This is a genomic window from Mesorhizobium sp. BR-1-1-10 (assembly GCF_020165595.1).
Lineage (GTDB): Bacteria > Pseudomonadota > Alphaproteobacteria > Rhizobiales > Rhizobiaceae > Mesorhizobium > Mesorhizobium australicum.
In genome coordinates, this window is record NZ_JAIUIL010000004.1 from 222270 (window position 1) to 448868 (window position 226599).

Sequence of the window (226599 nt, forward strand, 5' to 3'; positions counted from 1 at the left end):
GACTTATCAAACGAAATCAGAGCTTTTAGGAGAAAAGAAATGGCACTGAAGATCAGACTGGCCCGTGCGGGCTCGAAGAAGCGTCCTTACTACCACGTCGTCGTTGCCGACGCCCGTTCGCCTCGCGACGGCCGGTTCATCGAGTCGCTCGGCTCGTGGAACCCGCTGCTGCCGAAGGACGGCGAGCGCATCAAGGTCGACGCCGACCGCGTCAAGCATTGGCTGTCGCACGGCGCCCAGCCGACCGACCGCGTGCTGCGCTTCCTCGATGAGGCCGGCCTTGCCAAGCGCGAAGCCCGCTCCAACCCGAAGAAGGCCGAGCCCGGCAAGAAGGCGCAGGAACGCGCCGCCCTGCTGAAGAAGGCCCAGGAAGACGCCGCTGCCGCCGTCGCCTCGGCCGCTGCCGCACCGGCCGAAGCGGAAGCCGCTACCGCCGAGTAATCGCTTCCTATTCATTGCGGGAACAGAACGGCGGGCCTGTGCCCGCCGTTTTGCTCTTCATGTTTGGACTACGGCCGATCAATAACCGCTTGGGCAGCGATCGACATAGACCCGACCATGGCGATCGCGGTACCGGCATTGGCCGCTTTCGCTGGCATGGCCGATCAGCGCGCCGGCCACGGCGCCGACCGCACCGCCGACAACAGCGCCCTGCACCGGATCTCCGGCCACGGCCGCGCCAACCGCAGCACCGCCCAGGCCGCCCACGGCAGCCCCTTTTTCCGTTTGCGAACATGCACCCAGTGCCGTCGTCAGCACCAGAATGGTCAGTATTTTCTTCATTTGTCGTTCCTCTCACACGCGGATCGCCGTCTCGCCGCCAAGTGCTTAACTCTCAGACGGCTAATTTGATCCCGAGGAGAACGAAGATCGCGACGCTGCTCGCCCAAACAGACCGCATCGGCGGTATCGCCACCCGATGGCGTGCAGGCGAAGTGGACGCTGTTCTTGGCTCGGAACAGCTATCGGCTGAACGGGATCAGCGCACGAACCCTGGGGTCGCGCAGATAGAGGCCGCCCCATAGGATGATGCCGAGATAGACGCCGAACAGCATGTGCGAGAACAGCGGATTGCCGATGCGCGCATTGGTGGCGATGGCGCCGCCCATATAGGCGGTGAGCAGGAGGGCGCCGAGCACGGAGGTGCGCGGCAGCGCGTAGAGCGCGGTCGAGACCAGGCCGATGACGCCCAGCATGCGCGCGACGTTGGGATCGGCTGGCCACCCAAGCGGCACCATCGTCTGGGTGACCACGTCGAGCGGCGGCAGCTTGATGGCGCCGTCGAAGATCATGAACAGGACGATGAGGCCGCTGAGCGCCCGGCCGGTCCACAGGGCGCCAGCCGAGACGGGCGCGGTTTGAGAAATGCTCATTGGGTGTCCTCCTGATGGTCAGCCCCTTTTTCGGTGGGGTCGACCCAAGGACGTTCCATGAGGCGTCGATCCGACAAATGTTCGGATTTTTGACGGTGCGGCGTTACGAAAGATAGAACTTTTCGGCCGACAGCATCTTTGGTGGCGTCTCGCCCAAGGCCTCGAACACCGAGATTTCGCAGACCCGGCACAGGCCGTCGAGCGCGAGGTCGTTGGCTTCGGTGCCAAACGGATCCTCAAGCTCTTCCGAAAGCGCGTCGAGGCCGAAGAAGGTGTAGGCGATCAGCGCCGTGAACAATGGCGTTGCCCAACCGGTGGTCGAGATCAGGCCAATCGGCAGCAGCAGGCACACGATGTAGGCCGTGCGGTGCACCAGCAGCGTGTAGGCGAAGGGCAAGGGCGTGCCGGCGATCCGCTCGCAGCCGGCCTGGATGGCGGTGATTGACGCCAGCCTCTCATCCAGAATGCGGAAACCGATCGTGTCGAGGTCGCCAGCCCGGCGCTGCGCATTGGCACGGCGGCCCATGCGCCTGACCATCTCGTCCGCCGGATTGGCGAAACTAGCGGCCGTCCCGGCTTCAGCCTCGATGAAGGCATGGACCTCCTTGACGCTGTCGATCTTGCGCAACTGGCCGCGCAGAAAATGACAGAAGGCCAGCGCTTCCATCAGCAGGGCGCGCTGCTCGGCCCGATCGGGAATGAGGCTTGTCGTGGCGCGGGCCAGATTGCGGATTTCGAAGACCAGCGCGCCCCACAGTTTGCGCGCCTCCCACCAGCGATCATAGGCGGCGTTGTTGCGAAACGACAGATAGATCGACAAGGTCACGCCCACCAGTCCGAAAGGCGTGATGTTGAAGACGCCGAGATCGAGCTGGAACCGGCGCGCCACGACGAGGATGACCACCGAATAGATCGCGAAGCCGAAAATCTGCGGCAGGATGCGTGGCACCACCGAACCACGCATGATGAAGAACAGCTGCAGGAAGGTGGGGCGCGGACGAACGATCATTCGGGAGCCTTTCACGGGCGAGCGTCGGCCCTCAGCTCCTGTATTGTGCGATGCGGCGGCCATGCAAGCCCGGCCGCCAGCGACATTGCCATGTCGTCCGTGTGTCGACTACCGGTGTGTGCTGTTTGCGGATATTGAGAAGCTGCTGCCGTCCCGATGCAGGCGAGGAAAAAAATGACGGGCGAGACCGATCTGAGCACTCTGTTGGCGTCGATGATGCCGGAACTGCGCGATGGCATCTATGTCTTCGCCACGCTGGCGCCTGGCGTTCCACAGCCCGAAGGCCTCGAACCGGTCATGGCGTTTCGGGAGCGCGAAGGCACGACGCTGATCGTGACGGAGGAAGCCGCCCGGAGCACTGAGCTGACCGCCTCGTTCCGCTGCCGGATGATCACGCTGAACGTCCACTCATCGCTGGAAGCCGTCGGCTTCCTTGCCGCCATCACCGCGCGCCTAGCCGCCGCCGGCATGGGCGTCAATCCGGTCTCGGGTTTTTACCACGACCATCTGTTCGTGCCGGCTGGGCGGGCGGAGGAGGCGATGGCGATGCTGCGCGAACTGAGTGTGGATAGTGCGAGTTGAAATCGGCGCAAAGCGGCTAATCTCATGAGTCGCAGCGCCAAAATGGACAGGCCAGCGCCGCCCCTCATCCCCCTGCCGGGACCTTCTCCCCGTATAGTGACGGGGAGAAGAGGGCTAACGGCCGGAGGCCGGGCCCGCGACAGCGGGCCGCCGGTCGTCCGGCGCCCTCGCGGAGGGCCAGCCGCGGCAGCGGCGGTGCGGCCCGTGAGCGGGATTATGCCGCCTTCTTCTTCGGCTGGATAAGGCCGCGCTCGACCAGGAGCTCGGCGATCTGCACGGCGTTCAGCGCCGCGCCCTTGCGCAGATTGTCGGAGACGATCCACATCGACAGGCCGTTGTCGATGGTCGAATCCTCGCGGATGCGCGAGATGAAGGTGGCGTCCTCGCCGGCCGATTCCAGCGGCGTGATGTAGCCGCCATCCTCGCGCTTGTCCAAGACCTGGCAGCCCGGGGCGTCCCGGAGAATCTCCCGCGCCTCATCGGCGGTGATCGGCTTCTCGAACTCGATGTTGACCGCTTCCGAATGGCCGATGAACACCGGCACGCGCACGCAGGTCGCCGTCAGCTTGATCTTGGGATCGAGCATCTTCTTGGTCTCGGCGACCATCTTCCATTCTTCCTTGGTAAAACCGTCATCGAGGAAGACGTCGATATGCGGGATGACGTTGAAGGCGATGCGCTTGGTGAACTTCTTGACGTCGACGCTGTCGGCGACGAACACCGCGCGCGTCTGCGTGAACAGCTCGTCCATGCCTTCCTTGCCGGCGCCGGATACCGACTGGTAGGTGGCGACGACGACGCGCTTGATGGTGGCGAAATCATGCAGCGGCTTCAGCGCCACGACGAGCTGCGCCGTCGAGCAATTCGGGTTGGCGATGATGTTCTTGCGTGTGAACAGCGAGATCGCGTCCGGGTTAACCTCGGGCACGATCAGCGGCACGTCCTGGTCGTAACGGAAGGCCGACGAATTATCGATGACGACGCAGCCCTGCTTGCCGATCTTCGGCGACCATTCCTTGGAGACATTGCCGCCGGCCGACATGATGCAGATGTCAGTGTCGGAAAAATCATACTGGTCGAGCGGCCTGACCTTCAGCGTGCGGTCGCCGAACGACACTTCCGTGCCCATGCTGCGCCGCGAGGCGAGCGCCACGACTTCGCTCACTGGAAAGCCGCGCTCTTCCAGGATGTTGAGCATTTCCCGGCCCACATTGCCCGTGGCGCCGACTATCGCAACCTTGAAACTCATAAAAATCTCCTGTCCCTCTCCGCTTGGTTTTTGGAGAAAACCCGCCGGCCAAGTGCGGGTTCCGTCCCCCGGGCCGGACCCGGGAGAGGGTGGTTAGGCCAAGGGAATCACACCGTTTTGTTGGTGGTTTTGGTGGTTTTCTTGGCCAAGAATGGGGTTTTGCCGGGACGAGGCGACGCAGCGACGCGCCCGGCCCAATGGTTCGCATTGAGGCTGGGGGCATCGAATGCAAGAAGAGCCATCAAAAGGCCGCGCATCGAAAAACGATCCCGTTCGAAGCGGGCTTTTACGCGGTTTGCGGCAGGAGTCAATTGGCGGTACGCCGCATAGCCTTCACGGCACCCTGTACAAGAAGGGCGGCAGGAAGTACGAACGGCCAAGATTGTTTGGCTGGCGTCGCCAGCCCCCCGGCATGTGCTCCATGATGAGCGCAGAACCCTGAATTCCGAAAGAACGAGATGTCCAACTTCGATGGTATTGTTCCCGCGCTGGCACAAGCGCTGGAAAAACGCGGTTATTCCGACCTGACACCGGTGCAGAAGGCGGTGCTGGAGCTCGGCCAGGCCGACGCGCTGGTGTCGGCGCAGACCGGCTCGGGCAAGACCGTCGCCTTCGGCCTTGCCATGGCGCCGACGCTGCTCGACGGCGCGGAACGTTTCGGCCCGGCAGCGGCGCCGCTGGCATTGGCGGTGGCGCCGACACGCGAACTGGCGCTGCAGGTGACGCGCGAGCTCGAATGGCTCTATGAGCCAACCGGCGCCACGGTGGCGTCCTGCGTCGGCGGCATGGATATGCGCACCGAACGGCGCGCGCTGGAGCGCGGCGCCCATATCGTCGTCGGCACGCCCGGCCGGCTGCGCGACCACATCACGCGGCATTCGCTCGACATGTCGACGCTCAAGGCCGTGGTTCTCGACGAGGCCGACGAGATGCTCGATCTGGGCTTTCGCGAGGACCTCGAATTCATCCTCGATGCCGCACCGGCCGAGCGCCGGACGCTGATGTTCTCGGCCACCGTGCCGCGCTCCATCGCCACGCTCGCCCAGGGGTATCAGCGCGATGCCGTGCGCATCTCGGCCGCCGGCGAGGAAAAGCAGCATCTCGACATCGAGTATCGGGCGCTGAATGTCGCCCAGGCCGACCGCGAGAACGCCATCATCAACGTGCTGCGCTTCTATGAGGCCAAGAACGCGCTGGTGTTCTGCAACACGCGCGCCGCCGTCAATCATCTGACGGCACGCTTCAACAACCGCAATTTTTCCGTCGTCGCGCTTTCGGGTGAGCTCAGCCAGAACGAACGCAGCCACGCGCTGCAGGCGATGCGCGACGGCCGTGCGAAAGTCTGCATCGCCACCGACGTCGCGGCGCGCGGCATCGACCTGCCCAATCTCGAGCTGGTGATCCATGCCGACCTGCCGACCAATCCCGAAACGCTGCTGCACCGCAGCGGCCGCACGGGACGTGCCGGGCGCAAGGGCGTCAGCGCGCTGATCGTGCCCAACAGCGCCCGCAGGCGCACCGAGCGGCTGCTGCAAAGCGCCAAGCTGACGGCGACCTGGGCGAGCCCGCCCTCGGCCGACGACGTGATGCGGCGCGACGACGAGCGCATTCTTGCCGACCCGGCTTTCGACGAACCGGTCAAGGATGACGAGCGTGCATTCATCGACGCGCTTCTTAGCCGGCACGGCGCCGAACAGGTGGCGGCCGCTTTCGTGCGCCAGTGCCGCGCCAGCCGCTCGGCGCCCGAGGATCTCATGGACGTCGCGCCTTTCACGCCATCGCGTGAAAGAGCGGCGGGCGAAAAATTCAGCCCTCGCGACGAGGCGCCGAGCCGCCGCGACGATTTCGGCGCCAGCGTCTGGTTCTCGCTGTCGGTGGGGCGCCGCCAGAATGCCGAGCCGCGCTGGCTGATCCCGATGCTGTGCCGTGCCGGCAGCATTTCCAAGCGCGAGATCGGCGCCATCAAGATGCAGCCGGAAGAGACGTTCGTGCAGATCGCGGCCGACTGGGCGGAGCGTTTTCTCGCCGCGATCGGACCCGACCGCAAATTGCAGGGGAACATCGTGGTCAAACGGCTGGACGGCACGCCGGACCTGTCGCGGGCCGGCTATCAGCCGCCGAGCCCGGACAAGAAGCCGCATCGCGGCAAGGCGCCGTTCGACCCGAACGCGCCGAAGCGCAAGTTCGAGAAGCGCGCACCGGCTTCAGTCGACCAGCGTCCGGCCACCACGCATGAGGCAAAGCCGTGGGCGAAGAAGCCGGGCAAGCCGAAATTCGACAACGCCGGTCCGCCAAAAAACAAGAAGACGAAGAAGCGGCCTTCGTAGGAATCCAGACTGGCCGCGCTCTGCTTCAGGCCGGCCCTGATGGCCGCCCAGCTTGCCGACGCCAGTGTCGGCCGGAGCTGTCCGGCGATGTGCCCGGCCAGGGACGCGCGGCAGGCATCGGAACGCTTGGCTGTCATAGCTATGGGCGGCTTGCCCATGGGCTTGGGCCTGTGCCACATCTTTGGCAGGGAGCAGGCTATAAGGGGGCGGGCGGATGCGCGGCGAAGTGCTTCACTATGACCAGGACCAGGGCTTCGGCTTCATCACCGGAGCCGACGGCAGCAGCTACACTTTCACCCGCGAGAACCTGCGTCGGCAAACCGCCATGCCCAACGGGACGGCGGTCGAGTTCCAGCCGGGCGGCGGCCAGGCGCGCGACGTCTTTTCGATCGCTGGCCAAACCACCGCAGGCCCGGCCGTGAACTCGACGGTTGGCGCAGGCATAGATGCGGCACCGGCCCAAGCCGGCACCGCATCCACAGCCCGCGCACCGCAGGCGCAGCATTTCGGCCGATCCAGCGAGAGCGCAACCGCCGAACCCAGTGATCTCTGGGGCTATTTCTGGCGTGGACTGACGCAGAACTACTTCAACTTCGCCGGCCGCGCCCGCCGCAAGGAATATTGGGGCTATTGCCTGTTTTGGGTGGTCTGCCTGCTGATCGTCGGCGGCATCGGCATCTTCACCGATATCGAAATGGGCAATTTCGACACAGATGTCTCGGCGGCGGTGACGGTCGGCCTCTGCGGCACCTTCCTCTTGGCGACGCTCCTGCCCGGCCTCGGCATGACCGTGCGCCGGCTGCACGATATCGGCCTGTCGGGCTGGCTCTATCTGGTGATCCTGATCCCCAGCATCGGCAGCCTGATCATCCTGGTCTTCGCGCTGATCCCGACCCAGGCGCGTGAAAACCAGTGGGGACCAGTGCCTGCTGGAGTCAGGGTTTAGCGGTCAGTTCCCGAGAAAGGTCACTCCAAAAACGACGGTTCAGCCGATCTTCGTCACAGACGAAGATTCCGCTTGCTATTTAATCCGCGCACAGATAGTCTGTGTGCAGATTAAATAGGTGAATGGAGCAAGACGATGTGGACCAATGAATACACCGCGACTTCCCCCCTTCCTGCGCAAGCCATCTGGAACGCGCTCAAGGCCTTGCATGAAGGCCGCCTGACTTATGAAGGCTCCGATACCTTCGTGCTGCATGGGCCATTCGCCAAGGGCACCCGCGTCTCGGTGACGCCGGTCGGTCAGGACACGTTCGAATCGACCATCGTCGATCTCGTCGAAAACGTGACCTATGCCGATGAAACTTCGTTCGGCGACACCAAGCTGCTGTTCCGGCACACTCTGGTGCCTGTCGAAGGCGGCACGCAGGTGACGCACCGGCTCGATATCTCAGGTCCTTCGGCCGCCGAGGTCGGCCCGGAACTCGGGCCCCAGATCAGTGGCGATTTCGACGTGTCGATGGCCAAGTTGTTCGAGCAGGCGGAGGCGTTGGCGAACCATGGCTGAACTCGACACGCGCTTCAAGGGCGGGCCGTCGGAGAGCCCCGGCTTACTGCTCTGGCGAACCACCATGCGCTGGCAGCGCGTCATGACAGCGGCGCTGGCGCCGCTCGACCTGACGCATGTCCAGTTCGTGCTGCTCGCCTCGGCGATGTGGCTTGGCCGCAATGGCGAACCGCCCAACCAGGTGCAGCTCGCCGCCCAGGCCGGCACGGAGGTGAAGATGACCTCTGACGTCGTCGCCCGGCTGGAGGCCAAGGGTTTGATCGCACGCGAAGCCGATTCCCGGGACTCCCGGGCCAAGGTGATCCGCGTCACCGCCGCCGGGGCGGCGGCCGCCCAGCAAGCGATCGTCGCCGTCGAGGCCGCCGACTCAGCGTTTTTCGAGCCGGTGGACGAGGCGCGGCTCGTCGGTCTGCTGCGGCAGCTTGCCGGCGAGATCCGCTGATTATCCCAGGAACTTGGCGATGATCGCGTCGCCCATTTCGACCGTGCCGACCTCGGTCATGCCGGGTGAGAAAATATCCTTGGTGCGCAGGCCCTGGTCGAGCACGGCGGCGATAGCGCCTTCAAGCTTGTCGGCTTCGTCGACCATGCCGAAGGAATAGCGCAGGCACATGGCGAAGGAGGCGATCATGGCGATCGGGTTGGCGATGCCCTTGCCGGCAATGTCGGGTGCCGAACCGTGCACCGGCTCGTACAGCGCCTTGCGCTTCTTGGTCTTGGCGTCAGGCGCGCCGAGCGAGGCCGACGGCAGCATGCCGATCGAGCCGGTCAGCATGGCGGCGATGTCGGACAGCATGTCGCCGAACAGATTGTCGGTGACGATGACGTCGAACTGCTTTGGCCAGCGCACCAGCTGCATGCCGCCGGCATCGGCCAGCATGTGGTCGAGCTTGACGTCGGAATAGCGTGCCTTGTGGGTCTGGGTGACGACCTCGTTCCACAGCACGCCCGACTTCATGACGTTGCGCTTTTCCATCGAGGTGACATGGTTCTTGCGGGTCCGCGCGAGCTCGAAAGCGACGCCCGAAATGCGCTCGATCTCGAACGTGTCGTAGACCTGGGTGTCGATGCCGCGCTTCTGGCCGTTGCCGAGATCGATGATCTGCTTGGGCTCGCCGAAATAGACGCCGCCGGTCAGCTCACGCACGATGAGGATGTCGAGGCCTTCGACGACTTCCTGCTTCAGCGAGGACGATGCGGCCAGCGCCGGATAGCAGATGGCGGGCCTGAGATTGGCGAACAGCTCCATGTCCTTGCGCAGGCGCAGCAGGCCGGCTTCGGGGCGCACCTCGTAAGGCACGGCATCCCATTTCGGTCCGCCGACGGCGCCGAACAGCACCGCGTCCGCAGCCATCGCCTTTTCCATGTCGGCATCGGAAATCGCCGCACCGTGCGCATCGAAGGCGCAGCCGCCAACCAGGCCCTCGTCGGTGACGAAGCCACTGCCGAGCTTTGCGTTCATGGCCGAGATCAGCTTCTTGACCTCGGCCATCGCCTCGGGGCCGATGCCGTCGCCGGGGAGCAGGAAAAGATGCTTCGTTGCCATGGTGAGCCGTCCTAGAAGAATGCGTTTCGGTTTGCACGGCGTCCTTCGCGCGCCAAAGAGGCGCGCGGCGCTGTGCGACGCGGCCTTGCTAAACGCCAAGCGGTTGCAGCGCAAGGGGAGGACGAAGGACCTGTCGCCGCTGTCCCGCCGGCATGTCGAAGTTAGTGGCCACGGAAGATGCGCTCACCGGTGCGAGAGAATGTTGACCAGCCGGCCCAGCGGATCGCGCACATAGAAGCGCCGCACGCCCCAGGGTTCATCGGCGGGTCCGTATTCGACGGCGAAGCCGGCGCCCTTCATGGCTTCGAATGCCGCATCGACATCGTCCACCTCGATCGACAGATCCGGCACCGGCGTACCGGACCCGCCTTGCGTCATGAAGCTGACCTGCAGCTGCATCATGTCCTCGGAACCGTAGGTTACGATCCAGCCCTGATCCATCAGGATGTCGAGGCCAAGCACGTCGTGGTAGAAACGGTTCGCCGCGGCCACGTCCGGCGTTTCGATATTGGCCACGATACGCCGGACCTTCATGGCGGAAGTCTCCTCACACGGTACGCCGCAGCGCCGTCACCTCGATCTCGATCTTCATTTCCGGCTTGTTGAGCTGGCAGACGATCATCGTCGCCGCAGGCCTGATGTCGCCGAATGTCTCGCCAAGGATCGGGAAGACAACATCCACGAAGGCCTGGTCGGTGATGTAGTAGTGCGCGCGCACCACGTCGGATATCTCGAAGCCGCCGTCCTGCAACGCCTTGCCGATCGTCGCCAGGCAATTGCGCGTCTGCGCCTCGACACTGTCCGGCATCGTCATGGTGGCGTAGTCGTAGCCGGTCGTCCCGGACACGAAGCACCAGTCGCCCTGCACCACGGCGCGTGAATAGCCGGCGGTCTTTTCGAACGGCGAGCCGGTTGAGATGAGCTTGCGCATGGGGGAGCCTCGCATTGTTGCAGCTAGTCTGCGGGGAAAAACCGATCCTGCCATGGGCCAATGCGGATGGATCGGCGGTGCAGAATCTATGGTCCCGACGGGCCAGCCCTCTTCCCGCGATGCCTCAGCCGGGTTGGCCCTCGGCCGATTCAGCCGTTTCTCCAGTGAAGACAACCTTTGTGCCTTTGTGCACCTCAAGGGCGAGGTCTTCGGCATCCCAATTGGTCAGTCTGATGCAGCCATGCGAAAAGGTCTTCCCGATCTTGCCTGGTTCGGGCGTGCCGTGAATGCCGTAACTTTCAATGGACAGATCGATCCAGATCGATCCGACAGGATTGTTTGGTCCGGCAGCGATGGTGAAGGGTCGTTTGGTCTTCACGCCCTTGAACGCGAAGCGGGGATCGTAGTGATAGGTGGGATTGTGGACCACGCGTACGACTTGTGCCTCGCCGCTCGGCGCCGGCTTCTCTTCGCTTCCAATCGAGGCGGGGTAGACCGAAACCACTTTGCCGGAATTGTCGAGAACGCGAACCTGGCGCGCGGCCTTGTCGACCTCGACGCTGACAATGGCTGAGGGCGGATCGCCTCGGTCGATAGCCGGCACCAGCACCTTTGCGCCCGCCTTCCTGAAGCTGATGCCCGGGTTGAGCCTGCGCAGCAATTGTTCGCTGATGTGGAAGTGCTCCGCGATCCGTTCCAGCGAACTGCGGTAGCCGAGCCTGCGCAGGCGAGCCATTCTTTCCATACTGGCCGGAATGCGCTTGGTAAACGGTCCACGCACGTCCTTGCGCGTCAGCTCGTAGTTCACAAGAACCGCGCCTGTTGAGGTTGCGACCAGCTTGTCCCAGGTCTCCCGGTTGAGCTTGCCATCGGCGGGCAGGGCGTTGGCCGCCTGAAATGCCCGGACCGCCTTGGTGAAGTTCTCCGCCTGGCGGCCGTCAATCAGGCCAGGCGAGAAGCGCGCGCGATCCAGAAGGACCTGTGCCTTCAACACGCTCGTGTCGACGCCCTTCGTTGCGGCGTCGGTGAATTGGGCGTTGTTGACGGCGGCTGCGTCCAGCTTTGCCGCCTCTGTGGCGCCAGCCGCGAGGGCGAACAGAACAAGCGCCAGAAGAACGAGCCTGACCATTGATGTTACTCCAGGCACTGCCGCGCGAAACTGCTTCTATGACGCCGCGCGGCCGATCTGGTTCCATTTGTCCCAGCGAATATCGCGGTTGACGCGGTCCTGCGCGAAACAAAGGGGCAAAGCCCTGGAGGCGCCGCCCTTTCGCCGGAAATGCCCTGGCTAGTTCGCCGACCCCAGCGCCTTGTCCAGCGCTTCCTTCACATCGGCCGGCCATGTCGCCAGCGCCGGCCAGGCGTTCGGTTGGCCATTGTCGCCGCGGCGGGCGAAATAGAGCTGGTGCTTGGCCGGGTCGACGGCCATGAAGCCGTCATTGCCGCCGCAATCATGCGGCACGCAGCCGCTGGCGAAGAAGGCGCCGGACGCGGTCTTTTCCGTGCCGCCGCCGACCAGCAGGCTGGTCGCCATATCGGGCATGTCCTTGCCGAGCAGCTTTTCGGCTTCCTTGTAGACAGCCTCATTGTGGAAGGCGTCGATGATGTTCTGGTACTTTTCCGGATCGATGTCTTTCCAGTCGGTGCCGGGTTCGGGCATGTAGGTGAGATTGCCCGAAATCGTCAGCCCATCCGTCGGCGACCACTGCAGCGCCGGCTTCTGGTCCCCCGGCAGGAGATAGGGCACGAAATAGATGGCGTTGTCGGACACTCCCGCGGGCGGCGCTCCGCACTCGTCCTGCTCGACCTTGGTGCTCTGGATGGCGCCGCCTTCCGGCTTCCAGACGATCACCGTCGCCGGGCCGCATTGATTGCCGCCATCGCCAACATCGAACAAGGCCACCTTGATGCCGCCAACCTCCACAATCTTGTCGAAGAAGAGATCGTAATTGCTGGCCAGCTGCTTACCGTCATAAGCAAGCACCTTCTCGCCGTCCTGCTCCGGCTGCGTGATGGTGAGGTGGCCGCCTTCGAACGGCACCGGCGCCTGTTTGTCGTCGTCGTCGTCGTCGGCGGCGTTGGCTCCCGCATCCTGATCGGGGTCCGGCTTTTCCACCGCCGGCGCCCTCTGCGCGGCGAGCGTCTGGGTCTGCGCGAGCCCGCTCGCGGCGGGCGTCAGCAACAAGGCCAGCCCGCAAAAGCCGGCAAGAAGCTGATGTCTCATGACTGTCCCTCCCTCGACCCGGCCCGGAAAGGACCCGGTCTTGGCGGCCGCTCAGGCCCAGGGGCGCAGTTCGGCGTTCTTCTTCTCGAACGAGGCGATGGCGCCTGCCTTTTCCATGGTCAGGCCGATATCGTCGAGCCCATTGAGCAGGCAGTGCCGCTTGAAGTCGTCGAGGTCGAAGGTGACCACGCCGCCGTCCGGGCCACGGATTTCCTTGGCTTCGAGATCGACCGACAGGGTGGCGTTGGAGCCGCGCGATGCGTCGTCCATCAGCTTCTCCAGGTCCTCTGGGCTGACGGTGATCGGCAGCACGCCGTTCTTGAAGCAGTTGTTGTAGAAAATGTCGGCGAACGAGGTCGAGATGACGCAGCGTATGCCGAAATCGAGCAGCGCCCATGGCGCGTGTTCCCTGCTCGAGCCGCAGCCGAAATTGTCACCGGCAACCAGGATCTGCGCCTTGCGGTAAGCCGGCTTGTTGAGCACGAAATCCGGATTTTCGGAGCCGTCGTCCTTGTAGCGCATCTCGGCGAACAGGCCGGTGCCAAGCCCTGTGCGCTTGATCGTCTTGAGATAATCCTTCGGGATGATCATGTCGGTGTCGACATTGACGATCGGCAGGGGAGCGGCGACGCCGGTGAGCTTGGTGAATTTTTCCATGGCTTTGGCCCGTGTTTTCGTTGCGGGGGGACTTGCTGAGGCTCGGTTTACACAAAGCCGCGGGCAAATAAAAGGCAACTGTTCGTGCGCGCCGGCACAAGGGCGCTGCGCAAAACAGCTTCGAATTCACCGCCCGATGGTGCAGTCTGGTCCAATGGTGGAAAACTCCCACGTTCTCTATGCGCGCGAACTGGCGCTCGGCATTCCCGAATTCCGCCGCGTGCTGGTGGAATCCGGTCTCGGCGAAGTCCGGCCCGTCGATGACGAGGCAAGGCTGAAGGCGATGCTGGAGGGCGCCAACCTGATCGTGACCGCCCGTCTAGACATGGCCCGTCTCGACAGGGCCGGTCTCGACATGGCCGGTTTCGACATGAGAGGCAGGCCGTTGATTGGCGTTGCCCGCTGCCTGACCGACTTTTCCTGGGTCTGCTACATCAGCGATCTTGCCGTCTCGGCCAAGGCGCAAGGCCTGGGCATCGGCAAGGGACTGATGGACGAGGTGGCCCGGCAGCTCGGACCGTCGGTCGCCATCAGCCTGATTTCCATGCCGGACGCTGTCAGATTCTATGAACGCATCGGCATGAAGCGCGTGCCCGACGCCTTCTGGATCTCCCGCAAGCGCTGACTTTTCTTCTGTGATCCATCCATCGTCAACGGTGAGCGACCTTGTCGCTTGACATGCAACCAAATGGTTGCATATTAAAGCCATGAGCATGGATGCCGTCTTTCGCGCCCTGGCCGACCCGACACGCCGGCAATTGCTGGACAGCCTCCATGCCAGGAACGGACAGACGCTCAATGCGCTGTGCGCGGAGATGGCCATGACCCGCCAGGCGGTGACCAAGCACCTGGCGATCCTGGAAGAGGCGAACCTCGTCACCACCATCCGCCGGGGCCGAGAGAAGGAGCACTACCTCAACCCGGTTCCGATCAATGAGATCGCCGAACGCTGGATCGGCAAATTCGAGCGCCACCGGCTTGATGCATTGAGTGATCTGAAGAAACGCCTCGAAAGGGAAGACTGATGAGCAACAGCTTCGTTTACGTGACCTATATCCGCACCACGCCGGAGAAACTCTGGGAGGCGTTGACCGACCCGGAGTTCAACCGGCAGTTTTTCCTCTGCTCCTATCAGGAGAGCGATTGGAAAGTGGGCTCCAGCTGGAAGCTGATCTTCCCGGACGGCCGTGTCGCCGACAGTGGCGAGATTCTCGAGATCGACCCGCCACGACGCCTGGTCATCAAATGGCGCAATGAATGGATGCCCGAGATCAGGCAAGACGGCTACACGCGCTGCACCTTCACCATCGAGCCCGACGGCGAGCTGATGAAACTTGCCGTCACCCATGAGGCGGACGGCCCGCACAGGCTGATCGGCAATGTCGCCAAGGGCTGGCCGCTGGTGCTGGCCAGCCTGAAGAGTCTGCTCGAGACCGGCAAGGGATTCGAGCGTCCGCCATCGAAAGCTTGAACTCGTTTCGCTAGCGGAACAAATTTCACGTGGAGGCATCGATGATGCACGCTCTCAGGGTGCGGAGCATGACCAATGGCGAGACGATCATGGCATCGGCCGAGATCGGCGCGCCTCCCGAACGCGTCTTCGGGGCGCTGGTCGGCAAGGAAGCCGAGCAATGGTGGGGGTCAGCCGATACCTACCGGATGGCCGACTGGTCGGCCGACCTTCGCGTCGGCGGCCGCTGGACTGTTGTCGTGCGCACGGCCGGCGGTAGGGACCTGCCGGCCGGCGGCGAATTCCTCGAAATCGAAACACCGCGCCGGATCGTGCAGACGTGGGCCCATGGCTGGGACCATCCCACGCTTGGCCGGCGACAAACCAGGGTCGCCTGGCTGCTGGAGCCTATCGCCGACGGCACGCGCGTCACCATCTGCCATGGCGGCTTTGGCGGGCGGCAAGAGGCGGCGGCTGAACATGCCGAGGACTGGGCCCGGGTGCTGGCCTGGCTGCAGGCGCATGTCGAGGCTGGTAGGCTGGCCGCGGCCTGATCGGCGAGCGTCGTCACGCACCCTCCGCACGCCTTGACCCATGCCTCTTCTGGTCCACATCCCTTGCATGGGAAAACAGGCATGTTTCATAGGCACGGCTGGCTGGGGCATTCCGACACGATACAAGAATAATTTCCCGCAACCCGGATCGCATCTCGAACGCTACGCCCGGCACTTTCCGATCGTCGAGATCGACACGTCCTTCTACAAGCCGCACCGTCGCGAGACTTACGAACGCTGGGCACACGCCGTGCCGCAGCACTTCCGCTTCGCCGTCAAGATGCCGAAGGCGATCACCCATGAGCGCCGTCTCGTGGACTGCAACGACCCTTTGCAAAGCTTTCTCCAGGAGGTCGAAAGTCTCGGCGCAAAGCTCAGCGTGCTTCTGGTGCAGCTGCCGCCGAGCCTGCCCTTCGAGCCCGATGTCGCGAGCGCTTTCTTCGACATGGTGGGCACCCGAACCGAAACCAGGGTGGTCTGCGAGCCGCGCCATCCCAGCTGGTTCGAAGCAGAGGCTGAGGCGCTTCTGGCCGATCGCCGGATCGCGCGCGTTGCCGCCGATCCCGCTCCGGTGCCACCTGCGGCGATGCCGGGCGGCTGGCCCGGCATCGCCTATTTCCGCTGGCACGGCGCGCCGCGCGTCTACTACTCCGACTACGATGCCGACAGCCTCGACCGGTTCAGCCGGCAAGTCGAGGCCGCCGCCGCTTCGGGTGCCGAGGTCTGGGGAATCTTCGACAATACGGCCGGAGGCAATGCGCTGGGCAACGCGCTCAAGGTTGACGCCCAGACTTCGTCATTCTAGGGCGAAGCAAGGAGCGCAGCGACGCGGCGCAGACCCTAGAATCCATGCCGCGACGTCGACTTGTCGCGACAATACGCGCCAATCGGCACCCCCTTCGTTCTGCGCCGTTAGAACACTACGACAACGGCATGGATTCCAGGGTCTCCGCGACGTCGCTTCGCTCCTGCTCCGCCCTGGAATGACGAAGAAACTGAGCGCCTGGCAAACCCGCGAGGCAGCCCCTGACCTCAAATCACATTCAATTCCCGGAAGGCCCGCCCTTCGGCGACGCGCGCGTAGCCAAATGCCGAGCAGTCGATCGTCCGGTAGCCGCCATGCACGATCAGTTCGGCCAGCGCCTTGCCGACCGCCGGCGCCTGTTGCAGGCCATGGCCGGAGAAACCGTTGGCGAACAGGAAATTCGTCACTTGCGGGTGCGGGCCGATTACGGCGTTCTGGTCCAGCGTGTTGTAGTCGTAGTGCCCGGCCCAGGCGCGCGTCGCCTTGATCGCCTCGAAGGCCGGGATGCGGGTTGCCAGCACCGGCCAGATCACCTCTTCGAACAGCGGCCAGTCGACGTCGAAGTCCCCGGGGTTGGCCGGGCCGTCGCCCTCTTCCGGCTCGGCGCCGCCGGTGAGGTAGACCGAGCCTTCCGGCCTGACATAGATGCCGGAGGGATCGACCAGTAATGGCATGTCAGTGAATTTGTCCCGCGCGTCGAACACGAAGACGTTGCGCTTGCGCGGCTCGACCGGCAGCGAAAGCTGGGCAAGGGCGGCGACCTTGCCAGCATTCGGCCCGGCGGCATTGATGACGGTGCCGGCCTCGAGCCGATCGCCATTGTCGAGGCTGACGCCGGTGACGCGGTCACCCTGCCGCTCGACGCCGGTGACCGACGCGCTGATGAAGTCGATCTTCTTCTGCCGCAGCGCCTTGCGAAACAGCATCAGCATCGCATGCGCGTCGAACCAGCCCTCGCCGGTCCGGCCATAGGCGCCGGCGGTGATGCCTTCGGCCGACAGCCAGGGGAAGCGGCGCGTCAGCTGGTCGGCGTCCTCGAGCAGGATGTCGGCGCCCTCGGCGACCTGCGCTTCGTGGTTGGCTTTCAGGATCGGCAGCCCGGCCTCGCCGGCAAGGATGAGGTAGCCGCCCTCGCGAAAACCGATATCGGCGTCGGTGCCGAATTCTTCCTTCAGCCGCCGAAACAGTTTCAGCGTGAACTGCGACAGGCGGATGTTTTGCGGAATGGAGAATTGCTGGCGGATCGAGGCCATGGACAGCGTCGTCGCCGCATGGGCGAATTGCGGGTCGCGCTCGATCAGCGCGATCGAGCCGGAAAACCCTTCCTCGCGCAGATAGTAGGCGATCGAGGACCCGACGATGGCCCCGCCGATGATGACGATGTCGTAGCGCACTTTTTTCTCCGATCCGCCGTTCGCAATCTACGCGACCGGCAAAGTGATCTCGAAGCGCGTGCCGCGCTCGGAGTCAACCAGCCGGATCGTACCATCATGCGCTTTCAGGAGGGCCAGCACGATGCCAAGCCCCATGCCGGTGCCGCCCGTATCGCGTCGCGTGGTGAAGAACGGCTCGAAGATGCGCGCTTGGTTGCTTGGCGAGATACCGGCGCCGTCGTCGCCGACCAGCACGGTCGCCTTGCCGCCGGCACTTGCGGCGGTGATCGAAACCAGCGTCGCGCCGTGTCTGGCGGAATTGTCGATGAGATTGGCAAGCACGATCGCCGTGTTCTCGGCCGAGATGCGCAAGGCCAGGTCGCCACCGGCCTTGACTTCAACCGCCAGCCTGGTGTCGACGGGAAGCAGGGCCAGCGCCGCGCCGACCGAGGTGCTCTCGCCGCTGGGTGCGAGGTTTTCGGCCCGCGCCAGGTCGAGCAGCCGCCGGACCAAAAGGTTGAGCCGCCCTGCATCGGTGACGATATTGTCGGAGAAGCGCCGCCGCTCGTCATCGTCCATCGCCGAGCCTGAATCGCGCAGCAGTTCGGCCGCGCCCTGGATCGCCGTCAGCGGCGATTTGAGTTCATGCGAGACATGGGTGGCGAAGGTCTGGATGGCGTCCGAGCGCGCCTGCAGTTTTTCGGCCATGTCGAGAAAGGCGGCGGAAAGCTCCGCCATTTCGCGCGTGCCATGGTGGTCGAGAGGCCGGATCGCGTCGCGTTCGCCGGCGGCGATGCGCTGGGTGCGGTCGATCAGCGCGTAGATCGGCCGGCTGACGGTGCGCAGGAAGACGAGGCCGATGAGCAGCGTGCCGCCGAGAATGGCGATCGCCGCCGCCGTCACCTTGCCGCGTTCGCCATAGAGATGTTTTATGATGTTGTTGGGCGTCCGCGACACATAGACCACGCCGGCGACCTTGCCGTCGACGGCCACCGGCAAAGCGACGAAGACGCGCACCTTGGTGCCGCGGCTGACCGAATAGAGCGGCGGCGCCGGCTGGTTGGGGATGCGCAGCCGGAGCGCGCTGGCATAGCGCCCGGCGAGCGCCTCACGCACCTCCTCGACCCCGGCAAGCGACTGCCCGATCTCGTCGCGCCCGGCAATCACGACACCCCGGGGATCGAGCAGCCGGAAGCCGGCCAGCGTGGTCTTCTGCGTCGCGTCGAGAATGCCCGCCAGCCGCGCGCCGATCGCGGCGAATGCGGGATCGATCGTTGCGGGAATCCCCGCCGGCCGGGTCGCAAGCACGTAGTCCGAGGCGAGATCGAGCTGCGGCTCGATCGACCGATAGGGCGAATCGGGATTGGCCTCTCGGCTCGCATAGCCATTGGCCGGCGGCATCGCCACGCCAAGCTTTTCCGGTGAAATGCCGGCGTCGCGGACCTGCTGCACATAGATGGCGGCGATGGCCGCGCCCTGTGCGATCAGTTCCGCCTCGGTCTGGCGGATCAGCTGGTTCTCATAGAGGCGGAAGAAGAACAGGCCGACCAGCGGCAGGGACATCACCAGGATCAGGATGGCGACGACGACGGTGGCGAGGCGAGGCCGCCATTTGCGGCCGATCCACTTGCTGCCAATCGACTTGCTTGATGTCGTCAGCCGCATCGGCCGAGCCGGAAGCCGACGCCGTGCACGGTCTCGATGACCTCCGGGCACCCCACGGCCGCCAGCTTGGCCCGGATGTTGCGGATATGGCTGTCGACGGTGCGGTCGGCGACATGGATCTTGCCGGCATAGGCGTTGGCCATCACCGCGTCGCGGTCGAGCACATGGGTGGGTCGCGCCAGAAACCCTTTCAGGATCGAGAACTCGATCGCCGTCAGGGCGAGCGGCTTGCCGTCGAAGGCGGCCGCGTGGCTGGCCGGCGCCAAGGTGAGCTTTCCCTGCGCGAACTGCCTGTCGTCGGCCAGTTCCTGCGCCGCCGGACGGGCGCGGCGCAGGATGACGTTGACACGGGCGACGAGTTCGCGCGGGCTGAATGGTTTGGTGACATAGTCGTCGCCACCCATTTCGAGCCCGAGGATGCGGTCGATCTCCTCGTCGCGCGCGGACAGGAACAACACCGGCACGTCTGATGTGTGACGCAGCCGCCGGCAGACCTCCAGCCCGTCCATCTCCGGCATGCCGATGTCGAGCACGACAAGGTCGGGTGTGCTTCGTTCGATTGCCTGCAGGGCGGCGGCGCCATCGGAGACGGCAGCCGTTTTCATGCCGGCCTTTTCCAGCGCGAAGCAGATCACTTCGCGGATATGCGGGTCGTCGTCGGCGACGAGGATGTGATGCGGCATGGATTAGCGATCCGGCACGGGTTCTGCGACGCTGGGAACAATAGGCCGCCTGTTGTCGAGATAGCGAAGCAGGCGCCAGTCGCGGAAGCTCCAGCTTCGCCAGTTTTCCTGCAGGCTGCGATACCAGCCTTCATCGACACCGCGCAACCTTGCCAGTTCGCCGACGGCACCGGCATTGGCCGTCCCGCGCTGACGATCGAAGATGCGATCGAGCGCTGGAAACGCGTCCGGCCCGAGCGAGCGGAGATACCAGACGTCGAGCGGGATGCCTTGGCCGCTCATTTCGAGGGAATTGTCGACATTGTAGGTGGCGATCATGGCTGCGAAGTTGATGAAACAGCAGGCATAAAGCGTTAGGGATAACGTCAGAAGATTGGCGGAGAGCAGCCATTCACTGGATTTTCCGAGCGCGATACGGGCGACGATCAGCGCAAGGCCGGCCGCCACCAGTCCCATCCAGACGAAAGCGGCGACGCGCCAGTAGGTCAGCGCATAGATGCCGACATAGAGGTCGAGCCGCAGGATCGACGAGACGACCAGCATGATGTTCTGTGCCACCCAGGCATAGACCAGCCGGCGGATGAGCGGGTCGGCCGATGTTTCGCTGCCGGGCCTCAGCGCCGCAAGGACAAAGCCGGCGGCCAGCAGCGCGGTGACGATCAAGGGATAGGCGCCGCGATGCGCGTAGGCGGCGTAGCTCAAACCATCGGGAAGCGCGACCCCGCCCCACAGATAGGTGGCGTCGAGTCCGCTCTGCAGCGCAAACAGAATGTTGAAGACGATCAACGCGCGCAGGATGGCGGCCTTGCCGAAGACGATATCCTCGACGGCGTGCCTGTCGGCCGCTGGCTGGGCATCGGCAGGAGGGTGATTTGGCCTGGCGATGCGGCGCTGAAAGCGCGGCAGGCGTGGCCGCAGAAAGGCCCAGACGCCGGCAAGCACGAATAGCCAGAAGGCAATCCGCGTCAGCTGGATCAGGTCGAGCAGCTTGAAGACGTCGATCAACGACAGCCAGTCTTCGATGACCGGATTGGCAGTGCCGAACAAAGCGACGAAGACCGCGCCCAGCGTCAGCGGCATTACCCAGACCGCGATTGCCGCCAGCCTTATGCGATGTCCGCCGAACCGCCGCGCCGCTCTTCGCCATTGGAGAAAATCGCCGAGGAACCGGACCGGTGCCGCCAGTCCGAACAGCACGATCTGGCCGGCAATTCGCGCCATGCCGTGCCACGGGCGGCCGCGCAGCGAAAGCGCGAACGCCACCAGCGCGCCAAGGGCGACCGAGACGGACAAGGGACTGACAGTCTCGGCGAGCGGCAACAGCGCGACAAGCAAGGTGGCCGACTTGAGCCACACCTTGCCGTCGCTGAAGGCGGCGGGATGCACGGCAACCATCGCGGCGGCAATCAGGATGGCGAACAGCAGAACCGTGATGCCGGCGGGCTGGCCGTAGAACAGGAAATCGGCGAGCGCGACCAGCAGCACGGCGACGCCGAAGCGGCTGCAATAGCTTGGCGCGGCGCGGAAGAAAGAGGTCACGGCCTGATCTTCCTGATGGCGTTCCTTCGCGATGGCGGCGGGCTCTTGCGGACAAATGGGATGGGAATTGCAGCGGGGTTGGCGCGTTGCGGGTCGACCAGCCACCAGCCTTCGCTGCGCAGTCGGTAAGGCAGACGGGGTTTTGCTCGCTTGTGCATGCCGCCTGTGTCGCAGGCCTGCAGGAAAGCGATGCGGCGGATCGGAGGAGGTTTTCGGCAGGCGCGTGCAGTTTTCGTGCAGGGCTGGCGGCTTGCCTCGACCAATCACACACGGCATAGATCTGGCATGACCGAAATCTACCGCCCGCGCCGCTCCGTGCTCTATGTCCCGGCCTCCAACGACAAGGCGCTGGCCAAGATCGAGCAGCTTGCCTGCGACGCCGTCATCATCGACCTCGAGGACGCCGTCGCCCCCGCCGACAAGATCGCCGCGCGCGAAAAACTGGCCGGCATTTTCGCCAACCGCCCTGATGCCAATGGCCGGCGACGCGAGATGGTGGTACGCGTCAATGCGCTGTCCAGCGAATGGGGCACTGACGACCTTGCGGCCGTGGCCAAGGCGGAGCCGGACGGCATCCTGCTGCCGAAGGTCGACACGCCGCGTGACGTGCTTGAAGTCGGCGATGTGCTGGACGATAATTTTGCCCCGGACAGCGTGAAACTATGGGCGATGATCGAGACGCCCAAGGCCATGCTCAACATCGGCGCCATCGCCGAACTCGGCCGCGACTCCGCCTCGCGCCTGGATTGTTTCATCGCCGGAACGAATGACCTGATCAAGGATACCGGCGTGCTGGCGACGCCGGATCGCGCCTATCTGCTGCCATGGCTGATGCAGATGCTGCTGGCGGCACGCGCCGGCGGGATCGACATGCTCGATGGGGTGTTCAACGATTTCCGCGACCCGGATGCGTTCGCGCGTGAGTGCACGCAGGCCGCCGCCATGGGCTTCGACGGCAAGACGCTGATCCATCCATCGCAGGTCGAGGCGGCCAACCGTGCCTTCGCCCCGTCGGCGCAGGCGCTGGCCGAGGCGCGCGCGGTGAAGGATGCCTTCGCGCTTGCGCAAAACAGTGGCAAGGGCGTCATCGCGCTGAATGGCAGGATGGTCGAGCGGTTGCACTTGGCGCAGGCTGAAAAACTTCTGGCGAAAGCGGCCGCCATCGGCGCATGATATTCGCCGATTTGGGATACACGACAGGAATTGGACGATGAAACTCTACCGCTTTCTCACCGCCCCGGACGACGCCAGCTTCTGCCATAAGGTGACGGCGGCGCTGAACAAGGGCTGGCACCTGTTCGGCTCGCCGACCTACGCCTACGACAAGAAGACCAAGACCATGCGCTGCGGCCAGGCCGTGGTGAAGGATGTCGATGGCCAGGAATACGGGCCGGATACGAAGCTCAGCGACTGGTAGCCGCTGGCAAGGAGAGCATCAGGCGGCCTCGACAATATCAAGACGCACGGTAAGTCCGGCCAGCGCGGCAAGATTGATCAACGTGTCCAGACTGAAATTCGTGATCCTGCCCCGCAGGAGGTCGCTAAGGCGTGGCTGGGTAATCCCGAGCCGGTTGGCTGCTTCGGCCTGGGTAACGTCCCAACTCCGCACCCGCTGTTCGATAGCGATCAGCAAGTTGGAGCGCATGGTCATGTTGGCGGACTCGGCCGGAGTCTCCTCCAGCGCATCCCACACGTTTTCAAAACTCTGACGGTCCATCGTTCTTACCTCCACTAGATTTGTCTGAACCGGGATGCGGCAAGATCCAAGTTTCGTTTCACTGTCTGTTGCGTCTTCTTCTGGAAGGCGTGCAGCACATAGACAGCGTCGCCTATGCTCGCGACGTAAAGCACCCGGAACGCGCCGGTGGCGTCGCGGACGCGGATTTCCCGCACACCTGGGCCGACCGTCGTCATCGGCTTCCAATCGCTTGAGAAGGGAAGCGCGGTAACCTCTCTCTTCGTCACCTAGGGCGAAGGAAGAAGCGAAGCGGCATAGAGCAGGAAGACGAAGGTACGGGCTATTCAGCCGCCTCTTCGATCTTCTCCATATCATCGTCCGACAGGCCGAAATGGTGGCCGATCTCGTGGACCAGTACGTGGGTGACGATGTCGCCCAGCGTTTCCTCGTTTTCGGCCCAGTAGTCGAGCATGGCGCGGCGGTAGAGCGTGATGCGGTTCGGGCCTTCGCCTGTCTGCGGGTTCCAGCGTTCGGCGATGCCGCGCCCCTCGAACAGGCCGAGCAGGTCGAACGGCGTTTCCAGCGACAGGTCGTCCATGATCTCGTCGGTCGGGAATTCGGCGATCTGGATGACGATCTCGCCGGTCAGCTTGCGAAAATCCTCCGGCAGGTGGGCGTAGGCCTCCAGGGCCAGGAACTCCAATTCCTCCATCGAGGGCGCAAGTTCACCATGCCAGGTGCGGGTCTTGTAGATGCGGGCCATGCTTTGTCCTTTGATCCCGGCATATAGGCTTTCGCGCTGGTCTAGGCAAATGACGCCTGTACGCCGGTGTCGCGCAAGAAGAGGAATAAATTCCTTGATGACTCTGCTTGACTCTTCCGATCCCCTCTGGAATCTATAGGAACATAACAGGAACAATCGTGAGTGAAAGCTGACCGTCATGGCGATGACCGCCGTGGCGCGGGAGACTGTTTTTGCCCTGCGCCGCCAGATCGCGAAGATCGAGGGAACACTGCCCGAGCGCCTGCAGGCGCCGGCTGGCGCGCCCCTTGCTGACGCCGGCAGCGATCTGACGATCGTCCGGCGCGGGCTTGCCGCGGCCTTGCCGGATGCTTTCCTGCCCATCGGCATCGAGCGGCTCGATGCCGCGCTCAGCGGCGGCCTGCCGAAAGCCGCCCTGACCGAAATCCATGGCCTGGAAACCCGCGATGCGGGCGTCGTCGCCGGTTTCGCTCTGTCGATCGTCAGCCTGATCCTCAACCAGGCGCAGGGGCTGCCCATCCTGTGGATCGGGACATCGGAAATTTTCCATGAGGCCGGCTTTCCCTATGCCAGGGGGCTGCATGCCTCGTTCGGCATCGAGCCCCAGCAATTGCTGTTTTCCGAGGCGCCCAGGCTTGTCGATGCGCTGTGGATCGCCGAGGAGGCGGCCCGCATGACCGCGCTTGCAGCCGTCATCCTGGAGATCCGCGGCAATCCGCAGCGGCTGGACCTGACCGCGACACGCCGCCTGCATGCGCGGGCGCAAGGTGCCGGCCGGCCGGTGTTCCTGCTGCGACAAGCGGCCGAGCCCGAACCGACGGCGGCGCCTGTTCGTCTGATTGTCGCTTCGGCGCCGGCCGTGCCGCGCGAAACAGTCGCCGGGCCGCTCGCCGGCTCGATCGGCCACCCGGCCTTCACCATCAGCATCGGCAAGAGCCGCACGGCCCTGCCTGGACAATTCACACTGGAGTGGAACCCCGATGAATGCAGATTCGATGAAAGAAGGGGCGAGGAAAGAAGCAGGGCAAGCAACGAATGGGCAGAGAATCCTGTCCCTGTGGTTTCCCTATCTCGCGACCGAAAGGATCCTGCGGCAGCGTCTGGGGAAATCCTGGCGTTCCCGGCCGCCGGATCATCCGCAGCCATCTCATCCACCGCTCGTGATCAGCCATCGCCAGGGCAACGCGCAGCGCATCTCGGCCCTCGACGCGCGAGCTGAGGCGCTGCACCTGAAGCGCGACATGGGGATTGCCGATGCGCGCGCCATGCATCCGTCGATCGACATCGTCGAAGCCGATCCGGAGGCCGACCGGCGCCTGCTCGAGGGCCTTGCCGACTGGTGCGACCGCTACACGCCGCTGGTGGCGCTGGACGGCATCGACGGCCTGTTCCTCGACGTCACCGGCTGCACCCATCTGTTCGGCGGCGAACGCGCCATGCTGGACGAAATCCTGTCGCGCTTCTTCCAGCAGGGTTTCGACGTCCGCGCCGGGCTTGCCGGCACGCCCGGGGCGGCCTGGGCGGCGGCCCGCTTTTGCGGCGACCGCATCGTTCCATCAGGCGAGGAGGAAGCCCTGCTCGCGCCCTTGCCGCTGGCCGCCCTTCGCATAGCGCCGGAAACCCGTACCAGCCTGGAAAGCGTGGGGCTGCGCACGGCGGGTGCCGTCATGACGGCACCGCGCGCGCCGCTCGCCCGCCGCTTCGGCGCTTTGCTGCTCCAGCGCCTCGACCAGGCGCTTGGCCGTCTCGACGAGGCGATCTCACCGCGTCTTCCCGTCGCGCCGCTTTCGGTCGAGCGTCATCTCGCCGAGCCCGTCACGCTGACGGAGGAGATAGAGCGGCTGGTGGGCATGCTGGCGACGACCTTGAAGACCGACCTGGAACGCCGCGGCGAAGGCGCAAGGAGCCTGGCGCTGCTGCTTTTTCGCGTCGACGGCGCCGTCAGCCGCATCGCGCTCGGCACCTCGCGGCCGATGCGCGAACCCTTGCTGATCCGGAAATTGTTCCATGAAAGGCTGGCGGCACTCGAGCAGCATATCGATGCCGGCTTTGGCTTCGACCTGGTGCGCCTCTCGGTGCTGGCCGTCGCCGCTTTCGACATGCAGCAGGCCGATCTGACCGGCGAAGCGGCCGATGACGGCGCCGACATCGCCCTGTTCGCCGACCGTATCCGCGCCCGCCTCGGCGAGGGCGCGGTTCTGCAGCCGGTTCCCGTGGAAAGCCACCTGCCGGAACGCGCCGTCGCCGTCATTCCCTTCACCGAAGCCCCGCGCCGGACCACACCACCCAAGAAGCCGGACAGGATGCAGGCGCCGATGACCATCTTCCCGCCGGAACGACCGATCCGGCTGTTCCGTTCGCCCGAGCCCATCGAGGTGCCGGCCACCGAAATGCCGGAGGGACCGCCGCTGCATTTTCGTTGGCGCCGCGCGCTTTACCGTGTGACGCGCGCCGAAGGGCCGGAGCGCATCGCCGCCGAATGGTGGCGCGAGGCGCCGGGCGACGCGGCGGCGTCGACACGCGATTATTTCCGCATCGAGGATGCCGGTGGCCGCCGCTACTGGCTCTACCGGCAAGGCCTTTACGGCGGCGTCTCGCAAACCCCGCCGCGCTGGTTCATGCATGGGGTCTTCGCATGAACGCGCTGACCGTCATTCCTTATGCCGAGTTCGGCATCCAGTCGAATTTCTCCTTCCTGCGCGGCGCCTCCAAGCCCGAGGAGCTGGTGGTCGCGGCCAAGCTCATGGGCTTCTCCGCGATCGGGCTCGCCGACCGCAACAGCGTCGCCGGCGTGGTGCGCGCCTGGCAGCAGGCCAAGGTCGAAAAGCTTGCCTACCATCCCGGCTGCCGGCTGGTTTTTGGCGACGGCACGCCGGACATTCTCGCCTATCCCAGGGACCGTGCGGGCTGGGGCCATCTGTGCCGCATGCTCACCCAGGCTAATCTGCGTGACGAGACCGAAAAGGGCGCCACCCTGCTCCGGCGCGACGACCTGCTCGAATGGGGGGACCGGATGTCGCTGGCGGTCCTGCCCGATCTGGCGGCCGGCGCGCAAGACAGTCTGGCTTTGCTCCGTGAACTCAGGGATCGCTTCGGCAGGATCCTGCGGCTCGGCGTCTCACCCTGTTATGCCGGCCATGATCGCTTCCGGATCGAGCAGGCGGCGGCGTTCGCCGAGAGCACCGGCATCCCGCTGATGGCGACCAACGACGTGCTCTACCACATGGCCGAACGGCGCCCGCTGCAGGACGTGCTGACCGCGATCCGCCTCAATGTTCCGGTCGCCGAGGTGGGGCTGGAACTGACCGCCAATGCCGAACGCCATCTGAAGCCGCCGCTGGAAATGGCGCGCCTGTTCCGCCGGTATCCGCAAGCGCTGGCGGAGACGCTGCGGTTTGCGCGAGAGCTGACCTTCTCGCTCGGCGATCTTCAGTACAATTATCCCGACGAGCCGACGGAATCGGGTCTCGGACCGCAGGCGGAGCTGGAGCGACTGGCTCGGGAAGGTGCGGCCCGGCGCTTTCCCGGCGGTATCCCCGCCAGCGTGATAAAACGAATCCAGGAAGAGCTCGCCCTGATCGAGCGGCTGAATTACGCCCGTTATTTCCTGACCGTCCATGACATCATCAAATTCGCCCGAGGCGAAGGCATTCTCTGCCAGGGCCGCGGCTCCGCGGCCAATTCGATTATCTGCTTCTGCATTGGCATTACCGAGGTCGGGCCGGACAAGATCGACACGCTCTTCGAGCGTTTCATTTCCGAGGAACGCAACGAGCCGCCGGATATCGACGTCGACTTCGAGCATGAACGGCGCGAAGAGGTGATGCAGTACATCTATACGAAATACAGCTCCAAACGCACGGCGCTCGCCGCCGCCGTCATAAGCTATCGCGGCCGCTCGGCGCTGCGCGAAGTGTCGAAAGCGATGGGCCTTTCGGAGGATGTCAGGGCGTCTCTCTCCGGCTCGATCTGGGGTTGGTCGACCTCGGAACTCGGCGAGAAGGAAGCCAGGGCCGGCGGCCTCGACCGCAGGGATCCGGTGTCACGGCATGTGATGGAACGCGCCAACGAGATCATGGGCTTTCCCCGCCACCTCTCCCAGCATGTCGGCGGCTTCGTCATCACCAGGGACCGGCTCGACGAGATCGTCCCCATCGTCAAGACGGCGATGGACGAGCGCAAGATGGTCGAATGGGACAAGGATGATCTCGATTCGGTGAAAATCCTCAAGGTGGATATCCTGGCGCTCGGCATGCTGACCTGCCTGCAGCGCGCTTTCACTTTGCTCGAGACCCATTACGGCGTGAGAGACGATTATGGCAGGCCATTGACCCTGGATACGATCGCCAAGGAGGATTCCCGTGTCTACGACATGATCTGCCGTGCCGATACGCTCGGCGTCTTCCAGATCGAATCGCGTGCTCAGATGTCGATGCTACCGCGTCTCAAGCCGCGCGAATTCTACGACCTCGTCATCGAGGTGGCGATCGTACGGCCGGGCCCGATCCAGGGCGACATGGTGCACCCCTATCTGCGCCGGCGGCAAGGCAAGGAAAAACCCGAATATCCCAAGGCGGAGCTGAAAGAGATTCTCGGCAAGACGCTGGGCGTGCCGCTGTTCCAGGAGCAGGCGATGAAGATCGCCATCGTCGCCGGCGGCTTCAAACCGGGCAAGGCCGATGAACTGCGCCGTGCCATGGCCACCTTCAAGCGCACCGGCACGATCGGCAATTATCGCCAGCAGATGATCGACGGCATGACAGGACGAGGCTACGAAAAGGACTTCGCCGAGCGCTGTTTCAAGCAGATCGAGGGCTTTGGCGAGTATGGCTTTCCCGAAAGCCACGCCGCCTCCTTCGCCCTGCTCGTCTATGCCTCCTGCTGGTTCAAGACCTTCTACCCGGACGTGTTCTGCGCCGCGATCCTGAATTCGCAGCCGATGGGCTTCTATCAGCCGGCGCAGCTGGTGCGTGACGCCCGCGACCATGGCGTCGACATCCGCGAGGTCGACGTCAATTTCTCCGTCTGGGACTGCACTTTGGAAAAGGCGCTTTTCGACCCGGCCCGCATCCTGCCGCGCCATGCCGAAATGCGCGGTGTCATCGAGACTCAGCATGCGGTGCGGCTCGGCTTCCGGCAGATCAAGGGACTTTCCAAGGAACGCATGGAGGTTTTCGTCGAGCGGCGCGGCGCCGGCTACTCGACGGTCCGGGATGTCTGGCTGCGCTCCGGCCTCAATGTCGACGAGATCGAGAAATTGGCGCAAGCCGACGCCTTTCGTTCCATCGGCCTCGACCGCCGCGCGGCACTATGGGAGGTCCGCGCGCTCGACGGCAAGAGTGCCGCCGAGAAGCTGCCGCTGTTCGACCAGCCGGCGCTCAGCCTGCGCGAGCTGGAGCCCGAGACGAAGCTGCCGAAAATGCCGCTCGGCGAGCATGTCATCCATGACTACCGCTCGCTCGGCCTGTCGCTGAAGGCGCATCCGGTCGCCTTCCTGCGCGAGCGGCTCGACCGCGCCGGCATCACTCCCAATGCCAGCCTGCCTTCCGTGCGCGACGGCAGGCGGGTCTCCGTTGCCGGGCTGGTGCTGGTGCGCCAGCGCCCCGGCAAGGGCAACGCGATCTTTCTCACGCTGGAAGACGACAAGGCCGTCGCCAACGTCATCTTCTGGGAAAGGACCTTCACCCGTTTCCGGCCCATCGTCATGGGTGCCCGGTTTGTGAAGGTCACCGGGAAACTGCAGTCGGAATCAGGTGTCGTCCATATCGTCGCCGAGAAGATCGAGGACCTGACGCCCTGGCTGACCGTGCTGCTGGAGAAGGTCGGTGCGGCCGCACTGCCGGCCGCCGATCCTTCGGACCGCTCCGGCCAACCCGCAATTCGGCCCGCGATGCTGAAAGACGGACGGGATCTCGCAACGCTGTCGGAAGAGGCGGAGAGGGTCATGCCCAAAGGGCGTAATTTTCAGTAGGCCCGACCACCTTCGTCATCCACGGGCGAGCAGGAGCGAAGCTCCGTCGCGGCGACCCGAGGACGACAAACGTGATGGGTTGCTCAGCCGTAGATCTGCTTGTGGATCTGGTAGAGCATTTCCGAACGGTCGGCGCGCATGTCGGCCAGATCGCGGCTGGAGAAGCTGTCGATTTCGGCGATGAGGCGATTGTAGTGCTTGCGCTTGGCGATGCTGGTGCGAGCGCGGGTCACGAGGTCGTTGAAGATCATAGCAAGGTTCCTTCTGTGCCGCATTCGGCGCGGCCGTTTCTTCCTCCCTTGATCGGTACGGATCATGACATAGGAATGGTGCGTTGCAAAAAGAAGATGTTGCAATGCACCATTGCAGCCAGCGCATAGCCGGTTAATGGCTTCCTAAGCTCCCGCACGACGCGCGGCCCGGGCCGGCAGGCGAGCCGCCTCCCATTTTGTCTTACAAATTAGCGTTACCCCGTCTTGCCAGATCGATTGCGGGCTGGCTTGATCCAATGTCACCTGATGCCTGGAGGAAACATGGCGGCCGCAGATTATTATGAAGTTCTCGATCCGCGTTTCGGGCGCCTGTTCAACGGCAATGCGCAGGTGGAGAAGCTGTTCACCGGCTGCCGGTGGGCGGAAGGGCCGGCCTGGTTCGCCGCCGGCCGCTATGTCGTCTGGTCGGACATTCCGAACAACCGCATGATGCGCTACGACGAGACGGACGGCAGCGTCAGTGTCTTCCGTCAGCCGTCCGGCAATTCCAACGGCAACACCGTCGACCGGCAAGGCCGGCTGGTCACCTGCGAGCATTCGGGCCGGCGCGTCAGCCGCACCGAGCATGACGGCTCGATCACCACCATCGCCGCCAAATGGAAGGGCAAGCCGCTGAACTCGCCCAACGACGCGGTGGTGAAGTCCGACGGCTCGATCTGGTTCACCGATCCGACCTACGGCATCGACACCGACTATGAGGGCGACAAAGCCGAGAGTGAAATCGGCGCCTGCCATGTCTACCGGGTCGATCCCGACACGGGCGATATCGAGGCTGTCATCACCGACATGGTCAGGCCGAACGGCCTTGCCTTCTCGCTCGACGAAAGCCTGCTCTATGTCGTCGACACCGGCCGCACGCATGGCGCCGAGAACCCGGCGCATATGCGGGTGTTCAACGTCGGCAAGCACGGCAAGAAGGTTTCCGGAGGCAAGGTGTTCGCCGACTGCACGGCCGGACTGTTCGACGGCTTCCGGCTCGACGCCGATGGGCGCATCTGGACGAGTGCCGCCGACGGCATCCATTGCTACGATCCCGACGGCACGCTGATCGGCAAGGTCAAGGTGCCGGAGGTGACCGCCAATTGCGTTTTCGGCGGCGCCAAGCTGAACTGTCTCTACATCGCAGGCACCACCTCGCTTTATTCGGTGCGGCTGATGGTGAATGGGGCCAAGACCTATTGAGTCTGCTGGAAACGCTTCTCTGGCGTCCCTTATTGGCCGTTTTGCGGGTAGCCACAGCGCCCGCTTCGCCGCGGCTTCCGGAGCCATCCTGCGGTTCGCCGGGGCGGAGTTCGAAGCCGCATGTCGGCGGTATCAGACACAATTCAAGGGGAGGGCGTCATGCCATTCGTCAACATCCGCATCGTCAAGGAAGTGATCGCCGCCGATCCGGCCGGCAAGAAGGCTGACATCGCCAGGAAAGTCACGGCGGCCATCATGGACGCCACCGGGCTTGGCAATGACGATGTCTGGGTGGTCTTCGAGGAGGTCAACGCCCGCGACTGGTATGTCGGCAAGACCGACGTGGAGACGTTGAGAGGCAAGAAATAATCCCAAGGCGCGATGAGCGCCGCAAATCCGGGCTCTGCTCAGGAAGGTGAAGGTGCGGCGGCCGTATCCGCGCCTGCCGTGCGTCCGCCGGCCGTACCTTCACCCGGCCGGCGCTTCGCCCAGCTCTCCAGCCAGTCGCGGCTTTGCATCTCGATCAGCCGCGATGCGGTTCGCTCGAATTCGAACACCTCGACGCCGCGCTTGGCCACATAAAGCGCGTGCGGTGGCGCCTCGGCGCTCACCACCAGCCGCGTATGATGGTCGTAAAGCGTGTCGATCAACAGGATGAAGCGTTTGGCCTCGTTGCGCTTGCCTTCGCCCAGTACCGGCACACGGTCGATGAAAACAGTCGAAAACCGCCCGGCGATCGCCAGGTAATCGCGCGCGCCGAGCGGCTTTTCGCAGAGGTCGGCGAACGTGAAACGCGCAGCGTCACCAGCGGCGGCCGGCACCACCACCTTGCGTCCCTTCAGCGTCAGCGAGGTCTCGGCCGTCGGCGCACCGCGCGTCATCGACTGCCAGGCCTCGTCGAGCGCCTGGTCGGCCGCCGCATCGGCCGGCGTGACATAGACCGGCGTGCGTGCGAGCTTTTCCAGCCGGTAATCCTTGTCGCTGTCCAGCGACAGCACCTGCGCGTGGCGTTCCAATATGGCGATGAACGGTAGGAAAAGCTGGCGGTTCAACCCGTCACGGTAAAGATCTTGCGGCGCCACGTTCGAGGTGGCGACCAGCACGACCCCGTTGGCAAACAGTGCCGAAAACAGCCTGGACAGGATCATGGCGTCGGCGATGTCGGTGACCGAGAACTCGTCGAAACACAGCACCCAGGCCTGCTCGGCGAGCGCCTTGGCCACCGGCGGGATCGGATCGTCTTCCCTGACCGTGCCTTCCTTGCGCGCCTGCCGGTGTTTCTGGATACGGTCCTGCACATCGGCCATGAAGTCGTTGAAATGCACACGGCGCTTGCGCCTGACCGGCAGGAGCTCGAAGAACATGTCCATCAGCATGGTCTTGCCGCGGCCGACGCCGCCATGGATGTAGAGGCCCTTGACAGCTTCATGCGTCTCGCGCTTGCGCGCAAACAGCCAGCCCAGTGCACTGGACTTGTGCGCCAGCCGCTTGGCCGAGATCTCGACGGTCAGCCGGTCGAGCGCGGCGGCGATCGCTTCCTGCGCAGCATCGCGCTCGATCGCGCCTGATACCACCAGATGGTCGTAGCGCTGCCGGACGGTCGGATGGGTCTGAAGGCCGTCACGCAGATGCATCGATCACGTCATTGTTCAGAGCAGGATGCCCAGAGAAAGGGTGCGCCGAGATTGAGGTCACGCCGCCGGCATCACCTGAATGTCGGCATCTCCTACCTCGTAAGCGAGATCGGTTGCCCGTTGGAAGTCTGGCCGTCGAATTTCGAGCCGCCCGACGAATAGAGCCGCGCCAGCGAACCGCCATTCTCGTCATAAAGCGTCAGCTGCTTGCCGGCGACGTTCCACGACTTGATGCCGTCGATCGGCGCCGGGCAATGCAGCGGCCCGGCGCGGAAACCGGCGCCGAACTTGGTCTGCGGCGTCGCCACCTTGCAGCTCTGGCCGGAGACGCTGACGTTCCAGACACCGGCGACGGCCGCCGCGCTGAGATCGGCGGCACCCGCGGGCGCCGCGCCGTCCGGCGGCAGCGAAGCAACTTGCGTGTTAGCCGGCGCGGTCGGGAACCGCGACGGGTCGGTGGTGCCGGGTGAGGCCGGCGGCGGCAGCTGGTTGGAACTCACCTGGCCAGCGGGGGCTGGCTGCAGCGGCGCCGGTTGCTGGTCGTCCATCGACGAGAAGCGTGAGGTTGAGCAGCCGCTCGCAACGAGTGCCGCCAGGGATACGGCCACCAGGCCGCCTTTCGAAAAATTCATTACAACCTCCGTCGGATCCGGCTGGGGGGAAACCGTCCGCGCAATCTCACCTCCACCAAGATGGAGAAGGTGGCGAAATTTCAACCCGATATGGTTAAAATAGGGTTTGTGGTATGAATTGTTGCAAATTTATCGCACTCACCCGGCGAGCGGCGCGCTCGGCACGAACACATATCCGTCCGGTCCGACGATATAGCACTCGCGCAGACCATGCGGCTTGTCGATCGCGCCGGCCAGCACGATGTGGCCATGCTCCAGCGCCGCCGCCTCGATCGCGTCGGGCTCCGCGCCATAGAGACGCAGTTCGATGCCGGCACCGCGCGTCTCCGTACCCGCGATGGAGCCCGTCATGGGATTGTCGAGATAAGAATGGTCCGCATGCAGCATGAACACCGATCCCAGAAGCTCGAGCGCGGCGAAATCCTCGTCGGCATAGACGATGCGGGCGCCAAGCACGTCACCGCAGAAGGCTTCCATCGCCGCCATGTCCGATACCAGCAGATTGACGCCGATGCCGCGCGGCAGCGAGCGGCCGAAATCCTCGGCCTTCATCCAGGGTGTCTTCGTCCGCTTCATCGCCATGGCGTCTTCCTCCTGATGCCGCGATCCTAGCCGAGACCGCCTTGCCGCCCTTGGCCTTCGGCCGGCAAACGCTTGCGCCAGCCGCGTCAGGGCTTATGTCTATGGCCAATTCCAGGAGAGGTGTGTGGCGTTTTCCCGGGAAAAACGCGCAGCCCTTTCCCCTTGGGAATTGCGTGAAAACAAAGAGTTCACCGAAACCCGCCGGAGCGCAGACCTTGGCCGCCAGAAAGAAAGCCGCCAACCGCTACTACAGCGGCCCGCCCAGCGACCATTTCGACGGCAGCCTGTTCTTCAATCCCGGCGGCCGGATGCCCGGCCCCTTCAAGGATATGCTGAAATGGCAGTTCAGCGGCCAACGCTCGAAATGGCCGGCTGCCAGCCCGAGTCCCTTTGCGCAGGCAAAGCCGGCCGCGACGGTCGAGGGCGCCGATCTGGTCGTGACCATGGTCGGCCATTCGACCTTGCTGATCCAGACAGCCGGGCTGAACATCCTTACCGATCCGGTCTGGTCGGAGCGCACGTCGCCGTTCTCCTTTGCCGGACCCAGGCGCGTCAATCCGCCGGGTATCGCCCTTGGCGATCTGCCGGCGATCGACCTCGTGCTGGTCAGCCACAACCACTATGACCATCTCGACCTTGCCACGCTGAGGCAGTTGCAGGAGAAGCACGATCCGCTGGTGGTGACGCCGCTCGGCAATGATGCCATCATCGCCGCCGCGGTGCCCGGGATGCGGCTTTCCGCGCATGACTGGGGCGACAGGGTCGATGTCTCCGACGGCACCGCTATCCACGTCGAGCCCGCGCATCACTGGTCGGCGCGCGGGGCGCGCGACCGGCGCATGGCGCTGTGGGCCGGCTTCGTCATCGAGACGCCTGGCGGAAAAATCTATTTCGCCGGTGATACCGGCTTCCACGGCGGCATCAACTACCGGCTGATGGCGGAGAGGCATGGCGGCTTCCGCTTCGCCATCCTGCCGATCGGCGCCTACGAGCCGCGCTGGTTCATGGCGCCGCAGCACCAGAACCCCGAGGAAGCGGTCCAGGGCATGTCGTTGTGCAACGCGGCCTTCGCCGCCGGCTGCCATTGGGGCACGTTCCAGCTCACCGACGAGCCGTTCGACGAACCGGTGCGGAAGCTGGCCGAGGCGCTGGACGGCCGAGGCATCCCACAGGAGCGCTTTCGCGCCTTGCGGCCCGGCGAGATCTGGGAAGTGCCCCGGATATGATCGCCTCGATGGCTGGAATGACCGTTTACGCTGCCATGGTTTTCGCTGATGGTCATCCGCGGACAGGATAGGGGAATCAGATGAATTCAATCATGGCAGGTCTTTTGGCGCTGGCGGTCTCTGTGCCGGCGGCTTTCGCGGGCGAGATCAGCGATCGGGCGGTCGAGGCCGAGAAGCTGCTCCAGTCGGGTGATGGCGCCGGTGCGCTGGAGAAATTCAGCAGCGCCCAGGAAGCGCTCTGGCAAGCGATGCCGCTTGGCGTCCTGAACGTCAAGCAAGTCGACACGGCCTCCGGCTTCGGTATCTACAGCGAGCGCGCCAACCACATCTACAAGCCCGGCGAGAAAATCGTGCTGTACATGGAGCCGGTCGGCTATGGCTACGGCAAGGACGGCCTCGGCAACAGCATGATCGCGCTCTCTGTCGACATCACCATCGTGTCCGCAGCCGGCGAAACGCTCGGCACAATGGAGAAGGTCGGCCGTGTTCAGATCGCCTCTCGCTCGCACAATCGCGAACTGTTCTTCAAACTCGACCTTTCCCTCGACGGCCTGCCGGCCGGCAAATACCGGTGCGACTTCGTCATGCATGACGAGAATTCGAGCAAGACGGCCCCCTTCAGCACCGATATCGAGATCGCCGGCTGAGGCGATGCCGGGAAAACCACCGATGTCCGATGGGAGACGGCATCGGCGGGGACGAAATCCGCGTCGGGCGTAATGTCTTCATCAATCAGAACTGCACTTCTACGACCTCGGCTGCCTCGACATCGCCGACGCTATCTCGCGGCCTCGGGAACCCAAGCACGACAGCCGCGTTTTTCAACCGGTTTCAATGTGTCCGGCTTGCGAGGCTTTCCCATGCTCAAATGGATCATCATCCTCCTGATCATCGCCGCCGCGGCGAGCCTGCTCGGTATGCCGGCGCTGGCGGGCGCGGCCGCCACTGGCGCGCGCATTCTCATCGGCATCGTGCTCATCATCTTCCTGTTGATCTTGCTTGGGGTCTTTGCGGTGACGTAAGTCCCGCGCCTTCGCCGTGAAAGCGGCTGCGCACTGGTAATTCCTGCCCGTTTCCGCCATATAGCGCCGAACGGACATGGAAATTTCGGAGCAATGGCAGGCACGGCCCCTTTCGCCAAGATGAACGGCATCGGCAACGAGATCATCGTTGCCGACATGCGTGGCCGTGCGGATCGGGTGACGGCCGCGGCTGCCATCGCGCTCAACGCCGATGCCTCGACGCGGTTCGACCAGATCATGGCGATCCACGACGCCAGGACGCCGGGCACCGCTTATTTCGTCGACATCCTGAATTCCGACGGGTCGGGCGCGCAGGCCTGCGGCAACGGCATGCGCTGTGTCGTCCAGGCGCTGGCCGCCGAGACCGGCGAGAAGACCTTCACCTTCGAAACCGTGGCCGGGATCTTGAACGCCCGCGAACACGCGGACGGCTCGATCTCGGTCGACATGGGCACGCCGCGCTTCGGCTGGCGCGACATCCCGCTGGCCGAGGAGTTCCGCGACACCCGCATGATCGAATTGCAGGTCGGCCCGATCGACGCGCCGGTGCTGCATTCGCCTTCGGCGGTCTCGATGGGCAACCCGCACGCCATCTTCTGGGTCGACGCCGATGTCTGGACTTATGAACTCGATCGTTTCGGCCCGCTGCTCGAAAACCATCCGATCTTTCCCGAGCGCGCCAACATAACCATCGCGCAGGTGACCTCGCCCGACTCGATGATCATCCGCACCTGGGAGCGTGGCGCCGGGCTGACCAAGGCCTGCGGCTCCGCCTCGTGCGCGGCTGTGGTTGCCGCCGCGCGCACCAGGCGCACGGGCCGCAGCGTCAATCTTTTGACCCCCGGCGGCGGTACGCTGCATGTCGAGTGGCGCGAGGACGACCACGTCATCCTGACCGGCGCGGCCGAGTGGGAATTTTCCGGCAGCTTCGATCCGTCGACCGGACAATGGGCCCGCGACACCGAAAGCGCGGCGTGATGTCCGCTCTTGCCAAGGACGTCGACGTGGCGAAGGAGCCCGGCTGCATCGACGTGGTGACTTTCGGCTGCCGTCTCAACACCTATGAGTCCGAAGTGATGCGGCGCGAGGCCGAAAATGCCGGCCTCGGCGCGCTGGATGGCGGCACCGTCATCTTCAACACCTGCGCCGTCACCGGCGAAGCGGTGCGCCAGGCCAGGCAGGCGATCCGCAAGGCGCGCCGCGACAACCCGGCCGCGCGCATCATCGTCACCGGCTGCGCCGCGCAGACCGAGCCCGAAAAATTCGCCGCCATGGACGAGGTCGATCTCGTGCTTGGCAACGAAGAGAAGCTGAAGGCCAATTCCTATCGCGCGCTGCCGGATTTCGGCGTCAACGACACCGAGAAGGCGCGCGTCAACGACATCTTTTCGGTGCGCGAGACCGCCGGCCACATGGTCGACGCCATCGAGGGCCGGGCCCGTGCGTTCGTGCAGGTGCAGAATGGCTGCGACCATCGCTGCACCTTCTGCATCATCCCCTATGGCCGCGGCAATTCGCGCTCGGTGCCGATGGGCGCCGTGGTCGAACAGGTCAAGCGGCTAGCGGGCAACGGCTATGCCGAGATCGTGCTGACGGGTGTCGACATGACGTCTTTCGGCGCCGACCTGCCAGGCGCGCCGAAGCTCGGCAAGCTGGTGAAGACCATCCTGCGTCAGGTGCCCGACGTAAAGCGGCTCAGGCTTTCCTCCATCGATTCGATCGAGGCCGACGGCGATTTGCTCGATGCGCTCGCCACAGAAGCCAGGCTGATGCCGCATCTGCATCTGTCGCTGCAGTCGGGCGACGACATGATCCTGAAGCGCATGAAGCGCCGCCATCTGCGCGATCAGTCGATCCGCTTTTGCGAGGATGTGCGCAAGCTGCGGCCCGGCATTGTCTTCGGCGCCGACATTATCGCGGGTTTCCCGACCGAGACCGAAGCCATGTTCGAGAATTCGCTGGAGATCGTCGAGGAGTGCGGCCTGACCCATCTCCACGTCTTCCCATTTTCGCCGCGCGAGGGCACACCCGCCGCGCGCATGCCGCAGCTGCGTCGAGAGCTGGTCAAGCAGCGTGCCGCCCGGCTGCGCGCCGCCGGCGAAGCGGTCTACCAGCGCCATCTGTCCTCGCTCGCCGGCAGCCGTCAGTCGGTCCTGATCGAGCGCGACGGCCTTGGCCGCACCGAAGGGTTCACGCTTGCCGCACTCGGCACCGGCGCGCCGGGAGAGATCGTCGAGGCTGATATAACCGGCCACGACGGGATCAGGCTGATAGCCACTCCCCTTGCCGCCCGCGCCGCTTGAGAACACAAAAGCATGGCTGGTTTTTTCAAGAAGATATTTTCGTTCGGCAAGAAGGAGGTGGTCGAGGAGCGCATCGACGAGACCGCCCCGCTGCCGCCGATCAAATGGGACCAGCTCGACGCGCTGAAGCCGGCGGCCGAGCAGGCCGTGCCGGAGTTTTTGAAGCGCGAGGAGCCTGTGACGGAAGCCGTGCCGGCGACCGTGTCTGCTCCGGTCGAGGCCGCGCCCGGACCGCAGCCCGAGGAACCCACACCCGAGCCTGCGCCGACCATTCCGCCCGCGCCGGAGCCGACGGTTCCGTCAGAACCGGAGCGGCAGCCGGAGCCTGCGCCGGAAGGGAAACCGGCACCCGCGCCCGAAACGCCTGAACCGCCCGCGCCCGAAGAGGTCCCGCCGCCGCCCGTTGCTCCCGAGCCCACGCCCGAACCCCAGCCGCAGGAGATCCCGCCGGCGCCATCGGAGCCGGAGATCGTTCCCTCGCGTCCGGAGAGGCGACCGGAACCCGCGCCCGTCGAAGTGCCGACGCCGCCAGTCGAAGTGCCGGCCGAGATACCCGCACCGGTCGAGGTGCCGTCGGCGTCGCCGGCTGAAGTGCCTCCGTCGGCGGCCGCCGTCGAGCAGCCTTCAAGGGCCGGCGCTGCCCCTCATCCGCCTGCCGGCACCTCCCGGTATAGGGACGGGGCGAAGGAAGGGGCGTCAGCACCGTCCTTGCCCGGTTTGCGGGGAGAGCATGAAGGAAAGCGCGGACCTGCCGTCGAAGCGGGGCTCGAAGCGCCACCAGCTGAAATCGCCCCTCCCATTCGCCAGCCTGCACCGGTCGAGACGCAGCCGGTCGTTGCCGAGGTCGCACCCGAGCCTCAATCGGTCCCGCGGCCCACCCCGGAGCCAAGACCCGTTCCCGGCAAGGTGACGGTCGCCAGGAAGGTCGAGCAGAAGGCCGAGCCACAGAAGGCGCCGGAGCCGGCGCCGAGGCAATCCTGGTTCCAGCGCATGCGGGACGGGCTAGCCCGGTCCTCGCGCGAACTGACCGGCAACATTGCCGGCGTCTTCACCAAGCGCAAGCTGGACGAGGAGACGCTGCAGGACCTGGAGGACGTGCTGATCCGCGCCGATCTCGGCGTCGAAACGGCGCTGCGCGTCACCGATTCACTGGCCTCCAGCCGCTACGGCAAGGATGTTTCCGATACCGAAGTGCGCGCCGTCATGGCGGCCGAGGTGGAGAAGGTGCTCGCGCCGGTCGCGAAACCACTCGAGCTTGACCTCTCGCACAAGCCGCATGTCATCCTGGTGGTCGGCGTCAACGGCACCGGCAAGACCACGACCATCGGCAAGCTAGCCGCCAAGCTGACCGATGGCGGCCTGTCGGTGATGCTGGCCGCCGGCGACACGTTCCGCGCCGCCGCGATCGAACAGCTGAAGATCTGGGGCGAACGAACGAAATCGCCCGTCATTGCCTCGAAGCTCGGCGCCGACGCCGCCGGTCTCGCCTACGATGCCTTCGAGCGGGCAAAGGAAGCCGGCTCCGACGTGCTGATCATCGACACCGCCGGCCGGCTGCAGAACAAGACCGAACTGATGGCAGAGTTGGAAAAGATCGTCCGCGTGCTGGGCAAGCTCGATCCCGAAGCGCCGCACACCGTGCTGCAGACGGTCGACGCCACGACCGGCCAGAACGCGCTCAACCAGGTCGAGATCTTCCGCAATATCGCCGGCGTCAACGGCCTGGTGATGACCAAGCTGGACGGCACGGCGCGGGGCGGTATTCTGGTGGCGATCGCGGCAAAGCATAAATTGCCGGTCTATTTCATCGGCGTCGGCGAACAGGTCGACGACCTCGAACCGTTTTCCGCAAGCGAATTCGCCAGGGCGATCGCTGGAGTGGCTTGAACAGGCACGATGCCGGAAGTGAGGCTTCCGGATTGGATCGTGCGTTAGAAGGAAACCATGAACCCACCCATTCTCGAACGCGATCCGTCCGACCCGCAGAAAGACAAGAAGGAAGGCATCAATCCCGTGCTCAAGCTGGCGCTGGAGCTCGGGCCGCTGCTCGTCTTCTTCTTCGCCAATGCGCGCGGCGAGTGGCTGACGCAGAAATTGCCCGTGCTGGCTGAATTCGGCGGCCCGATCTTCGTCGCCACAGGTCTGTTCATGGCCGCGACCGCCATCGCGCTGATCGCCTCATGGCTGCTCACCCGCACCTTGCCGATCATGCCGATGGTGTCGGGGGTCGTCGTTTTCATCTTCGGCGCGCTGACGCTTTATCTGCAGGACGATATCTTCATCAAGATGAAGCCGACCATCGTCAACACGCTGTTCGGCGGCGTGCTGCTTGGCGGCCTGTATTTCGGCCGCTCGCTGCTCGGCTATGTCTTCGAGTCCGCATTCAAACTCGATGCCGAAGGCTGGCGCAAGCTCACCTTCCGGTGGGGCCTGTTCTTCCTGTTCCTGGCCCTCGTCAACGAAGTCGTCTGGCGGAATTTTTCCACCGACGCCTGGGTTACCTTCAAGGTCTGGGGCATCATGCCGATCACGCTTCTTTTCACCTTCAGCCAGATGCCGCTGATCCTGCGCCACTCGCTGGACGACAAGGCCGGCGGCGAAGAGAAAGTCGGCAAATAGGGCTGTAAAGGGGAGAGCCATGGAATTCGTCACCACCCAGGAGGAGCTGCGGACGATCTACAAGACGCCGCGCCCGACCGATGGCTCGATCCGCAAGGAATTGAAGGCGCTGGACGCCCATTGCCGCTCCTTCATCGGCAAGAGCCCATTCGTGCTGATCGGCTCGTCCGATGGCGAAGGCAATGCCGACGTCACCCCGAAAGGCGACAAGCCCGGCTTCGCCGCCATTCTCGACGAGAACACCATCGCCATTCCCGACCGGCCCGGCAACAACCGGCTGGATACGCTGGAAAACATCATCCGCAATCCCTCGGTCGGGCTGCTCTTCCTCATACCAGGCATGAACGAGACGCTGCGCGTCAATGGCGATGCCCGCATCACCGTCGATGCCACCTTGCGCGAGCGCCTTGCGGTCGACGGCAAGGAGCCGCAAAGCGTTATCGTGATCGTGGTCAAGGCCGCTTACATGCATTGCGCCAAGGCTTTCATGCGCTCCGATTTGTGGAAGCCCGACAGCTGGCATGATCGCGCCACGCTGCCGACGCTCGGCCAGATCCTGCGCGACCAGTTGGCACTGGCCGATTCGGCCGAGACGACCGACCGCTGGCTCGACGGCGAGTACAAACAGACGATGTGGTAGGGTTGTCGGCCCCCGATTCGTCTGGACTGGTCCGCCTTGCTCAACCTCATTGCGATATCCGGCAGCCTGCGGGCGGCCTCCACCAATTCGGCCCTGGTCGCGGCACTGGCGCTGAACACGCCAGCGGGCTGTCGCGTCACCGTCTATGACGGGCTTGGCCGGCTGCCGATCTTCAATCCCGACGACGAGGGCGAGCGGACGCCGCGCGAGGCCTCCGATCTGATCGAGGCCGTCACCGGCGCGGACGGTGTCGTCGTCTCCTGTCCCGAATATGCCCATGGCGTGCCTGGCGGCCTTAAGAACGCGCTCGACTGGCTGGTCTCGCGTGACGCCGCCGTCGGCAAGCCGGCGATGCTGGCGCACGCCTCGCCACGCTCGCTCTACGCCCGCACGGCGCTGGCGGAGATCATGCGCACCATGTCGTTCGCGCTTTGCGAAGAAGCCATGCTCGAGGTTTCGCTCCTCGACAAGAAGCCGGCGGAGGTTGAAAGTATCCTGCGAGAGCCGGCAAACTTGCGGACAATTCGCGATGGCCTGTCAGCCTTCGCGGCCTTCATCCGCTCGCGCCAAATTTGAGCGGACTCGCGCCAATTGAGCGGTCGCCATCGTGTCGTCGTCCTGGAAGGACCGGAGGCGTCGGCCAATCGCTACAGCCGATAGACGTACATCACAAAGGTCTCCGCCTCGCCATGCGCCTCCTTGCGCCCCTCATAAAGTGCGCGGGCGGGCAGATTGTCCGGCTCGGTGCCGACCCAGGCCTCTTCGCAGCCATGCTCGCGGCCGAGCGCGAACATGGCGTCGAGCATTCTGCGCGCGATGCCCTGCTGCTGGAAGGCTGGCGAGACGCCGACCTCGTCGACATAGAGTTCCGGCGCCTTGTCCGGATGGCGGTGCATGACCGCCGCGCATTGGCCGACGACAACGTCCTCAGCCAAGGCCACGATCATGAAATGGCCCGATTGCGCGAGATAGCTTGCCAGCCGATCGGGCCGCACCGGCTCGTCGAACACGTCGTCGGCAATCCGCATCACAAGGGCGTCATCTCCGGGATAAAGCCTTCTGATCTCAATCGCCATTGTGTAAATTCTCCCAAGTCGGCTTACAAACTTTGACGTTTACGTAAATCCCGAATACACTAACCGATTGAAAATGCAGGGGTCGAAATAATCGTTTGAATTTATTCCGCACCAGAGTTATTGGGTGCGGGAAATTCGCGGTTCCCCGCAGCAGTCCGGCCTCTTCCTCGACGCCGTGTTGGCGCGTCACAGACAAAGGGAAATCATCCTCACATGGCACGCAACAAGATAGCGCTTATCGGCTCTGGCATGATCGGCGGCACGCTCGCCCACATGATCGGCCTCAAGGATCTCGGCGACGTGGTCCTGTTCGATATCGCCGAGGGTATCCCGCAAGGCAAGGGGCTCGATATCGCGCAGTCGTCGCCGGTCGATGGTTTCGATTCCCGGCTGACCGGCGTCAACGACTATGCCGGCATCGAGGGCGCCGATGTCTGCATCGTCACCGCCGGCGTGCCGCGCAAACCGGGCATGAGCCGCGACGACCTGCTGGGCATCAACCTGAAGGTCATGGAGCAGGTCGGCGCAGGGCTGAAGAAGTACGCGCCGAAGGCCTTCGTCATCTGCATTACCAATCCGCTCGACGCCATGGTGTGGGCGCTGCAGAAGTTTTCGGGCTTGCCCAAGACCCATGTCGTCGGCATGGCCGGCGTGCTCGACAGCGCGCGCTTCCGCTACTTCCTGGCCGAGGAATTCAAGGTTTCGGTCGAGGACGTCACCGCCTTCGTGCTCGGCGGCCACGGCGATTCCATGGTGCCGATGATCCGCTATTCCACGGTGTCGGGCATTCCGCTTCCCGACCTGATCAAGATGGGCTGGACCTCGAAGGAAAAGCTCGACCAGATCGTGCAGCGCACCCGTGACGGCGGCGCCGAGATCGTCGGCCTCCTGAAGACCGGCTCGGCCTATTACGCGCCGGCGGCCTCGGCGATCCAGATGGCTGAATCCTACCTCAAGGACAAGAAGCGCGTGCTGCCTTGCGCGGCACACCTCTCCGGTCAGTATGGCGTCAAGGGTACCTATGTCGGCGTGCCGGTGGTGATCGGCGCAGGCGGTGTCGAGCGCGTCATCGAGATCGACCTTAACAAGGCCGAGCAGAAGATGTTCGAGGCATCGGTGGCGACCGTGCAGGGCCTGACCGAGGCCTGCGTCAAGATCGCGCCGCAGCTCGCCTCGAAATAACCCGCCCAAACGTCACCCCGGCAAACGACCTGGAGATAGTTCCCGATGAACATCCATGAATATCAAGGCAAGGCGCTGCTGAAGAGCTTTGGCGCGCCGGTGGCCGAAGGCGTGCCGGTTTTCAAGGCAAGCGAGGCGGAAGCCGCTGCACAGGCGCTGCCCGGCCCACTCTATGTGGTGAAGAGCCAGATCCATGCCGGCGGCCGCGGCAAAGGCAAGTTCAAGGAACTCGGCGCCGACGCCAAGGGCGGCGTGCGGCTGGCGAAGTCCGTCGCCGAGGTGGTCGCCAACGCCAACGAGATGCTCGGCCATACGCTGGTGACCAAGCAGACCGGCCCGGCCGGCAAGCAGGTCAACCGCCTCTATATCGAGGACGGCGCCGACATCGAGCGCGAGCTCTATCTCTCCATCCTGGTCGACCGCTCGGTCGGCCGCATCGCCTTTGTCGTCTCGACCGAGGGCGGCATGGACATCGAGGGCGTCGCGCACGACACGCCGGAAAAGATCATCACCGTCGCCATCGATCCGGAAAAGGGCGTTACGGCTGAGGACGTCAAGGCGCTCAACGACGCGCTTAAGCTCGACGGCGACGCGGCCAGGGATGGCGGCACGCTGTTCCCGATCCTCTACGAGGCCTTCGTCGAGAAGGACATGAGTCTGCTCGAGGTCAACCCGCTGATCGTCATGAAGGACGGGCATCTGCGCGTGCTCGACGCGAAGGTGTCGTTCGACAACAACGCGCTGTTTCGCCACCCAGATGTGCTCGAACTGCGCGACACGTCAGAAGAGGACGAGAAGGAGATCGAGGCGTCGAAATACGACCTCGCGTATGTCGCGCTCGATGGCAATATCGGCTGCATGGTCAACGGCGCCGGCCTTGCCATGGCGACGATGGACATCATCAAGCTCTATGGCGCCGAACCCGCCAACTTCCTCGATGTCGGCGGCGGCGCTTCCAAGGAGAAGGTGACGGCGGCGTTCAAGATCATCACCAGGGATCCGGCCGTCAAGGGCATCCTGATCAATATCTTCGGCGGCATCATGAAGTGCGACATCATCGCCGAGGGTGTGATTGCCGCGGTCAAGGAAGTCGGGCTCAAGGTGCCGCTGGTCGTGCGCCTGGAAGGCACCAATGCCGAGCTTGGCAAGAAGATCATCAACGACAGCGGCCTGAACGTCGTCTCGGCGGACGATCTCGACGACGCGGCCAAGAAGATCGTGGCGGCGGTGAAGGGCTGAGCCGGTGCCTCCACGCAAGATAAACCTGGTCGAGGCGGCGGATCGGACCATCACTGAGGTCTTCGATCCGCATATCGCCGGCGACCTCAATGACAGCCAGGCCAAGGTCGCCAAGTTCGGCGAGGTCTTTGACTGGCATGCGCATGACAATGAAGACGAAGCCTTCCTCGTGCTGCGCGGCAGGATCGCCATCGATTTCCGCGATGGGCCGATCGAGCTCGGCGAGGGCGACTTCATCGTCGTACCGCGCGGCGTCGAGCATCGGCCGCGTTCACTGACATCAGAGCCGGTGGTGCTGATGTTCGAACCGGCGACGACACTCAACACCGGCAATGCCAAGAGCGATCTGACGGTCGCCGATCTGAAGCGGCTCTGACCGATGAACGCCTCATCCTTCTCTTCGCTCTCGGCCGATCACCAGCTCCTGCAGGCTTTGGTCGGTGCTTGGCGCGGCGAGGAGGAGGTCGCGGATACGCAGTGGGCCGATGGCGGCATGGCGACGAGCGAAGTGACAGCGGAAGCGCAGTTCGGCGGTCTGTTCGTGGTGCAGCGCTATAAGCAGCGCCGCGATGGCACGGTCTCCTTCGGCGCGCACAATGTATTCGGCTTCGACCAGCAGAACAGCGTCGTCACCATGCACCAGTTCGATTCGATGGGCTTTGTGCCGTCCTCGCCCGCCACGGGCACATGGAACGGCAGCGAATTGGTACTGGAGCGATCGTCGCCGCGCGGCTTTGCGAAGGTGACGTATGTTTTCGACGATGCCGACACCTACCGCATGCGATTGCATTTCAAACTTGCCGGCAGCGATGACTGGCAAGACATGGTGAGCGGCGTCTACCGGCGCGTCTCGCCTTCCTCGATCAACGGTTTTTAAAAAGGGCGGCCATGTCCATTCTCGTCGACAAGAATACCAAGGTGCTGGTGCAGGGCCTGACCGGCAAGACCGGTACGTTCCATACCGAGCAGGCGCTGGCCTATCACGGGACAAAGATGGTCGGCGGCATCCATCCCAAGAAGGGCGGCGAGACCTGGACGGGCTCGAAAGGCGAGAGCCTGCCGATCTTCGCCACTGTCGCCGAAGGCAAGGAAAAGACAGGCGCCAACGCCTCCGTCATCTACGTGCCGCCGGCGGGCGCCGCGGAAGCCATCATCGAGGCGATCGAGGCGGAGATCCCGCTGATCGTCTGCATCACGGAAGGCATTCCGGTGATGGACATGATCAAGGTCAAGGCGCGGCTCGATCGCTCGGCCTCGCGGCTGATCGGACCGAACTGCCCGGGCGTGCTTACCCCCGACGAATGCAAGATCGGCATCATGCCCGGGAACATCTTCCGCAAGGGCTCGGTCGGCGTTGTTTCGCGCTCGGGAACACTTACCTATGAGGCTGTGTTCCAGACCACCAATGTCGGCCTCGGCCAGACCACTGCCGTCGGCATCGGCGGCGACCCCGTCAAGGGCACCGAGTTCATCGACATGCTCGAGATGTTCCTGGCCGATGATGAGACCAAGTCGATCATCATGATCGGCGAGATCGGCGGTTCGGCCGAGGAAGACGCCGCGCAGTTTCTCAAGGACGAAGCCAAGCGTGGTCGCAAGAAGCCGATGGCCGGCTTCATCGCCGGGCGCACGGCGCCGGCCGGACGCACCATGGGCCATGCGGGCGCGGTCATCTCCGGCGGCAAGGGCGGCGCGGAAGACAAGATCGCGGCGATGGAATCGGCCGGGATAAAAGTTTCGCCGTCGCCAGCGCGGCTGGGCACGACGCTGGTCGAGGCGATCAAGGGTTAAGCCAGTAGTGAGTAGCAGGTAGTCAGTAGTGAAGAAGGGAAGAACGGGTGAGTAGCAGCTGAGCGGAAAATTCCATTTTCCACTCACTACCGGCTACTCACTATTCCCTCGAAAGGAGACGGAGCCAGGCTCCGCTGAAACGACATGGCAAGACACGATCAGGCCAACGACCAATTTTCGCTCACCTCTTTCCTCTATGGCGGCAATGCCGATTACATCGACGCGCTCTACGCGGCGTATGAGGACGATCCCGCCTCGGTCAATCCCGAGTGGCAGGAGTTCTTCGCCGGGCTGAAGGACGATGCCGGCGATGTGCGCAGGAACGCCAAGGGCGCTTCATGGGCGAAACCTTCCTGGCCGCTGCAGGCCAATGGCGAGCTGGTGTCGGCGCTGGACGGCAATTGGGGCATCGTCGAAAAGCACCTGGAAAAGAAGGTCAAGGACAAGGCCGTTACCAACGGTGTCGTGCTGTCCGACGCCGATGTGCACCAGGCGACACGTGATTCCGTGCGCGCCATCATGATGATCCGCGCCTTCCGCATGCGTGGCCATCTGCACGCCAATCTCGATCCGCTCGGCATCAACACGCTCGAGGATTACAACGAACTGTCGCCGGAAAATTACGGCTTCACCGAAGCCGACTACGACCGGCCGATCTTCCTCGACAATGTGCTGGGGCTCGAATTCGGCAGCATCCGGCAAATGCTGGAGATCCTCACCCGCACCTATTGTTCGACGCTCGGCGTCGAGTTCATGCATATTTCCGATCCCGAGGAAAAGGCCTGGATCCAGGCGCGCATCGAGGGCGCCGACAAGGAGATCTCGTTCACCGCCACCGGCAAGAAGGCGATCCTGCAGAAGCTGGTCGAGGCGGAAGGCTTCGAGCAGTTCATCGACGTCAAGTACAAGGGCACCAAGCGCTTCGGTCTCGACGGCGGTGAATCGCTGATCCCGGCGCTGGAGCAGATCGTCAAGCGCGGCGGCCAGCTCGGCATGAAGGAGATCGTGCTCGGCATGGCCCATCGCGGCCGCCTCAATGTGCTTTCCCAGGTGATGGCCAAGCCGCACCGCGCCATCTTCCACGAATTCAAGGGCGGCTCGGCGGCCCCCGACGAGGTCGAGGGCTCGGGCGACGTGAAGTACCATCTCGGTGCCTCGTCGGACCGCGAGTTCGACGGCAACAAGGTTCACCTTTCGCTGACGGCGAACCCTTCGCATCTGGAGATCGTCGACCCCGTGGTAATGGGCAAGGCGCGCGCCAAGCAGGATTCCCTGTTCGGCCGCGGCCGCGAGGAGATCGTGCCGCTGGAAGAGCGGGCCAAGGTGCTGCCGCTCTTGCTGCATGGCGACGCCGCCTTCGCCGGCCAGGGCGTGATCGCCGAGATCCTCGGCCTATCGGGCCTGCGTGGCCACCGCGTCGCCGGCACGCTGCACTTCATCATCAACAACCAGATCGGCTTCACCACCAATCCGCGCTTCTCGCGCTCATCGCCCTATCCGTCCGATGTCGCCAAGATGATCGAGGCACCGATCTTTCACGTCAATGGCGACGATCCGGAGGCTGTGGTGCACGCCACCAAGGTGGCGATCGAATTCCGCATGAAGTTCCATAAGCCGGTGGTCGTGGACATGTTCTGCTACCGCCGCTTCGGCCACAATGAGGGCGACGAACCGGCCTTCACGCAGCCGCTCATGTACAGCAACATCCGCGCCCACAAGACGACGGTGCAGATCTATGGCGATCGCCTGATCGCCGAAGGGCACATCACCCAGGCCGAGCTCGATCAGATGAAGGCCGATTGGCGCGCGCATCTGGAAGCCGAATGGGAAGTCGGCCAGCACTACAAGCCCAACAAGGCCGACTGGCTCGACGGCGCCTGGTCAGGCCTGCGCACGGCCGACAACCAGGACGAGACAAGGCGCGGCAAGACCGCGGTACCGGTCAAGACGCTGAAGGAAATCGGCAAGAAGCTGACCGAGGTGCCGAAGGGCTTCGAAGCGCACAAGACGATCATCCGCTTCCTCGAAAACCGGCGTCAGGCGATCGAGTCCGGCGAAGGCATCGACTGGTCGACGGCCGAGGCGCTGGCCTTCGGCGCGATCCTGCTCGACGGCAATCCGATCCGGCTTTCCGGACAGGATTCCGAGCGCGGCACCTTCTCGCAGCGCCATTCCGTGCTCTACGACCAGCGCGACGAGACCCGCTACATCCCGCTCAACAATCTGTCGGCGGCGCAGGCCGGCTACGAAGTCATCAACTCGATGCTGTCGGAAGAAGCGGTGCTGGGCTTCGAATATGGCTACAGCCTGGCCGAGCCGAAGGCGCTGACGCTGTGGGAGGCGCAGTTCGGCGACTTCGCCAACGGCGCCCAGGTGGTGTTCGACCAGTTCATCTCGTCGGGCGAACGCAAGTGGCTCAGAATGTCGGGCCTCGTCTGCCTGCTGCCACATGGCTATGAAGGCCAGGGCCCGGAACATTCTTCCGCCCGGCTGGAGCGCTTCCTGCAGCTTTGCGCCGAAGACAATATGCAAGTCGCCAACTGCACGACGCCGGCCAACTACTTCCACATCTTGCGCCGGCAGCTGAAGCGCGACTTCCGCAAGCCGCTGATCCTGATGACGCCGAAGTCGCTGCTGCGCCACAAGCGGGCGGTGTCGACGCTGCCGGAAATCTCGGGCGAAAGCTCGTTTCACCGGCTGCTGTGGGACGACGCCCAGCTGTTGCCCAACCAGGCGATCAAGCTGACCAAGGATTCCAAGATCCGCCGCGTCGTGCTGTGCTCGGGCAAGGTCTATTACGACCTCTATGAGGAGCGCGAGAAGCGCGGCATCAACGACATCTACTTGCTGCGCGTCGAACAGCTCTATCCGTTCCCGGCCAAGGCGCTGATCACCGAGCTGTCACGCTTCCGCAACGCCGAGATGGTGTGGTGCCAGGAGGAGCCCAAGAACATGGGTGCCTGGTCGTTCATCGATCCGTATCTGGAATGGGTGCTGGCGCATATCGACGCCAAGCATCAGCGGGTGCGCTACACCGGCCGTCCGGCGGCCGCGTCGCCGGCGACCGGGCTGATGTCGAAGCATCTCGCCCAGCTCGCCGCCTTGCTCGAAGACGCGCTCGGCGAATAAGCAGAACAGAACCGAAAGAACGGACAGGCACAATGGCTACCGAAATCCGCGTTCCCACACTCGGCGAATCCGTCACCGAAGCGACCGTCGGCAAATGGTTCAAGAAGGTCGGCGATGCCATTGCCGCCGACGAACCGCTGGTCGAGCTCGAAACCGACAAGGTGACGATAGAGGTGCCCGCCGCCGCCGCCGGGACGCTCGGTGAAATCACGGTTGGGGAAGGCGAGACGGTCGGCGTCGGCGCCCTGCTCGGGTCGATTTCGGCCGGTGGCGCGGCTGCTCCCGCGACCAAGCCGCAAGCGGTCGCGCAGGCGTCCAGCCCCGACGCGGCATCCACCACCAAGCAGGCCGCGGCCGAGACCGCCAAGGTTGCCGGCGATGCCGGACCGGTCGAGCCGCGCACCATGCCGCCGGCGCCGGCGGCGGCAAAATTGATCGCCGAGAACAATCTGTCGGTCGACCAGCTCTCCGGCTCGGGCAAGCGCGGCCAAGTGCTGAAGGGCGACGTGCTGGATGCCATCTCCAAGGGTGCGCCGTCGCAGCCGGCCGAGACGCCAAAGGCAGCGCCGGCACCGATCGCGGTTCGGGCGCCGTCGTCGGGTGATGATGCATCGCGCGAGGAGCGCGTGCGCATGACCAAGCTGCGCCAGACCATCGCGCGCCGCCTGAAGGAGGCGCAGTCGACCGCCGCCATGCTGACCACCTTCAACGAAGTCGACATGTCGGCGGTGATGGCGCTCAGGACGAAGTACAAGGACGTTTTCGAGAAGAAGCACGGCGTGAAGCTCGGCTTCATGGGCTTCTTCACCAAGGCGGTCACCCACGCGCTGAAGGAAATCCCCTCGGTCAATGCCGAGATCGACGGCACCGACATCATCTTCAAGAACTATGCCCATATTGGTGTCGCGGTCGGCACCGAAAAGGGCCTCGTGGTTCCGGTCGTGCGCGATGCCGACCAGATGTCGATCGCCGAGATCGAGAAGGATATCGGCCGGCTGGGCATCGCAGCGCGCGACGGCAAGCTGTCGGTCGCCGACATGCAAGGCGGCACCTTCACCATCTCCAATGGTGGCGTCTACGGGTCGCTGATGTCGACGCCGATCCTCAATGCGCCGCAGTCGGGCATTCTCGGCATGCACAAGATCCAGGACCGGCCGGTCGTGGTCGGCGGCCAGATCGTGATCCGGCCGATGATGTATCTGGCGCTCAGCTACGATCACCGCATCGTCGACGGCAAGGAAGCCGTTACCTTCCTGGTGCGGGTCAAGGAAAGCCTGGAGGATCCGGAGCGGCTGGTGCTCGATCTGTGAGGCGGTCGGATGGCGGCTTGCGGCAAAGAGCGGCCAATGATGGCCCGTTTGCTTGGAGCCACCAAACCGGTTGCGCTGATGGCCGGGATCGTGATGACTACCGCAGCCGCCCAGGCCGCCTGCCCGATCGAACTTGCGGTCTATGGGGATAGCCAGAGCGGCAGCGAGATCGATTTTACCCCGACCGGCACATCGGCTGTTGTCACCAATACGTTCCGGCTGATCCTCGACAACAATGTGGTGCTGAACGGCATCGTCATGTGGACCACGGATGTTGCGCGGCCGAACGGCGCGCTGATGTACAAGTGCCCGGAAGGCGACGTGACCGGCGAGGAGCTTGCCGCCTGCACGCTGTGGAACGGCGTCATCTACACGTCGGACGACAAGGGCACTGTCGGGCTTTTGCCGGCCGAGGGTGTCGAGGCGCCGAAGACGCTGATCCTGCCCGATCTCGGGCCGGTGCTTAGGCAATCCCGGGCGTATGGCGGCGGAGGATTTTCGAAAGTGCCGTCGGATGTGTTCGCGATGAAAGGATGCCAGGAATGAGCGCGACGCAAAAAGTGCTGCTGGTCACCGGCGGCAGCCGCGGCATCGGCGCCGCCATCTGCCGGCTGGGGTCGGAGGCGGGCTATCGCGTCGCGGTCAATTACGCCTCCAACAAGGCCGCCGCCGATGCGCTGGTCGCCGAAATCAAGGACGGCGGCGGCGGAGCCGTTGCCGTCAGGGGCGATGTCGGCAAGGAAACCGATATCGTGGCCATGTTCGGCGCCGTCGACCGCGCCTTTGGCCGGCTCGACGCCTTCGTCAACAATGCCGGCATCGTCGACGTCAAGGCGCGCGTCGACGAGATGGATGTCGCGCGGCTGGAACGCATGATGCGCATCAATGTCATCGGCTCGTTCCTGTGCGCCCGCGAGGCGATCAAGCGCATGTCGACGCGGCATGGCGGGTCGGGTGGTGCGATCGTCAACATCTCGTCGGCGGCGGCGACGCTGGGCTCGCCGGGCGAATATGTCGACTATGCCGCCTCCAAGGGGGCCATCGACACCTTCACCATCGGCCTCGCCCGCGAGGTGGCTCTGGAAGGCATTCGCGTCAACGCGGTGCGGCCGGGCATCATCGACACCGACATCCACGCCTCCGGCGGCCAGCCGGACCGGATAGAACGGTTCCGCGATCTTCTGCCGATGAAAAGGGCGGGCACCGCGGATGAAGTCGCCGGTGCGGTCCTCTATCTTTTATCCGATGCCGCGTCTTATACGACGGGCGCGATCCTGAATGTCAGCGGCGGCCGCTGAGCCCCAAGCAAAAGGGAAACAAACATGGCTTATGACGTCGTTATCATCGGCTCGGGACCGGGCGGCTATGTCTGCGCCATCAAGGCGGCACAGCTTGGGCTGAAGGTCGCGGTGGTCGAGAAGAACGCGACCTTCGGCGGCACCTGCCTCAACATCGGCTGCATCCCGTCCAAGGCGCTGCTTTATGCCTCGGAAATGTTCGCCGAGGCCGGCCATTCCTTCGACACGCTCGGCGTCGAAATCCCGGCACCCAAGCTGAACCTGAAGAAAATGATGGCGCACAAGGATGCGACGGTGTCGTCCAACGTCAATGGCGTCGCCTTCCTGTTCAAGAAGAACAAGATCGATGCCTTCCGCGGCACCGGCAAGGTGGTCGCCGCAGGCAAGGTCTCGCTGATCGGCGAGGACGGCAAGGTCGAGGAGATCGAGACCAAGAACATCGTCATCGCCACCGGGTCCGATGTCGCCGGCATTCCCGGCGTCAAGGTCGACTTCGACGAAAAAATCATCGTGTCCTCGACGGGCGCGCTGTCGCTGGAGAAGGTGCCTGGCCATCTGGTGGTGGTCGGCGGCGGTGTCATCGGCCTCGAACTCGGCTCGGTCTGGGCACGGCTCGGCGCCAAAGTCACGGTGGTCGAGTTCCTCGACACCATTTTGGGCGGCATGGACGGCGAGGTGTCGAAACAGTTCCAGCGGATGCTCTCCAAGCAGGGCTTTGAGTTCAAGCTCGGCGCCAAGGTGACCGGCGTCGCCAAGGCCAAGAAGGGCGCGACCGTTACCTTCGAGCCGGTCAAGGGGGGTACTGCCGAAACCATCGAGGCCGATGCCGTGCTGATCTCGACGGGACGCCGCGCCTTTTCGGACAGCCTCGGGCTGAAGGAGGCCGGCGTCGAAGTCGACGAGCGCGGCCGGGTCAAGACCGACGGGCATCTCAGGACCAATGTTCCCGGGATCTACGCCATCGGCGATGTCATCGCCGGGCCGATGCTGGCCCACAAGGCCGAGGACGAGGGCGTGGCGGTGGCCGAGACCATCGCCGGCCAGGCCGGCCATGTGAACTATGACGTCATTCCGAGCGTCGTCTACACCAATCCGGAGATCGCGTCGGTCGGCAAGACCGAGGAAGAGCTGAAGAAGGCCGGCATCGACTACAAGGTCGGCAAATTCCCCTTCACCGCCAACGGCCGCGCGCGCGCCATGCTGCATACCGACGGTTTCGTGAAGATCCTGGCCGACAAGCAGAGCGACCGTGTGCTCGGCGTCCATATCGTCGGCTTCGGCGCCGGCGAGATGATCCATGAGGCGGCGGTGCTGATGGAGTTCGGCGGCTCGTCGGAAGATCTCGCCCGCACCTGCCACGCCCATCCGACGATGTCTGAAGCGGTGAAGGAAGCGGCGCTGGCCACCTTCTTCAAGCCGATCCACATCTAAGGGTGCCCAACGCTTCGTCGTCCTATGGCGGAGCAAGGAGCGAAGCGACGCGGCGTAGACCCCTGGAGCTGCTCCGCAGCCCAAGGGATCCATGCCGTGACTTCAGAGCGCTCCTGCGGTGCGGAATTCTGCTCCGCTGCATTCCTCGGCCGAGGTCGCGGCATGGATCCTCGGGTCAAGCCCGAGGATGGCGAACGGGCGGAGTGGCTTGGCGCCAAGACCCCCCAACGGTCATCACCCAAAACAAAACGGCCCGCCTTTCAGCAGGCCGTTCGTCTTGATATCGAGCCCCTTACTGGGCCGGCGCTGGTGCCGGGGCGGGCGCTGGTGCGGGAGCCGGCGCTGGTGCTGGTGCTGGTGCAGGAGCCGGGGCGGGCGCAGGAGCTGGTTCGGCTGGCTTGGCCGGTTCGGCGGGCTTCATCGGTTCAGCCGGTGCGGGCGCCGGAGCCGGTGTGCTGGCCGCTGGCGGCTCGGCGGGTGCCGGGTGCTCGCCACCACTTCTTCCGAAAACATAATACGCGACAATCGCCAGGATAACGACGACCAGTGCAATCAGCCAGGGGCTGCCGCCACCGCCGCTCGGCCGAGGGGCATTGGTGGTCGAATTGTACGGATCGTTTGGATTTGGTGTGTTCGCCATGAATGTGTCCTCCGGGAAAATGAAAAAGGTCAATCAACATCCATCAACGCGCAACCGTTGAATGGGTTTCACGCTAGCGGAGGAAAACGCCGGAAACGCGGCGTTTGCGTGCCTCCGCTGCCGTCCGACTCAATTGACGGCGGTGACAGTATAGCCGGCTTTGCGGAAATCCTCGACCAGTCCCTCTGGACCGGGAAGGTGCAGCGCGCCGACCGCCATGAAGGCGTTGCCCTTGGCCAGGATGGGCCCGGCATGATCGACCATCACCTTGTTGCGGCTGGTGATCATGGTCTCCTCGAAGGCGGCGTAGCCCGCAGGGTCGTCCTGCTCCTCGGGCATGGCGGCGCGGAACAGCGGCCAGAACATGCCGGTGTCGCCACGCTGGTAGAGCACGATCATGGTTTCGTTAATGTCGTTGACCTTGTCGCCCAGCTTCAGCGTGTCGACCAGGCCCTTCATATGAAAGGCGAGCGGCAGCGAGGCCATGGCGCGCAGCTGGCTCTCGGCCGTTTCCAATCCTTCCACCGGCTTGCCGGCCGCCTTGGCGCTCTCGGCCAGCTTGACGTCGAGCACCGGCGCGCCGCCGGACTGGCGGGCGAGTTCGCAAGCCGGAAGCGCCATCATGGCCGACAGCATCCACGGCTTCATCTTGGCGACCGTCGCCGGCGGGATGCCGCGCGCATCGAGCGCGGCGTTCATGGCCGCCGCTTCGTCCGGCGACAGCAGTGACGAAAGCGTCGTGGAGTCGGTGAACATCATCAGGTCCGGCTCTTTCAGCATCGCCGTCATCATCTTCTGCTTGTCGAGCACGTCGGTGGTCTCGATAATGAGGGTGGCGGCTGCATCGAAGGCCTTCTGTGCATAGGCCGGCAGCGTGGTGACGCGCGGATCGGTCATGTGCATGGTGCCGAACAGGTAGGATGGCTGTTCGCCTGATTTTTCCAGCTTCCACAGCAGCCCCTTGCCGTTCAGCGTGGCAGCCGCATCGGCCTCGATTTTGCCGTAGGTGGCGGGGTTGTTCTTCTGCAAGGCCGACAGCATGTCGGCGCCGGTACAGGTCGGGATTTCCGCGTGCGCCCTGCCGGCGGCGAACAGCAGGACGGCAAGGAAGGACAGGAAAAACAGCACGTTGAGCGCGACAAGCAGTTTCAGCGAGACGGAAGCCGCACGGTCGGCGATGGCGATGACACGTTTCATGGTCCCATTCCTAGGCCTGAAAAGCGGCAAAACCGTTAATCGCGAGGGCAAAATTGAAGGGTTCATGCCCTGGGATGGGCCGATTCGTAGATTTCCAGCAGCCTTGCGGTGTCGACACCGGTGTAGATCTGCGTCGTCGACAGGCTGGCGTGGCCCAGGAGTTCCTGGATGGTGCGCAGATCGCCGCCTCGGCCGAGCAGATGGGTGGCGAAGGAATGGCGCAAGGCATGTGGCGTCGCCGTGTCCGGCAGGTTGAGCGCCGAACGCAGCTTCGCCATGTCACGCTGGATGATGGCCGGGTTGAGCGGGCCGCCGCGCGCGCCGCGAAACAGCAGACCCTTCGGATCGAGGTGATAGGGGCAGAGCCGGCGGTATTCGGCGATCGCCCTGAGTGCCACCGGCAACACCGGCACCAGCCGTGTCTTGCCGCCCTTGCCGGTGACGCGCAGCACGGTGTCGGCTTCCGACGCCAGATCGGCGGCGGCGAGGCCAAGCGCCTCGGAAATGCGCAGGCCCGAGCCGTAGAGCAGTGTCAGCACGGCGGCGTTGCGGGCGGCGATCCAGGGTTCTTCCGCCAGTTGACCCTCGACGGAGACCACGTGCCTGGCATCGCTCGCCGTCAGCGGCTTGGGCAGCGATTTGGGCTGGCGTGGCGCGCGCAAGGCCGCGGCACCAGCTGCATTGGCCAAGCCCCGCCGCTCGAGGAACCGCAGCAGCGAGCGGATGCCGGCCAGGCCACGGCCAAGCGTGCGGGCGCCGGCGCCGGCATTGCGGCGGGCGGCGAGGAAACCGCGCAGGTCGGCCGGGCGCAGGTCGGCGATATCGGAAATGCCGGGCGGTCCGCCGATATGGCCGGTGAGGAAGTGCAGGAACTGGCGTGAATCGCGCTCATAGGCTTCCACTGTCTCGGGTGACAGGCGACGTTCACGCGCGAGCATCTTCAGCCAGCTTTCGCGCGCGGCCTGGAGATCGGCTTTTGCCGGTATGAGGAATTCCTGCATCGGGTCTGTTCCGGTTCGCCGTCATTTTCCGGCAGCCGGGTTAGGAAGCGGTGAAGAGCCCGTTATTGAAATGACGGCGAGGCGGCGCTAGAGCAGGGACAAAGGATTTTCGCCCATGAGCAAGCCGCAGAACCCCGTCCAGATGGCCGTAATCGGCGCCGCGCACGGCATCAAGGGCGAACTCAGGGTGAAAACCTTCACCGGCGAGCCAATGGCGCTGGCGGATTATGGGCCGCTCTACGCCAGGGATGGACGAGCCTTTCAGATAACCGACATAAGGCCCGCCAACACCGTTGTCGTGGTGCGCTTCAAGGGTGTCAGCGACCGCAATGCGGCCGAGGCGCTCGCCGGCACGGAGCTGTTCGTCGACCGTTCGATGCTGCCCGACGATGGCGAGGAGGACGAATTCTACCATGCCGACCTGATCGGGCTGGAGATCCGGGATGATACCGGTGCCGCCATCGGCAAGGTGGTCGCGGTGCACAATTTCGGCGGCGGCGACATCCTCGATGTGACGCTCGCCGGGCGCAAGGGCGTGCTGATCCCGTTCACGCAGGCCGCCGTGCCTGCCGTGTCGATCGCCGAGGGCTTTGTCCGCGTCGATCCGGTGGCGGCTGGACTGGTCGAGGACGAGGACGGCGAGGCGCCGCGCGAGGAGGATTTCGACCCGAAGGGCCGGCCGCGCGGACCGCGCGACGCCGGGGGCAACCGGTGAGTTTTGCCGCGTCGGTGCTGACGCTCTATCCCGAGATGTTCCCGGGCCCGCTAGGCTTGTCGCTGGCCGGGCGGGCGCTGGAGGCGGGCACATGGTCTCTGGAGGCGATCCAGATCCGCGACTTCGCCGCCGACAAGCACCGCACCGTCGATGACACGCCGGCCGGCGGCGGGGCCGGCATGGTGATGCGGGCCGATGTCCTGGCCAGGGCGATCGACCATGCCTCGCCGGCGGGCGATGTGCGTCCGCGCCTGCTGATGAGCCCGCGCGGCAAACCACTGACGCAGGCTCGCGTGCGCGAACTCGCCGCCGGGCCGGGTGCCGTCATCCTGTGCGGCCGCTTCGAAGGTGTCGACCAGCGGGTGATCGATGCGCGAAACCTGGAAGAAGTCTCGATCGGCGATTTCATCCTGTCCGGGGGCGAGCCGGCGGCGCTGGTGCTGCTCGACGCCGTGGTGCGGCTGTTGCCCGGGGTGATGGGCAATGCGGTCTCCGGGGAAGAAGAGAGTTTCGAAAACGGCCTGCTCGAACATCCGCACTATACACGACCGCAGGAATTCGAGGGCCGGGAGATTCCCGAAGTGCTGATCTCCGGCAATCACAAGAAGATCGCCGCCTGGCGCCGCGCGCAGTCGGAGACGCTGACGAAAGAGCGGCGACCCGATCTGTTCGGCGATCAGCCTTTGCTGAAGTAGTAAAAAGCCAGAAACAGGCCGACGGCGATGACGAAGCCGCGCACCACGTTCTGCGGTACGCGCTTGGCGATCCAGACGCCGGCATAGCCGCCCAGCGCCCCGCCCGGGATCATGACGATCGCCTCCGGCCAGGCGACGACGCCGCCCGAGACGAAGACGACGATGGCGACAGCCGCGATGACCACGGCCAGCATGTTCTTCAGTGCGTTCAGGCGGTGGTAGTCGCCGGCCTGGGTCAGGCCGAGGGTGGCCAGCATCATCACGCCCATGCCGGCGCCGAAGAAGCCGCCATAGATAGCGGTGACGAATTGCGCCAGCGAGCCGGCGAGTGAGCCCACGGCCGCTTCGTGTCCGGGTTTCGGCGCCGGCTTCAGCCATGGCCCGGCGGCAAACAGTGCCGTCGCGCCCAAAAGCAGCCACGGCACCAGGACGCGAAAGGACGGATTGTCGAGCGCCAGCAGGATCAGGGCGCCGGCTAGCGCGCCGACGGCCGAGATCAGGCAGAGCAGCAGCGCGCCGCGCCAGAAGTGCCTGATGTCGGCCCAGTAAGCGAGGGTCGAGGTGATGTAGCCGGGGAACTGCGTCACCGACGAGGTGGCGTTGGCCACGATCGGGGGGACGCCGACCAGTGTCATGGCGCCGAAGGTGATGAAGGTGCCGCCGCCGGCGACCGCGTTGGCGGCGCCTGACAGAAAGCCCGCCAGGAAGAGCAGGATGGCGTCGAAGACAGACATGGATAACCGCCGTGAAGGAGTGTGCTATTCTGGCTTAGGAAGCTTGGTGGACAGACGCAACCCGGCACGGCAGGATTAAGATGGTGCCATGCTGGGAGCCATGCCGGCAAAAAATGCACGGGCAAGGCGTGACAAAGCGCCGAAATAGCTGTATGTGCCCGCCCGTACCGGCAAGAACAAATCTGCCGGACCCGTCAACAATGACGGTGTAGTCGCCCCTGCCCGATGTCTGGGAGACAAATGTCTTGGAGACAAAGGACATAGCCGAGCGGTCAATGGAACTGCGAGGCGAGCGTAGGGCGCTCTGACTGTCGGAAGAACAAGAAGTGGATTTTTAGATGGATCTCATCCGTCAGCTCGAGGCCGAACAGGCCGCCAAGATCGAAGCCAAGCGCAAGCTTCCCGAATTCCAGCCCGGCGACACCGTGCGCGTCCAGGTCCGCGTGACCGAAGGCACCCGCACCCGCGTCCAGGCTTACGAGGGCGTCGTCATCGCCCGCGCCGGTTCCGGCTTCCAGGAAAATTTCACCGTCCGCAAGATCTCCTACGGCGAAGGCGTCGAGCGCGTGTTCCCCGTCTACTCGCCGATGGTCGAAGGCGTCGAGATCGTGCGCCGCGGCAAGGTGCGTCGCGCCAAGCTCTATTACCTGCGCGATCGTCGCGGCAAGTCGGCCCGTATTTCGGAAAACACCGGCGTGCGCGCCCGCAAGCTCAATGATGAGGAGCGCGACGCGCTGAACGCCGAGAAGGCGCGCATCGAGGCCGAGAAGGTCGCAGCCGCCCAGGCGCTGGCCGCCGAGACGGCCGCCAAGGAAGCCGCCGAGAAGAAGGCAGCCGCCGAAGCTGAAGCGGCAGCCAAGGCTGCCGCTGAAGCGACCCCGGCCGAATAAGAGTTCGACGAAGGATTTTGAAAAGGCGGCTTCGGCCGCCTTTTTTCGTTTCACCGAACTGTGAACGGGTTCAGCCTCGGTGATCGGGGTCGACAATTGACGTCCAATAATATTGCGTACTAAATAATAGTGCACAATCTAATTGGAGAATGGAAGATGGCACTCTACACCACACAGGCCCATGTGACGGGCGGTCGCGCAGGCCATGGCGAAACCAGCGACGGCCTGCTCAAGGTCGATCTGGCGATGCCCAAGGAGCTCGGCGGACCGGGGGGCGCGACCAATCCCGAACAGCTTTTCGCCGTCGGCTATGCCGCCTGCTTCGAAAGCGCGATCCGCTTCGTGGCGCGCAAGCAGAAGCTGCCGCTCGAGGACGCAGCGGTAGCGGCCACCGTCAGCCTGCTTCCCAATGGCGAAGGCTTCAGGCTCGGCGTCGCGTTGGCAGCGGAGACGAAAGGCCTTGATCAGGCGGCGGCGGAAGCGCTTGTATCGGCGGCGCATCAGATTTGCCCTTATTCGAATGCCATCAGGGGCAATGTCGAGGTGGCGCTTTCGGTAAAGGCGGCATGACGACAAAGGTCGAAACGAAAGCCAGAGAAGCCCCGGCGGAGGCCGCCGGGGCGCACCCGGTGCCACGGCTCGATCAACAGCTCTGTTTCGCGCTCTATTCGGCGAGCGGATTGATGACCAAGCTCTACCGGCCGTTGCTCGATCCGCTCGGCCTGACCTATCCGCAATATCTGGTGATGCTGGCGCTGTGGGAACGCGCGCCGAGCACGGTGGGCGACCTTGGCGCAGCGCTCGGCCTGGATTCAGCGACGCTGACCCCGCTGCTCAAGCGAATGGAAGCGGGCGGCCTCGTCACCCGCCGGCGCGATGCCGACGACGAGCGCCGGGTGCTGGTCGAGCCGACGGCCAAGGGCCAGGCGCTGCGCGCGAAGATGAAGGATGTGCAGGCGGCGCTCGATTGCGGCATGCCGCTGGAGCGGACTGAGCTCAAAACCCTTCACGGCACGCTCACCCGCCTTGTCGCGGGATTGCGCGAAGCCGTGACCGAGCAAGATTGATCGCGGCAAGGACTGTCCTCAAAACCGCCTTCCGGAAGCACTGGAATCCACGTGAACACGCAAAGTCGCGGTGGACCCGTCTTGCAAGGCGCTTGCGGGAAGCTAAAGTCGGCGCCGGATTTCTCTGCCGCGCAAGCATCGCGCGGCCAATCATTTCGGGGAGTGTGTCATGACCAAATCGAAATTGCTGCTGGCGGGCCTGTTGGCTCTGGTCCTGGCGCCCGTTGCCGCCTTCGCGCAGGCGTTGCCCGATCTCGGCGGCAAGAAGGTCGTGGTGGTGACCGAAAACGCCTATCCGCCGCTCCAGTTCATCGACGCCAAGACCGGCAAACAGATCGGCTGGGAATATGACGCGATGAACGAGATCGCCAAGCGGCTCAATTTCAAGGTCGAGTACCAGAACACCTCTTGGGATGCGATGATCCAGGCGGTCTCCGACAACCAGTACAACATCGGCATGACCGGCATCACCATCAAGGACGACCGCAAGCAGAAGGTCGACTTCTCCGATCCCTATATGCGCTCGGAACAGTTCATGCTGGTGCGCGGCGATGAAAGCCGCTTCACCGACGCCAAGACCTTCGGCGCCTTCAAGGACGGACTAATTGGCGCACAGGCCGGCACCACGCCCTTCTACACCGCCGTCTACAGTGTGCTCGACGGCAATGAGCAAAACCCGCGCATCAAACTGTTCGAGACGTTTGGCGCCACCGTGCAGGCACTGAAGTCCGGCGACGTCGATGTCGTGCTGACCGACGGCACCGCCGGCAAGGGTTATGTCGATGCTTCGGAGGGCAAGCTGAAGCTGATCGGCGGCCCGCTCGGCACCGAGGATTTCGGCTTCATCTTCCCCAAGGGCTCCGACCTCGTGAAGCCGGTCAACGCGGCGATCGCAGCGCTGAAGGCGGATGGCACCTTCGATGCGCTGAACAAGAAGTGGTTCCTTGATTACAAGATGGGGCAGTGAGCCAATCTTGTTGAGGGCGTGGTCTGATGGGCAGGGATTTGCGTTGGCGCGTCCCCCTCGCAGTTCCTGCGTCGCCGACCTCTGCTAATGGCAGCCCCCACCATTTCCAAACCCGACTTCCCCTGGTGGCTCGCCGTTGCCGGTGTCCTTGCGCTGGCGGCTGCCCTCGCCATCGCCGCCAGCGATCTCTATGCGCAGGTCTTCGCCACTGTCGCCAAGGGCATCGGCATCACCGTCTTCGTCACTGTCATCGCCTTCGTCCTGGCGTCGGTGATCGGCCTCGGCATCGCTTTGATGGGACTGTCGGGTTCGGCCTGGCTGCGGCAGATCGCGCGCTTCTATGTCGAGATCATTCGTGGCGTGCCGATCCTGGTGCTGCTGTTCTGGATAGCCTTTGCCGGCGCGCCGGCCTTCGTCGCGGCCTGGAACGGGCTGACCGCGCCATTGCAGAATGCCGGCGTCCTCGGCGAATTGCTGGTGCGTGACGTGTCGTTGCTGTGGCGTGCCATCATGGCGCTCACCATCGGCTATTCGGCCTTCATCTCCGAGGTTTTTCGCGCCGGCATCCAGTCGGTCGAGAAAGGTCAGATCGAGGCAGCGAAGGCTTTGGGGCTGAGCCGTGCGCAGCGCTTCCGGCTGGTCGTGTTTCCGCAGGCGATCCGCACCATCCTGCCGCCGCTCGGCAATGATTTCGTCGCCCTGGTCAAGGATTCCTCGCTGGTCTCGGTGCTCGGCGTCGCCGACATCACGCAGATGGGCAAAGTGTATGCCGCCGGCTCGTTCCGCTTCTTCGAGACCTATTCTATAACAGCCTATATCTATCTCATCCTCACCGTCGGCCTGTCGCTGGCGCTCAGGGCGCTGGAGCGGCGTTTGCGCCGCCAGCACGAGGAATAGTTTTTCGGCCGGGACAGCGTTACGCTCGGCTGCTTAAGGAGCTGCCAGTGAACATCGACAAGGCCAATGCGGCGCTGGATTCGGTCTACACGGCCGAAACCCCCGAAACGCTGGCGCGGGCCTATGCCGCATGGGCCGCGACCTATGATGGCGAAACCGCCTCGCTCGGGTATCTCCTGCCGTTCCTGATCACCGCCTGGGTTACCCGCCACGTGCCTGTGGGAGAAGGGCCGTTGCTCGACGCCGGCTGCGGCACGGGCCTGTCGGGACCGTCGCTGAAGGCGCTCGGCTACAGCGACATTGCCGGACTCGACCTGTCGGACGACATGCTCAAGATCGCCGGCAGCCGCAATGCCTACAGCGAGCTGAAGCAGGCAATGCTGGGCGGGCCGCTGCCATGGCCGGACGGCTATTTCCGCGCCTTCTTCTCCACCGGCGTGTTCACCATCAGCCACGCGCCGGCCGCCGGCCTGCATGAACTGGTGCGCATCACGAAAAAGGGCGGCCACGCCATCTTCACGGTGCGCGACCAGGTGTTTGAGAGTGGCGGTTTTCAGGCTGTGTTCGATGAGTTGGAACAGGCAGCGAAATGGCGGGCGGTCGAGGCAAGCCCGTGGTTTCGCTGTTACGCCATCGCCGAGCCCGACGCGATGGTGAAGACTTTCGTGTTCGAGGTGATGTAAGCCGAGGGAAGAAGTGCTGGCGACACGCCGCAATTGCCGAAAAGCCAAAACATTGCTATCTAGCCCGCCATGGAAAAGCTTTTCAGCGATCCGGCCTACAAGGGGTTCGTGCTGCAGGACAGAAAACGCCTGCCGTCGCGCTTTTCCGCGCGCGTGTCCGGCGCCCTGACCAGCCGACTTCGCTAATCCCTGACGGCCGGCCGCGGGCTTGCGGCATCAGCTCTTTCCCATTCTCATATCGACGGATTTACGCACATGAGCGCACCGCGCACCCTCTACGACAAGATTTTCGACGACCACGTCGTCGACCGCCAGGACGACGGCACCTGCCTGCTCTACATCGACCGCCACCTCGTCCATGAGGTGACCAGCCCGCAGGCCTTCGAAGGCCTGCGCATGAGCGGCCGGAAAGTCCGTCACCCGGAAAAAACGCTGGCCGTGGTCGACCACAACGTCTCGACCTCGCCCGAGCGCAAGTTCGGCATCAAGAACGAGGAAAGCCGCATCCAGGTCGAAGCGCTGGCCAGGAACGCCAGGGATTTCGGCGTCGAATATTATTCGGAGAACGATATCCGCCAGGGCATCGTCCACATCATCGGCCCCGAGCAGGGCTTTACGCTGCCCGGCATGACCATCGTCTGCGGCGACAGCCACACTTCGACGCACGGTGCCTTCGGCGCGCTGGCGCATGGCATCGGCACGTCCGAGGTCGAGCATGTGCTGGCGACGCAAACGCTGATCCAGCGCAAGGCCAAGAACATGCTGGTGCGCGTCGACGGCCAGCTGCCGGAAGGGGTCACCGCCAAGGACATCATCCTTGCAATCATCGGCGAGATCGGCACCGCCGGCGGCACCGGCTATGTCATCGAATATGCCGGCGAGGCGATCCGTGCGCTGTCGATGGAAGGCCGCATGACGATCTGCAACATGTCGATCGAGGGCGGCGCGCGCGCCGGCCTGATCGCGGCCGACGAGACCACCTTCGCCTATGTCAAGGACAAGCCGCGCGCGCCGAAGGGCGCTGCCTGGGACGCGGCGCTCGAATACTGGAAGACGCTGCAGACCGACGAAGGCGCGCATTTCGACAAGGTGATCGTGCTCGACGCGGCCAAGCTGCCGCCGATCGTCTCCTGGGGCTCCTCGCCCGAGGATGTCGTCTCCGTGCAGGGCATCGTGCCGAACCCGGAAGACATCACCGACGAGAACAAGCGCACCTCCAAGCTGCGCGCGCTCGACTATATGGGCCTGACGCCGGGGACGAAGATCACCGACATCACCCTCGACCGCGTCTTCATCGGCTCCTGCACCAACGGCCGCATCGAGGATCTGCGCGCCGTCGCCAAGGTGGTCGAGGGCAAGACAGTCAGCCCGCATGTCGATGCCATGATCGTGCCGGGCTCCGGCCTGGTCAAGGAGCAGGCCGAAGCCGAGGGGCTGGACAAGATCTTCCGCGCCGCCGGGTTCGACTGGCGCGAGCCGGGCTGTTCGATGTGCCTGGCCATGAACGACGACCGGCTGAAGCCGCATGAGCGCTGCGCCTCGACCTCGAACCGCAATTTCGAAGGCCGCCAGGGCTTCAAGGGCCGCACCCACCTTGTGTCGCCGGCCATGGCGGCCGCCGCGGCGATTGCCGGCCACTTCGTCGACATTCGGGACTGGAAATAAGCCAGGCTGGAGTTGACCCGAGCCTTTGCAGGGCTTGGGTCAAGCCTTCCTGTCGCGCCGGATGAGTTCATGGAATTCCTCGCGGCGCCCAGGTTCGTCCGCCGCGACCACGAGCGCCAGCTGCTCTTCGTCGAAGAGCTTGAACCACTCGTCCCATTCGACAAGCTCATAGCCGCCGGCGTTGACGGGCCGTTCCGGCTGGTCCTGGTCCTGATAGGCGTGCTGGCCGAAGACCAGCCTAAGCATGGGCTGCGTCCCAGCCTCTGGCGATATGTCGACGATGGCGGGAAAGCCGGCACGCCCGGCAGCCCATGAACGGATTGCATCGTGGTCGGTCAATGTGATCGTGTCGGCCATGGCCTGCTCCTGGATTGTGGATTCAGGAACGCTTCCGACAGCACCGGGTTCCCGCAAACATACGGCGCCGACAGCCCAGGCTTAACGGCTTGTTTGGGCTTGCCCTCTAAGGTCTTCCGCGACGTCAGCAGAGGGGAAGTCACAGTCCTTTGGACACCGGCCTGTTCATAGCGTTGCTCAATCCGACGATCGCGCTGGCGCTCGGCGCGGCCTTCCTCATGCTGTGGTTCCATCAGCGCCATCGCCCCTATCTGGCGGTGCTGGCGCTCAGCTACTGCGTCTCGGCGCCCGGCTTCCTGTTCCAATATTTCACCTTGCCCATCGGTGTGACGCTGACCAAGCTGGTGTCGAACATCTGCTTCACCATCGCTGCCTGCTGCCTGTCCGGCGCCATTATCGCCCGCTACGGCCGGAAGGTGCCCGGCGTGGGGATCGCCGTGCTGGCGGGCGGCGGCCTTGCGGCATTCGCGTGGTTCCTGTTCGTCACCCCGGATCTCACCTGGCGCATCCTGGCGATGAATTTCGGTTTCGGCGGCGTCAGCCTGCTCGTCGCCGCCGAACTGCGCCCGGTGCGCAACAACGGCCCGACAGAAAAGATCCTGTTCGTGCTGTCGCTGCTGTCCAGCGTCAATTTCTTCGTGCGCACCCTGGCGGTCGTCATCGCGCACGGGCCCTTCGCCGGTTATGACGGCTTCTACGGCTCGTCCTACTGGACGACGGCGCTGCTGTCGCACGCGCTGCTGTCGCTGCTGATCGCGCTTTGCCTCTTCACCGCCGCCGCGCTCGACGTGATGAAGGCGCTGAAGACGGAAACCCACACCGACCCGCTTTCGGGGCTGCTCAACCGCCGGGGTTTCGAGGAGCGGGCCGCCATGCTGCTGCAGCGTTGCGCCGTGGCCAAATTCCCGGTGGCGCTGGTGCTGGCGGACCTCGACCATTTCAAGGCGCTCAACGATATGCACGGGCATGCCGCCGGCGACCGCGTGATCGCGGATTTCGCCGGGAAGCTGCGCTCGGCCACGGGAGCGCGAGGTGCCGCGGGGCGCATCGGCGGCGAGGAATTCGCCGTGCTTTTGCCGCTGACCGATCTCGCCGCGGCGCGGCTCTTCGCCGAGGCGGTGCGCACACTCTATTCGGCCGGCGGCGTCGACGGGCTTCCCGCCGGCACCAAGGTTACCGCCAGCTTCGGCGTGGCGGCCCGCAGCGGCGACGAGACGCTGGAACCGTTGATGCGACGGGCCGACGAGGCGCTTTACAAGGCCAAGAAAAATGGTCGCGACAGCGTGCGCCTCTCCTACGAGCGACCGGAGACGGTGTTCGTGCCGGAGCCGCTCAGGGCCAGCTGACCGCCGCGTTCGCGCTTCGCGTTAACGTCTTTTTCGCCCGTCGATGTTTAGCTATCGGCGGGGGTTTGAGGATAGATGAGCGGCGCCAACTTCATCCTGTTGATCAATCTGGCGGTTGCCGCCCTGCTGGCGGCATCCTTCATGGCTGTCTCGTTCCATGATGCCGGCCGCGCGCCGGCACGCTGGATGGCGTCAGCTTATGTCCTGGGCGTGGTCTATTCAGCGATCGAATTCAGCATTCCGGCCTTCAACGATGCGCGGCTTCCTGTGGTTACGGCCTTTGCCGTTTTCCTCGGCGCCACCATTGCCTTCAACGGCGGACTTGCCCGCAAATATGGCGTGGCGCCGCCATGGACGCCGATGCTGTTCTTCCTGGCCGCAACCACCATCGCGGTCTATTTCGTGCAGGATCTGCCGCGCCAGTCGCTCACCCGCATCATGGCCTACCAGCTTCCCTACGCCGCCATGCAGTTCGTTGGCCTTGGCATCGTCTGGGCGTCTAGGCAAAGCCGCGGTCGCCTCGATCTGATCCTGATGGCGGTGCTGGCGGCCAGCGGCCTGCAGTTTGCCTCAAAGCCGTTCATCGCGCATGCGCTCGGCGGCTGGGGCGCCAATCCGCAGGCCTATCTGCAAAGCAGCTACGCGCTGGTGTCGCAGTCGCTGGGCACTGTCTTTGCCCTGGCACTGGCGCTGCTGACGCTGGGCATTCTCGTTCGCGATGTGCTTGCCGAAGTGACGTCGAAGTCGGAGGTGGACACGCTGTCGGGCCTGCTCAACCGTGGCGGCTTCACGCGTCATGCGGAGCTGGCCGTACACGACGCCACGCGCCTGGGCGTGCCGGTGGCGATGGTCATTGCCGATCTCGATCATTTCAAGTCCGTCAACGACAGCTTCGGCCATGCGTCCGGCGACCGGGTGATCGAGGCCTTTGCCGGTCTGCTGCGAGAAGCGGCCGAGGACCATCACGTGGTTGGCCGCATCGGCGGCGAGGAGTTCGCCGTTATCCTGACAGGCGCCAACCTTGCAGCCGCCCGGCTGTTCGCGGAAGGCACCCGCCACGCGTTCGGCGCATTGCCCATCAGCGGGTTGCCGGCCGACAACCGCTGCACGTCGAGCTTCGGCATTGCCGAGCTCCACGTGAGCGAGGGGTTTTCCGACCTGATGCGGCGCGCGGATGAAGCGCTCTACCTGGCAAAGAATGCCGGGCGCGACTGCGTGCGTGTCTCCACCGGGCCGGCCGATGGGCTGGCCGTGTTCAAAATCGGCTAGGCCCGCATCAACGGCAGGGGCTGAGCTCAGGCATTTCGCCGTCGGACAGGCCGTACATATAGGAGCGGCCCTTGACGAACACCGGCGGGCGATAGCAGTCGCCTTCACCCGATATGTCGTCGGATTCGTTCTGGTAGATCACCTTGGGCTGGCCGGCGCTGGTGTAGTCGGACAATTGCCTGGCCAGCTTGCCTTCGCCGACGATGATGCGCTTGTAGCCGGCTGCGCTGTCGATGACGAGATTGCCGAACGAATCGGCGTAGACGCGGTCATGATGGCGCAAGCCGGCCTCGGCCGGCGCGGCCTCCGTGACGGCAAGCGCTGCCAGCGTGAGGGCCGCGAGGCCTGTCCGCACTGATTTAGCCCGCACTGATTTAGAACGCATGTCGCTCTCCCTTTGTCGGCGCGAGAGAGATCGCGCCCCGATCTGGTCCGAATCGGAAATTAACCCTTTCTTAACCTTTGTTAAGGGGAGGAGCGGCCCGACGGCCGTTTCTTAATGAAGATGGTTAATTTCGCGGTCGCCGCCGATGTCCCAACGGGACGACATGGCCGCTCGAATCCGGGGTGAACTTGATCTTGGCGCGCCGCGTGGCTAGCGTGCCCAGCCATGAGGGGGCAGCACATGATGTTTGACCGAACGCTTCGGATGTCGTTCGCTATTCCGCTGCTTCTCGCGGCCGGCGCCTGTGTGCCGGAGGACGGCGCGCCCAAGGCCGCCAACACAGTGACACCCGTGGTGGCGCCTGCTGCTCCCGTCCAGCAACAGTCCGCGCGACTGGCGACCAAGATCACCACCGACCTCACCGCCCCACGCTTCACCACGGGCACGGCCACCTACAGATGCGGCAATGGCGGCATGATCACCATTCAGAATCTCGGCACGTCGCTGCGCGTGGTCGGCCAGGAAGGCGCCACCGAGGAGTTCGCGGCGTCACCGGCAAACCAGAGCAGCCGCTACCAGGCGGTCACGCATGACGCAATCGTGATCGACGGACGCGAGGCGCTGGTGATGAAGAAGGGATCGACGCCGCAGACCTGCACCCGGTGAGCCAAATCTCGACACGGCCGCGCCCCTGGCGAGACATGCTGCACTGCAGCGATATCAAGCCGGCTTCGGCCGTTCGCCCGCTAATCGATTGAAGCCGCATCCGGGCTTTTAGTCAGACTAAATTACGTTTTCGAAACGGTTTTCTGGCTTTGACGCGGTGCAAAAAGAGCATTAGAAACCGGCTGTCCGAAGTCGCAACCGGAAGCGGCAATGCCGCATTTCCACCTGAGGCGGCAGACGCCGAACTGGGGCAGCCATGAGCAAATCACCAGCCACCCAAGCCAGACGCGAAAGGCCGCTTTCGCCGCACCTGAGCGTGTACCGGCCGCCGATCACCATGACGATGTCGATCATCCATCGCATCACCGGGGGCGCGCTTTACTTCGGCACGCTGCTGGTTGCCGTCTGGCTGATGGCGGCGGCATCCTCGCAGCCGGCTTTCGATTGGGTGAACTGGGCCTTCGGCACCTGGCTCGGGCGGCTGATCCTGTTCGGCTATAGCTGGGCGCTGATGCATCACATGCTGGGCGGTGTCCGCCATCTGATCTGGGACACCGGCGCCGGGCTGGAAAAACACACGGCCTCGAAGATCGCCTGGGCGACGCTTGCCGGCTCGGTTCTGCTCACGCTGCTGATCTGGGTCGCCGGCACCATGGCGCGGGGAGCCTTGTGATGAGTGCGAAGAACACCGACATGCGTACCCCGCTGGCCAGGGTGCGCGGCCTGGGCTCTGCCCGCGAAGGCACCGGGCATTTCTGGCGCCAGCGATTGACGGCGATCGCCAACATCCCGCTGATCCTGTTTTTCACCGGGTTCCTGATCGCGCTCAACGGCGCCGGCTATGCACAGGTGCGGGCAGCGCTCGCCAACCCGTTCGTGGCACTGGTGATGGCCCTGGTGCTCATCTCGCCGCTCTATCATATGCGTATCGGCATGCAGGTGATCATCGAGGACTATGTGCATGGCGAAGGCATGAAGCTGGCGCTGATCGCCCTCAACACATTCTTCACCATAGCAGTCGGCGTCGCTTCGCTGTTCGCCCTGCTGAAACTGGCATTCGGAGGCTGAAGTCTTGGCCCAGGACACGAAATCAGCCAACGCGGCAGGCTACACCTTTGTCGATCACAAGTTCGACGTGGTCGTCGTCGGCGCCGGCGGCGCCGGGCTGCGCGCCACGCTTGGCATGGCTGAACAGGGCCTGCGCACCGCCTGCATCACCAAGGTGTTCCCCACCCGCTCGCACACGGTTGCCGCGCAAGGCGGCATCGCCGCGTCGCTGTCCAACATGGGCCCGGATTCCTGGCAGTGGCACATGTACGACACCGTCAAGGGCTCGGACTGGCTGGGCGACGTCGACGCCATGGAATATCTGGTGCGCGAAGCCCCGGCCGCCGTTTACGAACTCGAACATTACGGCGTGCCGTTCTCGCGCACCGAAGAGGGCAAGATCTACCAGCGGCCGTTCGGCGGCCACATGATGAACTATGGCGACGGGCCGCCGGTGCAGCGCACCTGTGCGGCCGCCGACCGCACCGGCCATGCCATCCTGCACACGCTCTACGGCCAGTCGCTGAAGAACAACGCGCAGTTCTTCATCGAGTATTTCGCGCTCGATCTGATCATGGAACCGGACGGCACCTGCACCGGCGTCGTGGCGTGGAATCTGGACGACGGCACCATCCACCGCTTCTTGGCCAAGATGGTGGTGCTGGCGACCGGCGGCTATGGGCGCGCCTATTTTTCGGCGACCTCGGCACACACCTGCACCGGCGACGGTGGCGGCATGGCGGCGCGGGCGGGGTTCCCGTTGCAGGACATGGAGTTCGTGCAGTTTCACCCGACCGGAATCTATGGCGCCGGCTGCCTGATTACCGAGGGCGCGCGCGGCGAGGGCGGCTATCTCGTCAACTCCGAGGGCGAACGCTTCATGGAGCGCTACGCACCGTCGGCCAAGGACCTCGCCTCGCGCGATGTCGTCTCGCGCTGCATGACGCTGGAAATTCGCGAAGGCCGCGGCGTCGGCAAGGCCAAGGACCACATCTTCCTGCACCTCGATCATCTCGATCCGGCGGTCTTGCACGAAAGGCTTCCAGGCATTTCGGAGTCGGCGAAAATCTTCGCCGGCGTCGACCTGACCAAGGAGCCGATCCCGGTGCTGCCGACGGTGCACTACAATATGGGCGGCGTGCCGACCAATTATTGGGGCGAGGTGCTCAATCCAACCGCGGACAACCCCGACCGGGTCTCGCCCGGCCTGATGGCGGTCGGCGAGGCCGGTTGCGCTTCCGTGCACGGTGCCAACCGGCTTGGCTCGAACTCGCTGATCGACCTGGTGGTGTTCGGCCGCGCCGCGGCGATCCGCGCCGGCCAGGTCATCGACCGCAAGGCGGCGATCCCGTCGCCCAACCAGGCTTCGGTCGACAAGATCATGGATCGCTTCGACCGGCTCCGCCACGCCAACGGCTCGACGCCGACGGCTGTCCTTCGTGAAAAGATGCAAAAGGCGATGCAGGAAGACGCCGCGGTGTTCCGCACGCAGGAATCGCTCGAAAACGGCTGCAAGCGTATTTCGGAAATCTGGACCGAGCTCAAGGATGTCAAAGTCTTCGACCGCTCGATGATCTGGAACTCGGACCTGGTCGAGACTCTGGAACTGGAAAACCTGATGGCCAACGCCATCACCACCGTCTACGGCGCCGAGGCGCGCAAGGAGAGCCGTGGCGCGCATGCCCGGGAAGATTTTTCCGCCCGCGACGACGCCAACTGGCGCAAGCATACGCTCGCCCATCTCAGCGAGGACGGCGCGGTGACGCTGACCTATCGGCCGGTGCATACCGAGCCGCTTTTGGCCGAAAAGGACGGCGGCATCAGTCTGGCCAAGATAGCGCCGAAGGCCAGGGTGTACTGAGGATGGCGACGGCGGCGGGATATTCCGGTACGCCCCTGCCGGCCAAGCTCGGCCTGAAGGATGGGATGATTGCCGCCTTCATCGCGCTGCCGCCGGAACTCGCGGACCTCGCCGAGGCCGTCGATTTCGCCGAGGTCGACCGGCTGGCCGAATGGTCCGACATTTCGGGCGTGGTGTTGAAATACGACGCCGTCCACGCCTTCACCAGACAGCGCGCCGAGATCGAGGATCGCCTCGGCGCACTCGAGGCGGCGATCAGGCGCGACGGCATGGTCTGGGTCTCCTGGCCAAAGAAGGCCTCGAAAGTGGCCACCGACGTCACCGAGGGCGTTGTCCGTGCTGAAGCGCTCAAGCTCGACCTTGTCGACGTCAAGGTTGCCGCCGTGAACGAAATCTGGTCCGGGCTGAAGCTCGTCATCCGAAAGGACCTGAGGTAATGGTCGAACTCACGCTCCCAAAGAACTCGAAGGTCCAGCAGGGCAAGACCTGGCCGAAGCCGGAGGGTGCCACCAATCTCAGGGAATACCGCATCTATCGCTGGTCGCCGGACGACGACGAGAACCCGCGCATGGACACCTACTTCGTCGATATGGACGATTGCGGGCCGATGGTGCTCGACGCGCTGCTGTGGATCAAGAACAAGATCGACCCGACGCTGACCTTGCGCCGCTCCTGCCGCGAAGGCATTTGCGGTTCCTGCGCCATGAACATCGACGGCTCGAACACGCTCGCCTGCACCAAGGGCTGCGACGGCATATCGGGCGCGATCAAGATCTATCCGCTGCCGCATATGCCCGTGATCAAGGATCTGGTGCCCGATCTTACCAATTTCTACGCCCAGCACGCCTCCATCGAGCCATGGCTGAAGACGGTATCGCCAACGCCGGCCAAGGAATGGCTGCAGAGCCACGAGGACCGCGAAAAGCTCGACGGGCTTTACGAGTGCATATTGTGCGCCTGTTGCTCGACCTCGTGCCCGAGCTACTGGTGGAACGGCGACCGCTATCTCGGCCCGGCGACGCTGCTGCAGGCCTATCGCTGGCTGATCGACAGCCGCGACGAGGCCAAGGGGGAACGGCTCGACAATCTCGAAGACCCGTTCCGGCTCTATCGCTGCCACACCATCATGAACTGCGCGCAGACCTGCCCGAAGGGGCTCAATCCCGCGAAGGCCATCGCCGAGATCAAGAAGATGATGGTGGAGCGGCGCGTTTAGGTTCGGCGGAGGATCGCCTCATCGGTTATGATCCTTCGCGCGCCCTCTGATGTTCAACGATGCGCATGCCGCCGCCAACCAGAAGCCGGCGCGTGAGCCGGTGATGGCGCTGTCGACTTTGCACAAGCCGGCCGGCTGATCGAGAATCGGTACTCGCCTGAAATACGCGGCGGCCATCCTCACCAACAATGCGCTGAGATCAAGGATCCCCTCAGCGTCGTCGAAGCGGCTACCAGGCGCCACGGCATGGCCTGGATATGTGACGCGCCCATCATTGCTATCATGCACGCTGCTCGCCCAAAGCCGAGGCGATTATTGGGGTGACTTACATTAGAGGCGCCTTATTAGCAAACTGTCATCTATACACTATGACGCGGCATTATCTTAGTATAGCGTTAAGCGGTTCTCGATAGATACTTCGGAAGTCGTCGCTCGAGTACAGAGTATGAGTGGATTTCCTGCGGTTCGTTACTGGCCAATAGGACCGTTGGTTAGCGCCGCGACGGTGGGATCGCTCACCTGGCTCACCTCGCTGGTCTATTTTCAGGAGAAGAGGCTGATCCTGGTCGTCGGCCTAGTGGCTTTGATCGCGCTTGTCTTGCTGGATCGCCTCCAGGGGGCAAGGACGGATCAGCCAGGAAGCGGGTGGTTCAGAGCCTATTTATCGCTCGTTCCGTGCTTTTTCTTCCTTGTCTATGTCTACCTCGAAAATGTTTTCGGTTATTTCGATTGGGCCGCGATGTTCATGCATGTCGACGCTGGAGTTCTCACCCCCAGTGTCGTTCTTGAGTATTTGATGAATACTGGAAGCACGATCCTGATCATTGCCGCCGGTCTTTTCGGTCTTGGCGCACTGAAGGCGCGCGGCACGCTGACAAGAGGATTGGACGTTGCCTTGATGGCATTCTTCCTGGCGGCAAACCCGATGCTGACACGTCCGATCGCGGCAGCGATCCATCCCAACCCGCTGCATGATTTCCTGTCCAAGCAGTTCGTCGATGTCACTTCTTTGACAAAGCCGGCTGAAACAGCGTCGGCGACCGCCGCGCCAAAGAACCTCATTCATATTTTCATTGAGAGCGCCGAGCGCACCTACATGAACGAGGCGGAGTTCGGCGACGTCATGGGTCCGCTGCTCGAATTCGACAGGCGTGGCGTTTCGGCGACCAACATGGTGCAACTTGCCTATACCAACAACTCCATCTCAGGGATGGTCGCTGCGAACTGTGGAACGCCGCTGCTGATATCGTTCTTCACGACGCGCCAGTACCTGGAGGAGAATTCGCAATTCCTGCCAGGACTGACCTGCCTGGGCGACGTTCTGAAGGCGCGGGGCTATCAGCAGAACTTTATTACCGGTTGGCCGCTCAACTTCACCGGTCAGGGCACATTCTATTCCACCCATGGCTACCCATCGCTTTTTGGGGGATCCGAAGTGGTGGCCGCCATCGCGGGGCGCGGCAACGCTTTTGGCGCCGACGACGCCGAAGTTCTGGATATGAGCTTCGGCGTCTTGCGCCGAGTGCAGCGGGACGGCAAACCGTTCTCGCTCACGATCGCCGTCAGCGGCGGGCATGCGATGGACGGCTACCTGACCGACAAATGCATCGGCAAGACGGGACTTCCTCCGCAGACCCCCAACATTCTCCATGCCGTGAAATGCACGAACATGCTCATCGCGGACTTCATTCACAAAGCCGAAGCCGCGGGTCTGATGAGGAACACTGTCCTGGCCTTGCAAAGCGACCACCTCAGCGCGCCGAGCACGGTAACGGATCGCTTGAACAATTATGAACGCCGCAACTTCTTCTCGCTGTCGGGCGATGGCATTCCTTCCAAAACCTATACCGGGCTTGCGGGCACGATTGACATATTTCCCACCATTCTTGACGCGCTGGGGGTGCCGCTCTCGAATGACCAGGCTGCCCTTGGCGTTTCGCTGCTTGGGGATCGACCGACGCTGAGCCGGGCACTTGGACAGGACCAGTTCGATGACGCTATCTATGCCGAGGATGTGCTCGTCAGGTCATTCTGGCAGTTGAAACCGACACGGACCGCCGTGGCGTCCGAGGCTGAGTCGCGTTAATGCGCGCCTGCGTTTGTTCGCCGCTAGATAGCGCCTACCTGGCCGAGGCCTCAACCCGATCAAGGCGATCGCCGAGACAAGAGTTCTGCTCTGTCGCGCTTCTCGGATGTCTGTCAAAATCATGCTGTCCAAGAATCGGTAGAAAATAACCAATCCAATGAGCGAAGACCTTCCCATCCTCTCTCCCGCCGAAGCCCGCGTGCTCGGCTGCTTGATCGAGAAGAAGGAGCTGACGCCGGACGTCTATCCGCTGACGCTCAACGCGGCACTTGCCGCGGCCAACCAGAAGACGGCGCGCGAGCCTGTCATGACGCTGGAACAGACGGAGGTGCACAGGGCGTTGAAGCTGCTGGAGCAGAAAGGACTGGTCCGGCAGATGTTCGGTTCGCGCGTCGAGCGCTACGAGCATCAGATGGCGCAGCGTTTCTCGCTGACCACGCCGCAGACCGCGTTGCTCGGTCTGCTCTTGCTGCGCGGACCGCAGACGGCACACGAACTCCTGGCGCGAGCTGAGCGCATGGCGCGGTTTTCATCGATCGAAGACCTGCGCGGCGAACTCGACATGCTGATCGGCCGCCGGCCGCCATTGGTCCAGGAAATCCCACGCGGGCCGGGCCAGCGCGAGGACCGCTACGTGCATCTGCTCGCCGGTCCAGTGGATGTTGCCGCTCTCTCGGCTCAGCGCAGTGCGCCGGCCGCGCCTGCCTCCCATCTGGAAGCGAGGTTGGAGGCGCTGGAGCAGGAAGTCGCGGCCCTTCGCGCCCGGCTTGATGCGCTGGGGGGTTGAGGCCACCAATCCGAGACGTCGGCGGGACGGCGCCCCCCTCTGTTCTGCCGGGCATCTCCCCACGAGGGGAACATTGGATGCTGCGACCGCTTTCGCCAATCTCCGATGCAGAAACGCCGGCCCTGGAGCCGGCGTTTGTCACTTCAGGCCAAGCCCTTCAGCCAAGCCTGGCGTCGAGCGAAACCTTGATCGCGCCGAGCGCTTGAGAGACCGGGCATTCGGCCTTGGCCTTCTCGGCCAATTCCTTGAACTTCGCCGCATCGATGCCGGGCACCTTGCCGACCAGGGTGATGGCGCTGCCGGTGATGCCGGTGCCGGGAACCAGCGTGACCACGGCCTTGGCGTCGAGTTCTTGCGCCGGCGTGCCGTTTTCGGCGAGGAAATGCGACAGCTGCATGGCGTAGCAGCCGGCATGGGCGGCCGCGATCAGTTCTTCCGGATTGGTGCCGGATTTGCCGCTTTCGTCCTCGAAGCGCGCCTTGAACGAATAGGGCGTACCCTTCAGGGTCCCGCTCTGCGTGTCGAGCGTGCCCTTGCCGTCTTTCAAATTGCCTTTCCAGACGGCGTTTGCGGTGCGGTCCATGAAGTCCTCCTGGGTTGTCGTGAACTTGTCCTGGGTGAGCCAGCGTCCGGCCAACTATAGCGCGGACGTCGGCGAAGACCACTGCGCTGTTTGGACCACGGCACGATGACGGCCCTTTCCGCCGAAAAAATACCCACGCAAAAATGTCGGCTTCCATCCGGGCCGGCCGTCCTGCGGGAGGCCACGGGATTTGTGGCCCGATGGAGGTTGACATGGACAATCTGTTTTTCGCGCTGTGGAAGAGGCCAGGCCGCGGGCCTGGGCGACAGGAGGACTTCTGGCTGGACCCGCCGGCGTCCGGCCTCGGCAGGCTGCTGGCGGCGCTTGCCATCATCACGGTCGCGGCATGCCTTCTCGACCATGCGGCAACGGCCGCGGGCAAGGCTGACATGGCTGTCGCCGCAGCCTATGGTTTTTCAAAAGAAGGGAGCTCGAAATGAAATATGTCTGCCTGGTCTATGGTGAGGAAAAAGAGCTCCATGCCATGACCGCCGAGGGTGCCGCCAAGCTCGATGCCGACTCGCTGGCCTATGACAGGTCATTGGATCAACAAGGCAAGCTGATCATCGCGCAGGCACTGCAATCGGTGAAGACGTCGAAGACCGTACGGCGGCGCAAGGGCAAGCAGCTGATCACCGACGGCCCGTTCGCGGAAACGAAGGAGCAGTTGCTCGGTTTCGTCATGATCGAAGCGAAGGATCTCGACGAGGCGCTGGACATCGCCGGCGAGATTCCGCTGGCCGAAATCGGTACGATCGAAGTGCGCGCGATCTACAACGTGCCGGGGTCATAATTCCCTGTCATGCGTTGCGCTCCCTTATAAACCTGGGCGTTCGGTTGAGCGAAGGTCCTGCCTTGCCGGGACTCAATTCTTGCGTGTTGAAGCAAGCCACGAGTTCTCCTATCGTCGCCCAAGACTTTGGGGGATTTGGACATGCCTTTCCTGATTGCTGTCCTTGGCGTGCTCGGAGCGGCGGCATTGTGGTGGTACCGGATGAAGGCGATGAACGACGCCGCGCGCGAGGTCGCCGAAGTCGTCGGGCGCGTTCAAGGCAACATCCGGCGCAAGAAGCTGCGCAAGCAGGCCGCGCTTTCGCCGCTGACTGCGATCGATGATCCGGTGGTGGCGGCAGCGACGCTGATCACCGCGATCGTTTCGGAAGATGGCCCTGTTCTGCCGCGGCGCGAGGCCGTCATTCGCGAGGTGATTTCGCAGATCGCAGCCGGGCCGAAGAAGACCGACGAGGCGGTTGTCTATGCCAAGTGGGCCGCGACCCAGATAGACGACACTACCATCGTCATCGACAAGCTGGCGCCCTTCCTGCGCGAACGCCTCGACCCGAACGAACGGGACGATCTGCTGCAAATGCTGAACCGGGTGGCTCAGGGCGGAGAGCAGAGCCTGAAGATACCCGACCAGCGCATGCTGCGGCTGCGCCAGAAGCTTGGTTTTGAAGTGAACTGAGATCGCCAGCCTCGGCGATTGGCGCGAAACTCCCGCTGCATTCTCATCCCCATGGCGGAGCAAGGAGCGAAGCGACGCGGCGCAGCCCACAGGCCGCGACGTCAAGTCAGCGAGACGATCAAATCGCCTCGCCCTTCAGCAGGCGCGGCGTGCCCGCGGATAGTCCCGATGCCTGGCGGATGAAGAACTCCTTCAGCCGCGGCATACGCTCGACGAGACCGAGGCCGATGTCGCGGACGGTGCGCAGCGGGGTGATGTCGTTGGAAAACAGCCGGTTCAGCACATCGGTCGTGATGCCCATCTGCACCGTGTCGAAACGGCGCCATTGCTGATAGCGTTCCAGCACGTCGAGCGCGCCGATGTCCTGGCCGAGCCGGTCGGCCTCGACGATCACCTCGGCAAGGGCGGCCACATCCTTGAAGCCGAGATTGAGCCCCTGGCCGGCGATCGGATGGATGCCGTGGGCGGCATCGCCGGCAAGCGCGATGCGCGGTGCCACGAAGGCGCGCGCGATGGTGAGACCAAGCGGCCAGGCGCGCGGCTTGTCGGCGACGCGGATTTCTCCAAGTTTCAGCCCAAAACGTTGTTCAAGTTCGTGTTCGAAGACGAGATCGTCGCTTTCGACGAGCGTTTTCGCATCTTCCGCCCGTTCGACCCAGACGATCGAAGAGCGGTTGGTGCCGTCCTCGTCGGGTATCAGCGGCAGCGTGGCGAACGGGCCGGCGGGCAGGAAATGCTCTTCGGCGCGGCCATTGTGCGGGCGTTCATGCGCCACGGTGCAGACGATGCCCGATTGGCCATAGTCCCACTTCACCGTCTTGATGCCAGCCATGTCACGCAGCTTCGAATTGACGCCGTCGGCGGCGACCAGCAGCCGCGCCGCCAACGTGGCGCCGTCCGCCAGATGCACTGACATGCCGGCTCCATTGGTCTCAAAACCTTGCACCGCCACGCCTTCGATGATGTCGATGCCGAGCTGTTCGGCTTTGGCCCGCAAGGCGCCGTTCAACGCCCTGTTGGCGACCATATGCGCGAAAGGTTCACCCGGCGCCACCTCGCCGCCGAAGGTCAGGAAGACCGGGCGCACCGGATCGGCGCTGCGTGAATCGGTGATGATCATCTCAGTGATCGCCTGCGCCTTCGGCGCGATCTCGGCCCAGACGCCGAGCTGGTCGAGCATGCGGCAGGCCGCCGCGGCGATGGCGGAAGCGCGGCCATCCCTTTGCCAGGAACCGGCGGGCGCCGCGTCGACCAGCGCCACGGCGAGGCCCGGGCGAGCCTGTTTCAGCGAGACCGCGGCGGCCAGGCCGACATAGCCGGCACCCGCGACGAGAACATCGATCCCGGATCTGGCCTTGGCGTCCGCCTTGCGTTCCATTGTCTTGGCTCCTTGCGCGGCTACGGGGCTTGCGCCCTTGACGGCTCGTTCTTCCTGTCGGAAACCGCCATAGCAATTTTGCGGCGAGGTCACAAAACATGACGGCGGCGATCGACGAGCTTCTGCGCATTCTCGACCTCGAGAAGCTGGAACACAATCTGTATCGTGGTCGCAGCCCCCAGGTGGAGTGGCAGCGCGTGTTCGGCGGCCAGACCATCGCGCAGGCGCTGGTGGCGGCGCAGCGAACGGTGGAGCCCGACCGTTTCGTGCATTCGCTGCATGGCTATTTCATGCGCCCGGGCGACATCAAGGTGCCGATCATCTACGAGGTCGATCGCATCCGCGACGGCGGTTCCTTCACCACGCGGAGGGTGCTGGCAATCCAGCACGGACAGGCGATCTTTTCGCTGGAAGCCTCGTTCCAGGTCGACGAGAAGGGGCTCGAGCACCAGTTCGCGCTACCTGACGACGTGCCGCCGCCGGAAGGGCTGAAGACGCAGCGCCAGCTGCTCGAAACGGCCGACCGGGTACCGGAGGCGGTTCGCCGTTTCTGGGCGCGCGAGCGGCCGCTGGAGTTGCGGCCGGTCAACCTCCAGCACTATGAAAGCCGCGACAAGCTGCCGCCCCGGCAGAACGTCTGGATCCGCCTTGCCGGGCCGGTTCCCGACGACCGCGCGCTGCAGTCGGTGCTGCTCGCCTACCTCTCCGATATGACGCTGCTCGACACCTCGACCTTCGCCCATGGGCGCGGCCTGTTCGATCCCGACATCCAGGCCGCCAGCCTCGACCATTCGATGTGGTTCCATCGGCCGCATTCGCTCGACGGCTGGCTGCTTTATGCGCAGGACAGCCCCTCGAGTTCGGGATCGCGCGGTTTCAGCCGCGGCACGCTCTATGCCCGTGACGGCACGCTGATCGCCTCGATGGCACAGGAAGGGTTGATCCGGCTCAAGCGTTGAGCATTCGCGAGTCTTGTTTGAGCAAGATTCTTTGCGAAAGCCGATTCCATTTTTCCTGATCATGCTCAAAGCCGGCAAATTAGGCAATTTCACAAAATTGCTTAAATTTTGAGCATGCGGCGTGCCGCACATGCATACAGCAATTGGCGGCGGGCGCTCCATTCCCTTTGTTTCCAATAGGTTAACGCCCTGCTTCGGCACTTGGCACGGAGCTTGAATCCTTGGGGGCACTCTCCGGCTCTTTGGGATCGGTGAAGTCGTGCAAACGCGGGGCACCGCAACAGCAAAGGGTGAACCTATGAAAATCGTGATGGCAATCATCAAGCCGTTCAAGCTGGACGAGGTACGCGAAGCGCTTACCGCCGTCGGCATCCAGGGCCTGACCGTCACCGAAGTCAAAGGCTACGGGCGTCAGAAGGGGCATACGGAAATCTATCGGGGGGCGGAATACGCGGTCTCTTTCCTGCCGAAGATCAAGATCGAGGTCGCGGTCGCGGCCGACATGGTCGACAAGGCCGTCGAAGCCATCACAGCCGCTGCCAAGACCGGCCAGATCGGCGACGGCAAGATCTTCGTTTTCGGCATCGACCAGGCGGTGCGCATCCGCACCGGCGAAACAGACAGCGACGCGCTCTGAGCGGCGAACACGTATTCCAATGGAGAGTTCAATGAATATTCCTTCCCCCTTGAAGACGACGGGACGGGCGGCCCTTCTGGGCACGCTCGCTCTCGCAGCGCTGGGCAGCGTCGCCGCCTTCGCGCAGGAAGCCGCACCCGCTGCCGCTGCCGCGGCACCTGCCGCCGCGCCCACCCCGGTGCTCGATACCGGCAACACCGCCTGGATGCTGACCTCCACGGCGCTGGTGCTGATGATGACCATCCCGGGCCTGGCGCTGTTCTACGGCGGCATGGTGCGCAAGAAGAACGTGCTCGCCACCGTCATGCAGAGCTTCGCCATCACCTGCCTGGTGACGGTGCTATGGTTCATGTTCGGCTATTCGCTGGCCTTTTCCGACGGCGGCGGCATGAATGCCTATCTCGGAGGCACCTCGAAATTCTTCCACCACGGCATCACCACCGCCAGCCTGTGGCTGCCGGGTGTGGCCAACATCCCTGAATTCGTCTTCTCGATGTTTCAGATGACCTTCGCCATCATCACGCCGGCGCTGATTGCCGGCGCCTTCGCCGAACGCTTCAAGTTCTCGGCACTGCTGATCTTCATGGCACTGTGGCTGCTGATCGTCTATGTGCCGATCGCGCATTGGGTCTGGGGTGGCGGCTTCCTCGGTACGGCTGGCGTGCTCGACTTCGCCGGCGGCACGGTCGTTCACATCAATGCCGGTGTCGCGGGCCTCGTCTGTGCACTGGTTCTCGGCAAGCGCGAAGGCTATGGCACCACCAACATGGCGCCGCACAACCTCGTCTATTCGGTCATCGGCGCATCGCTGCTGTGGGTCGGCTGGTTCGGCTTCAACGCCGGTTCGGAACTGGCGGCCGACGGCCTTGCCGGTGCCGCCATGCTCAACACCCAGGTTGCCACCGCCGCCGCGGCACTGGCCTGGATGTTCGCCGAATGGATCATCGCCAAGAAGCCTTCCGTGCTCGGCATCATCTCGGGCGCCGTCGCGGGCCTCGTCGCGGTGACGCCGGCTTCCGGTTTCGTCAACCCGACCGGCGCCTTCATCGTCGGGATCGTCGCCGGCGTCGTCTGCTACCTCTCGGCGGTCAAGGTGAAGCACATGTTCGGCTATGACGACTCGCTCGATGCCTTCGGCGTGCATGGCGTCGGCGGCGTGGTCGGCGCCCTGCTGACCGGCGTGCTTGCCGACCCGGCGATCAACAGCCTCTCGTCGGGCGCTTCTCTCGGCAAGCAGATCTACGGTGTCGCCGTCACCATTGTCTGGACGGCGGTTGCCACCTTCGTCATCCTCTACGTCGTCAAGGCGCTGGTCGGCCTGCGTCCGACGACCCAGGAAGAAGTCGAAGGCCTCGACATCTCCCAGCATGGCGAAGTGGTGCCGTAAGGCATCCTTGCCAACGGGCCGGCGGAACCCTCCTCCCGCCGGCCCCATGTTTGCCGCGCAATTCCGGAGGGAAAACCGCGAATCCCTTCTGCTGGAATTGCTTTGAAAGCATCCCGTCGTGATGCTCCCGCAAGGAGGTCACGCCTTGAGGCCCGGATCGCTCCGGGCCTCTTTTTTTGCAAATTCGTTCTCGCTTCGTCCGAGTCCACGCAATCACGTTCGCGTGAAGAAGCTTTTCGAGGAAACATCGACCGCTCTGTCGCCGAACTCAGGAGGCGATCGTCGTTCTGACGCTCGTGATTTTGAAACAGGGAAGGAATTTTCTCATGAACCTCAAGAATATCTGCCTCGGGGCACTCGCACTTTCCATGGTCAGCGGCTTTGCATTTGCCGGCGCACTGGACGAGCCGGACAACATGGCGCCGTTCTTCACCGATTCCAGCATGAAGACCATGAAGCCAATGGAGGAATTCAAGGCAGCTTTCATGGCCATGCCGAAGGAGAAGCAGGACGCCATGATGAAGGAATGCCAGGACGCGGCGATGAGCAAGCCGCACGCCGAGTTCTGCGCCAATGTGAAGATGCTCGGCGGCGCCAGCAAGTAGCACGCTGCCCGGCCCAACGAATGGATGGCGGGCCAGGGCGCCCGCCATTTTTCTTAGGGTGCGGTCACTGGTAGATGTCGGTGCCAAAAGGACGGCCTCCACGGTCTTATAGTTAATGCGCCCTTAACCTTCCCACGCCTAGTCTGGCATCCGAATCTGCCGGAGTGCGTCATGCGCTGCGGCCAGGCAATCACTGACGGGGAAGAGCATGCGTTCAGGGGCTTCAGCACCGCTCGCGCTGACCGATACGGGGCACGGCATCCAGGCATTCGCGCGGCGCCAGGTCGGCCGGCTGATCGGCACCGGCCTGTTCGCGTTCACGGCCTTCGCCGTCGCCAGCCTCGCGACCTGGAACGTCGCCGATCCAAGCTTCTCGCATGCCACCGCCAACATCGTCACCAACGCCATGGGCTATGCCGGCGCGGTGTTCTCCGACCTCGCCATGCAGTTCTTCGGCCTTGCCGCGGTCGCCGCGCTGGTTCCGGCAGTGATCTGGGGATACCTCCTGTTTTCGGCGCGCGGCGTCGACCGGCTGCCCAGGCGCGGGCTGTTCTGGTTCGGTTTCGCGCTGCTCGCCGCCGCCATCGCCGGCTGCATCGTTCCGCCCAAGACCTGGCCGCTGCCCACCGGCCTCGGCGGCGTCTTCGGCGACATGGTGCTAAAGATCCCCGGTGTCCTCATCGGCGGCTATCCAACCGGGCTGGTGGCCAGCGTGCTCGCCATAGTGCTGGCTGCGCCCGCGCTCTGGCTGTTCGCCCATGGCGCGGCGCTGCTCGGGCGCAAGAACGGCTTCGCCGTGATGGAAGAGCCGGCCGCCGCGGACCCGCGCGAGGACGAGCTTCTGTTCGACAATGACGAGGACGAGGGCGACGAGGGCATACTGGCGCTCGGCGCAATCACCCATTGGTGGCTTTCTTTCCGCGCGTGGATGCATCGCCGCGCGGTGCGCCGCAGGCAGGAGCGCGACGAGTTCGAACCGGAGATGGAGCCGCGCGCCAGCGCCTGGCGCCGCGCCGCCGAACGCGTCGAGTCGGCCGAGTACGCCGAGCAGCGCATGAGCCATGACGGCCGCGCCCGTGTCGAACCGGAATTCTTCGCCGCCATGGTCAACGACCGCAGCGTCTCCGTCGACCCGGACGACGACGATGTCTTCAGCCGCGACGACGCGGATATGGATTTCGATGACGAGTCCGTCGCGCAGCGGCGTGCTCCCACGGCCAAGGTCCAGCAGTTCCGTTCCGATGCCGCCACCCGGGTGGAGGCGCCGGCGGCGCGACCCGTGCCGGGCGCCCGCGTCCAGCGCGAGGCGCAAACCTCGCTGATCGGCTCCGACACGTTCGAAATGCCGTCGCTGCATTTCCTGTCCGAACCGAAGAATGTCGCGCGCGACCCAAGTCTTTCCAAGGACGCGCTGGAACAGAACGCGCGCCTGCTCGAAGGCGTGCTGGAGGATTTCGGCGTCAAGGGCGAGATCATTGCCGTTCGCCCGGGTCCGGTCGTCACCCTTTACGAACTCGAACCCGCACCGGGCATCAAGTCGTCGCGGGTCATCGGCCTTTCCGACGACATCGCCCGTTCGATGAGCGCGATCGCCTGCCGCGTCGCCGTGGTGCCGGGCCGCAACGCCATCGGCATCGAACTGCCCAACGCCAAGCGCGAAACGGTTTACCTCCGCGAGATCATGGCCAGCCGCGACTTCGAGACGACCAAGGCCAAGCTGGCGCTGGCGCTGGGCAAGACCATCAATGGCGAAGCCGTCATCGTCGACATTGCCAAGATGCCGCACGTGCTGGTCGCCGGCACCACCGGTTCGGGCAAGTCGGTCGCCATCAACACCATGATCCTGTCGCTGCTCTACCGGCTCACCCCGCAGGAGTGCCGGCTGATCATGATCGACCCGAAAATGCTCGAACTCTCCGTCTATGACGGCATTCCGCATCTGCTGACGCCCGTGGTCACCGACCCGAAGAAGGCGGTGGTGGCGCTGAAATGGACCGTGCGCGAGATGGAGGATCGCTACCGCAAGATGTCCAAGGTCGGCGTGCGCAACATCGACGGCTTCAACGCACGCGTGCAGCAGGCCGAGAAGAAGGGCGAAAAGATCTCGCGCACTGTGCAGACCGGCTTCGACCGCCAGACAGGCGAGGCGATCTACGAGACCGAGAATCTCGATCTCGAGCCGATGCCCTATATCGTCGTCATCATCGACGAAATGGCCGACCTGATGATGGTCGCCGGCAAGGACATCGAAGGCGCGGTGCAGCGCCTGGCGCAGATGGCGCGCGCGGCCGGCATCCACGTCATCATGGCCACGCAACGTCCGTCGGTCGACGTCATCACCGGCACCATCAAGGCCAACTTCCCGACCCGCATCTCCTTCCAGGTGACGTCCAAGATCGACAGCCGCACCATTCTGGGCGAGCAGGGCGCCGAGCAGCTGCTCGGCATGGGCGACATGCTCTACATGGCCGGCGGCGGCCGCATCCAGCGCGTGCACGGGCCGTTCGTCTCCGATGACGAGGTCGAGAAGATCGTCGGGCACCTGAAGCTGCAGGGCGTGCCGGAATATCTCGACGCCATCACCGAGGACGACGGCGAGGACGACGACGAGCCGTCCGGCAAGGCCGGTTCGGGCGGCGGTGGCGGTGGCAATTTCGAGGATTCCGACGATCCTTATGATCAGGCGGTTTCGGTGGTGCTGCGCGACGGCAAGGCCTCGACCAGCTACATCCAGCGGCGTCTGGGCATCGGCTATAACAGAGCTGCCTCGATTATCGAGAAGATGGAAAAGGAAGGCATTGTCGGCCCGGCCAACCATGCCGGAAAACGCGAAATCCTGGTGCCGACAGAAGACGACAAGTTCTGACAGTGCAGAGTCCGCGGCAACTTTGAACCTTCTGGCGCGTTCACCGACTGAGCAGCGATCGGCTCGCCAAACTTCAGCCCAACTGGGGGTTCACGACAGCGGCCAAATCAGGAACCGGACGAGAGTGACCGATATGAAAAACGATCTTTCAGCGCTCAGCGATTTTGCCCCGACACGCCGCCAGTTGGTTGGCCTCGGCCTGGTCTTAGCGGGTGCCGCCGCACTTAACGTGGTGCCCGGATTCGAGTTGCTGGCCTCGGCGCAGGCGGCTGTGCCCGCGGCGGCACAGAAGATCGCCGACCATTTCTCGGCGGTCAAATCGATGAGCGGCGAATTCGTCCAGTTCGGCCCCAAGGGCGAGCAGACCGGCGGAAAATTCTTCCTGGAACGGCCGGGCAAGATCCGCTTCAACTATGACGGGTCTTCGAATTTCCGGGTGATTTCCGACGGCAGATCGGTTGCCATACTCAACAAGAAACTGAACACGTCGGACCTTTATCCGCTGTCGAAGACGCCGCTGAAACTGCTGCTCGACGACCGCATCGACCTCTCCGGCAACCGCGTCAAGAGCGTCAAGGAAGAAGACGACCTCACCACCATCCAGCTTTCCGACAAGTCGGTTTTCGGCAATGCGCGGATCACCATGATGTTCGACCCGAAAACCTATGATCTGCGGCAGTGGACGATCACCGACGCGCAGGGCAAGGACACGACGGTGATGATCTTCAACACCAAGGAAGGCGTCAGCTTCGCGCCCGACACGTTCGCCATCGACTATACGGCCAATCGCGAGCTGAACACCAAGACGCGGTAGGCCCGCCGATATAGCCAGGCCCGTTAGCGGAGCGGGCTGGCTTGTTTTTGCGGCGCGCGGCTGGCAGTAGAATGGCGATCTCCTGCCGGACCCTCCGCATGCCCTTTTCGATCGCCACCTGGAACATCAACTCCGTGCGCCTGCGCATGCCGATCGTCGAACGCCTGCTCGATGAGTACGCGCCCGATGTGCTCTGCCTGCAGGAAACCAAGGTCCCGGACGAGCTCTTTCCCGAAAAAGCCTTTCGCAAGGTCGGCTATCCCTACATCGCGTTCCATGGCCAGAAGGGCTATCATGGCGTGGCGACGGTGGCGCGGCGGCCGATCGAGGTGGTCGAAAAGCGGCGCTTCTGCGACATCGAGGACAGCCGCCACCTGTCGGTGACGGTACAGGCCGGCGGCAAGACCATCCTGGTGCACAATTTCTACGTGCCCGCAGGTGGCGACGAGCCGGATCCCGAGATCAACAGGAAGTTCAGGCACAAGCTCGATTTCGTCGCCGAGATGAACGCCATCCGGGCCGAGCATGGCGAGGTATCGGCGTCGGTGCTGGTCGGGGACCTCAATATCGCGCCGCTGGAGCATGATGTCTGGTCGCACAAGCAATTGCTCAACGTGGTCAGCCACACGCCGGTCGAGACCGAAAACTTCGAGGCGATGCGGCGCGCCGGCGGCTGGGTCGACCTGATGCGGCACAACGTGCCACCGGAACAGAAGCTCTATACCTGGTGGAGTTATCGCGCGCAGGATTGGGAGGCGTCCAATCGCGGCCGGCGGCTCGACCATGTCTGGTCGTCGCCAAACCTGCTGCCCAGTTTTGCCGGCTATGAGATCCTTAGAGCCGCCCGTGGCTGGGACCGGCCGTCGGACCATGTGCCAGTGATTGCCCGGTTCGCCCTGGATTAAGTTTATGATATTCAGGTGAAGCCGGCCTGCAAACGGCGGCTTCCTGCGCTTCCCAGTTCTACTACGTCGCAGTAGAACTGTGCTCACGTACTTTAGTTACGCTTCTCGGAGTCCGCCGTTTTCGCCTCGGCCTGACCTGAATCTCGACACCTGCGGCGTCAAATGCCAGGTCAACCCGAAAATCGTGGCGCCAATTCCTCGATGCGGCGGATCATGTCGTGGAATTCCTCGGAGATGCGCTGATGCAGCTTCACCGCCAATTCCGGGTATTCCTCCAGGATGCGCCGGAACATCTTGCGGCTCAGCCTTATCACTTCCGAGTCGATTTCGGCCGAGGCGCTGGTCAGCCGGTTGGTATCGGCGATCAGCGCCAGCTCGCTAAGCATCGTGCCTGGGCCGACCTTGCCGATCGGGATGCGCTCGCCATCCTGCTCGCGATAGAGCACGATGCGCCCGCTGACCACGACATAGGCCGAGTCGGCCACGTCGTCCTCGCGATAAAGCTTGTGGTCGGCCTGCACCAAAGTGGTCTCGGCACCGAAGGCGAGCAGGCGCAACTGTTCCTGCGTGAAGCCCTCGAAAAGCCTCACGGCGGACAGGATGCGGATGTCGTCATCCAGCGCCATCTAGCTGTGTCCCCGAACGGTCAGTCCAATCCCTCCTCTGCGGTACGATCCCAGAATCCCCCTCCAACAGGATCGTACCCGAAAGCGGCCCCGCCCGAACCGCTCATTTGAATGGTGAAATGTTTAAGGAACCAGCTTGTAGCCGCCGCTTTCTGTCACAAGAATTTCAGCATTGGAAGGATCGCGCTCGATCTTCTGGCGCAGACGGTAGACATGGGTTTCCAGGGTATGCGTGGTGACGCCGGAATTGTATCCCCACACTTCCTCCAGCAGCACGTCGCGGGTCACCACCTTCTGGTCGGCGCGATAGAGATACTTGATGATCGAGGCTTCCTTTTCCGTCAGCCGCACCTTGCCGCCGCGCTGGTCGATGAGCAGTTTCTGGCTGGGCTTGAAGGTGTAGGGGCCGACCGAGAAGGTCGCGTCCTCGCTCTGCTCATGCTGGCGCAGTTGCGCCCGGATACGGGCAAGCAGCACCGCGAAGCGGAACGGCTTGGTCACATAGTCGTTGGCGCCGGCCTCGAGACCCAGAATTGTGTCCGAATCGGTATCGTGGCCGGTCAGCATGATGATGGGCGCCTTGTAGCCGCCCTTGCGCAGGATCTTCACCGCCTCCCGGCCGTCCATGTCGGGCAGACCGACATCCATGATGAGCAGGTCGATGAGCCCGCCGCGCGCAGCGGTGACGCCTTTTGCCGCAGTCGCTTCCTGCAGCACATCGAATTCCTCGTAGAGGGACAGTTGCTCGACCAGTGTGCCGCGCAGGTCGTCATCGTCATCGACGATCAGGATGGTACGTGAGGTCATGGATCAATCCGTTGTTTTGAAAAGTGAATTCAGTTGACCGCTGCGTATTTATGCGGAAGCTGGCCGGCACAATAGCCGATCACAGTGATTTGTTCCGTGGCACGATCATACAAGAAAAAACGCGATCGCAATGCAGCCGGCGCAATTTTGGCAAAAGGGCTGCGCGTGCTGACCGTGCGGGCTCGGCCCGGCCATCCAAGCCAGGGCCTGCTGCAGGCCGGCAAAACGGTGTTTGCGTGCGCGCTGGGGCGTGGCGGCATCTCGGCCGGCAAGCGCGAAGGCGACGGCGCCACGCCGCTCGCTTCGATGCGCATACTGACGGGCTATTTCCGGGGAGATCAGTTTGCCGCCGGGCGCAGAACGCGGCTGGCGATGGCGCCGATCGGGCCGGACCTCGGCTGGTGCGAAGTGCCTGACGACCGCAACTATAACAGGCCGGTCAAGATTCCCTACGGCGCCAGCCACGAACGCATGCGGCGCGACGACCGGCTCTATGACGCCTGCCTGGTGCTCGACTGGAACATCGCGCCGCGCCGGCGCGGGCGCGGCAGCGCCATCTTCTTCCATCTGGCGCGTCCCGGCTTCACGCCGACGGAAGGTTGCGTGGCGGTGACCGCGCGCACGATGGCGCGGCTCTTGCCGCTGCTGTCGGACCGGACGGTGGTAAGGGTGGTGAGATAGGGGGGATAGGGAACAGGGAATAGGGAATAGGGAATAGGGAATAGGGAAGTCTTCAGCGGCAGCAGACACGCTCAAGCTGCATCATCCTACTCCCATGCTCGCTTATCCCTTCCTATTTCGCTGCCAGCCGATGTCGAGAAGGCCCAACCGGCCTGTCTCGCGGTCCACGGCCCGGGCGATGTCCCTGCGGCCGGCCCCGATATCGCGCAACTGGCGATCGGAGAGATCCTCGACGTTCTGGTGAGGAAGGTTGGCCGCGACCCTGGCCTGCCGCAGCCAGGTACGGGCAGCCGACAGCCAGTCTGGCCGGGCGATGTATGCGGGGCGAAGAGCAATGTGAGACATGAGGTCATCCGTATTCCCCGGACATCAAATCCGGTTTGATGGTGCCATTGATGCTGCAATCATGCCGTATTGATAAACCAACGGGAAACGAGTAGTTCTTGTCTGATCATCAAGTTTAATTTGAGGATTAAGGCTCCATGAGCCGCTTCGATCAGGCCGCACGCTGATGGCAGCGCTCTTGCCGGGAACGCGGGCGCTCAGGACGCTGGAGGCGGCGGCCCGGCACCTCAATTTCACCCGCGCCGCCGACGAGCTCGGCCTGACGCCTGCCGCCGTCAGCCACCAGATCAAGGAAATCGAGGATCAGCTCGGCATCGTGCTGTTCACCCGCACCAGCCGCACCATCCGGCTGACGGAGGCGGGCACGGTGCTTTACGAGGCGGCGACCGACACGCTCGACCTGCTTGGCCGCGCCGTGATGCGGGCGCGCAAGATGGCGCGCGGCACCGAATTCCTGAAGGTGACGCTGGACGCGCAGTTCGCGGCGAAATGGCTGATGCGGCGCGTCGAGAATTTCCGCCAGCAGCGGCCGGGCATCGAACTCAGGTTTGACATCGCCTATGGCTTGCGCGATTTCGATCTCGACGACGTCGATGTCGGCATCCGCTTCGGCGCCGGCAAATATCCGGGGCTCAGCGCACACCGCCTGTTCGACAACATCATCATTCCGGTGTGCAGTCCGGGCCTCCTGACATCGGGGCCGCCCCTGCGCGAGCCCCGCGACCTGTTCAACCACACGCTTGCCCATATCGAATGGGCTCGCCAGGGCGTGACATGGCCAAACTGGCGCATGTGGATGGCGGCGGCCGGCATCAACGATTTCGACGACAGCCGCACCGTGGTCTTCGGCACATCGACGGATGCGGTCCAGGCAGCGCTCGACGGCAATGCCGTCGCGCTCGCCGATTTCGCCATGGTGGCAAACGACCTGTCCGAGGGCCGGCTGGTGCGGCCCTTCGAACTCAGCATCAGGGTTGCGCCGGAATATGCCTATTTCCTGGTTTATCCCCAGGCCATGGCCGACGATCCCCGCATTGTCGCCTTCCGCGAATGGATCCTCGAGGAAGTTTCCAGGACGCGGACAGCGGACAAGGTGTAGTCCCTCAGGACCGGGCGTTGTGGCCGAAGATCATGCGTCGGTATTTCTTCACTTTCCATTTCAGCTTCTTGTAGAGCAGCGGCTGCATCTTGCCGGCGACGGAAGTCTGGAACGCGCCGTTTTCGCTGCCTTGCTCGACGATTGGCCGCTCGAACCACAGCATCTCAACGCCCAGCTTTTCGTCCATCTGCTCGATCTGGTGGTCGATCACGGTGTAGATCTTGTGTTGATCGATCCAGGCACAGCGCGCTTCGGCGACCGGACGGGTGATGAGATAGGAATCCGCGCACCTGGCATGCAGTGCCGGGTAGAGCCTCTGACCCCTGCGCAATTTCCAGCTCGGCGTGTAGTAGTTGCTGCCGTTCCCGAAATAGATGACGGCCTTGCGCATCGGGCTGCCGAGTTCGGCCAGCCCTTGCCGGAATTTGGCGACGAAGTCGCGCGCGAGGAAGACGTCATCCTCGAAGACCAGGCAATAGGGCAGGTCGGTTTCGAGGAAGTCGCGCCAAATGCCGACATGCTTCAGCGCCAGCGAGACCTGCGCCGGATGGACAAAATCGGGAGCGACCAATTCAGCACGAATCTCCGGGGTGATATCCGCACGGTCCCAGTCGGTGTAGAAGGTAACCGGCACGCCGCGCCGGTCGAACTCGCGCACGATGTGCCGGCGCCGGTCGTCATAGCCCTGCTTGACGTGGCAGATCCTGGTGAACACCAGGTCGCGGGGAAATCCGGACTCGTCCGCCATCGTCAACGCACCGTCAGCTTGCAGCGGCGCCGAACCAGCCGATCACCGCGCCGATGATCAACAGCACGCCAAGCCAGTGACCGCCGTCAATGACAGTCAGGTCCCAGCCGAAATTCTCGTAGCGATGGTTGACCGACAGCGTCGTGGCGACAAAACCCAGCCAAAGCACGAAACCGAAGATCAGTCCGGCCAGCCAGGTCGGCTCACCACCCGTCATCGCGCCGACGACCAGGGCCATGATGTAGGCCATCAGCAGTTCGGCGATGAAGGAGATGACGAAGGGCAGCGGCGATTTCTTCATCGTCGCCGGATCGAGCCTGGCGGCCTTCAGCCAGGGCTTGCTCAACACCATGTACCAGGCGGCGCCGAACAGCCAGGCCAAGACGGCGGCGGCGATCACCGCCAGCCAATTCACTGCTGAAAAATCCATGAGTTCCCCCTCCTGTTCGGTTTTATGGAAACGCCTGTTCGGCGATTGCGTCAAGCAGTCGCCATACCGTGGTGCGTTTGACTTCGGCATCCTCGAGCGCCCTTGTCACCGGCACCTGATAGACGGCAAGCGGCTCCAGCCCCGATCGCGGCAGATAGGACCGGCCGGGATCGCCGACCAGAATGTCGGCGCCACGCCGTTTGAGTGTCGAAAACCACGGCGTCAGCCGGTCGGCGAAGGGTTTGTCGTAGAAGACGTCGCCGGCCAGGACCACGTCCCAACCCGCATCGGTGCCCACACAGTCCGTGCCGAGGAACCCGATGCCGACGCCGTTGGCCTCGCTGTTGAGGCGGATCGCGGTGGCGCAGAACGGGTCGATGTCGGCGGCGGTTACCTCGGCAGCGCCCGCCTTGACGGCGGCGATGGCGACGAGGCCGGAGCCCGAAGCGAGATCGAGCACGCGCTTGCCTCGGACCATATCGGGATTGTCGATGACATAGCGGGCGAGGCCCTGGCCGCCCGCCCAGGCAAACGCCCAAAAGGGCGGCGGCAGGCCGATCTCGACAAGTTCGTCCTCTGTTCGCTGCCAGAGATCATGCGCTTCGTCGGCGAGGTGAAGGCGAATCTCAGGTACATGCGGCGGCGCCATCAGCGCCGTGTTGTCGAGAATGAATTGCTTGGCGCTATCGGGTGTAAGTGCCGTCACGGCGCAGGCGTCAGGCCGCCCATGCGGCAGACTTCCTTCCATTCGGCCGGGGTCACCGGCTGCACGGAAAGCCGTCCGAGCCGCACCAGCGCCATCTCGGCCAGTTTCGGATTGGCTTTGACTTCTTCCAGCGTCGGCGGGTTCGGCATGTCCCTCACGGCGCGGATGTCGACACACTCCCAGCGCGGATCATCCGACGTGGTGTCGGGATGGGCCAGCGCGCAGACCTCGGCAATGCCGACCACGTTCAGCCCCTCGTTGGAATGGTAGAAGAAGCCGAGATCGCCGACCTGCATGGCCTTCATGTTGTTGCGGGCGGCGTAGTTGCGCACGCCGTCCCATTGGGTGCCGGCCTTGCCCTTGGCCTTCAACGCCTCGAAGGAGAAAACCGAGGGTTCGGATTTGAACAGCCAATAGTTCATTTTCTCTCCTCCTTGCGGCCCAGTCGCGGGCGCCGCGAATTAACTAGCCGCCGGCTTGTTGAACGTCCAGTTCCACTGGCCGATTTCGACGCTTTCGAACAGGCCGGCCTTGGCATAGGGGTCGGCGGCCGACAGAGCCTGCGCGCTGGCCAGATCAGGCGCCTCGACCACCACGAGGCTGCCATTGGGCTTGCCGTCGGCGTCGAGGAACGGACCGGCAAAGGCCAATTTCTTGTCGCCATTCAGCCCTTCGAGAAAGGCGACATGCTCGGGCCGCGTGTCGAGGCGCACCTGCAGGCTTCCGGGCTTGTCCTTGCAGATCAGAGCAAACAGCATGGTCTTTCTCCTGGGTGGTTGGATCAGAATGTGGGGATCAATCGTTGGTTTCGGTCTTCAGCGGCCGGGTCATCAGCGCCGTCACGGCCTGCCCGATGGTGATGGTGCCATCCAGTATGGCGGCGACCGCGGCGATGATCGGCGCATCGATTTCGCGCTCGGCGGCGATGCGGGCGGCGATCGCCGCGGTCGGCACGCCCTCGGCCAGCGGCAATCCGGAAAGTGCCTTGCCCTGTCCGAGCGCCAGCCCATAGGCGAAATTGCGCGACTGCGCCGACGAGCAGGTAAGCAGCAGGTCGCCAAGCCCGGAAAGCCCCATCAGGGTCTCGGGCCTGGCGCCGAAGGCGGCACCGATGCGGCGCAGTTCGACAAAGCCGCGCGTCACCATGGCCGCCTGTGCGCTGGCGCCGAGCCCGGCCCCGGTGACAGCGCCGGCGGCGATGGCGAAGACGTTCTTCAAGGCGCCGCCGATCTCGACGCCGATCAAGTCGTCGCTCGAATAGCAGCGCAGGTTTTCAGCCGAAAATCGGGCGGCAAGGTTGGCGGCAAGCGCCTCGTCGCCGGCGGCCACCACCACCGCCGTCGGCAGGCCGCGGGCGACATCGCTGGCAAAGCTCGGCCCTGACAGCGCTGCGACCGGGTTTGGCGGCAAGATTTCCGCAGCGATTGCCGACAGCAAGGCGCCGGTGTCGCGCTCGATGCCCTTGGCGCAGAGCACGAGCGGAATGCCGGCCGGCATATGATCCCTGGCGGCGGCCAGCGTGGCCCGCAACGCCTGAGCCGGCGTCACCGTCAGCACGCAATCGGCCCCAGTGAGGGCTGCCTCCATGTCGCTCGTCGCCTTGATGCCGGGCGCGATGGCGATGCCCGGGAGATAGCGTGGGTTCTCGCCCCGGCCGATCGCAGCCACGGTTTCAGGGTCACGCGCGAACAGCCGCACCGTATGGCCGGCGCGCAGCATGGCCAGCGCCAGCGCCGTGCCCCAGGCGCCGCCGCCGAGCACGGCGACATGCCAGCCGCTTTTGCCCGGACCCCCACCCTTCATGGCTCGATCGGTCATGCCTTGGCTCCGCGACGGCCGGAGCCGACCATTGGCGCCGAGACGCTGTCCAGCGGCCAGCGCGAGCGCGGCACGAAATCGAAGCCGTTCTCCTGCGCCATGCCTTCTCGCAGGCGTTCGATACCGGCCCAGGCAATCATCGCCGCGTTGTCGGTGCAAAGCTTCAGTGGTGGCGCGACGAAGCTGAAACCGGCGTCAGTGCAAAGCCGCTCCAGCGTTGTCTTGACCGTGCGGTTGGCGGCGACGCCGCCGGCGACGACCAGCGCCGGGTTTTTCGTGCCAGGGAATGTTTCGCGAAAGCGTTCCAGCGCGCGAGAAACACGGTCGGCGAGCGCATCGGCGACGGCCGCCTGGAACGAGGCGCAGATGTCGGCGACATCCTGGTCGCTCAAGGGCTCGATCGCTGTCGCCGCCTGACGCACCGCGGTCTTCAGGCCGGAGAAGGAGAAATCGGGCTGCGCCGAGCCTTTCATCGGCCGCGGGAAGGCAAAACGCGAGGCATTGCCCGACAGCGCTGCCTTCTCGACATTGGGACCGCCGGGATAGGGCAGACCGAGCATCTTGGCGGTCTTGTCGAAGGCTTCGCCGAGCGCGTCATCGATGGTGGTGGCCCAGCGCTGGTAGTCGCCAACGCCGCGCACGGCCAGAATCTGCGTATGGCCGCCGGATACCAGCAGCAAGAGATAGGGGAATTCGAGCCCGTCGGTCAGTCGCGCCGTCAAGGCGTGGCCTTCGAGGTGATTGACGGCGATCAGCGGCTTGCCGGCCGCCGCGGCGATCGCCTTGGCCGTCATCAACCCGACGATCAGTCCGCCGACGAGGCCTGGTCCGGCGGTCGCGGCGATCGCATCGAGCTCGGCCAGCGCCATGCCCGCATCGGCGAGTGCGGCCTCGATAATGCCGTCCAGTGCCTCGACGTGGGCGCGCGCGGCGATCTCCGGCACGACGCCGCCGAAGGCGGCATGTTCCTCGATCTGGGAGAGCACGATGTTGGACAGGATTTTCGGCGCGGCATCGCCCTCCAGCGCCACGACGCTGGCGGCGGTCTCATCGCAACTCGTCTCAATGCCCAGAACGCGGATCAATTCGTCGCTCTCTCCAGAGATTGTATGTCAGGGCGTTCCTCGTTAGGAGAGTGCCCGGAAACGCAAAGCCAGCCGGGGGTTATCACGGACCGCGCGCCATGCAAACAATCTTGAAAATCGGAACACGCGGCAGCCCGCTGGCATTGGCGCAGGCGCATGAAACACAGGCGCGGCTGATGGCCGCGCACCGCATGCCGGCGGAGGCGTTCGAGGTTGTCGTCATCTCGACCAGCGGCGACCGCATCCAGGACCGGCCGCTGTCGGAGGCTGGCGGCAAAGGCCTGTTCACCAAGGAAATCGAGGAAGCCCTGCTCGCCGGCGCGATCGACATCGCCGTGCATTCGTCGAAGGACATGCCGACGCAATTGCCGCCCGGCCTGGAACTCTCCGCCTTCCTGCCGCGCGAGGATGCGCGCGATGCCTTTGTGGGCAGGGCGGCGAAGACGATCGCGGAACTGCCGCAAGGGGCGAAAGTCGGCTCCTCGTCGCTGCGGCGGCAGGCGTTGATCCGCCGCATGCGGCCGGACCTCGACGTGGTGATGTTCCGCGGCAATGTGCAGACGCGGCTGCGCAAGCTGGACGAAGGGGTCGCGAGCGGCACCATCCTTGCCTATGCCGGCCTGAAGCGGCTGGGCCTGGAAGATGTTGCCACCGATTTGATGCCGCTGGACAGCTTCCCGCCGGCACCAGGCCAGGGTGCGATCGGCATCGAGACACGGATCGGCGACCGCGATGTCGAGAAGATGCTGGTGGCGATCCACGATGTGGCGACCGGGCAGGCACTCGCCTGCGAGCGCGCTTTCCTGGCGGCGCTCGATGGCTCCTGCCGCACGCCTATTGCCGGCTATGCCGCGATCGAGGCCGGAAAGCTCTCTTTCGCCGGGCTGATCATCTCGCCCGACGGCACGCAGTCGCACGCGGTCGAGCTACAAGGGCCGGCACAGGACGCCGCCCGCATCGGTGATGAAGCGGCGCGGACGGCGCGTGCCAAGGCCGGCGAAAAGTTCTTCCACGGCTGGCTCTGAAGATGCTCCGCGTGCTGGTCACCAGACCGGAGCCGGGTGCGTCGCGCACCGCGCGAAAGCTGGAGGAGATGGGTTTTGAGCCTCTTCTCCTGCCGTTGACGGAGACGAAGGCGTTGCCGGTCGATGCCAAGGCGGTTCCGGACGACGTGGCAGCCGTCGCCATCACCAGCGCTAATGCGGTGCGCCATGCCCCCAGAAATCTAATTGCGGTGCTGTCCAGGTTGCCTTGTCATGCTGTCGGCAGGAGGACCGCGGAGGCCGCGCGCAAAGCCGGCTTTCTCTCGGTCAATGAGGGGCCCGGCGATGCCGAGGCGCTGGCCGACGGCATGGCAATCGCGTTTTCCGGCAAAACAATCGTCTATCTCTGCGGGTGCGTGCGGTTTCCCGCCTTCGAGCAGAAGCTGGAAGCAGCTCACGCCCAGGTCCATGCCGTCGAGACTTATGACACGCTTGCGGTGAGCTATTCGGACGAAGCGATCCTTCCTCTGATATCAGGCCAATCCGTCGATGCGGTGCTGCTCTATTCGGCCATGGCCGCTGCCGAAATGCAGATACTGGCCAGGCGACCTGCCCTGCGGCAGGCCTTTGAAAAGACCCGTTTTTTCGCTCTTTCCGCGCGCATTGCCGCCGCTTTCCGCGACGGCACCGGCAAAGCAATGCACGTTGCCGCGCGGCCCGACGAGGAGGCGCTGCTGGCACATTTGCGGGCACGGCCCTGACCCGCGTCATCACACCGCCCCTTTTCACCGCTTGGTGATGTGCTAGACCCTTTCTGAACCATCACGCGCCGCCAGGCGTTGAGACGAAGCGAATTTGCGGAGCCCCTGCATGGTCAAGACGCCGAAGATGCGACACTCGAAAGGCCGCCGCGAGCCGGTGACCATCGATCTCGATCCGGGCGCCGTCTCACGCATCGTCGACGAGGATGCCGCCAAGAATACCGCCCAGACCGACGAGGCGAAGGCCGAGGAAGCGGCGAACGCCTCGCGGCCAGAGCCGCCGGACGAGCCGGTACATGCCGATCAGGCGGATCTCGAACCTTGGGAGCATGGCGATGCAGCCGCCGGGCAGCCTGGCACCGACGCGCCACCGCAAGCCGAGGCCAAATCCACTGAGCCGGAAATGCCTTATCCCGGTTCGGATATACCCCCCAACCGCGCCAACGCTTCCGACTACAATTTTGAGGATGCAACCGCCAAAACCGCGGAGACCAAGGCGGCTTCCGGTAAAACCGACGCAAGGAGCGAACCGATGGCCACGCAGCCGAAGCGGGGCGGCCTCAACGGCATCGCCGCCGGTATCATCGGTGGTGTCATCGCCCTGGTCGGCGCCGGTGGCCTGCAATTTGCCGGCCTGCTCGGTGCGCCGGGTGCCGCTCCCGGTGTCTCGCTCGACGGCGTCAATGGCGAGATCGCCTCGTTGAAAAGCGAAATCGCGGATATGAGGGAAGCCGGCGGCAGCGGCGGTGCATCGGCCAAGGTCGACGGCCTGTCGTCGGCGCTGGATCAGGTCAAGAGCGATGTCGCGGCGCTGAAATCAGCGGTCGAACAGGGTGGCGCGGGCGACAATGCCGGGCTTGCCGCGATGGGCGACAAAGTCAAGCAGATCGAAACCACGGTGGCCGCCCTCGGCAAGGCCGGCGGCGCGGCGCCTGTCGATCTCGGCCCGCTCAACGAAAAGCTGGCGGGTCTCGATGCGCTGGTGAAGTCGACGGGCGAGGCGGCGAAGGCACAGGAAGGCCGTCTCTCCGCGCTGGAGCAGTCGGTGTCGCAGCTTTCCGGCAAGGTCGATGCGCAGGCGTCGCAGCCAAAGATCGCACTCGCCATCGCTGCCTCGGCGCTGAAGGCGGCGCTCGATCGCGGCGCGCCGTTTTCGGCCGAACTCGATACGCTGGCCGCGATTTCGCCTGATGCGCCCGAACTCGCGACCTTGCGGCCCTATGCCGAAAAGGGCGTGCCGACCCGTACCGAGATCGCATCGCAGATGGATGCCGCCGCCAATGCCATGGTCGCCGCCGCGACGCCGGTCGATCAGAATGCCGGCTTCCTTCAGAACCTGATGTCGAGCGCTGAATCGCTGGTCAAGGTCCGGCCGATCGGTGCCGTCGAAGGCCCCGGCGCACCGGAAACCGTGGCGCGCATGGAGGTTGCGGTCACGCAGGGCGACTATGCCAAGGCACTCAGCGAATATGACACGCTGCCGGAAGCCGCGAAGGCCGCGGGCGCCGACTTTGCCGGCAAACTGAAGGCGCGCATCGAGGTCGAAACCCAGGTCGACGCGCTGATCTCCGGCGCGATGAAGGCATGAGGGCAACACGATGATCCGCCTGCTCGCCTTCCTCATCGTCGTCTTCGCGCTCGGGCTGGGCTTTGCCTGGCTGGCCGATCGGCCGGGCGACATGGTCGTCACCTTCAACGGCTATCAGTACCAGGTGAGCCTCATGGTGGCGGCGGTTGCCGTCGTCGCTGTCGTCGCCGCAGTGATGATTGTCTGGTGGCTCATCAAGTCGCTGTGGAACAGTCCCTACACCATCTCGCGCTATTTTCGCGTGCGCCGCCGCGACCGTGGCTATCAGGCGCTGTCGACCGGCATGATCGCCGCCGGCGCCGGCGACGGGGCGCTGGCCCGCAAGAAGACCAAGGAAGCGGCCAAGCTGATCCGCTCCGACCAGGAGCCGCTGATCCATCTGCTCGAGGCACAGGCATCGCTGCTCGAAGGCGACCATGAAGGCGCGCGCCAAAAATTCGAGAGCATGCTCGACGATCCCGAAATGCGGCTGCTTGGCCTGCGTGGGCTTTACCTGGAAGCCGAACGACTGGGCGACCGCAACGCCGCCCGGCACTATGCCGGCCGTGCCGCCGCAGTGGCGCCGCAACTGGCCTGGGCGGCCGAATCGACGCTGGAGGAACTGACCGCGCGCGGCGACTGGGATGGCGCGCTGAAACTGGTCGACGCGCAGAAGTCGACGCGGCAGATCGAGCGTGACGCCGCCAACCGCCGCCGCGCGGTGCTGTTGACCGCCAAGGCGCAGTCGCTTGCGGACAGCGATCCCGCGGCTGCCAGGACAGCGGCGATCGAGGCCAACAGATTGCAGCCGGATTTTGCCCCCGCCGCCGTTGCCGCCGCCGCGGCGCTGTTCAGGCAGAACGACGTGCGCAAGGGTTCGAAGATCCTCGAAGCGGCATGGAAGGCCGAGCCGCATCCCGAGATTGCCGAGCTCTACACCCATGCGAGGCCGGGTGACGCCGTGCTCGATCGGCTCAACCGGGCAAAGAAGCTGCAGGAGATGAAGAAGAACCACGCTGAATCGTCAATGACGGTGGCGCGTGCCGCGCTCGACGCGCAGGATTTTTCAACCGCCCGCCGCGAGGCAGAGGCCGCGATCCGGATGGACCGACGCGAGGGCGCCTATCTGCTGCTCGCCGACATCGAGGAGGCCGAGACCGGCGACCAGGGCAAGGTGCGGCAGCTGCTGTCCAAGGCGGTGCGAGCCCCGCGCGATCCGGCCTGGGTCGCCGACGGCGTCGTCTCCGAGCGCTGGGCGCCGGTCTCGCCGGTCACCGGCCGGCTCGACGCCTTCGAATGGCGCGCGCCGATGGAGCGGCTTGGCCAGCTGATCGACAGCCACGATGAGCCGGACGCCCCGGCAGTGGCCATCGAGGCGCCGGGCAGGCCGGAAAGGCCGGTCGAGGTGATCGATCACGCCGCACCGGGCGACGAGGCGACGGGCAAAGACGCCGAAAGCCGCGAGGATCATGTCACCCCGGTCACGGCCGCCGCCTTTGCCGCGGTGCCCGCCGACGCCGAGGCCGTCGAGCCGGCGGAAGAACTGGCGCGGCTGCCGGACGATCCAGGCGTCGATCCGGACGACGAGGCGGAAAAGTCGCCCCGCCGGTTCCGGCTGTTTTGATTTTGGGCAGGCCGTTGGGCGTTTGGGAATGAATTGATGTTCGAGCGCGTTCTGTCGTTTCTCAGGGATTTGCCGGCCGGCTCCGGGAGCCATGCCAGCACGGACGATCCGCGCGTCGCGGCCTCGGCGCTGCTCTATCACGTGATGAATGCCGACGGCGTGCGCCAGGATGTCGAATGGGAGCGGTTCAAGGCGGTGCTGGCGCAAAGCTATTCGATCAGCGGCGCCGAACTCGAAGCACTCGCCGCCGCCGGCGAGCGGGCCGACAACGAGGCAATCGACCTCTACGCCTTCACCAGCGTGCTCAAGCGCCACCTCGACGCGGAGGGGCGCAAGGCGTTCATCGGCCTGATGTGGGAGATCGTTTATGCCGATGGCGAGCTGCATGAGCTGGAGGACAACACGGTGTGGCGTGTCGCCGAGCTGATCGGCGTCGAACGCCACGACCGCGTCGAGGCGCGCCGCAAGGCGGCGGCGCACGCTCCGGGCGCCACTGGAACATCCTCGGACGAATAGGATTTTCGCCGTCCATGCCGCGCCAGACGAGGTCGAAACCAAAAGTCCTGATCGTGCTGCATCAGGAGAATTCGAGCCCCGGGCGCGTCGGCCACATGCTGCTCGAAGAGGGCTTCGATCTCGACATCCGCCGCCCGCCGCTCGGCGACGCCTTGCCGGAAACGCTGGATGGCCACGCCGGCACAGTCGTCTTCGGCGGTCCGATGAGCGCCAATGACGAGGACGAGTTCGTTCGTCGCGAGACCAACTGGCTGCAGATTCCACTCAGGGAGAACCGGCCACTGCTCGGCATCTGTCTTGGGGCGCAGATGCTGGCCAATCATCTCGGCGGCAAGGTCGAGGGCCATGGCGAAGGGCTGGTCGAGATCGGCTGGTATCCCCTGAAAGCGACCGAGGCCGGCAAGAAACTGATGCACTGGCCAGAGATGGTCTACCAGTTCCATCGTGAAGGCTTTTCGCTGCCGAGCGACGCGACGCTGCTGGCCACGAACGAGACCTATCCCAACCAGGCCTTCCGCTATGGCGATAATGCCTGGGGCATCCAGTTCCACGGCGAACTGACCCGAGTGATGATGCAGCGCTGGGTGGTGCGCGGCGCCCACCGCTTCGAGCTGCCCGGTGCGCAGCCCGGCCGCGACCATCTCGGCGGCCGGCTGATCTGGGACATGCATTTGAAGCGCTGGCTCGACGAGTTTTTGCGCACGATTTTTGGCGAGCCTGTGGCGCGGTAGTGCCGGGCCGGTGCTCTGAACCGCCGACGCCTAAAAACTAGTCCGAAAACGTTACGCTCACGCCGCGCTGCCGAAAATAAGCCTGCATCAACTTGCGGCCCGAGCGGTTGCTCTGCGCCAATTTGGCAGGATCGAACACCGCCTGTTTTATCCCCTCTCGCGCCAGCGCTGCCTTGAGCGTCGCGATATGGGCGTCGATGTCGGCATTGTCCGCCCTGAGCGACGCGTAGATATTTTCGGTCGCTTCGGCCACGGTCGGTTCGCTCACTTGTGTCGTCCTTTGGTTGGTTCGGCGGCGGCTTAGCATAGATTCGCTGCCCCGTCAGTTTCGTCCTTTGAGGTGCCTCACCTTGCGCAGCGCCGGGAACAGATAGGCCCACAGGCCGGCAACCGCGACGGCGCCGATGCCGCCGATGACCACCGCCGGAACCGTGCCGATCAGCGCCGCCATGGTGCCGGCGCGAAATTCGCCGACCTCGTTGGAGGTACCGACGAAGACCTGGTTGACGGCGTTGACGCGGCCGCGCACCTCGTCGGGCGTCCACAGCTGGATCAGCGTCTCCCTGATGTAGACACTGAACATGTCGGTGGCTCCGAGCAGGGCAAGTGCCACAATCGAGAGCCAGGTGAGCGTCGACAGGCCGAACAGCACGGTGCAGGCGCCGAACGCCGCCACGAAGCTCAGCATGATCTTGCCGGCACGGTCGCGGATCGGATGGCCCGCAAGCCAGACGGCGACGCAGATGGCGCCGATCCCAGGCGCCGAACGCAGCAGGCCGAGGCCCCAGGGGCCAAGTTGGAGGATGTCACGCGCATAGACCGGCAGCAGCGCCGAGGCGCCGGACAGAAGCACGGCGAAGAGGTCGAGCGAGATGGCGCCAAGCACGATCTTCTCGCTCCAGATGTAGCGGAAGCCGGCAAACAGCGTCTCCATTGTCGGCTTGTCGGTGGCGGTCTGTTGCGCGGGCTTGGGAATGGTGAAGATCAGCAACGCGGCGGCGAGCATCAGGACTGCGGCCGTCGCATAGGCCACTTCCGCCGACACGCCATAGAGCAAGCCGCCGGCGACCGGGCCGACAATCGTCGCGGTCTGCCAGGCGGAGGAGTTCCAGGCGATGGCATTGGCGAAATCGCGCTGCGGCACGAGATTGGCGAACAGGGAGGACGAAGCCGGCCCGTAGAAGGCGCGGGCAATGCCGAACATGACCAGCACGGCGAAGATCGGCAGCGGGGTTGTAAGGCCGCGCAGGGTCAGAAACAGCAGAGCCAGCGCGCAGGCGCCTTCGACCAAGGTCGCCAAGGTCATGATCAGCCGGCGGCCGAAACGGTCGGCGACGACACCTGTAACCAGCACCAGAAGCAGCGACGGCAGGAACTGGACGATGCCGACAATGCCAAGATCGAACGGATCGCGCGTCAGATCATAGACCTGCCAGCCGACGGCCACCGAAACGATCATGGTCGCGAAAGTGGTGAGAAAGCGCGCCGTCCAGTAGCTGAGGAAGGCTCTGTGCCGGAAGGCCGCGTAACGCCGCTCCGGCAAGGTTTGTTCTGGTATCATGGAGTGAGGCCCCGTTGCGGTGGGCATCGGCTCGCGGGGCACTTCCCGAATGGGCGCTGTTCGACCAATGGAACTTGGTAAAGTTCGGGGCGGATATGCTTTAAAATCAGGTCCGGATCAAGCGACTTTCGACCGCACCACCGATAGCACGCGGAAGTTACTGCCGCAGCGCAGCTGAAATCGCGTCCAGCCCGCCTTTCAACTCGGCCTCCCTCGGCCAGCCGAAGCCGACGCGGAAGAAGCGCTTTTCCATTTCGAACCAGTGGCCGGGCCCGACATAGGTGCCGTGATCTTCCAGCAGCCTGACATAGAAGCGATCGAGGTCGAAGCCGGGTTCGACATCGAGGCGCGGGAAACCGACGACACCGCCTTCGGGCCGCACCCAGTCGACCAGCGGCTCGCGGTCGATCCAGGCCTGGACGATGTCCCGGCGCCTGGCCATTTCGGGCAGCAGCTTTGCCAGGAAAGCGTCCCGGCCCTCCAGCACGCCGCGCGCTATGCCTTCGTCGATGACGCTGCCGCAGATGCCGATCTGCTCCTTGGCGGCCAGAAATGTCTCCTGAAGGGCCGCATCCCTGGTGATCAGCCAGCCGATGCGGATGCCGGGAATGCCGAAGGCTTTCGACAGCGACGAGACGCTGATGGCCTTTTTGCTCAGCGTGGCCGTGGAAGGCAGGCGCCTGCCATAGGAGAGATCGCGATAGGTTTCGTCGACCAGCAGATAGCAGCCGCTGGTCTCGGCGAGCGCGACCAGCGCGTCCAATTCGGCACGGCTCATCATGGTGCCGGTCGGATTGTGCGGGCAAGTAACGCTGATCAGCTTCGTGTTCGGCCGCATCGCGGCCCTGACGCGCTCGACGTCGATGGCGAAGCCTTCGTCGAAGGCGAGGTCGACAAAGCTGATGGCGCAGCCGATCGCCCGCGGCGTTTCGATGTTGGTGGCGTAGTTGGGCCTGATGACGACGAGGTGATCGCTGGCCGAGAGCAGCGAGGTGGAGATGATGAACAACGCGCCGGCCGCACCGGCCGTGACCAGCACGTCGTCGGGCGCGATGCCGGCATCCTGCGCGGCGATCAGCGCGCGCAATTCCCTGTCGCCGCGATGCTCGCCATAGAAGAGGGTCAGATCAGGCAGCGAGAGGCCAATGTCGGAGAGTTTCTGATCGGCGATCGAACTTTCGGAGAGGTTGTAACGGATGCGGTCGTAACCGTACTCCTCCGGCGCTTCTTTCTCGATCACCATCCTGGTGTAGTTCATGGCTTCCCCCAGATCGTCTTGTCCCAGGGTATCCAAGCCACAAAAGCACGAAGCCTGCCAAGGCGAATTCGCCGGCAGGCTTCTATTCCAGTCGTCCTAACAATTGGCTCAGCGTCCAAATCGCCTCAGGCCGAGACTTTGGCCTTCCGGCCCTTGCCTTTGACGGGGGCGACCACGGCGGCCTTGCGGCCGAGGCCGATCGACTTCGCCAGTTCGGAGCGCGAAGCCGCGTAGTTGGGGGCAACCATCGGATAGTCGGAAGGCAGGCCCCATTTGGCGCGATAGGCGTCCGGCGTCAGGCCGAAATGCACGCCGAGATGACGCTTCAGCGATTTGAATTTCTTGCCGTCCTCGAGGCAGATGATGAAATCCGGCGTCACCGACTTCTTCGGGTTGACGGCCGGGACCAGCGGTGCCGCCACCGGGGCGACCGGCTGGCCGAGCCCGCTGATCGAGGCGCTGACGCTGGCGATCAGCTCGGGAAGGCCGGACGCAGGCAGGCGATTCTTCTCGACATAGGCCGATACGATATGGGCCGTCAGCTCGAGAAGGTCGAGTGTCTTGCTGGCGTGGCTGTTTTCGTCGGTCAATCTATTTCCTCCATCCATGGCGCATAACCTCGAAAATGGGACCGTTTTCAAAAGGGATGATGCGCAAAATTAAAGTGGGTCGTCTTCGTGCGTCGCGCGCGACGCGATGTAGTGGGGCTGACTTCCTAGTCGGCAAATCTGCGCAATGCAATCTATCGCCGCGACATAACACGGCATTTTGAACAACTATACTAAGCTGTAACAATATCAGACGATCAGGGCCTTGTCGCGCCACAGACGAAATCCGCCTTCGAAGGCGCGTGTGTTGTCACCGCGCCTGGAGTCGGGGGGCAATTCGTCTAGCTTGTCGACATTGCCGCCGCCGATGACGACATAGTCTGGCTGCAGGGCGGCGCGCAGCCGGTTGACGACGTCGAAGACATGACCGCGCCACTTCTTCTTGCCGCGCTTTACGAGGCCACGTTCACCGACATAGTCCTCGAAACTCTGGCCTTTTCTGTAGGGAAGGTGGGCGAGTTCCATCGGCTGGCCGACATTGTCGAGGACCATCGCGGCACCGAGGCCGGTTCCGAGGCCGAGGAACAGCATGCGCCCGCCCTCATAGCTGCCGAGGGCCTGCATCAGCGCGTCATTGACCACCTTGACCGGCTTGCCGAACTCAGCGGTGAAATCGAAGCCGGCCCAGCCCTTGCCGAGATTCATGGGATCGAGCACCGGCTTGTTTTGACGCACGGGGCCCGGATAGCCCATCGAGATGACGTCGTAGGACAGGCCGTCGGCGAGCTTCTTCACCTTGTCGATCATCTGCCTTGGCGTCAGGTCAGGCCCGGAATCCGTCCGGCGCTCGGTGCCACCGTCGCTGGTCAGGATCTTGACGTGCGACCCGCCAATGTCGATCGAAAGGACTACCTGCCCGGTGTCCGACGCAGCCTTCTTAACCACCTTGGCCATCTCGTCCCCTCCACTCATGCGACCGGGTCGATCCAGCCATTGGGCGGCCCGAAGCCGGCCATGGCGTCCGCTGGCCCCCACGTCTTCGGCTCGTAAAGATGCGGCGGCGTGGTGTCGCCGAGCACCGGACCGACGATGCGCCAGGCGAGTTCGGCGGCGTCTTGGCGGGTGAAGAGCTGGCCGTTGCCGTTCATGGCGTCGCCGATCAGCCGTTCATAGGGCGGCATGTCGCCCTTCGAATCGTCGAGCGCGGTGAGTTCCACCTGCTCGCCAATCATGTCGTCGCCCGGCGCCTTGCGCTGGGCGCCGATGGCGATCATCACCTGCGGGTCGATGCGGAAGCGGACGTAATTCTGGTCGGCGGGCTTGATCGGGTCGAAGACGTCGAGCGGCGGCCGTTTCAGCCGCACCACCACCTCGGTGACATGCACCGGCATGTTCTTGCCGGCGCGGATGAAGAACGGCACGTCCTGCCAGCGCCAGGTGTCGACGAAGAAGCGCACCGCCGCGAAGGTCTCCACCGGCGAGTTCGGCGCCACGCCGGGCTCGGCGAGATAGCCGGTGAACTGGCCGCGCACGACATCGTCTTTCGTCAATGTCCGGATGGCGCGCAACACCTGCACCTTCTCGTCGATCAGGTCGTCGGCGGAGCGGCCGACCGGCGGCTCCATGGCCAGGAGCAGCAGGATGTTGAGCAGATGGTTCTCGATGACGTCGCGGATGGCGCCGACATCGTCATAGAACCGCCCGCGCCCCTCGACGCCGAAATCCTCGGCCATGGTGATCTGCACGCTCTCGACGTAATTGCGGTTCCAGATCGGCTCCAGCAGGGAGTTGGCGAAGCGGAAATAGAGCAGGTTCTGGATCGCCTCCTTGCCGAGATAATGGTCGATGCGGAAGATCGACTGCTCGTCGAACACCAGGTGCAGCACTCGGTTCAGCCAGCGCGCCGACTGGAGATCGTGGCCGAACGGCTTTTCGACCATCAGTCGCGCGCCATGCGCGGTGCCGGATTGCTCCAGCCCTTGCACGACGGTCTCGAACATGGACGGCGGCACCGCCATGTAATGCAGCGGCCGCTGGGCGTTGCCGAGTGCCGTCTTCAGCTTCTCGAAGGTCGTGGGATCGCGATAGTCGCCGCTGACATAGCGCAGCAGCGACGCGAACTTGGCGAAGACCTTCTCATCGACGGCGCCCAGGGCATGGACGATGCCGTCGCGGGCGCGGTCCTGCAACTGCTTCAAATCCCAGGCGTCGAAGGCGACGCCGATCACCGGTTCGGTGAGCGTGCCCTTGGCGACCATCTGGTAAAGCGCTGGAAATATCTTCTTGTGGGCGAGGTCGCCGGTCGCTCCGAAGAGCACCAGCGTATCGGACCGTTCCTGGCTCATGCGTGCGTCTCCCCTGTCGCCGTCACTTGCCGCCCTTCGGCTTTTCGATGTGCCCGCCAAAGGCATAGCGCATGGCGGACAACAGCTTGTCGGCGAATTCGGATTCGCCTTGCGAGGAGAAGCGGTCGAACAGGGCCGACGACAGCACCGGTGCCGGCACGCCGGTGTCGATCGCCGCCTTCAGCGTCCAGCGGCCCTCGCCGGAATCCGAGACCCGGCCGCCGAATTGCGCCAGACCCGGATCGCTCTTCAGCGCACCGGCGGTGAGATCGAGCAGCCAGGAGCCGATGACGCTGCCATGCCGCCACACCTCGGCCACCTGCGGAAGGTCGATGTCGAACTGGTAGTATTGCGGGTTTTCCAGCGGGCTTGTCTCGGCGTCCGCCGTCCGCTGCCGTTTGCCGGCATTGGCCGACTTCAGGATGTTCATGCCTTCGGCATAGGCGGCCATGACGCCGTATTCGATGCCGTTGTGCACCATCTTGACGAAATGGCCGGCGCCGCTCGGTCCGCAATGCAGGTAGCCATAGGGCGCGGTGCCGGCGGTCTTGTCCGGGGTGGGCGCTCCGGCATCAGCGCCAGGCGCCAGCGTGGCAAAGACCGAATCGAGGTGCTGCACGGCCACGTCGGGACCGCCGATCATCAGGCAGTAGCCGCGCTCCAGCCCCCAGACGCCGCCACTGGTGCCGACATCGACAAGATGCATGCCCTTGGTGGCCAGTTTCGCGGCCTGGTCGACGGCGTCGTGATAGTAGGAATTGCCGCCGTCGATGACGATGTCGCCGGGCTCCATCAGCGCCGCGACCTGATCGATGATCCTGCCGGTGATCGCCGCCGGCAGCATCAGCCAGACACAGCGCGGCTTGGCCAGCTTGCCGACGAATTCCTCCAGGGATGCCGCCCCCAAGGCGCCGTCGCTCACAAGCGCCGCGACGCTGGCCGGGTTGATGTCATAGACGACGCATTCGTGGCCGTCGCGCATCAGCCGCCGCACCATGTTGGCGCCCATCCGGCCCAGTCCCATCATTCCGATCTGCATGGTTTCGTCCCTGTTTCCTAGAGATTTTCTGGGGTTGTCGAGGAAGGATCTACTGGCTGTCCTGCGCGCCTGACATGATGGAGAAGTCGACATTCTCCCAATCGCCGGTTCCGGGCCAGAAAAAAGTGAAGATCAGCGTGCTTCCGTTGGGGAGGCTGGCCGTGGGCAGATCGACAAGATGAAGGCCGAAAGCGTTTTCCGCTGTCCGGCTGTCGTGGGCGGTTGCCCAATTGTCCGTGCTCCAGTGGATGGTGGCCGCCGTCAGCAGCTCGACGCGCAATGTCTTGCCCTCGGGCAGTGCGCGGATCTTGTTGTTGAAGCGCCATGCCCTGAACGACGATACGGTCTTGTCCTGGATATAGCGCTTCACGCCTTGCGGCGGCATGTCGAAGACGGCGCCGTCGCGTAGCGAGCGCAGCAGCTTGATGTGTTCGGAATGCGCCCAGACCAGTGGCATGGCGCTGCCCGATGGCTTGCCATGCAGCAGCTCGCGCTCGGGAATATCGGCGCCGTCCCACACCTGTTCGGGCAGCAGGCCGCCAGGCCCGGCCGACCGTTCCAGCGCATCGAGCAAGCTGGCCGCCTTGTCCTTGCGCCCGGCGGCCAGCTCGTAATGCGCCCTTTCGCCGGCCAGCAGGGGCCAGGGCCGGCCCTGGCCGGTGCCGTCGAAGGGCGTGCCATCCTCATGCTCGCCATAGCCGTCGCTGTTATAGCGGTACCAGAGCGGCCCTTGCGGCAGTTCGCAGCGCAGCTGCGCGTCGATAACCTTGACGGTATCGACGATGCGCGGATCGTCGGCGGCTCTCAGGCCAAAGCGCACCAGGGCCAGCGCGTCCGGGCTGACGATTTCCTCGGCCGGCCGGTCGGTGTCGCCGGGTGGCCGGTTCTTGATCGGCACATAGCCGTCCTTCGGCGAGCCGGCATCGGGGTCGTCTGGCGGCGCAATGCGGACGTAATAGCCGCCGACACCGACGGTCTTGCAGATGGCGGTGCCGGTGACATAGGTCCAGCGTTCGACCTGGTCGTTCCAGCAGTCGGCGGTTTCGCGCAGGTAGGCCGCCTCCGCCGCTTTGCCGCAGGCATCGAGCAGGTCGGCGCCGGCAAGCAGTGCCGCGATCTCGACGGCCAGCGTGAACGGGCTGTAGCCGGCGTCTTCTTCCCAGCGGTCCTCGCCGGTGACCGGACCATTGCGCACGACATAGGAGGCGGCGCGCTCGATCATCGGCAGGAAGGCCTTCAGCCTGGCACGCGGCAAGTGGCCAGCGCGATGCAGGGCATCCGCCAGCAGCAAGGGAAAGGCGCATTCGTCCATCTGGATGCCGGGCCAATAGGCCGTGCCGTCGAGCCAGGCGTTCTGCGGCCAATGGCCGTCCGGCTGCTGGACGGAGCGGAGATATTCCAGGATCCGCAGTGCCGAGGCGGCATCGCCGGCGGCGAGAAAGCCGCCCGCCGTTTCGACCAGGTCGCGCGGCCAGACCAGATGGTAGCCGCCGAGATCATCGTCGCCTTTGTTGAATCCCCATGGGATCGACAGGCTGGCCACCGCAGCGCCGGGCGTTGCCGACGACCGGTGGGTTGCCAGCACCGCGGTGGAGACGCGGTAGCTGTTCACTCCGGGGACCGCGTGGCGGTCCAGTGGCAGCAGCCCCGCCTGCCATTCGCGCCATTGTTCGACGTAGGATTTCGCCGCCGGTTCAAAACCCCGCTTCAGGCTGGCGAAGGCGTTTTCGGCGGCTTCGTCCGGTGTCGTCCCAAAACCCAGCGCCAGCATGGTTTTTGTGTTGGCGGCGGTGAAGCCGATCTCGCCGGTCAGCGCGACATTGCCGTCCTCGGCACGCCGGCAAGCCGTATCGAGCTTGCCGGCGCTGTTGAGTTGCTGCCAGCCGTCGGAGAAGCCGACATAGCCGGCCGAGCAATCCCGCCAGGGCAGGGACGAGGCCAGCGCCAGGCAGGTGCCGCGCCCCGAGGCAAACAGGACAGGCTTTCCCTGGTACTCGCCGACCCAGGCGGTGTTGCTCATGCCGGCATTGACCAGATGCGGCGCCAGAAGCGCGTAGACGCGGTAGTCGGCCGCGGAGCCCTTGAGCGGGCTGAAGGTGATTTCCTGCAGCAAGGTCGAGCGCGCCGGATCGGCCTGAATACGCTTCTCGATCCGGTAGGCGCCGTCGTCGGCTGTATTGACCAGCCTGTAGGCGGGCACGCCGTCCTCGAACGGCTCTATGCCGTGCGAGGCATCGCGCTTCTCCTCGGAGAAATAGCCATCCATGCCGGTGACGATCAGGCCGAGGTCGCGCGTGCAGGCGCTGTCGACGCGCGGATAGTACACCTCGTTCAGGATGCCGTGGCTGGTGGTGAACCAGACGCGGCTGGACGGCGAAAGCGCCGAGCCGACTCCGCTCTTGGCGCTAGAGGTCCAGCGCGCGGGAATTCCCGGTGCGCCCGGCGGCACAGTCGGCGTCACTGCCATGCTTGTTCGCTCTCCTGGCCCGCATGCCTAGCCATCAAACGAAGCCATTTCAATCAGCGCACCGCAAGTTGATCGCCGGCGCACATCGGATTGCAGTTGACAGCCCGCCGGCCTTCTGCACTTTTGTCTGACAATAGATAAAAAACAGGATCTCAATCGCGAAATTCGTCGACAATCAAACTGATCAGCAACTCTCGGGAGGAGTATCACATGAAGAAACTATTGGTTCTCAGCACGCTTGCGGCGGTGCTCGCGGCCGGTACGGCTTTTGCCGACACCAGCGGCAAGAAGATCGCGTTCTCCAACAATTATGCCGGCAATTCGTGGCGGCAGGCGATGCTCGACAGCTATGGCATCGTCACCAAGAAGGCCGTCGACGACAAGATCGTCGGCTCGGCTGATGTCTTCACCACTGCCGACAAGGAGGTGCCGACCCAGGCCGCCCAGGTGCAGAACCTGATCCTGCAGGGCTATGACGCCATCGTCATCAACGCCGCCTCGCCGGATGCGCTCAACGGCGCCATCAAGCAGGCCTGCGATGCCGGCATCACCGTCGTCTCCTTCGACGGCACCGTCACCGAGCCCTGCGCCTACCGCGTCGTCGTCGACTTCAAGGAGATGGGCAAGCAGGAAGTCGAGCAGATGGCCAAGTTCCAGCCCAAGGGCGGCAATCTGCTTGAAATCCGGGGGCTTGCCGGCACCTCGATCGACGATGCCATCCACGCAGGCATCCTCGAAGGCGTGGCCGCGCATCCCGAATTCAAGATCGTCGGTTCTGTCACCGGCGACTGGGACCAGACCACGGCTCAGAAAGCGGTGGCGACCATCCTGCCGTCGCTGCCCGACGTCGTCGGCATCGTCGACCAGGGCGGTGACGGCTATGGCGCCGCGCAAGCCTTCGCCGCCGCCGGCAAGCCGCGCCCGACCATCATCATGGGCAACCGGCAAGATGAATTGAAGTGGTGGAAGGAACAGAAGGACAAGGACGGCTACCAGACCTGGTCGGCTTCGATCGCGCCGGGCGTATCGACGCTCGCCTTCTGGGTGGCGCAGCAGGTGCTCGATGGCCGCAAGGACATTCCGCACGATCTGCTGGTGCCGTATCTGGCCTTCACCCAGGACGATTTCGAGGCGGCCCTGCCCAAGATCAAGGAGGGCGGCGTCGCCACCCACGAATACACGCAGGAAGATGCCATCGCGGCAATCAAAGCCAATATCAAGTGAAAGTCGCAGACGCGTTGCCGCGGGCATCACCGAGCGGATATCGTTGAGCATGGCTGCAGGCGACACGGACATCATCAGACTGGGCGGCGCCGAAAACCAATTCGGCGCCGCCAGTGTTGATATCGTAAGACTTGACGGTGCCGAAAAGCATTTCGGCGCCGTCAGGGCGCTGGGCGGGGTGGATTTCCATGTCGGGCCCGGCGAATGCGTCGGCCTCGTCGGCCATAACGGCGCCGGCAAGTCGACGCTGATGCACATGGTGGCCGGGACCTCGACGCCCGACAGCGGCACGATCACCGTGCATGGCGGCATCGAGGACAACTACTCGGTGTCGCGGGCGCAGCAGCGCGGCATACGCTGCGTGTTCCAGGAACTGTCGCTGTGCCCCAATCTCAGCGTCGCCGAAAACACGCGTATCAACCATGCTTCGCTCACCGGCTTCGGCTGGCGGCGCAAGGCGGCAGAGCTGATCGCCGCCAAGCTGGACGAAATCTTTCCGGACCATGGCATCTCGGCCTGGGACATTGTCGGCGACCTGTCGATCGGCCGGCGCCAGATGGTCGAGGTGGCGCGTGCCTTCACCGTGACGCAGGACCGGCTCGACCTGGTCATCCTCGACGAACCGACCTCGTCGCTCGACGCGCACACATCAGGCCAGTTGCTGGCCTTCGTGCGCCGCTTCGTCGCTGGTGGCAAAAGCTGCATCCTGATCTCGCACGTGCTGGGCGAGGTGCTGCGGAACGCCGACCGGATCGTGGTGATGCGCGACGGCAAGGTGGTGGCGTCGGACGCGGCTGGTGCCTTTGATCGCGACCGGCTGGTAGCCGTGATGGGCGGAGCCGAGGCGCGTGCGAAGACCGCCGCGCAGGCCGCCGCCGCCAAGACAGGCGCCAATCCGCTGCGCGTGCGGGCGCGGCCGGCCGGACAGGCGGATGACAAGGACCTCGTCGCGCGCGCGGGCGAGATCATCGGCCTTGCCGGCCTGGCCGGTCACGGACAGACCGACTTGCTGCTGCGCATCTTTGATGCCGCCGCACGCGCCAAGACCGGCATCGAGGTGACGGCGCCGGTGGCCCTGGTGGCAGGCGACCGCCAGTCCGATGGCATTTTCCCGCAATGGTCGATTGCCGAAAACATCGGCATCCGCTCGCTGGCGCGCTTGCGCAACGGGCTGTTGATTTCACCCCAGCGTGAGGCCGAATTGGCCGCGTTCTGGCAGAAGAAGATCGGCATCCGCACGCCTGACATGAACAACAATATTTTCTCGCTGTCGGGCGGCAACCAGCAGAAAGCGCTGTTCGCCAGGGCGCTCGGCTCCGATGCCCAGATCGTGCTGATGGACGACCCGATGCGCGGCGTCGACATCGGTACCAAGCTGGAGGTCTACGATCTCGTGCGCGAGGAGGCGGGCCGCGGACGCACCTTCCTCTGGTACACGACCGAAACCGAAGAGCTCGACAATTGCGACCACATCTATGTCTTCAAGAACGGCCGCATCGTCGCCAATCTGACGCGCGACGAGCTGACCGAAGAGAAGATCATCCAGTCCTCCTTCGGCGATGCGGCCTGAGATGACGGCGACGCCAATCGACAATGGCTTCAAGGGATCGGCGGCACGCAATGCGGCGCCGCGGGCGCGGCTGTTGCGCGGCCTGCTGCCCGCGCTATCGCTGGCGCTGGTGTTGCTCGCGATCGCCTGGCTCAATCCGCGCGCCATCAGCTATTTCGGCTTCAGCCTGATGTTGAATCTGGCGATTCCGATCGCGCTGGCGACGATCGCGCAGATGTTCGTCATCGCCGGCAACGAGCTTGATCTCTCGATCGGCACCTTTGTCGGTTTTGTCGGTTGCGTCACCGCGACCTGGCTGAAGGATGCGCCGCTCGTTGGAGTCCTTATTCTCGCCGGATCGATCGGCATCTATGCGCTGCTCGGCGCGCTGATCCATCTGCGCAACCTGCCCTCCATCGTGGTGACGCTCGGCATGAGCTTCGTCTGGCAGGGCCTCGCCATTCTCGTCCTGCCAAAACCGGGCGGCAAGGCGCCGGACTGGCTGCTGGCGATCATGTCGTTCAAGCCGCCTTTCATTCCGTTTCCGATCATCGCCGCGCTGCTGATCGCGGCGGTCGTGCATTTCGGCCTGATGCGTACCTCCTATGGGGTGATCCTGCGCGGCTCGGGCGGCAATCCGGCGGCGCTCAAGCGCGCCGGCTGGTCGCTGCTCAAGACCAAGATCGTGCTGTTTGCGCTGGCCGGCCTGTTCGGCGTGCTGTCGGGCATGGCGCTGATCGGCATCACCACCTCGGCTGACGCCAATATCGGCAATGGTTACACGCTGCTGGCCATCGCCGGCGTCATCCTCGGCGGCGGCGAGTTCGTCGGCGGCCGGGTCTCGCCGATCGGCGCCGTCATCGGCGCGCTGACGCTGGCGCTGGCCGCCTCGCCGCTGCTCACCTTCATGCACATTCCGCCCGACTGGCAGGTGGCCGCCAACGGCGCCATCCTGATCATCGTGCTTGCGGCGCGGGTGCTGATCAGCCGCAAGGAGAGGTGAGCGATGGCTTCGCTGAAAACCCTGCTCACAAAACCCTGGATCTGGTCGTTTGTCGGTGCGCTGCTGGTGTGGCTGGCGACGATCGCCTTCACCGGGGGCTATGGCGGCGGCGGCATGGTCACGGCGGCATTGTCGCTTGCCGTGTTCACCGTCATCGTCGGTGTCGGCCAGATGTTCGTCATCACGCTCGGACCCGGCAATGTCGACCTGTCGCTGCCGGCCAATATCGGCCTCGCCAGCGCGGTCGCCATGAAGGTGATGGGCGGCAGCGATGCCATGATCCTGGTCGGATTGCTGGCGGCGCTCGCCTGTGGCGCCGCGATCGGGACCATCAACTATCTCTTGATCTGGGCGCTGCGCATTCCGCCGATCATCGCCACGCTGTCGGCGAGCTTCATCATCCAGTCGGTCGACATCAGCTATGGGCGCGGACTGCAGATCAAGCCGCCGCCTGGCTTCGCCGATTTCACCAACTGGCAGGTGCTGGGCGTGCCCGTGCTGGCGATCCTCACTGTGCTGTTCACCATCGGTGCGGCCATCGCCTTGCAGCGCATGATCTATGGCCGCTCGGTGCTGGCGATCGGCCAGAACATCCGCGCCGCCTGGCTCGCCGGCGTCAATGTCGGGCGGATCCGTTTTCTCACCTATACGCTGTCGGGCGCGCTCGGCGGCATCGATGGCGCGCTGCTCGCCGGTTATTTCCGCGGCGCCAATGTCGACATCGGCAACGAATACCTGCTCGCTTCGATCGCCGTGGTCGTCATCGGCGGCACGTCGGTGGCGGGCGGCAAGGCGAATGTGCCGGGCGTCTGGGGCGCGGCGCTGTTCCTGGTGCTGCTGCTCACCATGCTCAACACATTCGGCGTCAGCGCCGGGGTGCGTCTCCTGCTGACCGGGCTTATCATCGTAGGGGTGATTACGGCTGCGGGCGGCGAGAAGGCGGTGCGCTGACCGCAACGTCTCCGGCGCGACCGCAGCCTATCCGCCAACCATTGGACCAGCCGGTTCCCATTCGCGGCGTGGCCTTGTAAACCGGTCCCCGATCTCAGTCGGTCTTGGGAGGCCCCCACTTGTCCAGTTCTGTCAGCGTCGCGAACGAGGGTGGCGTCGCCATCGTCACCATCGACAATCCGCCGGTAAACGCGCTGAGTTTCCACGTCCGCGAACCGCTGATGCAGGCTCTGGTCGCTTTGCGCGATGACGCATCGGTCGCGGCCATCGTCATCGCTTGCGCCGGCCGGACCTTCGTTGCCGGCGCCGACATCACCGAATTCGGCAAGCCGATGCAGCAGCCGGAATTGCGCGCCATCGTGGCTGTGCTGGAAGCCATCGCCAGGCCAACGGTCGCCGCCATCCACGGTACCGCGCTCGGCGGCGGGCTGGAATTGGCGCTCGGCTGCCATTTCCGCGTTGCCGATCAAGGCGCCAGGCTCGGCCTGCCCGAGGTGAAGCTCGGCATCCTGCCCGGTGGCGGCGGCACGGTGCGGCTGCCACGCTTGGTTGGCGCAGCCAAGGCATTGAAGATGATCGTTTCCGGTACACCGATCGGTGCCGATGAGGCTTACGGCGCCGGCCTGGTGGATGCCGTTTTCGAAGGCGATCTGACCACCCACGCCGTGAATTTCGCCCGCGAAATGGCCCGCAAGGGCGGTCCGTTCCCGCCGGTGCGCGACCGCGACGACGTCCTGAAGGAGACCGACCTTGCCGCCTTCGATGCGGAGGCCGCGGATCTTGCCCGCAAAGCGCGTGGCCTCGAAGCGCCAATCGCCTGTGCGCGGGCGGTGCGCAATGCCGTCACGCTGCCCTTCGACGAGGCGCTGGCGGAGGAGCGGGCGCTGTTCGTCAAGCTTGTCGCCAGCGACCAGTCGCGCGCCCAACGGCACCTGTTTTTCGCCGAACGCGAGGCGGCCAAGCTTCCCGGCAAGGACGTCGTCAAGCGCAGGATCGCCCGCGTCGGCGTCATCGGCGCCGGCACGATGGGCGGCGGCATTGCCATGGCCTTCGCCAATGGCGGCTTTCCCGTCACCTTGCTGGAAACCAGCCAGGAGGCGCTGCGGCGCGGGTTGGCGACGATCGAGAAGAATTACACCGTCTCGGTTGCACGCGGCTCCTTGAGCGAGGATGCCAAGCGGCAGCGGCTCGCCCAGTTCAAAGGCACGATCGATCATGCCGATCTCGCCGATTGCGACCTGATCGTCGAGGCAGCGTTCGAGGACATGGCGGTCAAGAAAGAAATCTTCGGGAAGCTCGACGCGGTGGCGAGGCCGGGCGCCATCCTCGCCACCAACACCTCTTATCTCGACATCGACGAAATCGCCGCCTCGACCTCGCGGCCGCAGGATGTGCTCGGCCTGCATTTCTTCTCGCCGGCCAACGTCATGAAACTGCTGGAGATCGTGCGCGCCGAAAAAACGGCGCCCGATGCGCTGGCGACCGTGATTGACCTTGCGCGCCGGATCGGCAAGGTGGCTGTCGTCGTCGGCGTCTGTCACGGCTTCGTCGGCAACCGTATGCTGGCCGCGCGCGGCTCGGAATCCGAGGCGCTGCTGCTCGAAGGCGCGACCCCCAGCCAGATCGACAAGGCGTTCACCGATTTCGGCTGGCCGATGGGTCCGTTCCAGATGGGCGACCTTGCCGGCCTCGACATCGGCTGGCGAAACCGCAAGGCGCGGGGCCTGACGGCCGTCATCGCCGACACGCTGTGCGAACAGGGGCGCTTCGGCCAGAAAACCGGCCGTGGCTTCTATCTCTACGAGAACGGTTCGCGCACGCCGGTGCCCGATCCCGAGGTCGAGGCGCTGATCCGCGACAAGGCGGCGGAAAAGGGCATCGTGCCGCGCACGATAGACGCCGACGAAATCATCGAGCGCACACTCTATCCCCTGGTCAACGAAGGCGCGAAGATTTTGGAGGAGGGAATCGCGGCCCGTGCGTCCGACATCGATGTCGTCTGGGTCAATGGCTATGGCTTTCCCATCGGCAAGGGCGGCCCGATGTTCTGGGCCGGCCTCGAAGGCGCGGCCAGGATCGTCGGGCGACTCAGGTATTGGCATGAGCGGACGGGCAAGGATGTTTTCAAACCGGCGCCCTTGCTCGAGCGGATGGCCAAAACCGACTCGTGGGAAGCCTGACCCGGGGTAGTCAGCGGCCTGCGGGAATCACCGGATCCGCGCGTCGATGATCTCGACGAAGCGGGCGAAAAGGCCGGCCTGCGACTTGATGTTGAGCTTGCGGTAGATGTTGCGGCGATGGACCTTCACGGTTCCCGGCACGATGCGCATGGCCCTGGCGATCGATTCCGTCGAATGGCCCTGCAGCACCAGGTCGACGACGTGTTTTTCGCGCGGCGTCAGCGACAGGCTTTTCCAGATATGGGCGCGGTCGAACTCGTTGACCTCGGTGATTTCCTCGTCCTGCTTCGTCTCGGCCGGTTCGTCGGCGGGAAGAGTTGGCCAACGCAGCCTGGTGAAGCTGATCACCGTCGGCGCCATGTCGCGCAGCAGCCTGGCATCGGCGGTGCCGAACGGACCGGAAGCGCTGAGCCGCATCAGCGACAGCACCAGCGCGTCCTTGCCCGGCAGCGGCACGAAGAAGCCGACTTCCTCGGCCAGCCTGGTCTGGCTGTAATAGGAGCGAAAATATTCGCTGGCGTAGAAGCGATCAGGAGCCAGTTCGCGCATGCGCCAGAACCCTTCCTTGCGCTCGACCGCCGCGTGATGGAAGGGGTCGAGCAGATAGGGGCCTTCCTGATAGAGCGCGACGAAGACGTGGCTTTCGGCCGGCGTGAAGGTCTCGAACAGCAGTGGCGGGCGCGCGGCACCCCGATAGCCGAAGATCACGCAATGGTCGAAGCCGACATGCTGCCGCAGCCAATCGACCATCGCTTGGCCGAAGAGATCGCCGCTCGTCTCCCGCGTCGCCGCGACAAGCGTCGCGAGCCGGCTGTATTCGTCGCTGCGGGAAGCGCTCAATCCAGTACCCCCTTAAACGGGAAAATAGATCAGATATACCACCTGCGAGGTATATACTAGCTGCCATTAGCTCTGGTAGCGTCTTGAAATCGCATCGTCCTGGAGCCCGCAGCCTTGACCGCAGTGCCCGACATCGAATTTCGCGGCGTCGCCAAGCGCTATGGCGCGGTGACCGCGGTCAGCGGCATCGACCTTGCCGTGCCGCCCTCCGCCTTCGTTGCGCTGCTTGGACCGTCCGGCTGCGGCAAGACCACCTGCCTGCGCATGATCGGCGGGTTCGAACAGCCGAGCGAAGGCCAGGTGTTCATCCGTGGCCAGGACATGGCCGGCACGCCGCCCTACCGACGGCCTGTCAACATGGTGTTCCAGCAATACGCGCTGTTTCCGCATCTCGATGTCGAAGCCAACGTTTCCTACGGGCTGCGCCAGGCAAGGCCACGGCTGTCGTCGCGCGATATCGGCCGGCGGGCTGGCGAAGCGCTCGAAATGGTGCGGCTCGCCGGCTATGGCGGCCGCAAGATCCACGAACTGTCCGGCGGCCAGCAGCAGCGTGTCGCGCTGGCGCGTGCATTGGTCAACAAGCCGGCGGTGCTGCTGCTCGACGAACCGCTTGCGGCGCTGGACAAGAAGCTGCGCACCGACATGCAGATCGAGCTGCAGAACCTGCAGCGCGAGATCGGCATCACCTTCGTGCTGGTGACCCACGACCAGGAGGAAGCGCTGTCGATGAGCGATTTCGTCTGCGTCATGAATGGCGGGCGCATCGTCCAGCTCGGCCAGCCGAGCGAGATCTATGACGAGCCGGCCGACCTGTTCGTCGCCGATTTCGTCGGCAAGACCAATCTGTTGAGCGGCACCGTCGCCGGGCACACGGGCGACCTGGTGGACGTGGCGCTGGCGGACGGCACTGTGGTCGCGGCGCGCAAGCGAACCGCGCTTCGACAAGGCGAGACCGTCTCGGTCAGTCTGCGTCCCGAATCACTCAGCCTTGGCGCTCCCGAAAGCGGTCCGCTCAAAGGCATCGTCCGTAACCGGATATTCCTCGGCTCGACCGCGGAATACGCGATCGAAGTGCAGGGCATCGGCACTTTGCTCGCCAAGGCTGATCACCTGATCGGCCAAGGCAATCTCTTCAAGCCGGGTGAACCCGTCGCCATCGGCTATGCCATGGGAACGCCGCTGGCGTTTCCGGAAACCAAGAACAACGGGACCAACCAGAGGGTAAACAAACATGTCGAAATCATATCGTGACGGACTGCCGATAAGCCCCGAGAATTTCGTCGACCAGCTGATGCGCCTGAAGCGCGGCTCGATCGGCCGCCGCGACTTCCTTGGCCTCACCGGCCTTGGCATCGCAACGGCGGTGATGGCGCGCGAGATCGGCATCATGCCGACCCCTGCCTTCGCCGCCGAAAGCCTTGGCGACCGCATGTCGATCGCCACCTGGCCGAATTACCATGACCCGCAGACCTTCGAGAACTTCAAGAAGGACACCGGCGTCGCCGTCGAGGTCAACGTGTTCGGCTCCAATGAGGAGATGCTGGCCAAGCTGCAGGCCGGCGCCTCGGGCTGGAGCCTGTTCGTGCCGACCAATTATACGATCTCGACCTACAAGAAGCTCGGCATCATCGAGCCGCTGGAGATGGCGAAGCTGCCGAATTTCGACGGCACCCAGGAAGATCCGCGCTTCACCTCCGAGGGCACGATCGACAAGGTGATCTACGCCGTGCCGAAGAACTGGGGCACCACGGGCTTTGCAGTGAACACCAAGAAGCTGACCAAGCCGATGACGAGCTGGAAGGAGTTCTGGGATACCGCCATGGCCGAGGGCGATGGCCGCACCATGGTGCACGACTACCAGCTCACCACCATCGGCAACGCGCTGAAATATTACGGCTATTCGTTCAATTCGCTGAAGCAGGACGAGCTCGCCAAGGCAGAGGAACTGCTGCTGAAGGTCAAGCCGCATCTGTTCGCCGTCTCGTCCGATTACCAGCCGGGTATGCGTGCGGGCGACGCGTGGATGACGATGTGCTGGACCAATGACGGTGCGCAGCTGCATCGCGACATTCCCGAGATCGCCTACGTGCTGGGCAAGGAAGGCGGCGAGATCTGGACCGATTTTTATGCCATCCCGAAGGACGCGCCGAACAAGCCCGCCGGTTACGCGCTGCTCAACTATCTGATGAACCCGCAGGTCGCGGTGAAGGAGCACCTCGCCAACGGCGCGCCTTCGACGGATGCGCGCGTCAACAAGCTGCTGCCCAAGGAAGTGCTCGACAATCCGATCCTCTATCCGGCGGCGGAGCTGTTGACGCCGCTCGAATTCGGCGCGGCGGCAACGCTGACCGACCCGGGCCGTGCCGAACTGATGGCGCGCTTCAAATCGGCTTGAGACTGGCCTGGATAAAGACAATCGACCGGCGGGCCCATGCTCGCCGGCACCGGGGCGGTTTCGATGCACGGCAACAGATTTCGGCGTAATTTCCTGACCGCCTTGCTGCTCGCGCCGGCGACGGCATGGCTGGTGGTCTTCCTGGTGCTGCCATTCATCGCCATCGCCGTGTTCAGCGTCGGCGAGCGGGCGCCCGAGGGCGGCTACCAGGCAGCCTTCACGCTGGCGCAGTATGCCAATCTCCCGGCACGGGCGACCGCGTTCTGGAACACGATGGTGCTGGCGCCAGTGGGCGCGCTCGCCTGCCTGCTCGTCGCCTATCCCGTCGCTTATTACCTCGCCCTGCGGGCGCCGCAGCGCTGGCGGCTGATCCTGCTCGCGCTGGTCGTCATTCCGTTCTGGACCAGCCTTTTGATGCGGACCTATGCCTGGATGTACATTCTGGGTGGACGCGGCATCCCGGCGCTGCTCGCCTTTGCCGGCATCGAGGATGTCAGGTTGATCAACACGCCGGGCGCGGTCCTGCTCGGCATCGTCTACGGCTATCTGCCGCTGATGATCCTGCCGATCTATGTCAGCCTCGAACGGCTCGACCGAAGGCTGCTGGAGGCCTCCGCCGATCTCGGCGCGAGGCCGTTGTCGACCTTTCTCGGCGTGACCCTGAAGCTGTCGCTGCCGGGCGTGATGACCGGCTTCTCGCTGGTCATGATCCTGCTGCTCGGCGAATACCTGATCCCGACGCTGCTTGGCGGCGGCAAGGTGTTCTTCATCGGCAACGCGCTGGTCGACCTCTTCCTGCAGTCGCGCAACTGGCCGTTCGGGTCGGCCATCGCGATCACGCTGGTGCTGGTCTCGGTGGTGGTGCTGATTGTCGCCAACCGCATTTCGAACCGCGTTGCGGGCGCTCGCCGGGTGGACCTCATCTGATGCGCGCCTTCGTCATTGCCGTCTTTGCGTTCCTCTATCTGCCGATCGTGCTGGTCGTGCTGTTTTCCTTCAACGCCGGCCACCACGCCAGCGAGTTCACCGGTTTCTCGGTGCAGTGGTATGGCAAGGCCCTGTCCAACCCGTTCCTGGTCGAGGCGCTGAAGAACAGCCTGTTCATCGCCAGCACCAGCGCCCTGCTGGCGGCGGTGTTCGGCACCGCGGCGGCGCTTGGCCTGGCGCGTGTCGGCGCCAGAACCCGCGCCGTCTTCGACGGGCTGCTTGGCGCGGCGATCGTCGTTCCGGGCGTCGTCATCGGCATCTCGACGCTGGTCGCGCTCGTTCAGCTGTTCGCGGTCGTCAATCCGTTCCTCGCCTCGGTCTGGCCGGGCGACCAGCCGCCGCGCCTGTCGCTCGGCTACGGCTCGATCATCGCCGCGCATGGCCTGTTCTCGATGGCGCTGGTGACGATGATCGTCGGCACGCGGCTCGGCAGCCTCGATCGTAATCTGGTCGAGGCCTCCAGCGATCTATACGCCACGCCGTTGACGACCTTCCGCTCGATCGTCCTGCCGCAGATCATGCCGGCGGTGGTCGCCGGTTTCCTGCTCGCTTTCACCTTCTCCTTCGACGACTTCATCGTCGCCTTCTTCGTCGCCGGCGCGCAGACGACGCTGCCGATCTATGTCTTTGCCTCTATCCGGCGCGGCGTAACGCCGGAGATCAACGCCATCGCGACGATCGTGCTCGTCGCCTCCGTCCTGCTCGTGGTGCTTGCCCAATGGCAACTGCGCCAGCGCAAGCCGTCAAACTGAAAGCCGCTCCATGATCCTCAAAGACCGCATCGCCGTGGTGACAGGCGCCGGCTCCGGCATCGGACGTGCCGGCGCCATGATCATGGCCAGGGAAGGCGCGGTGGTCGTCATCGCCGACAGGGACGGGACCGCCGGCGAGGCAACGGCCGCGGATATCCGGGCGGCGGGCGGCCGGGCCGAGGCGATCGCGACCGACGTCTCGAACGACAATGCGATCGACCAACTCATCGTCGGCACGCTCGACAGACATCAGCGCATCGACATCCTGCATAATCATGCCGGCATCCAGGTCGGCGGCACGCTGACCGAGGTCGAGACCGCCGGCATGGACGCATCCTGGCGGGTCAATGTGCGGGCGCAATTCCTCGCGGCGAGGATCGTCATGCCGTCGATGATCGCGCAAGGCGGTGGCGTCATCCTCAACACGGCTTCGAATTCGGGTGTGTTCTACGACCGCGAGATGATCGCCTATGCGACGTCGAAACATGCCGTGGTGGCGATGACCAGGCAGATGTCGCTCGACTATGCCCGGCACAATGTGCGCGTCAACGCGCTTTGCCCGGGCTGGGTCGACACCCCATTCAATGAGCCGTTCATCGCCCAGATGGGCGGACGCGAGGCGATCGAAACCTATGTCCGCACCAAGATCCCGATGGGGCGCTGGGCGGTGGCCGAAGAGATCGCCGAGGCGATCCTGTTCCTCGTCTCGGACCGTTCATCCTTCATGACCGGGCAAGCGCTGGTGATCGATGGCGGCGAGAGCATCGGCTGACGCTGCTTTCATCGATCGACCTTTCCCAGTTCAGCCCCGCTTTTTCTGTCGTTTCGCGGGATGCCGGACGGCACAAGACCATGGTCTGGCGGGTATGGGACTTCAGTGCCAAGCCAGGTAAAGCTGTGTATTTCCTTATCTTTTCAAGGGGTTGTTGATCCGACGCAGCGCGCGCTCTCGGATTGAGACCGCATTTGTCTAAAGTTTACCGGGTATGATTAGCGATTTCTCATACGCAGGTGGTTCAGCGGTGGGCGAGTGCGGCGATTCCCGAGGAGATTAGCATGACAAACCGGAAAACACTGTTCGCGGCCGTGGCCGCATTGGCGCTTCTGGCGTCTCCGGCGCTCGCCGGCAATGGGCATGGCAATGGCGGCGGCAATGCTGGAGGCAATGGCGGCGGCAACGGCAATGGCGGCGGCAATGGCGGCACCCATGGGAATGGCAACGGCAACAGCGGTGCTTCGCACGGCAAGTCGTCGGCACCGGGACGGGCAGCCAAGACGGACACCGACACAACGGCCGACGCCACGGTCGATACGAACACAAAGGTCTCGTCCGTGCCCAAGGAGAAGAATATCCACGCCAAGCTTGGCCGGCTGAACTCGCTGCAGCGCAACGTCAACGCCTATATGAACTCCAAGAGCAAGAAGTTCGCCGCCGTTCAGGCATTCGTGACGCAGTCGGCGAAAGCCAAGAACGCGCAGACCGCGGCTGCGGCGGCCGCTGCCACAGCTGCCGCGGCCCAGGCTCAACTGGATACGCTGAATTCGCAGTTGAGCGCACTGACGTCGCTGTCTCAGGCCGAAATCGACGCCATGACAGCCGAACAGCAGGCGGCCCTGCCCGGCCAGATATCGGCGCTGCAGGCTGACATCACTGCCCGGCAGGCGGTGGTCGACGCCGACAATACTGCGGCCGATGAGGCTGCGGCCGCGGCTGCGGCGGCAGCGGTCGGCACCGATGATGCATCGCTCGATGCGGCGCTGACCGACATGGCCAACAAGCCGGTCGACGCCGAGGTCACGGCCTGGGCCCAAGGTGTTCTTGCCGGCAAGATCGACCAGACGGCGGCCAAGCTTCAGGCGGGAACGACGCCGTAGCGGTTCGTCGCTGAAAAGGCCCGTAGTCACCAGAGGAGATGCCGCTGGGCTTGGCCTGGCGGCATCGTTTTCCTCCTGGAGCCGTTCCCGCTCAACGACAACGCAGAACCGCTTCTCGCTTCGACCTGATTGTCGGCGAAAAAAGCCGAGCGCGGCTTGTCGACTGGCTGGTGGCCAACAAGACCGGTGGTGAGCGCATCAGGGCGGGCCTGCCGAGAGGCTTGAAATGCGGCGACAAGACCGGGACCGGCGAGCGCGGCAGTACCAATGATGCCGCCGTCATCTGGCCGGCCTCGGGCCATCCGGTTCTGATGTCGATCTATCTGACCGGCACCGAGCAGAGCCTGAACGGCGCGGCTCTGCCGCGCCGCCGGTTTCACACACATCCAGCCGTTCCGGGTCATGCATCAACGTCTTCCGGCTGAAGCAATCGTTGCGCGAGCACCTCAATACACTCGACCATCTCGACAACCGGCGATATGAAATGGGTGCCGATCTGTTCGCATCCCCTGCGCCTCTCCCGCAGCCAGGGACCGCAGGCGGCCAGGCAAGGAGCCGCACTGTTCGGCGTGATCAGCCGGCCGGATTGAAGAGGATGAATTGACGCGTAAAGCCAGCCCGACCATCGCGCTGTTTTCCAAGGCGGGCTCTGGCGCCGCGCTGAACTGCATTGGCATCGCACAGGCCTTGCCCGCCCGGGGCGCCCAGCCTTCATCCACCACGGCGGCAATAAAAGCTTTTGCGAGGCGCTGCGCTTCGGCGTGCCGTCGCTGATCATGCTCTATTGCTGGGACGACAATGCGCAACGCGCCGGAGAGACCGGCGATCATATCGGCCGCGACGGCTGGACCGAAGGGGGATTGAAGAGAGCCATTCTCGGCCTGCTGGCCGATGACGCCACGCCCGCCCGCCTCAGGGACAATTCAGCCGAGATGGCGCTGAAATCCGGAACGGACGTGGCCGCGCAAGCCATTCTCTCCCCGATACGGACATGAACGAAATGCTTGATAAGAACACGAATACCGCAATCAACGACCCCAAGGCCTGGCTCACGCAGCACGGCATCACCGAGGTCGAGTGCCTGGTGCCCGACATGAACGGCGTGTTGCGCGGCAAGGCGCTGCCGACCGCCAAACTCCTCAAGGCGCTGGAAGACCGCGCGCTCTACCTGCCGAGCAGCGCCTTCCTGGTCAGCATCGACGGTCGCTATTCCGGCTCTATCGACGAGGGTTTTGCTTATTCGGACCCCGACATGCGCATGGTGCCCGATGTCTCGACGCTGTGCCTGGCGCCGGGGGCGGGGGCGGGCAAGGCCTATGTCTTCGCCGACGCCTTCCACATGGACGGCAGGCCATGGATGGCCTCGCCACGCCATGTGCTGCGCGCCGTGCTCGATCTCTATCGCAAGCGCGGCTGGGGCGCGGTGGTGGCGCCGGAACTTGAATTCTATCTGACCGCACCGAATCCCGATCCGGACAAGCCCCTCACCGCCCCGGTCGGCGCCAATGGCCGCGCCGAGGGTGTGCAGCATCCCTATGACATGGCCGCGCTGGAAGAATTCGAGCCGGTGATCCGGCGCATCTACGACTATTCAGCGGCGGCCGGTCTGCCGCTCGACACGCTGATCCATGAATCGGGTACGGCGCAGCTGGAAATCAACCTGCTGCATGGTGACGCCCTGCCGCTGGCCGACCAGGTGCTTTTGTTCAAGCGGTTTACGCGCCAGGCCGCGCAGCAATGCGGCATGCATGCGACCTTCATGGCCAAGCCGATCGCGGCCCAGGCCGGCAGCTCGATGCATCTGCACATGTCGGTCGTCGACGAGGCCGGCAATGCGCTTTTCGCCAGCGGCGACGATGCCGACACCGGGATGTTCGGCCACTTCATCGGCGGCTTGCAGAAATACGTTCCGGAAATCATGCCGCTGTTCGCGCCAAACGTGAACTCTTTCCGCCGCATAAGGCCCAACCACAGCGCACCCGCCAATATCGAGTGGTCGCATGACAACCGCTCCTGCGGCCTGCGCGTGCCGGCGGGGGGACGCGCCGCGCGGCGGGTGGAGAACCGGCTGCCTGGGGCGGATTGCAATCCCTATCTGGCGATCGCCGGGTCGCTGCTTGCCGGCTATCTCGGCGTCGAGCAGAAATTGGCGCGCTCGGCCGAGGCGTCGGGCAATGCCTACAAGGTCAGGAGCACGCTGCCTAAGACCATGGAGGAGGCGCTGGATCGTTTCGAGGCTTGTGCCCCGGTGCGAGAGCTGTTGGGCGAGGATTTCTTCCAGACCTATTTGCGCGTCAAGAGCGTCGAACTCGACCTGTTCCAAAGCGTGGTGACGAGCTGGGAACGCGACCACCTCTTGCTGAAAGTGTGATCATGGCATCTTCAACGGGTTTCAATTCCGGTCTCGACATCGGCAAATCCTACTACGTCGCCACCGCCAATCCGGCGCCGGACCATCCAGCGCTCGTCGGCGATGCCGAAACCGACTTGGTCGTCGTCGGCGGCGGCTGCACCGGGCTGTCGGCCGCCCTTCACGCCGCCGAACGCGGGCTGAAGGTGGTGCTGCTCGAAGGCGGCAAGATCGGCTGGGGCGCATCGGGCCGAAATGGCGGCCAGATGATCCCCGGCCTGCGCAAGGGCGCCAAGGGTCTGGTCAAGCTCTACGGAGCCGAGCGGGCCAAGGTGCTGTTCGACCTCGCTTTCGAGGCGCGCGGCCTGGTGCTCGACATCATCGAACGCAATGCCATCGAGTGCGATCTCAGGCTGACCGGCCATCTGGTCGGCGCGGTCAACGGATCCGACCTCGAGGATCTGGAAGAAGAGGCCAAGTGCCTCGAGAGCGTGATGAAATTCCGCGATGTCGAGATACTCTCGGCGGCGGCGGCTCGGGCCAAGGTCGACACGCCTTATCATGGCGCCATGTATGAGCCGCTCGGCGGCCACATGCATCCGCTCAACTACACGCTTGGGCTTGCCCGCGCGGCTGTCGCGGCCGGCGTGGTCATCCACGAAAACTCGCTGGCCGTGAAGCTGGAGCGCGAACCCTCGATCCGGGTCTCGACGGCAAAGGGATCGGTGCGGGCCAGACATGTCGTGCTGGCGGGCGACGCGCTGCTCAACGGGCTGGAGCCGCGCGTCAACAGTCGCATCATGCCGGTCGGTAACTACATTGTCGCCACCGAGCCGCTGGAGGGCGCGCGCAACGTCATCCCGGCCAATGTCGCGGTGTCCGACACACGCTTCGTCGTCAACTATTACCGGATGTCCGCCGATGGACGCCTGCTGTTCGGCGGCGGCGAGCGCTACACGCCGTCACCGCCGGCCGACATTGCCGGCTTCGTGCGGCCGCACATGGAGAGCACCTTTCCGCAACTCAAGGGCTGCCGCATCGACCATGCCTGGGGCGGGCTGGTGTCGGTAACGACGTCGCGGCTGCCGCATGTCGGGCACTATGGCGAGGTCTATTTCGCGCACGGCTATTCAGGCAAGGGCGTCATCCTGTCGACGCTCTCGGGCAAGCTTTTGGCCGAGGCGATCACCGGCGATGCCTCACGGCTCGACCTGTTCTCGACGCTGACACCAATGCCGTTCCCGGGCGGCACGGCGCTGCGCGGGCCGCTCTATGTGCTGGGCATGCTGTGGTACGCGATGCGGGACCGGATCAAGCATTGAGGGCGCTATTTAGACGCTGGCGGGCCAACGCCAGGGAAGCCTAACAGGCCTCTATCAGACGACAAAGAAATCCTCGACACGCTGTCTGGCCTCAAGCAGCGCAGGCAAGATCTCCCGCTCCATATCCGCGACGGAAAACCGTGCCGACTGGGTCGAGACATTGATCGCCGCGACCGTGCGCCCAGCGCGGTCGCGGATCGGCACGGCGATGGAGCGCAGGCCGAGTTCCAGCTCTTCGTCGACGATGGCGAAGCCATCCATTCTGGCTTTGGCAATGGCCTTTGCCAGCAACGGTCTTTCAACAATTGTCTTCGGCGTCCGCCGCTCGACCGTTGCCTTACGGAAGAAGGCGTCCAATTCCGCCGGTGTCAGCCCCGCCAGCAGCATCCGCCCCATCGAGGTGCAATAAGCGGGTAGCCTGGTGCCGACATCGAGCGATACGCTCAGGATCCGCCGGCCGGGAATGCGGGCGACATAGACGACATCTTGGCCCGACAGGATCGCTGCAGAGCAGGCCTCGTTCAGTTGCGCGGCGACCGCGCGCATGATCGGCGCGGCGAAGCTCCACAGCGAGGCGCCGCCGAGCCAGGTGCGGGCAACGGTCAGCAGGCGCGGGGACAGGGAGAATAGACGCCCGGATTGCGTCGCATAGCCGGTAGCGGTGAGCGTCAGCAGGAATCGCCGGGCGCCGGCACGGGTCAGGCCGGCTTGTTCGGCCATTTCGGTCAGGGTCATGCCGGAGGGATGGCGGGCCAATATCTCCATCACGCCGAGTCCGCGCTCGAGCGAGCCGACGTGATCACGGGAAACGGTCTCGTCGTGCATCTCATCTCTCGGTCCGGGCGATCTCGCTACGATTGACACCCCGGCTCAACGGAGTTTAGAAAGTATCGCATTCAATACATATGTTCGCAATACGAACTTTGCGGACTCTGGGAGTCGCCGCAATGGTCAAGTTCCTGCCGCTCAAACAGGCCGTGGCGGAGAACCTGAACGATGGCGACACCGCTGCCTTTGAAGGCTTCACCCATCTGATCCCGACAGCCGCCGCGCATGAGGCGATCCGCCAGCGGTTTCGCGACCTGACCCTGATCCGCATGACGCCGGACCTGATCTACGACCAGATGATCGGCATGGGCATGGCCAAGAAGATCGTCTTCTCCTATCTCGGCAATCCCGGCGTCGGCCTTTTGCGGCGCGCCCGCGACGCGATCGAGAACGGTTTTCCCCGCTCGATCGCGGTCGAGGAACACAGCCATGCCGGCATGGCCAATGGCTATGAGGCGGGTGCGGCCGGCCTGCCCTGCGCGGTGTTCCGCGGCTATCGCGGCACGGGGCTGGCTGATGTCAATCCGAACATCAAAGCGGTGACCTGTCCGTTCACCGGCGAGATGCTGGCGGCCGTGCCTTCCATCCGGCCCGATGTCACTTTCATCCATGCGCAGAAAGCCGACCGGAAAGGCAATGTGCTGGTCGAAGGCATCATCGGCGTCCAGAAGGAGGCGGTATTGGCGGCGAGGCGCGCGGTGGTGACGGTGGAGGAGGTGGTCGACAATTTTGACGATCTTCACCCCAATCTGACTGTGCTGCCCCGCTGGACGATCGCGGCGATCTCGGTCGTGCCCGGCGGCTCGCACCCTTCCTATGCCCATGGCTATTATGCGCGCGACAATGCCGCCTATATCGAATGGGACGAGGTCGCGGCCGACCGCGAGAAATTCCGGGCCTGGATGCAGGCAAACGTGATCGAGAAAAGTCCCGACGATTTCGCGGCCCGGGTCTCGCGTCTGCGGAACGCGGCATGAGCGACAATCAGCTGGGCTTCACCCCCAACGAGATGATGACGATCGCCGCGAGCCGGGCGCTGAGGAATGACGATGTCTGCTTCGTCGGCATCGGCGCGCCGTCCGCGGCATGCAACGTCGCGCGGCTGACGCATGCGCCCGACATCACCTTGATCTATGAGAGCGGCACGATCGGTACGGCGCCCGACGTGCTGCCGCTGTCGATCGGCGATGGCGAATTGTGCGAAACCGCCGTCACCACCGTCGCGGTGCCGGAGATGTTCCGCTACTGGCTGCAGGGCGGCCGCATTTCCATCGGGTTCCTTGGTGCGGCGCAGCTCGACAAGTTCGGCAACATCAACACCACTGTGATAGGCGACTATTTCCATCCCAAGACCCGACTGCCCGGCGGCGGCGGCGCGCCGGAGATCGCGACATCGTCGAAGGAGATCTACATCACCATGGCGCAGACCAAGCGCGGCATGGTCGAGAAGATCGACTTTGTCACCTCCTTCGGCCATGGCGAGGGCGGCGATCACCGACAGCGGTTGGGCATCGAGACCGCGGGCCCCACGCTGCTGATCACCGATCTTGCCATCTGGAAGCCCGATCCGGTGACCAAGGAATTCACGGTCGTGTCGCTGCACCCCAAGGTAACCCGTCAGCAGGTGCAGGAGCGCTGTGGCTGGGTTGTTAAGTTCGCTGAGGCGCTTGACGAAACACCCGCGCCAAGCGAACTCGAACTGAAGACATTGCGCGACCTGCAGGCCCGCACCAAGGCGGCGCATGCGGGAACCGGAAAGACAAAGGCTGCATAAAATGGCCGAGGCCTATATCTGCGACTACATCCGCACGCCGATCGGCCGCTTCGGCGGTTCGCTGTCTTCGGTTCGTGCCGACGATCTTGCCGCCATCCCGCTGAAGGCTTTGCTCGAGCGGAATCCCGGCATCGACTGGCAGCGGATCGACGACGTCGTCTATGGCTGCGCCAACCAGGCCGGCGAGGACAACCGCAATGTGGCGCGCATGGCGTTGCTGCTAGCTGGGCTGCCGAAGGAGATACCAGGCTCGACGGTCAATCGCTTGTGCGGCTCGGGCATGGACGCGCTGACCATCGCGGCGCGTGCCATCAAGGCCGGCGAGGCGGAACTGATGATCGCGGGTGGTGTCGAATCGATGAGCCGCGCGCCTTTCGTCATGCCCAAGGCCGACACCGCCTTCTCGCGCAATGCCGAGATCTATGACACCACCATCGGCTGGCGCTTCGTCAACCCGCTGATGAAGAAGCAATACGGCGTCGATTCGATGCCGGAGACCGGCGAGAATGTGGCGGAAGACTTCGCTGTTTCCCGCTGGGACCAGGATGCCTTCGCCGTGCGCAGCCAGGACAAGGCCGTCGCGGCACAAGCCAATGGCCGGCTGGCGAAGGAGATCACCCCGGTGACCATCCCACAGCGCAAGGGAGATGCGGTCACTATCAGCAAGGATGAACATCCTCGCGCCGGCACAACCGTCGAGGCGCTGGCCAAATTGCCGACGCCGTTCCGGCAAGGTGGCACGGTGACGGCCGGCAATGCGTCTGGTGTCAATGACGGCGCTGCGGCGCTCATTGTTGCCTCGGAAGCGGCGGTGAAGACATGCGGGCTGACGCCGATCGCCCGTATTCTTGGCGGGGCCGCCGCCGGGGTCGCGCCGCGCATCATGGGCATCGGTCCGGCGCCGGCGACGCAGAAACTTTGTGCGCGGCTTGGCCTGACGCCGCAACAATTCGATGTCATCGAACTCAACGAAGCCTTTGCCTCGCAAGGCATCGCCGTGCTGCGCCAACTCGGCATTGCCGAGGATGCGCCGCACGTGAACCCGAATGGCGGTGCCATCGCACTTGGCCATCCGCTAGGCATGTCGGGCGCGCGCATCTCCGGCACGGCGGGGCTGGAGCTGCGCGAGCGCGGCGGCCGCTATGCGCTGGCCACCATGTGCATCGGCGTCGGCCAGGGCATTGCCATCGCGCTCGAACGGGCCTGAGCAATCGCTCTTCCTGGCGGGCCAGGAGAGTGGATATGCTGGATCCTGCCAAATTTGACCATGTGGACAAAAGTCCGGACCCGTTCCATAGTTCCCCGTCTGATTTCAGGAACGGCCGGCTCGACACGGCTGTCAAACAGAGGGGCACTTCAATGGAAGACCGGAAGAACAGATCTCATTCGATGCGCGAAGGGCTGTCGCGACGCAACGTGCTGGAGCTGGGCGCGCTTGGCCTGGCCGCGACGATGCTGCCGGGCGCGGCCTTCGCGGCGGGCAAAAAACTGAAGGTGGCGGCGATCTTCGCCACGCCGATCGAAGAACCCTGGGACAACCAGATCCACGTCGCCTTGCAGAAGGCGCAGAAGGAACTGGGCATAGAATATAAATGGTCGGAGAAGGTCCAGACCGCCGACTTCAGCCGCGTCATGCGCGAATATGCGCAGGGCGGCTATCAGCTGGTGCTGGGCGATGCCTTCGCCGCCGAGCGTGAATCGCGCCGCACGGCCAAGCAGTTCCCCAAGACAGCCTGGCTGTTCGGCTCTGGCGCCGGGCCGGCCGAGCCGAATTTCGGCGTGTTCGACAACTGGATCCACGAGCCCGCCTATCTCTCCGGCATGATCGCAGGCAAGATGTCGAAATCGGGCACGGTCGGCGCGGTGGCGGCGATGGGCATTCCGGAAGTGAACCGGCTGGTCAACGCCTTCTTCGCCGGCGCCAAGGAGGTCAACCCGAACGTCAAGAAGAAGGTCGCCTTCATCGGCTCCTTTTTCGATCCGCCCAAGGCCAAGGAAGCCGCGGTGGCGCAGATCGATGCCGGCGTCGATGTCATCTATGCCGAACGCTTCGGCGTCATCGAGGCGGCGGTGGAAAAGAAGATCTTCGCCATCTCCAACATGTCCGACCAGTCGAGCCTCGGCCCCGATACCGTCATCACCGGTCCGGTCTGGGACATGTATCCGACGGTCGAGCAGGCGATCAAGCTGGTCAAGGCCGGGGTCTACACCGCGCAGGACTATGGCGATTTCTCGCGCATGGCCAAGGGCGGTTCGTATCTGGCGCCCTTCCACAAGTTCGACAAGACTTTGCCCGCCGAGGTCAAGGATCTGGTCGAGAAGAAGAAGGCCGAGATCCTGGAAGGCAATTTCCGCGTCGACGTCGACGAGAACACGCCGGTTTCGGATTGACGCCATGATTGAGGGCTGGCGCGTGGCGCCCCCCTCTGGCCTGCCGGCCATCTCCCCCTCAAGGGGGGAGATCAGATGTCACTTCGGCTTTCGCCAATCGCCGACCTTGAAACATAAGCGAAGTCGGCGAAGCTGCCAATCTCCCCACTTGAGGGGGAGATGTCCGGCAGGACAGAGGGGGGTACAGCGCCGCCCTCCGCAGCTAAGGCCGGATCGGAAAAATCAGGAGCATTCTTGTCCGCCCCTCTCATCGAAATGCGCGGCATCACCAAGAGCTTCGGCGCCGTCAAGGCAAACGAGGCTGTGGATCTCAGCGTGGCGCCGGGGGAAATCCTCGGGCTGCTCGGCGAGAACGGCGCCGGCAAGACGACATTGATGAACGTGCTGTTCGGTGCCTACGCGCCGGATGCCGGTGAGATCCTGATCCAGGGCCAGCCAGTCAGGATCACCAGCTCGGCCGATGCGCTGGGCGCGGGCATTGGCATGGTGCATCAGCATTTTCATCTGGCACCACGGCTCACCGTGCTGGAAAATCTGCTCATTGGCATTCCGGGCAAATCGGGACGAATCGACCGCAGCGGCGGGCTGGCGCGGCTTGCTGAAATCAGCAGCCGGCACGGGCTGACGCTCGATCCCAATCTGCCGGTCTCGGCGCTGTCGGTCGGCGAGCAACAGCGGCTGGAGATCGTCAAGGCGTTGTTTCGCGGTGCCAAGCTCTTGATCCTTGACGAGCCGACGGCGGTGCTGGCACCGAGCGAGGTGGACGGACTGTTTTCGGCCCTGCGCTCGATGGCGGCGCAAGGCCTGGGCATCATCTTCATCTCGCACAAGCTCAACGAGGTGCGGGCGCTGACGCATCGCTGCACCGTGCTGAGGCACGGCCGCGTCGCGGGCCGCGTCGACGACCCCGCCAACACGACGTCGGCTGCAATGGCTGAACTGATGTGCGGCCATGAGATCGTGCCGCCGGCAAGGGGATCGTCGACGCCCGGCGCCGATGTGCTGACGCTCGACGGCATTTCAACCTCGAAGCATTCCGGCATGGCGTTGCGCGATGTGTCGCTTGCGGTTCGTGCCGGCGAAATCCTAGGCATCGCCGGCGTCTCCGGCAATGGCCAGCGGGCGCTGGCGGAGGTGATCTCCGGCGTGCTGGCGCCCGAGACGGGCCGAATGACGATAGCCGGCAAACAGGTGGCAAAATTCTCGCCGCGCGAGGTGCAGGCGCTCGGCCTTGGCCGCATCCCGGAAGATCGCATGACGACGGGGCTGGTCACCAATTTGCCGCTCGCTGATTCAATGGTGCTGCCGCGCATCGGCACTTCAGCCTTCTCCGCCAAGGGCCTGCTCAAGCCGGATGCGATCCGCGCTTTCGCCGAGGAACAGATCAAGGCCTATGACATCAGATGTCCCGGACCGATGACGCGCGCCGGCGCGCTGTCCGGTGGCAATCTGCAGAAAGCGCTTCTGGCGCGCGAGCTTGCTTTCGATCCGAAGGTGCTGATCGTTTCACAGCCGACACGTGGCCTCGACATCGGTGCGGCGCGCTTCATCCATGAAAAATTCCTCGACATGCGCGCCAAAGGCTGCGGCATCATCGTCATCGGCGAGGATCTGGAGGAACTGCTGGTGCTGTGCGACCGCATCGCGGTGATGTATGAGGGCCGCATCGTCGGCACGCTGGACAGTGCCGATGCGACCGTCGCCCGGCTCGGCCTGCTGATGACCGGCGCGGAGGGCCACTGATGTTCCGCCTCGAAGTCCGCACGTCCACGCCCGCCTGGTTCAACCTCGCGCTGCCGTTGCTGGCGATTGTCGCCACGCTCATCCTGTGTAGCGGCCTGATCGCGCTGGCCGGGGCCGGGGTGTTCGAATCCTACGGCGTGATGTTCACGGCCTCGCTTGGCGACAGCTACGCCGTCACCGAAACGCTGGTCCGCGCCGCCCCGATGATCTTTACCGGACTGGCGGTGGCGGTCGCCTTCCGCGCAAAGTTCTGGAACATCGGCGCGGAAGGGCAATTGCTGGCCGGCGCGGTGGCGAGCTGTTTCGTTGGTGCGATCCCGATGCCCGGACCGCTTGCCATGCTTTTCATGGCGCTGGCGGGGGCGGCCGCAGGCGCGGCGGTCGCGCTGGTGCCTGCGACGCTGCGGGTAAAGTTCAAGGTCGACGATGTCGTGAGCTCCTTGCTGCTCAACTCGGTCATCTATTATGCCCTGATGGCACTGATCGAGGGACCGTGGAAGGACAGCTTCAGCGGCTATCCGATCTCGCCGCCGATCGAGGATTCGGCGAACTTTCCGGTGCTGATCGAAGGCACACGGCTGCATCTCGGTGTCGTCGCGGCGCTGATCGCGGCCCCGGTTATCTGGTTCCTGATCGTGCGCACGACGCTGGGCTTCCGGATCAGGGTCACCGGCGAAAACCCGGAAGCGGCACGCTATGGCGGCATCCATGTCGAGCGCGTGCTGCTGTCGACGGCGCTGCTGTCGGGCGCGTTGGCGGGGCTGGCCGGCGTCGGTGAGGTCGGCGGCGTGCATTTCCAGGTGATGAGCGATATTTCGCCGGGCTACGGCTATTCCGGCATAGTCGTCGCCATGCTAGCGCGGCTCAACCCGCTCGGCGTCGTGCCGGCGGCGATCTTCCTTGCAGCCGTGATGACCGGCGCCGAGGCTATGTCGCGCGCGACCGGCGTGCCGGCCTTCCTCAGCGACGTCATCCAGGGCACGGCGCTGCTTGCCATGCTGGTGGCGCTGCTGTTCACGGCCTATCGCATCCGCCGCGTCGGAGCCGTCGGATGAGCGCGGTGTTCGAGCAGATTTTTCAGGTCGGCTTTCTCGCCGCCATCATCCGCATCGCCACGCCGCTGGCCTTTGCCACGCTCGGCGAAATGTTCTCCGAACGGGCCGGCGTGCTCAATCTCGGCATCGAAGGCATCATGCTGCTCTGCGCCATGACCGGCTTCACCGCCACCAGCCTCAGTGGAAGCCTGTGGCTGGGTGTCCTGGTGGCGGTGCTGACCGGCATGCTGATGGGCGCGCTGCATGCGCTGTTCACGGTGGTTCTCGGCCTCAGCCAGCATGTCTGCGGTATCGGCGTCACCCTGTTCTCGTCGGGGCTGGCCTATTTCCTCTACCGGCTGATCTTCGGCCAGCAATCGGTGCCGCCGAGCATCAAGGGTTTTCAGACGCTGCCGATCCCGGTTCTCTCGGACATTCCCGTGCTGGGTCCTGCGGTGTTCGACCAGTTCGCGCTGGTCTACATGGCCGTCCTGGCCATTCCTCTGGCGGGCTTCATCCTTTACCGCACCCCGTGGGGGCTGTCGGTGCGCATGGTCGGCGAGAACCCGCGCGCCGCGGACTCTGCGGGCGTCAGCGTCATCGCCACGCGCTTCCAGGCCGTCATTCTCGGTGGCGCCCTGATGGGGCTCGCTGGTGCTTTCCTGTCGATGGCGCAGTTCAACGCCTTCACCTTCGGCGTCGTTTCCGGGCGCGGCTGGGTGGCGATCGCACTGGTCGTCTTCGGCCGTTGGGATCCCTGGCGCTCGGCAGGGGCCGCGCTGCTGTTCGCCTTCGTCGATGCCTTGCAATTGCGCATGCAGGCGAGTGGGCTTGGACACATCCCCTACGAGGCGTTCCTGATGCTGCCGTTCATCTTCACCATCGTCGCCATGGCCGTCATGTCGCGCAACGCTGTGGCGCCATCGGCGCTGCTCAAGCCGTTTCGAAGGGAAGAGCGTTAGACGAGTAGGATTTGGTGTCCTTCCTATCCCTCCGGAGGGGGAGAGGAAGGGCGTCAAGCTGTCCCGGAATGAAGAAGCTGACCTTGGGACGCCTCACATCGATACCCCCGCGCTCTTCCGATCGATTGCCTGGGACCCATGCTCACAGCAACTTCACACCAATTTTTGGCGGTCAACGAGAAAATAATTCTGTCAGTTGCCCAAAAATAGCAATCGACAAAGTCTACAACTTTTATAGATTAAGCGGCAAGACGGAGGTCGACATGTCCTATTTCCAGAACGCCCAGACCGACAGCAACGGCCAGCGACTGATCAATGCCCATGGCTTTCGCCCGGCCTATGCCGGCGCTTTCGCCTATCTCGTCTTTGCCCTTGCGTTCGTGTTCACCGGGGCAGTCGTGCTGGGCCTTATTCCCTAAGGCGCGGGATCGAAAGGGGCTGCTGCCCCACAGCTTTCAGGCAATCGGAGTTGAACCGAATCCCGGGGCGTTTTCGCGCGCCTGAGGATTCGCATTTCACAGCATCAGTGATTCCAGTGATGGAGGAGATGACAATGCCGATCGAATTCACGCATGTACCCGGCAAGACCGCCGACGCGGCGGTTCCCTTTTTCTATGACTTCGCCGAGACCTCGACCAAGCTCGGGCTGATCGAGGACGGCGGTTTCCAGAAGATCGTCGTCGACGATTCGGCCGGGCTGCTGACCAACATGGATCTGGCCTCGCAGGTGCTCAACCGCACCGCTTCGCTGGAAGTGGTGCTCACCCACTGGGCCGGCGTGATCGAACCCACGGTCGCTGCCCGCCAGCTGGCGTCCATCGACAGGGAGAGCGGCGGACGGCTGACGCTCAGGATGATCAGCGAGCCCTTGAACGACGACGATGCCGAGACACGGCCGGTCGGACATGGCGTCGTCTGGCAGCGCATCGACGAATATCTGGTGCTGTTGAAGCGGCTGTGGTCGAACGACCGGCCCTTCGATCACGAAGGCGCGTTCTACAGCATCAAAAGCGGTTATGTGCCGCGCAAGGGCCCGCATGGCGCCGACCTCGTGGTCCGCATGGGCGGGCAATCCGGAACGGCGCTGAAGGTGGCCGGCCGGCATGCCGATATCTTCGAACTGGCGCCGGGGCCGATCGACGATATCAGGCAATTGATGGAGCGGGCACGTGGCGCCGCGGCCGAACATGGCCGTGCGGGCAAACTGCGCTTCGCGCTTCCGGTCAGGATCCACCAGGGTGTTTCCGCCGCCGGCCACAAGGCGGTCGACCTATCCGGCCCGCCTGCTCAGGCCGCGCTGTCGCTGCTCGCCTATGCCGGGCTCGGGATCGATGAGTTCATGATCGTCGGCGTCGACACGCCGCGCGAGATCGCGACGGCCGGCCGGGAAACATTGGCGCTGCTGCGCAACTCCCTGGCGCGCCGGGAGGCCAGCGAGTTCCAGCCTGGAGCTTATGCGCCTCGCCCAGGATTGGAGACGCGAGCAGCGGGGTGAAGCCCATCAATCGTCTGCTGCTTCAGGCTGTCGCCAAGCCGCGACAGGCCTTCAATGACGGCGTCCGAATCGGCCAGCACGCCGAAGACGCCGTCCTCGACCGTCACCATGTGCAACGCCGCTTCATGCGCTTGTCTGTCGCCGCTGGCGCAGGCGTCCGAAATCGTCAGGCACTGGAAATTGCGGTCACAGGCCTCGCGCAGCGTGGTGTGGACGCAGACATCCGTCGTGCATCCGGAAAACATCAGATGCGTGATGCCTTGCGCCCGCAGCACAAGCTCGAAATCCGTATAGGTGAAGGCGCTGTTGCAGGACTTGTCGATGATGATGTCGTGCGGCGCGACGTCGATCTCCGGGACGATCTGGAACCCAGCGCCTGAGCGCAGCAGGACGTCGGTGCCGTCGAGGCCGGAACGCTTGCGGCGCCATTTCTCGTAGGGCGTCATGTCGGCCATGTCGGCGCGGTAACCCTGTCTTGTGTGGATGACCGTGACGCCGGCTTTGCGCGCGGCCGCGATCAGGCGGTTCACGGCGGGCAGGATCGCCCGCAGCGGCGAGGGGTCATACCCCTTCCTGGCGAAATAGCCCGATGTCGACAGGAAATCCTGTTGCAGGTCGATGACGACGAGCGCGGTGTTTTCGGCAACCAGCCTGCCGTCATAGGGGTAGTCGAAGGGTGTCGCCTTGATCATCCGGAGCTCCTTGCCGCCGGCTCACCCTAGCGTGTCCGCATCGATGCGGCGACATCGGATGCCGACATCGTGTGGCCCGGGACCGAGATCGCCGGCGCGGATCGGCCGGCTGCGCGGGTGAGGGCCCGTACGCGGCAACAATGGCACCGGCCCCGGAGCGTTTCAGGTTTTGCGGTGCATTCCCATCTTAAATCTTGACTAGTAATATCAAGTTTCATAGTCAACCGGGGACCTGCCTCCGCAGACAGGATCGGAATGCGGCGGCGGGGCTGGAGAAATGCCGTGACCATGGCCGAAGCCGATAGCCAGACCGCATTCGATATCGATGCCGTGCGTTTCGCCGTCGGCGAACGGACGCTGCTCGGTCCGGTCTCGCTCGAATTGCGGCGCGCGCGCGTCTACGGGCTGATCGGCCATAACGGTTCGGGCAAATCGACGCTGATCAAGCTTTTGGCGCGCCAGCAGCCGGCAAGCTCCGGCGCCATCACTTTCGCCGCACGGCCGCTATCGCAATGGGGCGCGCGCGAGCTGGCGCGGGCTCTTGCCTATCTGCCGCAGACGACGCCGGCGGCGACGGGCTTGACCGTGCGCGAGCTGGCAACGCTCGGACGCTATCCATGGCATGGTGCGCTTGGCCGTTTCGGCGCCGAGGACAGGCGCCATGTCGAGCAGGCCCTTATGCTGACCGACATGGAAGGGTTCACTGAGCGGCTGGTGGATGAATTATCCGGCGGCGAGCGCCAGCGCGCTTGGCTGGCCATGCTGGTGGCGCAGAATGCCGGCGTCATGCTGCTCGACGAGCCAATCTCGGCGCTCGACATCGCGCATCAGGTCGAGGTGCTGGGCCTGGTCAGGGAGCTCAGCCGCAAGCGCGACCTGTGCGTCGTCGTGGTGCTGCACGACCCCAACATGGCGGCGCGCTACTGCGATGAGCTGATCGCGCTGAAGGACGGCAGGCTGCTGACGCGCGGCACACCGAGCGAGATCATGCTGAGCGATGTGCTCAAGGACATTTTCGGCGTCGAGATGGGTGTGTTCGCGCATCCCGTCACTGGCCAACCCGTCGGCTATGTGCAGTGAAGTCGTCGCCGGCGGTTGCAGGAACCGGCAAGCGGCTGGCCGCCGTGAGAACAAGGAAGAAGCTCATGTCGAGATATGGTTTGTTGGCGGCGTTGGTCGCATCGCTTGTCCTGGGGGCGACCGGCGCCACGGCCCAGGAGCAACCGGCCGGCTCTTCTCCAGCGGTTGAGGCCCCTGCCGCGCCGGCACAAGCTGCACCGGCTGCCATGGCGCCCGTGCAGCCAGCCGGCCAGCCGAGCGCGACAACGCCGGCCGAGGTCGCGCCTGCCGGGACGATGGACCTGAACCTGCCGAATGACCTGTCGCCATGGGGCATGTTCAAGGCCGCCGACATCATCGTGAAGGCGGTGATGACTGGATTGGCTTTCGCGTCGCTCGTCACCTGGACGATATGGCTGGCCAAGTCGCTGGAGATTTTCGGCGGCAAGCTGCGCCTCCGCCGTGCCGTCCGCGCGATCGGCGATGCCGCCACGCTGAAGCAGGCGAGCCGCGCGCTCGACCGCTGTGGCGATCCCGGCGCGCTCCTGGTGCGGGCAGCGGAAGAAGAGGCCGCGCTTTCGGCCAATGCGCTCGACCACGTCGGCGGCGACGGACTGAAGGAACGGGTCAGCTCGCGCCTGTCGCGCATCGAGGCGGCTGCGTCGCGGCGCATGTCGCGCGGCACCGGCCTGCTGGCGACGATTGGTTCCACCGCGCCTTTCGTCGGCCTGTTCGGCACCGTCTGGGGCATCATGAACGCCTTCATCGGCATCTCGCAGGCTCAGACCACCAATCTCGCCGTGGTCGCGCCGGGCATCGCCGAAGCGCTGCTGGCCACCGCGATGGGTCTGGTCGCGGCAATCCCAGCGGTGGTGATCTACAACGTTTTCGCCCGCTCGATAGCCGGCTACCGGCAGATCCTCGCCGACGCCTCGGCCGGCGTCGAACGGCTGGTCAGCCGCGACCTTGATTTCCGCACGATAGCGCCGGCGACAGCCTTGGCGGCGGAGTAGCGGGAGCGACGCCATGGGGAGCAGAATTCGACAGACCCTGGACGACGACCTCGAGGAAAGCCACGAGATCAACGTCACGCCCTTCATCGATGTCATCCTTGTGCTCCTGATCATCTTCATGGTCGCCGCACCGCTGGCGACGGTGGATGTCAATGTCGACCTGCCCGGTTTGACCGCGACGCCGGCGCCGCGACCGGAGACGCCGCTGTTCCTGACGCTGAAGAACGATCTCAGCCTGGCGATCGGCAACGACACGGTGCCGCGCCCGGCTTTTGCCGCCACGCTCGACAGCCGCACCAAGGGCGACAAGCAGACGCGGATATTCCTGCGAGCCGACAAGGCGGTCGCCTATGGCGAGCTGATGGAGGCGATGAACCTGCTGCGGGCCGCCGGCTATCTGAAGATCGCGCTGGTCGGCCTGGAGGCCGCGCCGGCAGGTGATATCGCCGCACCGGCGCCAGGCAAAGCGGCCGCTCCATGACGCCATCCGCCGCCTCGCCCACGGTGGTGCTGTCGCGCTTCGACTGGCGCGACCTTGGCCTATGGGCATGCGCGGCGGTGCTGATGCTTGGGGCTCATGTCGCGGTCGCGTATGCCGTGCAGAATTTCAATCCAGTCGACCTGTCGGATGGCGGACCGCCGCCGGCCCTAGTGGTCGAGATGGCGCCGATGATGGTGACGCCGTCGGTGCCCGAACAGGCCGCGATGCCCGACGCGGCCATTCCCGACCGGGCCGAGCCAGTCGAACAGACCGAGAAGGCCGCCGAGGCCGAGCCTGACAAGATGGTCGAGCAAGCGGAGCCTGTTACCGAGGCCGTGATGGTGCCGCCGAACGAGCCTACGGAGATGACGAAGGCCGAACCGGTCGAACAGCCGCCGCTGGAACAGGTCGTCCCCGATATTGTCGAGACCGTCGCGCCGGAGGCTGTCGTTCCGCTGCCGCGGGCAAAGCCGACGGAACGGCGCAAGGAAAAGAAACCGGCCGAAGCCAAGGTTAAAAAGCCGGTCGACAAGCCCAAGCCAAGGCCGAAGAAGGAAAAGGCCGAGCCACCGAAGACGGCAAGTGCCGCGAGAGCCGAGGCCAAGCCTGCCGCCAAGGCGGCGGCGCCGAAATCGGCGGCCGGGTTCTCGGGTGTCAGCCCGGCCAAATGGGAATCGCGGCTGACGGCGTGGATCAATCGCCACAAGCGCTATCCGAGCGCCGCGAAATCCCGGCGCGCGCAGGGCAATGTGAACGTGACTTTTACAATGGACCCATCCGGCCGGGTCCTGTCGGCCCGGGTCGCCCGTTCGTCCGGCGATGCCGAACTCGACCGAGCAGCACTTGCGGTGCTGCAGGGCGCGACCGTGCCGGCGCCACCGGCGGAACTCGGCCCGCGCGTCAGCCGTACAGCGCCATTCGTGTTCAGTTTGCGGGACTAATGCCCCTCAAATCCGTGCCAGCCGTCCCGCAAGCCCGACAATTGCATCGCGCTACGCTGTTCTTGGCTGAGCGTGGTTGTCTTTCGGGTGTGCCTTGGGGTGCATCGGATTGCCGCTGAGCTGCGCGTGTCGTGCCGGCCGTGCGCCGCGCAAGACGTCGAAGGCTTCGGCATAGGCCATACCGAGCAGATAGGAGATCATGGGGAAGCGGCTCGCTTCGGCCATCTGCACCAGCTCATTGGTCATCGTCGCGATATATTGGAGACTGTCGAGCTCTGACTGACGTAAGGCCTGATTTGACATGTTCTGCTCCTGTCATCGAATGGAACTTTAGGGAATGCGTACTGGCTGCACTAGATGTACTACGCCGGCTAATTGATCGATCGACCGGCCGAATGCGGATCAAGTTCCGGGATTGAGAGGGTCAACGCATAGATGGGCGCGTCGGTGAGGCGGTCGAGGCCCAGAAGGCGCTTGATCGCCGAATGGCTCAGCGCCGCCGTGGGGCAGGCCGACAAGCCGTGCCTGGTTGCCGCCAACATCATGTTCTGGCCAATGTTCACTTTCTTGGTCATTTTCGTCCCTTTCCCCGACCCCCAGGGATCTGTTGAAAGATCCCGGAAAGGGATCCGCGGGAAGAAAGGTAAGGTCGGAAGAGTTACTGGTTTGTTAAAACTGTAGTAAATCAGCTATGAGCTAAAATATCTTTCTTGGCTAGAAAGTCTAAAAAATCGATTTTACTCAGATATGGAGTAGGCAATCGCTGGCATACGCTTTTTCGGGATATTCTTGTTCTTATTCAGCGTAAGCAAGCGGCTAACCCAACCCGTCCCGAGCGAGGCTGACGACGAGCTGGTCGAGGCTGGGATCATCGAGCCTGACGACATGCGCCATGCGGATCGCATGCCTGGGCCGGATATTGGACCTATCCTGCCGCATGATGACCGACACGAATGCCGGCCCGGCTTCGGTCAGAAGCATGGCCTTGCCTGTCAGCACCGGTTCGGAGATAGGCGCCCATTGCACCGAGATCAGCGACGGCTCGCCTGTCTGGCGGCGGTTGACGCCGCTGAAATAGATCCAGTTAAGGCGCGAGATCGCCACGCCATAATGATTGCCGCGTGCCCGCGCCCATGTCGAGCGATGATGCTCCGACCATCCGGTGACCCTGCGGAACGTGACCAGCTCGGCTTCGCGACGCACGAAGGTGATCGCCCGCACCAGCAGATCGGATCTGCCGGGGATCGAAAAATAGGTGAAATAGGTGCCGCCCGCAATCGACGGAGCGGGCGGCCGGATCATCTGGGTGAACAGGCTTTCGGAGATCGGCGGCAGACCGGGAGCCGCGGGCGAGGGGGCGCCGGGGTCCCGGTACAGCTCGGCTTCGTCGACGCGGAAATAATCGCAGATCAGCTTGGCGGTGGCCTTGTTGGGCACGGTCTGCCCTTGCAGGTAACGCTCGAATTGTGTGCGGTTGATGCCAAGCTCGCGGCATACCGCGCTGACAGAAGCATGGTCCTTGCAGAGCCGCCTGAGATTTGCAGCAAGATTCTGGCGAATGGACACTAGTTTGCTTTCGCAGGCGGATACTTCATTCGACTCGGAATCCGTATAGCGCTTTCGGTCACCCCCGCCGAATCGCCCTGTCACAACACACAGAAAAAACTGATTTGAGAACGCCAGTCTAATGGGACGGCTTCCAAAAAAAATAGCGCCGGGGGGACACCGGCCACCGCCATAAGTCCAATTGACAACCATTTCGCCTTGGAAACGGCGAAATGCCATTTGGCCATTTTTGGGGGGATCGGGGCTACGCCTTGCATCGCGCCGTGGCGGATGCCGGCCGCGCCTTGCAGGAAGGGCCAAAAGCGGGACGATTATTCCGCTGGTGGAGCTGAGGAGGATCGAACTCCTGACCTCGTCATTGCGAACGACGCGCTCTCCCAGCTGAGCTACAGCCCCGTCCAGCGGATGGCGCATTTATCGGGCGCCGCGGTTTCCTGTCAAGGCGGCGCTTCACCGAAAACCGGCTGCCGGTCGCGTGGCGGAACCCTGCCCTTGCCGGTTTGGCGCGTAGTGGCTACATGTCGGCAACAATTGGAGTCCGGCATGCTCGCCCTCATACAAACCATCGTCATGGCGCTCGACCTCTATTGGTGGGTGATCATCGCCTCGGCGATCTTTTCCTGGCTCTACGCCTTCAATGTCGTCAACTCGCGCAACCAGTTCGTCGGCAGCATCGGGAACATGCTCTACCGCCTGACCGAGCCGGCGCTGCGGCCGATCCGCCGCTTCATGCCCGACCTTGGCGGTATCGACATCTCACCGATCATCCTGTTGCTGATCCTGTTCTTCCTCAGGCAGTTCATTCTCACCACGGTCGCGCCGCTGCTGCTGGCCTGACGATCGCATGAGCGCGCCGTTCCGCATGCGCGAGAACGGCGTCGATCTGTTCGTGCGGCTGACGCCGAAGTCTTCCGTGGACCGGCTCGACGTTGTCGAAACATTGGCGGACGGACGAAGTCACGTGAAGGCGCGGGTCCGCGCCGTGCCGGAAAATGGCGCCGCCAATCAAGCGCTGGAGAGGCTGGTCGCCAAGGCGCTGGGTGTTCCGGCATCGGCCGTTTCGGTCGTCGTCGCCGGCGGTACGGCCCGCCTCAAGACGTTGCGGATATTGGGTGATCCGGAGGCGCTGGTAACAGGTGTCGAAGCGCTTTTCCAAAATTGAGATGCAGGCGGGACATCGCCCCCTCTGCCCTGCCGGACCCGGTCCTGCGCTGTCGCTCCGGGTGGTCGTCGTTCGGAAAGCCAAGCAATTGGCTTCCCGTCCGCCGCGCGGACCACTCCTTATCCCCGCTTGGGGAGAAATTGGCGGTTTCGGCGCCGGCTCGTCAATCGCCCAGCGGCAAACGCGGGTCGTCGACCTTCAGCGTGTTCACGCTCTGCTTGATGCGGCGCAGGTTCTCCAGCACCTTCGGTCCGCGTGTCTCGGCGACCGAGGTCACGATCATGTCGACGATCGCCAGCAACGCGTAACGTGACGATGTCGGCTTGTAGATGTTGCCGTCCTCGAACGGCTGCAGGTGGATGACAGTGTCGGCGACCTTGGCCAGTGCGGAGTCGGGCGCGGTGACCGCCACCGTGGCGGCGCCATATTGTTGGGCGACCTGCACCGCCTCGATGACCGAGCGCGCATAGCCGGAGACCGAGAAGGCGACCACCGTGGTGTCTGGCGTGGCAACGGCGGCATACATGCGCTGCAACTGTCCGTCGATCTGTGCCAGAACCGGCAGGCCGAGCCTGAACAGCCGGTTCTGCATTTCGGTCGCCATCATCGAGGAAATGCCACCCGAACCTATGCACAGCACATTGCCTGATGCCGCAAGGCGCGCGGCGACGTCGACCAGCGTCGTCATGTCGAGGTTCTCGCTGGCGCGCTGGATGGCTGTAACCGCCGCTTCGGTGATGGTCGAGGCAATGCGCTGTTCGCGGGCGTCGCGGCTCAGTGGCTCCGGCGACAGATACTGGCCGCCGATGGCGATGGCCTGGGCCAGGTAGAACTTGAAGTCGCGCAACCCCTCGCAGCCGAGATTGCGGCAGAAGCGGGTGACCGTCGGTTCGCTGACGTCGACCCGCGCGGCGATCTCGGAGATCGCGGCCTTGGAGGCGAAGTCGAGGTCGGACAGGACGAGGCTTGCCAGCCGGCGATCCGACTTGGTGCCGTCCTGCGACATCAGTTGCAGCCGCGTGATGATGTCGGCCGGCGTCTTCATATCCGAGTTTCCGTCGTCATCGCAGCGGCAGGCCCGTCGCCGTGTCGAACAGATGGATGTTGCCGGGGTCGACCGAGACCGGCAGCAGGTCGCCCGGCCGCACCGGCACCCGGTCGCGGAACACGGCGCGCACCGTATCAGTGCCAATGGCACCGTAGACATGGGTTTCGGAACCCGTCGGCTCGACCACGTCAACCTTGAGCGTCATGGCATTAGTGGCTTCACCGACGATGAAATGCTCCGGCCGGATGCCCGCCTCAACGGCACTGCCTGCCGGCACCGGGTCGCCGGCAAGCGCAAGCCGGCCGCCGCCGACCGACTCGAACCAGGTCGTCCCGGGCGTCGTCTTCAGTGCCCCGGACACAAAACTCATCGACGGCGAGCCGAGGAAGCCGGCGACGAACTTGTTGGCCGGCCTGTCATAGAGCTCCAGCGGCGGTCCGACCTGCTGGATCCTGCCGCGGTCCATCACGACGATGCGGTCGGCCATGGTCATGGCCTCGATCTGGTCGTGGGTGACGTAAACTATGGTGGATTTCAGCCGCTGGTGCAGCGCCTTGATCTCGGTGCGCATCTGCACGCGCAACTGTGCGTCGAGATTGCTGAGCGGCTCGTCGAACAGGAACACCGAGGGTTCGCGCACGATGGCGCGGCCCATGGCGACACGCTGGCGCTGGCCGCCCGAGAGCTGGCGGGGATACCGGTCGAGATAGGAGAACAGGTTGAGGACGCCGGACGCCTTCTTGACCTTCTGGTCGATGGCGGTGCGGCTCTCGCCCCGGATTTTGGGACCGAAGCCGATATTGTCGGAAGCCTTCAGGTGCGGGAACAGCGCGTAGGATTGGAACACCATGGCGATGTTGCGCTGCTGCGGCGGCAGGTCGTTGGCGCGCGTGCCACCGATCAGGAGGTCACCGGAACTGATGGTCTCCAGGCCCGCCAGCATGCGCAGCAAGGTCGACTTGCCGCAACCAGACGGGCCGACGAGCACGACGAACTCGCCGCTCTTGATGTCGAGGCTGATCTCCTCGAGGATCTTGTGCTGGCCGAAGGATTTCGAGAGGTTGCGAAACTCGACGTCGGTCATGGTCACGCTCCCAGTATGTCGTCGATGAACGGCAGGCAGCCGGCGGTCAGTCCCGCATCCACGGGCATCACCACGCCTGTTACGCCCGAGGCGCGGTCCGAGGCAAGGAAAGCCACCGCTTCGGCGACTTCCGAGGCGTTGACGATGCGGCCGAGCGGATAGAGCCGCTGCAGCTTGCCGATTATGTCAGGGTTCTTGGCAAGGCGATGGTCCCAGGCGGCGGTGCGAATCGATCCGGGGCAGACGACATTGGCGCGCACGCCGCTACGGCCGAGCTCGACGGCGATCGACTTGGCATAGGCGTTGATGCCGGCCTTGGCGGCGGCGTAGGCCGGATTGCCGAAATGCGCGATGGCGTTGACGGAAGAAATGAAGACGACGCTGCCCGAACCGCGTGCAGCCATCGCCTTAACCAGCGGGTCGGCGAAAGTCATCACACCGGTCAGGTTGAGGTCGAGCTCATGTTCGATCGTGTCCGCCGTCAGCGCATCGAGCGTTTCGGCGCGCGTCCAGCCGGCATTGTTGACCAGGATATCTGGCACGCCGTCCCGGTCGAGAACGGCGGCGATCCCCGCCTCGATGGAAGCCCGGTCGAGAAGGTCGAAGACATGCCGCGAGGCAAGGTGCGGGCTCGCCAGCGCCTCCTCTGATTGGTCGCAGCCGACCACCCGCGCGCCCCTGCCGGCCAGCAGTGCGACGATCGCCGAGCCAAGGCCGCCACCGGCGCCGGTGACGACGGCGGTCCTGCCTTCGAATTCGGCTCTCGAAACCACGGCGCTTGCTCCTCCCGCAGGTCAGGCAGATGCCTGAGAGGCTAAAGAACCGGATGTAATTAAGCAACATATTAATCCGCTTGCGTGCGGCGAATTCATCGATAATGTAGGAAAGTCACATAAATCTTGTGCCGGCACCGACACAAGGAGCGCGAATGCGCGAAACAAATGGGAGAGATCGGATGAGCCTTGCGAAATGGACTGCCGGCCTGATGGCCGGAATGGGCATTCTGGCCTTCGCGGCGCAGGCAGAGGCCGGCGAAGTACGGGTTACCGTCGCCGAATACAGCGCCAAGACCGGTCCGTATTTCGAGCAGGTCAAGAAGGAGTTCGAGGCGAAGAACCCTGGCATCACGGTCAAGTTCGAAGTGGTGCCGTGGGATGTGCTCTTGCAGAAGCTGACCACCGACATCACCGCCGGCACCAATGCGGATCTCTCCATCATCGGCACGCGCTGGCTGATCGACTTCGTCCAGCAGGACGTCGCCGAGCCGCTCGACAGCTACATCACGCCCGACTTCAAGGGTCGCTTCATCGACACCTTCCTGTCGCCCTCGATCATGGGCGGCAAGACCTACGGCCTGCCGATCGCCGCCTCGGCGCGCGCCATGTATTACAACAAGGAGCTGTTCGAGAAGGCCGGCATCGCCAAGCCACCGGCAACCTGGACCGAATTGCAGGAGGATGCTCGCAAGATCAAGGCGCAGGGTGCCTTCGGTTTCGGCCTTCAGGGCAAGGAGATCGAGACCGACGTCTATTACTACTACGCGATGTGGTCGCAGGGCACCGAGATCCTCAACAAGGACGGCACGTCGGGCCTGAGCACGCCGGGCGCGCTCGAAGCGGCCAAGCTCTACAAGTCGATGATCGACGAGGGGCTGACGGAGCCCGGCGTCACCTCCAACAATCGCGAGGACGTGCAGAACCTGTTCAAGCAGGGCAAGGTCGGCATGATGATCACGGCGCCCTTCCTGTCCAACCAGATCAAGGACGAGGCGCCGAGCCTCAAATATGGCGTTGCCGCCATTCCGGCCGGTCCGACCGGTGCGCGCGGCACCTATGGCGTCACCGACTCCATGATCATGTTCAAGAACTCCAAGAACAAGGACGAGGCCTGGAAGCTGATGGACTTCCTGTTCACCACGGAACAGCGCGCCAAGTTCACGCAGGGCGAAGGCTTCCTGCCGGTGAACAAGGAAGAGGCCAAGATGGACTATTACGTCAACAACGCCGACCTGGCCGCCTTCACCGCCCTGCTGCCGGATGCCCGTTTCGCGCCGGTCATCCCAGGCTGGGAAGAAGTTGCCCAGATCACGTCGGATGCCATGCAGAAGATCTATCTCGGCGGCGATCCCGAGGCAGGCTTGAAGGAAGCGGCGGCGAAGGCCAACGCAGTGCTGAAGAAGTAGGGGCCGCGCCCCACAAATAGGGCGTATCTCCCTGCGCCCGTGGCGCGCCCCCGACTCAGGTGGGGCGCGCCACATTTCCAAACAGACATTTGGCTGCGCCCCACGTAAATAACGAAGACTGACAAGCAACCACTTTGGACGAATTGTCGACGTCAGCGCCGCCCCTCATTGCCCTGCCGGGCATTTCTCCCCGTATAGAGACGGGGAGAAAGGGCGGCCGGCATCTCGGAGCCCTTTCTGGACGCTGGTGACTGGCGAAAGCGGTGATGAAAGCTCCCCTCTCCCCGTCTCTATACGGGGAGAGGATGCCGGCAGGCAGGTGAGGGGCGGCGCCGACGCCGGGGAAGAGTTCGAAACCGAGCGCCTGGGAAGAACAGGTCAACTGGCCAACCAGTGCTACTGATGCCTCGCAACGCGGTGTAAAATCAGCCGATGCAAAATCGCTTCCTGCCCTACCTCTTGACCTTGCCCAGTCTGTTCCTGGCGGCGGTGGTCATCTTCTGGCCGGTCTGGGACCTGATCCAGATCGCCACGCATGACGTCAATCGCTTTGGTCAGCTGCGCGAGTTCAGCGGTCTTGCCAATTTCGCCGCGCTGGCCGCGGATCCCGACTTCGTCGCCGCGCTCTGGCGCACGGGGCTGTGGACGGTGCTGGTGGTCGGCGGCGCGCTGCTGCTCTCGGTCCCGGTGGCGATGATCCTCAACACCGATTTCTATGGGCGTGGCCTTGCCCGCGTCATCATCATGCTGCCCTGGGCAGTGTCGCTGACCATGACGGCCGTGGTCTGGCGCTGGGCGCTGAGCGGTGAAAGCGGCATGCTGAATTCGGCACTGATCGGACTTGGCCTGATCGACCACAACATCCAGTGGCTTGCGAGCGCCGAGACGGCGTTTCCGATGCAGGTGCTGATCGGCATATTGGTGACGGTGCCGTTCACCACGACGATCTTTCTCGGCGGCCTGTCGTCGATCCCGGACGATCTCTACGAGGCGGCGGCGCTCGAAGGGGCAACGCCGCTGCAGCAGTTCCGCGAGATCACCTTTCCGCTCCTGAAACCCTTCATCAACATCGCCATCGTGCTCAACACCATCTACGTCTTCAACTCGTTCCCGATCATCTGGGTGATGACGCAGGGCGGGCCGGCCAACTCGACCGACATACTGGTCACCCACCTCTACAAGCTGGCATTCCGTATCGGCAAACTCGGCGAGGCGTCGGCGGTCTCGCTGGTGATGTTCGCCATATTGCTGATCTTCACCATGATGTATGTGCGCCTTGCCATGCGGGAGCAACGCGCATGAAGGCCAAGCTGAAGCGCACCATCATCGCCTGGCTGCTGCTGGCGCCCTTGATCGTGGTGACGATCTTTCCCTTCGCGGTGATGTTCCTGACAGCGGTCAAGCCGCGTACCGAAGTGCTGACGCCGACCTGGTGGCCGAGCGAGTTCCGGTGGTCGAATTTTGCCGACATGTGGGTGGCGACCGGATTCGGCCAGGCGCTGGCCAATTCGCTCTATGTGTCTGTCATTGCCACCGTTGGCGCCATCCTCATATCCGTCCCGGCGGCCTATGCCATGTCGCGCTTCCGCTTTGCCGGATATGGAGCGTTCCGCCAGTTCCTGCTGATCTCACAGATGATCTCGCCGATCGTGCTGGTGCTCGGCCTGTTCCGGCTGATGGCTGCCTGGGGACTGGTCGAATCGACCACCGCGCTCGGCTTCATCTACATGGCCTTCAACGTCGCCTTCACCGTATGGATGCTGCAGAGCTATTTCGACACCATTCCGCGCGACCTCGAGGAAGCCGCCTGGATGGAAGGCGCCGGCCGCTGGCTGACGCTGCGAAAAGTGTTCCTGCCGCTCTGCCTGCCGGCGATCGCGGTGACGGCGATCTTCACCTTCATCAATGCCTGGAACGAATTCGTCGTGGCGCTCACCATGCTGCGCAGCCAGGAGAGCTATACGCTGCCGATCCAGGTGTTCTCGCTGGTTGCCGGGCGCTACACGATCGAATGGCACCATGTCATGGCGGCGACGCTGCTGGCGACGCTGCCGGTGGCGATCCTGTTCATCTGGCTGCAGCGCTATCTTGTCCGGGGCTTGGCGCTCGGGGCTGTCAAATAGCAATCCCAGCAATTCCAGGAAAAGTGCCCAGCGGTTATCCGTCCGGAATTGCGAAAACAAGAAGTCCACGGAGTTTTCATGCGTATCTTCACCGCCTCGCTGGCGACGGAAACCAACACCTTCTCCCCTGTGCCAACCGACCGGGCCTCTTTCGAGATGGCGTTCTATGCCGAGCCGGGCAAGCATCCGGAAACGCCGACCCTGTGCTCCTCGCCGATCGTGGCGCTGCGCCGCCGCGCGGCCGCCGAAGGCCTGACCGTGATCGAGGGCACCGCCACCTGGGCCGAGCCCGGCGGCCTCGTGCAGCGGCAGACCTATGAGGCGCTCCGCGACGAAATCCTCGGCCAGCTCAAGGGCGCCTTGCCGGTCGATGCCGTCATTCTGGGCCTGCACGGTGCCATGGTGGCGCAAGGCTATGACGACTGCGAGGGCGACCTGCTGGAGCGCGTGCGTGGCATTGTCGGGCCAAGCGTGGTGATTGCCTGCGAGTTCGATCCGCACAGCCATCTGACGCCGAAGCGCGTGGCGGCGTCCGACATCATGGCCTATTTCCTCGAATTCCCGCACACCGATTTCTACGAGCGCGGCGAGCATGTGGTCGAGCTTGGCCTGGCCGCGGCGCGCGGCGAGATCAAGCCGGTCATCTCAACCTTCGATTGCCGCATGATCCAGGTGCTGCCGACCAGCCGCGAGCCGATGCGCTCCTTCGTCGACCGCATCAAGGCGCTGCACGGCAAGGACGGCGTGCTGTCGGTCTCGGTCATCCACGGCTTCATGGCCGCCGACGTGCCCGAAATGGGCACGCGCATCCTTGTCGTTACCGACAATGACAAGGCCAAGGGCGATGCGCTGGCGGAGCGGCTTGGACGCGAGCTCTATGCCATGCGCGAAACGACCGCGATGACGATGCTGAGTACGGCCGACGGCATCGATCGGGCGCTGGCCGTGCGCAAGGAAAGACCGGGCAAGCCGGTGGTCATTGCCGATATCTGGGACAATCCCGGCGGCGGCGTTCCCGGCGACGGCACCTTCGTGCTGCGCCAGATGCTGGCGCGGGGCCTGGACAAGTTCGGCGTGGCGACGATCTGGGATCCGATCGCGGTGACTTTCTGCCAGGCGGCCGGCGAGGGTGCCGTCATCGACCTGCGTTTCGGCGGCAAGGCCGGCCCGCAGGCGGGCGAACCGATCGATGCACGCGTCAAGGTACTGAAAGCGGTTGCCGAAGGCTGGCAGAGTTTTGGCCCGAGCCGGGTGACATTGGGGCCATCAGCGGTGGTGCGCATCGAGGGCACGGAAGTCGATGTGATCCTGAACACCAATCGCACCCAGACCTTCGAGCCGGATGTCTTCTCCAACATCGGCGTCGATCCGCTGTCGAAAGACATATTGCTGATCAAGTCGACAAACCATTTCTACGCCGGCTTCGAGCCGATCGCCGCCGAGATCATCTATGTCGCGGCGCCGAGTTCCTATCCCAGCAATCCGGCGGCGACGAATTACACGAAGCTGACGCGGCCGGTGTGGCCAAGGGTAAAGGATCCTTGGGTCGGCAGCCAAGGATAACGAGGTTAACGTCGGCGCCGACTTCGGCGATTGCCTACACCAATCCGCGCTTGACCATCATCGCTTCCGGCGACGGCATTTTGCCGCGAAACGCCGTGTAGAGCTCTTCCGGATCCTTCGAGCCGCCGGCGGCGTAGATGTTCTTCCTCAGCCGCTCGGCCAGCGCCGGGTTGAAGGGGTCTCCGGTTTCCTCGAAGGCGGCGAAAGCATCGGCGTCCAGCACCTCCGACCACATGTAGGAATAGTAGCCGGCCGAATAGCCCTCGCCGGCGAAGACATGGCCAAAATGCGGGGTGCGATGGCGCATGGCGATCGTATCCGGCATATGCAGCGTCGCAAGCGTTTCGGCCTCGAAACGAAGCGGCTCTTCCGGCGCGTCGGGCCGTGCATGGTAGGCCATGTCCATCAAGGCAGAGGCGGTGAACTCGACGGTGGCGAAGCCGGCGCCGAAGGTGCGCGTGGCCAGCATCTTGTCGAGCAGCGCCTTCGGCATCGGCTTGCCGGTCTTGACATGCAGCGCGTGCTTTTCCAGAACCGCCGGCACCGTCAGCCAGTGCTCGTAGAGCTGCGAGGGCAGTTCGACAAAGTCGCGGCTGACCGAGGTGCCTGACACCGACGGCCAGGTGACGTCGGTCAGCATGCCATGCAGCGCATGGCCGAATTCGTGGAACAAGGTCTTCGCTTCGTCGACCGACAGCAAAGCCGGTTCGCCCGCTGGCGGCTTGGCGAAGTTCATGATGTTGTAGATCACCGGCTTCGAGCCATGGCCAAGCTTGTAACCGGACTTCAGCGCGCTCATCCAGGCGCCGGAGCGTTTTGACGGCCGCGCGAAATAGTCGGCGAGGAACAGGCCGCGCTCACTGCCGTCGGCATTTTTGACCACGAAGACGCGCGCGTCCGGATGCCAGGCGGCGATGCCTTTCTTCTCCTCGAACGTGACGCCGAACAACCGTGTCGCGACGTCGAAGCAGGCGTCAATGACGCGGTCGAGCTGCAGATAGGGTTTCAGCTCCGCCTCGTCGAAAGCGAACTTCTCGGCGCGCAGCTTCTCCTGGTAGAAGCGCCAGTCCCAGGCGGCGAATTTTTCGTTGCTGCCGGCCTCGGCAGCCAGACGCTCCAGCTCCTTCTGGTCGTCGGCGGCTTTTTCCAATGCCTTTTCCCAAACCGGGTCGAGCAGCGCGTGCACCGCCTTCGGTGTCTTGGCCATGGTGTCGTCGAGCTTCAGCGCGGCGAAGGAGGCGTAGCCGAGCAGCTTCGCCTTTTCGGCGCGCAGCTTCAGCATGTCGCGCACCACGGACGTGTTGTCGGACGCACCGCCGTTCTGGCCGCGCATGGTAAAGGCGCGATAGGCGATCTCGCGCAGGTCGCGGCGTTCGGAGAAGGTCGTGAACGGCTCATAGATCGAGCGCGACAGGGTGACGGCGTAGCGGCCCTTCTGGCCGCGCATCTCGGCGGCTTCGGCCATCGAGCTTTTCACGAAATCCGGCAGGCCGATGAGATCGGCCTCGTCGAGGAACAGCGCCCAGTCGCGCTCGTCGGCCAGCACGTTCTGACCGAAAGTCGTGCCGAGCGACGACAGCTCCTCGTTGATTTTGGCCAGCCGCGTCTTGCCGTCGGCGTCGAGCTTGGCGCCGGAACGGACGAAGCCTTTCCAGGTCTTCTCCAGGACGCGCAGCGTCTCGGGATCGAGGTCAAGGCTCTCGCGGCGCTGGTAGAGATCGTCGATGCGGGCAAACAGCTTCTCGTTCATCGAGATGGCCGAGAAGTGCCGCGACATCTTCGGCGAAATGTCACGCTCCAGGGCCTGGATGGTTTCGTTGGTGTGAGCGCCGGCGCGGCACCAGAAGATCGATGAGACATGATCCAGCGCCTCGCCGCCGAGCTCAAGTGCGGCAAGCGTGTTCTCGATGCTCGGCGCATCCTTGTTGCCTGATATCGCGTCGATCTCGGCCTCATGCGCCTTCAGCGCGGCGTCGAAAACGGGAGAAAAATCACCGTCGCCAATATGGGCGAAATCGGGCAGGCCGAGCGGCCCTCGCCACGCGGTCAACGGATGGGCGGCGAGATCGACGGCTTTCGGAGAGGGCATGGAGGGTCTTTCGCTGGCGTCAGGAAGGAGGGTGTCACCGATGTAGGGCGCGGTCCGCGGGCCCGCAATATGCCAGTTGGCCGCTCCGCCTCAGTAGCCCTCGCAGTTTTCAGCGATTGCCGCCTGCGAACTGGCGGTGATGCGGTTGTCGCTCACCGCGAAGGTCTCCTGCATCAACATATCATTGTCGGGGAAGTCGTAGCAGGCGATCACGGTGGTGACCCCGCCTTCGGTCTTCTCGATGCGGTGGCGGATCGCGGCTCCCGCAACCGCGCCTTTCCATTCGTCGAGCGAGGCGATGAATTCCTGCTTGCTCTGGACAACGCCGAGGTCGTCGAGCTTGATGCGGACGTCGTCGGCGAGCAGGTCCGCCAGCTCGGTGCGATCGGCGACCAGCAGCGCCGAATACCAGCGGCTTATGATGGCGTGGTCATCGGCGCGAGCGGCAACGATCGCCATCATCAGCGCGGCCGCCGTGAAAACGACCGGCCGGACGCTCATCGCCTGCCGCGCCGTACCGTTCATTCCAGCACCGGCCGCTCGAAATCGCCGGTGTCCTTGTTCATCACCCAGAGCTCGCCGGTCGAAATGTCGAACCAGGCTCCGTGCAGCGACAGCCGACCCTTGCCCTCGAGGATCGAGACGCAGGGAAAGGTCCTGAGATTGGCGAGGGAGTAGCGGATCGAGATGCGCTCCAGGGCCGTCTGGCGTTCCGTCGCCGTCATGAAGGTGCTGGCCGACACCGTCTCGGCGGCCGGCGCGATCAGGCTCATCCACTTGCCGATGAAGTCGCCGGGAGAGAGCGGCGCGGAGTTGGTGTCGAGCGCGGCCCGGATGCCGCCGCAGCGGCCGTGGCCCATGACCACGATATTCTTGACCTTGAGGCTCTGCACCGCGAATTCGAGCGCGGCCGAGGTCGAATGGAACTCGCCGTCCGGCTCGTAAGGCGGCACCAGATTGCCGACATTGCGCAGCACGAAGAGTTCGCCGGGGCCGGCGTCGAAGATCGCCTCGGGCGCGGATCGCGAGTCGCAACAGGCGACGATCATGGTCTCGGGCGCCTGGCCTTCGCGGGCGAGCTCGCGATAGCGGCCGCTCTCGGTGAGGTAGCGGCCGTTCATGAAATTGCGGTAGCCGGCGAGGAGGTGTTCGGGAAGATGAGGCATGGGCGGCTAAGGCCTTTCCGGGTTGGAGGCGGCAGCTCGTTGCGGTCGAGGAAAGCCTCTAACGGCAAAAACCCGTTACGAGCAATGCAGAATTGTAGGGGCTAGCTATAAATGCCATGCGCCAGAGCGGGACGCCCGCCGACATTGTCACGCCCAAATGGCGACCGGTATGCCAAAACCGTCAGCGCGAGGCGGGTCGGGAAACGGCTTCGCGTCGCCGCTGGCGATGCGGCCGGCGATCAGCATCATGGCCGCCGCATCGAGGAAATCGTCGGCGGCCGCACCACGTGGCGGCAGCTGGTCGAGGAAATCCATGTCATAGCCGTGCCGGCAAAGCAGCGCCTTGCGCTCCGCCATGCCGGCCAGATTGACGCTGCCCTTGATCTTCTTCGGCAACCGCATGGCCTGATCGCCGTTCAGGCGACAGAAGGCGACTTCCGGATGCGATTCGAAGATGCGGCCGCGCAGTTCGGGCCGCGCGATCAGCAATGTGTCGATCTCGCGGATTTTCGAAAAGATGCCGAAGGCCTGGATGGAAACGCCGCGCGGCGGGTTGGATGTGGCCTTGGCCGCTTCGCTTGCCCTGATATGCGCCGCGTACCAGGCTTCGATCGTGGTGAAGCCGCTGGTGTCGGCATAGAGCGCGGCACGGGACGGAATCGAGAAGACGCTGGACTGGCGAGCGCCAAGCAGCGGCCGCACCAGCGCTTCCGGCCCGCGTCCGCCCTTTTGCGAAAATTCCGGTAGACCGATCGGCATGTCGACGGCGACGATCGCGTCATCGGGGATCGCCGCCAGCAGGGCGACGAACGAAGGGAAGACATCGACCGAAGGCGCCGTATCTGGGTCACGACGTGTCGAACCGGGTTCGCTCCGCACGGCGATCCAGCCGGCCTTGCAGCCATCGGCGCCGACGAGCACGACCTTGGCCGGGGTCACGCCCGGCGATCCCGCCCCGGATGCGTGAGGTGGCGAAGCTGGACCATGGCCATCGGGTGCGACAGGCTCTGCGCGTCGGTTTCGAGCTGCAACTCGTCGCCGCCGCGTTTTGCGGTGCGCGCCAGGATTTCGTAGACCGCCGCCGTCGTCGACTGCAGCGCCTTGATCGCCGGCTGGCCGGACAGGATGCGCGCCAGGTAGACCGCTGCCGTCAAGTCGCCAAGGCCGTTCGGCGGCTTGTCGATCAGGCGGTGTTCGGCCAGCAGCGCCTGGGTGCCGTCGAGCAGCAGATTGCCGGTGCCGCCTGACATCATCGACGGTGCCGAGGTGACCAGCATGGTCGATGGTCCGGCGTGGAGTGCGGCCGAGATCACCGATTTCAGATCGGGCAGCGGCGCGCCGGCCATCCATTCCAGCTCATAGCGGTTGGGGGTGGCGATGTCGGCGATCGGCATCAGCCGGTCGCGCATGGCGGCGGCGGTGGGCTCGGGCACGTAGAGGCCGCCGGAATCACCCATCACCGGATCGCAGATATAGACGGCATCGGGCGTCCTCGCCTTGACGGCGGCGACCAGCGAGGCGACCGCCTCGGCCTGGCCGGCCTCGCCGAGATAGCCCGACAGCACGGCCCCGACCTCGCCCAGCCACGGCGCGCGCTCCAGATCGGCCATCAGCGCCTTGAACTGGTCGAGCGGCGGCACGATGCGGGTCGCGCGGCCATGGCCGGGATGCCAGGGCAGGGTGACCGTAGGTACGGCCCAGACCGGAAAGCCCAGTGTCTCCAGCGCGAAGACGGCCGCGCGGTTGCCGACGGAGCCGCGGGCGACATGGCTGGATATGACGATGACCGCGCGCGGCGCGTCGGCTTTTTCGGCGCTCATTGTTTTTTATTCCTAGCTGCCCCGGGTGAGGAAAAGCACGAGCCAGACCATCAGGCCCAGCGCCAGAAGCAGGCCGAGTATCCTGCCAACACGGGTGCCCCAGACTTCGATCGGATCCGTGCGATCGGCATCGGCCGCGGAGACGTGGTCGCGCATGCCTTTCGTCGTCCGTGCCACGAAAGAATTGCCGGCCGGATCGGTCTCCTGCGCGACGCGCTGGAGGATACGGCGCGATTCGCTGTCGCTGTCCTGGCGTTTCGCCATGATGATATCCCGTTCTGATCGAACCTTATCGCGTTCACCGGGCCAATCACAGGGCCTTGCGCGGGCACAATTCATGCCGAGCCTGCTTCAGAGGCCGAGGCCGTTTTCTTGCGCGCCGATTGTGGTAATGCTTCGGATGCAACTTCTATCGAGGGATCCCTTCATGCTTGCCCAGCGCCTTGCTCGACCATCGACATTTCGCACGTTGCCCGCCTTCCTGATGATGGCAATCGTGCTGCCGCTGCTTGCCGGCTGCGGCTACAACACGATCCCGACGGCGGAAGAAAACGCCAGGGCGGCATGGAGCGAGGTGTTGAACCAGTATCAGCGCCGCGCCGACCTCATTCCCAATCTGGTCGAGACGGTCAAGGGCTATGCCTCGCATGAAAAGGACACGCTCGACGCCGTCGTCCAAGCGCGCGCCAAGGCGACGCAGATCACGGTGACGCCCGAAACGCTGAAGGATCCGGAAGCCCTCAAGAAGTTTCAGGATGCCCAGGCCGGGCTGACCAGCGCGCTGTCGCGGCTGATCGCGGTGTCGGAAGCCTATCCCGACCTCAAGGCCAACCAGAATTTCCTGGCGCTGCAGGCGCAGCTCGAAGGCACGGAGAACCGCATCGCGGTGGCGCGGCGCGACTACATCCAGGCGGTCAGGGACTACAATTTGACGCTGAAGACCTTCCCGTCGGTACTGTGGGCGACATTCTGGTTCCGCGGCAACGAGCCCTTCGCCAACTTCACCGTCGACGAAGACAAGATGCAGCCGCCGAAGGTCGATTTCGGCACGAAGCAGGGCGGGTGAACGGCGACTGTCCTCGGAACGAATTCCCGAAAAGACGGACCGCCGGCGTGCAAACACTCCCCTCTGTCCTGCCGGACATCTCCTCCTCAAGGGGGGCGCTACGGAACGCCCACCTTTCCTTTCTTGGCCTTCTTGCCGGCATCCTCTTCCTCCCGTTCGCCGCCTTCGCCGCCGATCTTCCGGCGCTGACCGGCCGCGTCGTCGACAATGCCGGCATCATCGATGCCGGCACACGTGCGGCGCTGACCCAAAAACTCGCCGACTTCGAGACCAAGGGCTCGGACCAGATCGTCGTCGCCACCATTCCCAGCCTCGGCGGCGAGGAGATCGAGCCCTACGCCAACCGGCTGTTCCGCTTCTGGAAGCTCGGCCAGGCCAAGGAGAACAACGGCGTCCTGCTTTTGGTCGCGCCAAACGACCGCAAGATGCGCATCGAGGTCGGGTACGGGTTGGAAGGCACGCTGACCGACCTGCACACCAAGCTGATCATCGAGAACGACATGGTGCCGGCCTTCCGCGCCGGCGATTTCCCGGGCGGCATCTCCAAGGCCGTCGACGACATGATCATGGTGCTGGAGGGCAATCCGGAAGAACTGGAAGCGCGCGGCAAGCGCAACGAGCAGGCACCATTCAATTCCGACGACCTGTTCTTCGCCATTTTTATCGGCATCTGGGCGATCATTTTCTTCGGCAGCATCGCGGCCTCGGTCCTGCCGCCGATCTTCGGCCAGAAACTCGGGCCCGGACGCTATCGCTGGCTCGGCATGACCTTCGAGCCGCACCGGCGATCATCGTCCGGCGGCTGGTCGTCCGGCGGCGGCGGTTGGTCCTCCGGCGGAGGGTCCTCCGGTGGCGGTTTTTCGGGCGGCGGCGGTTCGTCCGGCGGCGGCGGCTCCTCGGGAGGCTGGTAAGGCCATGGCCAGAGCTGCCGTCCCTTCAATGCCCGGCCAATGCGCTTCGCGGCTGCGCCTGGCCTTAATCATCCTGGCGTCTCTGCTGCTTGCCTCGATCGCCGCCGTGGCCGCCGACCTTCCGGCTCTCACCGGCCGCGTGGTCGACAATGCCGGCATCATCGATGCCGGCACACGTGCCGCGCTGACGCAGAAGCTGGCGGACTTCGAAACCAAGGGCTCCGACCAGATCGTCGTCGCCACCATTCCCAGCCTCGGCGGCGAGGAGATCGAGCCCTACGCCAACCGGCTGTTCCGCTTCTGGAAGCTCGGCCAGGCCAAGGAGAATAACGGTGTCCTGCTTATGGTCGCGCCAAACGACCGCAAGATGCGCATCGAAGTCGGCTATGGACTGGAAGGCACGCTGACCGACCTGCACACCAAGTTGATCATCGAGAACGACATGGTGCCGGCCTTCCGCGCCGGCGATTTCTCCGGCGGCATCTCCAAGGCCGTCGACGACATGATCATGGTGCTGAACGGCAATCCGGAGGACTTGGAGGCGCGCGGCCGGCGCAATCCCGCCGACAGCAGCACCCCCATGGATCCGGTCGTCGCGGTGTTCCTGATCCTGTGGGCGACGATGTTCTTCGGTGGCCTGGCAATGGCCTTCCTGCCGCCGATGTTCGGCACAAAGCTGTCGCCGGGCGTGTATCGATGGCTGGGTATGACGTTTCGTTATGGCCAGGGTGCGGGCGGATCATCCGGAACCAGCGGCTGGACGACAAGGTCGTCGGGCGGCGGCTGGTCCTCGGGTGGTTCCGGCAGTGGCTGGTCGTCGGGGTCAAGCAATGGCGGCGGGTTTTCCGGTGGCGGCGGCTCGTCCGGCGGTGGCGGTTCTTCAGGAAGCTGGTGAGACAAGATCATGGCGACACGACCGATCAGCCCGCAGGATCATGAGCGCATCGCCGCTGCGATCCGCGCCGCCGAAGCGCAAACCGACGGCGAGATCTACTGCGTCGTGGCGCATGCCAGCGATGGCTACTTAGCTCCCGCAGCCTTGATGGCGACCCTCGGCATGCTGGTCGTCAGCCTCGCGGTCGCGTATGGGCTGGAGGCCTGGTGGCTCACCATCCGCCTGCCACATTTCGTCATCGCTCAGTTGCTGGCCATGGCCTGCGTGCTGGCCCTGTTGTGGACGCTGCCCGGCCTGCGCATCCATATGGTGCCGCGTCGGCTGCGCTATCAGGCTGCGCACGCCAATGCGGTCAAGCAGTTCCTCGCCCGCAACGTCCACCGCACCACGGCGCGCACCGGCGTGCTGATCTTCGTCTCGATCGCCGAGCGCTACGCAGAAGTGGTCGCCGATTCGGGCATCGACGCCAAGGTCGGCCAGCATGTCTGGGACGGCGTGGTGCGCGATCTGACCGCGCATGCCGGCCACGATCGGCTTGCCGACGGTTTCGTCAAGGCGATCGAGGGGGTCGGGGCCGTGCTGGCCGAGCATTTTCCGGTTACTTCGGGCGATACCAACGAGCTCGACGACCATCTGGTCGAAATCTGAAAAGCCCTACCTGCAAACGCTACTCAGCCGGACGCCTGACGCGGCTTTGTGCGCTTCCGATGCCCACGGACCTAAAAGTCCGCTGGGTTTCGGTACTCGAAAGCCGCGCCATCCGCCTCGGCTGAGCGCGTTTTCAGGCAGGCTTTGGCCAATGTCGGCAGTGTCATGATCGTCTGTGCGAAAGCGGACCATCGGCCGCCGGGACTCTTGCAATCGGGCGATGCGGGTTTATGGTTAACAAATCATGAATACGCTGACGATCGACATTCGGAAGGCAGACCCGCGCGATGCCGGCGCCATCGCCGAAGTGCACCTCGAGGCTTGGCGCGGCGCGTATAGCGGAATCATTCCGCACCGCACGCTGACATCTATGATCAACCGTCGCGGAAGCGACTGGTGGGCCAACGCTATCCGCCGCGCCGCCACCGTCCTGGTCGTCGAGATCGGCGGCACGATCGCCGGCTACGCGACGATCGGCAAGAACCGCGCCAAGGAACTCAAGCAGCAGGGCGAGATCTACGAATTGTACCTGCGCCCGGAATATCAGGGCATCGGGCTCGGCAGGCGGCTGTTTTCGGCGGCCAGGGCACGTCTCGCCGACCATGGGCTGAAAGGCATGGTGGTGTGGGCGCTGGAAGACAATCAGAACGCACTTGCCTTCTATGCCGGGGCCGGCGGCCGCGACATCGCCGAAGGGGTCGAGATTTTCGAGCAGAAGGCGCTGAAGAAGGTCGCCTTCGTCTGGGAGTGACCGCCTGGGGATAATCGCGGAAGGTGTGGTCCCGGGCTCACGCACATCACGACCTTGAAACATCTTGTGCCGATGATTGAACGGGTCGACCGCCATCGCGTCTCGCCGGACGCCTGTAAGCACCATTCGCCGCATTGCACCATTTTGCGCCGCCCGCTATCTCCTGCCGACCGAGAGAGGGACAAAAGACATGCGCATCGAAGCTATAGCCACCGGAAAGAATCCGCCTGAGGACGTCAATGTCATCATCGAGGTGCCGATCGGCGGCGAGCCGATCAAGTACGAGATGGACAAGGAGGCCGGCACGCTGTTCGTCGACCGCTTCCTGCACACCTCGATGCGCTACCCCGGCAATTACGGTTTCGTGCCGCACACGCTGTCGGGCGACGGCGACCCGATTGACGTGCTGATCTGCAACACGCGCGCCTTGGTGCCGGGCTGCGTGATCAACGTGCGGCCGATCGGCGTGCTGATCATGGAAGACAATGCCGGCCAGGATGAAAAGATCATCGCGGTGCCGTCACCGAAGCTGACACTGCGCTACGAGAACGTCACCGAATACACGCAGCTGCCCGACATCACGCGCCAGCAGGTGCAGCACTTCTTCGAGCACTACAAGGATCTGGAACCCGGCAAATGGGTCAAGATCGAGGGCTGGCATGATTCCAAATACGCCAAGAGGATGATCATGGACGCGATCGACCGGGCGAAGGCGAGCAAGTAGCTCGAGCGGTCAGTTATCGACCCGGCCGAAAGCCGGCACGTCGCCAATCACCACGCGCTTGTCCTTGCCGCAGGCGAAGCCTTTCGCCTTCTCGTCGGCGATCTTGCGCGCCTGGTCGTTGGCGGCGGGGTTGCCGGTGGCCAACACCAGGCCGACGGTGCAGCCGTCCCGGGCGTCCATCTGGGCGACCTTGGCGACGAGCAGCACCTCGGTCTTCTTGGTCTCGTCCTCGCCATTGCTGATCGAGCGGCGGTGGATGACCGCGAACGGCACGGCTTTGTCGCCATTGGTTTCGACGCGCCACTCGACCTTGGCTCCGGACGAATTCAAGGCGGAAAAACTTTCCCAGGTGGACGTCATGTCGCCGCCGGGCGGAAAACCATAGAACAGCGATTCGCGGGCGTCGTCATATCCGACCAGCACGGGATAGCCGCGATAGCCGGAGCAGGCGAGGTCGGCCCAGTCGCCGTCGCCCTGCTCGGCCTGCGCATAGGTCACGCAGTCCTTCTTCCAGTCGAGGTCGGTGTAGGTGCTGGAAATGTCGCCGGCCTGTGCCGCCTGGCAAAGGCCGGCCAAGGTGAGCGGGATCAATAGGCTGCGCATGGCGGAGATCTCAGTTGGAGGTCTTCCCAGCGTATCGCCAATCGCTATTTCTTCAAGCTGGCTTCGATCAGCAGGTCGGCGTTGCGGGCAACCGACTGCGCGGGGCCGCCGAGGCCGAACAGTTGGCCGCTGATATAGGCGCCTTCGATAAGCAGCAGCAACCCGTCGCCCAGCGTGTCGGGGTCTTGCGCGCCCATCGCAGCCGCCATGGCGCGCAGGCGGCGGCGCAATTCCTGCTTGTTGGCCTCGCTGACGACGCGAGCCGGATGGCTGTGGTCGGGATATTCGACCGCCGCATTGGTCATGCCGCAGCCGCGATAGTCCGCCACTTGCGTTCGCTTGCCGATACGGGTCAGGAAAGCCTTGATCTGAGCGCGCGGGTCGCCGGGGTTGGCGGCGACGGCCTCGTCGAAACGCTCCCAATATTCAAGATCGTATTGCCTGAGGTAGGAGGCGGCCAGCTCGTCCTTGGAGGGAAAGCTGCGATAGAGGCTTGGCTTGGTGACGCCGGCACGCTTGACGATTTCGTCGACGCCGATCGCCCGGATACCGCGCCGGTAGAATAGGTCATAGGCCACGTCGAGGATCTTCTTGGCGGCCTTCGGTGGCGCCGACGCATGGCCGTCGCTGATGGTCAGTTCAATATTTTTGTCGCTTGGCATCATGGGACTCGATTGACAATGTTACCGATCGGTACGTATACATGCTCCCATCTTGCAACGTACCGGTCAGTAACATGATAGCTCAATCCCGTCCCTTTGGCCAGCGCTACGCTTTCGTGGTGGTGGGCGTCATCTTCCTCTGCCTGCTGATCGCGGCCGGCCTGCGCTCGGCGCCTTCCGTCATGATGCTGCCGCTCGAAAACAGCTTCGGCTGGCGGCGCGACGTCATTTCGCTGGCCGCGGGCGTCGGCATCCTGCTCTATGGGCTGACCGGTCCGTTCGCCGCCGCGCTCATGGAGCGCATCGGGCTGCGCCGCACGCTGCTGGCGTCGCTGGTGGTGATGTCGGCTTCGACCACGCTCAGCCTGCTGATGACCAAGCCATGGCATCTGTTCATCACCTGGGGCGTTTTTTCCGGCATCGGATCCGGCGCTGTCGCCAGCGTCCTTGGCGCCACCATCGTCAACCGCTGGTTCAAGACCAATCGCGGTCTTGTCATGGGGCTGATGTCGGCCTCCAGCGCCACCGGCATGCTGATTTTCCTGCCGCTCATCGCCTCGCTCGCCCAGTCAGGCGGCTGGCAGCCTGTCGTCATCGCTGTCGCGATCGCCACCGCGGCGTTGATCCCTCTGGTCTGGTTGCTGGTGCCGGAGCGCCCGGCCTCGATCGGCATGGTGCGTTATGGGGCCCAGGCGGATGATGTGCCGCCGACTTCGCCCGCATCACAAGGCAATTTCCTGGCGCATACGCTCAGCACGCTGCGCCGCGCCGCCGGCACGCGGGTTTTCTGGTACCTGTTCGCCACTTTCTTCGTCTGTGGCTTCACCACCAACGGGCTGGTCGGCACGCATTTGATCGCCTTCTGCGGCGACATGGGCATCGGCGAGGTGCAGGCCGCCGGCCTGTTGTCTATGATGGGCATTTTCGACCTGATCGGCACCACGCTGTCCGGCTGGCTCACCGACCGCTACGACCCGCGCAAGCTGCTCGGCGTCTACTATGCCATTCGTGGCCTGTCGCTGATCTATTTGCCCTATTCCGGCTTCTCGGCAACCAGCCTGATCATCTTCGCGGTGCTCTATGGTCTCGACTGGATCGCCACCGTGCCGCCGACTTTAAGGCTCGCCAACGAGGCCTTCGGCGACCGCAGCGGGCCGATCGTGTTCGGCTGGATCGTGGCCGGCCATCAGGTGGGTGCCGCCGCCGCCGCTGCCTTCGGCGGCACCATGCGCGAACTGCAGGGCAACTACGAACTGGCGTTCCTGATTGCCGGCATGACGGCGATCGCGGCGGCTTGTATTTCGCTCCTGATCAACACCAGCCGGCCGGCCTTCGATCCCGAACCGCAGGCGGCTTGAGGCGCGTCGATAATTCAGGTGAGGCCGGCCTGCAAACGGCGGATTCCTGCGCTTCTCAGTTCTACTGCGTCGCAGTAGAACTGAGCTCACGTACAAAATGTACGCTCCGCTCGGATCTCGAAAACCACTATTTTCGGCCCGGCCTGACCTGAATCTCAACACACCTCGGCGTGTAAGAACGGGCGCGAACGATCAGTCGGGGTAGCAGACCATTGGAATGTTGGGCCAGACCGCCGCGTCGCAGTTGGCGCTCGCCTGTCTCTGCTTGAAGGCGGCACTGACCGGCCCGGTCACCACGGGGTCGACGCCGTCGGGCGCGTCGGCAAAGGCCTGCTGCGCGGAAGGCGCATCGGCCGGCATGGCCGGCCGCGTTTCCTTCAGCGTCGCGGCCGACTGCGCGGCGTTGGCCGCCAGCAGCATCGCAAAGGCGGCGGAAGCGATAAGCGGCCAAAATCGGTTGAGTCTATCGGTCATGACGTTCGAACTGTCCGGGCCCTGAAAAGGTTCCCGCCTTGGTTAACAAAATCATTTCACACGCAGATGCTTAAGATTTGATGAGTATTTGGTATCGCGCGTCCCCTTTCGCAACTGCGAAAAACCCTGTATGAGCCGCGCAACCGAAAGAGGCAGCGCCTTTGGCCTGCTGCCTGCAACGCTTCCGAGACCAGAATCATGAACCTCCGTAATATCGCGATCATCGCGCACGTCGACCATGGAAAGACCACCCTGGTCGACCAGCTTTTGAAACAGTCCGGCTCCTTCCGCGACAACCAGCGCGTCGCCGAGCGCGCCATGGATTCCAACGATCTCGAAAAGGAACGCGGCATCACCATCCTGGCCAAGGCGACCTCGGTCGACTGGAAGGACACGCGCATCAACATCGTCGACACGCCCGGCCACGCCGATTTCGGTGGTGAGGTCGAGCGCATCCTGTCGATGGTGGATTCGGCCATCGTGCTGGTCGACGCCGCCGAAGGCCCGATGCCGCAGACCAAGTTCGTCGTCGGCAAGGCGCTCAAGGTCGGCTTGAGACCGATCGTCGTCATCAACAAGATCGACCGGCCGGACGCGCGCCATGTCGAGGTGGTCAACGAGGTGTTCGACCTGTTCGCCGCGCTCGACGCCACCGACGAGCAGCTCGACTTCCCGATCCTCTATGGTTCCGGCCGCGACGGCTGGGTGTCGGAAAATCCGGAAGGCCCGAAGGACCAGCAGCTTGCACCGCTGTTCGACCTCGTCATCAAGCATGTGCCGGCGCCGACCGTTCATCCCGGCCCGTTCCGCATGATCGGCACCATCCTGGAAGCAAACCCGTTCCTCGGCCGCATCATCACCGGCCGCATCGAGAGCGGCACGCTGAAGTCTAACCAGGCGGTCAAGGTGCTGCACAATGACGGCACCCAGATCGAGACCGGCCGCATTTCAAAGATTCTCGCTTTCCGCGGCCTTGAGCGTCAGCCGATCGAAGAAGCGCAGGCGGGTGACATCGTCGCCATCGCCGGCCTGTCCAAGGGCACCGTCGCCGACACGTTCTGCGACCTGGCGGTGACCGAGGCGCTGCATGCACAGCCGATCGATCCGCCGACCGTGACCATGTCCTTCCTCGTCAACGACAGCCCGTTGGCTGGCACCGAAGGCGACAAGGTGACCAGTCGCGTCATCCGTGACCGTCTGCTGCGCGAGGCCGAAGGCAATGTCGCGCTGAAAATTGAAGAATCGCCCGACAAGGATTCGTTCTTCGTTTCCGGCCGCGGCGAATTGCAGCTCGCCGTCCTGATCGAGACCATGCGCCGCGAAGGTTTCGAGATCGCCGTCTCGCGTCCGCGCGTCGTCATGCAGAAGGGCGAGAATGGCGAATTGCTGGAGCCGGTCGAGGAAGTCGTCATCGACGTCGACGAGGAGCATGCCGGTGTCGTTGTGCAGAAGATGTCGGAACGCAAGGCCGAAATGGTCGAGCTGCGTCCCTCGGGCGGCAACCGCCAGCGCATCGTCTTCCACGCGCCGACGCGCGGCCTGATCGGCTACCAGTCGGAACTGTTGACCGATACGCGCGGCACCGCCGTGATGAACCGTCTGTTCCATGCCTACGAGCCCTACAAGGGCGAGTTGCCTGGTCGCACCAACGGCGTGCTGATCTCCAACGAACAGGGCGAATCGGTGGCTTACGCCATGTGGAACCTTGAAGATCGCGGTCCGATGGTCATCGATCCCGGCGTCAAGGTCTATCAGGGCATGATCATCGGCATCCACAGCCGGGACAACGATCTCGAAGTGAACGTGCTGAAGGGCAAGAAGCTGACCAACATCCGCGCCGCCGGCAAGGACGAGGCGGTCAAGCTCACCCCGCCGATCCGCATGACGCTGGAGCGCGCGCTGGCCTGGATCCAGGACGACGAACTGGTCGAGGTGACGCCGAAGACCATTCGCCTGCGCAAACTCTATCTCGACCCGAACGAGCGCAAGCGTTTCGAGAAGTCGTCGAAGGCGGTCGGCGCGGCGTAAAGTTTCCCTTTCCGAGAGTTTGAGAGGGCGGAGCACTTGTTCTCCGCCCTCTTTCGTTCATCCACCAGCGGCCGAGATGATGGTCCGCCGGTCGGGCTCGCTGGCGAGATCGATGCGGATTGTCGCTCCCTCTCGGACCGGTTTGCGCAGGGCCTTTGCTCCATCCGGCTCGATGGTCAGCAGCCTCCGCTCGTCCAGTGCGTGAAGGCGCGACCGCGAGATGCCGAGTTCGTTGGCAAGCAGCCGGTCGAGCCTCAACGATACCGGTATTTCCAGACCAAGCCGGAGATCCAGCACCGTCGCGCCTTGCTTAATCCCGCCGATCACCTGCTTGCGCACGACGGCGTCGGGGAACTCTTCGACGCGTCCCACCTGGTTGCGCAGGGCGACGATGTCGAAGGCATGGCTCCGGACCAGTGCCGGATCATTGCTTTCGAGCGCCGCCAGCAGTGCCGGCGCGATATCGCGCCGGTTGCAGCGCTCGAAAATGCCGAAATTCCAGGAATTGTCGCAGTCGACGCAGCGATAGATCAGCCACGCGTCGATGCGCTTGCCGTTGGCGTTGACGCGGAATTTCTCGCTGCAGCGGTAGGCTTTCACGAAGCCACAGCGATTGCAGTTGATCAGGGGTCGTGGTGCGATTTCAGGCGCGATCGTCCAGTGGACGCGCAGGGCCGATGACATGCCGGTAAGTCCTTCCCGTTGGGAAGTTCATCCGGTCGGCGCTATCGAGATGCCCATGCGGGCGCGGCGTGGCGGGCGGCTGCGGAGATTGTGACGTCAGGTGTCGCTGGCGGTAAGCCGAGCGACAGCGGTTCAGCAGTGCCAAACCGGTCTCGAACCGCCGCCCAGAGGAACACATCAAAAAAACAAACAGGCACCGCTGATGCGGCGCCATGCAGGTGTGTCGGGGGAGTTGACGAGACCGGTGGTTACTGGGGCAAAGTGAAGCTCGAAATTGTTTCGCGGCGGCCCTTCTAGCGGCGTGACGCTGGGGCTGCAAGGGGCTCCGCAAGTCACGCTGAGGGGGTCAGCGCCCATGGCTCATATTGTCTTGCCTTTGCCAGAGACGCAGCTGTCGGGTTATTGTGATTGATGAAGCCCTGACGCGGAGACCCTCGCCATGCACCTCGCCTCGCTGCTGATTTTCGCCGCCGCCTTGTTCGTGGCCGCCGGTTCGCCTGGCCCATCGATCGCGGCGCTTGTCGCGCGCGTTATCTCGAAGGGGTTTCGCGATGTGTTTCCGTTCCTGCTTGCCATGTGGATTGGCGAAGGCATCTGGCTGTCGCTGGCGGTGTTTGGGCTGGCCGTGGTGGCGCAGACCTTCCATCTCGCTTTCGTCGTTGTGAAATGGATCGGCGTTCTCTACCTGGCCTATCTCGCCTGGAAGATGTGGACGGCGCCTGTCGACGCCAAGGAGGGCGAGATGCCGCGTGAGGATTCGGCCGGCAAGCTTTTTTTCGCCGGCATGGCCGTCACGCTCGGCAATCCCAAGATCATGATGTTTTACCTGGCGCTGTTGCCGACCATCATCGACCTCGCTTCGGTCAGTCTCGTCGGCTGGGTCGAACTGACGGCGACCATGGCGGTGGTGCTGATCGCCATCGATCTCGCCTAGGTGCTCGCCGCCTCGCAGGCGCGCAAGCTCCTCAGGAGCAAGCGCGCCATGAAGATCGCCAACCGCGTCAGCGCCACGACGATGGCCGGTGCGGCGGCGGCCATCGCGGCGCGGTAAGGCTATCTGGGCAAGACGCCGGCCGCAGGCATGGCGGCCGCCTTCGGCGCCTGCGGTCCGCCGGAATAGAATTTCGAGGCCGGGTTCTCCTGCATGAAATCGTAGGCGACCATGCCGAGCGGCCGCTTTTGCCGTTCCGATGCCGCCTGGTGCCAGGGGATCACCTGGCGCAGCGCCTCGAGCGCCGCGGTTGGCGCCTCGCCGAATTTCCGCTGCGGGTTCTGCGCCTTGCGGATTTCCATCCAATAGCTTGCCGTCAACAGGTCCTGCGCCAAGAGATGGAAGGATATGTCGACCGCCTCGCGGGCGCGTTGCGTCTTGATGCGGGTCTGCCCTTCCAGGTCCTCGACGGTGGCGACGATCGCCTGGCCATTCGGCGTCACCGGCGTGCCGAGGTCGGCCAGTTCCTGCCAGAGATCGGTCGGCAGATAGCCGTCGAAGGTCGGGATGTCCTTGCGCTCGTCGGGCTTCAGCGCATCGGTCGGCTTGATCACGGTGAAGAAGGGATTGCGGAAGCGCTCGATGCGCTGCGCCACCGCGACACCGAGATTGGTGAGAGAGATGGTGAAAGCCTCGACCTGATTGGCCATGGGATAGGGATCCCAGTTGGCGTTGGAGAAGATGTAGCCGGACTTGCCGCCGCTCAGCGGCCCGCCCTTGATGTAATATTTCATGAATTGCGGCGTGCTCAGCTCCGGCGAACTCTGCGGCGTCAGGCCCGGCAGCACGGCCGGATTGTGATCCGACGAATTGATGGAGAGCAGCACGGATTGGCGCAGATCCGCCCAGGCCTGCCAGGCCGAGCCCTGGCGCTGGCTGGAGGCGCGCATGCTTTCCGGATCCTGGATGATGCGGGCCTGATCCTCGTCGAAGAGATAGCTGCCCTTGATCATGTCCATGACCCGCGCGGCATCCCATGTCAGCCACGGGTAAGGCCGCATGGATTGCACGGGTGCCGAAATCGGCGTCACGCTGGAATTCATGCCGTTCAGCCCCATGGCGTAGCTGAGGTCGGTCCACTCCAGCAGTTTTCGCGCGTCCTCCAGCAAAAGCACGGCCTGTGCCTGTGCGTAGGCGTTGGTGCTGATCAGCGCGGCCTGGTCTGCGGCGAAAGGCTCGAGAGGCTTCAGACCGGCCTGCGAAAGGGCCTGTGTGGCCGGCATGCGGACGCCATCGAGATAGGCTTCGCCTTCGCCGACCATGGCCGCGCCGATATTGCCGAGCGTCGCGAGGTCGCCTTCGCCGAGCGTGCCGCGCGATTGCACGACCGGCGTCACCCGCTTGTTCAGCATGTCGACCAGCATATGCGTCAGCTGCGGGCTGGCAGCCTCGTAGGACATGGTGTTGGCGCGGATCGCCATGATGGCGCGTACCAGCGCTTCTTCCTGCAGCTCCGGCCCGTAGCCTCTGTTGACGCCGCCCTTGAAGCGGGCGAGCTGCTGATCCTTGAGCAGCTTACTGTTTTCCGGCGTCGTCGGATCGCCCGAGAAGATCACCGTCTCGCGCTGGTCGCCGGCGCCACGGTTGAACCAGTAGATGGTGACACCTTCGGCAGCACCTTCGAGCAGCAGGCCATAAGCGTCCGCCGAACGTTGCAGCGCCTCGGGACTGAGCTCGACCTTGGCGCCGTTGCGGGCGATGTCGATGACCTGTTCGACGGTCAGGTCATGGCCAGTCAGCGTTATCGTCTTGGCCGCGGCTGTCTCGAAAATGGGCTGGTAGGCTGTCACCGCCTCGAAGGCGTGGGCGGGTGGAGCGGCAAGCGCCAGCGTCATGGTCAGGGCGCGGAGAAAAATCCCGGGTTTGGCAATTGCATCAAGCATAGGGGGACTCCCATTCACGAAGCGTTGGCCTCGGGCATCAAGTTCACCCCTCGGAAATTTTGTTTCCCGGAAAACTAGCCGGCGGCATTCGCCTGTCAACGCTTGATGCGAAGCAGGACCGATGGTGGAACGCGCGTGGCCCTATCGCGCCATGGCGTGGTATTCGTCGTTCGGCCGCATGTCGATCGCGGCCGCGACACGGTTCGACATGTTGAAGAAGGCCGCGGTCGAGGCGATATCCCAGATGTCGCGATCGCTGAAGCCTGCCTGGCGCAGGGCGGCGCGGTCGGCCTCGACGATCCTGGCCGGCTCCTCGGTCAGCTTGACGGCGAATTCGAGCATTGCCGTTTGCTTCGGCGAAAGGTCGGCGGCGCGGAAATTCATCACCATCATCTCACCAAGCAGGGGATCGCCCGAGAGCTGGCGCACCGCCGCGCCATGCGCGGTCAAGCAGTAGTAGCAGTGGTTGATGGAGGAGACGGCGACCGCGATCATCTCGCGTTCCAGCTTCGACAGGCCGGACTCGCCCAGCATCAAATCATTGTACATGTCGGTGAAGGCGCACAGCTTCTTGTCGTCGAAGGCATAGGCCTTGAGCACGTTGGGGACGAGGCCGAGCTTTTCCTCGCATTTGGCGAAATAGGCTTTTGTCGGCTCGCTCAGCTCTCCGGCGGCCAGGTCTAGCGCGGTGATTTTGCCGGTCATCGTGTCATTTCTCCTCGTCATGCGAAGCCTTGCCGCCGAATTCCGAGAATTCTTGGCAAGCCGTCAAACCTTTGTCGCCAAACAGCGGTCATCTGCTACCATAGTCGCAAAAGCATGCGACGGGAGGGAAGAAGCGTCATGGCCAGCGTAAAATCCGCAGCTAAGTCGAAGAAGAAGGCACCTGCGGCAAAGGCCGATGACAGACCGGCCAGGCTCGCCGATTACCTGCTCGCCCGCGCGCCGGCGGAGGATATCGCCGCCTATGACGTGGCCGACCTCGAGCGTGCCGCCGATCTCGCCGGCCAGGCGGTCGCCGCCCACAAAAAGGGTGAGTGCGTCGTCGCCGTCGACGCCGATTCGGGCGTGGTTCGCGAAGGCCGTCCGGTGACCGTCATCACGGTGGTCAACGACAACATGCCATTCCTGTTCGATTCCATCCTCGGCGAGGTTACAGAAACCGCCGGCGAACCGACCCTGGTCACCCATCCGGTGATTACGGTCCGCCATGGCAAGACGGGTGTCGACGAAATCCTCGGCGATGGCAATTTCGCCAGGGATGACGGCAGCCACGACCGGCTCAGCGTGATCCATGTCCATATTCCCCGGCTGGCGCCCGAACAAGCAAATGGCCTGGCCGAGCGGCTGCGCAAGATGCTCGGCCAGGTCCATGCCGCCGTCAACGACTGGCGGCCGATGCTAGCCCGGCTCGATCAGGCCATCTCCGAATTCCGCTATTCGGCGGTGCCGCTCGACAAGAAGAGCGTCGCCGAGGCGATCGCCTTCCTGGAGTGGCTGCGCGACGACAATTTCACTTTCCTTGGCATGCGTGAATTCAAGTACACCGGCGGCGAGGAAAGCGGCAATCTGGAGCGGGCCGAAAAACCCGGCCTCGGCATCCTGACCGACCCGGACGTGCTGGTGCTGAGACGCGGCACCGAGGCGGTGACGACGACGCCGGAAATCCGCGCTTTCCTGCACGGACCGGAGCCGCTGATCGTCACCAAGGCCAATGCCAAGTCGCTGGTGCACCGGCGCATCTATCTCGATTACATCGGCGTCAAGACCTACAGCGCCAAAGGTGCGTTGGCGGGCGAACTGCGCATCGTCGGCCTGTTCACCTCGACCGCATACACGCGCTCGGTGATGAAGATCCCGTATCTCAGGTCCAAGGCCGAAACCATCATCGCCAAGTCGGGGTTCGACCGCCACGACCACTCCGGCAAGGCGCTGATCAACGTGCTGGAAAGCTATCCGCGCGACGAGCTGTTCCAGGTTCCGGTGCCGATCTTGCGCAAGCATGCCGCTGCCATTCTGGGCCTGGTCGAGCGGCCGCGCGTGCGGGCGCTGGTGCGCGCCGACCAGTTCGACCGTTTCGTCTCGATCCTCGTCTTCGTGCCGCGCGACCGCTACGACAGCGTCGTGCGCGAGAAGATCGGCACCTATCTGAAAACCGCGTTCGAGGGCCGGCTGTCGGCCTATTACCCGGCTTTCCCGGAAGGCGGGCTGGCGCGCGTGCACTTCATCATCGGCCGCTCCGGCGGCAAGACGCCGAAGGTCGAGCAGGCGACGATCGAGGCGGCGATTCGCGACATCGTGCGCACCTGGGAAGATGCGCTTGCCGATGCGGCCGAAGCCAGCGGCAGCGACCCGGCGTTGAAAGCCATCGCCGCGCGGCTGCCAGAGAGCTACCGGGATACGTTCAGCGCTGGCGTGGCGCTGGCCGATGCCGGACGAATCGCCAAGATCAGCGCCGGCAATCCGATCGCCATCGATTATTACCGCCATGCCGAGCAGAAGCCGCACCAGGCGGCGCTGAAGATCTATCACCATGGCAGCCCAGTGGCACTGTCGCGGCGCGTTCCGGTGCTAGAGAACATCGGCTTCCGCGTCATCAGCGAGCGGACTTTCGAAGTCGGCGACGACCAGTCGGGCCTGGTCTTCATCCACGACATGGAACTGGAGAACAGCTACGGCAAGCCGATCGACCTCGCCGACGGCGGCGCGCTGTTCGAGGACGCTTTCCTGTCGGTGTGGCGGGGCGACGTCGACAATGACGGCTATAACGGCCTCGCCCAGACCGCCGGCCTGTGGTCGGGCGAGATCACCATCCTGCGTGCCTATGGCCGTTACCTGCAGCAGGTCGGCATCCCGCAGAGCCAGGATTTCATCGCCGCCGCACTCAACCGCTATCCCGAGATCGCGCGCGGCCTGCACGCGCTGTTCATCGCCCGGCTCGGCCCGACGGCCGAAACCGAAGGCGTGGTGGCGGCAAAGCACCTCAAGGCCAAGATCAAGGATGCGCTGGAGGATGTGCCCAACATTGATGACGACACCATCATCCGCCGCTACCTCAATTTGATCGAAGCCTCGCTGCGCACCAATCATTTCGTTGCCGATACGAAAGAAAAAGGCCAGTCGCTGGCGATCAAGCTCGAGTCGCAGGCGGTCGAGGGATTGCCGGCGCCGCGGCCATGGCGCGAAATTTTCGTCTACGGCTCGGAGGTCGAAGGCCTGCACCTGCGCTTCGGCCCGGTGGCGCGCGGCGGCTTGCGCTGGTCCGACCGCGCCCAGGACTATCGCACCGAGGTGCTCGGCCTGGTCAAGGCGCAACAGGTCAAGAACGCCGTCATCGTGCCGGTCGGCGCCAAGGGCGGCTTCTATCCCAAGAAACTGCCGATGAGCGCCGGACGCGACGCGATCTTCGAGGCCGGCACATCGGCTTACAAGAACTTCGTTTCCAGCCTGCTCTCGATCACGGACAATATCGGCCTGGACGGCGTCATTCCACCAGCAGGTGTCGTGCGCCGCGACCAGGACGATCCTTATTTCGTCGTCGCCGCCGACAAGGGCACGGCAACCTTCTCCGACACCGCCAACGCCATCTCCGAAAAGCACGGCTTCTGGCTCGACGATGCCTTCGCCAGCGGTGGTTCGGCCGGCTACGACCACAAGAAGATGGGCATTACCGCCAAGGGCGCCTGGGAAGCGGTCAAGCGGCATTTCCGCGAGATGAACCGAGACATCCAAACCTCGCCCTTCTCTGTCGTGGGCGTCGGCGACATGTCGGGCGACGTGTTCGGCAACGGCATGCTGTTGTCGCCGAAAACGCGGCTGATCGCCGCTTTCGACCATCGCGACATCTTCATCGATCCCGATCCCGACATGGCGGCCTCGATGGCAGAGCGCGAGCGCATGTTCGCGCTGCCGCGTTCGAGCTGGCAGGACTATGACAAGACCAAGCTGTCGGATGGCGGCGTCATCGTTTCGCGCAGCCAGAAATCGATCACCTTGCCGGCTGCCGCGGCGGCGGCGATCGGACTTGCCAAGACGACCGCCACGCCGGTCGAGATCATGACCGCCATCCTCAAGGCGCCGGTCGACCTCTTGTGGTTCGGCGGCATCGGCACGTATCTCAGGGCATCGACCGAGACCAATGCCGAGGTCGGCGACCGTGCCAACGATGCCATCCGCATCACGGCGCTCGACGTGCGCGCCAAGGTGATCGGCGAGGGCGCCAACCTGGGTGTGACGCAGCGGGCGCGCATCGAGTTCGGCATGAATGGCGGCCGCTGCAACTCCGACGCGATCGACAATTCGGGCGGCGTCAACTGCTCCGACGTCGAGGTCAACATCAAGATCGCGCTGGCGTCGGCAATGCGCAAGGGATCGCTGACGCGGCCGGCGCGCAACAAGCTGCTGGCCGAGATGACCGACGAGGTCGGCGGGCTGGTGCTGTCCAACAACTACCAGCAGACGCTGGCGCTTTCGATCGCCCGCAAGCGCGGCCTCGCCGACATCGCGCATCAGAGCCGCTTCATGACGGCGCTGGAGGCACGCGGCCTGCTCGATCGTGTCGTGGAAACACTGCCGTCGCCGGCAGCCCTTGCCGAGCGCGAGGCGCGCGGCGAGCCGTTGACCCGGGCCGAACTCGGCGTGCTGCTCGCCTATGCCAAGATCGTGCTGTTTTCCGACATCGTCGCCAGCGACGTGCCTGACGATGCGCATTTCGACCGCGACCTGATGGGTTATTTCCCGGACCGGATGGCGAAGAAATACGCTTCCGAGATCCATGGCCACCGGCTGCGCCGCGAGATCATCGCGCGCGTCGTCGCCAACGATCTGGTCAATCGCGGTGGGCCGTCCTTCGTCAACCGGCTTCAGGAGGCGACGGGGCGCACCGCGGCAGATGTAGTGCGCACCTTCGCCGTGGTGCGCGATGGCTTTGCGCTGCCCGCGCTCTATCGCGAGATCGACGCGCTCGACAACCTGGTCGACGGCCAGGTGCAACTCGATCTCTATCAGATGGTGAGCCGGCTTATCTACATGAGCAGCGGCTGGTACCTGAAGAACGATGCCGGCACGGCACCGCTCGGCCAGCGCATCGCCGAACTGCAGGATGCGCGCAAGGCGCTGGAGCCCAAGCTCGTTTCGCTGCTGCCGGCTTTTTCGCGCGAGCGGATCGAGGAGAAGCGGCACGGGCTGTTCAAGGCGGGCGCACCGGAAAAGCTGGCCGAGCAGCTGGCGATGAGCGAGGCGGCGGAGCTCATCCCGGACGTCGCGCTGACGGCCCGCACCGCCGGCGCCGATATCGTCGCGGCGGCCAAGGCGTTCTTCGCCGTCAGCGATGCCTTCCGCATCCCGCGCGTCGAGGATGCGGCGCGCTCGATCACGCCATCGGACTATTATGACCAGCTCGCTCTGTCCCGCGCCACCGATACGATCGGCGCGGCGCGGCGCGGCATCGCTATCGCCGCGCTTACCGGCCATGCCGAGGCGGCCGATCCGGTGGCGGCCTGGCTCGAAGCTGGTGGCGAGCGGGTGGCGCGCATCCGCGAACGGCTGCAGGCGTTGACGGAGGGCGGCGACATCACCGTGTCGCGGCTGTCGGTTGCGTCGGGGCTGATGAGCGATCTGACGGGCATGTGAGCCAGCGGTTGTCCGTTTGCATGATCATTCGAAACATGCAGACATGGCGCCCGAAATGGGCGGAGCGGACGCCGGGGGAATCACTATGGCGGTAGAGACAGTGCAGCGGGCATCCGGGCGCGGCATCTGGGGTTGGATGTTCTTCGACTGGGCGGCGCAGCCGTTCTTCACGGTCGTCACCACCTTCATCTTCGGCCCCTATTTCGTTTCGCGCATGGCGGGCGATCCAACCACTGGCCAGGCCGTCTGGGGTTATGGCATCGCCGCGGCCGGGCTGGTCATCGCGGTGCTATCGCCGATCCTAGGATCGATCGCCGACCAGACCGGGCCGCGCAAGCCGTGGATCGCGTTTTTCGCGGCGATCAAGATCACCAGTCTCACCTTGCTCTGGTTCGCCGCGCCGGGTTCCAACCTGTTCCTGGTCGTGGCGCTGTTCTCGCTGGCCTCGGTGGCAGCGGAGTTCTCCACTGTCTTCAACGATTCCATGATGCCGCGGCTGGTGCCGAAGAGCGAGATCGGCCGCATCTCCAACGTGGCCTGGGGCCTCGGCTATCTCGGCGGCATGATCGCACTGATCTTCGTCGTCACCTGCCTGGCCGGCTCGCCGGAGACCGGCAAGACGATCATCGGCATCACCCCGCTGTTCGGGCTCGATCCGCAACTGGGCGAGGATGCTCGCGCCACCGGGCCGCTATCGGCGGGCTGGTATTTCCTGTTCATCCTGCCGATGTTTTTCTTTACGCCCGACGCCATCAAGGGCATCCCGATCGGGCCGGCGGTGCGCGAAGGCCTGTCGGAGCTGAAATCGACACTGGCCGAGGTGCGCAAGCGCGGCGGCATCTTCCGCTTTCTCGTCGCCCGCATGATCTACCAGGATGGCGTCAATGCCTTGCTGGCGCTGGGCGGCACCTTCGCGGCGGGCATGTTCCACTGGTCGATCACCGAGATCGGGATGTTCGGCATCATCCTCAATATCGTCGCCATCTTCGGCTGCTGGGTCGCCGCCCGCCTGGACACCGCGCTGGGCTCCAAGGCGGTGGTGATGATTTCGCTGGTCATGCTGTCCATCGCCACTATCGGCGTGGTCTCGACCGGGCCTGGATTCACGCTGCTCGGCCTGATCCAGCTTTCGACCGCCGACTCAGGCGGCCTGTTCGGTACGGCGGCCGAAAAGGCCTACATCATGTACGGCCTGCTGATCGGCCTGGCCTTCGGGCCGGTGCAGGCCTCGTCGCGCTCCTACATGGCGCGCAGCGTGACCGCAGCCGAATCCGGTCGCTATTTCGGCATCTATGCGCTGGCCGGTCGGGCGACCAGTTTCCTGGCGCCGTTCATGGTGGCGACGATTACCGCAACCAGCGGCTCGGCCCGGCTTGGCATGGCGGCGATTATTTTGTTCCTGGCCATCGGCATGGCGATCCTGGTTCGCACACCGTATCCGGCGGATCGGCCGGAGTAGATGCTTCGATAATTCACCCCACTGGCCGCCGAGCGGCAGGTTAGTGCCGGAAATGCCGCACGCCGGTGAAGACCATGGCGATGCCGTGTTCGTCGGCGGCGGCGATGACATCGTCGTCGCGCATCGAACCGCCCGGCTGGATCACGGCGGTGGCACCGGCTTCGATGGCCGACAGCAGGCCGTCGGCGAAGGGGAAGAAGGCATCCGAAGCGACCACCGAGCCCTTGGTCAACGGCTCGGCCATGCCTGCCGTCTCCGCTGCGTCGATCGCCTTGCGCGCGGCGATGCGCGAAGAATCGACCCGGCTCATCTGGCCGGCGCCGATGCCGACCGTGGCGCCGTCCTTGGCGTAGACGATGGCGTTCGACTTGACGTGCTTGGCGACGCGGAAGGCGAATTTGAGATCGGCCATTTCAGCCGGCGTCGGCGCGCGCTTCGTCACCACCTTCAGGTCGAGGTCGTCGACCACGGCTTTGTCGCGGCCTTGGACGAGCAGGCCGCCTGAAACCGACTTGACCGTCGTGCCGGCCGTGCGCGGGTCCGGCAGGCCGCTGGTGACCAGCAGGCGCAAATTCTTCTTGGCAGCTATGATTGCCGCGGCCTCGTCGGTGGCGTCAGGCGCGATGATCACCTCGGTGAAGGTTTTCACGATTTCCTCGGCCGCCTCGGCGTCAAGGGTGCGGTTCAAGGCGACGATGCCGCCGAAGGCCGAGACCGGGTCGCAGGCGAGCGCCTTGGCGTAGGCCGCTTTCAGCGATGTGCCTTCGGCCACGCCGCACGGATTGGCGTGCTTGATGATGGCGACGGCGGCCGAGCGATTGGGATCGAATTCGCCGGCCAATTCGAAAGCGGCGTCGGTATCGTTGATGTTGTTGTAGGATAGCTGCTTGCCCTGCAGCTGCCGCGCCGTGGCGACGCCCGGCCGTTTGTCGCCATTGACGTAGAAGCCGGCGCCCTGGTGCGGGTTCTCGCCGTAGCGCATCACCTCGGCCAGCCTGCCGCCGAAAGCGCGCCAGGTTGGATGCTCGATCTCCAGCGCCTCGGCGAACCAGCCCGAGATCGCCGCATCGTAGGTGGCGGTGCGGGCGAAGGCCTTCGCCGCCAGCTTCTTGCGGAAATCCAACGACAGAGAGCCGATGTTCATCTCCAGCGCGTTGAGCACAGCGGCGTAATCGCCGGGATCGGTGACGATGGCTACATAGGCGTGGTTCTTGGCCGAGGCGCGGATCATCGCCGGGCCGCCAATGTCGATGTTCTCGACGATCGCCGCGTAGTCGGCGCCGGAGCGGCGGACTTCCTCGAACGGGTAAAGATTGGAGACGACGAGATCGATCGGCTCGATGCCGTATTTGCGCATCGCCAATGCGTGCTCGGGGTCGTCGCGCACGCCAAGCAGCGCGCCATGCACGGACGGGTGCAGCGTCTTGACGCGGCCATCCATGATCTCGGGGAAGCCGGTGAGCTCGGAGACGTCGCGCACCGCCATGCCGGCCTCGGCGATCGCTTTTGCCGTGCCGCCGGTGGAGACCAGCTCGACGCCGGCCGCGGCCAGTGCCCTGGCAAAGTCGATCAAGCCCGTCTTGTCGAAGACGGAGAGCAGCGCACGGCGGACCGGAACGAGGTCCGGGGCGGGAATGTTTTTGGCAGGAACGGCCATGGCTGGCGGCCTTTCATGTCTGGAGGAGCGTGCCCGCGCCGTAGCACATGAGGCTCGGAAATCAAGCATTGGCTTTTTCGCGGCATGCCATTGCCGCCGCAAGCTCAATTGTTTTCGGGATAACCGGCGATCTTTGTGCGGGTCAGCTGCCAGTGGACATCGGCAATTTCGGACGCCTTGAAGGCGAGTACGATCTGGCGGCTGCGGCGCGGACCGCCAAGACCGGCGAAATAGATCGATTCCTCAACTTCGGGCACCACTTCGCTGGAGGTGAACACCCAGGTATCGGCCTGATCGCCGGTCAGGACCAGCCGCTCCTGCTGGTCCTGCAGCAGATTGATGTCGGGGTGGATGTGAAAGCGCACGGTGATGAAATCGCGGCCATTGTTGCGGATCGCTGTGCTGCCCGGCCGCTGGAACCCGTCCCGGCCCACCAGCACATTGCCGTCCGAGGAGAGTTTCAGCTCGCGCTCATGCAGGAAGCCGAAACGCTGGAGATAGCCGTCATGACGGGCGATGAAGCCGTGGACGCCCTTCTGGTCGATGCGCTTGCACTGCACTTGCTGCGGGCCGCCGATCAACGGTGAACCCAACTGGTCGTTTACCCGCAGCGCGTGGGTGAAACGCGCCGAAGACGTGTCGTTGATGGTGGCCGTCGAATGCGCGGCGGTGGCGCGGGCCAGCGGCCGGAACTCGGCGGCGCCGTAGGTGTCGATGCCGGCATTGACGATGTAGTGCTGGCGGCCCGACGACAGTTCAAAGGCAAGGCAGCCGGCATGCGCTGCATTGGACACGTCGACCGGTGGCGGCAGGCCGGTATCGGCTATGACGGTGGTGCCGCCCATCGCCAGCCGCTCATAGCCCGAATGCGGCGCATGCAGCAGCGGTGCGCCGGCGGTGTCGTCATGGCGCAGGATGGTGGCGATGCGGTCATGGATGGTGGCGCCCATGCCGTTGAACCGGGCGAGGCTGCCGTCCTGGTGGCGGAAGAAACGCAATGCCGGCAGCATGCGGTCGATGGCACCGATCAGCGCCTGCGGCGGCGCTTCGGCCTGGTTGGCATAGGTCTGGCGCAGCGGCAGGAGGTCGGCGAGGATTTCCAGCACCGCCATTGGATTGCGCGAGATGTGACCGCCGTCGGCAAGGATCTGGCGATTGAGTTCCCCGGCGAGGTTGCGGGTGGCGCCGCGCAGCGCCGAGGCCGGCGCCGGCAGGGACAGCGCCGCGAAGGCCAGGGCGATGCGGGCGCGCAGCCGGTCCTTGCCGTCGGGCATTTCGCGCGCCATCGACCTGAGATAGCGGATCTGCATGGCCAGCGATTTCAGGAAAGCGCGGTAGAAGGGGAACTCGGCACCCTGCAGCACGATGGAGGAGTGCTGCAGCCAGGCAATGATGCGTTTGGCGGTCGTGCCTGGCTCCCAGGCAACGCCCGAAATATGATTGCCATGCATCGCGATCCAGTCCGAAACCAGGGCACGGGCGTTGGCGGCGGCAAGCTCGGTGCCGGCGGCGCGCATATGGCGCAGCCAGCGGAAGCCATGCAGCGTTTTCTGCCAACCGTGATTGGGGACATTAATCTGGAAAGGGGATTTGCCGCCGGTCTCGACCAGGTGGCCGGACAGGGGATAACGGCCGTAGTAGATCTCGAGCGCGATCTGCGGATCGGCGAGGCGCAGGTCCGGCGGTGCGATCAGGACACGTTCGGGCGTGCGGCCCGAATAGCGCCAGCGATAGATCGGCCCGGCGCGCAGGCGCCGGCGCGTCTTGCGCCAGAACTCCTTCGCGACCAGCGTCCACAGACGCGTCGTGTTGCCGGCAGCAAGTGCCAAAACCCCTCCTGGTCGTCCTCTATCCCAAGCACAAGCTTATATGATTCAAGAACTTATGCGAAGGCGGATTTCGCCTCGGTAAGGCGCGCAACGGGCCGTGGCCGGGTCGCCCCTAAAAAAGTCACGTCTTTTCCGGGCCATACAGCCGGTTTTCCTGCGACTTATGTCTTCTTGCGGCGGCGGCCAAACGCGCTGGGCCAACAGTTTTCGCGGTCCCGAAAGGGCCGCGGAACGCGGAAGGCATCGCCGATATAGACCCTCGTCGCGACCGTTCGATCGAATCGGTAGCCGCCGCAATTGCCTCGCGAACAGGATGCGCGGCTGAAATGGCGTGAGCAGATGGAGGTCGGTTTCCTATCCATAGGAAGGGGCCGAATGATAAGGTATTCTCCGGCCAAGGTCGAACCGATCCAGGTGATTGAAATGTCGGTATCAACGGATGAGCAGGCATTTCCGGACACCCCGCCGGTTGCCCTCACAGCTGACGGCAAGCTGCTGTCGACAATGCCGAACAGGCTCGGATACCTTTCCGCGACCGACCCGTCCGTCGGCATTGAAGCCATCCGGCATCTTTATGCGACCCAAGGCTATGTCTGGCTGAAGGGCCTTTTGCCCCGCAGGGAAGTGATCGATTTTCGTGGCTGGGTGCTTTCCCATCTTGCCGAGAGCGGGCTTTTGGAACCCGGGACGGATCCCTCGCTCGGCATCGCTTCGGATCGTGCCATCGACCGTCAGCTCGCCGAGCGCCGGCTGATGTCGGTGGTCCGGTCAACCGGCTATGAAGGCTTTTGCGCGCAGCCGCGCCTGTCGCGCTTGATGGACGCTTTCGTGGGCGGCCTATCCTATCTGCACAAACGCAAGATCATGCGCTTCACCTTGCCTGGAACGGCCACCGCGACGCCGGCGCATTACGATCTCGTCTATCTGCGCGGAGGCACCGACCGGGTGGTGACGACCTGGATACCGATCGGCGACACGACCATCGACATGGGCGGCCTGGTCTACCTGGAGGGATCACACGCCGTCGGCGCCGCCCTGGAGGGACAGTTCAACAAGGACAATTCCGCTCTCAGTCCGCAGGAGCGCATCAGTGCCTATAATCGCAACATGAGTGAGGGCGGCTGGGTGTCGAAGGACCTGCCCGATATGGCGGAGCGGTTCGACACGCGCTGGCTGATGGCGGATTTCGAAGCGGGCGACATCGTCCTTCACTCGCCCTACATGATCCATGCCTCGACGACCAACCAGAGCCTCGATGGGTTGATCCGGCTGTCGACCGATATCCGCTACCAGAATGTCGACGACGAAATCGATGCCCGCTGGGGCAATCATTGGAGCCTTGATGACATGCTTTAGAGTGGTACAGCGTTTGATGGGATCGCCGACCGTTCTAACTCTTTGTTATCACGCAATTCCGGACGGAAAACCGTTACACGCTTTTCCCGGGATTGCTTTAGCCGGCACGCCGCATGCGGGCCGCGTAGAAGCCGTCGAGGCCGGAAATCGCGGGTGCGCCCAGCACCATGTCGGCGGGCGTGGTGCGCAGCGCGCCATCGGATGTGAGGAACGGGTCGAGACAGGCAAATTCACCCGGCCGGATCGGATCGGTGGTCACCCCCGGATTGTCGACCAGGAAGGCGCGGTAGAGTTCCTCGCCTTCCCGCGGATCGAGCGAACAATTGGAAAAGACGATCCGGCCGCCGGGCCTGACCAGCATCACGGCGCGGGCGAGCAGCCTGCGTTGCAGGTCGGCGAGTTTTTCGACGTCCGCCGCCGTCTTGGTCCACGGCACGTCGGGATGTCGCCGAACGGTGCCGGTCGAGGAACATGGCGCGTCGAGAAGCACGGCGTCGAACAACTCCGCCGGCTCGTATTTGAGCAGATCGGCCTGGACGATTTCGGCGGAGAGGCCGAGGCGCGCAAGGTTCTGCGTCAACCGCGCCAGCCGGTTCTTCGAAGTGTCGACGGCGGTGACCTTGGCACCGGCGAGAATGAGCTGCGCGGTCTTGCCGCCGGGCGCAGCGCAGAGATCGGCGACGCGCAATCCGCTGACATCGCCGAACAGCCTTGCCGGCAAGCCGGCCGCCGCGTCCTGGACCCACCATGCACCCTCCGCGAAGCCCGGCAATTCGGTGACAGCGCCGGCAAGCTTCTCCACCCGAACCGTGCCCGTCGGCAGGACAATGCCGCCAAGCTTTTCGGCCCAGAGTTCGGGATCGGCCTTGACCGAGAAATCAACCGGCGCCTCGTGGCGGTGGGCAGCCAGGATCTGCCGGGCCTTCTCGGCGCCATAGGCGGCCTTCAGCCGGTCGGAAAACCATTTCGGCGCTTCGTCGGTGGCGGCAAGCGCGGCCGGAAGCTCGGATTCCTTGGCCCGCGCGAGCGTGCGCAGCACACCGTTGACCAGGCCGGAAAAGCGCTGCGTGCGAGGATCGGACTTGGCGTGGGTCACCGCGAGGTCGACGGCGGCGCTGTCGGGAATATCGAGGAACAGGATCTGCGCCGCCGCCACATGCAGGATATGCGACAAGGCGGTTGCGTTGGGCGGCAGCGGGTTTTCCAGGCGCCGCGCCAGGAGCCCCGCTATGGTCATGCGGTAGCGCAGCGCGGTGACCAGTATGGCGCGCACCAGGCCACGGTCGCGCAGATCGAGCGCCTTGTATTGCGGATGGCCGTTCTCGTGATCGGTCAGGCCGTCGAGCGGCGTGCGGGCGTCGATGACGGCGGCCAGAAGCCGTGCCGCCGCCTTGCGCGCGGCCAGGCCGGCAACGAATTCGCCGCCGGCGTTGTGATCCTGATCGCCTGGAACCGTGCGTCGAGGTGCCCTGCCCGCGACACTCACGACCACCGGCCCTTGGGTCCGGTCGGATTGCGACCCCACGGATTGGATTTTGGGCTGGCCGGCCCGGTCGCCGGTTCTGGCGCGGTTGGCTTGCCCCACGGTCCGGTCATCTCCGGCTCGTCAGCCTGCGTTGACATCGGCGCTTGGCGCTGCGTGGCTGGCGGAGCGCCTTCTCCCATCCGCTGTGCCATCGCCTGCAGCGCGGCGATGCGGTTGTCGGTGCTCGGATGGGTGGAGAACAGACTGTCCATGCGCTCGCCATGCAGGGGGTTGATGATGAAGAGATGCGCCATCGCCGGATTGCGCTCGGCATCGGGATTGGGAATGCGTTCGGCCCCGCGGGCGATCTTGTCAAGCGCGGAGGCCAGCCACAGCGGGTGTCCACAGATTTCGGCGCCGCGCCGGTCGGCCTCGTACTCGCGAGTACGGCTGACCGCCATCTGCACGATCATGGCGGCGAAGGGCGCCACGATCATCGCCGCCAGCACGCCGACAAAGCCGAACGGATTGTTGTTTTCGCGGCTGCCGCCGAGGAAAAAGGCGAAATTGCCGAGCATCGAGATGGCGCCGGCAAAGGTGGCGACGATGGTCATGGTCAGCGTGTCGCGGTGCTGGACGTGGGCGAGCTCATGCGCCATCACGGCGGCGACCTCCTCATGGGTCAGCCGCTGCAGCAGGCCGGTGGAGGCGGCGACCGCCGCGTTCTGCGGATTGCGGCCGGTGGCAAAGGCATTCGGTTGCGGATTGTCGATCAGATAGGTCCTGGGCATCGGCAGGCCGGCCTGTTTGGCCAGCGCCTGGACGATGGCGTAATATTCCGGCGCGTTTTTCTCGTCGACCTCGACGGCGCGATTCATCGACAGCACCATCTTGTCGGCGTTCCAGTAGCTGAACAAATTGGTGCCGGCGGCAATGACCAACGCGATCATCATGCCGCCCGAACCGCCGATCAAAAAACCGACGCCCATGAACAGCGCCGTCATGGCGGCGAGAAGCGTGGCGGTGCGAATGGTGTTCATCGTCTGCTCCTGTCCGGATGGTGGTGAAAAAGGCTCGATCCTCGTGAGGTCATCGCTATATGATGGGAAACGCCCGTTCCCGTTTCAATCCACTGGAAATATCGCATGAACGACGAAACCAGTAAAACGCCGCCCGGCCCGGACGATGGCACGCCGCCACGGGAGCTGACGCCCGCCGCCCGCCGCGCGCTGCAGGAAGCCGAGGCAAGGCGGCAGGACTACCGCCGCAAGGAAGCAGCACTTCCGCGGGAGATCGGCGGCCGTGGCGGCAAGGAGCCCGGCCGCTATGGTGACTGGGAGGTCAAAGGCCTGACCAGTGATTTCTAGCGACTGATCTCAAGCAGCGTTGCGCTGCGGCTCGAGCGCAACCCAGCCTCGCTCGTCGACGGTGATGCCGATTGCGTCATAACCTGATATCGCGGCGTGCTGTGTTGCCAGGGGGTGCTGGTGCGTGGCGTTGATCACCATGACCGAAGCGCCCGCCGCCTCCGCCGCCGCGATGCCGGCCGGGGCGTCCTCGAACACCAGGCAATCGCGCGCGTCGAAGCCAAGGCGTCTTGCGCCGAGCTGGAAGCAATCTGGCGCCGGCTTGCCGCGGGAAACGTCCTCCGCCGCGACGAGGACCGCGGGGACGGGAATGCCGGCGACCTTCATGCGTGCAAGCGCCAACGAGCGTGGCGCCGAGGTTACGATCGCCCAGCGCTCCGGCGGCAGGGAATTGAGGAATGCCACGGCGCCGGCGATCTGGACGATGCCGTCGAGATCGTCGGCCTCGGCCTTCAGCAGCAGATCCGCTTCGTGTCCCGGGTCGACGCCCGGAAGCGCCAGGGCGGTGATGGTCTCGATCGCCCGTACGCCGTGGATCGTCGGCAGGAAGGCCGCGACATCGAGGCCGTGGCGCCGCGCCCAATCGCCCCAGACCCGCTCCGCCGAGGCGATGGAATTGATGAGCGTGCCGTCCATATCGAAGAGGAAGGCGGCGAATTTTCTGCCAGCAAACATGATTTTCCTTGAAGTGCGGGGGAGGGGTCGAGGAGGACGCAACCGTAACGCCAAGGCGGTGACATGGAAAGGCGCGCGAGCGCATTTGGGGAAAGGCGCGCGAGCGCATTTGGGGCGCGATCCAGGGAACCACCGTCACCTTGCAACGTTTCAAACGTACAATTCCCACCACGCGAACCAAGGGACGACGCCCATGCTGATACGCCTCGGCTATGAGATTGCCATCGAGTGCGCCGAGGCCACTCCGGTGATTTCGCTGCTCGAGATTCACAAGGACAGGCAGGCCGACATCAAGCGGCAGACGCGTGTCCTGACCTCGCCTTCGGTGCCGACCAGACTCTATCATGACCTGCACGGCAATGCCTGCCGCCGCTTCACTGCGCCGGCCGGCGGCTTTCGCATCCTTTATGACGCGGTCGTGGAGGACAGCGGCGAGACGGATGAGGTCAATACGCTGGCCCGGGAAATGCCCGTCGCCGAGCTGCCCGACGAGGTGCTGTTCTATCTCCTGGGCAGCCGCTATTGCGAGACGGATCATCTGAGTAACCTTGCCTGGCAGCTCTTCGGCCATCTTCCTTCCGGCTGGGCGCGGGTGCAGGCGATCGTCGACTATGTCCATAACCGCCTGTCCTTCGGCTACGGCTATGCCCGTTCGACCCGCACCGCCGCGCAAGCGCACGAGGAACGTGTCGGGGTGTGCCGAGACTTTGCCCATCTGGCGATCACGCTCTGCCGCTGCATGAACATTCCGGCGCGCTACGTGAACGGCTACCTCGGCGATATCGGCGTGCCGGCGGATCCCGCGCCGATGGATTTCTCGGCCTGGATGGAAGCCTTCCTGGACGGCAAGTGGTATACGTTCGACCCGCGCCACAACCGGCCGAGGACCGGTCGCGTCGTCATTGCGCGCGGCCGCGACGCCACCGACGTACCCTTGCTGCACAGTTTCGGCCCGCACCGGCTGAGCTTGTTCAAGGTATGGACCTACGAACAGGAAGGCAGGCTGTTCAATCCACCCTATCACGGCATCGACAGGACGGTCAGCGCGCGGATGCTGGCCTAGCTGCGTTGATATTCAGGTGAGGCCGGGCTGCAAATGGCTTGGCCTGACCTGAATCTCAACACACCTGGCCGGGTTTGTGCCTCGACATGCTTCGCAATCCTGGGACAGTTGGCCCGCTTCGGGACAGAGATGCTGTGCCGCAACAAGACGTCGCCAGACACCGGACCAGCACTTCGGTCTGGGCATGGTAAGCGTCCGGTAAAGACGCGCGCGGATACACGCTGACGTTTACCGACCGTTCACCTCCTTACCCCGTGAAAATCCAATAAAAGCAATGTTCTGCTGGTGAATTCCCGATCGCGGATCGGGTCGCCTCCCGTTCCGGCTGGAATCCTGCATTGTCCCCGATGCGGCGACGAGGCCGAGGCAAGTGGAGGCTGTTGGATGCGGAATTACGGGGGTCTTGTTCACGCGGTCGGCGGCTTCGCCAGAGACCGCAGTGGAAATTTCGCGGTCCTGTTCGGCTTTGCTGCCTCGGTCTTGGCGCTGGCCGCAGGCTTCTCGGTCAATATCACGCAGCTCTACAACGCCAGATCGAGCCTGCAGGGCGTGCTCGACGCGGCAGTGACATCGACGGCACGTGACCTGACCACCGGCGCCATCAAGGAGGCCGACGCAAACAAATCCGTGCAGGCCCTTCTCGACGCCAACGGCGCGGCGGGCATTCTGCACGCTGGCCAGATCGTGCTCGACAAGCTGATCGTCGACAGGACCGCCAACACGGTCCGGGCGAATGCCCACGTCGATGTCGGCCTCTATTTCCCGTTGTTCAGCACCGGTGACATGCAGCGCGTCGGCGCTTCCACCACGGCGCTCTATTCCGACAAGCAGATAGAGGTGGCCATGATGCTCGACATAACGGGATCGATGGCCAGGCGGGGCAACGTCAACAAGATCGGCGATCTGAAAGTCGCTGCGACGAACGCCGTCAAGACGATGCTCGAGAACCAAGACCCGAAGACCCCCCGCGTCCGTGTCGCGATTGTGCCCTATGCATCTGGCGTGAACGCCGGAAAACTGGCCGAAAACGTCTATGCCGAGAAGCAAGGGAGTTCTGAACTACCACCCGTCGCCGGCAGTTCGCTTCTCGTTGCCAAGACGGGCAAAAATCTGCTGCCGTCCTTCAGCGACTACGTCTCCATTGTTGGGGCGGCCATGCCACACCCGGATAATTGCGCTACAGAGCGCAAGAATAAGAACGGCGATGCCGACTTGAGCGCCGATGGCCCTGACACGGTTCGCACAGACAGGAACGGCAAGAAATATTATGCCCTGGTAAATCGGGACGATCATCTCAGCGACCAGGGAATGAACAAGTGTCCTGACGCGCAAGTGATCCCGCTGACCGCGGATTCGGAGGCATTGCTTGATTCGATCGACGACTTCCAGGCCGATGGTTATACGGCCGGCGCGATCGCCATTCAGTGGACCTATTACATGCTGTCGCCGCAATGGCGCGCTGCGATCGAGAATGCCGGTCTCGGCAACGGCGCTTCGAACGCCGATGCGAAGAAGGTCGCCAAGGTTGCGATCCTGATGACCGATGGCCAGTTCAATACCGCCTTCGCGGGTGTTGCTGGGAGATACAACAGCCAAGGCAACCTTGCGCGCGGCAATGCTGAAACGCTGTGCGGCAATATGAAAAATGACGACATCGAGATTTTCACCATCGGCTTCGACCTCAACGATAAGGATATGTCGGCAACCGAGAGGGATCAGGCAAAGGCGGTGCTAAAGGATTGTTCTTCGAAAGACGCCTCCGCCGCCGACAGACATTACTTCGAGGTGTCCACCGGGCTGGAATTGGATAATGCCTTTCAGGAAATCATCCGCAACACCGAAAAGGTCGTACTGACCCAATAATCCGTGAAAAGGAAAAGGCCGCCGCTTCTTTCGAAGCCGGCGGCCTTCCGTGTTTCCGTCCATGGCGCGGCTCAATGGTGGTGACGCTTACGTCACCGACCGCGCATCTCGCGCCTTAACGGGAAGACTGCTTCCCGAAAGTGCAATCCGCTGAGCCCACGTTCTGGAAAACGAAATCACTCGACATCGGATCACCTCCTTTCGATTTGTTGAACACACACTCATGATGGGGTGCGTTGCAGCAAATGACAAGATGCCGGGTGGAAAAAGCGTGACGTGCTTGCGATCCGCGGCCCAAAAGGACAACATCGCGTCATCGACCGCGGGGAAGGGCATGGACGCCACCGAAAGAGCTGTGCGCATCGTTCGAACGGTAGTCGAGGCGATCAAGCCCGGCTTCGCGGTCAGGCTGTGGACCGGCGAGCGGATCGGCCCCGCCACCGGCCCCGTGCTGATCATCAACGACCACGATATTGTCTGGCAGATCGTTCGCCGACCGTCCCTGTCGACCCTTATCGAGATGTGGATTTCCAAGGCAGTCGACATCGAGGACGGATCGCTGTTCGATTTCTATGCCCTGCCTTCGACGGGCAAGCTGCGGTCGAAGCTGAAGGCGTTGCCCAAACGGGCGCTTCTGCGTGACTTGCCGGCGGTGCTGTTTTCGAGAAAGCAGATGGCGTCGCGGGTCGATCTCGCGGGGCGCAACCCGTTCGTCAGCGGCTCCAGCAAGGAGGCGATCCAGCATCACTATGACATCTCGAATGCCTTTTACGGGCTCTTTCTCGACGAGCGCATGGTCTATAGCTGCGGGTATTTCCAGGATTTCGCAAACGGCATCGACGAAGCGCAGGTCGACAAGCTGGACCATATCTGCCGCAAGCTTCGGCTGAAGCCCGGCGAAAGATTGCTCGACATCGGCTGCGGCTGGGGCGCGATGCTGATCCACGCCGCGAAAAACTATGGTGTCGTCGGACACGGCGTCTCGCTGTCGCAAGCCCAGACCTCACTAGCGCGCGAGCGCATTCGCGCCGAGGGTCTGGAGGACAAAATCACCATCGAGATAAAGTCCTATGCGGAGCTCACCGGCACCTTCGACAAGATATCGTCCATCGGCATGTTCGAGCATCTGGGCCTGGCAAACCATGCCGCTTATTTCTCCGCTGTCCACCGGCTGCTGAAACCGGGCGGCATCTATCTGCATCACGCCATCACCAGGCGCAGCAAGGGCGACGTCAAGAAGACCCTGCGCAAGGGGCCGGAATACAAGGCGCTGATCAAATACATTTTCCCGGGTGGCGAACTCGACACGATCGGCATGACATCAAGCAATCTCGAAGCACACGGCTTCCTCGTCTATGATGTCGAGAATTTGCGCGAGCACTATGCCCGCACCTGCAGGCTGTGGGCCGAGCGTCTGCAGGCGCGGTTCGACGAGGCGATCGCCGAGGTCGGCGAAGCCAAGGCGCGGCTGTGGCTGCTTTACCTGAGCGGCTGCTCCATCACCTTCGAACGCGCCTCGGCGCAGATATTCCAGACTGTCGCCACCAAACGCGCGCGAGGCCCGAGCGGCCTGCCACCGACGCGGGCGGATCTTTATCGATAGGCTTGGGCCGGAAGGTCAGACGAACCGCATCGGCGCGCCGGTCTCGACACGACCGGGCCGGTCGACGGTGCAGTAGACGCCGAGGTTGTGGGCGTTGTGGCGGACCAGATTGCGCAGGATGGCGGGGTCATGGTCGAAACCATCCTGGGCGATGATGGTGAAGCCGCAGCGGCGGCACGGCTCCGAGATGGTCAGGACGAGGTCGCCGATGGCGAGCTTCTTGCCGATCCATTCGGTTTCGGGAAACGAGCCCTCGACCGAGGCCATGTCGACGACGATGTTGGGACGGAAGCGGCGGGGATCGGCGGCTCCCTCCGGATGGAGCGCCTCCAGCCGTGCCAGCGAGGCCGTGGTCAGGAGATGGATCGGCGCCTTGCGGTAGCGCTCCGCGGTCAGCGGCCCGGCATAGCCGGCCGCGTTCTCCCCGCGGAACGGCCGGATCGAGGCGCGGAAGCCGAGATACGCCGACACGACGCGGTCGCATTCGGGGCCGGGGGCGGCGAGCCAGTCGCCATCGGGGACGGCGATTTCCAGTTCGCTGTCGCGGCTCAGCCGGGTGCGGATGCGCGGCACCTTGTGCCACTTGGCGTCACGATCGGGCCGGGCGATCTCATTGTCCGAGGCATCGACGAGGCCGAACAGGCGGTCGCCCTCGACGCCAACCGGTCCAACCAGGATGGTGTCCCGGCGCTCGCCGGCGAGCGAACTTGCCGGATAGCGCCACAACTGGGTGACGGTGCCCAATGCCGCGTCTTCCCGCATCAGCCCTTCTTGTTCTGCCTGTTGGCAACGAGGTCGTCGACCACGGCCGGATCGGCAAGCGTCGAGGTATCGCCGAGTGCGGAAAAGTCATCCTCGGCGATCTTGCGCAGGATGCGGCGCATGATCTTGCCCGAACGCGTCTTGGGCAGGCCGGGCGCGAACTGGATCTTGTCCGGCGTGGCGATGGCGCCGATCTCCTTGCGGACATGGGCGACAAGCTCCTTACGCAGATCCTCGCTCGGCTGCCCGCCGGCCATCAGGGTGACGTAGCAATAGATGCCTTGGCCCTTGATATCATGGGGATAGCCGACGACGGCGGCCTCGGAAACCTTGTCATGGCTGACCAGGGCCGATTCGACCTCGGCCGTGCCCATGCGGTGGCCGGAGACGTTGATGACGTCGTCGACGCGGCCGGTGATCCAGTAGTAGCCATCGGCGTCGCGGCGGCAGCCGTCACCGGTGAAGTATTTTCCTTTGTAGGCGGAGAAATAGGTCTGCACGAAACGGTCGTGATCGCCATAGACGGTGCGCATCTGGCCGGGCCAGGAATCGGTGATGCAGAGGTTGCCGTCGGCCGCACCGTCCACCACCTTGCCCTCGCTATCGACCAGCTGCGGCTTGATGCCGAAGAAGGGCCGTGTCGCCGAACCCGCCTTGAGGTCGGTGGCGCCCGGCAGCGGCGTGATCAGGATGCCGCCGGTCTCGGTCTGCCACCATGTATCGACGATCGGGACCCTGCCGTCGCCGACGACGTTGAAATACCACTCCCATGCTTCCGGGTTGATCGGCTCGCCGACCGAGCCCAGCACGCGCAGCGACTTGCGAGAGGTCTTCTTCACATGCGCGTCGCCGGCACCCATTAGCGCGCGCAGCGCCGTCGGCGCGGTGTAGAAGATGTTGACCTTGTGCTTGTCGATGACTTCCCAGAAGCGCGACTGAGAGGGGTAGTTCGGCACGCCTTCGAACATCAGCGTGGTGGCGCCGTTGGCGAGCGGCCCGTAGACGATGTAGCTGTGGCCGGTTACCCAGCCGACATCTGCGGTGCACCAGTAGATGTCGCCGTCATGATAGTCGAAGACATATTGGTGCGTCATCGAGACATAGACGAGGTAGCCGGCGGTGGTATGCAGCACGCCTTTCGGCTTGCCGGTCGAGCCCGACGTGTAGAGGATGAACAGCGGATCCTCCGCCTTCATCTTCTCCGGCTTGCAATCAGACTTAACCGTCGCGACTTCGTCGTGATACCAGACATCGCGTCCCGGCGCCCAGCCGATCTTGCCGCCGGTGCGGCGCACGACCACAACGGTCTTGACCTTGACATGGTGCTTGGCGGCGATGTCGATCGCCTTGTCGGTGTTTTCCTTGAGCGGAATAGGTTTGCCGCCGCGCAGACCCTCATCGGCGGTGATGACGAAGGTCGATTCGCAATCGACGATGCGACCGGCCAAGGCGTCCGGCGAAAAGCCGCCGAAGACGACCGAATGGATAGCGCCGATACGCGTGCAGGCCAGCATCGCGTAGGCCGCCTCCGGGATCATCGGCATGTAGATGCTGACGCGGTCGCCTTTCTTGACGCCGTGCTTCTTCATCACATTGGCGAGCCGGCAGACGTGCCCGTAGAGTTCGTTGTAGGTGATTTTCTTGTCGTCGTAGGGGTTGTCGCCTTCCCAGATGATGGCGGTCTGGTCGCCGCGCTTCTTGAGGTGGCGGTCGATGCAATTGTAGGAGACATTGGTCTGGCCATCCTCGAACCACTTGATCGAGACCTTGCCGTCGAAGGAGGTGTTCTTGACCTTGGAGAAGGGCTTGAACCAGTCGATGCGCTTGCCGTGCTTGCCCCAGAACTTGTCCGGGTTCTTCACGCTGTCGGCATACCATTTGAGGTAGGTGTCATTGTCGATCAGGGCGTTCTTCTTCCACGCCGGCTGGACGCGATGGACATGAACCTCGGACATTTCTTGGCTTTCCTCCCGAACCAGTCCGCCGGCTTGAAACGCCCGCGGAACCGCGGCGACGCAGCCGCGAATTCGGCGGCATTATTACCAGTTCCGTCGCGACGGCAACATTAGACGTTGGATTCGCGCGGCGGGATGCCGCAGGGGCGCTTTCTGGAACTGTCAGCACTCGACGTGGTTCGCTGCTAACCGCATGTTTTTACGCGAAAACTTCCCTTTGAGATCAACAAAAATCAATAGACAGTTAAGTAACGGCGCGCACAATTGGCAGCTGGGAGGAAAAGAGAATCAACCAGGGGACCGCCCAAGGGGACCATAATGCACGACCATCTTGAAATGGACCTGATGCTCAAAGGCTACGGCCTGACCACGGCCAAGATTCTTTATCATTTCCCCGACCACCCGCATCTCCTGCAGAGCTTCGTCTGGCAGGACTACGACATCGCTCCGAGGTTTCCGGTGCTGATCCGGTTCATCGAATTCTGGAAAGCCAAGCTCGACGGGCCACTGCATTCGGTGGTCTACACGCACCAGAAGCTGATCGCGCCGAATGAATGGCGCAAGGTGGATGGGGAGTTCGTGCTGCATTGAGCGGTGATACAGCTGATCTCCCCCGCAAGGGGGGAGATTGGCAGCTTCAACGCCAGCGCGGCTCAAACCGCCGGCGGGTTCAGCCGGGCGAAGCCCTCCTGGCGGCGATAGGGGAAGTACGGGTAGGGCGCGGTGACTTCGCTTGCGGCATCGAGTTTCTTCACCTGCTCCGGTGTCAGCGTCCAGCCGACGGCGCCGAGGTTCTGGCGCAGCTGCTCTTCATTGCGGGCGCCGATGATGACGGAGGAAACGGTCGGGCGCTGCAGCAGCCAGTTGATGGCGATCTGCGGAACCGTCTTGCCGGTTTCCTGCGCCACCGCGTCGAGCTCATCCATGACCCGATAGAGATGCTCGTCCCCGACCGGCGGCCCGAAATCAGCCGTCTCGTGCAGCCTGCTCTTTTCCGGCAGAGGCTGGCCACGGCGGATCTTGCCGGTCAGGCGGCCCCAGCCGAGCGGGCTCCAGACCAGCGCGCCGACGCCCTGGTCGAGGCCGAGCGGCATCAGCTCCCATTCGTAGTCGCGGCCGAGCAGCGAATAGTAGACCTGATGCGCGGCGTAGCGGGGATAGCCGTGCTTCTCCGCCAGGCCGAGCGACTTCATCACCTGCCAGCCGGAGAAGTTGGAGGCGCCGACATAGCGCAGCTTGCCGGAGCGAACGAGGTCATCCAGCGTCGACAGTACTTCCTCGATCGGCGTGCCCGCATCGAAGGCGTGCAGTTGCAGCAGGTCGATATAATCGGTGCCGAGGCGCTTCAGCGCGGCGTCGACCGACTTGATCAGCCGCGAGCGCGAGGAGCCGTAGTCGCCCGGCCCGTCGCCCATCGGCAGCGCCGTCTTGGTCGAGATCAGCACCGCGTCGCGACGGCCCTTGATCGCTTCGCCGAGCACCTCCTCCGAGGCGCCGTTCGAATAGACGTCCGCCGTGTCGAACAGGTTGACGCCGGCCTCGAGACAGATGTCGATCAGCCGCCGCGCTTCCTGCGCATCGCTGTTGCCCCAGGCGCCGAACAGCGGGCCGGAGCCGCCGAAGGTGCCCGCGCCGAATGAAAGCGCCGGGACTTTCAGGCCCGATGCGCCGAGACGTCGATAGTCCATTTTCTTGCTCCTGGTGGTTTGTAAAGAGGTCGAGAGGATTCGGGTGCCGGCTGGCGTCACGACCGGACGGAGACAGGCGCACCTGATGTGGTGCCACCATCAAGGTGCAGCGCCAGTCCAGCCACGGTGAGCGCCGCGAGCGGCAGCAGGGCGGCGACCCAGGTGAGCGAACCCAGTCCAAGGCCATGGGCGATGACCGCGCCGCCAAGCCAGGCGCCGGCCGCATTGCCGAGATTGAAGGCGGCGATGTTGAACGATGAGGCCAGGCTCTGGCCGGCGCCTTGCGCCTTTTCCAGCACCCACATCTGCAGCGGCGCCACTGTGGCGAAGGCGGCGGCGCCGAGCAGGCCGACATAGATCACGGCCATGACCTGGCTGTGGATGGCGAAGCTCATCGTGGCAAGCACCAGCGCCAGCACCACGAGGCTGCCGAGCACCGCCGGCACCAGCGAGCGATCGGCGATCTTGCCGCCGGCGAGATTGCCGGCGATGAGGCCGCCGCCAAAGACGAGCAGGATCGGCGATACAGCGGCTTCGCTGAAGCCGCTGATCTCGGTGAGCAACGGGGCGATGTAGGTGAAGACGGCGAAGACGCCGGCATAGCCGAGCACTGTGGTGGCGAGGCCGAGCAGGACGGGCGTGCGGCGCAGAACGGCGAGATCGGCGCGCAGATCGCTCTTCTCGGGCGCTGCCTGGCCGCGCGGCACCAGGGCCAGGATAACGGCGAAGGCCGCCAGGCCGACGGCGGTCACCGCCCAGAAGGTCACACGCCAGCCAAAGGCTTGGCCGAGCCAGGTGCCGAAGGGCACGCCTAGGATGTTGGCGATGGTCAGGCCGGTGAACATCAGCGCGATCGCCGAAGCCTTCCTGTTGGGCGCGACCAGACCAGTGGCGACGACCGAGCCGACGCCAAAGAAGGTGCCGTGGGCGAAGGCGGTGATGATGCGGGCACCCATCAGTGTCCAGTAATCGGGCGCCAGCGCACAAGCGAGGTTGCCAATCGTGAAGATCGCCATCAGCGTCAGCAACACGGTTTTGCGCGGCCAGTTGCCCGTGGCGATGGTCAACAAGGGTGCACCGATGACGACACCGAGCGCATAAGCCGAGATCAATTGGCCGGCGGCGGAGATCGACACGCCGAGGTCTTTGCTGACATCGATGAGCAGGCCCATGATGACGAATTCGGTAACACCGATGCCAAAAGCACCGGCGGCGAGGGCATAAAGAGCAAGAGGCATGGCGATTGGTCCCATCTGTCGGCGAAGGACGCTCAGTCCGCGCCCCGGCCCGGAAGATCGTGATCCTCGATGTTGTGAACCAGACTTGCCCAAGGCATACTTCTTGTGAAATAGATTCACAGATGGCCAGACCCGACATCAACCGTTCCGGCGAGATCGAAGTCTTCGTGCGCGTCGTCGAGGCGGGTAGTTTTTCGGCTGCGGCGCGGCGGCTGCGGATGACGCCATCGGCGGTGAGCAAGCTGATAGCACGGCTCGAAACCCGGCTTGGGGCGCGGCTTGTCAGCCGCTCGACGCGCAAGCTCCAGCTCACGCCGGAAGGAACGGCGTTCTACGATAGCGGCGTGCGCGTGCTCGCCGACATGGACAAGGCCGAGCGTGAAGCCGCGGCGGGAGCCGCGCCGCGCGGCAGGCTGAGGGTTAACAGCTACGTGCCGTTCGGCCAACACCGGCTGATGGAACTGCTGCCGCGCTTTCTGGAGCGCTATCCCGAAATTTTCGTCGAGGCTGTGCTGACCGACAGCGTGATCGATCTTCTGGAAGAGCGGGCCGATGTCGCGATCCGCGCCGGCCCGCTGCGCGAATCGAGGCTGGTGGCGCGCAAGCTCGGTCAAAGCCGAATGGTGGTGGTCGCGGCACCTTCCTATCTCGAAGCACATGGCACGCCGCGCACGCTGTCCGATCTCGGGCGTCACAACATGCTCGCCTTCAGTTTCGCGCGGCATATCGACGGCTGGCCTTTTATCGATACGGCAGGCGCGCCGGTGATCACCCCGGTTGTCGGAAACCTGGCATTGACCGATGGCGAGGCGATGCGCCAAACGACCGTCGCCGGGGCCGGCATCGCCCGACTGGCGCGCTGGCATGTCGAACCCGACATTGCCGCCGGCCGGCTGGTGCCGCTGCTGGAAGATTTCAACCCCGGCGACGAAGAGCCGACGCATGCCGTCTATGTCGGCCAGGGCAAACACCTGCCGGCACGTGTGCGGGCCTTTCTCGACTTTCTTGCCGAGACCGTTCGGCTGTAATCGAAGCCGCGCGTCGATGAGACGCGCGGCGTTGAAGGACCGACTTGCCAGCGGTACGCGCTATGCCTTCGGCACGAAAGGCCCCGGACGACGGCCGGCGCCCTGGCGTTCGACCATCCAGCCGGGATATTCGGCGGGTAGTGCGCTCACTTCGTCAAGCCTGGCGAGATCGTCGGCATTGAGCTTGAGGCTGGTGGCGGCAAGGTTCTGCTCGAGCTGGTCCATGCGGCTGGCGCCGATGATCACGCTCATCACGAAAGGCTTGGCCAGGACATAGCCGAGAGCCACGGTCGCGACGCCGACATCATGCTTCTCGGCGACCTCCCGCATGACGGCGACCGCCGCCCAGGCGCGGTCCTCGTTGACCGGCGGGAAGTTGAAGGACGCGCGGCGGCCCTCGCCATTGCCCGGCGCGCCGGGCCCATATTTGCCGGACAGCAGCCCGCCAGCCATCGGCGACCACACCATCAGGCCGAGCTTCTCCTCGTTGATCAGCGGCACGATCTCGCGTTCGAGGTCGCGGCCGGCGATCGAATAATAGGACTGGACGGTCTCGAAGCGGGCAAAGCCCTTGCGGTCGGCGATGCCGAGCGCCTTGGCGATGCGCCAAGCCTGCCAGTTGGAGACACCGACATAGCGGACCTTGCCGCTGGAGACGAGATCATCAAGTGCCCGCAGCGTCTCGTCGATCGGCGTCACCGCATCGGTGCCGTGCAACTGATAGAGATCGATATGGTCGAGCTGCAGCCGCTCCAAGCTGGCGTCGACCGAATCCATGATATGGCCGCGCGAGGAGCCGCGCTGGTTTGGTCCCTCACCCATGGCGCCGTGGACCTTGGTGGCGATGACCACGTTTGACCGGGCAACACCGAGATCCCTAAGCGACTGACCAAGCAGGCGTTCGGACTCGCCGACGGAATAGACGTCGGCCGTGTCGAAGAAGTTGACGCCGGCGGCGATCGAGCGGCCGACGATCTCGTTGACGCCCTTCTGGTCGAGGCTGGCGATCAGGCCCCATTGGGCGTTCTGGCCGGCGGCGCCGAAGGTCATGGTGCCGAGGCAAAGTTCGGAGACGAATAGCCCCGTGTTTCCAAGCTGATTGTAACGCATCGTGAGACTCCAGGAGGATGTGCGGTGACATCAAGGCAAATAGGAACGGCACGTTTCGTTTCAAGCCCTGGTATAATGGTGCTTGTAGATCAGGCCCAGCGATATGCAGGGCAAGCTGGAAATTCGGACTACCGGCTTCCAAAAATCGCCGAACCGACCCTGACGCTGGTGGCGCCAAAGGCGATCGCGGTCTCGTAGTCGCCGGACATGCCCATCGACAGTTTGGCGACCCCGGCTTCCTTGCCGAGTTTCTCCAACAAGGCGAAGTGGGGGCCGGGGTTCTCGTCCGCCGGCGGGATGCACATCAGGCCTTCGATGCCGAGGCCGTGCACTTCCCGGCAGCGTCTGACGAAGGCGACCGCCTCGCTCGGTTCGATCCCGGCTTTCTGCGGTTCGGAACCGGTGTTCACCTGGACATAGAGTTTTGGCGCACGGCCTTGCCGGACAATTTCCTTGGCGAGCTCCGCGGCGATCTTGTCGCGGTCGACCGTCTCGATGACCTCGAACAGAGCCACCGCTTCCCTCGCCTTGTTCGACTGCAGCGGACCGATCAGGTGCAGTTCGATGTCGGGGAAAGCTTCCTTCAGTTCAGGCCATTTGCCTTGCGCTTCCTGCACGCGGTTTTCGCCGAAGACGCGCTGGCCGGCCTCGATGACCGGGCCTATGTCGGCGGCGTCGAAGGTCTTGGAGACTGCCACCAGCGTCACCGCGCCGGCTTTACGGCCGGCCTCCCGCTCGGCGGCGGCGATCTTCGCCTTGACCGCGAAAAACTGCTGAACGGTGTCGCCCATATGCAAATCCCGCTGTTTTGACCCGCGTTTTTGTCAGCCGCGATGCCCATATGGTTGACGGGTTTGCCAAACCATGGTGAACACCCGGACCACATTTCATGAACTGCCGGGCTCTTGCCCGCAGTCCGTATGCTTTTAAGTGAAAAACGTCCCATGGCAACCGAACGATATAACCCGCGCGCGTCAGAACCCAAATGGCAGAAGGCCTGGGCCGAGAAGAAGCTTTTCGAAGCGCACAATGACGATCCGCGTCCGAAATACTACGTGCTGGAAATGTTCCCCTATCCGTCGGGGCGCATCCATATCGGCCATACCCGCAATTACACGATGGGCGACGTGGTGGCCCGCTACAAGCGCGCCAAGGGTTTCAACGTGCTGCATCCGATGGGCTGGGATGCCTTCGGCATGCCGGCTGAGAACGCCGCGATGCAGAACAAGGTGCATCCCAAGGAATGGACCTACCAGAACATCGCCGCCATGCGCGAGCAGCTCAAGGTAATGGGCCTGTCGCTGGACTGGGCGCGCGAATTCGCCACCTGCGACGTCGATTACTACCACCGCCAGCAGATGCTGTTCCTCGACTTCGTCGAGAAGGGGCTGGTGACGCGCAAATCCTCCAAGGTCAACTGGGATCCGGAGGACATGACGGTGCTCGCCAACGAGCAGGTCATCGACGGGCGCGGCTGGCGCTCCGGTGCGCTGGTTGAACAGCGCGAGCTGACGCAATGGTTCTTCAAGATCACCGACTTTGCCCAGGATTTGCTGGATTCATTGGACGGTCTCGACGAGTGGCCCGAAAAAGTGAAGCTGATGCAGCAGAACTGGATCGGCCGTTCGGAAGGCCTGCTGATCCGCTGGCCGCTGGCCTCGGAAATCGCCGGCGAGCATGAGCTGGAAGTCTACACGACAAGGCCGGACACCATTTTCGGCGCCTCGTTCATGGCAATCGCCGCCGATCATCCGCTGGCCAAGAAGGCCGCGGCGACCAATCCGGCCTTGGCGAAGTTCATCGACGAAGTGCGCCATATGGGCACTTCGGTGGCGGCGCTCGAGACGGCCGAGAAGAAGGGCTTCGACACCGGCATCCGCGTCGTCCATCCCTTCGACGACAGTTGGACGCTGCCTGTCTACGTCGCCAATTTCGTGCTGATGGAATACGGCACCGGCGCCATCTTCGGCTGCCCGGCGCATGACCAGCGCGACCTCGACTTCGCCAACAAATACGGCCTGCCGGTGGTGCCGGTGGTGATGCCTGACGGCGCCGATCCCAAGACGTTCCAAATCGTCGACGAGGCCTATGTCGAAGATGGCGCGATGATCAATTCGGGGTTCCTCGACGGCATGACGCCGGACAGCGCTTTCGATGAAGTCGCCAGGCTGCTGGAGCAAAAGACCATCGGCAACCGGCCAATGGCCGAGCGCAAGGTGAATTTCCGCCTGCGCGACTGGGGCATTTCGCGCCAGCGCTACTGGGGCTGCCCGATCCCGATGATCCATTGCGAGGATTGCGGTGTGGTGCCGGTGCCGAAGGCCGATCTGCCGGTCAAGCTGCCCGACGATGTCGATTTCGACCGGCCAGGCAATCCGCTCGACCGTCACCCGACCTGGCGGCATGTGAAGTGCCCGCAATGCGGCAAGGACGCGCGGCGCGAAACCGACACGATGGATACGTTCGTGGATTCGTCCTGGTATTTCGCCCGCTTCACCGCGCCCTGGGCACATGAGCCGACCGATCCCAAGGCAGCGAACGAGTGGCTGGCGGTCGACCAATATATCGGCGGCATCGAGCATGCGATCCTGCATCTGCTCTATTCGCGCTTCTTCACCCGCGCCATGCGCGAGACCGGCCATGTTGCCCTGGCCGAGCCGTTCAAAGGCCTGTTCACGCAAGGCATGGTGGTGCACGAAACCTACCGTGTCGGCTCGGCGTCGAATGGGCGCTGGCTGGCGCCGACCGAGGTTCGTCTGGAGGACGTCGACGGCAAGCGCCGCGCCATCGACGTCGCCACCGGCGAGGCGGTCACCATCGGCCCGCTCGAGAAGATGTCGAAGTCGAAGAAGAACACGGTGAGCCCGGAAGACATCACCGATGGCTACGGCGCCGACACGGCGCGCTGGTTCATGCTGTCGGATTCGCCGCCCGAGCGCGATGTCGAGTGGACCGACGACGGTGCCGCCGGCGCGCATCGCTTCATGCAGCGCATCTGGCGGTTGGTGTCGACGGCGGCCGAGACGCTGGCAGGGGTTGCGCCCGAGGCGGCCAATGATGGCGAGGCCGGGGCGGTTTCCAAGGCCGCGCACAAGATCCTGAAGGCGGTTGGCGAAGACATCGAGAAGCTCGCCTTCAACCGCGCCATTGCTCGCATCTATGAACTTGCCAACGCGCTGGCAGCCCCGCTCAACGAAGTGGCGGAAGGCAAGGCCGTTCCGGCGCTGAAAAGCGCCTGCCGCGAGGCGGTTGATATCATGGTGCATCTGATCGCGCCCGTGATGCCGCACCTGGCCGAAGAGTGCTGGGAGACGCTGGGCGGCGTCGATCTGGTGGCCGAACGGCCGTGGCCGGTCTTCGATCCGGCACTCGTCGTCGACAACGAAGTCACCTATCCGGTGCAGGTCAACGGCAAGAAGCGGGGGGATTTGACAATTGCCCGCGACGCGGACCAAGGTGCGGTCGAAAAAGCGGTCTTGGCTCTCGACTTCGTGCAGAAAGCACTTGAAGGTAAGGCTCCGCGCAAGGTGATCATCGTGCCGCAGAGGATCGTCAATGTCGTTGCCTGATCGGGAAAAGACAGAGCTGGGCCGTCTGCTGCGCCGCATCGCGCTTGCCGGCCTCGTCGGCTCGCTGGCGCTCATTTCGGCCTGCCAGGTGCGGCCGCTCTATTCGAGCGCGCCGTTGTCGACGGGCTCGACCGCCAATGCCGAGATGGCATCGATCGCCGTCAAGCCGGTCCGGACGCGCTATGCCCAGCAGGTGCGTAACAATCTGATCTTCGGGTTCGGGCGCGGCGCCGGCGAGCCCGCCTCGCCGCTTTATTCGCTCGACCTCGGCGTGAGCGAAGGCGTTGAATCCTCGGCGCTGGTACAGAATGGAACCGATCAGGACGAGCCGACCGCCGGTTCGGTGACGTTGACCGCGGGCTACACGCTGACCGATGTGAAAACCGGCGCGGTGATCGCCGTCGGCAAGCGGGCGATCACCTCGTCCTTCGACAGGCCGCGTCAGGAGTTTGCCTCCTACCGGGCGCAGATCGACGCCGAGAACCGCGCCGCGCGCGAACTTGCTGAAGCCCTGCAACTGTCGATCGCCCAGGATCTGGCCCGGCACGGCAAGGCGGCCAGCTAGCGCGTTCGCCGTCTCAAAGAGGGCCGAACGCCCTCTTTCATTCTCTCGATATCCTGATCCTGTGTCCAGGCGACGGAAACGCGCCGGCAGCTGGGCTTTTGGCGCCATGTGAATGCTGTCCGCGGGTTTTTCCCGTGACCAAGGTTCGCCCCGCTTTCCAGCCCAGCGCTTCGCCGCGAAAGATGCGTCTCGATCGCTCCAGCGACGCTGACGGGAAGCAACTGTTAACCACTCGCTCCCTATTGCTCGGCAGTCGTTTCACAGTGAGTCTTGAGCATGGAAGCCAGGCGTTTTTCTCGGATCAATTCGTTGCACACAGCTGCGCCCGATGACCCCCAAGGAGAGCGTTCCGGCGGCCCGCGCGGCAAGGTCGATGTCCGCCAGTCCGGCGCTTCTTTCCCGCAGGGTGGCGACACCGAAAGCCCGGCCTGGCAAGAGTATTTTTTCCTTGCACCCAATGTGCGTTTTACACGCACGCCGGACTATGAGCCAAAGCACCGCCAACCGCAGGACGACGTTGCCGAGCAGGACGCACGGCAGGCGCTCCCGACACAGCAGGTCGGCCCTGGCGCCGTCATGCATCGCGGACCGGCACCGGCCGGGCCCGCTCAGCCGGCGCGTAGCGGGGAGACGGCGCAAGGCGTTGCGCCGGCGGCTCTAAAGGTGCCAGCAACGGCAGCCACGCGGCCGGCGCCCGTTGTCGGGAATGGCGCGCCGGTCAAAGCAGCCCCCGCTGAAAAAGCCCGGCGGCCCTATCTTTCGGATCATGCTTTCTTCGAGGGCTTGGCGCCGCTTCTGGTCGACGTGACGCCGGCCCGCCAAGTCAGCCCGGTCCCGCGTGCACCGGTCCCGGCTCCGCCGGTTGCCACCGCGCGGGCCGATGTCTCCGGACCGGCGATGGCCGATGTCACCGCCTTGTTCCGTGTCATCGAATGCCTTCCTGGCCAGGTTCCACCTGCCCTGCCGGACGTCTTTCCGGCCAACTCCAACAAGGTGGTGGTCGAGCCGGCCGTCCCGGCGGGCAGAGCCGCCCGGCTGGGTCGGACAACGGCCGCGACGGCGCCTGCCGCAGCCAGCGCCGCCCCGGCGCCACTTTTGCAACGCGTGGAGGAAACCGTTCCCGCCGTGCGTTCGCCGTCGCTGCCCATGGCCGGAAAGGTTGTGCAGCCGGTGACGGGCGAAGGCTACGCGCTTCCCTCGGAGGAGCTGCTGCAGCAGCCGCCGGAAGGGCAGGGCTTCTACATGTCGCAGGAGCGGCTTGAGCAGAATGCCGATCTCCTGGAAAGCGTGCTGGAGGATTTCGGCGTGCGCGGCGAAATCATCCATGTTCGCCCCGGCCCGGTCGTTACCCTCTATGAGTTCGAGCCGGCGCCGGGCGTCAAATCCTCCCGCGTGATTGGTCTCGCCGACGATATCGCTCGCTCCATGTCGGCGGTCTCGGCGCGCGTCGCCGTGGTGCCCGGCCGCAACGTCATCGGCATCGAGTTGCCGAACGAGACACGCGAGACCGTCTATTTCCGTGAACTGATCGAATCGCAGGGCTTCCGCAAGACCAGCTGCAAGCTGGCGCTTTGCCTTGGCAAGACGATCGGCGGCGAACCTGTCATCGCCGAGCTGGCGAAGATGCCGCATCTGCTCGTCGCCGGCACCACCGGATCCGGCAAGTCGGTCGCCATCAACACCATGATCCTGTCGCTGCTCTACCGGCTGAAGCCGGAAGAATGCCGGCTGATCATGGTCGACCCGAAGATGCTCGAGCTGTCGGTCTATGACGGCATCCCGCACCTTCTGACGCCCGTCGTCACCGATCCCAAGAAGGCGGTTACCGCGCTCAAATGGGCGGTGCGCGAGATGGAGGACCGCTATCGCAAGATGGCGCGGCTCGGCGTGCGCAACATCGACGGCTACAACGAGCGTGCGGCCCAAGCCCGCGACAAGGGCGAGAGGGTCGTCATGACCGTGCAGGCCGGCTTCGAGAAGGGCACCGGCGAACCGCTGTTCGAACAGCAGGAGATCGACCTAGCGCCGATGCCCTACATCGTCGTCATCGTCGACGAGATGGCCGACCTGATGATGGTCGCCGGCAAGGAGATCGAAGGCGCAATCCAGCGCCTGGCGCAGATGGCGCGCGCCGCCGGGATCCACCTGATCATGGCAACGCAGCGGCCCTCTGTCGACGTCATCACCGGCACGATCAAGGCCAACTTCCCGACCCGCATCTCCTTCCAGGTCACCTCGAAGATCGACAGCCGCACCATTTTGGGCGAGCAGGGTGCCGAGCAACTGCTCGGCCAGGGCGACATGCTGCACATGATGGGCGGCGGGCGCATCGCCCGCGTGCACGGCCCCTTTGTGTCCGACGCCGAGGTCGAGCATGTCGTGGCGCATCTGAAGGCGCAGGGCCGCCCCGAATATCTGGAGACCGTAACGGCCGACGAGGATGAAGAGGAAGAGGAAGACGACCAGGGAGCGGTCTTCGACAAGGGAGCCGTTGCCGCCGAGGACGGCGATTCCAGCTATGACGAGGCGGTCAAGGTGGTATTGCGCGACAAGAAATGTTCGACGTCCTACATCCAGCGCCGCCTTGGCATCGGCTACAACCGCGCCGCTTCACTGGTCGAGCGGATGGAGAAGGAGGGTCTGGTCGGCGCACCGAACCATGTCGGCAAGCGCGAGATCATGGCGGGCAAGCGCCCACCGGTAACCATCCCTGGGGATGACGGCACGGATCGATCGGCCCCTTGATCCGCAACGCATAAAAAAGGCCGGTTGCCCGGCCCTTTTTCGTATCGGGCATAAGCTCGCTCAGCCGATTTTCTGGCCGGTCTTTGCCCAGTCGGCGAGGAAGGCGGCAAGGCCCTTGTCGGTCAGCGGGTGATTGACCAGCGCCTTCAGGGTCGCGGGTGGCGCGGTGACGATATCGGCGCCGATGAGCGCCGCCTGCTTCACGTGGTTCACGGTGCGCACGGAAGCGGTCAGGATCTCGGTCTGGAAATCGTAATTGTCGTAGATCTGACGGATCTCCTGGATCACTTCCATGCCGTCAGAGCCGGTATCGTCGATGCGGCCGACGAAGGGCGAGATAAAGGAGGCGCCTGCCTTGGCGGCGAGCAGCGCCTGGTTGGCCGAGAAGCACAACGTGACGTTGACCATGCGGTTCATCTCGGTGCGGATCGTCTTGCAGGCCTTCAATCCGTCCAGCGTCAACGGCACCTTGATGGCGACATTCGGCGCGATCTTGGCCAGCACCTCGGCCTCGGCCATCATCTGCTTGTATTCGGTCGCCACGACTTCCGCGGAAACCGGCCCTTCGACGATGTCGCAAATCTGCTTGGTGACCTCGGCGATTTTGCCGCCCGATTTCAGGATCAGCGACGGGTTGGTGGTGACGCCGTCGAGCAACCCCAGATCGATCAGTTCACGGATTTCCTTGATATCGGCTGTGTCGGCAAAAAATTTCATGGCGGTCTCCTGACGATTTCGTGGCGCCTGCGAAGGCACGTTCAGCGTTGCCCTTTGATCTAGAGCAAAGTCGGGGCAAGGTCACGCCTCATGATCGAAGATTCGCCCTTTGTCGCAGCCGCACCGGTGCTGGTGCCGATGCCGGCCGAACGCCCCTACACCTATGCCGTGCCGGCCGGCATGCGTGTGGTGCCGGGTTCGATCGTGCGCGTGCCGCTCGGGCCGCGTCAGGTCGCGGGCATCGTCTGGGACGGCGTGGTCGAGCAGGTCGATGCCAGGAAATTGCGCCCGATCGAACAGGTTTTCGACTGTCCGCCGATCGATCGCGCTATGCGCCGCTTCGTCGACTGGGTGGCGCAATACACGCTGTCGGCTCCGGGCATGGTGGCGCGCATGCTGCTGCGTGCGCCGGAAGCTTTCGATCCCGAACCCTGGATCGAAGGACTGCAGCGGACGCTCGTCATGCCCGATCGGATGACGCATGCGAGGACGCGGGTGCTGGAGACGGCCGAAGGAGGGCTGGCCTGGACGCGCTCGGGGCTGGCGCATGCCGCCGGCGTGTCGTCGACGGTGATCGAGGGGCTGAAAGCGCAAGGCGTGTTCGAAACGGTGATGATCCCGCCGCGCCCGGTGGTGGCCGCACCCGACCCAAGCTATGCCGTGCCGGATCTGATGCCGGACCAGAACGACGCCGCGTCGATGCTGCGCGCCAATGTGGCGGCCGGCACGTTCAACGTCGCGCTGCTCGACGGCGTCACCGGATCCGGCAAGACGGAGGTCTATTTCGAGGCGGTGGCGGCCGCGCTCGATCAGGGAAAACAGGTGCTGATCCTGCTGCCGGAAATCGCGCTGACGCATGCTTTCCTCGAACGCTTCCAGCAGCGCTTCGGTGCCAAGCCGGGGGAATGGCATTCCGATCTGCCGCCCAGGATGCGCGAAAAAGTCTGGCGGCAAGTGGCGGAAGGGGGCGTGCGTGTCGTCGCCGGCGCACGCTCGGCGCTGTTCCTGCCGTTCAAGGAACTTGGCCTGATCGTGGTCGACGAGGAGCACGACCCGGCCTACAAGCAGGAAGACCGTGTCTTCTACAATGCGCGCGACATGGCTGTCGTGCGCGGGCATATTGGCAGCTTTCCGGTGGTGCTGGCGTCGGCGACGCCGTCGGTCGAGAGCCGGGTCAACGCAAGCCAGGGCCGCTATGCCAGGGCTGTTCTTTCCGCCCGCTTCGCTGAGGCGGCACTTCCCGATCTCAAGTCGATCGACATGCGCCGCGCGCCGCCGGCCCGTGGCGGCTTCCTGTCGCCGGTGCTGATCGACCATATGCGCAAGACGCTGGAGAAGCAGGAACAGTCGCTGCTGTTCCTCAACCGGCGCGGCTATGCGCCGCTGACGCTGTGCCGGGTCTGCGGCCACCGTTTCGGCTGCCCGGTGTGCTCGGCCTGGCTGGTCGAGCACCGCTTTCGCGGCCAGTTGGTGTGTCATCATTGCGGTCACAATGAGCGCCGTCCGGAAGCCTGCCCCGAATGCGGCACGCTCGACCACCTGGTCGCTTGCGGGCCGGGGGTCGAGCGCATCGCCGAAGAGGTCGTCACGCATTTCCCGGACGCGCGTACCATCGTGCTGTCGTCGGATATAATGGGGGGTGTACGACGGTTGCGGCTGGAACTGGAGGCTATAGCCAACGGCGAGGCCGATATCGTCATCGGCACGCAACTGGTCGCCAAGGGTCATAATTTCCCGAACATGACGCTGGTCGGCGTCGTCGATGCCGATCTGGGCCTTGCCAATGGCGATCCGCGCGCCGCCGAGCGCACCTTCCAGCTGCTCAGCCAGGTGACCGGCCGTGCCGGCCGCACCGGCAAGAAGAGCCTTGGCCTGCTGCAGACCTTCCAGCCCGACCATCCGGTGATGCGGGCGATCGTCTCCGGCGATGCCGAGTCTTTCTACCAGCGCGAGATTTCAGAGCGCGAACGCGCTGCCTTGCCGCCCTTCGGCCGGCTGGCAGGCGTCATCGTCAGCGCGGTGACGCGGGCGGAAGCGGAAGGCCATGCACGCGGCCTGCGCCGCTCCGCACCGGAGGCGCCGGATCTGTTCGTGCTCGGGCCGGCGGAAGCGCCATTATCGTTGCTCGGCGGTCGTCATCGCTTCCGCCTGCTGATCCAGGGCGAACGGCGCGCCGACATGCAGAGCTTCATCCGCACCATGCTGGCCAACGGGCCGAAACAGCGCGGCTCGGTTCGGGTGCAGGTGGACATCGACCCGCAGAGCTTTTTGTAGGAACACAAATTCAGCTACAGCTGCCTCGACGAGAGAAACGGAAGATCTCATGAAAACCCTCGGCCTGCTCGGCGGCATGAGCTGGGAATCGACCGCCATCTACTACCGCCTGCTCAACGAGATCGTGCGCGAGCGGCTGGGCGGTCTGCATTCGGCGAAGCTGCTGCTCTGGTCGTTCGATTTCGCCGAGATCGCCGACCGGCAGCATGATGGCGACTGGGACGGTGCCGGTGCGCTGCTGATCGATGCCGCACACAAACTTGAGGCCGGCGGTGCGGAGGGCCTGCTTCTGTGCACCAACACCATGCACAGACTGGCCGACCAGGTGCAGGCGGCTGTGTCGATCCCGCTGATCCATATCGCCGACGCCACCGCGGCCACGGTCAGGCAGGCCGGCCTGCGGCGGCCGGCGCTGCTGGCAACGCGGTTCACCATGGAGCAGGACTTCTACAAGGGCCGGCTTGCCGACAAATATGGCCTGTCGCCGGTGGTGCCGGATTCGGCCGGGCGCGACATGGTGCATCGCGTCATCTACGAGGAACTCTGTCAGGGCATCGTCACCGAAGCCTCGAAGGCGGCCTATGTCGCCGAGGCAAACCGCTTGCGCCGCGACGAAGCCGCCGACAGCCTGATCATGGGCTGCACCGAGATCACCATGCTCATCGGCCAGGATGATTTCGACATTCCGGTTTTCGACACGACGCGCATCCATGCCGGGGCGGCGGTGGAATTCGCACTCGGTTGATGCGCGTCTCCTAAAGTGGCTGAAGCCATCTGGCGCCGGTTCTTTCCTTCGCTAGAATGTCGGCGATTTTCAAAACAGGCATTTCGAGGGGACACGATGGATTTTGCGCTTCCATGGCCGACGAGCCAGGGCGAGTGGCTGGCCTGGTCGAGCGCGGTCTTCACCGTGCTGCTCGGTCTTCTGTTTTTCCTGGCGCCGGGGCTGGCGTTCCGTATCCTGCGCCTGCAGGCGAAACCCGAGAAGGCGGCGGCGATCGCCGAGGGGCGCGGCCGCATGTCGGGCTTCTATCTCGGAGTCGGCCTGTGCTGCATCCTGCTCGCGCAGCCGCTGGTCTACATGGCGCTCGGATTTTCCTGGCTGTTCACCGCCTTCGGCCGGCTGCTGTCGATGATGTCGGACGGCGCCAATACACCTTTCAATTGGGTTTCCATTGTGGTGGAATTGGCGCTCGCGGCCTTGCCGCTCGCCTTTGCCTTCGGCTTTGTGCCCTGAATCCTGGGGTATTCAGGCGCGCAGGACGCTGATCTTTCGCCGGATGCGACAATAGTGCCTGAAAACCATGCGGAACGACGCATTGCGGTCTTAAAATGCCTGTGCTAGACGGCAATCGACTTTCGGCCGGGGATAGCGGAAGCCGCGCCTCCGTGCTTGAAAAAATGCAGTAAGGTCAAAGATTTAGCCAGAGTTTTTGCTCGCGCCAACAATCTGCGGCCTGTCAGACAAGAGAAAAGACGGTCCGTGGCTCAATCGTCATCGCCAATCTCAGGTGTCGCAGAACGCTATGCCGGTTCGCTGTTCGAACTGGCATCGCAGGCAAATTCCGTGGCCAAGGTCGAGGCCGACCTCACCAGTTTCGAGGCCATGCTCGCGGGCAGTGCCGACCTGACCCGGCTGATCAACAGCCCGGTATTCTCCAGCGAGGACCAGGCCAAGGCCATCGGGGCGATCGCCGACAAGGCCGGCATCACCGGCCTGACCGGCAATTTCCTGCGCGTCGTCGCCAAGAACCGCCGCCTGTTCGCGGTGCCCGGCATGATCAAGGCGTTCCGCCAGATCGCCGCTGAACACCGTGGCGAGGCTGCCGCAGAGGTGACGTCGGCTCATGAGCTGACCGCAGCCCAGCAGACCGAACTCAAGGCGGCGCTGAAGGGCGTTGCCGGCAAGGACGTGACCATTTCCGTCACCGTCGATCCGTCGCTGCTCGGCGGGCTGGTGGTCAAGATGGGCTCGCGCCAGATCGATACGTCGCTCAAAACCAAACTCAATTCGCTCAAGCTTGCACTGAAAGAGGTCGGCTGATGGACATCCGCGCCGCGGAAATTTCCGCAATTCTGAAAGACCAGATCAAGAATTTCGGCAAGGAGGCCGAGGTCTCCGAAGTCGGACAGGTGCTGTCCGTCGGTGACGGTATCGCCCGCGTCTATGGCCTCGACAATGTCCAGGCCGGCGAAATGGTCGAATTCCCCGGCGGCATCCGCGGCATGGCGCTCAACCTCGAAGCCGACAATGTCGGCGTCGTCATCTTCGGTGCCGACCGCGACATCAAGGAAGGCGACATCGTCAAGCGCACCGGCGCCATCGTCGACGTTCCCGTCGGCCCCGGCCTGCTCGGCCGCGTCGTCGACGCGCTCGGCAACCCGATCGACGGCAAGGGCCCGATCAAGGCGACCGAACGCAAGCGTGTCGACGTCAAGGCGCCGGGCATCATTCCGCGCAAATCGGTCAACGAGCCGATGTCGACCGGCCTCAAGGCCATCGACGCGCTGATCCCGGTCGGCCGCGGCCAGCGCGAGCTGGTCATCGGTGACCGCCAGACCGGCAAGACCGCCATCATCCTCGATACGATGCTCAACCAGAAGTCGGTGCACGACAACGGCCCGGAAAAGGAAAAGCTCTACTGCGTCTACGTCGCCGTCGGCCAGAAGCGTTCGACCGTCGCGCAGTTCGTCAAGGTTCTGGAAGAGCGCGGCGCGCTCGAATACTCGATCATCATCGCCGCCACCGCTTCCGACCCGGCGCCGATGCAGTTCCTGGCGCCGTTCGCCGGCTGCACCATGGGCGAATATTTCCGCGACAACGGCATGCATGCGCTGATCAGCTATGACGATCTGTCGAAGCAGGCTGTCGCCTATCGCCAGATGTCGCTGTTGCTGCGCCGCCCGCCGGGCCGCGAAGCCTATCCCGGCGACGTCTTCTACCTGCACTCGCGCCTGCTCGAGCGCGCCGCCAAGCTCAACGACGATCTGGGTGGCGGATCGCTGACCGCCCTGCCGATCATCGAGACGCAGGCCAACGACGTGTCGGCCTATATCCCGACCAACGTGATCTCGATCACCGACGGCCAGATATTCCTCGAAACCAACCTGTTCTTCCAGGGCATCCGTCCGGCCGTCAACGTCGGCCTGTCGGTCAGCCGCGTCGGCTCGGCCGCGCAGATCAAGGCGATGAAGCAGGTCGCCGGCTCGATCAAGGGCGAGCTCGCGCAGTACCGCGAAATGGCTGCCTTCGCGCAGTTCGGCTCGGATCTCGACGCCGCCACGCAGCGCCTGCTCAACCGCGGATCGCGCCTGACCGAACTCCTGAAGCAGCCGCAGTTCTCGCCGCTGAAGACGGAAGAGCAGGTCGCGGTGATCTTTGCCGGCGTCAACGGCTATCTCGACAAGCTGCCGGTCAACCAGGTCGGCAAGTTCGAGCACGGCCTGCTCAGCCACATGCGTGCGGCGGGCAAGGACGTTCTCGACGCCATCCGCAAGGAAAAGGCGCTTTCGGACGATCTGCGCGCCAAGCTCAAGGCCGAGATCGACGCCTTCGCCAAGACCTTCGCCTAAGCGAAGCGCCAGTCCGGATGAGACAAGACGGGATCAGGTTTGAAGCATGCCTTCATTAAAAGACCTTCGTAACCGTATCGCCTCGGTCAAGGCGACGCAGAAGATCACCAAGGCGATGCAGATGGTCGCCGCGGCGAAGCTGCGCCGTGCGCAAGAGGCGGCGGAAGCGGCGCGCCCCTATTCGGAGCGCATGGGTTCCGTGCTGGCCAACATCACCCAGGCGATCGGCGGTGGCGGCGATGCCCCGGCGCTGATGACGGGCACCGGCAAGGACGCCGTGCATCTGCTCGTGGTCTGCACCGCCGAGCGCGGCCTGTGCGGCGGCTTCAATTCGCAGATCGCCCGTCTTGCCCGCGATCACATCCGCCGGCTTCTGGCCGACGGCAAGCAGGTCAAGATCATCTGCGTCGGCAAGAAGGGCTTCGACATCCTGCGCCGCGACTATGCATCGATGATCATCGACCGTGTCGATCTGCGCGAGGTCAAGACGCTCGGCTTCGTCAATGCCGACGCGATCGCCAAGAAGGTCATCCATCTCTTCAACGAGGGCGCCTTCGACATCTGCACGCTGTTCTATTCGCAGTTCAGGTCGGTGATCAGCCAGATCCCGACCGCGCAGCAGATCATCCCGGCCAGCGCCGCTTCGGCTCCAGCCGCGGCGGTGGATGGCGGCAGCGCCGTCTATGAATATGAGCCGGAGCCGGGCGAAATCCTCTCCGACCTCATCCCGCGCAACATCTCCGTGCAGGTTTTCCGGGCGCTGCTCGAAAACGCTGCCGGCGAAATGGGCGCCAAGATGAGCGCCATGGACAATGCGACGCGCAACGCCGGCGAGATGATCAACAAGCTGTCGATCACCTACAACCGCCAGCGGCAGGCGCAGATCACCAAGGAACTGATCGAAATCATTTCGGGCGCCGAGGCGCTCTAGGCGCGGTCCGCGGGTGACTGTCCCGCGAACCGGACCGCGTGAGAAACAAAGGACGAAAAGGGTAAAGACGATGGCGAAAGCAGCGACCCCCCAGAAGGCAACTCCGAAGGCGGCAGCCGCCAAGGCAGCAGCCCCCGTGAAAGCGGCCAGGGCTCCGGCAGCGGCGGCAAAGGCTGCTCCGGCCAAGGCAGCAGCGGCGCCGGCCAAGGCCGTGGCCGCCAAGACGCAGGCCGTGGCCACGAAAGCCACCGGCGTTGTCGGCAAGGTTCGCCAGGTCATCGGCGCCGTTGTCGACGTGCAGTTCGGCGATCACCTGCCGGCGATCCTGAATGCGCTCGAGACGACCAATGTCGGCAACCGCCTGGTGCTCGAAGTGGCCCAGCATCTGGGTGAAAACACCGTGCGCTGCATCGCGATGGACTCCACCGAAGGCCTGGTGCGCGGCCAGGAAGTGCGCGACACCGGCGCTCCGATCACCGTGCCGGTCGGCCCGGGCATGCTCGGCCGCATCATCAACGTCATCGGCGAGCCGGTCGACGAAGAAGGCCCGGTCGACGCAATCGAAATGCGCTCGATCCATCAGCCGGCTCCGACCTATGTCGAGCAGTCGACGGAAGCCCAGATCCTGATCACCGGCATCAAGGTGCTCGACCTCTTGGCGCCTTACGCCAAGGGCGGCAAGATCGGCCTGTTCGGCGGCGCCGGCGTCGGCAAGACCGTGCTGATCCAGGAACTGATCAACAACATCGCGAAGGCACATGGCGGCTATTCGGTGTTCGCCGGCGTCGGCGAGCGCACCCGCGAAGGCAACGATCTCTATCACGAGTTCATCGAATCCGGCGTCAACAAGAAGGGCGGCGGTGAAGGCTCCAAGGCAGCGCTGGTGTACGGCCAGATGAACGAGCCGCCGGGCGCGCGCGCCCGTGTCGGCCTGACCGGCCTGACGGTCGCCGAATATTTCCGCGACCAGGGCCAGGACGTGCTGTTCTTCGTCGACAACATCTTCCGCTTCACGCAGGCGGGTTCCGAAGTGTCGGCTCTGCTCGGCCGCATCCCGTCGGCCGTGGGCTACCAGCCGACGCTCGCCACCGACATGGGCGCGCTGCAGGAACGCATCACCACCACCACCAAGGGCTCGATCACCTCGGTGCAGGCGATCTACGTGCCGGCCGACGACTTGACCGATCCGGCGCCGGCGACCTCGTTCGCTCACCTTGACGCGACGACGACCCTCAACCGTTCGATCGCCGAGAAGGGCATCTATCCGGCCGTCGATCCGCTGGACTCGACCTCGCGCATGCTCGACCCGCTGGTCGTCGGCGACGAGCATTATGGCGTCGCCCGCCAGGTGCAGTCGATCCTCCAGCGCTACAAGTCGCTGCAGGACATCATCGCCATCCTGGGCATGGACGAGCTCTCGGAAGAGGACAAGCAGACCGTGGCCCGCGCCCGCAAGATCGAGCGCTTCCTGTCGCAGCCCTTCTTCGTCGCCGAAGTGTTCACCGGCGCGCCGGGCAAGCTGGTCGACCTCGCCGACACCATCAAGGGCTTCAAGGGCCTTTGCAACGGCGATTACGACCACCTGCCGGAAGCCGCCTTCTACATGGTCGGCGGCATCGAGGAAGCGGTCGAGAAGGCACAGCGCCTCGCGGCAGAAGCGGCGTAAATAAAGCGAATAGGGAGTAGTCAGTAGTCAGTAGTGAATAGCAGCTGGGCGAGTCGGATAGTTGTCTCTCGCCCTACTTCCTACTCACTATTCCCTACTCACTAAATTGACATGGCTGAAGCTTTCAAGTTCGAACTGGTTTCCCCGGAACGCCTGCTGGTTTCCGCCGAGGTCGAATCCGTCGTTATTCCAGGCGCCGAAGGCGAGATGACCGTCATGGCTCATCACGCACCGGTCATGACCACGATCAAGCCGGGTGTCGTCACGGTGAAGAGCGCCTCGGGCAGCGAAGAACGCTATGTCGTGTTCGGCGGCTTCGCCGACATCGTCCCGGCCGGCTGCACGCTGCTGGCGGAATCGGCTGTCGCGGTGAAGGATGTCGACCGCGCCGATCTCGCCCGCCGCATCCAGGAAGCCAGGGAAGATGCTGCCGACGCCAAGGACGACCAGGCGCGCAGCAAGGCCGAACAATTCCTTAGCCAGCTCACCACGCTGGAAGGCGCGATCCTGCCGGCCTGAAACGCGTCGCGGGACAACGGATTGAAAGCGGGGCATTGCCCCGCTTTTTTGTTTGTCGGGACATTATGGCGTGAGAGTTGATGTGGCGGCGGTGCCGGAGTTGCGCGACATCGGCAGGACAGAGGGGGCTCTGCGCCGCCGACATCAAGGTTCTGTACCGCTCGCGCATTACTGTCCTTCGGCTTCTATGCCGAGCGCGGCGAAGGCCAGCGTCGGACCGTCTCGTCGCAGGTGGACGAGATGGACGGCCACGAGTTCGATCAGCGTCTGGCGCTCGGCGTGATCCCGGGCGAAGCCGGCCATGTCAAACACCGCCGTCGCGGTTTCGTTCGCCGGCAGCTGCTGGTCCAAAAGCGCGGTCATCGGCGCATCGAGCGGATCGGTGAAATGGCCTTCCGGCAACGTCTTTCCGCGCGCCGCGCAGGCGGCGATCCAGGCAGCCACCACCAGCGTGAGATGGACCAGCTCGGTGCCGGCTTCGAGGCACTCGACAGCCGAGGCGATAATGCGCTGCGGCAGTTTCTGGCTGCCGTCATTGGCGATCTGCGCCGTGCGGTGGGCAAGTGCCGTGTTCGAAAAACGCTCGGCAAGCTCGGCGGTATAGGCTGATGGGTCGAGGCCGGCATCGTCCGGCAATGTTGTTATGGCCTCTTGCCATAGCGCGTCGACGAACCGCCGGATCGCCGGATCGGCGAAGGCACTGTCGACCGTCGCGTGGCCGCAGAGCAGGCCGAGATAGGCGATGCCCGAATGCGCGCCGTTGAGCAGCCTCAGCTTCATGTCCTCGAAGGGAGCGACATCCCCAACCATGGTGACGCCGAATTTTTCCCAGGTGGGACGGCCCATGGGGAAATCGTCCTCGATCACCCACTGGCGGAAGGGTTCCGTCATCACGGGCCAGGCGTCCTCAATACCAAGTTCGCCCGCTATCCGCGCCCTGTCGGCGTCGGTCGTGGCTGGCACAATGCGGTCGACCATGCTTGAGGGAAATGCGACGTGACTGGCGATGTGGTCGGCCATTCCGGCATTGCCCGCCGAACTGGCACTGCCATCGCGCAGCGTGGCGAATTCGATCAGCAGCCGGTGCAAGGTGGCGCCGTTGGCCGGCAGGTTATCGCAACAAAGCACGGTAAAGGGCGGGGTGCCAGCGCCCCGCCTCCGGGCGAGCGCTTCGGTCAGAAAACCATGCGCCGTCTTCGGTGTTCGCGGATTGGCCAGGTCGTGGACGATGTCGGCATGCGCTGCGTCCAATCCGCCGCCGGCCGCCCGCAAATAGGCTTTCTCGGTGATCGTCAGCGTCACGATGCGGGTACGCGGATCGGCCAGCACCGCCAGCACCGCTTCCGGGTCTTCCGGCGCCACCAGCAGCGAGCCGATCGAGCCGATGACATGCAGCTTCTCGCCGCCGCTGCCGCGCACAGCCAAGGTGTAGAGCCCGTCCTGCGGCGCCAGCGCGTCGCGCGTTTCCGCGCTGCGCAGCGACACGCCTGATATGCCCCAGTCCGTTTCTCCGGCCGCCAGGCATTCATCGATATAAGCGGCCTGGTGGGCGCGGTGAAAGGCGCCGACGCCCAGATGCACGATGCCCGGCGTGATTGCGCCACGATCATATCGAGGCGCGGCGACCTTGGCCGGCAATGCCTGCGCCGTGCGGTTGGAAAGGCGGCGGTCTGTCATCGGTGGGCACTCATCTCGTGGAACGGTTTGCGGGGTAACACTGACGGCGTCCGCCGACAATGCTCTGCTTTGCCTAGGAGTCATCATACAACAATCTGATTTTTGTATGTTGACATTATTTCTGACCGATCCTACCCATGGAGCCGGAGGATGGCCGTGGGACTGACCAATGCGGATTTGCTGTTTTCAGCCGAGGCGCGTCCGCTGTCGATCGCCCGCGCTCTCTATGCCGGCATCAAGGACCTGCCCATCATCAGCCCGCACGGCCATACCGACCCGCGCTGGTATGCGCTGAACGAGCCGTTCCCCGATCCCGCGCAACTGCTCATCGTGCCGGACCACTATATTTTTCGCATGCTGTTCAGTCAGGGCGTGCGGCTGGAGGCTCTCGGCGTGCCGACCCTTGATGGTGCGCCCGTCGAGACCGACGGCAGAGCTATCTGGCGGCTGTTCGCCGAACACTATTATCTCTTCCGCGGCACGCCGACCCGGTTGTGGTTCGACCATGTCCTTGCGCATCTGTTCGGCATCGAAGAGCCGTTGAGCGCCGCGACCGCCGACCGCCACTACGATACGATCGCAACGCTGCTGCAGTGGGAGAACTTCCGCCCTCGCGCGCTGTTCGAGCGCTTCAACATCGAGGTCATCGCGACCACCGAAGGCGCGCTCGACGATCTCAAATGGCACCAGATGATCCGCGACAGCGGCTGGGAGGGCCGTGTCGTCACCGCCTATCGGCCGGACGCCGTCGTCGATCCCGAATTCGAAGGCTTTTCGGCCAATCTCGATCGGCTCGGCGAGATCACCGGCTGCGACACCGGGACCTGGGCCGGTTATCTCGACGCACATCGCCAGCGGCGCGCCTTTTTCAAGAGCTTCGGCGCTACTTCGTCGGATCACGGTCATCCCACGGCGGAGACCGCCAATCTTTCCGATGCGGCGGCGCAGGAGCTGTTCAACCGGGTTCGCGCCGGCTCGCAGGATGAGCGCGAGCGAAAATTGTTTCGCGCGCAGATGCTGACCGAGATGGCCAAGATGAGCCGGGACGACGGGCTGGTCATGCAGATCCATCCCGGCTCCATGCGCAATCATTCGGCTTCCGCTTTCCAGAAATTCGGCAGGGACAAGGGTTTCGATATCCCGACCCGGACCGACTATGTGACCGCATTGAAGCCATTACTGGACTGCGTCGGGCTGGAGCGCGACCTGACCGTCATCCTGTTCACGCTGGATGAAACCAGCTACGCGCGCGAACTGGCGCCGCTGGCCGGCGTCTATCCAGCGCTGAAGCTCGGGCCGGCCTGGTGGTTCCACGACAGCCCGGAAGGCATGCGCCGGTTCCGCGAGATGACCACCGAGACCGCCGGCTTCTACAACACGGTCGGCTTCAACGACGACACGCGCGCCTTTCCGTCGATACCGGCCCGCCACGACGTGGCGCGGCGGGTCGACTGTGCGTTCCTGGCGCGTCTCGTCGCCGAGCACAGGCTGCGTGAGGACGAGGCGCATGAACTCGCGAAGGAGCTTGCCTACACGCTTGCCAAGAATGCGTACCGGCTCTGAGCCGGGCGTTTCGATTTTCAAAGGGAGGAAGTCATGTTGCATTTTTCGAAATTGACGGCGGCGGCGACATTCGCCATCGGTTCGCTGCTGATCGGCGCTGCCAACGCCGAAACCGTGCTGCGATCCTCGGATACCCATCCGGACGGCTACCCGACCGTCGAGGCGGTCAAGTACATGGGCGACCTGATCAAGCAGCGCACCGCCGGCCGCTATTCGATCGAGGTCTATCACTCGGCGCAGCTCGGCGAGGAAAAGGACACAATCGAGCAGACCCAGGCCGGCGTCATCGACCTCGACCGCGTCTCGATGGGACCGTTCAACGGCATCGTGCCGGAGACCGCCGTGCCGTCGCTGCCCTACATGTTCCGCTCCGTCGAGCACATGCGCCACGTCATGGACGGCGCTGTCGGCGACCAGATCCTGAAGGCGTTCGAGGCGCATGATCTCGTCGGCCTCGCCTTCTACGATTCCGGTGCTCGGTCCTTCTACAACACCAAGAAGGACATTACCTCGATGGCGGACATGAAAGGCATGAAGTTCCGCGTCATCCAGTCCGATGTGTTCGTCGACATGGTCAACGCGCTTGGCGCCAACGCCACGCCGATGGCCTATGGCGAAGTCTATTCGGCGCTGCAGACCGGCGTCATCGACGGCGCCGAAAACAACTGGCCGAGCTTCGAATCCGCCAAGCACTACGAAGTGGCCAAGCATTACACGATGGACGAACACCAGATCGTGCCGGAAGTGCTGGTCATGTCGAAGGCAAGCTGGGACAAGCTCTCGCCGGAAGACCAGGCGATCGTGCGCCAGGCAGCCAAGGACAGCGTCGTCAAGATGCGCGAACTGTGGGACGCGCAGGAGAAGAAGTCGCGCGGCATCGTCGAGGCCGCGGGCGTCAAGGTCAGCGAGATCGACAAACAGCCGCTGATCGACGCGATGAAGCCCGTCTACGACAAGTACTTGTCGACGCCCGAACTGAAGGACCTGGCCGCCCGCATACAGGCCGAGAAATGAACAGCAAGGGCAATGGATCGAGCAGCGCGGAGGCCCCCGCGCTGCCTTCGGACGTGTCGGCCATGCGAGGATTCTGGCTGGGTGCGGAGCGGGTCCTGTCAGGGCTTGCCAGGCTGGCGCTTTGGATCAGCGGCGCCGGCCTGACGCTGATGACGATCATCATCTTCTGGCAGGTCTTCTCGCGTTATGTGCTGAACCGTTCGCCGAGCTGGACGGAATCCTTCTCGGTTCTGCTGATGGGCTGGTTCATTTTTCTCGGCGCCGCCGTCGGCGTGCGCGAACGCACCCATCTCGGCTTCGACGTGCTGCTCTATGTCCTGCCTGTTTCGGCCAAGGCGGTACTGCGCAGCATTTCCGACCTTGTCGTGCTGGCCTTCGGCGCCGGCATGATCGTCTATGGCGTGCAATTGGCCAGGCTGACCTGGAACACGGTCATGCCGTCACTTGCCCTGCCGGGCGGCGTCAGCTTCCTGCCGGTCATCCTGGGTGGGGCGCTGGTCTGCCTGTTTTCGCTGGAACGGCTGGCCGGGCGCTTTGCCGGCCTGCCCGTCGACGCCGACATACATGCAACCGGCGAGGAGCCGTGAACCATGGCCCTGATCGTCCTCTTCGGCACCTTCGTGTTCCTGCTGGTCATCGGCACGCCGATCGCCTTCTGTCTCGGCGTTGCCAGCTTTGCCACGATCCTCACGCTTGGCTTGCCGCCGGTCGTGGTGTTCCAGCGGCTGAATTCCGGCGTCAGCGTCTTTTCGCTGATGGCCATCCCGTTCTTCATCTTCGCCGGAGACCTGATGGTGCGCGGTGGTATCGCCGCGCGGCTGGTCGCGCTGGCAGGCTCCCTGGTCGGTCATTTGCGCGGCGGCCTGGGGCAGGTCAACATCGCCGCATCGACAATGTTCGGTGGCATCTCCGGCTCGGCGGTGGCGGATGCGTCGGCGGTCGGCGGCCTGATGATCCCGCAGATGAAGGCGCGCGGCTACGGCGTCGACTATGCCGTCAACATCACCTCGGTCGGGGCCATCATCGCGCTTCTCATTCCACCGTCCCACAACATGATCATCTATTCGATCTCCGCCGGCGGCCGTATCTCGATCGCCGACCTGTTCACGGCTGGCGTGCTGCCGGGTCTGCTGCTGGCGCTGTCGCTGATGACAACGGCCTATTGGGTCGCCAGCCGCCGGGGATATCCGACAGAGCCCTTCGCCGGCTTCGGCCGGGCCTTGCAACTGCTTGTCGCGGCCATTCCCGGGCTCATCCTGATCGCCATCATCTTCGGCGGCGTCAGGTCCGGTGTCTTCACCGCGACCGAGAGTTCCTGCATCGCCATCGTCTACGCCTTCCTGGTGACGCTGATCATCTACCGCTCGATGAGCTGGGGCGACTTCGTCGCGGCGACGACGGCGTCGGTGCGCACCACGGCCATGGTGCTGATGATCATCGGCTGCGCGGCGGCCTTCGGCTGGTTGCTCGCCTATCTTAGGGTACCGGCGGCACTGGTCGCCTTTCTGCAGTCGGTGTCCGACAACAAGCTGGTGATCCTGCTGCTGATCAACGTCGTCCTGCTCATTCTCGGCACCTTCATGGACATGTCGCCGCTGATCATCATCACGACGCCGATCTTCCTGCCTGTCGTCATGGCCTATGGGGTCGATCCCGTGCATTTCGGCGTGATCCTCATCCTCAATCTCGGCATCGGGCTTTGCACGCCACCGGTCGGCGCTGTTCTGTTCGTCAGCTGCGCCATCGGGCGAATTCCGATCTGGACCGCGATGCGCTCGATCTGGCCATTCTACGGCGCCGCCTTCGCCGTGCTGATGCTTGTCACCTACGTGCCGGAAATCTCATTGTGGCTACCGGGCCTGTTCCATTAGAGCGGTTCGGCGATCGTTAGAATCGTTGAACCGCTCTAACTCTTTGTGTTTACGCAATTCCAGGCGGAAAGCCGCTATGCACTTTTCGTGGAATTGCACTAGGAGGTCACCGAGGTGTCCGATACCGCAAACGACCTCAGGGTCGAGAGAAAACCCAAGCTGTCGGAAACCGTCGTGGGGGCGATCCGCAAGCAGTTGCAGGCGGGCGAGATCCTGCCCGGCCACAAGCTGCCGACCGAGGGCCAGCTGACCGAAACCTTCGGCGTCAGCCGAACCGTCATCCGCGAGGCGCTGGCCAAGCTTGCCGCCGACGGTCTGGTCGAGCCGCGGCAGGGCGCCGGGGTGTTCGTCACAGAGCATATTTCGACCATGTTCGGGGCGCTCGCCGCCGACATGGGAGCCAAGGATTCGGTCGCGCTCAACGTGCTCGAGGTGCGGCTGGCGATCGAGATCGAATCGGCTGGGCTCGCTGCCATCCGTCGCAACGCCGCGCAGGAGGCGGCGATCCAGGAAGCCTTCTTCGAGTTCGAGCGGCTGCTGCTCGACAGCCAGCCGACCGGTCCGGCCGACCTCGCCTTCCATCGCGCCATCGCCAGCGCCACCAACAACCCCTTCTATGTCGAGATGCTCGACGTGCTCGGCCGGCGCGCCATTCCGTGCGACGTGACCTCGCCCTGGTCGACCGAACTGGCGCAGTCCGACAGCTACCAGCGCGGGCTGCAGCGCGAGCATCTGGTGATCCTGAACGCGATCACGGCGGGCGATGCCGAAGCCGCGCGCGAGGCGATGCGCACCCATCTCGGCGCCAGCCAGCAGCGTTACCGCGAGCGGCTGCAGGCGCGGCAGGCCTACTACGCCAGCTCGGTCAAGGCGGCCGCGGGCGAATGATCCACCGAAAGCCAGGACAGAAATGAGCCAGAACCACACCGACTACACATCGCGCTTCGCCATCGACCCGGCGGCGGCGGCCGCCATGGGAACGGATGAGCTGCGCCATAATTTCCATATCGAGGATCTCTTCCAGCCCGGGCGCATCAGCCTGACCTACACGCACTACGACCGCATGATCGTCGGCGGCGCCGTGCCTGCGGCAACGGCATTGCCACTGGAAGCGATCAAGCCGACCGGCACCAAGGGGTTTCTCGACCGGCGCGAATTGATCGCCGTCAACATCGGCGGTGCCGGCACGATCGAAGCCGGCGGCCAGTCCTTCGACCTGCGGGCGCGCGACATGCTCTATCTCGGCATGGGCACCGACACGGTTTCCTTCGCTTCTGCCGATAGGAACGACCCCGCCAAGTTCTATCTGCTCAGCGCCCCGGCGCATCAGGCTCATCCCAGCCGGCTGATCCGCCTCGATGACGCCAAGCGCCTCGATCTCGGCAGCAAGGAGGCCTGCAACGAGCGCTCGATCTTCCAGTTCATCCATGCCGGGGGAACAAAAACCTGCCAGCTCGTCGTCGGCATGACGCAGCTGGCGCCGGGCTCGATCTGGAACACCATGCCGTGCCATGTGCATGACCGGCGCATGGAGGCCTATCTCTATTTCGACCTGCCCGAGGCGGCCCGCGTCTTCCACTTCATGGGCGAGCCGGACGAGACACGCCACATCGTCATGCGCAACGAGGAGGCGGTGCTGTCGCCGGGCTGGTCGATCCACTCAGGCGCCGGCACGTCCAACTATGCCTTCATCTGGGCGATGGCCGGCGACAATGTCGACTACACCGATGTCGATCCGGTGGCGATGGACATGCTGCGGTGAGCGACCTCTCCGCCTTCAGCCTGGCCGGCAAGCGCATCCTGGTGACCGGCGCCAACACCGGCATCGGCCAAGGCATTGCCATCTCGGTCGCGCGCGCCGGTGGCGCCGTGATCGGCGTCGGCCGCTCATCGATGGACGACACCGCGAGCAAGGTCGGCGCGGCGGGCGGCCAATTCGAGGCGGTGAGCACCGATCTTGCCGACACGGCAGCAGTCGGACCGATGCTGGACCGCGTCTGGGATCAAAACGGTCCGATCGACGGGCTGGTCAACAATGCCGGCATCATCCGGCGCGCCGATGCCGTCGATCTCGGCGAAGCCGACTGGGACGACGTGATCGACGTCAATTTGAAGTCCGTCTTCCTGCTGTGTCAGTCCTTTGCGCGGCGCCTCCTTGCCGGTGGACGCCAGGGCAAGATCGTCAACATCGCCTCGGTGCTGAGTTTCCAGGGCGGCATCCGCGTCGCGTCCTACACGGCGTCCAAGCATGGCGTGCTCGGCATCACCAGACTGCTCGCCTGCGAGTGGGGGGCGAAGGGCATCAACGTCAATGGCATAGCGCCGGGCTATATCGACACCAACAACACGCAGGCGCTGCGCGCCGATCCCGACCGCAGCGCGGCCATCCTCGGGCGCATTCCCGCCGGCCGCTGGGGCGAGCCCGGAGACATTGGCGATGCTGCCGTCTTCCTGCTGGCGCCGGCCTCGAACTATATGCATGGCGCGGTGGTGCCGGTGGATGGGGGATGGCTGGCGCGATGAGGAGAAGACGATGACCGAGCCGAAGATTTTCGCGCATGCCGGCCAGGGTGCCTGGACGCCGACCCCCGACGGCAATCGCCGGCGGGTTCTCCTCTCCACCGACGAACTGATGATGGTCGAATTCGGTTTCGACAAGGGTGGTGTCGGCGCCTTGCACTCGCATCCGCATGTGCAGGCGAGCTATGTCGCCGAAGGCCGTTTTGAGGTGACCATCGGCGGCCGGACCGAAATCGTCGAGACCGGCGGCAGCTTCATCGTGCCGTCCGGCCTGGTGCACGGCGTCAAGGCGCTCGAGGCGGGGCGGCTGGTCGACAGTTTTACGCCGCACCGCGCCGATTTCCTCGCCTGA

The 226599-nt window shown here is 64.2% G+C and carries 224 protein-coding genes, 1 tRNA gene and 2 pseudogenes; 145 read left to right on the plus strand and 82 right to left on the minus strand.

Annotated elements, in window-relative coordinates; all coding sequences use genetic code 11:
- Positions 1-39: 39 nt before the first annotated feature.
- The gene (gene rpsP, locus LB555_RS09875) at positions 40-441 is read left to right on the plus strand and encodes a 30S ribosomal protein S16 (RefSeq protein ID WP_023774471.1); all 402 of its coding nucleotides are present in this window, start codon (positions 40-42) and stop codon (positions 439-441) included.
- Positions 442-519: 78 nt separating this feature from the next.
- Here rpsP and LB555_RS09880 read toward each other — a convergent pair whose 3' ends face one another.
- The 3 genes from LB555_RS09880 to LB555_RS09890 form a co-directional block, all read right to left on the minus strand.
- A complete protein-coding gene (locus LB555_RS09880) occupies positions 520-783 on the minus strand; it encodes a YMGG-like glycine zipper-containing protein (RefSeq protein ID WP_015314961.1) in 264 nt (87 codons plus the stop codon).
- A gap of 179 nt (positions 784-962) precedes the next feature.
- Positions 963-1373, minus strand: coding sequence for a DoxX family protein (locus LB555_RS09885; protein ID WP_140618262.1), 411 nt, complete (start codon positions 1371-1373; stop codon positions 963-965).
- A 103-nt stretch (positions 1374-1476) separates the two neighbouring features.
- Positions 1477-2382: a bestrophin family protein gene (locus LB555_RS09890; RefSeq protein ID WP_140712213.1), complete on the minus strand. Its 906-nt coding sequence runs from the start codon at positions 2380-2382 to the stop codon at positions 1477-1479.
- Positions 2383-2556: 174 nt separating this feature from the next.
- Here LB555_RS09890 and LB555_RS09895 point away from each other — a divergent pair, with 174 nt between their 5' ends.
- On the plus strand, positions 2557-2964 hold the full coding sequence (locus tag LB555_RS09895; RefSeq protein ID WP_140712215.1) for an ACT domain-containing protein: 408 nt from the start codon (positions 2557-2559) through the stop codon (positions 2962-2964).
- 214 nt (positions 2965-3178) lie between these two features.
- Here the strand turns inward: LB555_RS09895 and LB555_RS09900 are convergent, their stop codons facing one another.
- Positions 3179-4213, minus strand: coding sequence for an aspartate-semialdehyde dehydrogenase (locus LB555_RS09900; RefSeq protein ID WP_015314966.1), 1035 nt, complete (start codon positions 4211-4213; stop codon positions 3179-3181).
- Between the two features lie 458 nt (positions 4214-4671).
- On the opposite strand from LB555_RS09900, the gene LB555_RS09905 reads away from it, so the two are divergent.
- From LB555_RS09905 to LB555_RS09920, 4 genes are all read left to right on the plus strand, one after another.
- A complete protein-coding gene (locus LB555_RS09905) occupies positions 4672-6540 on the plus strand; it encodes a DEAD/DEAH box helicase (RefSeq protein WP_141906792.1) in 1869 nt (622 codons plus the stop codon).
- Positions 6541-6754: 214 nt separating this feature from the next.
- Positions 6755-7486, plus strand: a complete 732-nt coding sequence (locus LB555_RS09910; protein ID WP_224682794.1) for a DUF805 domain-containing protein — start codon at positions 6755-6757, stop codon at positions 7484-7486.
- Positions 7487-7621: 135 nt separating this feature from the next.
- On the plus strand, positions 7622-8050 hold the full coding sequence (locus LB555_RS09915) for a polyketide cyclase (protein ID WP_015314969.1): 429 nt from the start codon (positions 7622-7624) through the stop codon (positions 8048-8050).
- A complete protein-coding gene (locus LB555_RS09920) occupies positions 8043-8492 on the plus strand; it encodes a MarR family winged helix-turn-helix transcriptional regulator (RefSeq protein WP_015314970.1) in 450 nt (149 codons plus the stop codon). The genes LB555_RS09915 and LB555_RS09920 overlap by 8 nt, the downstream gene beginning before the upstream one ends.
- Here the strand turns inward: LB555_RS09920 and leuB are convergent, their stop codons facing one another.
- The 6 genes from leuB to leuD form a co-directional block, all read right to left on the minus strand.
- Positions 8493-9596: a 3-isopropylmalate dehydrogenase gene (gene leuB, locus LB555_RS09925; protein ID WP_015314971.1), complete on the minus strand. Its 1104-nt coding sequence runs from the start codon at positions 9594-9596 to the stop codon at positions 8493-8495. It abuts the gene before it with no gap.
- Positions 9597-9779: 183 nt separating this feature from the next.
- Positions 9780-10130 (minus strand): VOC family protein, encoded by a 351-nt coding sequence (locus LB555_RS09930; RefSeq protein WP_140874527.1) that lies wholly within the window; start codon positions 10128-10130, stop codon positions 9780-9782.
- 13 nt (positions 10131-10143) lie between these two features.
- The gene (locus LB555_RS09935) at positions 10144-10527 is read right to left on the minus strand and encodes a RidA family protein (RefSeq protein WP_140712221.1); all 384 of its coding nucleotides are present in this window, start codon (positions 10525-10527) and stop codon (positions 10144-10146) included.
- Between the two features lie 124 nt (positions 10528-10651).
- The gene (locus tag LB555_RS09940) at positions 10652-11656 is read right to left on the minus strand and encodes a L,D-transpeptidase (RefSeq protein WP_015314974.1); all 1005 of its coding nucleotides are present in this window, start codon (positions 11654-11656) and stop codon (positions 10652-10654) included.
- A gap of 159 nt (positions 11657-11815) precedes the next feature.
- Positions 11816-12751, minus strand: coding sequence for a hypothetical protein (locus LB555_RS09945; RefSeq protein ID WP_224682795.1), 936 nt, complete (start codon positions 12749-12751; stop codon positions 11816-11818).
- A 51-nt stretch (positions 12752-12802) separates the two neighbouring features.
- Entirely contained in the window at positions 12803-13408 is a 606-nt protein-coding gene (gene leuD, locus LB555_RS09950) for a 3-isopropylmalate dehydratase small subunit (protein WP_224682796.1), read from the minus strand.
- A 154-nt stretch (positions 13409-13562) separates the two neighbouring features.
- Between leuD and LB555_RS09955 the strand changes: the two genes are divergently transcribed.
- The 5 genes from LB555_RS09955 to LB555_RS09975 all read left to right on the plus strand — a co-directional run bounded on the left by LB555_RS09955 (position 13563) and on the right by LB555_RS09975 (position 16217).
- Positions 13563-14033: a GNAT family N-acetyltransferase gene (locus tag LB555_RS09955; protein WP_224682797.1), complete on the plus strand. Its 471-nt coding sequence runs from the start codon at positions 13563-13565 to the stop codon at positions 14031-14033.
- Positions 14034-14115: 82 nt separating this feature from the next.
- A complete protein-coding gene (locus LB555_RS09960) occupies positions 14116-14433 on the plus strand; it encodes an ArsR/SmtB family transcription factor (protein WP_015314978.1) in 318 nt (105 codons plus the stop codon).
- Positions 14433-14879, plus strand: coding sequence for an SRPBCC family protein (locus LB555_RS09965; RefSeq protein WP_140660427.1), 447 nt, complete (start codon positions 14433-14435; stop codon positions 14877-14879). Before LB555_RS09960 ends, LB555_RS09965 begins: the two co-directional genes overlap by 1 nt.
- Positions 14880-14920: 41 nt before the next feature.
- The gene (locus tag LB555_RS09970) at positions 14921-15412 is read left to right on the plus strand and encodes an SRPBCC domain-containing protein (RefSeq protein ID WP_224592008.1); all 492 of its coding nucleotides are present in this window, start codon (positions 14921-14923) and stop codon (positions 15410-15412) included.
- Between the two features lie 67 nt (positions 15413-15479).
- Positions 15480-16217 carry a DUF72 domain-containing protein gene (locus tag LB555_RS09975; RefSeq protein WP_224682798.1) on the plus strand — a complete coding sequence of 246 codons (738 nt, stop codon included), beginning with the start codon at positions 15480-15482 and terminating at the stop codon, positions 16215-16217.
- Between the two features lie 227 nt (positions 16218-16444).
- Here LB555_RS09975 and LB555_RS09980 read toward each other — a convergent pair whose 3' ends face one another.
- From LB555_RS09980 to LB555_RS09995, 4 genes are read right to left on the minus strand one after another with little or no spacing between them, the layout of a single operon-like run.
- Positions 16445-17611 carry an NAD(P)/FAD-dependent oxidoreductase gene (locus LB555_RS09980; protein WP_224529700.1) on the minus strand — a complete coding sequence of 389 codons (1167 nt, stop codon included), beginning with the start codon at positions 17609-17611 and terminating at the stop codon, positions 16445-16447.
- A 27-nt stretch (positions 17612-17638) separates the two neighbouring features.
- Positions 17639-19255 (minus strand): ATP-binding protein, encoded by a 1617-nt coding sequence (locus LB555_RS09985; RefSeq protein WP_224682799.1) that lies wholly within the window; start codon positions 19253-19255, stop codon positions 17639-17641.
- On the minus strand, positions 19246-19938 hold the full coding sequence (locus LB555_RS09990; protein WP_224682800.1) for a response regulator transcription factor: 693 nt from the start codon (positions 19936-19938) through the stop codon (positions 19246-19248). The genes LB555_RS09985 and LB555_RS09990 overlap by 10 nt, the downstream gene beginning before the upstream one ends.
- 3 nt (positions 19939-19941) lie before the next feature.
- Positions 19942-21477 carry a DUF4173 domain-containing protein gene (locus LB555_RS09995; protein WP_224682801.1) on the minus strand — a complete coding sequence of 512 codons (1536 nt, stop codon included), beginning with the start codon at positions 21475-21477 and terminating at the stop codon, positions 19942-19944.
- A 285-nt stretch (positions 21478-21762) separates the two neighbouring features.
- Between LB555_RS09995 and LB555_RS10000 the strand changes: the two genes are divergently transcribed.
- Positions 21763-22650, plus strand: a complete 888-nt coding sequence (locus LB555_RS10000; RefSeq protein WP_224682802.1) for an HpcH/HpaI aldolase/citrate lyase family protein — start codon at positions 21763-21765, stop codon at positions 22648-22650.
- Between the two features lie 37 nt (positions 22651-22687).
- A complete protein-coding gene (locus tag LB555_RS10005) occupies positions 22688-22894 on the plus strand; it encodes a DUF1737 domain-containing protein (RefSeq protein WP_015314987.1) in 207 nt (68 codons plus the stop codon).
- Positions 22895-22912: 18 nt separating this feature from the next.
- On the opposite strand, the gene LB555_RS10010 is transcribed toward LB555_RS10005, so the two are convergent.
- The 3 genes and pseudogenes from LB555_RS10010 to LB555_RS10020 all read right to left on the minus strand — a co-directional run bounded on the left by LB555_RS10010 (position 22913) and on the right by LB555_RS10020 (position 23918).
- Positions 22913-23194, minus strand: a complete 282-nt coding sequence (locus LB555_RS10010) for a helix-turn-helix domain-containing protein (protein ID WP_015314988.1) — start codon at positions 23192-23194, stop codon at positions 22913-22915.
- A 14-nt stretch (positions 23195-23208) separates the two neighbouring features.
- A pseudogene (locus LB555_RS10015) lies at positions 23209-23406 on the minus strand (type II toxin-antitoxin system RelE/ParE family toxin); the annotation flags it as partial.
- Positions 23407-23495: 89 nt separating this feature from the next.
- Positions 23496-23918 (minus strand): metallopeptidase family protein, encoded by a 423-nt coding sequence (locus LB555_RS10020; RefSeq protein WP_140618287.1) that lies wholly within the window; start codon positions 23916-23918, stop codon positions 23496-23498.
- A 178-nt stretch (positions 23919-24096) separates the two neighbouring features.
- Here LB555_RS10020 and LB555_RS10025 point away from each other — a divergent pair, with 178 nt between their 5' ends.
- Genes LB555_RS10025 through LB555_RS10035 form a run of 3 tightly spaced genes read left to right on the plus strand, consistent with a single transcriptional unit; the run spans position 24097 to position 29889 of the window.
- Complete coding sequence (locus LB555_RS10025; protein ID WP_224682803.1) at positions 24097-25137, plus strand: ImuA family protein; 1041 nt, start codon at positions 24097-24099, stop codon at positions 25135-25137.
- A complete protein-coding gene (locus tag LB555_RS10030) occupies positions 25079-26557 on the plus strand; it encodes a DUF6504 family protein (protein ID WP_224682804.1) in 1479 nt (492 codons plus the stop codon). The genes LB555_RS10025 and LB555_RS10030 overlap by 59 nt, the downstream gene beginning before the upstream one ends.
- On the plus strand, positions 26554-29889 hold the full coding sequence (locus LB555_RS10035; RefSeq protein ID WP_224682805.1) for an error-prone DNA polymerase: 3336 nt from the start codon (positions 26554-26556) through the stop codon (positions 29887-29889). The genes LB555_RS10030 and LB555_RS10035 overlap by 4 nt, the downstream gene beginning before the upstream one ends.
- An 83-nt stretch (positions 29890-29972) precedes the next feature.
- Here LB555_RS10035 and LB555_RS10040 read toward each other — a convergent pair whose 3' ends face one another.
- On the minus strand, positions 29973-30140 hold the full coding sequence (locus LB555_RS10040) for a hypothetical protein (protein WP_015314993.1): 168 nt from the start codon (positions 30138-30140) through the stop codon (positions 29973-29975).
- A gap of 282 nt (positions 30141-30422) precedes the next feature.
- Between LB555_RS10040 and LB555_RS10045 the strand changes: the two genes are divergently transcribed.
- Positions 30423-31343 carry an SMP-30/gluconolactonase/LRE family protein gene (locus LB555_RS10045; RefSeq protein ID WP_015314994.1) on the plus strand — a complete coding sequence of 307 codons (921 nt, stop codon included), beginning with the start codon at positions 30423-30425 and terminating at the stop codon, positions 31341-31343.
- A gap of 159 nt (positions 31344-31502) precedes the next feature.
- Positions 31503-31712: a tautomerase family protein gene (locus LB555_RS10050; RefSeq protein ID WP_140618294.1), complete on the plus strand. Its 210-nt coding sequence runs from the start codon at positions 31503-31505 to the stop codon at positions 31710-31712.
- A gap of 38 nt (positions 31713-31750) precedes the next feature.
- Here the strand turns inward: LB555_RS10050 and zapE are convergent, their stop codons facing one another.
- The 3 genes from zapE to LB555_RS10065 all read right to left on the minus strand — a co-directional run bounded on the left by zapE (position 31751) and on the right by LB555_RS10065 (position 34191).
- Positions 31751-32977, minus strand: a complete 1227-nt coding sequence (gene zapE, locus LB555_RS10055; protein ID WP_224682806.1) for a cell division protein ZapE — start codon at positions 32975-32977, stop codon at positions 31751-31753.
- A gap of 92 nt (positions 32978-33069) precedes the next feature.
- A complete protein-coding gene (locus tag LB555_RS10060; protein ID WP_015314997.1) occupies positions 33070-33609 on the minus strand; it encodes a protease inhibitor Inh/omp19 family protein in 540 nt (179 codons plus the stop codon).
- Positions 33610-33747: 138 nt separating this feature from the next.
- A complete protein-coding gene (locus LB555_RS10065; RefSeq protein WP_015314998.1) occupies positions 33748-34191 on the minus strand; it encodes a hypothetical protein in 444 nt (147 codons plus the stop codon).
- A 215-nt stretch (positions 34192-34406) separates the two neighbouring features.
- Here LB555_RS10065 and LB555_RS10070 point away from each other — a divergent pair, with 215 nt between their 5' ends.
- The 9 genes from LB555_RS10070 (at position 34407) to LB555_RS10110 (ending at position 42577) form a co-directional block, all read left to right on the plus strand.
- Positions 34407-35417 (plus strand): MBL fold metallo-hydrolase, encoded by a 1011-nt coding sequence (locus LB555_RS10070; protein ID WP_224682807.1) that lies wholly within the window; start codon positions 34407-34409, stop codon positions 35415-35417.
- Positions 35418-35509: 92 nt separating this feature from the next.
- A complete protein-coding gene (locus tag LB555_RS10075; protein ID WP_224682808.1) occupies positions 35510-36064 on the plus strand; it encodes a hypothetical protein in 555 nt (184 codons plus the stop codon).
- Between the two features lie 213 nt (positions 36065-36277).
- On the plus strand, positions 36278-36439 hold the full coding sequence (locus LB555_RS10080) for a DUF1328 family protein (protein WP_015315001.1): 162 nt from the start codon (positions 36278-36280) through the stop codon (positions 36437-36439).
- A 93-nt stretch (positions 36440-36532) separates the two neighbouring features.
- Positions 36533-37417 (plus strand): diaminopimelate epimerase, encoded by an 885-nt coding sequence (gene dapF, locus LB555_RS10085; RefSeq protein ID WP_140618301.1) that lies wholly within the window; start codon positions 36533-36535, stop codon positions 37415-37417.
- Positions 37417-38742, plus strand: coding sequence for a tRNA (N(6)-L-threonylcarbamoyladenosine(37)-C(2))-methylthiotransferase MtaB (gene mtaB / locus LB555_RS10090; protein WP_224682809.1), 1326 nt, complete (start codon positions 37417-37419; stop codon positions 38740-38742). The genes dapF and mtaB overlap by 1 nt, the downstream gene beginning before the upstream one ends.
- Before the next feature lie 468 nt (positions 38743-39210).
- A complete protein-coding gene (gene ftsY, locus LB555_RS10095) occupies positions 39211-40629 on the plus strand; it encodes a signal recognition particle-docking protein FtsY (protein WP_411970766.1) in 1419 nt (472 codons plus the stop codon).
- A gap of 57 nt (positions 40630-40686) precedes the next feature.
- Positions 40687-41361: a septation protein A gene (locus tag LB555_RS10100; RefSeq protein WP_224587077.1), complete on the plus strand. Its 675-nt coding sequence runs from the start codon at positions 40687-40689 to the stop codon at positions 41359-41361.
- A 19-nt stretch (positions 41362-41380) separates the two neighbouring features.
- A complete protein-coding gene (locus tag LB555_RS10105; protein ID WP_224682811.1) occupies positions 41381-42001 on the plus strand; it encodes a pyridoxamine 5'-phosphate oxidase family protein in 621 nt (206 codons plus the stop codon).
- Between the two features lie 36 nt (positions 42002-42037).
- Complete coding sequence (locus LB555_RS10110) at positions 42038-42577, plus strand: NADPH-dependent FMN reductase (protein WP_224682812.1); 540 nt, start codon at positions 42038-42040, stop codon at positions 42575-42577.
- 71 nt (positions 42578-42648) lie between these two features.
- Here the strand turns inward: LB555_RS10110 and LB555_RS10115 are convergent, their stop codons facing one another.
- A complete protein-coding gene (locus LB555_RS10115; protein ID WP_140719727.1) occupies positions 42649-43077 on the minus strand; it encodes a GNAT family N-acetyltransferase in 429 nt (142 codons plus the stop codon).
- Between the two features lie 213 nt (positions 43078-43290).
- Between LB555_RS10115 and mdh the strand changes: the two genes are divergently transcribed.
- The 10 genes from mdh to lpdA all read left to right on the plus strand — a co-directional run bounded on the left by mdh (position 43291) and on the right by lpdA (position 54457).
- Positions 43291-44259: a malate dehydrogenase gene (mdh, locus tag LB555_RS10120; protein WP_015315009.1), complete on the plus strand. Its 969-nt coding sequence runs from the start codon at positions 43291-43293 to the stop codon at positions 44257-44259.
- A 45-nt stretch (positions 44260-44304) separates the two neighbouring features.
- Positions 44305-45498, plus strand: a complete 1194-nt coding sequence (gene sucC, locus LB555_RS10125; RefSeq protein WP_140660445.1) for an ADP-forming succinate--CoA ligase subunit beta — start codon at positions 44305-44307, stop codon at positions 45496-45498.
- A gap of 4 nt (positions 45499-45502) precedes the next feature.
- Positions 45503-45874, plus strand: coding sequence for a cupin domain-containing protein (locus tag LB555_RS10130; RefSeq protein ID WP_224682813.1), 372 nt, complete (start codon positions 45503-45505; stop codon positions 45872-45874).
- A gap of 3 nt (positions 45875-45877) precedes the next feature.
- Positions 45878-46375, plus strand: coding sequence for a DUF1579 family protein (locus LB555_RS10135; RefSeq protein ID WP_224682814.1), 498 nt, complete (start codon positions 45878-45880; stop codon positions 46373-46375).
- Between the two features lie 11 nt (positions 46376-46386).
- On the plus strand, positions 46387-47289 hold the full coding sequence (sucD, locus tag LB555_RS10140; RefSeq protein WP_023784122.1) for a succinate--CoA ligase subunit alpha: 903 nt from the start codon (positions 46387-46389) through the stop codon (positions 47287-47289).
- A 144-nt stretch (positions 47290-47433) separates the two neighbouring features.
- A complete protein-coding gene (locus tag LB555_RS10145) occupies positions 47434-50418 on the plus strand; it encodes a 2-oxoglutarate dehydrogenase E1 component (protein WP_140822836.1) in 2985 nt (994 codons plus the stop codon).
- 32 nt (positions 50419-50450) lie between these two features.
- A complete protein-coding gene (gene odhB / locus LB555_RS10150; RefSeq protein ID WP_015315015.1) occupies positions 50451-51728 on the plus strand; it encodes a 2-oxoglutarate dehydrogenase complex dihydrolipoyllysine-residue succinyltransferase in 1278 nt (425 codons plus the stop codon).
- Positions 51729-51806: 78 nt separating this feature from the next.
- Entirely contained in the window at positions 51807-52274 is a 468-nt protein-coding gene (locus tag LB555_RS10155) for a hypothetical protein (protein ID WP_411970767.1), read from the plus strand.
- A complete protein-coding gene (locus LB555_RS10160) occupies positions 52271-53026 on the plus strand; it encodes an SDR family oxidoreductase (protein ID WP_224682815.1) in 756 nt (251 codons plus the stop codon). Before LB555_RS10155 ends, LB555_RS10160 begins: the two co-directional genes overlap by 4 nt.
- Before the next feature lie 24 nt (positions 53027-53050).
- On the plus strand, positions 53051-54457 hold the full coding sequence (lpdA, locus tag LB555_RS10165) for a dihydrolipoyl dehydrogenase (RefSeq protein WP_224682816.1): 1407 nt from the start codon (positions 53051-53053) through the stop codon (positions 54455-54457).
- Between the two features lie 769 nt (positions 54458-55226).
- Here lpdA and LB555_RS10170 read toward each other — a convergent pair.
- A complete protein-coding gene (locus LB555_RS10170; RefSeq protein ID WP_224682817.1) occupies positions 55227-56294 on the minus strand; it encodes a TraB/GumN family protein in 1068 nt (355 codons plus the stop codon).
- Between the two features lie 62 nt (positions 56295-56356).
- Positions 56357-57295, minus strand: coding sequence for a tyrosine recombinase XerC (locus LB555_RS10175; protein ID WP_224682818.1), 939 nt, complete (start codon positions 57293-57295; stop codon positions 56357-56359).
- 115 nt (positions 57296-57410) lie between these two features.
- On the opposite strand from LB555_RS10175, the gene rimM reads away from it, so the two are divergent.
- Complete coding sequence (gene rimM / locus LB555_RS10180; RefSeq protein WP_224682819.1) at positions 57411-58010, plus strand: ribosome maturation factor RimM; 600 nt, start codon at positions 57411-57413, stop codon at positions 58008-58010.
- Positions 58007-58705 (plus strand): tRNA (guanosine(37)-N1)-methyltransferase TrmD, encoded by a 699-nt coding sequence (gene trmD / locus LB555_RS10185; RefSeq protein WP_224682820.1) that lies wholly within the window; start codon positions 58007-58009, stop codon positions 58703-58705. Before rimM ends, trmD begins: the two co-directional genes overlap by 4 nt.
- On the opposite strand, the gene LB555_RS10190 is transcribed toward trmD, so the two are convergent.
- Entirely contained in the window at positions 58687-59439 is a 753-nt protein-coding gene (locus LB555_RS10190) for a sulfite exporter TauE/SafE family protein (RefSeq protein WP_140719739.1), read from the minus strand. The genes trmD and LB555_RS10190 overlap by 19 nt on opposite strands.
- Positions 59440-59777: 338 nt before the next feature.
- Here LB555_RS10190 and rplS point away from each other — a divergent pair, with 338 nt between their 5' ends.
- From rplS to leuC, 7 genes are all read left to right on the plus strand, one after another.
- Positions 59778-60329 carry a 50S ribosomal protein L19 gene (gene rplS / locus LB555_RS10195; protein WP_013892267.1) on the plus strand — a complete coding sequence of 184 codons (552 nt, stop codon included), beginning with the start codon at positions 59778-59780 and terminating at the stop codon, positions 60327-60329.
- Between the two features lie 156 nt (positions 60330-60485).
- On the plus strand, positions 60486-60899 hold the full coding sequence (locus tag LB555_RS10200) for an organic hydroperoxide resistance protein (RefSeq protein ID WP_224682821.1): 414 nt from the start codon (positions 60486-60488) through the stop codon (positions 60897-60899).
- On the plus strand, positions 60896-61396 hold the full coding sequence (locus LB555_RS10205) for a MarR family winged helix-turn-helix transcriptional regulator (protein ID WP_224682822.1): 501 nt from the start codon (positions 60896-60898) through the stop codon (positions 61394-61396). Before LB555_RS10200 ends, LB555_RS10205 begins: the two co-directional genes overlap by 4 nt.
- A 169-nt stretch (positions 61397-61565) precedes the next feature.
- A complete protein-coding gene (locus LB555_RS10210) occupies positions 61566-62363 on the plus strand; it encodes a transporter substrate-binding domain-containing protein (RefSeq protein WP_140874572.1) in 798 nt (265 codons plus the stop codon).
- A gap of 87 nt (positions 62364-62450) precedes the next feature.
- The gene (locus LB555_RS10215; protein WP_140712273.1) at positions 62451-63260 is read left to right on the plus strand and encodes an amino acid ABC transporter permease; all 810 of its coding nucleotides are present in this window, start codon (positions 62451-62453) and stop codon (positions 63258-63260) included.
- Between the two features lie 47 nt (positions 63261-63307).
- Positions 63308-63943 carry a class I SAM-dependent DNA methyltransferase gene (locus tag LB555_RS10220; protein ID WP_224682823.1) on the plus strand — a complete coding sequence of 212 codons (636 nt, stop codon included), beginning with the start codon at positions 63308-63310 and terminating at the stop codon, positions 63941-63943.
- Positions 63944-64198: 255 nt separating this feature from the next.
- The gene (leuC, locus tag LB555_RS10225; RefSeq protein WP_140618342.1) at positions 64199-65608 is read left to right on the plus strand and encodes a 3-isopropylmalate dehydratase large subunit; all 1410 of its coding nucleotides are present in this window, start codon (positions 64199-64201) and stop codon (positions 65606-65608) included.
- A gap of 39 nt (positions 65609-65647) precedes the next feature.
- On the opposite strand, the gene LB555_RS10230 is transcribed toward leuC, so the two are convergent.
- On the minus strand, positions 65648-65965 hold the full coding sequence (locus tag LB555_RS10230; protein WP_015315031.1) for a hypothetical protein: 318 nt from the start codon (positions 65963-65965) through the stop codon (positions 65648-65650).
- A 149-nt stretch (positions 65966-66114) separates the two neighbouring features.
- Here LB555_RS10230 and LB555_RS10235 point away from each other — a divergent pair, with 149 nt between their 5' ends.
- Together LB555_RS10235 and LB555_RS10240 are read left to right on the plus strand one after the other, a co-directional pair.
- The gene (locus LB555_RS10235; protein ID WP_140618344.1) at positions 66115-67311 is read left to right on the plus strand and encodes a sensor domain-containing diguanylate cyclase; all 1197 of its coding nucleotides are present in this window, start codon (positions 66115-66117) and stop codon (positions 67309-67311) included.
- 75 nt (positions 67312-67386) lie between these two features.
- Positions 67387-68580: a sensor domain-containing diguanylate cyclase gene (locus LB555_RS10240; protein WP_224682824.1), complete on the plus strand. Its 1194-nt coding sequence runs from the start codon at positions 67387-67389 to the stop codon at positions 68578-68580.
- Positions 68581-68587: 7 nt separating this feature from the next.
- Here LB555_RS10240 and LB555_RS10245 read toward each other — a convergent pair whose 3' ends face one another.
- Positions 68588-68965 (minus strand): hypothetical protein, encoded by a 378-nt coding sequence (locus LB555_RS10245; protein ID WP_263489006.1) that lies wholly within the window; start codon positions 68963-68965, stop codon positions 68588-68590.
- A gap of 240 nt (positions 68966-69205) precedes the next feature.
- On the opposite strand from LB555_RS10245, the gene LB555_RS10250 reads away from it, so the two are divergent.
- From LB555_RS10250 to LB555_RS10290, 8 genes are all read left to right on the plus strand, one after another.
- Entirely contained in the window at positions 69206-69631 is a 426-nt protein-coding gene (locus tag LB555_RS10250; RefSeq protein WP_181174477.1) for a hypothetical protein, read from the plus strand.
- A gap of 256 nt (positions 69632-69887) precedes the next feature.
- Complete coding sequence (sdhC, locus tag LB555_RS10255) at positions 69888-70304, plus strand: succinate dehydrogenase, cytochrome b556 subunit (protein ID WP_015315036.1); 417 nt, start codon at positions 69888-69890, stop codon at positions 70302-70304.
- Complete coding sequence (sdhD, locus tag LB555_RS10260) at positions 70304-70699, plus strand: succinate dehydrogenase, hydrophobic membrane anchor protein (protein WP_023771889.1); 396 nt, start codon at positions 70304-70306, stop codon at positions 70697-70699. The genes sdhC and sdhD overlap by 1 nt, the downstream gene beginning before the upstream one ends.
- A 4-nt stretch (positions 70700-70703) precedes the next feature.
- Positions 70704-72539 carry a succinate dehydrogenase flavoprotein subunit gene (gene sdhA, locus LB555_RS10265; protein ID WP_224682825.1) on the plus strand — a complete coding sequence of 612 codons (1836 nt, stop codon included), beginning with the start codon at positions 70704-70706 and terminating at the stop codon, positions 72537-72539.
- 2 nt (positions 72540-72541) lie between these two features.
- Entirely contained in the window at positions 72542-72976 is a 435-nt protein-coding gene (locus LB555_RS10270; RefSeq protein ID WP_224529627.1) for a DUF3052 domain-containing protein, read from the plus strand.
- Positions 72976-73755, plus strand: coding sequence for a succinate dehydrogenase iron-sulfur subunit (locus LB555_RS10275; protein WP_224682826.1), 780 nt, complete (start codon positions 72976-72978; stop codon positions 73753-73755). Before LB555_RS10270 ends, LB555_RS10275 begins: the two co-directional genes overlap by 1 nt.
- Before the next feature lie 505 nt (positions 73756-74260).
- The gene (locus LB555_RS10285) at positions 74261-75841 is read left to right on the plus strand and encodes a sulfatase-like hydrolase/transferase (protein WP_224682827.1); all 1581 of its coding nucleotides are present in this window, start codon (positions 74261-74263) and stop codon (positions 75839-75841) included.
- 157 nt (positions 75842-75998) lie between these two features.
- Positions 75999-76628: a YceH family protein gene (locus LB555_RS10290; RefSeq protein ID WP_140618358.1), complete on the plus strand. Its 630-nt coding sequence runs from the start codon at positions 75999-76001 to the stop codon at positions 76626-76628.
- Positions 76629-76785: 157 nt separating this feature from the next.
- On the opposite strand, the gene LB555_RS10295 is transcribed toward LB555_RS10290, so the two are convergent.
- Positions 76786-77211 (minus strand): OsmC family protein, encoded by a 426-nt coding sequence (locus tag LB555_RS10295; protein WP_015315043.1) that lies wholly within the window; start codon positions 77209-77211, stop codon positions 76786-76788.
- Positions 77212-77423: 212 nt separating this feature from the next.
- Between LB555_RS10295 and LB555_RS10300 the strand changes: the two genes are divergently transcribed.
- From LB555_RS10300 to LB555_RS10310, 3 genes are all read left to right on the plus strand, one after another.
- Positions 77424-77651 (plus strand): hypothetical protein, encoded by a 228-nt coding sequence (locus LB555_RS10300; protein ID WP_015315044.1) that lies wholly within the window; start codon positions 77424-77426, stop codon positions 77649-77651.
- The gene (locus LB555_RS10305; RefSeq protein WP_015315045.1) at positions 77648-78004 is read left to right on the plus strand and encodes a YciI family protein; all 357 of its coding nucleotides are present in this window, start codon (positions 77648-77650) and stop codon (positions 78002-78004) included. Before LB555_RS10300 ends, LB555_RS10305 begins: the two co-directional genes overlap by 4 nt.
- A gap of 141 nt (positions 78005-78145) precedes the next feature.
- Positions 78146-78676, plus strand: a complete 531-nt coding sequence (locus LB555_RS10310; protein WP_015315046.1) for a hypothetical protein — start codon at positions 78146-78148, stop codon at positions 78674-78676.
- A 118-nt stretch (positions 78677-78794) separates the two neighbouring features.
- On the opposite strand, the gene LB555_RS10315 is transcribed toward LB555_RS10310, so the two are convergent.
- Positions 78795-80054 carry a ubiquinone biosynthesis hydroxylase gene (locus tag LB555_RS10315; protein ID WP_224682828.1) on the minus strand — a complete coding sequence of 420 codons (1260 nt, stop codon included), beginning with the start codon at positions 80052-80054 and terminating at the stop codon, positions 78795-78797.
- 98 nt (positions 80055-80152) lie between these two features.
- Between LB555_RS10315 and tesB the strand changes: the two genes are divergently transcribed.
- From tesB to LB555_RS10350, 7 genes are all read left to right on the plus strand, one after another.
- Entirely contained in the window at positions 80153-81013 is an 861-nt protein-coding gene (gene tesB, locus LB555_RS10320; RefSeq protein WP_015315048.1) for an acyl-CoA thioesterase II, read from the plus strand.
- A gap of 298 nt (positions 81014-81311) precedes the next feature.
- Positions 81312-81650: a P-II family nitrogen regulator gene (locus LB555_RS10325; RefSeq protein ID WP_015315049.1), complete on the plus strand. Its 339-nt coding sequence runs from the start codon at positions 81312-81314 to the stop codon at positions 81648-81650.
- Between the two features lie 31 nt (positions 81651-81681).
- The gene (locus tag LB555_RS10330; protein WP_224682829.1) at positions 81682-83037 is read left to right on the plus strand and encodes an ammonium transporter; all 1356 of its coding nucleotides are present in this window, start codon (positions 81682-81684) and stop codon (positions 83035-83037) included.
- Between the two features lie 326 nt (positions 83038-83363).
- Positions 83364-83642: a hypothetical protein gene (locus tag LB555_RS10335; RefSeq protein ID WP_015315051.1), complete on the plus strand. Its 279-nt coding sequence runs from the start codon at positions 83364-83366 to the stop codon at positions 83640-83642.
- Positions 83643-83850: 208 nt separating this feature from the next.
- Positions 83851-86508: a DNA translocase FtsK gene (locus LB555_RS10340; protein ID WP_224682830.1), complete on the plus strand. Its 2658-nt coding sequence runs from the start codon at positions 83851-83853 to the stop codon at positions 86506-86508.
- A gap of 133 nt (positions 86509-86641) precedes the next feature.
- Positions 86642-87322 (plus strand): outer-membrane lipoprotein carrier protein LolA, encoded by a 681-nt coding sequence (locus LB555_RS10345; RefSeq protein WP_140618433.1) that lies wholly within the window; start codon positions 86642-86644, stop codon positions 87320-87322.
- Positions 87323-87420: 98 nt separating this feature from the next.
- On the plus strand, positions 87421-88227 hold the full coding sequence (locus tag LB555_RS10350) for an exodeoxyribonuclease III (RefSeq protein WP_140618367.1): 807 nt from the start codon (positions 87421-87423) through the stop codon (positions 88225-88227).
- A gap of 170 nt (positions 88228-88397) precedes the next feature.
- Here the strand turns inward: LB555_RS10350 and LB555_RS10355 are convergent, their stop codons facing one another.
- Positions 88398-88853: a Crp/Fnr family transcriptional regulator gene (locus LB555_RS10355; protein WP_015315055.1), complete on the minus strand. Its 456-nt coding sequence runs from the start codon at positions 88851-88853 to the stop codon at positions 88398-88400.
- Between the two features lie 123 nt (positions 88854-88976).
- Positions 88977-89660 (minus strand): response regulator transcription factor, encoded by a 684-nt coding sequence (locus LB555_RS10360; RefSeq protein ID WP_015315056.1) that lies wholly within the window; start codon positions 89658-89660, stop codon positions 88977-88979.
- Between the two features lie 144 nt (positions 89661-89804).
- Here LB555_RS10360 and LB555_RS10365 point away from each other — a divergent pair, with 144 nt between their 5' ends.
- Positions 89805-90341 carry a L,D-transpeptidase gene (locus LB555_RS10365; protein ID WP_181166327.1) on the plus strand — a complete coding sequence of 179 codons (537 nt, stop codon included), beginning with the start codon at positions 89805-89807 and terminating at the stop codon, positions 90339-90341.
- Positions 90342-90443: 102 nt separating this feature from the next.
- On the opposite strand, the gene LB555_RS10370 is transcribed toward LB555_RS10365, so the two are convergent.
- Positions 90444-90686: a hypothetical protein gene (locus LB555_RS10370; protein ID WP_224682831.1), complete on the minus strand. Its 243-nt coding sequence runs from the start codon at positions 90684-90686 to the stop codon at positions 90444-90446.
- A 166-nt stretch (positions 90687-90852) separates the two neighbouring features.
- On the opposite strand from LB555_RS10370, the gene gcvA reads away from it, so the two are divergent.
- Positions 90853-91785, plus strand: coding sequence for a transcriptional regulator GcvA (gcvA, locus tag LB555_RS10375; RefSeq protein WP_015315059.1), 933 nt, complete (start codon positions 90853-90855; stop codon positions 91783-91785).
- Between the two features lie 4 nt (positions 91786-91789).
- Here gcvA and LB555_RS10380 read toward each other — a convergent pair whose 3' ends face one another.
- The 7 genes from LB555_RS10380 to tsaD are packed head-to-tail and all read right to left on the minus strand — an operon-like array spanning position 91790 to position 96569.
- Positions 91790-92533, minus strand: coding sequence for a glycosyltransferase family 25 protein (locus LB555_RS10380; protein ID WP_224682832.1), 744 nt, complete (start codon positions 92531-92533; stop codon positions 91790-91792).
- 13 nt (positions 92534-92546) lie between these two features.
- A complete protein-coding gene (locus LB555_RS10385; protein WP_140822789.1) occupies positions 92547-92963 on the minus strand; it encodes a DUF1761 domain-containing protein in 417 nt (138 codons plus the stop codon).
- Between the two features lie 22 nt (positions 92964-92985).
- Positions 92986-93669, minus strand: coding sequence for a class I SAM-dependent methyltransferase (locus LB555_RS10390; protein ID WP_140822787.1), 684 nt, complete (start codon positions 93667-93669; stop codon positions 92986-92988).
- On the minus strand, positions 93666-94091 hold the full coding sequence (locus LB555_RS10395; RefSeq protein WP_140822785.1) for an EVE domain-containing protein: 426 nt from the start codon (positions 94089-94091) through the stop codon (positions 93666-93668). The genes LB555_RS10390 and LB555_RS10395 overlap by 4 nt, the downstream gene beginning before the upstream one ends.
- A 39-nt stretch (positions 94092-94130) precedes the next feature.
- A complete protein-coding gene (locus LB555_RS10400) occupies positions 94131-94427 on the minus strand; it encodes a YciI-like protein (protein ID WP_140822783.1) in 297 nt (98 codons plus the stop codon).
- A 37-nt stretch (positions 94428-94464) separates the two neighbouring features.
- Positions 94465-95487 (minus strand): NAD(P)H-dependent glycerol-3-phosphate dehydrogenase, encoded by a 1023-nt coding sequence (locus tag LB555_RS10405; RefSeq protein ID WP_015315065.1) that lies wholly within the window; start codon positions 95485-95487, stop codon positions 94465-94467.
- Positions 95484-96569, minus strand: a complete 1086-nt coding sequence (tsaD, locus tag LB555_RS10410; RefSeq protein ID WP_224682912.1) for a tRNA (adenosine(37)-N6)-threonylcarbamoyltransferase complex transferase subunit TsaD — start codon at positions 96567-96569, stop codon at positions 95484-95486. Before tsaD ends, LB555_RS10405 begins: the two co-directional genes overlap by 4 nt.
- A gap of 101 nt (positions 96570-96670) precedes the next feature.
- Between tsaD and hemC the strand changes: the two genes are divergently transcribed.
- The 6 genes from hemC (at position 96671) to LB555_RS10440 (ending at position 102754) form a co-directional block, all read left to right on the plus strand.
- On the plus strand, positions 96671-97597 hold the full coding sequence (hemC, locus tag LB555_RS10415) for a hydroxymethylbilane synthase (RefSeq protein WP_224529610.1): 927 nt from the start codon (positions 96671-96673) through the stop codon (positions 97595-97597).
- Positions 97598-97599: 2 nt separating this feature from the next.
- Positions 97600-98316, plus strand: a complete 717-nt coding sequence (locus tag LB555_RS10420) for a uroporphyrinogen-III synthase (RefSeq protein WP_224682833.1) — start codon at positions 97600-97602, stop codon at positions 98314-98316.
- Between the two features lie 109 nt (positions 98317-98425).
- Positions 98426-99904, plus strand: coding sequence for a COG4223 family protein (locus LB555_RS10425; protein WP_224682834.1), 1479 nt, complete (start codon positions 98426-98428; stop codon positions 99902-99904).
- Between the two features lie 10 nt (positions 99905-99914).
- A complete protein-coding gene (locus tag LB555_RS10430; protein ID WP_140660480.1) occupies positions 99915-101507 on the plus strand; it encodes a heme biosynthesis protein HemY in 1593 nt (530 codons plus the stop codon).
- Positions 101508-101543: 36 nt separating this feature from the next.
- On the plus strand, positions 101544-102023 hold the full coding sequence (locus tag LB555_RS10435; protein ID WP_015315071.1) for a TerB family tellurite resistance protein: 480 nt from the start codon (positions 101544-101546) through the stop codon (positions 102021-102023).
- 14 nt (positions 102024-102037) lie between these two features.
- Entirely contained in the window at positions 102038-102754 is a 717-nt protein-coding gene (locus tag LB555_RS10440; protein ID WP_015315072.1) for a glutamine amidotransferase, read from the plus strand.
- A 37-nt stretch (positions 102755-102791) separates the two neighbouring features.
- On the opposite strand, the gene LB555_RS10445 is transcribed toward LB555_RS10440, so the two are convergent.
- The 8 genes from LB555_RS10445 to LB555_RS10480 all read right to left on the minus strand — a co-directional run bounded on the left by LB555_RS10445 (position 102792) and on the right by LB555_RS10480 (position 111972).
- The gene (locus LB555_RS10445) at positions 102792-103061 is read right to left on the minus strand and encodes a hypothetical protein (protein WP_051041236.1); all 270 of its coding nucleotides are present in this window, start codon (positions 103059-103061) and stop codon (positions 102792-102794) included.
- Between the two features lie 15 nt (positions 103062-103076).
- Entirely contained in the window at positions 103077-104315 is a 1239-nt protein-coding gene (locus LB555_RS10450) for an MFS transporter (protein WP_224682835.1), read from the minus strand.
- A 157-nt stretch (positions 104316-104472) separates the two neighbouring features.
- Entirely contained in the window at positions 104473-105573 is a 1101-nt protein-coding gene (locus LB555_RS10455; RefSeq protein WP_140822771.1) for an aminotransferase class I/II-fold pyridoxal phosphate-dependent enzyme, read from the minus strand.
- 125 nt (positions 105574-105698) lie between these two features.
- Positions 105699-106181, minus strand: a complete 483-nt coding sequence (locus tag LB555_RS10460) for a MucR family transcriptional regulator (protein ID WP_210243700.1) — start codon at positions 106179-106181, stop codon at positions 105699-105701.
- Positions 106182-106370: 189 nt separating this feature from the next.
- Positions 106371-107075, minus strand: a complete 705-nt coding sequence (locus LB555_RS10465; RefSeq protein ID WP_015315077.1) for an ROK family protein — start codon at positions 107073-107075, stop codon at positions 106371-106373.
- 14 nt (positions 107076-107089) lie between these two features.
- Positions 107090-108466, minus strand: a complete 1377-nt coding sequence (gene zwf / locus LB555_RS10470; RefSeq protein ID WP_224682836.1) for a glucose-6-phosphate dehydrogenase — start codon at positions 108464-108466, stop codon at positions 107090-107092.
- A gap of 22 nt (positions 108467-108488) precedes the next feature.
- On the minus strand, positions 108489-109505 hold the full coding sequence (gene gnd / locus LB555_RS10475) for a phosphogluconate dehydrogenase (NAD(+)-dependent, decarboxylating) (protein ID WP_140618400.1): 1017 nt from the start codon (positions 109503-109505) through the stop codon (positions 108489-108491).
- A gap of 49 nt (positions 109506-109554) precedes the next feature.
- Complete coding sequence (locus LB555_RS10480) at positions 109555-111972, minus strand: glucan 1,4-alpha-glucosidase (protein WP_224682837.1); 2418 nt, start codon at positions 111970-111972, stop codon at positions 109555-109557.
- A 210-nt stretch (positions 111973-112182) separates the two neighbouring features.
- Between LB555_RS10480 and LB555_RS10485 the strand changes: the two genes are divergently transcribed.
- The 5 genes from LB555_RS10485 (at position 112183) to LB555_RS10505 (ending at position 118879) form a co-directional block, all read left to right on the plus strand.
- Positions 112183-113196: an ABC transporter substrate-binding protein gene (locus LB555_RS10485; RefSeq protein ID WP_224682838.1), complete on the plus strand. Its 1014-nt coding sequence runs from the start codon at positions 112183-112185 to the stop codon at positions 113194-113196.
- A gap of 49 nt (positions 113197-113245) precedes the next feature.
- Complete coding sequence (locus LB555_RS10490) at positions 113246-114766, plus strand: sugar ABC transporter ATP-binding protein (protein WP_224682839.1); 1521 nt, start codon at positions 113246-113248, stop codon at positions 114764-114766.
- A 1-nt stretch (position 114767) separates the two neighbouring features.
- Positions 114768-115748, plus strand: a complete 981-nt coding sequence (locus LB555_RS10495; RefSeq protein WP_224682840.1) for an ABC transporter permease — start codon at positions 114768-114770, stop codon at positions 115746-115748.
- Between the two features lie 3 nt (positions 115749-115751).
- Complete coding sequence (locus LB555_RS10500; protein WP_015315084.1) at positions 115752-116699, plus strand: ABC transporter permease; 948 nt, start codon at positions 115752-115754, stop codon at positions 116697-116699.
- Between the two features lie 119 nt (positions 116700-116818).
- The gene (locus tag LB555_RS10505; RefSeq protein ID WP_224682841.1) at positions 116819-118879 is read left to right on the plus strand and encodes a 3-hydroxyacyl-CoA dehydrogenase NAD-binding domain-containing protein; all 2061 of its coding nucleotides are present in this window, start codon (positions 116819-116821) and stop codon (positions 118877-118879) included.
- Positions 118880-118906: 27 nt separating this feature from the next.
- Here the strand turns inward: LB555_RS10505 and LB555_RS10510 are convergent, their stop codons facing one another.
- The gene (locus LB555_RS10510; protein WP_015315086.1) at positions 118907-119719 is read right to left on the minus strand and encodes a helix-turn-helix transcriptional regulator; all 813 of its coding nucleotides are present in this window, start codon (positions 119717-119719) and stop codon (positions 118907-118909) included.
- 114 nt (positions 119720-119833) lie between these two features.
- On the opposite strand from LB555_RS10510, the gene LB555_RS10515 reads away from it, so the two are divergent.
- The 10 genes from LB555_RS10515 (at position 119834) to LB555_RS10560 (ending at position 129400) form a co-directional block, all read left to right on the plus strand.
- Complete coding sequence (locus LB555_RS10515) at positions 119834-120970, plus strand: ABC transporter ATP-binding protein (protein WP_015315087.1); 1137 nt, start codon at positions 119834-119836, stop codon at positions 120968-120970.
- The gene (locus LB555_RS10520) at positions 120951-122114 is read left to right on the plus strand and encodes a PotD/PotF family extracellular solute-binding protein (protein WP_015315088.1); all 1164 of its coding nucleotides are present in this window, start codon (positions 120951-120953) and stop codon (positions 122112-122114) included. Before LB555_RS10515 ends, LB555_RS10520 begins: the two co-directional genes overlap by 20 nt.
- Positions 122115-122150: 36 nt before the next feature.
- A complete protein-coding gene (locus LB555_RS10525; RefSeq protein WP_015315089.1) occupies positions 122151-123041 on the plus strand; it encodes an ABC transporter permease in 891 nt (296 codons plus the stop codon).
- On the plus strand, positions 123041-123853 hold the full coding sequence (locus LB555_RS10530; protein ID WP_015315090.1) for an ABC transporter permease: 813 nt from the start codon (positions 123041-123043) through the stop codon (positions 123851-123853). The genes LB555_RS10525 and LB555_RS10530 overlap by 1 nt, the downstream gene beginning before the upstream one ends.
- Before the next feature lie 10 nt (positions 123854-123863).
- Positions 123864-124625 carry an SDR family NAD(P)-dependent oxidoreductase gene (locus LB555_RS10535; RefSeq protein ID WP_015315091.1) on the plus strand — a complete coding sequence of 254 codons (762 nt, stop codon included), beginning with the start codon at positions 123864-123866 and terminating at the stop codon, positions 124623-124625.
- Positions 124626-124909: 284 nt separating this feature from the next.
- Entirely contained in the window at positions 124910-125728 is an 819-nt protein-coding gene (locus tag LB555_RS10540) for a hypothetical protein (protein WP_224682842.1), read from the plus strand.
- Between the two features lie 38 nt (positions 125729-125766).
- Positions 125767-126153, plus strand: coding sequence for a serine hydrolase (locus tag LB555_RS10545; protein ID WP_041163290.1), 387 nt, complete (start codon positions 125767-125769; stop codon positions 126151-126153).
- 336 nt (positions 126154-126489) lie between these two features.
- A complete protein-coding gene (locus tag LB555_RS10550) occupies positions 126490-126723 on the plus strand; it encodes a hypothetical protein (RefSeq protein ID WP_041163291.1) in 234 nt (77 codons plus the stop codon).
- Between the two features lie 5 nt (positions 126724-126728).
- A complete protein-coding gene (locus LB555_RS10555) occupies positions 126729-128099 on the plus strand; it encodes a glutamine synthetase family protein (protein ID WP_015315093.1) in 1371 nt (456 codons plus the stop codon).
- Positions 128100-128101: 2 nt separating this feature from the next.
- Positions 128102-129400 (plus strand): NAD(P)/FAD-dependent oxidoreductase, encoded by a 1299-nt coding sequence (locus LB555_RS10560; protein ID WP_015315094.1) that lies wholly within the window; start codon positions 128102-128104, stop codon positions 129398-129400.
- Positions 129401-129454: 54 nt separating this feature from the next.
- Here LB555_RS10560 and LB555_RS10565 read toward each other — a convergent pair whose 3' ends face one another.
- Positions 129455-130225 carry an IclR family transcriptional regulator C-terminal domain-containing protein gene (locus LB555_RS10565; RefSeq protein WP_140616522.1) on the minus strand — a complete coding sequence of 257 codons (771 nt, stop codon included), beginning with the start codon at positions 130223-130225 and terminating at the stop codon, positions 129455-129457.
- 122 nt (positions 130226-130347) lie between these two features.
- Between LB555_RS10565 and LB555_RS10570 the strand changes: the two genes are divergently transcribed.
- The 9 genes from LB555_RS10570 to LB555_RS10610 all read left to right on the plus strand — a co-directional run bounded on the left by LB555_RS10570 (position 130348) and on the right by LB555_RS10610 (position 139627).
- Positions 130348-131205 carry a CoA transferase subunit A gene (locus LB555_RS10570; protein ID WP_224682844.1) on the plus strand — a complete coding sequence of 286 codons (858 nt, stop codon included), beginning with the start codon at positions 130348-130350 and terminating at the stop codon, positions 131203-131205.
- Positions 131202-132002 carry a CoA-transferase subunit beta gene (locus LB555_RS10575; RefSeq protein ID WP_224682845.1) on the plus strand — a complete coding sequence of 267 codons (801 nt, stop codon included), beginning with the start codon at positions 131202-131204 and terminating at the stop codon, positions 132000-132002. The genes LB555_RS10570 and LB555_RS10575 overlap by 4 nt, the downstream gene beginning before the upstream one ends.
- A 1-nt stretch (position 132003) precedes the next feature.
- Positions 132004-133209, plus strand: a complete 1206-nt coding sequence (gene pcaF, locus LB555_RS10580) for a 3-oxoadipyl-CoA thiolase (RefSeq protein ID WP_224682846.1) — start codon at positions 132004-132006, stop codon at positions 133207-133209.
- 152 nt (positions 133210-133361) lie between these two features.
- On the plus strand, positions 133362-134393 hold the full coding sequence (locus LB555_RS10585; RefSeq protein WP_041163292.1) for a BMP family protein: 1032 nt from the start codon (positions 133362-133364) through the stop codon (positions 134391-134393).
- 234 nt (positions 134394-134627) lie between these two features.
- The gene (locus LB555_RS10590; protein WP_224682847.1) at positions 134628-136136 is read left to right on the plus strand and encodes an ABC transporter ATP-binding protein; all 1509 of its coding nucleotides are present in this window, start codon (positions 134628-134630) and stop codon (positions 136134-136136) included.
- On the plus strand, positions 136136-137191 hold the full coding sequence (locus tag LB555_RS10595; protein WP_140662480.1) for an ABC transporter permease: 1056 nt from the start codon (positions 136136-136138) through the stop codon (positions 137189-137191). Before LB555_RS10590 ends, LB555_RS10595 begins: the two co-directional genes overlap by 1 nt.
- Entirely contained in the window at positions 137188-138132 is a 945-nt protein-coding gene (locus LB555_RS10600) for an ABC transporter permease (RefSeq protein WP_140616529.1), read from the plus strand. The genes LB555_RS10595 and LB555_RS10600 overlap by 4 nt, the downstream gene beginning before the upstream one ends.
- A gap of 263 nt (positions 138133-138395) precedes the next feature.
- Positions 138396-138551: a hypothetical protein gene (locus LB555_RS10605; RefSeq protein WP_224682848.1), complete on the plus strand. Its 156-nt coding sequence runs from the start codon at positions 138396-138398 to the stop codon at positions 138549-138551.
- Positions 138552-138685: 134 nt separating this feature from the next.
- A complete protein-coding gene (locus tag LB555_RS10610) occupies positions 138686-139627 on the plus strand; it encodes an LLM class flavin-dependent oxidoreductase (protein WP_224682849.1) in 942 nt (313 codons plus the stop codon).
- On the opposite strand, the gene LB555_RS10615 is transcribed toward LB555_RS10610, so the two are convergent.
- Entirely contained in the window at positions 139585-140319 is a 735-nt protein-coding gene (locus tag LB555_RS10615; RefSeq protein ID WP_224682850.1) for a cysteine hydrolase family protein, read from the minus strand. The genes LB555_RS10610 and LB555_RS10615 overlap by 43 nt on opposite strands.
- 288 nt (positions 140320-140607) lie before the next feature.
- On the opposite strand from LB555_RS10615, the gene LB555_RS10620 reads away from it, so the two are divergent.
- The 4 genes from LB555_RS10620 (at position 140608) to LB555_RS10635 (ending at position 143813) form a co-directional block, all read left to right on the plus strand.
- Positions 140608-141399, plus strand: a complete 792-nt coding sequence (locus tag LB555_RS10620; RefSeq protein WP_181166325.1) for an ATP-binding cassette domain-containing protein — start codon at positions 140608-140610, stop codon at positions 141397-141399.
- A 65-nt stretch (positions 141400-141464) separates the two neighbouring features.
- Positions 141465-142391: a tonB-system energizer ExbB gene (gene exbB, locus LB555_RS10625; protein ID WP_140616533.1), complete on the plus strand. Its 927-nt coding sequence runs from the start codon at positions 141465-141467 to the stop codon at positions 142389-142391.
- A 13-nt stretch (positions 142392-142404) separates the two neighbouring features.
- Entirely contained in the window at positions 142405-142872 is a 468-nt protein-coding gene (exbD, locus tag LB555_RS10630) for a TonB system transport protein ExbD (RefSeq protein WP_224682851.1), read from the plus strand.
- Entirely contained in the window at positions 142869-143813 is a 945-nt protein-coding gene (locus tag LB555_RS10635) for an energy transducer TonB (protein ID WP_224682852.1), read from the plus strand. Before exbD ends, LB555_RS10635 begins: the two co-directional genes overlap by 4 nt.
- A 51-nt stretch (positions 143814-143864) precedes the next feature.
- Here LB555_RS10635 and LB555_RS10640 read toward each other — a convergent pair whose 3' ends face one another.
- From LB555_RS10640 to LB555_RS10655, 4 genes are all read right to left on the minus strand, one after another.
- Positions 143865-144116, minus strand: coding sequence for a hypothetical protein (locus LB555_RS10640; protein WP_015315110.1), 252 nt, complete (start codon positions 144114-144116; stop codon positions 143865-143867).
- A 68-nt stretch (positions 144117-144184) separates the two neighbouring features.
- Positions 144185-144388, minus strand: coding sequence for a nitroreductase family protein (locus tag LB555_RS10645; protein WP_224529567.1), 204 nt, complete (start codon positions 144386-144388; stop codon positions 144185-144187).
- 241 nt (positions 144389-144629) lie between these two features.
- On the minus strand, positions 144630-145379 hold the full coding sequence (locus LB555_RS10650; RefSeq protein ID WP_140616536.1) for a helix-turn-helix domain-containing protein: 750 nt from the start codon (positions 145377-145379) through the stop codon (positions 144630-144632).
- A gap of 320 nt (positions 145380-145699) precedes the next feature.
- Positions 145700-145775: transfer RNA gene (locus LB555_RS10655), tRNA-Ala, on the minus strand.
- 147 nt (positions 145776-145922) lie between these two features.
- Between LB555_RS10655 and LB555_RS10660 the strand changes: the two genes are divergently transcribed.
- Positions 145923-146216 (plus strand): YggT family protein, encoded by a 294-nt coding sequence (locus LB555_RS10660; RefSeq protein ID WP_015315112.1) that lies wholly within the window; start codon positions 145923-145925, stop codon positions 146214-146216.
- 7 nt (positions 146217-146223) lie between these two features.
- Positions 146224-146541 carry a DUF167 family protein gene (locus LB555_RS10665; RefSeq protein WP_224682853.1) on the plus strand — a complete coding sequence of 106 codons (318 nt, stop codon included), beginning with the start codon at positions 146224-146226 and terminating at the stop codon, positions 146539-146541.
- A 163-nt stretch (positions 146542-146704) separates the two neighbouring features.
- Here LB555_RS10665 and LB555_RS10670 read toward each other — a convergent pair whose 3' ends face one another.
- Genes LB555_RS10670 through LB555_RS10680 form a run of 3 tightly spaced genes read right to left on the minus strand, consistent with a single transcriptional unit; the run spans position 146705 to position 149446 of the window.
- Complete coding sequence (locus tag LB555_RS10670; protein ID WP_224682854.1) at positions 146705-147586, minus strand: MurR/RpiR family transcriptional regulator; 882 nt, start codon at positions 147584-147586, stop codon at positions 146705-146707.
- A 16-nt stretch (positions 147587-147602) separates the two neighbouring features.
- Positions 147603-148673 (minus strand): ABC transporter ATP-binding protein, encoded by a 1071-nt coding sequence (locus LB555_RS10675; protein ID WP_224682855.1) that lies wholly within the window; start codon positions 148671-148673, stop codon positions 147603-147605.
- 2 nt (positions 148674-148675) lie between these two features.
- Positions 148676-149446, minus strand: coding sequence for an SDR family NAD(P)-dependent oxidoreductase (locus LB555_RS10680; RefSeq protein WP_224586370.1), 771 nt, complete (start codon positions 149444-149446; stop codon positions 148676-148678).
- Between the two features lie 182 nt (positions 149447-149628).
- Between LB555_RS10680 and LB555_RS10685 the strand changes: the two genes are divergently transcribed.
- From LB555_RS10685 to LB555_RS10700, 4 genes are all read left to right on the plus strand, one after another.
- A complete protein-coding gene (locus LB555_RS10685; RefSeq protein WP_224682856.1) occupies positions 149629-150855 on the plus strand; it encodes an ABC transporter substrate-binding protein in 1227 nt (408 codons plus the stop codon).
- A 432-nt stretch (positions 150856-151287) separates the two neighbouring features.
- Positions 151288-152157 carry a carbohydrate ABC transporter permease gene (locus LB555_RS10690; protein WP_224682857.1) on the plus strand — a complete coding sequence of 290 codons (870 nt, stop codon included), beginning with the start codon at positions 151288-151290 and terminating at the stop codon, positions 152155-152157.
- Entirely contained in the window at positions 152154-152978 is an 825-nt protein-coding gene (locus LB555_RS10695) for a carbohydrate ABC transporter permease (protein WP_224682858.1), read from the plus strand. Before LB555_RS10690 ends, LB555_RS10695 begins: the two co-directional genes overlap by 4 nt.
- Positions 152979-153056: 78 nt before the next feature.
- A complete protein-coding gene (locus LB555_RS10700; protein ID WP_224682859.1) occupies positions 153057-154541 on the plus strand; it encodes a M81 family metallopeptidase in 1485 nt (494 codons plus the stop codon).
- Positions 154542-154575: 34 nt separating this feature from the next.
- On the opposite strand, the gene LB555_RS10705 is transcribed toward LB555_RS10700, so the two are convergent.
- The 6 genes from LB555_RS10705 to LB555_RS10730 all read right to left on the minus strand — a co-directional run bounded on the left by LB555_RS10705 (position 154576) and on the right by LB555_RS10730 (position 159880).
- Positions 154576-156630 (minus strand): M3 family metallopeptidase, encoded by a 2055-nt coding sequence (locus LB555_RS10705; RefSeq protein WP_224682860.1) that lies wholly within the window; start codon positions 156628-156630, stop codon positions 154576-154578.
- 90 nt (positions 156631-156720) lie between these two features.
- On the minus strand, positions 156721-157155 hold the full coding sequence (locus tag LB555_RS10710) for a hypothetical protein (RefSeq protein WP_015315122.1): 435 nt from the start codon (positions 157153-157155) through the stop codon (positions 156721-156723).
- Positions 157152-157796: a carbonic anhydrase gene (locus LB555_RS10715; protein ID WP_015315123.1), complete on the minus strand. Its 645-nt coding sequence runs from the start codon at positions 157794-157796 to the stop codon at positions 157152-157154. The genes LB555_RS10710 and LB555_RS10715 overlap by 4 nt, the downstream gene beginning before the upstream one ends.
- A 147-nt stretch (positions 157797-157943) precedes the next feature.
- Entirely contained in the window at positions 157944-158735 is a 792-nt protein-coding gene (locus LB555_RS10720; protein ID WP_224682861.1) for a DUF429 domain-containing protein, read from the minus strand.
- Complete coding sequence (gene pdxY, locus LB555_RS10725; protein ID WP_015315125.1) at positions 158732-159616, minus strand: pyridoxal kinase PdxY; 885 nt, start codon at positions 159614-159616, stop codon at positions 158732-158734. Before pdxY ends, LB555_RS10720 begins: the two co-directional genes overlap by 4 nt.
- Before the next feature lie 12 nt (positions 159617-159628).
- A complete protein-coding gene (locus tag LB555_RS10730) occupies positions 159629-159880 on the minus strand; it encodes a hypothetical protein (protein ID WP_015315126.1) in 252 nt (83 codons plus the stop codon).
- A 163-nt stretch (positions 159881-160043) separates the two neighbouring features.
- Between LB555_RS10730 and LB555_RS10735 the strand changes: the two genes are divergently transcribed.
- The 6 genes from LB555_RS10735 (at position 160044) to ppa (ending at position 164611) form a co-directional block, all read left to right on the plus strand.
- Positions 160044-160682, plus strand: coding sequence for a LemA family protein (locus LB555_RS10735; RefSeq protein WP_015315127.1), 639 nt, complete (start codon positions 160044-160046; stop codon positions 160680-160682).
- 77 nt (positions 160683-160759) lie between these two features.
- Positions 160760-161593: a TPM domain-containing protein gene (locus LB555_RS10740; RefSeq protein ID WP_411908826.1), complete on the plus strand. Its 834-nt coding sequence runs from the start codon at positions 160760-160762 to the stop codon at positions 161591-161593.
- Positions 161594-161597: 4 nt separating this feature from the next.
- Complete coding sequence (locus tag LB555_RS10745) at positions 161598-162488, plus strand: TPM domain-containing protein (protein ID WP_015315129.1); 891 nt, start codon at positions 161598-161600, stop codon at positions 162486-162488.
- Positions 162489-162497: 9 nt separating this feature from the next.
- On the plus strand, positions 162498-163136 hold the full coding sequence (locus tag LB555_RS10750; protein ID WP_015315130.1) for a TPM domain-containing protein: 639 nt from the start codon (positions 162498-162500) through the stop codon (positions 163134-163136).
- Between the two features lie 244 nt (positions 163137-163380).
- Positions 163381-163887, plus strand: a complete 507-nt coding sequence (locus tag LB555_RS10755) for a GNAT family N-acetyltransferase (protein WP_015315131.1) — start codon at positions 163381-163383, stop codon at positions 163885-163887.
- Between the two features lie 190 nt (positions 163888-164077).
- On the plus strand, positions 164078-164611 hold the full coding sequence (ppa, locus tag LB555_RS10760; protein WP_015315132.1) for an inorganic diphosphatase: 534 nt from the start codon (positions 164078-164080) through the stop codon (positions 164609-164611).
- A gap of 9 nt (positions 164612-164620) precedes the next feature.
- Here ppa and LB555_RS10765 read toward each other — a convergent pair whose 3' ends face one another.
- Together LB555_RS10765 and LB555_RS10770 are read right to left on the minus strand one after the other, a co-directional pair.
- Positions 164621-165214: a hypothetical protein gene (locus LB555_RS10765; RefSeq protein ID WP_015315133.1), complete on the minus strand. Its 594-nt coding sequence runs from the start codon at positions 165212-165214 to the stop codon at positions 164621-164623.
- A 44-nt stretch (positions 165215-165258) separates the two neighbouring features.
- Positions 165259-165876, minus strand: a complete 618-nt coding sequence (locus LB555_RS10770) for a TetR/AcrR family transcriptional regulator (protein ID WP_015315134.1) — start codon at positions 165874-165876, stop codon at positions 165259-165261.
- Between the two features lie 74 nt (positions 165877-165950).
- On the opposite strand from LB555_RS10770, the gene LB555_RS10775 reads away from it, so the two are divergent.
- Positions 165951-167234, plus strand: coding sequence for an MFS transporter (locus tag LB555_RS10775; protein WP_015315135.1), 1284 nt, complete (start codon positions 165951-165953; stop codon positions 167232-167234).
- Between the two features lie 192 nt (positions 167235-167426).
- Here LB555_RS10775 and LB555_RS10780 read toward each other — a convergent pair whose 3' ends face one another.
- Positions 167427-167708: a hypothetical protein gene (locus tag LB555_RS10780; RefSeq protein ID WP_041163296.1), complete on the minus strand. Its 282-nt coding sequence runs from the start codon at positions 167706-167708 to the stop codon at positions 167427-167429.
- A gap of 198 nt (positions 167709-167906) precedes the next feature.
- Here LB555_RS10780 and typA point away from each other — a divergent pair, with 198 nt between their 5' ends.
- Positions 167907-169736: a translational GTPase TypA gene (typA, locus tag LB555_RS10785; protein ID WP_015315136.1), complete on the plus strand. Its 1830-nt coding sequence runs from the start codon at positions 167907-167909 to the stop codon at positions 169734-169736.
- A 57-nt stretch (positions 169737-169793) separates the two neighbouring features.
- Here typA and LB555_RS10790 read toward each other — a convergent pair whose 3' ends face one another.
- On the minus strand, positions 169794-170420 hold the full coding sequence (locus LB555_RS10790; RefSeq protein WP_015315137.1) for a DUF1062 domain-containing protein: 627 nt from the start codon (positions 170418-170420) through the stop codon (positions 169794-169796).
- A gap of 439 nt (positions 170421-170859) precedes the next feature.
- On the opposite strand from LB555_RS10790, the pseudogene LB555_RS10795 reads away from it, so the two are divergent.
- Positions 170860-171471: pseudogene (locus LB555_RS10795) on the plus strand (LysE family translocator).
- Positions 171472-171473: 2 nt separating this feature from the next.
- On the opposite strand, the gene LB555_RS10800 reads toward LB555_RS10795, so the two are convergent.
- The gene (locus LB555_RS10800; protein WP_015315139.1) at positions 171474-173294 is read right to left on the minus strand and encodes an aromatic amino acid ammonia-lyase; all 1821 of its coding nucleotides are present in this window, start codon (positions 173292-173294) and stop codon (positions 171474-171476) included.
- A 141-nt stretch (positions 173295-173435) separates the two neighbouring features.
- Entirely contained in the window at positions 173436-173999 is a 564-nt protein-coding gene (locus LB555_RS10805) for a peroxidase-related enzyme (protein WP_224682862.1), read from the minus strand.
- A gap of 138 nt (positions 174000-174137) precedes the next feature.
- Here LB555_RS10805 and LB555_RS10810 point away from each other — a divergent pair, with 138 nt between their 5' ends.
- Together LB555_RS10810 and LB555_RS10815 are read left to right on the plus strand one after the other, a co-directional pair.
- Positions 174138-178925, plus strand: a complete 4788-nt coding sequence (locus tag LB555_RS10810) for an NAD-glutamate dehydrogenase (protein ID WP_224682863.1) — start codon at positions 174138-174140, stop codon at positions 178923-178925.
- Positions 178926-179010: 85 nt separating this feature from the next.
- On the plus strand, positions 179011-180384 hold the full coding sequence (locus LB555_RS10815) for an MFS transporter (protein ID WP_141906766.1): 1374 nt from the start codon (positions 179011-179013) through the stop codon (positions 180382-180384).
- Between the two features lie 40 nt (positions 180385-180424).
- Here LB555_RS10815 and purH read toward each other — a convergent pair whose 3' ends face one another.
- Together purH and LB555_RS10825 are read right to left on the minus strand one after the other, a co-directional pair.
- Positions 180425-182041, minus strand: coding sequence for a bifunctional phosphoribosylaminoimidazolecarboxamide formyltransferase/IMP cyclohydrolase (purH, locus tag LB555_RS10820; protein WP_224682864.1), 1617 nt, complete (start codon positions 182039-182041; stop codon positions 180425-180427).
- 104 nt (positions 182042-182145) lie between these two features.
- Entirely contained in the window at positions 182146-183870 is a 1725-nt protein-coding gene (locus tag LB555_RS10825) for a heparinase II/III family protein (protein WP_224682865.1), read from the minus strand.
- A 423-nt stretch (positions 183871-184293) separates the two neighbouring features.
- On the opposite strand from LB555_RS10825, the gene LB555_RS10830 reads away from it, so the two are divergent.
- Positions 184294-185226, plus strand: a complete 933-nt coding sequence (locus LB555_RS10830) for a phytanoyl-CoA dioxygenase family protein (RefSeq protein ID WP_041163645.1) — start codon at positions 184294-184296, stop codon at positions 185224-185226.
- A gap of 97 nt (positions 185227-185323) precedes the next feature.
- Here the strand turns inward: LB555_RS10830 and LB555_RS10835 are convergent, their stop codons facing one another.
- Together LB555_RS10835 and htpX are read right to left on the minus strand one after the other, a co-directional pair.
- Positions 185324-186712 carry an RsmB/NOP family class I SAM-dependent RNA methyltransferase gene (locus tag LB555_RS10835; RefSeq protein WP_015315146.1) on the minus strand — a complete coding sequence of 463 codons (1389 nt, stop codon included), beginning with the start codon at positions 186710-186712 and terminating at the stop codon, positions 185324-185326.
- The gene (gene htpX / locus LB555_RS10840; protein WP_224682866.1) at positions 186709-187731 is read right to left on the minus strand and encodes a zinc metalloprotease HtpX; all 1023 of its coding nucleotides are present in this window, start codon (positions 187729-187731) and stop codon (positions 186709-186711) included. Before htpX ends, LB555_RS10835 begins: the two co-directional genes overlap by 4 nt.
- 105 nt (positions 187732-187836) lie before the next feature.
- On the opposite strand from htpX, the gene LB555_RS10845 reads away from it, so the two are divergent.
- The gene (locus LB555_RS10845; RefSeq protein ID WP_015315148.1) at positions 187837-188058 is read left to right on the plus strand and encodes a DUF1674 domain-containing protein; all 222 of its coding nucleotides are present in this window, start codon (positions 187837-187839) and stop codon (positions 188056-188058) included.
- Between the two features lie 9 nt (positions 188059-188067).
- On the opposite strand, the gene LB555_RS10850 is transcribed toward LB555_RS10845, so the two are convergent.
- Entirely contained in the window at positions 188068-188733 is a 666-nt protein-coding gene (locus tag LB555_RS10850; protein ID WP_015315149.1) for an HAD-IA family hydrolase, read from the minus strand.
- 193 nt (positions 188734-188926) lie between these two features.
- On the opposite strand from LB555_RS10850, the gene LB555_RS10855 reads away from it, so the two are divergent.
- The 3 genes from LB555_RS10855 to LB555_RS10865 all read left to right on the plus strand — a co-directional run bounded on the left by LB555_RS10855 (position 188927) and on the right by LB555_RS10865 (position 193262).
- Positions 188927-189796 (plus strand): transglutaminase-like domain-containing protein, encoded by an 870-nt coding sequence (locus LB555_RS10855; protein ID WP_015315150.1) that lies wholly within the window; start codon positions 188927-188929, stop codon positions 189794-189796.
- A 384-nt stretch (positions 189797-190180) separates the two neighbouring features.
- A complete protein-coding gene (locus LB555_RS10860) occupies positions 190181-191659 on the plus strand; it encodes a TadE/TadG family type IV pilus assembly protein (RefSeq protein WP_015315151.1) in 1479 nt (492 codons plus the stop codon).
- A gap of 334 nt (positions 191660-191993) precedes the next feature.
- Positions 191994-193262, plus strand: coding sequence for an SAM-dependent methyltransferase (locus tag LB555_RS10865; protein ID WP_224682867.1), 1269 nt, complete (start codon positions 191994-191996; stop codon positions 193260-193262).
- Between the two features lie 15 nt (positions 193263-193277).
- Here the strand turns inward: LB555_RS10865 and LB555_RS10870 are convergent, their stop codons facing one another.
- Positions 193278-194024, minus strand: coding sequence for an MOSC domain-containing protein (locus LB555_RS10870; RefSeq protein ID WP_224682868.1), 747 nt, complete (start codon positions 194022-194024; stop codon positions 193278-193280).
- Entirely contained in the window at positions 194024-195979 is a 1956-nt protein-coding gene (acs, locus tag LB555_RS10875) for an acetate--CoA ligase (protein WP_224682869.1), read from the minus strand. Before acs ends, LB555_RS10870 begins: the two co-directional genes overlap by 1 nt.
- A gap of 318 nt (positions 195980-196297) precedes the next feature.
- On the opposite strand from acs, the gene LB555_RS10880 reads away from it, so the two are divergent.
- Positions 196298-196570 carry an usg protein gene (locus LB555_RS10880; RefSeq protein ID WP_140616568.1) on the plus strand — a complete coding sequence of 91 codons (273 nt, stop codon included), beginning with the start codon at positions 196298-196300 and terminating at the stop codon, positions 196568-196570.
- 62 nt (positions 196571-196632) lie between these two features.
- Here the strand turns inward: LB555_RS10880 and LB555_RS10885 are convergent, their stop codons facing one another.
- Complete coding sequence (locus LB555_RS10885) at positions 196633-197667, minus strand: aldo/keto reductase (protein ID WP_224682870.1); 1035 nt, start codon at positions 197665-197667, stop codon at positions 196633-196635.
- Positions 197668-197723: 56 nt separating this feature from the next.
- Complete coding sequence (locus LB555_RS10890) at positions 197724-198905, minus strand: MFS transporter (RefSeq protein ID WP_224682871.1); 1182 nt, start codon at positions 198903-198905, stop codon at positions 197724-197726.
- A 122-nt stretch (positions 198906-199027) separates the two neighbouring features.
- Here LB555_RS10890 and LB555_RS10895 point away from each other — a divergent pair, with 122 nt between their 5' ends.
- Positions 199028-199933 (plus strand): LysR family transcriptional regulator, encoded by a 906-nt coding sequence (locus LB555_RS10895; protein ID WP_140616571.1) that lies wholly within the window; start codon positions 199028-199030, stop codon positions 199931-199933.
- 60 nt (positions 199934-199993) lie between these two features.
- Here the strand turns inward: LB555_RS10895 and LB555_RS10900 are convergent, their stop codons facing one another.
- Both LB555_RS10900 and LB555_RS10905 read right to left on the minus strand, forming a co-directional pair.
- On the minus strand, positions 199994-201043 hold the full coding sequence (locus tag LB555_RS10900) for an aldo/keto reductase (protein WP_224682872.1): 1050 nt from the start codon (positions 201041-201043) through the stop codon (positions 199994-199996).
- Positions 201044-201171: 128 nt separating this feature from the next.
- Complete coding sequence (locus tag LB555_RS10905) at positions 201172-201834, minus strand: YggS family pyridoxal phosphate-dependent enzyme (RefSeq protein ID WP_224682873.1); 663 nt, start codon at positions 201832-201834, stop codon at positions 201172-201174.
- A gap of 153 nt (positions 201835-201987) precedes the next feature.
- On the opposite strand from LB555_RS10905, the gene leuS reads away from it, so the two are divergent.
- The 3 genes from leuS to LB555_RS10920 all read left to right on the plus strand — a co-directional run bounded on the left by leuS (position 201988) and on the right by LB555_RS10920 (position 207922).
- Positions 201988-204612: a leucine--tRNA ligase gene (gene leuS, locus LB555_RS10910; protein ID WP_224682874.1), complete on the plus strand. Its 2625-nt coding sequence runs from the start codon at positions 201988-201990 to the stop codon at positions 204610-204612.
- A complete protein-coding gene (locus LB555_RS10915) occupies positions 204599-205177 on the plus strand; it encodes an LPS assembly lipoprotein LptE (RefSeq protein ID WP_015315162.1) in 579 nt (192 codons plus the stop codon). The genes leuS and LB555_RS10915 overlap by 14 nt, the downstream gene beginning before the upstream one ends.
- Positions 205178-205453: 276 nt before the next feature.
- On the plus strand, positions 205454-207922 hold the full coding sequence (locus LB555_RS10920) for a DNA translocase FtsK (RefSeq protein ID WP_224682875.1): 2469 nt from the start codon (positions 205454-205456) through the stop codon (positions 207920-207922).
- A gap of 60 nt (positions 207923-207982) precedes the next feature.
- On the opposite strand, the gene fsa is transcribed toward LB555_RS10920, so the two are convergent.
- Entirely contained in the window at positions 207983-208639 is a 657-nt protein-coding gene (gene fsa / locus LB555_RS10925; protein ID WP_015315164.1) for a fructose-6-phosphate aldolase, read from the minus strand.
- 90 nt (positions 208640-208729) lie between these two features.
- Between fsa and LB555_RS10930 the strand changes: the two genes are divergently transcribed.
- The 8 genes from LB555_RS10930 to LB555_RS10965 all read left to right on the plus strand — a co-directional run bounded on the left by LB555_RS10930 (position 208730) and on the right by LB555_RS10965 (position 217602).
- Complete coding sequence (locus tag LB555_RS10930; RefSeq protein ID WP_224682876.1) at positions 208730-210913, plus strand: primosomal protein N'; 2184 nt, start codon at positions 208730-208732, stop codon at positions 210911-210913.
- A 49-nt stretch (positions 210914-210962) separates the two neighbouring features.
- On the plus strand, positions 210963-211658 hold the full coding sequence (locus LB555_RS10935; RefSeq protein ID WP_224682877.1) for an aspartate/glutamate racemase family protein: 696 nt from the start codon (positions 210963-210965) through the stop codon (positions 211656-211658).
- 96 nt (positions 211659-211754) lie between these two features.
- Positions 211755-212150, plus strand: a complete 396-nt coding sequence (locus LB555_RS10940) for a DUF4345 family protein (RefSeq protein ID WP_127275645.1) — start codon at positions 211755-211757, stop codon at positions 212148-212150.
- Between the two features lie 246 nt (positions 212151-212396).
- Positions 212397-212957 carry a F0F1 ATP synthase subunit delta gene (locus LB555_RS10945; protein WP_140712423.1) on the plus strand — a complete coding sequence of 187 codons (561 nt, stop codon included), beginning with the start codon at positions 212397-212399 and terminating at the stop codon, positions 212955-212957.
- Entirely contained in the window at positions 212957-214486 is a 1530-nt protein-coding gene (gene atpA / locus LB555_RS10950) for a F0F1 ATP synthase subunit alpha (RefSeq protein WP_015315171.1), read from the plus strand. Before LB555_RS10945 ends, atpA begins: the two co-directional genes overlap by 1 nt.
- Positions 214487-214532: 46 nt before the next feature.
- On the plus strand, positions 214533-215417 hold the full coding sequence (locus tag LB555_RS10955) for a F0F1 ATP synthase subunit gamma (RefSeq protein ID WP_140616579.1): 885 nt from the start codon (positions 214533-214535) through the stop codon (positions 215415-215417).
- Between the two features lie 70 nt (positions 215418-215487).
- Positions 215488-217083 (plus strand): F0F1 ATP synthase subunit beta, encoded by a 1596-nt coding sequence (gene atpD / locus LB555_RS10960; RefSeq protein ID WP_181172864.1) that lies wholly within the window; start codon positions 215488-215490, stop codon positions 217081-217083.
- Positions 217084-217194: 111 nt separating this feature from the next.
- Complete coding sequence (locus LB555_RS10965; RefSeq protein ID WP_015315174.1) at positions 217195-217602, plus strand: F0F1 ATP synthase subunit epsilon; 408 nt, start codon at positions 217195-217197, stop codon at positions 217600-217602.
- Between the two features lie 168 nt (positions 217603-217770).
- Here the strand turns inward: LB555_RS10965 and LB555_RS10970 are convergent, their stop codons facing one another.
- The gene (locus LB555_RS10970) at positions 217771-219279 is read right to left on the minus strand and encodes a mannitol dehydrogenase family protein (RefSeq protein ID WP_140712425.1); all 1509 of its coding nucleotides are present in this window, start codon (positions 219277-219279) and stop codon (positions 217771-217773) included.
- A 150-nt stretch (positions 219280-219429) separates the two neighbouring features.
- On the opposite strand from LB555_RS10970, the gene uxaC reads away from it, so the two are divergent.
- The 8 genes from uxaC to LB555_RS11010 all read left to right on the plus strand — a co-directional run bounded on the left by uxaC (position 219430) and on the right by LB555_RS11010 (position 226599).
- Entirely contained in the window at positions 219430-220842 is a 1413-nt protein-coding gene (uxaC, locus tag LB555_RS10975) for a glucuronate isomerase (protein WP_181172865.1), read from the plus strand.
- A gap of 33 nt (positions 220843-220875) precedes the next feature.
- Positions 220876-221856: a TRAP transporter substrate-binding protein gene (locus tag LB555_RS10980; RefSeq protein ID WP_140616581.1), complete on the plus strand. Its 981-nt coding sequence runs from the start codon at positions 220876-220878 to the stop codon at positions 221854-221856.
- Positions 221857-221918: 62 nt separating this feature from the next.
- Positions 221919-222443, plus strand: a complete 525-nt coding sequence (locus LB555_RS10985; RefSeq protein ID WP_041163297.1) for a TRAP transporter small permease — start codon at positions 221919-221921, stop codon at positions 222441-222443.
- A gap of 3 nt (positions 222444-222446) precedes the next feature.
- Positions 222447-223727, plus strand: a complete 1281-nt coding sequence (locus LB555_RS10990) for a TRAP transporter large permease (protein ID WP_140822662.1) — start codon at positions 222447-222449, stop codon at positions 223725-223727.
- A gap of 114 nt (positions 223728-223841) precedes the next feature.
- The gene (locus LB555_RS10995; protein ID WP_140874708.1) at positions 223842-224615 is read left to right on the plus strand and encodes a FadR/GntR family transcriptional regulator; all 774 of its coding nucleotides are present in this window, start codon (positions 223842-223844) and stop codon (positions 224613-224615) included.
- A gap of 22 nt (positions 224616-224637) precedes the next feature.
- The gene (gene kduI, locus LB555_RS11000; RefSeq protein ID WP_140662554.1) at positions 224638-225489 is read left to right on the plus strand and encodes a 5-dehydro-4-deoxy-D-glucuronate isomerase; all 852 of its coding nucleotides are present in this window, start codon (positions 224638-224640) and stop codon (positions 225487-225489) included.
- Positions 225486-226250: a 2-dehydro-3-deoxy-D-gluconate 5-dehydrogenase KduD gene (gene kduD, locus LB555_RS11005; RefSeq protein WP_224586300.1), complete on the plus strand. Its 765-nt coding sequence runs from the start codon at positions 225486-225488 to the stop codon at positions 226248-226250. Before kduI ends, kduD begins: the two co-directional genes overlap by 4 nt.
- 10 nt (positions 226251-226260) lie before the next feature.
- The gene (locus LB555_RS11010) at positions 226261-226599 is read left to right on the plus strand and encodes a cupin domain-containing protein (protein WP_140712433.1); all 339 of its coding nucleotides are present in this window, start codon (positions 226261-226263) and stop codon (positions 226597-226599) included.

Coding starts and splice junctions, on each gene's coding strand:
- rpsP (WP_023774471.1), top strand. CDS start 40: ATGGCACTGAAGATCAGACTGGCCCGTGCGGGCTCGAAGAAGCGTCCT.
- LB555_RS09880 (WP_015314961.1), bottom strand. CDS start 783: ATGAAGAAAATACTGACCATTCTGGTGCTGACGACGGCACTGGGTGCA.
- LB555_RS09885 (WP_140618262.1), bottom strand. CDS start 1,373: ATGAGCATTTCTCAAACCGCGCCCGTCTCGGCTGGCGCCCTGTGGACC.
- LB555_RS09890 (WP_140712213.1), bottom strand. CDS start 2,382: ATGATCGTTCGTCCGCGCCCCACCTTCCTGCAGCTGTTCTTCATCATG.
- LB555_RS09895 (WP_140712215.1), top strand. CDS start 2,557: ATGACGGGCGAGACCGATCTGAGCACTCTGTTGGCGTCGATGATGCCG.
- LB555_RS09900 (WP_015314966.1), bottom strand. CDS start 4,213: ATGAGTTTCAAGGTTGCGATAGTCGGCGCCACGGGCAATGTGGGCCGG.
- LB555_RS09905 (WP_141906792.1), top strand. CDS start 4,672: ATGTCCAACTTCGATGGTATTGTTCCCGCGCTGGCACAAGCGCTGGAA.
- LB555_RS09910 (WP_224682794.1), top strand. CDS start 6,755: ATGCGCGGCGAAGTGCTTCACTATGACCAGGACCAGGGCTTCGGCTTC.
- LB555_RS09915 (WP_015314969.1), top strand. CDS start 7,622: ATGTGGACCAATGAATACACCGCGACTTCCCCCCTTCCTGCGCAAGCC.
- LB555_RS09920 (WP_015314970.1), top strand. CDS start 8,043: ATGGCTGAACTCGACACGCGCTTCAAGGGCGGGCCGTCGGAGAGCCCC.
- leuB (WP_015314971.1), bottom strand. CDS start 9,596: ATGGCAACGAAGCATCTTTTCCTGCTCCCCGGCGACGGCATCGGCCCC.
- LB555_RS09930 (WP_140874527.1), bottom strand. CDS start 10,130: ATGAAGGTCCGGCGTATCGTGGCCAATATCGAAACGCCGGACGTGGCC.
- LB555_RS09935 (WP_140712221.1), bottom strand. CDS start 10,527: ATGCGCAAGCTCATCTCAACCGGCTCGCCGTTCGAAAAGACCGCCGGC.
- LB555_RS09940 (WP_015314974.1), bottom strand. CDS start 11,656: ATGGTCAGGCTCGTTCTTCTGGCGCTTGTTCTGTTCGCCCTCGCGGCT.
- LB555_RS09945 (WP_224682795.1), bottom strand. CDS start 12,751: ATGAGACATCAGCTTCTTGCCGGCTTTTGCGGGCTGGCCTTGTTGCTG.
- leuD (WP_224682796.1), bottom strand. CDS start 13,408: ATGGAAAAATTCACCAAGCTCACCGGCGTCGCCGCTCCCCTGCCGATC.
- LB555_RS09955 (WP_224682797.1), top strand. CDS start 13,563: ATGGTGGAAAACTCCCACGTTCTCTATGCGCGCGAACTGGCGCTCGGC.
- LB555_RS09960 (WP_015314978.1), top strand. CDS start 14,116: ATGAGCATGGATGCCGTCTTTCGCGCCCTGGCCGACCCGACACGCCGG.
- LB555_RS09965 (WP_140660427.1), top strand. CDS start 14,433: ATGAGCAACAGCTTCGTTTACGTGACCTATATCCGCACCACGCCGGAG.
- LB555_RS09970 (WP_224592008.1), top strand. CDS start 14,921: ATGATGCACGCTCTCAGGGTGCGGAGCATGACCAATGGCGAGACGATC.
- LB555_RS09975 (WP_224682798.1), top strand. CDS start 15,480: ATGGGAAAACAGGCATGTTTCATAGGCACGGCTGGCTGGGGCATTCCG.
- LB555_RS09985 (WP_224682799.1), bottom strand. CDS start 19,255: ATGCGGCTGACGACATCAAGCAAGTCGATTGGCAGCAAGTGGATCGGC.
- LB555_RS09990 (WP_224682800.1), bottom strand. CDS start 19,938: ATGCCGCATCACATCCTCGTCGCCGACGACGACCCGCATATCCGCGAA.
- LB555_RS10000 (WP_224682802.1), top strand. CDS start 21,763: ATGACCGAAATCTACCGCCCGCGCCGCTCCGTGCTCTATGTCCCGGCC.
- LB555_RS10005 (WP_015314987.1), top strand. CDS start 22,688: ATGAAACTCTACCGCTTTCTCACCGCCCCGGACGACGCCAGCTTCTGC.
- LB555_RS10010 (WP_015314988.1), bottom strand. CDS start 23,194: ATGGACCGTCAGAGTTTTGAAAACGTGTGGGATGCGCTGGAGGAGACT.
- LB555_RS10020 (WP_140618287.1), bottom strand. CDS start 23,918: ATGGCCCGCATCTACAAGACCCGCACCTGGCATGGTGAACTTGCGCCC.
- LB555_RS10025 (WP_224682803.1), top strand. CDS start 24,097: ATGGCGATGACCGCCGTGGCGCGGGAGACTGTTTTTGCCCTGCGCCGC.
- LB555_RS10035 (WP_224682805.1), top strand. CDS start 26,554: ATGAACGCGCTGACCGTCATTCCTTATGCCGAGTTCGGCATCCAGTCG.
- LB555_RS10040 (WP_015314993.1), bottom strand. CDS start 30,140: ATGATCTTCAACGACCTCGTGACCCGCGCTCGCACCAGCATCGCCAAG.
- LB555_RS10045 (WP_015314994.1), top strand. CDS start 30,423: ATGGCGGCCGCAGATTATTATGAAGTTCTCGATCCGCGTTTCGGGCGC.
- LB555_RS10050 (WP_140618294.1), top strand. CDS start 31,503: ATGCCATTCGTCAACATCCGCATCGTCAAGGAAGTGATCGCCGCCGAT.
- zapE (WP_224682806.1), bottom strand. CDS start 32,977: ATGCATCTGCGTGACGGCCTTCAGACCCATCCGACCGTCCGGCAGCGC.
- LB555_RS10060 (WP_015314997.1), bottom strand. CDS start 33,609: ATGAATTTTTCGAAAGGCGGCCTGGTGGCCGTATCCCTGGCGGCACTC.
- LB555_RS10065 (WP_015314998.1), bottom strand. CDS start 34,191: ATGGCGATGAAGCGGACGAAGACACCCTGGATGAAGGCCGAGGATTTC.
- LB555_RS10075 (WP_224682808.1), top strand. CDS start 35,510: ATGGCAGGTCTTTTGGCGCTGGCGGTCTCTGTGCCGGCGGCTTTCGCG.
- LB555_RS10080 (WP_015315001.1), top strand. CDS start 36,278: ATGCTCAAATGGATCATCATCCTCCTGATCATCGCCGCCGCGGCGAGC.
- dapF (WP_140618301.1), top strand. CDS start 36,533: ATGGCAGGCACGGCCCCTTTCGCCAAGATGAACGGCATCGGCAACGAG.
- mtaB (WP_224682809.1), top strand. CDS start 37,417: ATGTCCGCTCTTGCCAAGGACGTCGACGTGGCGAAGGAGCCCGGCTGC.
- LB555_RS10100 (WP_224587077.1), top strand. CDS start 40,687: ATGAACCCACCCATTCTCGAACGCGATCCGTCCGACCCGCAGAAAGAC.
- LB555_RS10105 (WP_224682811.1), top strand. CDS start 41,381: ATGGAATTCGTCACCACCCAGGAGGAGCTGCGGACGATCTACAAGACG.
- LB555_RS10115 (WP_140719727.1), bottom strand. CDS start 43,077: ATGGCGATTGAGATCAGAAGGCTTTATCCCGGAGATGACGCCCTTGTG.
- mdh (WP_015315009.1), top strand. CDS start 43,291: ATGGCACGCAACAAGATAGCGCTTATCGGCTCTGGCATGATCGGCGGC.
- sucC (WP_140660445.1), top strand. CDS start 44,305: ATGAACATCCATGAATATCAAGGCAAGGCGCTGCTGAAGAGCTTTGGC.
- LB555_RS10135 (WP_224682814.1), top strand. CDS start 45,878: ATGAACGCCTCATCCTTCTCTTCGCTCTCGGCCGATCACCAGCTCCTG.
- sucD (WP_023784122.1), top strand. CDS start 46,387: ATGTCCATTCTCGTCGACAAGAATACCAAGGTGCTGGTGCAGGGCCTG.
- LB555_RS10145 (WP_140822836.1), top strand. CDS start 47,434: ATGGCAAGACACGATCAGGCCAACGACCAATTTTCGCTCACCTCTTTC.
- odhB (WP_015315015.1), top strand. CDS start 50,451: ATGGCTACCGAAATCCGCGTTCCCACACTCGGCGAATCCGTCACCGAA.
- LB555_RS10155 (WP_411970767.1), top strand. CDS start 51,807: ATGGCCGGGATCGTGATGACTACCGCAGCCGCCCAGGCCGCCTGCCCG.
- LB555_RS10160 (WP_224682815.1), top strand. CDS start 52,271: ATGAGCGCGACGCAAAAAGTGCTGCTGGTCACCGGCGGCAGCCGCGGC.
- lpdA (WP_224682816.1), top strand. CDS start 53,051: ATGGCTTATGACGTCGTTATCATCGGCTCGGGACCGGGCGGCTATGTC.
- LB555_RS10170 (WP_224682817.1), bottom strand. CDS start 56,294: ATGAAACGTGTCATCGCCATCGCCGACCGTGCGGCTTCCGTCTCGCTG.
- LB555_RS10175 (WP_224682818.1), bottom strand. CDS start 57,295: ATGCAGGAATTCCTCATACCGGCAAAAGCCGATCTCCAGGCCGCGCGC.
- rimM (WP_224682819.1), top strand. CDS start 57,411: ATGAGCAAGCCGCAGAACCCCGTCCAGATGGCCGTAATCGGCGCCGCG.
- LB555_RS10190 (WP_140719739.1), bottom strand. CDS start 59,439: ATGTCTGTCTTCGACGCCATCCTGCTCTTCCTGGCGGGCTTTCTGTCA.
- rplS (WP_013892267.1), top strand. CDS start 59,778: ATGGATCTCATCCGTCAGCTCGAGGCCGAACAGGCCGCCAAGATCGAA.
- LB555_RS10200 (WP_224682821.1), top strand. CDS start 60,486: ATGGCACTCTACACCACACAGGCCCATGTGACGGGCGGTCGCGCAGGC.
- LB555_RS10205 (WP_224682822.1), top strand. CDS start 60,896: ATGACGACAAAGGTCGAAACGAAAGCCAGAGAAGCCCCGGCGGAGGCC.
- LB555_RS10210 (WP_140874572.1), top strand. CDS start 61,566: ATGACCAAATCGAAATTGCTGCTGGCGGGCCTGTTGGCTCTGGTCCTG.
- LB555_RS10215 (WP_140712273.1), top strand. CDS start 62,451: ATGGCAGCCCCCACCATTTCCAAACCCGACTTCCCCTGGTGGCTCGCC.
- leuC (WP_140618342.1), top strand. CDS start 64,199: ATGAGCGCACCGCGCACCCTCTACGACAAGATTTTCGACGACCACGTC.
- LB555_RS10230 (WP_015315031.1), bottom strand. CDS start 65,965: ATGGCCGACACGATCACATTGACCGACCACGATGCAATCCGTTCATGG.
- LB555_RS10240 (WP_224682824.1), top strand. CDS start 67,387: ATGAGCGGCGCCAACTTCATCCTGTTGATCAATCTGGCGGTTGCCGCC.
- LB555_RS10245 (WP_263489006.1), bottom strand. CDS start 68,965: ATGCGTTCTAAATCAGTGCGGGCTAAATCAGTGCGGACAGGCCTCGCG.
- LB555_RS10250 (WP_181174477.1), top strand. CDS start 69,206: ATGATGTTTGACCGAACGCTTCGGATGTCGTTCGCTATTCCGCTGCTT.
- sdhC (WP_015315036.1), top strand. CDS start 69,888: ATGAGCAAATCACCAGCCACCCAAGCCAGACGCGAAAGGCCGCTTTCG.
- sdhD (WP_023771889.1), top strand. CDS start 70,304: ATGAGTGCGAAGAACACCGACATGCGTACCCCGCTGGCCAGGGTGCGC.
- LB555_RS10270 (WP_224529627.1), top strand. CDS start 72,542: ATGGCGACGGCGGCGGGATATTCCGGTACGCCCCTGCCGGCCAAGCTC.
- LB555_RS10275 (WP_224682826.1), top strand. CDS start 72,976: ATGGTCGAACTCACGCTCCCAAAGAACTCGAAGGTCCAGCAGGGCAAG.
- LB555_RS10290 (WP_140618358.1), top strand. CDS start 75,999: ATGAGCGAAGACCTTCCCATCCTCTCTCCCGCCGAAGCCCGCGTGCTC.
- LB555_RS10295 (WP_015315043.1), bottom strand. CDS start 77,211: ATGGACCGCACCGCAAACGCCGTCTGGAAAGGCAATTTGAAAGACGGC.
- LB555_RS10300 (WP_015315044.1), top strand. CDS start 77,424: ATGGACAATCTGTTTTTCGCGCTGTGGAAGAGGCCAGGCCGCGGGCCT.
- LB555_RS10305 (WP_015315045.1), top strand. CDS start 77,648: ATGAAATATGTCTGCCTGGTCTATGGTGAGGAAAAAGAGCTCCATGCC.
- LB555_RS10310 (WP_015315046.1), top strand. CDS start 78,146: ATGCCTTTCCTGATTGCTGTCCTTGGCGTGCTCGGAGCGGCGGCATTG.
- LB555_RS10315 (WP_224682828.1), bottom strand. CDS start 80,054: ATGGAACGCAAGGCGGACGCCAAGGCCAGATCCGGGATCGATGTTCTC.
- tesB (WP_015315048.1), top strand. CDS start 80,153: ATGACGGCGGCGATCGACGAGCTTCTGCGCATTCTCGACCTCGAGAAG.
- LB555_RS10325 (WP_015315049.1), top strand. CDS start 81,312: ATGAAAATCGTGATGGCAATCATCAAGCCGTTCAAGCTGGACGAGGTA.
- LB555_RS10330 (WP_224682829.1), top strand. CDS start 81,682: ATGAATATTCCTTCCCCCTTGAAGACGACGGGACGGGCGGCCCTTCTG.
- LB555_RS10335 (WP_015315051.1), top strand. CDS start 83,364: ATGAACCTCAAGAATATCTGCCTCGGGGCACTCGCACTTTCCATGGTC.
- LB555_RS10340 (WP_224682830.1), top strand. CDS start 83,851: ATGCGTTCAGGGGCTTCAGCACCGCTCGCGCTGACCGATACGGGGCAC.
- LB555_RS10345 (WP_140618433.1), top strand. CDS start 86,642: ATGAAAAACGATCTTTCAGCGCTCAGCGATTTTGCCCCGACACGCCGC.
- LB555_RS10350 (WP_140618367.1), top strand. CDS start 87,421: ATGCCCTTTTCGATCGCCACCTGGAACATCAACTCCGTGCGCCTGCGC.
- LB555_RS10355 (WP_015315055.1), bottom strand. CDS start 88,853: ATGGCGCTGGATGACGACATCCGCATCCTGTCCGCCGTGAGGCTTTTC.
- LB555_RS10360 (WP_015315056.1), bottom strand. CDS start 89,660: ATGACCTCACGTACCATCCTGATCGTCGATGACGATGACGACCTGCGC.
- LB555_RS10370 (WP_224682831.1), bottom strand. CDS start 90,686: ATGTCTCACATTGCTCTTCGCCCCGCATACATCGCCCGGCCAGACTGG.
- gcvA (WP_015315059.1), top strand. CDS start 90,853: ATGGCAGCGCTCTTGCCGGGAACGCGGGCGCTCAGGACGCTGGAGGCG.
- LB555_RS10380 (WP_224682832.1), bottom strand. CDS start 92,533: ATGGCGGACGAGTCCGGATTTCCCCGCGACCTGGTGTTCACCAGGATC.
- LB555_RS10385 (WP_140822789.1), bottom strand. CDS start 92,963: ATGGATTTTTCAGCAGTGAATTGGCTGGCGGTGATCGCCGCCGCCGTC.
- LB555_RS10395 (WP_140822785.1), bottom strand. CDS start 94,091: ATGAACTATTGGCTGTTCAAATCCGAACCCTCGGTTTTCTCCTTCGAG.
- LB555_RS10400 (WP_140822783.1), bottom strand. CDS start 94,427: ATGCTGTTTGCTCTGATCTGCAAGGACAAGCCCGGAAGCCTGCAGGTG.
- LB555_RS10405 (WP_015315065.1), bottom strand. CDS start 95,487: ATGACCGATCGAGCCATGAAGGGTGGGGGTCCGGGCAAAAGCGGCTGG.
- hemC (WP_224529610.1), top strand. CDS start 96,671: ATGCAAACAATCTTGAAAATCGGAACACGCGGCAGCCCGCTGGCATTG.
- LB555_RS10420 (WP_224682833.1), top strand. CDS start 97,600: ATGCTCCGCGTGCTGGTCACCAGACCGGAGCCGGGTGCGTCGCGCACC.
- LB555_RS10425 (WP_224682834.1), top strand. CDS start 98,426: ATGGTCAAGACGCCGAAGATGCGACACTCGAAAGGCCGCCGCGAGCCG.
- LB555_RS10430 (WP_140660480.1), top strand. CDS start 99,915: ATGATCCGCCTGCTCGCCTTCCTCATCGTCGTCTTCGCGCTCGGGCTG.
- LB555_RS10435 (WP_015315071.1), top strand. CDS start 101,544: ATGTTCGAGCGCGTTCTGTCGTTTCTCAGGGATTTGCCGGCCGGCTCC.
- LB555_RS10440 (WP_015315072.1), top strand. CDS start 102,038: ATGCCGCGCCAGACGAGGTCGAAACCAAAAGTCCTGATCGTGCTGCAT.
- LB555_RS10445 (WP_051041236.1), bottom strand. CDS start 103,061: ATGCTAAGCCGCCGCCGAACCAACCAAAGGACGACACAAGTGAGCGAA.
- LB555_RS10450 (WP_224682835.1), bottom strand. CDS start 104,315: ATGATACCAGAACAAACCTTGCCGGAGCGGCGTTACGCGGCCTTCCGG.
- LB555_RS10455 (WP_140822771.1), bottom strand. CDS start 105,573: ATGAACTACACCAGGATGGTGATCGAGAAAGAAGCGCCGGAGGAGTAC.
- LB555_RS10460 (WP_210243700.1), bottom strand. CDS start 106,181: ATGGATGGAGGAAATAGATTGACCGACGAAAACAGCCACGCCAGCAAG.
- LB555_RS10465 (WP_015315077.1), bottom strand. CDS start 107,075: ATGGCCAAGGTGGTTAAGAAGGCTGCGTCGGACACCGGGCAGGTAGTC.
- zwf (WP_224682836.1), bottom strand. CDS start 108,466: ATGAGCCAGGAACGGTCCGATACGCTGGTGCTCTTCGGAGCGACCGGC.
- gnd (WP_140618400.1), bottom strand. CDS start 109,505: ATGCAGATCGGAATGATGGGACTGGGCCGGATGGGCGCCAACATGGTG.
- LB555_RS10480 (WP_224682837.1), bottom strand. CDS start 111,972: ATGGCAGTGACGCCGACTGTGCCGCCGGGCGCACCGGGAATTCCCGCG.
- LB555_RS10485 (WP_224682838.1), top strand. CDS start 112,183: ATGAAGAAACTATTGGTTCTCAGCACGCTTGCGGCGGTGCTCGCGGCC.
- LB555_RS10490 (WP_224682839.1), top strand. CDS start 113,246: ATGGCTGCAGGCGACACGGACATCATCAGACTGGGCGGCGCCGAAAAC.
- LB555_RS10495 (WP_224682840.1), top strand. CDS start 114,768: ATGACGGCGACGCCAATCGACAATGGCTTCAAGGGATCGGCGGCACGC.
- LB555_RS10500 (WP_015315084.1), top strand. CDS start 115,752: ATGGCTTCGCTGAAAACCCTGCTCACAAAACCCTGGATCTGGTCGTTT.
- LB555_RS10520 (WP_015315088.1), top strand. CDS start 120,951: ATGTCGAAATCATATCGTGACGGACTGCCGATAAGCCCCGAGAATTTC.
- LB555_RS10525 (WP_015315089.1), top strand. CDS start 122,151: ATGCTCGCCGGCACCGGGGCGGTTTCGATGCACGGCAACAGATTTCGG.
- LB555_RS10530 (WP_015315090.1), top strand. CDS start 123,041: ATGCGCGCCTTCGTCATTGCCGTCTTTGCGTTCCTCTATCTGCCGATC.
- LB555_RS10535 (WP_015315091.1), top strand. CDS start 123,864: ATGATCCTCAAAGACCGCATCGCCGTGGTGACAGGCGCCGGCTCCGGC.
- LB555_RS10540 (WP_224682842.1), top strand. CDS start 124,910: ATGACAAACCGGAAAACACTGTTCGCGGCCGTGGCCGCATTGGCGCTT.
- LB555_RS10545 (WP_041163290.1), top strand. CDS start 125,767: ATGCCGCTGGGCTTGGCCTGGCGGCATCGTTTTCCTCCTGGAGCCGTT.
- LB555_RS10555 (WP_015315093.1), top strand. CDS start 126,729: ATGCTTGATAAGAACACGAATACCGCAATCAACGACCCCAAGGCCTGG.
- LB555_RS10560 (WP_015315094.1), top strand. CDS start 128,102: ATGGCATCTTCAACGGGTTTCAATTCCGGTCTCGACATCGGCAAATCC.
- LB555_RS10565 (WP_140616522.1), bottom strand. CDS start 130,225: ATGCACGACGAGACCGTTTCCCGTGATCACGTCGGCTCGCTCGAGCGC.
- LB555_RS10570 (WP_224682844.1), top strand. CDS start 130,348: ATGGTCAAGTTCCTGCCGCTCAAACAGGCCGTGGCGGAGAACCTGAAC.
- LB555_RS10575 (WP_224682845.1), top strand. CDS start 131,202: ATGAGCGACAATCAGCTGGGCTTCACCCCCAACGAGATGATGACGATC.
- pcaF (WP_224682846.1), top strand. CDS start 132,004: ATGGCCGAGGCCTATATCTGCGACTACATCCGCACGCCGATCGGCCGC.
- LB555_RS10585 (WP_041163292.1), top strand. CDS start 133,362: ATGGAAGACCGGAAGAACAGATCTCATTCGATGCGCGAAGGGCTGTCG.
- LB555_RS10595 (WP_140662480.1), top strand. CDS start 136,136: ATGTTCCGCCTCGAAGTCCGCACGTCCACGCCCGCCTGGTTCAACCTC.
- LB555_RS10600 (WP_140616529.1), top strand. CDS start 137,188: ATGAGCGCGGTGTTCGAGCAGATTTTTCAGGTCGGCTTTCTCGCCGCC.
- LB555_RS10605 (WP_224682848.1), top strand. CDS start 138,396: ATGTCCTATTTCCAGAACGCCCAGACCGACAGCAACGGCCAGCGACTG.
- LB555_RS10610 (WP_224682849.1), top strand. CDS start 138,686: ATGCCGATCGAATTCACGCATGTACCCGGCAAGACCGCCGACGCGGCG.
- LB555_RS10615 (WP_224682850.1), bottom strand. CDS start 140,319: ATGATCAAGGCGACACCCTTCGACTACCCCTATGACGGCAGGCTGGTT.
- LB555_RS10620 (WP_181166325.1), top strand. CDS start 140,608: ATGGCCGAAGCCGATAGCCAGACCGCATTCGATATCGATGCCGTGCGT.
- exbB (WP_140616533.1), top strand. CDS start 141,465: ATGTCGAGATATGGTTTGTTGGCGGCGTTGGTCGCATCGCTTGTCCTG.
- exbD (WP_224682851.1), top strand. CDS start 142,405: ATGGGGAGCAGAATTCGACAGACCCTGGACGACGACCTCGAGGAAAGC.
- LB555_RS10635 (WP_224682852.1), top strand. CDS start 142,869: ATGACGCCATCCGCCGCCTCGCCCACGGTGGTGCTGTCGCGCTTCGAC.
- LB555_RS10640 (WP_015315110.1), bottom strand. CDS start 144,116: ATGTCAAATCAGGCCTTACGTCAGTCAGAGCTCGACAGTCTCCAATAT.
- LB555_RS10645 (WP_224529567.1), bottom strand. CDS start 144,388: ATGACCAAGAAAGTGAACATTGGCCAGAACATGATGTTGGCGGCAACC.
- LB555_RS10660 (WP_015315112.1), top strand. CDS start 145,923: ATGCTCGCCCTCATACAAACCATCGTCATGGCGCTCGACCTCTATTGG.
- LB555_RS10665 (WP_224682853.1), top strand. CDS start 146,224: ATGAGCGCGCCGTTCCGCATGCGCGAGAACGGCGTCGATCTGTTCGTG.
- LB555_RS10670 (WP_224682854.1), bottom strand. CDS start 147,586: ATGAAGACGCCGGCCGACATCATCACGCGGCTGCAACTGATGTCGCAG.
- LB555_RS10675 (WP_224682855.1), bottom strand. CDS start 148,673: ATGACCGACGTCGAGTTTCGCAACCTCTCGAAATCCTTCGGCCAGCAC.
- LB555_RS10685 (WP_224682856.1), top strand. CDS start 149,629: ATGAGCCTTGCGAAATGGACTGCCGGCCTGATGGCCGGAATGGGCATT.
- LB555_RS10690 (WP_224682857.1), top strand. CDS start 151,288: ATGCAAAATCGCTTCCTGCCCTACCTCTTGACCTTGCCCAGTCTGTTC.
- LB555_RS10695 (WP_224682858.1), top strand. CDS start 152,154: ATGAAGGCCAAGCTGAAGCGCACCATCATCGCCTGGCTGCTGCTGGCG.
- LB555_RS10700 (WP_224682859.1), top strand. CDS start 153,057: ATGCGTATCTTCACCGCCTCGCTGGCGACGGAAACCAACACCTTCTCC.
- LB555_RS10705 (WP_224682860.1), bottom strand. CDS start 156,630: ATGCCCTCTCCGAAAGCCGTCGATCTCGCCGCCCATCCGTTGACCGCG.
- LB555_RS10710 (WP_015315122.1), bottom strand. CDS start 157,155: ATGAACGGTACGGCGCGGCAGGCGATGAGCGTCCGGCCGGTCGTTTTC.
- LB555_RS10715 (WP_015315123.1), bottom strand. CDS start 157,796: ATGCCTCATCTTCCCGAACACCTCCTCGCCGGCTACCGCAATTTCATG.
- pdxY (WP_015315125.1), bottom strand. CDS start 159,616: ATGAGCGCCGAAAAAGCCGACGCGCCGCGCGCGGTCATCGTCATATCC.
- LB555_RS10730 (WP_015315126.1), bottom strand. CDS start 159,880: ATGGCGAAACGCCAGGACAGCGACAGCGAATCGCGCCGTATCCTCCAG.
- LB555_RS10735 (WP_015315127.1), top strand. CDS start 160,044: ATGCTTGCCCAGCGCCTTGCTCGACCATCGACATTTCGCACGTTGCCC.
- LB555_RS10745 (WP_015315129.1), top strand. CDS start 161,598: ATGGCCAGAGCTGCCGTCCCTTCAATGCCCGGCCAATGCGCTTCGCGG.
- LB555_RS10750 (WP_015315130.1), top strand. CDS start 162,498: ATGGCGACACGACCGATCAGCCCGCAGGATCATGAGCGCATCGCCGCT.
- LB555_RS10755 (WP_015315131.1), top strand. CDS start 163,381: ATGAATACGCTGACGATCGACATTCGGAAGGCAGACCCGCGCGATGCC.
- ppa (WP_015315132.1), top strand. CDS start 164,078: ATGCGCATCGAAGCTATAGCCACCGGAAAGAATCCGCCTGAGGACGTC.
- LB555_RS10765 (WP_015315133.1), bottom strand. CDS start 165,214: ATGCGCAGCCTATTGATCCCGCTCACCTTGGCCGGCCTTTGCCAGGCG.
- LB555_RS10770 (WP_015315134.1), bottom strand. CDS start 165,876: ATGCCAAGCGACAAAAATATTGAACTGACCATCAGCGACGGCCATGCG.
- LB555_RS10775 (WP_015315135.1), top strand. CDS start 165,951: ATGATAGCTCAATCCCGTCCCTTTGGCCAGCGCTACGCTTTCGTGGTG.
- LB555_RS10780 (WP_041163296.1), bottom strand. CDS start 167,708: ATGACCGATAGACTCAACCGATTTTGGCCGCTTATCGCTTCCGCCGCC.
- typA (WP_015315136.1), top strand. CDS start 167,907: ATGAACCTCCGTAATATCGCGATCATCGCGCACGTCGACCATGGAAAG.
- LB555_RS10790 (WP_015315137.1), bottom strand. CDS start 170,420: ATGTCATCGGCCCTGCGCGTCCACTGGACGATCGCGCCTGAAATCGCA.
- LB555_RS10800 (WP_015315139.1), bottom strand. CDS start 173,294: ATGCTTGATGCAATTGCCAAACCCGGGATTTTTCTCCGCGCCCTGACC.
- LB555_RS10805 (WP_224682862.1), bottom strand. CDS start 173,999: ATGACCGGCAAAATCACCGCGCTAGACCTGGCCGCCGGAGAGCTGAGC.
- LB555_RS10810 (WP_224682863.1), top strand. CDS start 174,138: ATGGCCAGCGTAAAATCCGCAGCTAAGTCGAAGAAGAAGGCACCTGCG.
- LB555_RS10815 (WP_141906766.1), top strand. CDS start 179,011: ATGGCGGTAGAGACAGTGCAGCGGGCATCCGGGCGCGGCATCTGGGGT.
- purH (WP_224682864.1), bottom strand. CDS start 182,041: ATGGCCGTTCCTGCCAAAAACATTCCCGCCCCGGACCTCGTTCCGGTC.
- LB555_RS10830 (WP_041163645.1), top strand. CDS start 184,294: ATGTCGGTATCAACGGATGAGCAGGCATTTCCGGACACCCCGCCGGTT.
- htpX (WP_224682866.1), bottom strand. CDS start 187,731: ATGAACACCATTCGCACCGCCACGCTTCTCGCCGCCATGACGGCGCTG.
- LB555_RS10845 (WP_015315148.1), top strand. CDS start 187,837: ATGAACGACGAAACCAGTAAAACGCCGCCCGGCCCGGACGATGGCACG.
- LB555_RS10850 (WP_015315149.1), bottom strand. CDS start 188,733: ATGTTTGCTGGCAGAAAATTCGCCGCCTTCCTCTTCGATATGGACGGC.
- LB555_RS10855 (WP_015315150.1), top strand. CDS start 188,927: ATGCTGATACGCCTCGGCTATGAGATTGCCATCGAGTGCGCCGAGGCC.
- LB555_RS10860 (WP_015315151.1), top strand. CDS start 190,181: ATGCGGAATTACGGGGGTCTTGTTCACGCGGTCGGCGGCTTCGCCAGA.
- LB555_RS10865 (WP_224682867.1), top strand. CDS start 191,994: ATGGACGCCACCGAAAGAGCTGTGCGCATCGTTCGAACGGTAGTCGAG.
- LB555_RS10870 (WP_224682868.1), bottom strand. CDS start 194,024: ATGCGGGAAGACGCGGCATTGGGCACCGTCACCCAGTTGTGGCGCTAT.
- acs (WP_224682869.1), bottom strand. CDS start 195,979: ATGTCCGAGGTTCATGTCCATCGCGTCCAGCCGGCGTGGAAGAAGAAC.
- LB555_RS10880 (WP_140616568.1), top strand. CDS start 196,298: ATGCACGACCATCTTGAAATGGACCTGATGCTCAAAGGCTACGGCCTG.
- LB555_RS10885 (WP_224682870.1), bottom strand. CDS start 197,667: ATGGACTATCGACGTCTCGGCGCATCGGGCCTGAAAGTCCCGGCGCTT.
- LB555_RS10890 (WP_224682871.1), bottom strand. CDS start 198,905: ATGCCTCTTGCTCTTTATGCCCTCGCCGCCGGTGCTTTTGGCATCGGT.
- LB555_RS10895 (WP_140616571.1), top strand. CDS start 199,028: ATGGCCAGACCCGACATCAACCGTTCCGGCGAGATCGAAGTCTTCGTG.
- LB555_RS10900 (WP_224682872.1), bottom strand. CDS start 201,043: ATGCGTTACAATCAGCTTGGAAACACGGGGCTATTCGTCTCCGAACTT.
- LB555_RS10905 (WP_224682873.1), bottom strand. CDS start 201,834: ATGGGCGACACCGTTCAGCAGTTTTTCGCGGTCAAGGCGAAGATCGCC.
- leuS (WP_224682874.1), top strand. CDS start 201,988: ATGGCAACCGAACGATATAACCCGCGCGCGTCAGAACCCAAATGGCAG.
- LB555_RS10915 (WP_015315162.1), top strand. CDS start 204,599: ATGTCGTTGCCTGATCGGGAAAAGACAGAGCTGGGCCGTCTGCTGCGC.
- LB555_RS10920 (WP_224682875.1), top strand. CDS start 205,454: ATGGAAGCCAGGCGTTTTTCTCGGATCAATTCGTTGCACACAGCTGCG.
- fsa (WP_015315164.1), bottom strand. CDS start 208,639: ATGAAATTTTTTGCCGACACAGCCGATATCAAGGAAATCCGTGAACTG.
- LB555_RS10930 (WP_224682876.1), top strand. CDS start 208,730: ATGATCGAAGATTCGCCCTTTGTCGCAGCCGCACCGGTGCTGGTGCCG.
- LB555_RS10935 (WP_224682877.1), top strand. CDS start 210,963: ATGAAAACCCTCGGCCTGCTCGGCGGCATGAGCTGGGAATCGACCGCC.
- LB555_RS10940 (WP_127275645.1), top strand. CDS start 211,755: ATGGATTTTGCGCTTCCATGGCCGACGAGCCAGGGCGAGTGGCTGGCC.
- atpA (WP_015315171.1), top strand. CDS start 212,957: ATGGACATCCGCGCCGCGGAAATTTCCGCAATTCTGAAAGACCAGATC.
- LB555_RS10955 (WP_140616579.1), top strand. CDS start 214,533: ATGCCTTCATTAAAAGACCTTCGTAACCGTATCGCCTCGGTCAAGGCG.
- atpD (WP_181172864.1), top strand. CDS start 215,488: ATGGCGAAAGCAGCGACCCCCCAGAAGGCAACTCCGAAGGCGGCAGCC.
- LB555_RS10965 (WP_015315174.1), top strand. CDS start 217,195: ATGGCTGAAGCTTTCAAGTTCGAACTGGTTTCCCCGGAACGCCTGCTG.
- LB555_RS10970 (WP_140712425.1), bottom strand. CDS start 219,279: ATGACAGACCGCCGCCTTTCCAACCGCACGGCGCAGGCATTGCCGGCC.
- uxaC (WP_181172865.1), top strand. CDS start 219,430: ATGGCCGTGGGACTGACCAATGCGGATTTGCTGTTTTCAGCCGAGGCG.
- LB555_RS10980 (WP_140616581.1), top strand. CDS start 220,876: ATGTTGCATTTTTCGAAATTGACGGCGGCGGCGACATTCGCCATCGGT.
- LB555_RS10985 (WP_041163297.1), top strand. CDS start 221,919: ATGCGAGGATTCTGGCTGGGTGCGGAGCGGGTCCTGTCAGGGCTTGCC.
- LB555_RS10990 (WP_140822662.1), top strand. CDS start 222,447: ATGGCCCTGATCGTCCTCTTCGGCACCTTCGTGTTCCTGCTGGTCATC.
- kduI (WP_140662554.1), top strand. CDS start 224,638: ATGAGCCAGAACCACACCGACTACACATCGCGCTTCGCCATCGACCCG.
- LB555_RS11010 (WP_140712433.1), top strand. CDS start 226,261: ATGACCGAGCCGAAGATTTTCGCGCATGCCGGCCAGGGTGCCTGGACG.